Below are 228,009 nucleotides of genomic sequence, written 5' to 3'. Positions count from 1 at the left end.
GCAGGGCCGCCTCCTGCTGCCACCCCTGCGCCGTCAGCCCCGTCCCCCGCGCCGCCCTGACCTCACGCGGCCCGCTCGCCTGCTGCACCATGTCCTGGCCTCCCTGCGGATGGATTCATTCAGATTCAGCTCGGCTGAATATATCCAAACAACCACCTCCCGGCCAGACCCCGAACCCATCCGATCAGCCCCGCCGCCGACCGACTCGGCGCGCTAGCCTGAACCCGGCGAACACCAGCCACTCGGCCCAGCGACGAGAACGGAGAACACGATGACGGCGATCACCGTGCGGCCCGGCAAACTGCGGGATGTGGCGGAGGAGATCGAGCGGAGCACCGGCCTCCGCGTCCAGATCATCGGAGGAACCCTGGTGATGTCCCCCACTCCTCGCGGCAAGCACGCGGGGACGGTCAAGCGCCTGTCCCGCCAACTCGACGGCAACCTCCCGGCCGGTCTCGGCGCCTACGAGGTCTCCTCGATCAACATGCCCGGCGACGCCGAGGACTACGCGACACCCGACCTGGTCGTCCTGCCGTCCGACTGGGAGGACGACGACGACTGGCTGGCCGACCCGCACGACGTCGAGCTCGCCGTGGAGGTCATCTCCACCTCCGAGCGGGTCAGCCACATCGCGACGAAAACCAGCTGGTACGCGGTCGCGGGCGTGCCGGTCCTCCTCGCGGTCGACCCCCGCAAGGGTGTCTGGACGCTTCGCACCCACCCCCGCGACGGCGAGTACCAGGGCGTGCTGCACGGCAAGTACGGCGAGCCCGTCCCGCTGCCCGCACCGCTGGCCGCCGAGCTGGACACCTCCGCACTGCCGCTGTACGCGCCCCGCGCCTGAGTCAGGCCGCGGCGTCGCCGTCCCAGTCGATGCCGATCTCGGCGAGCCAGCGGCGGTCGGCGGCGTCGGGGGCGGGTGGGGTCGGCGGGCGGGGGATGTTCTGGACCGGGCCGAGGCCGTACTTCTCGGCGGCAGCTGCGGCGGCGCGGGCGTCGGGTTCGATGACGCCGACGTGCACGGCGGACTCGTCTCCCGGGTCGAGGACGGTCAGTTCGGGATCGGGCAGGCGCCGCAGGGTGACGCGGCGTCCGCAGGTGGGGCAGGACCATTCGTCGACACCCGAGGCCAGGCGGGCGACGAACTTCATCTCGTGGATCACGCGCATGGGCGGCACCCCCTGCTGTAGGGGATGCCCGGGTTCGTGACGGCTACTCCCCGCCGTGTCTACTCCAAAAACAGGCCACGTGCCGCGGCGGACTGCTCGATGGCCTCCAACCGGGCCTCCGCGCCCGGGAGTTCGTCGCACATGCGCTGCAACAGCACCCGGCCGAGCATCATCGGCGCGCACGCGGTGTCGAAGACCAGCCCGGTGCCGACGGCGGCCGGCAGCATCAGGTCGGAGAGCTTGGCGACCGGCGCGAAGGCGCTGTCGGCGACGGTCAGCACCGTCAGCCCGCACTCGCGGGCCACCACCAGCGCGTCCATCAGCTCCCGCGGGTAGCGCGGCAGCGCGAAGCAGAGCAGCGCGGTGGCCCCGGCCGCGGCGGCCTGTTCCAGCCGGTCGGCGAGCATGCTGCCGCCCTCGTCGAGGAGGCGGATGTCCGGGTGCACCTTGGCGGCGAAGTAGGCGAAGCCGCGCGCCTGCGCGGAGGCGGCCCGCAGGCCGAGCACCGGCAGCGGGCGGGAGGCGGCGAGCAGCCGGGCGGCGCGGGTGATCGGCTCGGGGTCGGCGAGGAGTTCGGCGAGGTGGCGCAGGTGGGCGATCTCGGCGAGCACGGCCTGCTGGTGCTCGTTGCGCACCGCGTCGTCGGGGGTCTCCGGCGCGGCGGTCTCGCCCGCGCCGAGTTCGCGCAGCTGTTTGCGCAGCGCCGGGTAGCCGTCGTAGCCGAGGGCGACCGCGAAGCGGGTGACGGACGGTTGGCTGACGCCGGCGAGTTCGGCGACCTCGACGCTGGAGAGGAACGGCGCCTCGGTGGCGTGCCGGACCAGCGAGTGCGCGATCCGCCGCTGGGTCGGCGTCAGTCGGTGGCCTTCGAACAGCTGGAGCAGCCGGGCGGAGGGGCCGACCGTGCCGGCCTCGTCGGTGGCGGTCATCAGCGGTACCTCCGGATGCGAGAGATTCGGACGACGACTGTGCAGCAGTGCGTCGCGCCTGGCAAAGACGTCTCGTACGGCGGGATGCCGGGCGAGACGGCCCGAGCGGGTCGGGAGCTCGGGGTAACCCTGAATTCTCCCTGAACCCGCCCGGATTCCCCCACCGACGGATGGACCGCGCCCCGGCGCGGGCCCAGGCTGTTCCCATGGACACTCGCCAGGACGACCTGCGGCGCGACCTCGACGCCGCCCTGCACGCTCGCAAGGAACTCGGCAAGGAGTACGAGCCGGAGCTGGTCGACTCGTTCCTGAGCCGCCTGGACGCCCGTCTGGACGCCCGGGTCGAGCGCCGGGTGGCCGAGCGGATGGACGACTACGAGCCCGCGCAGCGGCGTCGGCCGCACCACCCGGGGCCGGGGCCCGGCCGGCCCGGCAACCGGCTGGCGGTGATCTCGCTGGCCCTCGGCATCCCGCTCACCGCGATCGCGGCCAGCCCGCAGGGCGGCGGCTTCTTCGGCCTGCTGGTCAGTTGGGCGGGCATCGTCGGGGTCAACTTCGCCGCCGCATTCGGCAACCGCCGGGACCGGGACGAGCCGCGGTCCCGGTCCCGGTCCCGCGACGACTGGGACTGAGTCCCGCCGCCCGCACCAGCCGTCCCGCCGCCCGCACCGGACCCGACGGCCCGTCACGCCGATCGCACCGATCGCACCGATCGCACCGTGTCAGCCCAGCTCACGCCGCGTCAGCCCAGCTCACGCCGGCTCAGGCCAGCGGCCCGGTGACCCGCTCCACGGCCCGCACCAGCTCCCCGGAGGCGACCAGCGCGGCCGCCGCCTCCAGGTCCGGCGAGAGGAAGCGGTCGCGGCCGGCGCCGCCGACCCCGGCCTCCCGGGCGGCGGCCATGGCGGCCGTGGTGGCCGGGGCCGTCCGGCCCGCGCCGTCGGCCTGCTGGCGGATCTCCAGGGCGCGGGCGGCGGCGGTAAGTTCGACGGCAAGGATCCGGCCGAGGTTGTCGACGGCCTGGCGCAGCTTGCGGGCGGCGGACCAGCCCATCGACACGTGGTCCTCCTGCATCGCGGAGGACGGGATCGAGTCGACCGAGGCCGGGACGGCGAGCCGCTTGTTCTCGCTGACCAGCGCCGCCTGGGTGTACTGGGCGATCATCAGGCCGGAGTCCACGCCGGGGTCGTCGGCCAGGAAGGCCGGCAGGCCGTGCGAGCGGGCCTTGTCGAGCAGCCGGTCGGTGCGGCGCTCGGAGATCGAGCCCAGGTCGGCGGCGGCGATGGCGAGGAAGTCCAGCACGTACGCGACCGGGGCGCCGTGGAAGTTGCCGTTGGACTCCACCCGGCCGTCCGGCAGCACGACCGGGTTGTCGACCGAGGCGGCGAGCTCGCGGGAGGCGACCAGCTGGGCGTGGGCGAGGGTGTCCCGGCCGGCGCCGGCCACCTGCGGGGCGCAGCGGATCGAGTAGGCGTCCTGGACCCGCGGCGCGTCGTCCTGGTGGTGGCCGGTGAGGCCGGAGTCCTTGAGGACGGCCAGCATGTTGGCGGCGCTCAGCGCCTGGCCCGGGTGGGGGCGGATCGGGGCGTGCAGTTCGGGGGCGAGCACCTTGTCGGTGCCGAGCAGCGCCTCCAGGGTCATCGCGGCGGTGATGTCGGCGGTGGTGTACAGCCGCTGCAGGTCGGCGATGGCCATCACCAGCATGCCGAGCATGCCGTCGGTGCCGTTGATGAGGGCCAGGCCCTCCTTCTCCAGCAGTTCGACGGGCTCGATGCCGGCGGCGGCGAGCAGTTCGGCGGCGGGCTTCTCCACGCCGTCCGGGCCGGTGGCCACGCCCTCGCCCATCAGGACCAGCGCGCAGTGCGACAGCGGCGCGAGGTCGCCGGAGCAGCCGAGCGAGCCGAACTCCCGGACGACCGGGGTGATGCCCGCGTTGAGCAGGGCGGCCATGGTCTGCGCGACCAGCGGGCGCACGCCGGTCCGGCCGGAGGCCAGCGTCTTCATCCGCAGGAAGACGAGTGCCCGGACGACCTCGCGCTCGACGGCCGGTCCCATCCCGGCCGCGTGCGAGCGCACCAGCGACCGCTGGAGCTGTGCCCGCAGTTCGGGGCTGATGTGCCGGACGGCGAGCGCGCCGAATCCGGTCGACACGCCGTAGACGGGGCGCGGTTCGGCCGCGAGGGCGTCGATCCGCGCCCGCGCCGTCGCCATCTCGGCGAGGGCGTCGGGGCCTATCTCGACCCGGGCGTTCCACCGGGCGACGGCCAGCACGTCCTCGGCGCTGACGTCGGCCTTGCCGACCTGGACCAGCGGAGCGTCGGGGGCCACAGCACTGTGCATATCCATATACACCATCACATCAGGTGAATGAAGATATGACAACAGGTGGTCGCCATCCGGAACGGCCACGATCGCACACCCCGTACCGGCCGACAGGATTTTCGCCCGGGCCGCCCCGTGCCGCACGCTGGTGGCCACGGACACGCACGGAGGTGGCAGGGCGATGACGCGGGCGACGGCACGGCGCCGGGTGGTGCGGCTGCGGGGGGACGAGCGCGGGGTGCGGCCGGACTCGCTGGCGGCGGAGGAGCCGCTGGAGATCCGGCTCGGCGGCGAGCCGCTGACCGTCACCATGCGCACCCCCGGGCAGGACTTCGACCTGGTGGCCGGGTTCCTGGTCGGCGAGGGGCTGGTGCACACCGCCGAGGAGCTCGCCGCCCTGCGGTACTGCGCCGGGACGGACGAGTCCGGCGCCAACACCTACAACGTCGTCGACGCCACCCTGCGCGGCGCCGCCCGCGCGCTGCCGCTGTCCGCGCACCGCAACCTGCTCACCACCAGCGCCTGCGGCCTGTGCGGCCGGGACACGGTGGACGCCGTCCGCACCCACGTCCGCCACCCGGTGGGCGAGGACCCGCTCACCGTCCCGCCGTCCCTGCTGTACGGCCTGCCGGACCGGCTGCGGGCCGCCCAGCGCACCTTCGAGTCCACCGGCGGCCTGCACGCGGCCGGCCTGTTCGACGCCGCCACCGGCGAACTGCTCTGCGCCCGCGAGGACGTCGGGCGGCACAACGCGGTGGACAAGGTGGTCGGCTGGGCGCTGCGCGAGGGCAGGCTGCCGCTGACCGGGCACGTCCTGCTGGTCAGCGGCCGGGCCTCGTTCGAGCTGACCCAGAAGGCCGCGCTGGCGGGCGTCCCGCTGCTGGCCGCCGTCTCGGCGCCGTCCTCGCTCGCGGTGGACCTCGCCGAGGAGCTGGGCCTGACCCTGGTGGGCTTCCTGCGCGGGGAGGGCGCGAACGTCTACACCCGGCCGGACCGGATCGCCTCGCCCTCCCCCGCCACGCCCTCGACAGCGGCGCCCTCCCCCACCGCGCCGGTCACCCCCTGAGCTCGGCCTCGATCAGGTCCGCCGCCCGGGCGGTGCCGCCCTCGGCCCGGCCGGCGGCGGCCAGCGCCTTCAGCCGCTCGGCCACCGCCGGGTCGCCGACCAGCTCCAGCAGCGCGCCGCGCAGCGCCTCCGGGGTGGCCTGCGCGGTGTCCAGGCGGCGGGCGACGCCGAGCCCCACCAGTGCGTCCGCGTTGGCGAACTGGTCGACGGCCTGCGGCACGGCGATCATCGGCACGCCGTGGTACAGCCCCTCGCTGGAGCCGCCCATGCCCGCGTGGGTGACGAAGGCGTCCGCCTGCGCGAGCACCGACAGCTGCGGCACCCACCGGTGCACCTCGACGGTGTCCGGCACCTCGCCCAGGTCGGCCAGGTCGGTGTGCGCGCCGACCTGGAGCACCGTGTGCCAGCCGGGCAGGCCGCCGAAAGCCTGGACGCAGGCCCGGTAGAACGCGGGCTGGTGGGTGAAGGCCGAGCCGAGCGAGACCAGCAGCACCTTCTCCGCGTGCGCCGGCCGGTGCCACTCGCCCTGGTGGGCGCGGTCGCCGAAGCACGGCCCGACGAAGGTGACGCGCCGCTCGTCGACCCGGTCCGCGTTGAGCTGCAGGGCGCGCGGGATCAGGGCGACGGACCGCGCCGGGCGGCCCTTGAAGGCGTCCACGTCGCGCTCCACCGTCCCGGCCTCGGCCAGCCAGTCGGCGAACCGCCGGTAGTGCTCGGCGCCGCCGGGCCCGCTGCGGATCGCCTCGTACACCTCCGCCATGTCCTGCTCGAAGCCCTCCCAGCCGACGTAGGTGGGCGACAGCTGCACCACCGGCACGCCCAGCCGCTCGCCGAACGCCCGCCCGGCGAAGCCCGCGATGTCGCAGAGCACCAGGTCGGGGCGGTCGTCCGCGAAGGCCTCCAGCAGGACGGGGTACATCGCGAGGGCGTCGTCCAGGAACAGCTCCTGGAGCGCCACCGGGTCCTCCTCCCAGGTGTCCGGGCCGCCGGCGCGCGGCAGCCTCGTCGGGTACGGGACGAAGCGGGCGCCGGTCGACTCGACGGCCCCGGCGAAGGAGGCGTCGTTGACGTAGCTGACCCGGTGGCCCCGGGCGACCAGTTCGGCGATCACGGCGAGGCTGGGGTTGACGTGCCCGTGGGCCGGGATCGAGACCATCAGGATGTGGGCGGGGTGCGCGGAGCGGGTCATGGGGACCTCCAGGGCTAGGAATGAGACGAGACGGTCCGTCTCGCTGGCGCCGCTCCAGCATGATCCGGGTCCGGCGCCACGTCAAGACGATACGGTCCGTCTCGTTGCTTCGCTTAGAATTTCCGCCATGGCCCACAGAACCGCCCCCGACCCGGCCCGCCGCAGCGAACGCTCCCGCGCCGCCGTCCTCACCGCCGCCGCCGAACTCGTCGCCGACGTCGGCTTCGGCAAGCTCACCATCGAGGCGATCGCCGCCCGGGCCGGCGTCGGCAAGCAGACCATCTACCGCTGGTGGCCCTCCAAGGGCGCCGTCGTCTTCGACGCCTTCCTCGCCGCCAACGAGCACGAGGGCAGCCTCGCCCTCCCCGACACCGGCGACCTCGCCGCCGACCTGCGGGCCGTCCTGCGCCCCGCCGCCGACGAGCTCGCCGACCCCGCCCTCGACCGCACCTACCGCGCCCTCACCGCCGAACTGCTCAACGACCCGGCCCTGTACGCCGACTACCGCACCCGCCTGCTGGACCCGCTCCTCGACGTCACCCGCGAGCGCCTGCGCAGCGCCCGCGAGGCCGGCCAACTCGCCCCCGACGCGGACCTCGACCTCGCCCTCGAACTCCTCTACGGCCCGCTCCACTACCGCTGGCTCTACCGCCTCGGCCCGCTCGACCACGCCCACGCCGACCGCCTGGTCGAGGCGATCCTGCGCGCCCTCGGGCAGGCCTGACCACTCCGACCAGCCGCCCCGGCCTCACACCACCGGGGGCGAGGCCGCGCCCGCCAGGGCGACGGCCACCAGGGCGCGCATGGCGAAGACCGCCTGGCCGAGCGGCAGGGTGGCGTCGTCGGCGAAGAGTTCGACGAGCCAGCCGCCGGCCGGGTTCTGGCCGCCGGCGGCGACCATCCCGCGGTAGCCGGAGACGACCAGCATGGCCTCCTCGGCCGGGTCGTTGCCGGCCGCGCCCGCGCGCAGGGCGAAGGCGCCGCCGCGGACGGCGCGGCGGGTCATCGGGTAGTGGCGCAGGTCGAAGACGGCGTCCGGGGCCTCGATCTGGGCCCGCTGGGTCTCGGCGCGGGTGCTGCTGGGGCCTCTGGTCATCCGGTAGACGGCGTGCTGGGCGGTGCGCATGAGGTGGGAGCCGGGCGGGACGTAGGAGACCCACCAGCCGACGGCGTCGAGCAGCCGGGCGGAGGCCTCGGCGACGACGACGAGCTTGCCGAGGGTGTCGGCGGGGTGGACGGCCCGGGCGGCGGCGGCCTGGTCGAGGGCCGCGAGGACGGCGGTGAGCAGCTGGCCCGGGTCGGCGCTGTGCGCGGCGCCCCGGAAGCGCCGCCGGTCGCCCGCCCCGGCCCGGCCGGGGCGGGCGCGTCCGTCGGCCCGGTGGTGCGGGTCGGCGGCGTCGGCGAGCAGCACGGTGGGGTCGGGCGAGAAGCCGGGGCCGTGGCTGCGCCCGGCGACGACGGGGTGCGCGGCCCGGGCGGCCTTGGCCCGGTACTGGGCGGCGTCGGCGAGCCGGAAGAGCCGGTCGGGGGTGGTGACCGGGCCGATGGAGTCGCCGGTGGAGGCGACGCCGCAGGCGACGCCCTCGCCCTCGGACAGGGCCAGGGCCCGGGCGCAGAGCTCCTCGGCGACGGCGACGACCTCGTCGGCCTTCTGCCCCTCGGCGAGCAGGCAGAACTCGTCGCCGCCGAGGCGGGCGGCGAGGCTGCCGGGGAGTTTGGCCGCGGCGACCGAGAGCTGGTGGGCGAACCGTTCGAGCAGCCGGTCGCCCATTTCGTGGCCGAGCTGGTCGTTGACCCGCTTGAGGCCGTTGACGTCGCAGACGACGAGCGAGACCACGGTGTTGTCCCGGTTGTGCGCCGTGAGGGCGCTCTCCAGCCGGGCGTCGACGGCGCGCCGGTTGGCGAGGCCGGTGAGCGGGTCGGAGAAGGCGAGTTTGCGCAGGTCGGCGAGGCGTTCGGTCTGGGCGAGGCCGGCCGAGATCTGGGCCGCGAGCAGGGTCGCGTAGTCGGCGTCGGCGGCGACGAACCCGGGCTTCCCGACGCTGCGGGCCAGGTACAGCTCGCCCCAGGCCTGCCCGTGCAGGACGATCGGGGCGACCACGCAGCAGGCGCGGCCGCGCCGGCGCAGCGCCGCGGCGCGTTCCTGGCAGTACGCGCCGGCGGTCGGGTGGGCGTGCCCGGCGTGCGGTTCGGCGTTCTCGGCGGTCTGCAGCCAGGCCCGGGGGAGGCGCCCGGTGGTCCAGCGCTCCTCCAGATAGGTGACGATCTCGGGGAAGTCGGCGACGGGGTAGGACTCGTCCTCGGGCAGTTCCTCCTCGCCGGGCGCGAGCTCCCCGTGGTTGACCAGGACCCGGAGCCGGCCGGATTCGCGGTCCCAGACGGAGACGGCCGCCATGGTGGCCCCGAGCGCCTCGGTGGCGCGGGCTGCGGCGGCCCGGACGGCCTCCAGCGGGGTGAGCGCGCGGGCCATGTCCTGGGCCAGCTCGACCACGGACTGCAGCCGCAGGTCGGGCAGTTGGCCGGCCGGCTGCGGGCCGCCGCAGTCGCAGTCGCAGCCGCGGTCCGTCATGATCGCCTCACTGCTCACCGGCTCGCCTCGCTCCCTGTGCTCGGTCCTGCCGGACCCCCGACGGCGGCCGCACCCACCCGGCCGCTTTCACCAAGACTATGGCGGTTTCGGTCGGTTATGCCCCGTTTGCCAGGACGGACCCGCAACCGGCCGTACGGGTTTCAACCGTTCGGCACCCCAAGCATCGGGACCGGCCCGGGGCCACGTCCTGGAAAAGGCCGGGGAAGGCCGGAAAGGCCCGGGAAAAGCCGGGAAGGGCACAGGAGAGGACCGGGAGGGGTCCGGAAGAGGCCGGGAAGGGCCCGGGAGAGGCGCGAGAAGGGCCCGGGAGGGGCGGCGGCGGAGACCTACTCCGGCTTCAGCCGCCGCGACAGCAGCCACGGCTCGACCAGCCCGAGCCCGCGCACCGGCCGGCGCCACATCGGCTGCAGGTGGAACCGGTGCCCGGCGTCCAGGCCCGGCACCGGCAGGCCCGAGGCGGGCATCCCGGCGGCGGCCGACAGCGCCTCGGCGAGGCCGGGGCCGTCCGCGTCCGGCGGGGCCACGCTGCCGTACTGCTCCAGCGCGGCGGCGAACTCGCCGTCGATCAGCACCGCGTCCTTGGGCGCGATCGAGGTGAGCCGGCTGGCCAGGTTCACGGTGGTGCCGAAGACGTCGCCCATCCGCGAGGTGACCGTGCCGAAGGCCATGCCGACCCGCAGCGCGGGGATGGTCTCGTCCTCGGCGAGGGCCTCGATCAGGCTGAGCGCGATCTCGGCGGCGGTGACCGGATCCTCGGAGACGTAGAGGATCTCGTCGCCGAGGGTCTTGATGACCCGGCCGCCCTGCCCGGCGATCAGGTCCGAACAGGTGTTCTCGAAGGTCTCGACGAGTTCGCCGAGCTCCTCCTCCTCCAGCCGCCGCGACAGCCGGGTGAAGCCGACCAGGTCGGCGAAGCCCACGGCGAGGCGGCCGCTGGTGATCTCGTTGTCCTCGGCGGCCTGGACCACCCGGCCGGTGACGGCGGCGAGCTGGCGGCGCCAGACGTACACCAGGAACTGCTCCAGCTCCGGCAGCAGCAGCTCGACCAGCGGGTAGGCGACGTCGGCGCGGGTCAGGCCGGGCTCGACGGCCTGGGTGAGGTTCTCCAGGAAGGTGTCCATCTGCCAGCCGGCCAGCCGGGCGGTGGTCTGGCCGGTGGAGCGGGCCACCTGGATCGCCATCGACTCGCTGAGCAGGCCGGACTCGACCAGGCCGGCGAGCCGGCGCAGGGCGATCACGTCGCCGTCGGTGAGGGCCCGGGACTGGCCGATGTCGGGGAAGCCCATGGCCCGCCAGAAGCGGGTCGCCAGCTCCATCGGGACGTCGGCGGCCCGCGCGGCCTGGTACGGGGTGTAGCGGCGTGGCGCGTCCAGGATCAGGCGTTCCAGTTCGAGCGCGACCGTGGGGTCGTGGGTCCCCGATGTCGCGCCGCTGCTGCCGTCCTCTGCCACCGGTCCGTCCCCGTGCGGTCGCCGCACTCGCCTCGTGTCCTGCCTGTCCGGGCGCGCCCGCCACCCGGCGGGCAGTGGCGCGCCTCACACCGCTGCCAGGTGGAATGTTCGCACGGAATCGCGTGATCCGGGGCATCAGCCCGGGTCAAGGAGAGGTGAAGAGTGCCGTTCAGCGGGGCTCGGGGCGCACGTGGACGACGTCCCCCGCGCCGACCGCCCGGCGTGCGCCGTCGGGGGTGCGGACCACCAGGCGGCCGTCGCCGTCGATCGCCACCGCCTCGCCGACCAGCTCCCGGTCGCCCGGCAGGTGCACCTTCACCTGGCGGCCGAGCGTGGTGCAGCGGTCCGCGTAGGCGCGGAGCAGCTCGCTGGTGTGCGGGTCGCCGGCGGCGGCCGTCCAGGTGCGGTACAGCCCGGCGAACTCGCGCAGCAGCGCGCGCAGCAGGGTGGACCGGTCGGTGACCTCGGCGCCGGCCAGCGCGAGCGAGGCGGCGGTGGGGACGGGCAGTTCGGACTCGCGCAGCGAGACGTTGATGCCGAGGCCGGCGACCACGGCGCCGCCGCTCAGCTCGGTGAGGATGCCGCCGAGCTTGCGCTCGGCGCCGTCGATCTCCACCTGGAGGTCGTTGGGCCACTTCAGCCCGACCTCGACCCCGGCGACCCGGCTCAGCGTGCTGGCGGTGGCCACCCCGACCAGGATCGGCAGCCAGCCGTAGCGTTCGACCGGCACCTCCTCGGGGCGCAGCAGGACGGACAGGAACAGCCCGGAGCGGGCCGGGGCGCTCCACTGGCGCTCCAGCCGGCCGCGCCCGGAGTTCTGCAGCTCGGCGACCAGCACCGCGCCCTGCGGGGCGCCGGCCAGGGCGCGGGCGGCGAGGTCGTTGTTGGTGGATCCGGTCGCGGCGACGACGTCCACCGAGGTCCAGAGCCCGTCCGGGACCAGCAGGTCGCGGCGCAGCGCCGCCTCGTCCAGCGGCGGGCGGTCCAGGTCGGTCCACGGCGACGGCCCGGCGTGGCCGAAACCGCGCAGTCCACTGCGGCGGGGGGAGTCGGGTGCGGTCATGGTCCAGAACACTAGGGCGTCCACGGGCGCGTGGGGCGTAGGCCGCCCCATCGTCCCTCAGAACGAGCGTTGACACACTGTGTTGATGGCCATAACGCCAGGACATGACGTCCGGGCCCGTGCGCTGGCTACGCTACCCAACGGTAGTTCGCAGCGCCGCCCTGCCCTCATGCGCGGGCCCCCACTCCGGCCCGCGCGCACTCGAACAGGTCGCGGCCCATGGATCAGGGAGAGCCACCGGATGACCGAGGCGCCGTACGACCCCCACACCACCGCCGGAAAGCTCGCCGACCTGCGGCGCAGGCTCGACGAGGCGGTGCACTCCGGCTCCGCCGCGGCCGTGGAGAAGCAGCACGCCAAGGGCAAGCTGACGGCCCGCGAGCGGGTCGCGGAGCTGCTGGACGAGGACTCGTTCGTCGAGTTCGACGAGTTCGCCCGGCACCGCTCGACGAACTTCGGGCAGGAGCGGAACCGCCCGTACGGCGACGGCGTGGTGACCGGCTACGGCACCGTGGACGGCCGCCAGGTCGCCGTCTTCGCCCAGGACTTCACCGTGTTCGGCGGCTCCCTGGGCGAGGTGTTCGGCGAGAAGATCGTCAAGGTGATGGACTTCGCGCTGAAGACCGGCTGCCCGGTCATCGGCATCAACGACTCCGGCGGCGCCCGGATCCAGGAGGGCGTGGTCTCGCTCGGCCTGTACGGCGAGATCTTCCGCCGCAACGTGCACGCCTCGGGCGTGATCCCGCAGATCTCGCTGATCATGGGCCCCTGCGCGGGCGGCGCGGTGTACTCCCCCGCGATCACCGACTTCGTGGTGATGGCCGACCGGACCTCGCACATGTTCATCACCGGCCCGGACGTGATCAAGACCGTGACCGGCGAGGACGTCGGCATGGAGGAGCTGGGCGGCGCCCGCACCCACAACAGCAAGTCCGGCAACGCGCACTACCTGGCCACCGACGAGAAGGAGGCCGTCGAGTACGTCAAGAGCCTGCTCTCGTACCTGCCCTCCAACAACCTGTCGGACCCGCCGTCCTACCCCGAGCAGGCGGACCTCACCGTCACCGACGAGGACCTCGAACTCGACGCCATCGTGCCGGACTCGGCGAACCAGCCGTACGACATGCGCAAGGTGATCGAGCACATCGTCGACGACGGCGAGTTCCTGGAGACCCAGCCGCTGTACGCGGGCAACATCATCACCGGCTTCGGCCGGGTCGAGGGCCAGTCCGTCGGCATCGTCGGCAACCAGCCGATGGACCTGGCCGGCTGCCTGGACATCAACGCCAGCGAGAAGGCCGCCCGCTTCATCCGGACCTGCGACTCCTTCAACATCCCGGTGCTGACCTTCGTCGACGTGCCCGGCTTCCTGCCCGGCACCGAGCAGGAGTGGGACGGCATCATCCGCCGCGGCGCCAAGCTGATCTACGCCTACGCCGAGGCGACCGTCCCGCTGATCACCGTGATCACCCGCAAGGCCTTCGGCGGCGCGTACGACGTCATGGGCTCCAAGCACCTGGGCGCCGACCTCAACCTGGCCTGGCCGACCGCGCAGATCGCGGTGATGGGCGCGCAGGGCGCGGTCAACATCCTGCACCGGCGGGAGATCGCCGAGGCCGCGGCGGAGGGCGGCGCCGAGCAGAAGCGGGCCGAGCTGATCGCCTCGTACGAGGACACCCTGCTGAACCCGTACCTGGCGGCCGAGCGCGGCTACGTGGACGCGGTGATCCCGCCGAGCGAGACCCGCCGGCACATCGTCCGGGGTCTGCGGGCGCTGCGCGGCAAGCGCGAGGTGCTGCCGCCGAAGAAGCACGGCAACATCCCCCTGTAGGCCCCCGTCGGGAGAGAATTGAGCCATGGCCCCGATCCACGTGCTGCACGGGCAGCCGACCCCCGAGGAGCTCGCCGCCGTCCTGGCGGTGGTCCAGGCCCGGGCCGCCGCCGCGCAGGCCGCCGCCGAGGCGGCACGCCTGGCCGGTGCCGGCCCGGCCGCCCCCTGGAACGACCGCTCCCGCCTGTTCCGCCAGGCCGTCCACCCGGGCGTCAACGCCTGGCGGACGTCCGGCTGGGCGAGCTGAACCGCCGGGTGCGGAGCGGGAAGTCGGCCCGTCCGGCTTCCCGCTCCGCACCCGTTCGGGCCCGTCCGCCCGGATTGCCCGAAAGCTGAGTACGGATACTCAGGCGCCCGGGGCCGGGCGCGGCGCACCCTGGACGTGTGCTCTGGTCAGACCCCCGTGACGAGCCCTCCCCGGAGGCCCGCCGGATGATGGAGCGGCTGCACCGGGCGGGCCGGGTGCTCGCCGCCCTCGCGATGGTGGCCGCCGTCCTCCTCCTGCTGTGACCGCCGTTCACCCGACCGCGGCGACCGCCGTTCATCCGAACGGCGGACACCGGCACCCCCTACCCTGAGGGGCATGACCGACCAGCGCATCCTCGTCCTCGCTTCCGCCTCCCCCGCCCGCCTCGGGCTGCTGCGCCAGGCGGGCCTCGACCCGCGCGTGGTGGTCAGCGGCGTCGACGAGGACGCGATCAGCGCCGCCACCCCGGCCGAACTCGCCCTGGTGCTGGCCGAGGCCAAGGCGAAGGCGGTCGCCGCCGCACTGACCGGCGGCGAGCTGGTGATCGGCTGCGACTCCGTCCTGGAGCTGGACGGCCAGGCCCTCGGCAAGCCCGCCGACGCCACCGAGGTGCTCGCCCGCTGGCAGTCGATGCGCGGCCGCGCCGGGGTGCTGCGCACCGGCCACTGCGTGATCGACACCACGACCGGCCGGCAGTCCTCGGCGACCGCGTCCACCACCGTCCGCTTCGGCACTCCGGACGACGCCGAGATCGCCGCCTACGTGGCCTCCGGCGAGCCCCTGCACGTCGCCGGGGCGTTCACCCTGGACGGGCGCTCGGCGCCGTTCATCGAGGGCATCGACGGCGACCCGGGCAACGTCATCGGCCTCTCGCTGCCGCTGCTGCGCGCCCTGCTCGCCGACCTGGACGTCCGGCTGGTCGACCTCTGGGCCTGACGGCCGGGCCCGCGGGAGCGCGGCGGCCCGCCGCCCGTTCCACCGCCCTTCGAGCCCGCCGCGCGAGAGTGTGTCCGATGCCACCGGGGCACCGAACGGCGCCCGGTCACCCGCTGTGGATCCGGCCGGTTCGACCGCACCGGCCGCGACCTGCGGCGTCACCGAACAGGCGGTCGACGGGCCCTCGAAATTCATCACCGTCCGTGTGGGATAGTTCACAACCTGGGGCTACTCGCCGGTACCGCCCAGGAATCCATAAACTCGACCAGGTTCAAGAAGGGAGCCACAGTGCGCAAGGTGCTCATCGCCAACCGCGGGGAAATCGCCGTCCGCGTCGCCCGGGCCTGCTCGGACGCCGGTATCGCCAGCGTCGCCGTCTACGCCGAGCCGGACCGGGATGCGCTGCACGTCCGCGCGGCCGACGAGGCTTACGCGCTGGGTGGAGACACCCCCGGCACCAGTTACCTGGACATCGCCAAGGTCCTGAAGGCCGCAGCGGACTCCGGGGCCGACGCCATCCACCCCGGCTACGGGTTCCTGTCGGAGAACGCCGACTTCGCCCAGGCCGTCCTCGACGCGGGCCTGACCTGGATCGGCCCGCCCCCGCAGGCCATCCGCGACCTCGGTGACAAGGTCACCGCCCGGCACGTGGCGCAGCGCGCCGGCGCGCCGCTGGTCGCCGGCACCCCGGACCCGGTCTCGGGTGCCGACGAGGTCGTCGTGTTCGCCCGGGAGCACGGCCTTCCGGTCGCCATCAAGGCGGCCTTCGGCGGCGGCGGCCGCGGCCTCAAGGTCGCCCGCACGCTGGAGGAGATCCCGGAGCTGTACGACTCCGCGGTGCGCGAGGCCGTCGCCGCCTTCGGCCGCGGCGAGTGCTTCGTCGAGCGCTACCTGGACAACCCGCGGCACGTGGAGACCCAGTGCCTCGCGGACAAGCACGGCAACGTGGTGGTCGTCTCCACCCGTGACTGCTCGCTCCAGCGCCGGCACCAGAAGCTGGTCGAGGAGGCGCCCGCGCCGTTCCTGACCGCCGAGCAGAACGCCGAGCTGTACCGGGCGTCCAAGGCCATCCTGAAGGAGGCCGGCTACGAGGGCGCCGGAACCTGCGAGTTCCTGGTGGCGCTGGACGGCACGATCTCCTTCCTGGAGGTCAACACCCGGCTGCAGGTCGAGCACCCGGTCACCGAGGAGGTCACCGGACTCGACCTGGTCCGCGAGATGTTCCGGATCGCCGACGGCGAGGAACTGGGCTACGGCGACCCCGAGGTGCGCGGCCACTCGTTCGAGTTCCGCATCAACGGCGAGGACCCGGGCCGGGGCTTCCTGCCCGCGCCCGGCACCGTGACGCTGTTCGCGCCGCCGTCCGGCCCGGGCGTCCGGCTGGACTCCGGCGTGGAGACCGGCTCGGTCATCGGCCCGGCCTGGGACTCCCTGCTGGCCAAGCTGATCGTCTCCGGCCGGGACCGCAAGCAGGCCCTGGAGCGGGCCCGCCGCGCGCTGAACGAGTTCAAGGTGGAGGGCATGGCCACCGCCATCCCGTTCCACCAGGCGGTCGTCACCGACCCGGCGTTCGCGCCCGAGGTGCACGGCGGCGAGGGCCCGTTCACGATCTACACCCGGTGGATCGAGACCGAGTTCGACAACACCATCCCGCCGTTCGCGGGCGCGGCCGGCGACGGCGAGGAGGCCGAGGGCCGCGAGACCGTCGTGGTCGAGGTCGGCGGCAAGCGGATCGAGGTCTCGCTGCCGTCCTCGCTGGGCGTCTCGGCGGCCCCGGCGGCCGGTGCCGCGGGTGCCGCGAAGGCCAAGCGCCGGGTGGGCGCCAAGAAGGCCGGTTCGGCCGTCAGCGGTGACACCCTGGCCTCGCCGATGCAGGGCACCATCGTCAAGGTCGCCGTCGAGGAGGGCCAGGTCGTCGCCGAGGGCGAGCTGATCGTGGTCCTGGAGGCGATGAAGATGGAGCAGCCGCTGAACGCGCACAAGGCGGGCACCGTCGTCGGCCTCAAGGCCGAGGTGGGCGCGAGCGTCAGCAGCGGCGCCGCGCTGTGCGAGATCAAGGACTGACACGCTCCCTGGAGCGCCGGCCGGCCCGTACCCCCTCGGGGGTGCGGGCCGGCCGCGTTCGCGCGGCCGTACGGGCCCTCAGCGCCCGCGCTGGAGGCCCAGCTCGGCCAGCCGGGCCGGCATGCCGCCCGGCCCGACCGGACCGCCGTGCGCGCCCGGCCGGCGCTGGCCGGGCAGCGGGGCGCCGCCGGGGGGCGGGGCGGGGCGGCGCGCCAGCGGGCCGGGCTGGGTCTGGTGGACGGGCCCGCTGCCGGTGCCGTGCACCGGGGCGTCCCCGGTGGGGGCGGCGCCGAGCGGCGCCAGGTCGATCTGCACCCCGCAGTCGGCGATCGCGTCGAGTTCCCGGGCGGTGCCGTCGTCGGCGGTCGCCTGCTCGTCCGTGACCAGCCGGGTGATGTTCTCGGTGGGCACCGTCTGGAACATGGAGTCCGCGCCGAGCTTGGTGTGGTCGGCGAGGACGATGACCTCGTTGGCCGACTGCACCAGCGCCCGGTCCACGCTCGCGGACAGCATGTTGGCGGTGGACAGGCCCCGCTCCGCGGTCAGCCCGCTGCCGGAGATGAAGGCCTTGGAGACCCTCAGCCCGTGCAGGGACTGCTCGGCACCGCTGCCGACCAGCGCGTAGTTGGAACCCCGCAGGGTGCCGCCGGTCATCACCACCTCCACCCGGTTGGCGTGCGCCAGCGCCTGGGCGACCAGCAGCGAGTTGGTGACCACGGTGAGGCCGGGCACCCTGGCCAGCCTGCGGGCCAGCTCCTGGGTGGTGGTGCCGGCACCGACCACCACCGCGTCCCCCTCCTCCACCAGGCCGGCGGCGAGGTCCGCGATGGCGCTCTTCTCCGCCGCGGAGAGGTGGGTCTTCTGCGGGTAGCCGGGTTCGCGGCTGAAGCCGCCGGGGAGCACCGCGCCGCCGTGCCGGCGGTCGAGGAGCCCTTCTGCCTCCAGGGCCCGTACGTCGCGGCGCACGGTCACTTCGGAGGTCTGGACGACGCGGGCCAACTCCCGGAGCGAGACCGCTCCGTTGGCGCGCACCATTTCGAGGATCAACTGGCGACGTTCTGCTGCAAACACAGAACCGACGGTAACGTGCGTGACCGTCTGCTTTCAGGCGTTTGCAGCTAGTAGCTGGAATTGCTCACGCAAGAGCGGCGCGTGACCGTACAATACGCGCCGTCAGCAGCCCGGGACCGCGCCCGCCGTCCGGGTGACGATCACTCCTGCGCGAAGGGCGGCCACCGATCGGCAGCCGCCCTCAACTGTGCGCCGGAGGTTCAGGATTCGCCCTCGACCCGCTTGCGGATGTGCAGCTGCCGGGCGGCCTCGGCGGTCGAGCCGGAGACCGACGGGTAGACGGTGAAGGCGCTGGCCACCTGTTCGACGGTCAGATTGGCGTCCACCGCGAGCGCGATCGGGTGGATGAGCTCGCTGGCCCGCGGGGCGACGACCACGCCGCCCACCACGATGCCGGTGCCCGGGCGGCAGAACAGCTTCACGAAGCCGTCCCGGATGCCCTGCATCTTCGCCCGCGGGTTGCCGCGCAGCGGCAGCTTGACCACGACCGCGTCCATCTTGCCGCACTCCACGTCGGCCGCGGTGTAGCCGACGGTGGCGATCTCCGGGTCGGTGAAGACGTTGGAGGCGACGGTCTTCAGGTTCAGCGGCTGCACCGCGTCGCCGAGCGCGTGGTACATCGCGATCCGGCCCTGCATGGCCGCCACCGAGGCGAGCATGAAGACGCCGGTGCAGTCGCCGGCCGCGTAGACGCCCGGGGCGCTGGTGCGGGAGACCCGGTCGACCTGGATCTGGCCCCAGTCGTTGAGCTTGACCCCGGCCTCCTCCAGGCCCATCTCCGCGGTGTTGGGGATCGAGCCGACCGCCATCAGGCAGTGCGAGCCCTCGATCACCTTGCCGTCGGCGAGGGCCACCTCGACCCGGTCGCCGATCCGCTTGACGCTCTCGGCGCGCGAGCGGCCCATCACGTTCATGCCGCGGCGGCGGAAGACGTCCTCCAGCACCTCGGCGGCGTCCGGGTCCTCGCCCGGCAGCACCCGGTCACGGCTGGAGACCAGGGTGACCTTGGAGCCGAGCGCCTGGTAGGCACCCGCGAACTCGGCGCCGGTCACGCCGGAGCCGACCACGATCAGCTCGCGGGGCAGCTCCTCCAGGTCGTACACCTGGGTCCAGGTGAGGATCCGCTCGCCGTCCGGCTGGGCGTCCGGCAGCTCGCGGGGGTGGGCGCCGGTGGCGATCAGCACCGCGTCGGCGCGCAGCGACTGGACGGTGCCGTCCGGCGCGTCCACCAGCACCTCGCGGGAGCCGTCCACCGCCTGCCCGCCGCCGCCGAGCCGGCCGCGGCCGCGCAGCACGGTGACCCCGGCCCGGGTGACCGACTGGGTGATGTCGTGGGACTGCGCGATCGCCAGTCGCTTCACACGGCGGTTGACCTTGCCCAGGTCCACGCCGATGACCTTGGCCGCGTCCGCGGCCTCGTCCTGCGCGACGGTGATGCCCAGCTCCTCGTACGAGCTGTCGAAGGTGGTCATCACCTCCGCGGTCGCGATCAGGGTCTTCGACGGCACGCAGTCGGTGAGCACCGCCGATCCGCCCAGACCGTCGCGGTCGACGACGGTCACCTCCGCGCCGAGCTGCGCGGCCACCAGCGCAGCCTCGTAGCCGCCGGGTCCGCCACCGATGATCACGATCCGAGTCACGTGCACCATTGTCCCGCACGCCGGGAGCGCCGCCACGCCGGGGTCCGGGCTTCTGTGCGATCGCCCAGTCGCCACGGACCGTCCATCGGCCGGGCTAGTCTTCCCCCCATGCCCCTTTACGCCGCGTATGCCACCAACCTCGATGCACGGCAGATGACCCGCCGCGCCCCGCACTCACCCCTGCGCGGCACCGGGTGGCTGGACGGCTGGCGGCTCACCTTCGGCGGTGAACAGCTCGGCTGGGAGGGCTCGTTGGCCACCGTCGTCGAGGACGGCAAGGACCAGGTCTTCGTCTCGCTGTACGACGTCGCGCCGATGGACGAGGAGGGCCTGGACCGCTGGGAGGGCGTCCAGCTCGGCATCTACCGCAAGATCAAACTGCGTGCGCAGACCCTGGACGGCGACACCCCGGTCTGGACGTACGTGCTCAACGACTACGAGGGCGGCCTGCCCGCGGCCCGCTACCTCGGCCTGGTCGCCGACGCCGCGGAGAGCGCCGGCGCCCCGCACGACTACGTGATGGACCTGCGCCGCCGCCCCTGCTAGCCCCTTGGCCCCGCGGGCCCGCTAGCCCTGGCCCGCAGCCCAGCCGCGGGCCGTCTGCGCCAGCACCCCGGCCACCACCGCGCGGCGGGCCGGCTCGGTGCGCAGCCCGTTGCCCAGCTCGACGTGCAGCCACGGCACGCCGAGCCCGGCCGCGAACCGGCCCTCGACGTTGGTGGTGCCCCCGAGCTGCCCGCACTTCTCCCGCCAGGCCCGGCAGGCCGCGTACCCGGCCCGGCCCAGCCCGGCGGCGGTCAGCTCGGCGGCCGGGCCCGGCTGGCCGGCGCCGCTGGAGACCACCGCGTCCTGCCCGGGCAGGCTGCCCTCGTCGAAGCCGTGCACCTGGATGCCGGGCAGGCCGCGCCCGGTGAGCGCCTCGACCACCGCCGCGAAGACCGTGTCGGCGCGGTGCGCGACGTCCGAGGCGCCGTCCGCCCCGGCCCGGCGGTGCGCCCCGGCGAGCACCAGCACCCCGCCCGGCTCGGCCCGGAAGAGGTCCACCCCGAGCGCCTCGGTGCGGGCGTCCGAGACCGGGTGGGGCACCTGCACGGACCAGCCCGCCCGGGCCGAGAGGTCCAGGTAGACCCGGCCCCAGCCGCGGCCCCCGGCGTCCGCGCCGTCGGCGATCTCCGCCACCCGGCGGCCGGTCGCCGCCTCGGTGAACTCGGTGAGCCGGTAGCCGACCCGCGCCAGCGAGCGCCCGGCCTGCTCGGCCTGCCCGTCCAGCGCGCCGAGCACGCCGTCGGCGATCGCCCGGCGCTGCCCGGCGTCCGGCACGGTGTACGGGCCGCCCGGGGTGAACCCGGCGGTGTACCCGTCGACCAGGGCCGCCAGGTCCACCGGGGCGGGCCCGGTCGGTCCGCTCCGGCCCGCCGCAGTGCCCGCCGCCGACGGCCGCCCGTCGGATCCGCGCACGGCCAGCGTCAGCACCGCCGCGAGCGCCGCCAGCACCAGCAGCACCGCTGCCGCCAGCGGCAACGGGCGTCGCGAACCCCGAGTCTCCATGGCCGTCGAACCTACCGTGCCGCCCGCCGGGGGCCGCCGGGGGCCGCCGGGAGCCGTGCACCACGCCCGGTTCGCGGAAAGAGATCCCGAAGCGGCACCCGATCGACACCGGAACGTGACAACTTTTCGAAATCTCCTTCGTACGCTGTTCCGGCTTGACCAATTCTTGATCAGCGCTTGACCGACGAGAAGGCCGGCGGACCTCCCGGGGACAGGTGCGCCGAGCCCCGAGAAGAACGAGGCCCCGTGAGCACGGCACCCAACCCGCCGCGGCAGCACCGCTATCGCCGCCGGGCCGACATGCCGCTGCTGGGAGGCATCCGCCCGCCCATCGCGCTGCTGCTGGTGCTGCTGCTCGCCGTCGCCGCCATCACCGCGCTCGCCGTCGGCGGGCTGCGCGTCGACGACACCCCGCAGGCCGTCCGGGAGTCCCACCAGTACGCCGCCCAGGACACCGCGGCCTCGCTGCGCGCCGGGCTGCACGAGAGCGCCACCGACCTGCGCCGGGCCGCCGCCCGCTACGACGCCGCGCCCGCCGAGCCGGCCGCGGTGCTGTCCGCGCTCGGCCAGGCGTACCACAAGTGGCGCGGCACGGCGGTGGTCCGCCCCGACACCGGCCGGCTGCTCGCCGCCCGCGGCGAGACGGTGCCGCTGGCCGGCCTCGACCTCAGCCGGGTCACCGACACCGCGCCCGCGCCCGTCCTGGTGCCCTCCACCACCGGCACCCGGCTGCTCACCTTCGCCCTGGTCGCCACCAAGGCCGACGGCCGCGCCCTGCTGGTCGCCTCCGACAACCTGCGGCTGCCCGGCATCGCGACCCGCAAGGAGCAGACCATCCAGGTCCTCGACGCCGCCGGCGCCGTCCTGGACAGCACCGGCGCCGAACTCGGCGCCGAGGCCGACCGCGCCGTGGTCGCCGGTGCCCGGGAGCGCGCCGCCCGCGAACGCCCGGCCCCCGGCGGGACGGCCGCCGGCAGCCTGTCCGGCAGCCCGGACGCCAAGGGCGTGCGCCGGGTCGCCGGCTACGCCGCCGTCGGCACCGCGGGCGGGCACGACCTGGCCGCCCCGCTCGGCCTGACCGTGGTCTCCACCAGCACCGTCGACGGCAAGCCCGGCAGCCTGCGCCACCCCGCGCTCGGCCTGGCCGCCGCCGGCGCGCTGCTCGCCCTGGCCCTGCTGCTCGCGTGGTACCTGAGCCGCAGCCTCCAGCGGCCGCTGCTGCGGCTGTTCCTGGAGTCCCGCCGGCTCACCCGCGGCGAACGGCTCGACGTACCGGTCCGCGGCCCGAAACGGAGGGAGGCCGGCCGGATCGCCCGCGCCCTGGAGGAGCTGCGGCTGCAACTCCTCGACCCGGCCCGCCCGCCGGCCCCCGCCGCGCCGAAGCGCCGCCCCGGCACCGCGCTGCCGCTGGCGCTGTGCGCCGTCCTGGTGCTCGGCTGGTCCGGCCCGCTGCTGTTCCTGGGCGGCAACGACCCGACCGTACGGGTCCCCACCCAGGTGGTGGCGGGCCAGCGCGACCGCACCGACACCGCCGCCGACCGGATCCGCCAGGCACTCAACGAGGGCTACGCGGACCTGCGTTCGCTCGCCCCCGAACTCGCCGGCGCCTCCGTCGGCAAGGCCGACGCCCTGCTGCGCGCCACCCTCGCCGAGCACGACCGCTACCGCGCGCTGTACGTCCTCGGCGCGAACGGCGAGGTCCTCGCGCGCGCCGGCGACACCCCGCACCGCACCGGCCCGCAGGCCCTCGGCGCGAGCGGCGTGCTGCTGCTCAACAGTTCCGGCCGGGAGCCCCGGATCGCCGCCCGCGCGGCCCTCACCGCCGCCCCCGCCGACGCGGAGGCGGAGGGTGCCGCCGAGCCGCCGGGGCCCGTGCTGATCGGCGAGTTCAAGACGGACTTCCTCAGCGGGCTGCTGGTCCGCCCCGGCCTCGGCCGGGTCTGGCTGGTCGACGACCGGCAGCGGGTGCTCGCCGCCAACGAGGGCTACAGCTCCTTCGGCGAGCTGCCCGAGGGCCGCGCCAGGGCCCTGCTGGCCCAGGCGAAGAAGTCGGCCGCCGCCGAGGTGCTGCGCGGCGGCGGCGACCCGGCGCTGTTCGCCGCCGCCCCGCTCGGCGGCAACGGCAGCGTGGCCAAGCTGGGCTGGTCGGTGGTCACCGCCCACCCGGTGGCGTGGCTGCACCTGGACGAGAACCGGGCCGACCGGCGGACCGTGCTGGCCGGCATGCTCGGCCTGGCCGCGGCCGCGCTCTGCCTCGGCTGGCTGTTCATCGCGGTCGGCCTGCCGCTGCGCCGGCTCGCGGCGAGCGCCGAGGCGCTGGCCGCCGGGGACCGCCGGACGGTGCTCTACCCCGTCCACCACGACGAGGTCGGCGCCGTCGCCCGGAGCCTGGAGCTGATCCGCCAGGAACTGGTCCGCCAGGAGCCGGCCCGCCCCCGCCGCACCGCCGCCCCCGAGTCCGCCCCCGTGCCCGCGCACGCCCGCTGAGCCCCGCCCGAAGGACCTCCCGTGCTCTTCCTCTACGTCGTGCTGCTGGTGTGCTGCGCCGTGCTGCTGGTGGCCGGCATCGTCGAGCAGCGCCGGCACTTCGCCGCGCTGGAACAGATCCCGACCCGGGTGCTGGTCAACGGCATCCGCGGCAAGAGCTCGATCACCCGGCTCTGCGCGGGCGCGCTGCGCGGCGGCGGCCTGGTGACGGTCGCCAAGACCACCGGCACGGCGGCCCGGTTCATCCACCCGGACGCCACCGAGGAGCCGGTCTACCGCAAGTTCGGCATCGCCAACGTGGTCGAGCAGATCGGCATCGTCCGCCGCGCCGCCACCTACCGGCCGGACGCCCTGGTGATCGAGTGCATGGCCGTCATGCCGGCGCTCCAGGAGGTCAACCAGACCAAGCTGATCCGCTCCACCATCGGCGTGCTGTGCAACGTCCGCGAGGACCACCTCGCCGAGATGGGCCCGACCCTGGACGACGTCGCCCGCTCGCTGTCCCGCTCGATGCCGGTCGGCGGGGTGTGCGTCACCGCCGAGCAGGAGCGCGCGCACATCCTGCGCGCGGAGGCGGCCCGGCGCGACTGCGAACTGATCGTGGTGGACCCGGAGTCGGTCACCGACGAGGAGCTGCGCGGGTTCAGCTGGTTCACCTTCAAGGAGAACGTGGCGATCGCCCTGGCCGTCGCCGAACTCCTCGGCGTGGAGCGGCGGACCGCGCTGCGCGGCATGTGGGCGGCCCCGCCGGACCCGGGCGTGCTGTCGGTCGAGCGCTACCGCACCGAGGACGGCAAGCGGCTGCGCTTCGCCAACGTCTTCGCCGCCAACGACCCCGAGTCCACGCTGATGAACGTCCGCCAGCTGGAGGGCCTGGGCGCGATCCACCGCCCGCTCAACGTGGTGATCAACTGCCGCCCGGACCGGGTGGAGCGCAACGGCCAGATGGGCCAGATCGTGCCCGACCTCGACCCGGACGCCGTGTTCCTGATCGGCCACCCCACCAGGAGCGCCCGGGACGGCATCCCGGCCGGGTGGTCCGGCCGGGTGGTCGACCTCGGCGGCGACAAGCGCGACCCGGCCCGGCTCACCGCCGACCTGCTGGCCGAACTCGGGCCGGACTCCTCGCTGGTGGCCGTCGGCAACATCCACGGCCAGGGCGAACTGTTCCTGGAGGAGCTGGCCCGGCTCGCCCCCGACGAGGCCCCGGACGCGCCCGACGCCCCCGAACTCCCGTACCACGAGCCCGAACCGCTCTACCCCGAGCCGGTCTACGACTCCGCGTACCGGCCCGTCCACCACCCCGAACCGCTCCCCGACTCCTGGTTCGAGCCCCACCACCACACCCCCCACCACGGAGACCAGCAGTGATCCCCACCGAGCTCACCCCCGAGATCGCCGCCATCGGCATCGCGCTCGGCCTGGTCTTCTCGCTCGTCTGCTACCTGACCACCAACCTCTCCCCCGGCGGCATGATCACCCCCGGCTGGCTGGCCCTCACCCTGGTCGAGGACCTCCAGCGGGTGGCCATCGTGATCGGCGTGACGGTGCTGACCTACCTCGCCACCCGGGTCGTCCAGAAGCTGGTGATCCTGTACGGCAAGCGGCTGTTCGCCGCCGTGGTGCTGATCGGCGTGCTGCTGCAGGCCACCGTGATGCTGGTCCTCCAGCGCGAACTGCCCACCCTGTACGCCAACCAGACGCTCGGGTTCATCGTCCCCGGCCTGATCGCCTACCAGCTGGTCCGCCAGCCCCGGGCGGCCACCCTGATGGCCACCAGCACGGTGACGCTCGCCAACTACGTGGTGCTCACCGCCGGCGTCCTGCTCGGCGCCCTGCCCGGCACCTGATCCCCCCGTTCAGGAACCCCCGCCCGGAATCCCCGCAGGAACCCCCAGGAAGACCCCGATGCCCGTCACCCGAAAGTCCCTGCTCAGCGGCGGCCTCGCCGTGGCCCTGCTGGCCGCCAGCGGCTACCTCACCGTCCAGCTGCGCGACCGCGGCCACGACCGGCCGTCGGACCAGGGCGGCGGCGCACCGCTGATCACCACCACCGCCGTGCCCGGCCCCGCCCAGGGCACCGCCGCCGAGTACCGCTACGAGCGGCTGGGCGGACCCGACCGCACGGTGGTCCGGGACGCCCGCGGCGGCGTGGTCGCCACCCTGACCGACAGCGCCCGCACCGCCGTCCTGGCCGGCTCGAGCCGCACCTTCGCCGAGCCGGGCACCACCACGGCCACCGTGGTGACCGACACCTGGGTCCGGCTGATGCCGCAGCCGTGGCGGCCGGGCGCCGAGCAGGAGGGCTGGTTCCGCACCTGGTTCCAGCAGTCGCTCGGCTCCACCGCGGACGACGTGCTGGCGGTGGCCACCCAGTACCTGGCCGGCGCGGCGCCGGAGAAGGACGCCAAGGGCGTGCGGTTCAAGGGCGACGCCTCCTTCGGCCCGCTCAACCCGAACGGTTCGGTGGGCAACGACCTGCGGCTGGAGCAGACCGACTTCCTCGACTACCTCGGCGTTCCGTACACGTTCGCCGACAAGGTGGCCAAGCAGCCGGACAGGACGCGGTACGGCGCCTTCGACTGCTCCGGGTACGTCCGGATGGTCTACGGCTACCGCTCCGGCTACCCGCTGCTCTCCAAGGACGTGGCCGGCCCCGGCCTGCCGCGCAGCGCCAACGGCCTGGCCCGGGTCGGCCCGGGCGTCCCGGTGCTGCCGCTGACCACCGCGCCGGGCTCCGACACCACCCTGCGACCGGCCTCGATCGACCCGCTCCAGCCCGGCGACCTGGTGTTCTTCGAGATCGACGCCCGCACCGGCGCCCGGCTCGACCACACCGGCATCTACCTGGGCCTGGACACCGACGGCCACCCCCGGTACATCTCCAGCCGGGAGGAGGCGGACGGCCCGACCTTCGGCGACAAGGGCGGCACCGCGCGACTGGACGACAACGGCCTGTACGCGAAGGGGCTGCGCAGCGCGAAACGGCTCTGAACCGGGGCCCGGCGCCCGGCCCGCACCGCCTGCGGGCCGGGCGCGCGCCGACCTCGCACCGATTTGTACGTACCGACGAGCGGCGTCACCCGAAAAGCGCCACCGAGCTGTGCTTTCGGGTCAACCGGGTAACGATCCGGCATGCCGCGCCGGATTTTCTACGCGCGTAGCCGAAACCCGTCTATCCTCGGAGCCGTGAACGCATCTCCTCAGTCGGTCGTCTCCGCCGACCCCTACGCCGCCGCCCAGGCCGCCGCCGAGCGCCTGCGCGAGCTGACCGGTGCCGAGCGGCACGACGTCGCCCTGGTGATGGGCTCCGGCTGGGTGCCGGCCGCCGACGCCCTGGGCGAGACCGTGGCCGAGTTCCCGGTCACCGAGCTCCCGGGCTTCCCCGCCCCCGCCGTCGCCGGCCACGCCGGCACGATCCGCTCGGTGAAGATCGGCGACAAGCGCGCCCTGATCTTCCTCGGCCGCAACCACTACTACGAGGGCCACGGCGTGGCCACCGTCGTCCACGGCGTGCGCACCGCCGCCGCGGCCGGCTGCGGCATCATCGTGCTGACCAACGGCTGCGGCGGTCTGCGCGAGGGCTGGGTCCCCGGCCAGCCGGTCCTGATCAGCGACCACATCAACCTGACCGCGGACTCCCCGATCGTCGGCGCCAACTTCGTCGACCTCACCGACCTGTACTCCAAGCGCCTGCGCGCGCTCTGCCGCGAGGTCGACCCGAGCCTGGACGAGGCCGTCTACGTCCAGTTCCGCGGCCCGCACTACGAGACCCCGGCCGAGGTCAACATGGCCCGGGTGATCGGTGGCGAGCTGGTCGGCATGTCCACCACCCTGGAGGCCATCGCCGCCCGCGAGGCCGGCTCCGAGGTGCTCGGCATCTCGCTGGTCACCAACCTGGCCGCCGGCATCACCGGCGAGCCGCTCAACCACGCCGAGGTGCTGGAGGCCGGCAAGGCCTCCGCCGAGCGCATGGGCGAGCTGCTCGCGAAGGTCCTTGAGCGGATCTGACGCCCGGCTGGCGCACAATCATGAGCGACGGGGCCCTCGGGCGGCCGTGATCCGTTGATCACGCCCCGCGGGCCCCGTCCGCATGTGCACCCCCCTTCTTTGCGGAACCCTCCGGCCTACCAACCGACGCACTTCCCGATGGAGCAGGCAGCCATGACGCAGGCAACCACCACCGACCTCCTCGCCCGGGCCCGAACCTGGCTGGCCGAGGACCCCGACCCGCAGACCCGCGAGGAGCTGACGGCCCTGCTCGCCCGGGCCGAGGACCCGGCGGCCGAGACGGACGGCAAGCTCGCCTGGGCGGACCTCGCCGAGCGCTTCGCCGACCGGCTCCAGTTCGGCACCGCCGGCCTGCGCGGCGAACTGGGCGCGGGCCCGATGCGGATGAACCGCGCCGTGGTGATCCGGGCCGCCGCCGGCCTGGTCGCCTACGTCAAGCAGCAGAACCTGGGCGACCTGGTCGTGATCGGCTACGACGCCCGCCACAAGTCCTACGACTTCGCCCGGGACACCGCCGCCGTGGTGGTCGGCGCCGGCCTGCGCGCCGCGCTGCTGCCGCGCCCGCTGCCGACCCCGGTGCTCGCCTTCGCCGTCCGCCACCTGGGCGCGGCCGCCGGCGTCACCGTGACCGCCAGCCACAACCCGCCGCAGGACAACGGCTACAAGGTCTACCTGGGCGACGGCTCGCAGATCGTCCCACCGGCCGACGCCGGGATCGCCGCCGAGATCGACGCGATCGACTCGCTCCACGACGTCCCGCGCGCCGAGGACGGCTGGGAGGTGCTCGGCGAGGACGTCATCGAGGCCTACCTGGCCCGGGCCGTCTCGATCGTCGACGAGCACAGCCCGCGCAACCTCGACGTCGTCTACACCCCGATGCACGGCGTCGGCCGCGACACCCTGGTCGCCGCCTTCCGCCGGGCCGGCTTCCCGGCGCCCACCGTCGTCGCCGAGCAGGCCGAGCCCGACCCGGACTTCCCGACCGTGGCCTTCCCCAACCCGGAGGAGCCGGGGGCGATGGACCTCGCCTTCCGCACCGCCGCCTCCGTCGGCCCCGACATCGTGATCGCCAACGACCCGGACGCCGACCGCTGCGCGGTGGCCGTCCCGGCCCTCGCCAACGCGGCCGGCAGCGGCAACGGCACCTCCGGCTGGCGGATGCTGCGCGGCGACGAGGTCGGCGCGCTGCTCGGCGCGGCCCTGGTCGCCAAGAAGGCCGAGGGCGTCTTCGCCACCACCATCGTCTCCGCCACCCTGCTGGGCCGGATCGCCGAGGCCGCCGGCCTGGGCTACGCCGAGACGCTGACCGGCTTCAAGTGGCTCTCCCGCGCCGAGGGCCTGCGCTACGGCTACGAGGAGGCGCTCGGCTACTGCGTCGACCCGCAGGGCGTCCGGGACAAGGACGGCATCACCGCCGCCCTGCTGGTCGCCGAACTGGCCGCCACCCTCAAGACGTCCGGCCGCACCCTGACCGACCTGCTGGACGACCTGGCGCTGGAGCACGGCCTGCACGCCACCGACCAGCTGTCCGTCCGCGTCCAGGACCTCTCGCTGATCGCCGACGCCATGCGCCGGCTGCGCGAGCAGCCGCCGACCGTCCTGGCCGGCCTACGGATCACCCGCGCGGACGACCTGTCGGCCGGCTCCGCCGAGCTGCCGCCCACCGACGGCCTGCGCTACTACCTGGCCGGCGAGGCCGTCCGCTCGGCCCGCATCGTGGTCCGCCCGTCCGGCACCGAGCCCAAGCTCAAGTGCTACCTGGAGGTCGTCCTCCCGGTCGCCACCGCCGCCGACCTCGGCGCCACCCGCGAGCGGGCCGCCGAGCTGCTCGAAGCGATCAAGCGCGACCTGGCCGAGGCCGCGGGCATCGCCGTCTGACGCCGGCCCGTACGAGAAGGGGCCCGCCGGTCGCGTACCGGCGGGCCCCTCGCGTGCTTCGGCTCAGACCGCGATCACCGTGATCAGCGCGGCCAGGCCGGCCAGCGTCGGCGCGATCACCCACCAGCACCACGCCACCTCGACCGGGCCGGCCGCGTCGGGGCGGCGGGCGTTGCGCTCGGCCATCTCCTGGAGCACGTTGGTCACCTGGTCGGACCAGGCGCGGGTCGGGTCGGGCGAGCCCTGCACCACCGGGTTGGTCTGGCGGCCGAACACCATCCCCATCCGGGAGGCGTGCTCGGCGCCGCCGCGCTGCTGGGCCCGGGTCGCCCGCTTGCGCTGCCGCAGCGACACCGGCACCGCCCACACCTGGTACTTCTTGCCCCCGGCCAGCAGCTCGACCGAGTACCCCGCGCGCAGCGCGTCCACCGAGGCCCACGGCGCGGTGATGGTCCGCCACGGGTTGCGCACCAGCAGCCGGCTGCGGTCCGCCAGCACCGCCGGGCGCAGCGTGTAGGCGATCACCGGGAAGGCGAACACCGGCACCGCCGCGAGCGAGACGTACGGCGTCTTCCCCGTCCCGTTCAGCACCGCGTCGCCGATCAACCAGCCGGCGACGGCCAGCAGCAGCACTCCGGAGATCACACCGGGGACAGAGCGGTACACGCGGTCCGCGTACGCGGGATCCCCGTCGGGGGCGGCGGAACCCTGGCGGGGCTTGCCGTCGGAATCGGTCATGCCGTCGATTCTGCCCCATGCCCCTCACCGAGAGGTCTCGGTCCGGCATCGAATGCCACCCCCGGACCACCCGGTCGCCGGTCACCGCGCGGCCCGGCCGTACACGCCCCCTGCCACCCCTCCGCCGTCTCCGAGGTCTCGGTCCGGCCACGAAAGGCAGGGCCCCTAGCGGTCGACTACGCGCGTAGATATGCTGCTCTGGTGACTATGTCCACTGTTGCAGCCAATGCCCTCGGCGTTGCGGGCAGCGGCCTTCAGGACGTTGCGGCGTCCGAGGCCTCGCTCCGCCGCTTCCTGCACGGCCTGCCCGGCGTCGACCAGGTCGGCCTTGAGGCGCGTGCCGCCACCCTCGGTACCCGCTCGATCAAGACCACGGCGAAGGCCTACGCCATCGACCTGGCGATCTCGATGATCGACCTGACCACGCTGGAAGGCGCGGACACGGTCGGCAAGGTGCGCGCCCTGTGCGCCAAGGGCAGGACCCCCGACCCGACCGACCCGACCACCCCCCGCGTCGCCGCCATCTGCGTCTACCCGGACATGGTCGCCACCGCGAAGGACGCCCTGCGGGGCACCGACATCCAGGTCGCCTCGGTGGCCACCGCCTTCCCGGCCGGCCGCGCCGCCCTCCCGGTGAAGCTCGCCGACACCGCCGACGCGGTCGCCGCGGGCGCCGACGAGATCGACATGGTGATCGACCGGGGAGCCTTCCTCTCCGGCCGCTACTACGACGTCTTCAACGAGATCGTCGCCGTCAAGGAGGCGTGCAAGCGCCCGGACGGCACCAGCGCCCACCTCAAGGTGATCTTCGAGACCGGCGAGCTGCAGACGTACGACAACGTGCGCCGCGTCTCCTGGCTGGCGATGCTGGCCGGCGCCGACTTCATCAAGACCTCCACCGGCAAGGTCGCCGTCAACGCGACCCCGCCGGTCACCCTGCTGATGCTGGAGGCGGTCCGCGACTTCAAGGCGCAGACCGGCGTCCAGGTCGGTGTGAAGCCCGCCGGTGGGATCAAGACCACCAAGGACGCGATGAAGTACCTGGTGATGGTCAACGAGACCCTCGGCGACGACTGGCTGAGCCCGCACTGGTTCCGCTTCGGTGCCTCCAGCCTGCTCAACGACCTGCTGATGCAGCGCCAGAAGCTCACCACCGGACGCTACTCCGGCCCCGACTACGTGACGGTGGACTGATCACCATGGCCAAGAAGAAGAACATCGAGGAGCCCGCGAAGGCCTCCGGCCTCTTCGCCTACGCCCCGGCCCCCGAGTCCCCCGCCGCCGCGGGCGACATCGCCACCTCCTACGGCCACTTCATCGGCGGCGAGTTCGTCGACTCCTCCGGCAGCGAGGCCCTGAAGACGGTCAACCCGGCCACCGAGCAGGTGCTCGCCGAGTTCGCCCAGGGCACCGACGAGGACGTGGACCGCGCGGTCGCCGCCGCCCGCAAGGCCTTCGCCGACTGGTCGGCGCTGCCGGGCAGCGAGCGCGGCAAGTACCTGTTCCGGATCGCCCGGATCATCCAGGAGCGCAGCCGCGAGCTGGCCGTGCTGGAGTCGATCGACAACGGCAAGCCGATCCGCGAGACCCGCGACTTCGACATCCCGACCGTCGCCGCGTGGTTCTTCTACTACGCCGGCTGGGCGGACAAGCTGGACTACGCGGGCTTCGGCCCGAACCCGCGCCCGCTGGGCGTGGCCGGCCAGGTCATCCCGTGGAACTTCCCGCTGATGATGCTGGCGTGGAAGATCGCGCCCGCCCTGGCGACCGGCAACACCGTCGTCCTCAAGCCGGCCGAGACCACCCCGCTGACGGCCCTGCGCTTCGCCGAGATCTGCCGCCAGGCCGGTCTGCCGAAGGGCGTCGTCAACATCGTCACCGGCGACGGCCGCACCGGCGCCGCGCTCACCGCGCACCCGGACGTCAACAAGGTCGCCTTCACCGGCTCCACCCCGGTCGGCAAGGCGATCGCCCGGCAGCTGGCCGGCAGCCGCAAGAAGCTGTCGCTGGAGCTGGGCGGCAAGGCCGCGAACATCGTCTTCGACGACGCGCCGATCGACCAGGCGGTCGAGGGCATCGTCAACGGCATCTTCTTCAACCAGGGCCACGTCTGCTGCGCGGGCTCGCGCCTGCTGGTCCAGGAGTCGATCCAGGACGAGCTGCTGGACGCCCTGAAGCGCCGGATGTCCACCCTGCGGGTCGGCGACCCGCTGGACAAGAACACCGACATCGGCGCCATCAACTCGGCCGCCCAGCTGGCCCGGATCACCGAGCTGACCGACGCCGGCGAGGCCGAGGGCGCGGACCGCTGGTCGCCCGAGTGCGAACTCCCGGGCACCGGCTTCTGGTTCAAGCCGACCCTGTTCACCGGCGTCAGCCAGGCCCACCGGATCGCCCAGGAGGAGATCTTCGGCCCGGTCCTGTCGGTGCTGACCTTCCGCACCCCCGACGAGGCGGTCGCGAAGGCCAACAACACCCCGTACGGCCTCTCCGCCGGCATCTGGACGGAGAAGGGCTCGCGCATCCTGTGGACGGCGAGCCGGCTCAAGGCCGGCGTGGTCTGGGCCAACACCTTCAACAAGTTCGACCCGACCTCGCCGTTCGGCGGCTACAAGGAGTCGGGTTACGGCCGCGAGGGTGGCCGCCACGGTCTGGAGGCCTACCTCGATGTCTGATGTCGCCACGCGTCTTGACGTCTTCAAGACCTACAAGCTGTACGTCGGCGGGAAGTTCCCGCGCTCCGAGAGCGGGCGGGTGTACGAGGTGACGGACGCCAAGGGCCAGTGGCTCGCCAACGCCCCGCTGGGCACCCGCAAGGACGCCCGCGACGCCGTCCTGGCCGCCCGCGCGGCGGTCAAGGGCTGGGCCGGCACCACCGCGTACAACCGCGGCCAGGTGCTGTACCGGGTGGCCGAGATGCTGCAGGGCCGCCGCGAGCAGTTCGCCGCCGAGGTCTCCGCCGCCGAGGGCATCGGCCCGAAGAAGGCCGCCGCGCTGGTGGACGCCGCGATCGACCGCTGGATCTGGTACGCGGGCTGGACGGACAAGGTCGCCCAGATCGCGGGCGGCGCCAACCCGGTCGCCGGCCCCTTCTTCAACCTCTCCACCCCGGAGCCGACCGGCGTGGTCGGGATCGTCGCCCCGCAGGCCGGGTACGGGCACTCGCTGCTCGGCCTGGTCTCGGTGATCGCCCCGGCGATCGCCACCGGCAACACGGTCGTGGTCGCGGCCGCCGCGGACGCCCCGCTGCCGGCCCTGTCGCTGGGCGAGGTGCTCGCCACCTCGGACGTCCCCGGCGGCGTGGTCAACATCATCTCGGGCAGGACCGCCGACATCGCGCCCACCCTGGCCTCGCACCAGGACGTCAACGCCGTGGACCTCACCGGCGCGATCGCCGCCGACGGCCCCGGCGCGGCGCAGGCGCTGGAAGCGGCCGCCGCGGATACCCTGAAGAGGGTGGTCCGTCCGGAGCTGGACCCGTTCGCCCAGGACTGGACCAATGCGCCCGGTACCGACCGGCTACTCTCGTTCCTGGAGACGAAGACGGTCTGGCACCCGATGGGGATCTGACCGCCCCGTCGACCACCGAGTAACAACTCCACAGACTGGCCGTCCCCAGTGCCCTCTCCCCCCCAGGGCCCGGACGGTCATTGGACGGACCCGCGCCTCTCCCCCCCTGGCGCGGGTCCGTCGCCTTTCCGTGCCGTTTCGACCTTCCGTGCCGTTTCGACGCCGTCCTCCGGCTCGCCGGTCCCCGGAGCTCGCAGAAGGTGTGATCCAGCGGGTTTCGGCATCGGGCCCGGATGCGTCAGACTGGTGTCCCGTGAGTGACGACCCGCTGAATCCTGTGCCGACGACCCACGCCCGGGTCGTCCTGCTGTCCGGCCCCTCCGGCTCCGGGAAGTCCTCGCTCGCCGAGCGCAGCGGGCTGCCGGTCCTGCAACTGGACGACTTCTACAAGGACGGGGACGACCCCACCCTGCCGCTGCTGCCCGACGGCGCGGTCGACTGGGACTCCCCGCTCGCCTGGCACCGCGACCAGGCCGTCGCCGCGATCCGCAGCCTGTACGAGACCGGCCGCGCCGACGTCCCGGTGTACTCGATCCCGGACAACGGCCGGATCGCCACCCGCGCCCTGGACCTGGACGGCGCCCCCGCGTTCATCGCCGAGGGCATCTTCGCCGCCGAGATCACCGCCGAGTGCGCCGCCGAGGGCCTGCTCGGCGATGCCCTGTGCCTGCGCAACGGCGCGCTCACCACGGCCTGGCGCCGGCTGCGCCGGGACGTCCGGGAGGGCCGCAAGTCGCTGCCGGTACTGCTGCGCCGCGGCTGGCGGCTGATGCGCGCCGAGCGGTCCATCGTCGGGCGGCAGGTCACCCTGGGCTCCCACCCGTGCGCCGGGGCCGAGGCCGAGCGCCGGATCCGCGCCGCGGCCGGGCGGCGGGAGCTGTCCTCCGTCTGAGCCGTCATCCGGTTGGGCCGTCATCCGGCTGGGCCTGCTCCGTTCGGGTGGGCCGTCTCCGGACGAGTGCTCCACGCGGAACGAAGACACGAAGAACGACGGGCCCGGTGCGTCTCCCCCGCACCGGGCCCGTCGCCTTCCCCGAACGGCCGTCGGGCTCCCCGTGTTCGTCGCTCCCCCGAGCCGGCGTCCACGCACCGCGACCGTCCGCTACCCGTCCCCCGGCGGGAGTTCCACTCCTTCGCGTCACCCGCGTCCGCGTCAGGCGACCAGCTCGCCGAACGCCCGGACGGTGTCGCCCGACTTGTTCAGGTGCTCGTCCTCGCGCAGCCGGCGCAGCGCCCGCCAGATGCTGCTCTTGACCGTGCCGACGCTGATCCCCAGCACGTCGGCGATCTCCGGGTCGGTCTTGCCCTCGTAGTACCGCAGCACCAGCATGGTGCGCTGGTTCTCCGGAAGCTTCGCCAGCGCCTGCCAGAGCACGGTGCGCAGCTCGGTGCCGCCCATCGCGTCGGTGTCGCCGGCCGTCTCCGGCAGCTCCTCGGTCGGGTACTCGTTGACCTTGCGGCGCCGCCAGGCGGAGATGTGCAGGTTGGTCATGGTGCGGCGGAGGTACCCGCCGACCGCGGCCTTGTCGGTGATCCGGCCCCAGGCCCGGTACGTGCTGAAGAGCGCGCTCTGCAGCAGGTCCTCGGCCTCGTAGCGGTCACCGGTGAGGTGGTACGCCGTGGCGTAGAGGGAGGCGCGGCGCTCACGCACGTACGCGGTGAACTCCGTGATGTGGTCCTCCGCGACGGCCGGGTGCTCGCCCTGCGCGTCCGCCCGTCCCGCCTCGGTGGTGCGGGCCGCCGCAGGGTTCAGCTGCAGCAGCGTCGCACCGGCGGCCTCGCGGCCGGCCGACTCCCCCGAGCCGACCGTCCGCAGGCCGTTCCCGCCGACGCCCCGGTTCCCCGCCGGAGCGTCCTTGCCCTCGACGCGCACGGGGAGGATCCCCCGCAGCGTGAGGGTGTTGCCGGAGTCGGCCGCGTTCCCCACCCGGCCGATCCCGTACAGCTCCCCCGTCCTTGCGCCGCCGCTCACCCGGCGGGCGACAGGGTTTCCACCGGTGCTGTGCGCGCACCCCCGTACGGTCACGGCACCGGAGTTCTCGTCGGTCCTGACCTCGTACCGGGTCCGCGGGGCGGTGGCTGACGAACGCGCGGTGCGGACAGCCGGGTTGGTCCGGGTCTGAAGCATGGCGTTCATCGTGCGCCCCCTGGGTCGGTACGAGCGGTTCCTGTTGCCGCCTTCCAGCCGGCCGGGTTGGCCCGCTGTCCTGCGGCGACATGGAAAATCTTGCCCGCCGGTTGTGATGGCGCTGTCCGCCGACTGTCACAGGGGTGTCACAGGGGCGGGCCTTTCGTCCCGGTCCGCCTCCCTCCGTACCGGACGCCGGTAGTGCTCCTTCCGGTTCCCGTACGGGCGGTGACCGGTCCTGGGGGTGATTCGACGCTTCGAGTGGGCCAAAATGGGGCCGTGCCTTTCCTCCTTCTGATCGAGGACGACGACGCCATCCGGACCGGCCTCGAACTCGCCCTCACCCGCCAGGGCCACCGCGTGGCCACCGCCGCCTCCGGCGAGGACGGTCTGAGGCTCTTCAAGGAGCAGCGGCCCGACCTGATCGTGCTGGACGTCATGCTGCCCGGAATCGACGGCTTCGAGGTCTGCCGCCGCATCCGCCGCACCGACCAGCTGCCGATCATCCTGCTGACCGCCCGTTCGGATGACATCGACGTGGTGGTCGGCCTGGAGTCCGGCGCCGACGACTACGTGGTCAAGCCGGTGCAGCCACGGGTGCTGGACGCCCGGATCCGGGCCGTGCTGCGGCGCGGCGAGCGGGAGAGCTCCGACTCCTCCGCGTACGGCACCGTGGTGATCGACCGGGCGGCGATGACCGTCACCAAGGACGGGCAGGACCTCCAGCTCACCCCGACCGAGCTGCGGCTGCTCCTGGAGCTCAGCCGCCGCCCCGGCCAGGCGCTCTCCCGCCAGCAGCTGCTGCGGCTGGTCTGGGAGCACGACTACCTGGGTGACTCCCGCCTGGTGGACGCCTGCGTGCAGCGACTGCGGGCGAAGGTCGAGGACGTCCCGTCCGCGCCGACCCTGATCCGCACCGTCCGCGGTGTGGGCTACCGGCTGGACCCGCCGGCCTGAGTGCCTCCCCCGTTCCCCTGTTCGCCGTCCTCCTGCTTCCCGTCCTCCTGCTTCCCGTCCTCCCGGTTGCCGCCCTGCTGGTTGCCGCCCTGTTGACCCGCCTGGGTTGCCCGAAATTCCTGAACTCCCTGAACTTCCGTACGACGACAGGCTCTTGTGACTGATCATCAGACGACGGCCCGCCGCTTCGCCGCGGGCCCGTGGCGCAGGCTGCGTTCCCTGCGCGTACGGCTGATCGCGGTGTTCGCGGCGGTCGCGCTGCTTGCCGCCGTCTCGGCCTCCGGCATCGCCTACTGGCTCAACCGCGACGCGGTGCTCAAGCGAGCCCAGGACAACGCGCTCAACGACTTCCGGGTCTCGCTCAGCCGCAACGTCTCCGAGCTGCCGCTGAACGCGAGCTGCCCGGACCTGACCGCGCTCGCGTCCACCGTCGCCAGCTCCGGACTGAGTTACGACGTGGTGGTGGCCGACCCGGCGCACCCGGAGTGCACGGCCTCCTCCGACCCGGGGCAGTTCACGCTGGCCGACGTCCCGGCGGCGCTCCGGTCCACCGTCGCCAGGCAGCGCGAGGTCACCGAGAGCAACCCGTACCCGTACCACCTGTACTGGCAGCGGCAGAACCTGGCGGGCCAGCCGTTCCTGATCGGCGGCACCAAGGTGGTGCCGACCGGCCCGACGGCGTACATGTTCAAGTCGCTGGAGAACGAACGCAAGGACCTCAACACGCTGGGCTGGTCACTGGCCATCGCCACGCTGCTCGCGCTGATCGGCTCGGCGCTGCTCGCCCAGGCGGCCTCGTCGACCGTGCTGCGGCCGGTCAAGCGGCTCGGCGACGCCGCCCGACGGCTCGGCGAGGGACACCTGGACACCCGGCTGGAGGTCGAGGGCGGGGACGAACTCGCTGACCTGGCGCGGACGTTCAACCGGGCCGCGGAGTCGCTGCACGAGCAGGTCGAGGAGTTGAGCGCGCGCGAGGCGCAGAGCCGGCGGTTCGTCGCCGACATGTCGCACGAGCTGCGCACGCCGCTGACCGCGATGACCGCCGTCACCGACATCCTGGAGGACGAGGCCGAGTCGCTGGACCCGATGATCGCGCCGGCCGTACGGCTCGTGGTCAGCGAGACGCGGCGGCTGTCCGACCTGGTGGAGAACCTGATGGAGGTGACCCGCTTCGACGCCGGAACCGCCAAGCTGGTCGCCGACGAGGTGGACATGGCCGACCTGATCATGTCCTGCATCGACGGCCGGGCCTGGTACGACGCCGTCGAGCTGGACGCCCCGCGCGGCATCCTGGCCGTCGTCGACCCGCGCCGGCTCGACGTGGTCTTCGCCAACCTGATCGGCAACGCGCTCAAGCACGGCGGCTCCCCGGTGCGGGTCAAGGTCCGGCAGACGGCGGGCTCGGTCGTCATCGAGGTCTCCGACAGCGGCCCGGGCATCCCCGAGGACGTGCTGCCGCACGTCTTCGACCGGTTCTACAAGGCGGACCGGGGACGGGCCCGCTCGGAGGGCAGCGGCCTGGGGCTGTCGATCGCGATGGCCAACGCACAGATCCACGGGGGCACGATCACGGCGGCGAACGGGGAGGTCGGGGCGGTGTTCACGCTGACGCTGCCGCTGGCCCCGCCGCCTCCGCCGGACGAGGGCGACACCGGTGACGGCCCCGTCGGCGACGCCGCCCAGGACAAGGACGCCACGTGACCGCCCCCACCCGCACCGCCCTGCGCCGCACCGCCGGCGCCCTGCTGCTGCTCGCGCTCGCCTCCGGCTGCGGCATCCGGCCGACCGCCGTCCCGGTGGACGCGGGCGCCCCGGCCAGCCGGACGGCCTGCCCGACCGCCCCGCACATACCGACCGCCCTGGCCACGCCGCCGGCGCCCACGCCGACCCCGCCGGCCCGCGGCGCCGCCAAGGCCGGTGCGAGCCCGAGCCCGTCGCCGACGGTGGTGCCCGCCACCCCGCCGACCGACAACGTGTTCGGCGCGGTGCCGACCTCGGCGCCCTGCCGGTAGTCCCGTCTGCCCGTCTGCCTGTTTGCCCGTCGCCCCGCCGTTCCGCCGTTCGGCGCCGGGGCTGCGGGCAGCCGGGGGCGCGCCTCGGAATGTTCACGCCCGGGGTGGAACCACTGCGCCACCGGCCCACGTCCTTCCCCCCGTGCAGCGAGATGGCACCAGGACACGCGACGAGCGTTCCGGCGCACGGACCAGGAACCGGCCGGCGACGGCCGTCCACCGTCCCCTTCGAACAGCCGGACTGGCGGGCCTGACCTGTCACCTGGCCCTCGTCCTCTGGCTGGTGGTGCTGAGGCCGCTGCCGGTTCCCTGGGTGTACGACACCAACCTGACGCCGCTGGCCTCCCTCCGCTCCTCCACCGGCTGGCAGGTGCTCGGCGAGCTCCTCCTGCTGGCCCCGCTGGGCGTGCTGCTCCCGCTGGCCGGCGGCCGGCTGCGGGCCCCCTGGCTGCCGTCCTTCCTGCGCACCACCGGCGCCTCCGCCCTGCTGGCGACCGGCCTGGAGTTCCTCTCCTCCTGGACGCCCGGGCACGTCCTCAACGTCGACCACATACTGCTCGCCGTGATCGGCGTGGCCGTCACCCACCTGGCCCTCGTCCCCGGCCTGCGACGGCTGCTGCGCGACTGGCGCCCGCAGGTCCGGGTGCCGGTGCCCGGAGCTGCGCCCGCGCCCAAGGTGACCACCCTGGTCGGCCCGCCGGTCGCCCGCGCCCGCGCCTACGCCGAGCCCACGCCCCCCGCCCGCTGAGGCCCGCCCTCCCGCACTCGCCGGGGTGCCACCGGCCGGGCAGGCGCAGTAGCTGCTCGCCGATCCGCCATTGACGGGCGGGGGGCTCCGGTTCGTCCGGCGCCCCCGCCCGTCGGTGTCAGGGCGTCAGGGCGTCAGGCGGTGCAGGTCGCGGGGGAAGAGCGTGGTCCGGCGGATGTTGTCGGTGCCGGTGAGCCGTGCCGTCCAGCGCTCCAGCCCCAGCGCGAACCCGCCGTGCGGCGGCATCCCGTGTGCGAAGGAGCGCAGGTAGCCCTCGTACGGCTGGACCGGCTCGCCGCGGGCCGCCAGCGCGGCCAGGTAGTCCTCGTGCCGGTGCAGCCGCTGGCCTCCGGTGACCAGTTCGAGCCCGCGGAAGAGCAGGTCGAAGCTGTTGGAGTACTCCGGGCGGCCCGGTTCCGGGTGGGTGTAGAAGGGCCGCTTGCGCATCGGGTAGCCGACCACGAACAGGAACTCGCTGCCGTGCTCGCGCAGCGCCCACTCGCTGAGCCACCGCTCGTGCGCCGGGGCGAGGTCCGGCTCGTCGACGCCCAACAGCCGCATCGCCTCGGCGAAGTGGAGCTGCGGGATCTCCGCCGGGACCTCGGGCAGCTTCACCTCCAGCAGGTCGACGGCGGCGCCGGCCCGCTCGGCCACCGAGGCGACCATCCCGGCGACCACCTCGCGCAGCACGGCCATCACCTCGCGGTGGTCGGTGATGAAGCCGAGCTCCGCGTCGAGGCTGGTGTACTGCGCCAAGTGCCGTGCGGTGTCGTGCGGTTCGGCCCGGAACACCGGCCCGGTCTCGTAGACCCGCTCGAACACCCCGACCATCGCCTGCTTGAAGAACTGCGGCGACTGCGCGAGGTAGGCGGGGCGGCCGAACCAGTCCAGCGCGAAGACGTTCGCCCCGGACTCGGTGGCCGAGGAGACCACCTTCGGGGTCTGGATCTCGGTGAAGCCCAGGCCGTCGAGGGTGGCCCGGAACCCGCCCACCGAGGCCGCCGTGATCCGGTGCAGGGCGGCCAGGCGCGGGTGGCGGAGGGTGACGGGGGCGCCGTCGAGGATCACCGGGAGGGTGGCTTCGACGGTCGGCCGGAACAGGCTGAACGGGGGCGCCTCGGCAAGGCTGGACAGCACCTCGACGGTGGGCGAGGTCAGCTCGACGCCGGCCGGCGCCTGCGGGTTGGCGGTGACGGTGCCGCGGATCCGCAGGACGGTCTCCTCCGGCAGGTCGGGGCCGGCGCCGGTGGCGACCACCTGGGCCGGTCCGGAGCGGTCCCGGATCACCAGGAAGGTGACGGACTTGAGTGCGCGGCGGCGGTGCAGCCAGCCACTGATCTCTACGGATTCGCCGACGTGGCCGGGTAGTTCGGCGGCCAGGACACGGGTCGTCGGGTGGATCATCGCGGCCCTCCAGGGGCGTCGTGGTGATCCCTTCGGAGTGCGGGCGAGAAGGGCAACTCGCGGTGCCACCGCACTTTCGCCGCCGCCCGCGCGGGCGGCGGCCTCGTTGTGGCCCGTTGACGGGGGCCGGCCGGCGGGGCATTTCCTCCCCGCACTCGGGAGTGTCTTCGCTCCGGGGCGCGGGGCCGCCTTCACAGCTGCCGGCGGCTCTCTCGGCCCGCGGGGCCCGGAGGTACTCGTCTCCCTCGACGTGTTGCCGGAGAGGCTAGACCGGCCCGCCGCCGGACCGCAACGGGCTTTCCCGCCGCCGGGCGGGCGCCACCTGGGGCCATCCGCGTCCGGGCGACCCCGAGACGGACCCCGACACCCGGCTACGCCTCACCGGCGAGTCGGCGGGGTGTCGAATCGACTGCCAGGTGGACGTTTCCGGGAGCGCGGTGGCGGAGAGTGGAAATTAAGCCCGCCGGATCGGCCGGATCGGGTGCCACGACACGGAGTTGACCCATGAGCGCCCGTCTCGCCCGTCCCCGTCACAACCGCGTCATCGCCGGCGTCTGCGCCGGTCTTGCCGAGCGCTACGGCGTGACGCCGTGGACCGTGCGACTGATCTTCCTGATCTCGATCATCCTGCCCGGGCTCCAGTGCCTGGTCTACCTGGTCCTCTGGGCGGTGCTCCCCCAGGAGCCGTAAGCCCGGGAGCCGTACGCCCGGCGCCGTCGCGCCGGGTCCGGTACGACGGCGGGCCGCCCGCTCCCGGGATCACCGGGGCGGACGGCCCGTCGCCGTGCCTGCGGCCGGATCAGCCGGTCAGGCCCGGCAGCGGCAGGGTGTGGGTCAGCCCGCCGATGGGGGTCTTGTCGACGCCGGGGATGGTCGGGATGGCGCCACGCGTGGCGGCACCGGCCTCGGCGGCCGGGGCGGGCGCCGCCTGGCCGGCGGCCGGGGTGAGGGTGCCGAGCGTGCCGGTGACCTTGTCGCCGCCGGGCAGCTTGGCGGCGGTGTCGGTGACCGCGCCGGTCACCGCGGGGTTCGTGACCGCGCCGGTGGGCAGCCCGAGGCCGCCGGGGGCGGCGGCGGAGGCGGTACCGGCGCCCACCGCCGCGATGGCGATGCCGAGCGCCGCGGTGCCGGCGGCCTTGAGAGCCTGCTTCATGGTTCGTCCCTTGGGTCGTCGTCGGTGGCCGACATCGGGACGGGGCGGACGGGCTACCGCCGCCACGGCCTGTCAGCATGGACGGGCACACCGTAGTGAGTGCGCCGCGCGAGGACCAAAGGGCGTTCACTCACCCGAGTGAGTAGTCGGATGAACGCCAACTCCCCTTCGGGACATGGGCGTTCACCCGACCATTCGAACGGGCAAGGCCGCTCAGCTGTCGCCGGTGCCCGAGCTGAACAGCCACTCCGCCTTCAGTTCGGCGTACCCCGGCTTGATCACGTCGTTGATCATCGCCAGCCGCTCGTCGAACGGCAGGAACGCGGACTTCATCGCGTTCACCGTGAACCACTCCATGTCCCCCAGCGTGTAGCCGAAGGCCTCCACCAGGTGCCCGAACTCGCGGCTCATGCTGGTGCCGCTCATCAGCCGGTTGTCGGTGTTCACGGTGACCCGGAACTTCAGCCGGCTGAGCAGCCCGATCGGGTGCTCGGCGTACGAAGTGGCCGCCGCGGTCTGGAGGTTGGAGGTCGGGCACATCTCCAGCGGGATGCGCTTGTCGCGCACGTACGCGGCCAGCCGGCCGAGCTCGACGCTGCCGTCCTCGGCCACCGTGATGTCGTCGACGATCCGCACGCCGTGGCCGAGCCGGTCGGCGCCGCAGCACTGCAGGGCCTCCCAGATCGACGGCAGGCCGAAGGCCTCGCCCGCGTGGATGGTGAAGTGGTTGTTCTCGCCCTTGAGGTAGTCGAAGGCGGCCTGGTGGCGGGTGGGCGGGTGGCCCGCCTCGGCACCGGCGATGTCGAAGCCGACGACGCCCTGGTCCCGGTGGCGGTTGGCCAGTTCGGCGATCTCGGTGGAGCGGGCGGCGTGCCGCATCGCGGTCAGCAGGGTGCCGACCCGGATCCGGTGGCCGGCCGCGCGGGCGTTGGCCTCGCCGAGGCGGAAGCCCTCGTTCACGGCCTGGACGACCTCGTCCAGGGACAGGCCGGCCTCCAGGTGCTGCTCGGGGGCGTAGCGGACCTCGGCGTACACGACGCCGTCGGCGGCCAGGTCCTCGGCGCAGTCGGCGGCGACCTTGATCAGGGCCTCGCGGGTCTGCATCACGGCGCAGGTGTGCGCGAAGGTCTCCAGGTAGCGGACCAGCGAGCCGGAGTCGGCGGCCTCGCGGAACCACTCGCCGAGTTCCTTGGCGTCGGTGGTCGGAAGGCCCTCGTAGCCGACCGCGGCGGCCAGCTCGACGACCGTCTCCGGGCGCAGCCCGCCGTCGAGGTGGTCGTGCAGCAGCACCTTCGGCGCGCGGCGGATCTGGTCGGGGGTGGGGATGCGCGGGCCGGCGCCCGCGGCGGTGACAGGGATCTGCTTCTCCATTGCGGAAATATAGCCCCTACGCGCGTAGACCCACCACTGTTAACACGGCCGGTTCGACGAAAGTCCACCGGGAATTCCACCGCCCGGGTCATCCGCGGCACATTCGGCCCCCCTGCGGCCCCGCTGCGGCCCCATTGCGGGTCAGTCGTGGCCCAGCGGCGAGTCAGTCGTGGCCCAGCGGCGGGTCAGTCGCGGCCCAGCGGGGGCTCAGTCGTGCTGCAGCAACCGGCCCCGCCGGGACAGCACGAAGTCCCGGAACGCCGCCACCGGCGGGGTCAGCGGCCGCCCCGCCGCCCAGGCCAGCCCGATCGCCCGCCGGGTGCGCGGCGCCGTCACCTCCAGCTCCACCACCCCCGGCCGCGGCACCAGCGCCGGCGGCAGCAGCGCCACTCCCAGCCCGGCCGCGACCAGCCCGCGCAGCGTCTCCGCCTCCTCCCCCTCGAAGGCCAGCCGCGGCACGAACCCGGCCTGCGCGCAGAAGCCGTCCGTGATCGCGCGCAGCCCGTACCCCTGCTCCAGCCCGACGAACGGCTCCTCGGCCACCTCCGCCAGCCGGATCCGCCGCCGGCCCGCCAGCCGGTGGTCCGCCGGGACGACCAGGTGCAGCCGCTGCTCGTCCAGCGGGCGGGCCGTGAAGGCCGGATCGTCCGGCAGCGGCGCGACCAGGCAGAGGTCCAACTCCCCCGCCCGCAACCGCTCCAGCATCGCCCCGACGTAGTCCTGCACCAGCTGGAACCGGACCTGCGGATGCCCCACCCGGAACCCGCGCAGCAGCGCCGGCACCGCGTCCGTCCCCATCGTGTGCAGGAAGCCGAACGCCACCCGCCCGGCCGCCGGATCGGCCTCCGCCCGGGCCGCCTCCGCCCCCCGCTCGACCTCCGCCAGCGCCCGCTCCACCGAGGCCAGCAGCAGCCGGCCCGCCCTGGTCAGCCGGACCGTCCGGCCCTGACGGGCCAGCAGGTCCACGCCCAGCTCCTCCTCCAGCCGGGCCACCGCCCGCGACAGCGTCGGCTGCGGCACCCCGAGCAGCGCGGCCGCCCGCGTCACGTGCTCCAGCCGGGCCACCGCCGCGAACTGGGCCAGCCGGGGCGCCAGCAGCACCGCCGGCTCGTCCGGCCCCAACTCCGCCACCCGGTACCGCGGCTCCGTGCCGTCCGTCACGTCCGCCCTGTCCGCCCCGGCCATCCCGCCACCACCTCGACTCATACGACAACGCATCGATCATCCACCGTTCATGCATTGGACGCATCAACCGCAGCGCGCCTACCGTCGACGACATGCAGCCCGCCGATACCAGGGCATCCGTGACCACCCCGGATGCCCCCGCCCCCGCCGCCCCGCACGACGACCGCCACCGCCCCGGCCAGCGCGCCTTCCGCCGCGCCAACCTCGCCCTGTTCGCCGCCGGAGTCGCGACCTTCGTCCTGCTCTACTCCACCCAGGGCCTGCTGCCGATCCTCTCGGCCGACCTCGACCTCACCCCCGGCCAGGCCAGCTGGACGGCCTCCGCCGCCACCCTCGGACTCGCGCTCGCCCTGCTCCCCGCCAGCGCCCTGTCCGACCGGTACGGCCGCACCGCCGTCATGACGGCCTCCACCCTCGCCGCCGCCACCCTCGCCCTCGCCCTGCCGTTCGCGCCCGACCTCACCACCCTCGTCGTGCTGCGCGTCCTCCAGGGCGCCGCGCTGGCCGGGCTGCCCGCCACCGCCATGGCCTACCTCGCCGAGGAGGTCCACCCCAGCGCCCTGGCCTCCGCGATGGGCCTGTACGTGGCCGGCAACAGCATCGGCGGCATGGGCGGCCGACTGCTCTCCGGCTGGACCGCCGCGGCCTTCGGCTGGCGCTGGGGCCTCGCCGCCTCCGCCGCCCTCGCCCTGCTCGCCGCGCTCGCCTTCCGACTGCTGATCCCCGCCGCCCGGCACTTCACCCCGGCCCCGGTGGACGCCCGCGCCCTGGCCCGCACCGTCGGCCGGCACCTGCGCAACCCGCTGCTGGTGCGGCTGTACGCGCTCGGACTGCTGTTCATGGCCGTGTTCGGCGCGGTCTACAACACCGTCGGCTACCGGCTGATCTCGGCGCCGTTCCACCTGCCCGAGTCCGTCGCCGCCTCGATCTTCGTCGTCTACCTGGTCGGCACCGGCACCTCCGCCGCCGCCGGCCGCCTCGCCGCCCGGCTCGGCCGCCGCGGCGCGCTCTACGTCTCCATCGGCGTGACCGCCGCCGGGCTGCTGCTCTCCCTCACCGAGTCCCTGGTCTGCGCCCTGCTCGGCCTGGTCCTGATCACCGCCGGCTTCTTCGCCGGCCACGCCACCGCCTCCTCCGCGGTCGGCCGCACCGCCACCGAGGGCCGCGCCCAGGCCTCCGCCCTCTACCTGATCGCCTACTACCTCGGCAACAGCCTCGGCGGCACCCTCGGCGCCGACGCCTACCACGCCACCGGCTGGCCCGGCGCCGCCACCGTCGGCCTCACCGCCATGACCCTCGCCGCCGCCGTCACCCTCTACGCCACCCGCCAGGCCCACGCGGCCCGGCAACAGGACCGGCTGGGCAGACTTTCTGCCAGGTAGATTGGCCACCCGGACATCTGGGAGCTGACCTGGGCCCCGGACGGCCGGGCCATCTTCCACTACGGCCACCCCGTCCAGGACGGGGACCCGCACATCGTCTGGCGCCGGATCGGCACCCACGACGTCTTCAACCGCCCCTGACAGTCGCCGCGGATACACTCCGGGACATGAGCATCGATCCTGCTGTGTACGCCCGGTTGCGCGAGATCGCGGATCAGCTGCCGAAGGTGCCGGGGATAGGGAAGATCGAGATCGCCGACGGCGAGATCGTCATGATGATGTCACCCGTGAAACGTCACGAGCTCGCCGTCATCCGCCTGGCACAGCAGCTCAATGCCCAGCTACCGCAGACCCACCCCGGCTACATCGCCCACGGTGGCGCGGACCTGGAGGACGTCGGCCTCGGTCGGCTTCGGAATCCCGACCTGATGGTGTTCCCCGACGCGGCGCTGGACGACGACGACCCGGCCTTCCTCCCCCACGAGATCCTTCTCGTCGTGGAAATCGTCTCCAAGTCCAACCCCGAGAACGACTACCACAACAAGGTCCACGACTACGCGGCGATGGGCATCCCGTTGTATCTCCTGGTCGATCCCCGCAAGGGCACCGGCATCGTGCACGACGAGCCCGGCTACACCCGCCGCAAGGACTTCGTCTTCGGCGACAAGATCACCGTCGGCCCCTGGACGCTCGACACCAGCGTCCTGCGGACTTACGCCTGAGCCCCCGCGCGCAGGACACCGGCCGACCGGGCCTCAATACACGGAAAGAGCCCCTACCCGACAACCAGGTAGGGGCTCCGTCGGTCCCTCATGCAGCCGGCGCGTGAAAGCGAAGCTTCGTATCGGCGCCGGGCACCACGTGGAGGTCCAACTCGGCTTCCAGAGCCACCGCCAGCTTTTCCAGCAGCAACAGGGTGGGGACTGTGTCGGCTCCCTCGATGTTCTCGATCTCCGCCTCGGTCATGTTCGCGCGGCGGGCCACTTCGGCCTGCGACAAGCCGAGAACAGTGCGGCGGTCGTAGAGAGCCTGTCCGAAGGCCAGCGCATAGCGGATCTCCCGCCGGTGCTCGACCACCTCGGGCGGTTCTTCGACCTGCTCGCCCAGCAGCGCACGCGTGTGAGCGGTCTTCCACTGGAGGTGGTTCATCGCCGCCCCTCCTCCGGTTCGATCTCGACCGTGAAGCGGTCAACTCCCATGTGCGGCAGCGTAGGACACGCTGCCGCACATGGGGTAATCAAGCCGTCACGCGATGCGGTCGAGGACGATCGGGTTCGGGGTGAAGGCCGTGCCGGCCGGGGAGACCGCGATGCCGCCGGCCAGCGCCTCGATGGCGTAGTCGTAGCGCTCGGGGGTGTCGGTGTGCAGGGTCAGCAGGGGCTGGCCGGCCACGACGGTGTCGCCGGGCTTGGCGTGCATCTCGACGCCGGCGCCGGCCTGGACCGGGTCCTCCTTGCGGGCGCGGCCGGCACCGAGGCGCCAGGCGCAGACGCCGACGGCGTAGGCGTCGAGCTCGGTGAGGACGCCGGAGGCGGGCGCCGGGATGACGTGCTGCTCGCGGGCGACCGGGAGCGGGGCGTCGACGTCGCCGCCCTGGGCGGCGATCATGCGGCGCCAGTGGTCCATCGCGGAGCCGTCGCGCAGCGCGTCGGCCGGGTCCTTGCCGTGCACGCCGGCCGCGGCGAGCATCTCGCGGGCGAGGGCGAGGGTGAGCTCGACGACGTCGGCGGGGCCGCCGCCGGCCAGCACCTCGATCGACTCGCGGACCTCCAGCGCGTTGCCGGCGGTGAGGCCGAGCGGGGTGGACATGTCGGTGAGCAGGGCGACGGTGTTCACGCCGGCGTTGGTGCCCAGGCCGACCATGGTGCGGGCGAGTTCGCGGGCGTTGTCGATGTTCTTCATGAAGGCGCCGGAGCCGACCTTGACGTCCAGGACCAGGGCGCCGGTGCCTTCGGCGATCTTCTTGGACATGATCGAGGAGGCGATCAGCGGGATGGCCTCGACGGTGCCGGTGACGTCGCGCAGCGCGTAGAGCTTCTTGTCGGCGGGCGCGAGGCCGTCACCGGCGGCGCAGATGACCGCGCCGGTGGAGCGCAGGACGTCGAGCATCTCCTCGTTGGAGAGCAGGGCGCGCCAGCCGGGGATGGACTCCAGCTTGTCGAGGGTGCCGCCGGTGTGGCCGAGGCCGCGGCCGGAGAGCTGCGGGACGGCGGCGCCGCAGGCGGCGACGAGCGGGGCGAGCGGAAGGGTGATCTTGTCGCCGACGCCGCCGGTGGAGTGCTTGTCACTGGTGGGCAGCGGCAGCGAGGAGAAGTCCATCCGGACGCCGGAGCGGATCATGGCGTCGGTCCAGCGGCTGATCTCGTGCGGCTTCATGCCGTTCAGCAGGATCGCCATGGCCAGGGCGGACATCTGCTCGTCGGCGACCTCGCCGCGGGTGTAGGCGTCGATGACCCAGTCGATCTGAGCGTCGCTCAGCTCTCCGCTGTCGCGCTTGGTCCTGATGACGGAGATGGCGTCCATGCGTGCTCCAAGAGGGGTTTCAAAAGCGAAGAGTGTCGCGAGATGACCGGGTTCCGGCCCACTCGCGACACTCTACGCGCGTAACAATTGTCGAAGCTAGAGCCGTTCCGGCCCGAACGCGTCGGGCAGGACCTCACTCATCGGGCGGATCCCGGAGGGCAGCTCGATCAGCAGTTCCGGCCCGCCGTGCTCGTAGAGCAGCTGGCGGCAGCGCCCGCACGGCATCAGCAGTTCGCCCGCGCCGTCGACGCAGGTGAAGGCCGTCAGCCGGCCGCCGCCGGTGGCGTGCAGCGCGGACACCAGCCCGCACTCGGCGCACAGCCCGAGCCCGTACGAGGCGTTCTCGACGTTGCAGCCGGTGACCAGCCGCCCGTCGTCCACCAGCGCGGCCGCGCCGACCGGGAACTTGCTGTACGGGGCGTACGCGTGGGTCATCGCCTCGCGCGCGGCCGCGCGCAGCCGCTCCCAGTCGATCGCGGCCGACGCCGCAGGCGCCGTCACTTGCCCTGGCCCTTGCGGTAGATCTGGCCGTCGGCCTTCGGCATCCGCAGCCGCTGGGAGGCCAGCGAGAGCACCACCAGGGTGATCACGTACGGCGTGGCGACGATCAGCGGGCGCTGCACCTCGTCGGTGAGCGCGTACCAGGCGCCGAGACCGCCGGCGACCACGAAGGAGATCGCCGCACCGGTGAACTTGCGCCGGTACAGCTGCCAGAGCGCGAGCAGCGCCATCGCGATGGCGACGGTCAGGATCAGCACGTGCACCGACTCCGGGTCGCGCAGCTGGAGGCTGTCGGTGAAGCCGAACAGGCCGGCGCCCATGGCGAGGCCGCCCGGCATCCAGTTGCCGAAGATCATCGCGGCGAGGCCGATGAAGCCGCGGCCGAGGGTCTGGCCGTCCTTGTAGAAGTGCGCCGCGACCAGCGAGAGGTACGCACCGCCGAGGCCCGCGAAGGCGCCGGAGGCGATGACCGCGAGGTACTTGTACTTGTAGACGTTGACGCCCAGCGACTCGGCGGCGGTCGGGTTCTCACCGCAGGAGCGCAGCCGCAGGCCGAACACCGTGCGCCAGAGCACGAAGTAGCTGACCACGATCATCGCGCCGGCCACCAGCACGACCACCGAGATGTTGGTGACCAGGCCGCCGACCACGCCGGCCACGTCCGAGACCAGGAACCAGTGGTGCTTCTCGATGTCGGACAGCCACGAGGACAGCCCGGGGACGGTGATGTACGGCAGCGGATCCGCCGGCGGCGACTGGTTCGCACCCGCGCCGACCGCGATGTAGTCCTTGTAGTAGATCCGGTTGACGTACGCGCAGATGCCGGGGATCAGCAGGTTGATGCCGACGCCGGAGACGATGTGGTCGACGCCGAAGGTGACGGTCACGAGCGCGTGCAGCAGACCGCCGAGCGCGCCGCCGAGCATGCCGGCCAGCAGGCCGACCCACGGGTTGACCAGGTAGCCGGCCCAGGCACCGCAGAAGGTGCCGGCGACCATCATGCCTTCGAGGCCGATGTTGACCACGCCGGCCCGCTCGGACCACAGACCGCCCAGACCGGCCATGCCGATCGGCACGGCGGCGCTGAGCGCGGCGGTGATCTGACCGGAGGAGGTCAGCGCGTGGTTGCCGGTGGCCATGCCCACGGCGGAGAACAGGACCAGGGCGCCCGCGATCAGCAGCAGCACCACCGGCCAGGACATCTTGCGCTTCTTGGTGGGCGCGCCCGGCGCCTTCGGACGCGCGGCGGTAGCCGTGCTCATGCGGACACCTCCTTCTTCTCAGTGGCCGCGAGCTGAGCCGCGAGCTGGGCGGCGAGCTGGGCGCCGACCTTCTGCTGCTGGCGCTTCAGGCCGTAGCGGCGCACCAGTTCGTAGGCGACGACGACGCAGATGACGATGGTGCCCTTCATGACGTCGACGATCTCGAAGGGGAAGCCGCCCTGGAGCGGCAGCTGGGAGCCGGTGGTGTCCAGGAAGGCGAACAGCAGGGCCGCGAAGGCCATGCCGATCGGGCTGTTGCGGCCGAGCAGGGCGATCGAGATGCCGAGGAAGCCCAGACCGGGCTGGAAGCTCTGGCCGTAGTAGAACGAGTTCTGCACCAGCTCGGGCATGCCGATCAGACCGGCGATCGCGCCGGAGACCGCCATCGAGATGATCACCATGCGCTTGACGTTCACGCCGGACGCGGTCGCGGCCGACTCCGAGCGGCCGGTGGCGCGCAGGTCGAAGCCGAAGCGGGTGCGGGTCAGCGCGAACTGGAACACCACGCCGACCAGGGCGGCGATGAAGATGAAGCCCCAGAGCGGGCCACCCGCCGTCTCCATCGTGAAGAAGTGGCTGGACTGCGAGATCGGGTCGGTCTGGATCGAGTTGCTGGTGGCGCTCGTCTTCGGCGCGAAGATGCCGGGGACGAGCAGCAGGCCGACGACCGCGATCGAGATCGAGTTCAGCATGATGGTCGAGATGACCTCGCTGACCCCGCGGTAGACCTTCAGCAGACCGGCGATGCTCGCGTACAGGCCGCCGACCAGCATGGCGGTGACCAGCAGCAGCGGGATCTGGATGATCGCCGGCAGGTCGACCTTGGCACCGACGAAGGCCGCGAACAGCGCCGCGACCTTGTACTGGCCCTCGACGCCGATGTTGAACAGGTTCATCCGGAACCCGAAGGCGGCGGCAGCGGCGGCCAGGTAGTACGTGGTGGACCGGTTGAGGATCCCCACTTGGCCGTCCGACTTGCCGGCGTACGTGAGCATCACGTTCCACGCGTCGAACGGGTTCTTGCCCGAAGTCGCCAGCAGGACGGAGCAGATCACGATGGAGAGCACGACCGCGAGCACCGGCGCCGCCAGTGCGAGCACGATCCGCTCACCGCTGATCCGCTGCGCCAGGCTGCGCTTGGCGGCGGTGTTGGGACTGGTCATGTGGGTTACTCCCCCGCCTGCGGGTCGCCGGCGGTGTCGGTGGGGCCGGCGTCGGACTCGGCCTCGGTGCCCTCCACGAGGATCTCGTGGAAGTGCTCGACGGCCTCCGCATCGGACTCGAGGTGGCCGCTGGCGGCACCCGTCATGGCGGTGCCGAGGTCCTCGGCGGTGACGGTGGCCGGGTCGGCGTCGGCGACCAGGCGCCCGCGGTAGATGACCCGGATGGTGTCGGACAGGCCGATCAGCTCGTCCAGGTCCGCGGAGATCAGCAGGACGGCCAGGCCGGCCCGCTGGGCGACCCGGATGTGCTCCCAGATCTGCGCCTGCGCGCCGACGTCCACACCACGGGTGGGGTGCGCGGCGATCAGCAGCTTGGGCTGGTGGCTCATCTCGCGGCCGATGATCAGCTTCTGCTGGTTGCCGCCGGAGAGGGAGGCCGCGGTGACCTCGATGCCCGGGGTGCGGACGTCGTAGTCCTCGACGATCCGCCAGGTGTCCTTGCGGGCGGCGCCCGGGTCGAGCAGGACGCCCTTGGAGTTGGGCGCCTCGGTGACGTGACCGAGGATCCGGTTCTCCCAGAGCGGGGCCTCCAGCAGCAGGCCGTGCTTGTGGCGGTCCTCGGGGATGTAGCCGATGCCGGCCTCGCGCCGGGCCCGGGTGAGCGAGCCGGAGAGGTCCTTGCCGTCCAGGGTGACGGTGCCGCCGTCCAGCGGCAGCATGCCCATGATGGCCTCGACCAGTTCGGCCTGGCCGTTGCCCTCGACGCCGGCGATGCCGAGGATCTCGCCCTTGTGGATGCGCAGCGAGATGTCGTCGAGGACGACGCGCTCGATGCCCTCGGCGTCGGTCTTGGCGATCCGCAGGTCCTTGACGTCGAGCATCTCGGTCGTGGTGACGGTCGACTCGCGGCTCTCCGGGGAGGGCAGCTCGGCGCCGACCATCATCTCGGCCAGCTGACGGGCGGTGACGGCCTTCGGGTCGGCGTCGCCGACCGTGGTGCCGCGCCGGATCACGCTGATCGCGTCGGCCACCGCCAGCACCTCGTGCAGCTTGTGCGAGATGAAGATGACGGTGACGCCCTCGGACTTGAGCTCGCGCAGGTTGTCGAACAGCGCGTCGACCTCCTGCGGGACGAGCACGGCCGTCGGCTCGTCGAGGATCAGGATCTTGGCGCCGCGGTAGAGCACCTTGAGGATCTCGACGCGCTGGCGGTCGGCGACGCCGAGGTCCTCGACCAGGGCGTCCGGGCGCACGCCCAGGCCGTACTGGTCGGAGATCTCCTTGATCTTCGCCTTCGCCTTGGCGCCGATGCCGTGGAGCTTCTCGCCGCCGAGGACGACGTTCTCCCACACGGTGAGGTTGTCGGCCAGCATGAAGTGCTGGTGGACCATGCCGATGCCGCGGGAGATGGCGTCGCCCGGGGTGTTGAACTCGCACGTCTCGCCGTTGATCGCGATGGTGCCCTCGTCCGGCTTCTGCATGCCGTAGAGGATCTTCATCAGCGTCGACTTGCCGGCGCCGTTCTCACCCATGAGGGCGTGCACGGTACCGCTGCGGACGGTGAGGTTGATGTCGTGGTTGGCCACGACACCGGGGAAGCGCTTGGTGATGCCGCGCAGTTCGACGGCCGATGTCGCCGTCCCCGCGCTGGGGGTACCGTCCTCGCGCGGGGGGACGGGGTCGGATGCGGTGATGGCGATCTCCTGGTGGTCTGGAGGCGCGTCGTTGCGCTGGGAGGGCCAAGGGGAAGACGGGGGGACGGGACGGGGCCCGGGGGTACGCGTTGAGCGCACCCTGCCGGGCCCCTCCCGTGATGCTCTGTCGTTCGTCGCGCTGCCGGGCAGGCGGCAGTCGCTGGTGCGTCCGGGACGCGCGGGCCTTACTGGGCCGGCGCGGTCGGGACGGTGGTGGCGCCGGAGGTGATCGCCGTGGTGGCGGCCTTCAGCTTGTCCTGGATGTCGTCGAGCTTGCCGCCGGTGGTGGCGAGCGAGACGCCCTCGGCCTTCAGGTCGAAGAGCTTGATGCCGGTGAACGGCTGGCCCTTCTTGACCGACTCGATGTAGGAGAAGACCGCGTTGTCGACGTTCTTCACCATCGAGGTGAGGATGCTGTTCTTGTACTTCGCCAGGGCCGGCTGGGCGGCCTGGTCGGAGTCGACGCCGATGGCGTAGGCGCCCTGCTTGTTGGCGACGGCCTCGATGGCGCCGTTGCCGGAGGAGCCGGCGGCGGCGTAGATGACGTCCGCGCCCTTGTCGAGCTGGCCCTGCGCGGCCTCCTTGCCCTTGTCGGGCGAGTTGAAGCCGGTGAAGTCCGGAGGCGTGGTCAGGTAGGTGGTCTCGACCTGGATGTTCGCGTCGACGGACTTCACACCCGCCTTGTAACCGGCCTCGAACTTCTTGATCAGCTCGGTCTGCACACCGCCGATGAAGCCGACGTGCTTGGACTTCGACTTGTTCGCGGCGGCGACGCCGGCGAGGTACGAACCCTCCTGCTCGGCGAAGACCAGCGAAGTGACGTTGGACGGCTGGTCCTTGTCGTTCGAGTCGATGATCGCGAACTTGACGTTCGGGTTGTCCTTGGCGACCTTGTCGACCGCCTGCTGGTAGACGAAGCCGACCGCGATGATCGTCTTGTAACCGCCGTCGATCAGGTTCTTGAGGCGGGTCTCCTTGTCAGCCTCGGCCTCACCGGTCTTGGCGTCGGCCTCGGTGACCGCGACGCCGAGGTCGGCCTTGGCCTTGTCGAGACCGCGGGCGGCGGAGTCGTTGAACGACTGGTCGCCACGGCCGCCGATGTCGTAGGCCATACCGACCTTGATCGAGCCGTCGCCCGAACCGGAGGAGGTGTTGCTGTCAGTGCTCTTTGCGCCGCAAGCGGCGAGCGAGGCCATGCCCAGGGAACCCGAGAGCACAACCGCAGCGAGCTTCATTGAACGGCGCAAGGGAGTATCTCCTTCTCACACGCACCTGATTAGCGTGGTCGGACGCCACCGTAACGCGCGTAGAACACGGTTGGGTTACGGGGTGCCGGACCATTCGGGTTGTTATCAAACCGTGGTCTCACGGTCTTCCCAAGGCCCTATTCCCGTGCGCGGACGGTGATCCAAAGCTGGTTTTGCGGCTCAGTCTACGGAACCGTTCGATAACCCCGGATGGCGGTAAACCGGCCGGTCACCGCGATGGGGTGCCGGCCGGTCGCCCGGGGGGTCGCCCTCGGGGGCGTTCACGCGGTGCCCGGGGAGATGGCCGGGGACGGCGTGCGCCGCTCAATCCCGCGGCCCAGTCCTGCTGTTCGGTTTTCGCAGCTCAGTTCGAGACCCGGTCCTGTGGCTCGGTCCTGCCGTTCGGTCTCCGCAGCTCAGTTCGCGACTCAGTCCGCAGCTCGGTCCCGTGACTCAGTCCCGCGGCTCGTCCAGGGCGAGCGCCGCGAACAGCTCCACGCCGATCCCGATCGCGCGCTCGTCGGCGTCGAAGCGGCCCTGGTGCAGGTCGCGGACGGTGGTGTCACCGGGGGTGCGGACGCCGAGCCGGGCCAGCGCGCCCGGGGCGTGCTCCAGGTACCAGGAGAAGTCCTCGCCGCCCAGGCTCTGCTCGGTGCTCTCCACCACCTGCGCGCCCTCCCGGCCGAACCGGTCGGTCATCGCCGCGTCCAGCAGGGCGACCGAGACCGCCTCGTTGACCACCGGCGGCACCCCCCGGTGGTAGTCCAGCGTCCACTTCGCCCGGTAGGTCTCGGCGAGCTTGGCGATCAGCTCGTGCAGCAGGTCGGGCGCCTCGCGCCAGCCGTCCAGCTCCAGGCAGCGGACGGTGCCCTCCAGTTCGGCGTGCTGCGGGATGACGTTGGGCGCGGAGCCGGAGGCGATCCGGCCCCAGACCAGGCTGACGCCCCAGCGCGGGTCCATCCGGCGGGCGAGCGCGCCCGGCAGGTCGGCGGCCATCCGGGCGACCGCGGCCACCAGGTCGGTGGTCAGGTGCGGGCGGGCGGTGTGCCCGCCGGGGCCGTCCAGGTGCAGCACCAGGCGGTCGCAGGCCGAGGTGATCGCCCCGGTGCGCAGGGCGATCCGGCCCACCTCCACCTTGGGGTCGCAGTGCACCGCGAAGATCCGGCCGACGCCGTCCATCCCCCCGGCCTTGATCACGTCCAGCGCACCGCCCGGCAGGACCTCCTCGGCCGGCTGGAACACCAGCCGGACGGGACGGCGCAGTTCGCCGGTGCGGGCGGCCTCGGCCAGCACCAGGGCGGTGCCGAGCACCACCGCGGTGTGCACGTCGTGGCCGCAGGCGTGGGCCCGGCCGGGGACGGTCGAGCGGTACGGCACCCCGGTCTTGGCGTCGTCGATCGGCAGCGCGTCGATGTCGGCGCGGAAGGCCAGGAACTCGGTGCCGGGGGCGGTGCCGGCCGGGACGACGTCGACGATCAGGCCGGTGCCGCCGGGCAGCACCCGCGGGCTCAGGCCGGCCGCCACCAGCCGGTCGCGGAGCAGGCCGGTGGTGCGGAACTCCTGGCGGCCGAGCTCCGGGTGCCGGTGCAGGTCACGGCGGAAGGCGATCAGCTCGGACTCCAGCCCCCGGACCCGGGCGCGCAGTTCGGCGGCGGGGCGTGCGGTGGCCAGAGTGGCGCCCGGCTGAGCGGGCTCAGGACGGTTCATCTCAACAAGGGTAGGCCTGTTGGGGGGATTTGGCCCGACTTCCGGAAAACTAGTCCCCGGATGGGCGCATACCGGCCGAACAGGTGGGTATGACATCTCGTTTCAGCCGCCTTCCCCGGTTGCTTGCCCTGTGCAACGATCACCCGGAGCGGCGGTCACGGCCACCCCCTCATTGACCAGGCGTCAGAAGCGCTCCACCGGGGCGTACACGCCCCACACCTCCCGCAGGGCGTCGCAGACCTCGCCGACGGTGGCCCGCGCGGCCAGCGCCTCCTTCATCGGGTACAGCACGTTCCCCGTCCCCTCCGCGGTGCGGCGCAGCCCGTCCAGCGCCCGGGTGACGGCCCCGCGGTCCCGCCCGGCGCGCAGCCGGGACAGCCGCTCGGCCTGCTGCCGCTCGACCGCCGGATCCACCCGCAGCGGCCGGTACGGCTCCTCGGCGTCCAGCCGGAAGCGGTTGACACCGACCACCGTCCGCTCGCCGGAGTCGGTCTCCTGCTGGATCCGGTAGGCGGTGCGCTCGATCGCGGCCTTCTGGAAGCCCTGCTCGATCGCGGCCACCGCGCCGCCCAGCTCCTCGACCCGGGCCATCAGCGCCAGCGCGGCGGCCTCCACCTCGTCGGTCAGTGACTCGACCGCGTACGAGCCGGCGAACGGGTCGACGGTGGCGGTCACGTCGGTCTCGTGGGCGAGCACCTGCTGGGTCCGCAGGGCGAGCCGGGCGGCCTTCTCGGTGGGCAGCGCGATCGCCTCGTCGAAGCCGTTGGTGTGCAGCGACTGGGTGCCGCCGAACACCGCGGCGAGCGCCTGCACCGAGACCCGGACCAGGTTCAGCTCGGGCTGCTGGGCGGTGAGCTGCACCCCGGCGGTCTGGGTGTGGAAGCGCAGCATCCACGAGCGCGGGTCCTTCGCGCCGAACTCCTCCCGCATCACCCTGGCCCAGATCCGGCGGGCGGCACGGAACTTGGCCACCTCCTCCAGCAGCGTGACCCGGGCCACGAAGAAGAACGAGAGCCGGGGGGCGAAGTCGTCCACCGCCATCCCGGCGGCGATCGCGGTACGGACGTAGGCGATGCCGTTGGCCAGCGTGAAGGCGATCTCCTGCGCCGGATCCGCCCCGGCCTCGGCCATGTGGTAGCCGGAGATGGAGATGGTGTTCCAGCGCGGGATCTCCGCCCGGCAGTACCGGAAGACGTCCGCGACCAGCCGCAGCGAGGGCTGCGGCGGGAAGATGTACGTGCCCCGGGCGATGTACTCCTTCAGCACGTCGTTCTGGACCGTGCCGGTCAGCCGGGCCGGCGCCACCCCCTGGGCCTCGCCGACCAGTTGGTAGAGCAGCAGGAGCAGGGCGGCGGGCGCGTTGATGGTCATCGAGGTGGACACCCCGCCCAGCGGGATGCCGTCGAACAGCACGGCCAGGTCCTCGACGCTGTCGACGGCCACGCCCACCTTGCCCACCTCCCCGGCGGCGAGCGGCGCGTCCGAGTCGTAGCCCATCTGGGTGGGCAGGTCGAAGGCCACCGACAGGCCGGTGCCGCCGCCCGCGATCAGCTGCCGGTAGCGGGCGTTGGACTCGGCGGCGGTGCCGAAGCCCGCGTACTGGCGCATCGTCCACGGCCGCCCTGCGTACATCGTCGGGTAGACGCCCCGGGTGTACGGGTACTCCCCCGGCCGGCCGAGCCTGCTCGCCGGATCCCAGTCGGCCAGCGCCTCCGGGCCGTACAGCGGCTCGATCGGGAAACCTGACTCGGCGCGGCGCGGCTCGGCTGCCATGAGGTCCCTCCACGGGATCGGCGGGGGCATCGGTCGGTCCTCGCAATGTAGGACAGGACCCGGAGCGGGACCGGTCGGCGCGGGCGCGGAGGCGGTTGAGATGATCGGGTGAACGACCGGATGAGCCCCAGGGAGTGGCAATGACCGAGCAGAAGGTGGCCGTGGTCACCGGTGCCAGCAGCGGAATCGGCGCGGCGACCGCCCGCCGGCTGGCGGCCGAGGGCTTCGACGTGGTGCTGACCGCCCGGCGGACCGAGCGGATCGAGGCGCTGGCCAAGGAGATCGTCGACGGGGGCGGTTCGGCCAGGGCGGTCACGCTCGACGTCACCGACCGGGCCGCCGTGGACGCCTTCGCGGCCGAGGTCGGCTGGGTCGACGTACTGGTGAACAACGCCGGCGGGGCGATCGGCGCCGAGACGGTCGAGCACGGCGACCCGGCCGACTGGCGGGCCATGTACGAGGTGAACGTGCTCGGCGTGCTGCACGTGACGCAGGCGCTGCTGCCGGCCCTGCGGGCCACCGGCGACGGCACCGTGCTGGTGCTCTCCTCGACCGCCGCGCTGGCCGCGTACGAGGGCGGCGGCGGCTACGTCGCGGCCAAGCACGCCGCGCACACCATCGCGGCGACGCTGCGCCTGGAGCTGTGCGGGGAGCCGATCCGGGTGATCGAGATCGCCCCCGGCATGGTGAAGTCCGAGGGCTTCGCGGTCACCCGCTTCCGCGGCGACGAGGAGAAGGCCGCGGCCGTGTACGCCGGCGTGGCCGAGCCGCTGACCTCGGAGGACATCGCCGACACCGTGGCCTGGGCGGTCACCCGCCCCCCGCACGTCAACATCGACCTCCTGGTCGTCCGCCCCCGCGCCCAGGCCGCCAACCACAAGGTCCACCGCGGCTGACAGCGGTCGGATCCACCGGCGACCCGGCTACCCCGTACGCCTCTGGCGAGCCTCGCCAGAGGCGCCCTCCTGAGGCGGGGACGCCGGGTCGACAGGTGGCGGATTGACAGATGAATGTGGGGAGGGCGCTGACACGAAGATGTCAACGTCACAACTTGATAGCTCGTCCGGATGAATCCCGCGCGCGCCCTCCCCAACTGATGACGGCTCAACTACCTTTGAGGAGCTGCCCGACCGGCGCCGTGACGCCGCCCGCAGCCCCCATACTTCAGCTGCTTCACCCCACCCCACTTCACCGGCACCTTCCCGCCCTCACGAGGAGGACCCGCTGGCCAGCGACATCCCGCCACAGCGGCTCGATCCAAGCTCCGAGCCGACCCTCCTCGGGCTGCACCGCTTCAACGAAGCCGATGCCGGCGCCGCCGAGGAGGCCCTGCTGGCCTGCTGCGGCAGCCACCGCTGGGCCCTGCGGCTCACCGCGCACCGGCCCTACCCCGACATAGAGTCCCTGCTGGCCGCCGCCAGCGAGGCCTCCTACGACCTCCGCCCGGCCGACCTGGCCGAGGCGCTCGCCGACGAGAGCTGGATGCCGCAACCGCTGCTCGGCATGCGGGCACCGGGCAGCCAGGCCGCGCACACCGCGCTGCGGGCCGCCCACGCCGCGTACGAGGCCAGGTTCGGCCACGTCTTCGTGGTCTGCCTGGAGGGCGTGGCCCCGGAGGAGATGCTCGACACCGTGCTCTCCTCGATCCGCACCCGGCTCGCCAACGACCCGGACGAGGAGCGGCTGATCTCGGCGGACGAGCTCCGCCGGATCTCCCTCACCCGACTGGAGCACCTGGTCGCCACCCATTCGGAGGCCGGGGCTCGCTGAGCCGCCGCCTCCTCCCCCATCCCGCCCACTCCCTCTCCGCCCGCTACTTCTTCTTCGCCTGCGCGGCCCGCAGCTTGGCCACCTGCTGCCGGACGATCACCTCGTCCGGCGCGGCGGCCGGCTCGGCGGCGACCCCGAAGGTGGTGAACACCGCGAGCGCCGGCCCGATCCGGGCCAGCACCGCACGCTGCGAGAGCACCGCGCTCCCCGATTCATTCGTCAGGGTGAATCCGAGCGCGGCGTCCGCTCCCCCGGGGGTGGGCGTGTCCTCACGGTTCAGCCGGTGCCTGGTCCGGATCGGCGCCTTCTTCCCCGGCTTCTCGGCGGGCGGCGCCGGGGCCGTCGAGGTGAACGCGGCACACGGGACGAACAGCTTCTCCAGCTCCGCCTGGAGCGCGGCCGCCCGCCCCGCCCGGTAGCCGAGCAACCCGCCGTACACACCGCCCCTGGGGTCGGCGGCCCGGGCCACGCTCAGGTCCGTCTCCGCGTACGGGTAGCCCGGGGCCGGCGAGGCCGGGGCGGCCCCGGCGCCGGTGGCCGCCGGGGCGGCCGGGGTCACCGCGTCCAGCAGCGGCTGGCAGGCCGGGACGTCCGCGACCTCCCGCCCCGCGCCCGCCCCGGTGTCGCCGTGGCCGGGCGTCATCACCGTCACCGTGTAGCCCGCCCCGAGGTCGGCGTCGGCCACCGCGGCCGCCCGCAGCTCGGCCGCGGACAGCTCGCGGCCGGGCCCGGCGGCCCGGTCCGCGGAGGAGCCGCCGACCGTGGTGCAGCCCGTGGCGAGCAGCAGCAGGGCCGCGAGGGCGGCGGCGGGCGGTCGGGCGGGGCGAAGCGGCACGGGGGCCTCGGCAGGGTGTCGGCGGCGGAGCGGGCCGCCACCGTAACGCAGTCGAGCGGTCACCCAGAGCGACCGAAGTGCCGCTGGTTCCCGTCCGGCTAGGCCAGTCGTGCCTGATTGATCACACCTACGACCCCCGGAGGCGGTTCGCGACGCAGCGTCGATAGGATGCTGGCGGCCGGTGGACCGTACCTGGCCGGGCTGACCGACACCGAAGCCGGCCGAGCCCCCAATCGCTTCCGGAGGGTTTTTCCGTGCCGGCTGGAACGCTGTACCGCGGCCGGGAAGGCATGTGGAGCTGGGTGGCTCATCGAGTCACCGGCGTCCTCATCTTTTTCTTCCTGTTCGCCCATGTCCTGGACACCGCTCTGGTGCGAGTGTCGCCCGAGGCGTACGACACCGTCATTCAGACGTACAAGACTCCTCTCGTGAACCTGATGGAGTACGGCCTGGTGGCCGCCATCCTGTTCCACGCCCTCAACGGCCTGCGGGTCGTCGCCGTGGACTTCTGGTCCAAGGGCCCGAAGTACCAGAAGCAGATGCTCTGGACCGTCGTGGCGGTCTGGGTCGTGCTGATGGCCGGCTCCTTCTACGGGATCCTGCAGCACACGCTGATCTCCTGGTTCGGGAAGTGAGCTGACACATGTCCACGGAATACTCCGACGCACTGGTCGTCCCCTCCGCGCAGGCGCACACCGGCAAGGGCCTCGGCACCGGCAACCCGGCCGACGCGTTCGTCATCGAGCCGCCGCGCAAGCGGACCGAGAAGACCCCGCGCCGCACCCGCACCAACTTCGAGATGCTGGCCTGGCTCTTCATGCGCCTGTCCGGCATCGTCCTCGTGGTCCTGATCCTCGGCCACCTGCTGATCATGCTGGTGCTCGACGGCGGCGTCTCCAAGATCGGCTTCGCCTTCGTGGCCGGCCGCTGGGCCTCGCCGTTCTGGCAGGTCTGGGACCTCACGATGCTCTGGCTCGCCATGCTCCACGGCGCCAACGGCATGCGGCAGGTCATCAACGACTACGCCGAGAAGGACTCGACCCGGCTCTGGCTGAAGGGGCTCATGGGTACCGCCACGGTCTTCACCGTGCTGCTCGGCACCCTGGTGATCTTCACCTTCGACCCCAACATCTGACGACAAAGCATCTAATCGGCAATCGGCAGAGGCCAGAGGCGAGTTAGAACCCCCATGCAGATTCACCAGTACGACACCGTCATCGTCGGCGCCGGCGGCGCCGGCATGCGCGCGGCCATCGAGTCGACGCAGCGCACCCGCACCGCCGTCCTGACCAAGCTCTACCCCACCCGGTCCCACACCGGCGCGGCCCAGGGCGGCATGTGCGCCGCCCTCGCCAACGTCGAGGAGGACAACTGGGAGTGGCACACCTTCGACACGGTCAAGGGTGGTGACTACCTGGTCGACCAGGACGCCGCCGAGATCATGTGCAAGGAGGCCATCGACGCCGTCCTCGACCTGGAGAAGATGGGCCTGCCCTTCTCCCGCACCGAGCAGGGCCGCATCGACCAGCGCCGCTTCGGCGGGCACTCCCGCAACCACGGTGAGGCCCCCGTCCGCCGCTCCTGCTACGCGGCCGACCGCACCGGTCACATGATCCTCCAGACGCTGTTCCAGAACTGCGTCAAGCACGGCGTCGAGTTCTTCAACGAGTTCTACGTCCTCGACCTGCTGATCAACGAGGGCAAGACGGCCGGCGTCGTCGCCTACGAGCTGGCCACCGGCGAGATCCACGTCTTCCAGGCCAAGTCCGTCGTGTTCGCCTCCGGCGGCACCGGCAAGTTCTTCAAGGTCTCCTCCAACGCCCACACCCTCACCGGTGACGGCCAGGCCCTGGTGTACCGCCGCGGCCTGCCGCTGGAGGACATGGAGTTCTTCCAGTTCCACCCGACGGGCATCTGGCGGATGGGCATCCTGCTCACCGAGGGCGCCCGCGGCGAGGGCGGCATCCTGCGCAACAAGGACGGCGAGCGCTTCATGGAGCGCTACGCCCCCGTCATGAAGGACCTCGCGTCCCGTGACGTCTGCTCCCGCGCGATCTACACCGAGATCCGCGAAGGCCGCGGCTGCGGTCCGGACGGCGACCACGTCTACCTGGACCTGACCCACCTGCCGCCGGAGCAGCTGGACGCCAAGCTCCCGGACATCACCGAGTTCGCCCGCACCTACCTCGGCATCGAGCCCTACACGGACCCGATCCCGATCCAGCCCACCGCGCACTACGCCATGGGCGGCATCCCGACCAACGTCGAGGGTGAGGTGCTGCGCAACAACACCGACGTCGTCCCGGGCCTGTACGCGGCCGGCGAGGTCGCCTGCGTGTCCGTGCACGGCGCCAACCGCCTGGGCACCAACTCGCTGCTGGACATCAACGTGTTCGGCCGTCGCGCGGGCATCGCCGCCGCCGACTACGCCAACGTGCACGAGTTCGTCGAGCTGCCCGAGAACCCGGCCGAGAAGGTCCAGGCCCTGGTCGACGGCCTGCGCGAGGCCGCCGGCACCGAGTCCGTGGCGCAGATCCGCAAGGAGCTGCAGGAGACCATGGACGCCAACGCGATGGTGTACCGCACCGGCGCCACCCTGAAGCAGGCGGTCGAGGACATCGCCGCGCTGAAGGAGCGCTACAAGAACGTCTCGATCCAGGACAAGGGCTTCCGGTACAACACGGACCTCCTGGAGGCCGTCGAGCTGGGCAACCTGCTCGACCTGGCCGAGGTGCTGGCCGTCTCCGCGCTGGCCCGCGAGGAGTCGCGCGGCGGCCACTACCGCGAGGACTTCCCGACCCGTGACGACGTGAAGTTCATGCAGCACACCATGGCGTACCAGGAGGTCGCCGCCGACGGCAGCACCTCCATCCGCCTCGACTACAAGCCGGTCGTCACGACCCGCTACCAGCCGATGGAGCGTAAGTACTGATGAGCACTCCTACCGTGGAGAAGCACTCGGCCGCTCTGGACGCGGTCGAGGCGGGCGGCGTCGAGCTGATCACCGTCACCTTCCGGATCCGCCGGTTCAACCCGGAGGAGCACCCGGACCCGGTGTGGGTCGACTACCAGCTGACGCTGGACCCGAAGGAGCGCGTCCTGGACGCGCTCAACAAGATCAAGTGGGAGCAGGACGGCACCCTCACCTACCGCCGTTCCTGCGCGCACGGCATCTGCGGCTCCGACGCCATGCGGATCAACGGCCGCAACCGGCTGGCGTGCAAGACCCTGATCAAGGACGTCAACCCGGAGAAGCCGATCACGATCGAGGCCATCAAGGGCCTCACGGTCCTCAAGGACCTGGTCGTGGACATGGACCCGTTCTTCCAGGCGTACAAGGACGTCATGCCGTTCCTCATCACCAAGGGGAACGACCCGACCCGCGAGCGCCTGCAGTCCGCCGAGGACCGCGAGCGCTTCGACGACACCACCAAGTGCATCCTGTGCGCCGCGTGCACGTCGTCCTGCCCGGTGTTCTGGAACGACGGCCAGTACTTCGGCCCGGCCGCGATCGTGAACGCGCACCGCTTCATCTTCGACTCGCGCGACGAGGGTGCCGAGCAGCGCCTGGAGATCCTCAACGACCGTGAGGGCGTGTGGCGCTGCCGCACCACCTTCAACTGCTCCGAGGCCTGCCCGCGTGGCATCGAGGTCACCAAGGCGATCCAGGAAGTGAAGCGGGCGCTGGTCACCCGCCGCTTCTGATCTCCGCCTGACACGGCGAAGGCCCCCGTCCGATCATCCGATCGGACGGGGGCCTTCGCCGTGGGCTCAGCGCAGCGCGCCGAGGTCCTTCGGGGCGGACCAGCCGCTGAAGGTCACCAGGTGCCGGTCGGCGGTCACGGCCCACAGGTCCGGCGCGCCGTCCCCGTCACCGTCGCCCGAGCTGCCGAGGGTCGGGTAGGCGGCGGTGGTGAAGCCGGTGGCGACCACGTTCGCCTTCGGGTCCGCGAGCGCGGAGAAGTCGAAGGTGCCGTCGGCCTTCTTCGGGACCGGGTAGGCGTGCAGGTCACCGGTGGCCCGGTCGCGCGCCCACAGGGCGAGGTTGCCGGCGGCGTCCGGGCCGGGGGCGATCAGGTCGTAGCCGGCCCAGTCGCCGGTGGTGGTGAGCTTGCGCACCTTCTGGGTGCCGAAGCTGAAGTTGCCACCGGCGTGCAGCCAGAGGTCGCCTCCCTCAAGGGTCACCAGCGACGGGGCGAAGCCGCCGGCCGCCGGACCGAACGCGACGAGCTGGTCCGCCTTCGACCAGTCGGAGGCGTAGTCGGCGGGGCACGCCGCGGCCGCCCCGGTGGCGTCCACGCAGCGGGTCGAACGCTCGGCACCCGTCCAGCTCTGGCCGAAGGAGCCGTAGTCGAAGTTCCGGTACTGGTAGAGGTAGCCGTCGCCCGGCTTGTGGACGAAGAGGTCGTCCGAGGACGGCGCGTGCTGGTTCGACCAGCCCAGGTGGGCCACCTGGAACGGCGCCCAGTTGCCGTCGTACGGCGCGCGGGCGCCCTTGATCACCGTATTCGGCGTCGTGCCGGACGCGTTCACGCTGAGGTACTGCAGGTTGCCCTGCGCGTCGGGCAGCAGGATGTCCGCGGTGCCGTCCCCGTCGACGTCGCCGAGGGTCTTCGGCGGGTTCGGGTTCGACGGGGCGTAGAAGGTGTAGGACGCCCCGCCGACGTTGCCCGCCTTGTCCGTCACCTGGACGTTGAGGATGTTGGTCCCCCAGTCCCGGACCTTGAGGTCGACCGTCACCGTGCCGTCGGCACCCGGCTTGACGGCATCGGACGAGTCGCAGCCGCCGACACCGAGGTTGCTGAAGCCGTACCGGACGCAGTCGACACCGGAGGCCTGCCCGCCGGCCGGGGCCGGGTCGGCGGTCGTGAGGACGAAGGTCCCCCTCTGGCCCGCGTACTTGGTGGCGGTGCCGCCCGCCGGGAAGTCGGGCGAGGAGACCGTGGCGGTCGGGCTCGTGGTGTCCACCCGGAAGTGGCAGTCCGCCGACGGGGCGGAGGTCTGCTGGTCCTGCACGGCCCAGGCGTGCCACGCGTAGCCGTGCCCGTCCACCAGGCCGGGGACGGCGACCTTGGCCTGCAGGCCGTACGCCTGGGCCGTTCCGGTGAAGACCGGGTCCTGGGCGCCCGTGGTCTCGTCCCAGACGCCGAACCGGGCGCCGGTGCCGGTGACCTTGGCGTTGAGCGTCGGGCCGTTCATGGTCCGTCCGACCCAGCTCGGGGCGGTGGTCGAGTCGCAGGCGTCGGTGCGGTACTCGCTGCCCTGGCTGGTGCCGAGGACGGCCGGCGCGGTGTCGGCGGCGAAGGCGCCGGGCGCGGTGAGCAGGCCGGCCGCGATCGCGGCCGCCGTCACGCCGCCGAGTCTGCGGGCATGTCGAAGTGTCATGGAAGTACCCCACCCCTTTGATCGAGAGATCTCGTCACGTGTACGAGCGGTGAGGATCTTTCCAGTGGGGACCGACAGCGGCAACGGAGATTCAGTCGGTGGCCGGGGTGCGGCGGGTGGCGCGGAGGCCGCGCAGGCCGATGGCGCCGACGGCGATGCCGAGGAGGAAGGAGGTGACGGCGAGGAGGAGGTGGATCCAGAAGAAGGCGGTGGGCTGGGAGTGGTCGCCGTTGGTGAAGGCCTGGCCGCCGGAGTCCTTCCAGAGGTTCTTGACGAAGGTGGTCCAGATGATGATCGACCAGACGCCGAAGGCGGTCAGGAACCAGGAGGTGCGGCGGCTGAGCTTCATGGGGGTCCTCGTCGGGGGTGTGGAGGCGGGGTGCGTCCCCCAGTATGCGCGGACCGCCGATCGGCGTAGGGCGGGCCCCTCATACGGAGGACCGGCTCGGTGTGGCGCACAGCGGATGCCCCGGAGTGGGTACGGTCTGCGCGTGTCCACACGTCGTCAGAAATTCGCGCATCTGTTCGTCACGACCGCCGCGGTCCTCCCGGCCCTGTTAGCCGCCCCGGGGGCGGTCGCCGCCCCGCAGGAGCCGCCCCCGGCCGCTTCCGTGGTCGGCGGCGAGCGGCTCGGGCGCTCCGGCGTCCAGGTCTCGCCGTTGGCCGGAGCCCCGGCCCTGCCGAGGGACCTCACCGGCGAGTCCTGGATAGTCTCCGACGCCACGTCGGGCGACGTGCTGGCGGCCAGCAACCCGCATCTGCGGCTCGCCCCGGCCAGCACCCTGAAGATCCTCTTCGCCGACACCGTGCTGCCCAAGTTCGACCGCAGCACGGTGCACAAGGTCGCCGACGAGGAGATCCTCGGGCTCGGTGAGGGCAGCAGCCTGGTCGGCATCAAGGAGAACCTGGAATACCGGGTCGAGGACCTGTGGCGCGGGGTGTTCCTGAGCTCGGGCAACGACGCCGTGCACGTCCTGGCGCACATGAACGGCGGCGTCGAGCAGACCGTCGTCGAGATGCAGTCCCGCGCCGACGCCCTCCAGGCCCGGGACACCCGGGTGATCTCCCCGGACGGCTACGACATGGACGGGCAGCTCTCCTCGGCCTACGACCTGTCGCTGTTCGCCCGGGCCGGCCTGCGCAACCCCGACTTCCGGATGTACTGCGCCACCCGGCAGGCGATGTTCCCGGGCGCGGTGGACAAGAACACCGGCCAGCGCGGCAGTTTCGGGATCGCCAACACGGACCGCCTGCTGGGCAAGTACCCCGGCCTGATCGGCGTGAAGAACGGTTACACCACCAACGCCGGCTCGACCTTCGTCGGCGCCGCCGAACGCAACGGCCGCACCCTGCTGGTGACCGTGATGCACCCGGACGGCTACCAGAAGGTCTACGACGAGACCGCGGCCCTGCTGGACTGGGGCTTCGCGGCGGCCGGCAAGGTGCAGCCGGTCGGCAAGCTGGTCGACGAGCTCCCGCCGGACGGCGAGCCCTCCGGCCAGGCCGGCGGCACCGCCGGCGCGCCCCCGCCGCACTCCACCCCCGCCACCCGGCCCGGCACCGCCCCCACCGCCGCCCCGGCGGCCGCCGAGGACGACGGGCTCGGCCTCGGCGGCTGGCTGGCCGTCGTGCTGGTGACGGCCGCGGCCGGCTACGGGGTGCTGGTCCTGCGGCGCGGCCGCCGCGGGCCCTCCGGCTGGTGACGGCCGGGCCGACGGACGGCCTGACGGCCCGGCCTCAGGGTTTCTCCTGGGGCCGGGCCGCCGCCGTGTCCGCGGCCGCCGCCTCGTCGGCCGCCGCCAGCAGCGCCCGGGCGTGCTCCCGGGTGCGCTCCCGGGCGGCCACCGGATCGGCCATCGCCGTCCAGGCCACGCAGTACATCAGCAGCCGGGAGACGAAGTTGATCCACAGCAGCAGCGCCACCGGCACGCCGAAGGCCCCGTACAGGCTCTTCCCGGCGACGGAGCCGAGGTAGGAGGCGAGCAGGACCTTCAGCAGCTCGAAGCCGACCGCGCCGATCAGCGCGCCCTGCAGCACGTCGCGCCGGCGCTGGCCGCCGATCCCGGGGAACGGCGCCAGCAGGTAGGCGAAGAGCAGCGTGTCGCACGCTATGGCGATGAGCACGCCGACCCCGGTCAGCAGGTAGCCGCTGCGCAGCCCGGTCCAGTCGGCGATCCGCCCGGCCAGCGTCGTCCCGGCGGTGGAGGCGCCCACCGAGATCAGCGACACCACACCGAGGCCGGCCAGCACCGCGCAGTCCCAGCCCTTGCGCAGCACCACGTTGGTGTCATCGTCGGGCAGCTGCCAGACGTCCCGGATCGAGGTGCGCATGGTGTCCACCCAGCCGAGGCCGGAGACCAGCAGCAGCGCCCCGCTGACCAGTCCGACGGCGCCCGCGTTGGCCACCAGGGAGGGCAGGTTGAGCGCCTCCGAGATGCCCGGCAGCTGGTCGGAGATGTGCTTCTGCAGGTCCGCGACCTGGCTGCCGCTGAGCGTCGAGACGGCGATCGCCAGGCCCACCGTGAGCAGCGGGAACAGGGCGAGGAAGCCGAAGAAGGTGACCGCACCGGCCAGCCGGTTGCCCCGGGCCGCGGAGAAGTGCTCGTACACCCGGTACGGGCGGCTGCGCAGCACCCACGTGACGAGCGGGCCGATGACCGGGAGGCGGGTCAGGAAGTCCACCCGACCGGTTATACCGGCCCGTCCTCCGAATGGCCGTCAGGCTCGGCGCAGATTCTAGCGTTTCACCAGCCGGCGGGCCCGGGCGAGGGCGCGGACGGCCTGGTAGGCGCCGTAGCGGCCGTGGCTTAGCAGTTCGGTGCGCACGCCGTCCACGCCGGGCGGCGGGCGGTAGCCGGCCGGCCGGAGCCGGGCGCAGTGGGCGGCGGCGCGGCGGAAGTACTCGCGGCGGTCGCCGGGCGGGATCCGGCCGGGCTTGGAGACGACGGTGTTGAGGTGGTGCAGCATCCGGCCGTAGACGACCGGGCGCCAGTGGTCGAGGTCGGGACGGCGGTCCAGGAAGGCGAAGACCAGGTCGTACTGGGCGAAGACGTCGAAGTGCTTGCGGCTGGCGGTGGCCAGGATGTTGCCGCCCTCCTGGCGCTGGCGGTAGTGCACGCCGACCTCGTCGAGCAGGGTGATCCGGGCCGCGGCGAGCAGCGCCGGGTACGTCCAGGGGGTGTCCTCGTAGTAGCCGGCCGGGAAGACCAGCTGCTGGGCGGTGACGAAGTCGCGGCGGTAGGCCTTGTTCCAGACCACCTGGAGCAGGTCGAGCAGGTCGGGGCGGGCGGCGAGGTCGAAGACGTCCGGGGAGGCGGCGCCGAACACGTGGGCGGAGGCGGCCCGGGTGGTCCGGCCGTCGGCGTAGGTGCGGGCGTAGTCGTAGACCAGGACGTCCGGGTCGCCGGTGGCGGCGAGCCGGTCGTCGACGCTCTTGAGCAGCTGGGGGGTGAGCGTGTCGTCGCTGTCGAGGAAGACCACGTACTCCCCGGTGGCGACCTCCAGGCCGGCGTTGCGGGCCCGGCCGAGGCCGACGTTCTCGGGCAGGTGCAGCACCCGGATCCGCGGGTCGGCGGCGGCGGCCTCGTCGAGCATCCGACCGCAGCCGTCCGGGGAGCGGTCGTCCACCGCGATCAGTTCGAGGTCGGGGCCGCCCTGGCCGAGCACCGAGTCGAGGCACTCGACGAGGTAGTCCTCGACCTGGTACACGGGAACGATCACGCTGAAGCGGGGCACGGGCCCAGCGTAGTGGCCCCGAAGGGCCCCATGGCCCGGAGGTAGGATCGGTGCGCACGTACGCACCGATCCAAAGTGCGGTCAGGCCCTCACCGGGCTGCCACGCTCCTTCCCGAGAAAGGCCTGCGTAGCCGATGGCTCCCCGCCTCTCCATCGTCGTTCCGATCTACAACGTCGAGCGTTACCTGGTCGAATGCCTCGACTCGATCGCCGCCCAGACCTTCACGGACTTCGAGTGCGTCATGGTCGACGACGGTTCGAAGGACGACAGCGCGGCCCTCGCCGAGGCGTACGCGGCCAAGGACTCGCGGTTCCGGCTGGTCCGCCAGGTGAACAAGGGCCTCGGCGCGGCCCGCAACACCGGCATCCGGCACATCGACCCGGACGCCGAGTTCCTGTGCTTCGTCGACAGTGACGACTCGATGCCGCCGAGCGCGTACGAGTTGATGATCAACACCCTGGACGAGACCGGCTCGGACTTCGCCACCGGCAACGTGCTGCGGTTCCGCGCGGTGGGCTACTACCAGTCCGGCGGACACTCGAAGCCGTTCAGGGAGACCAAGCTCAAGACGCACATCACCGAGATCCCGGCGCTGGTCACCGACCGCACCGCGTGGAACAAGGTGTACCGCCGCTCCTTCTTCGACGCGGCCGGCATCCTCTACCCCGAGGGCATCCTGTACGAGGACGCGCCGGTCAGCGTGCCGCACCACTACCTCGCCAAGAGCGTGGACGTGCTCTGCGAGCCGATCTACCACTGGCGCGAGCGGGAGGTCGGCGAGATGTCGATCACCCAGATGCGCACCAACCCCAAGGGCCTGATCGACCGCGTCACCTCGGTCGAGCTGGTCCGCGGCTGGCTGCGCAAGCAGACCGACCCGCGCTTCGCCGAGTACCTGCGCTCCTACGACGAGAACACCCTCGTCGAGGAGATCCCGATGTTCTTCTGGTCCGTCGTGGACGGCGACAAGGAGTACCGGGACGCCTACATCAAGAACGTCAGCCGGCTGCTGCGGGCGATCGGTCCCGAGCAGGTCCGCAAGCTGCGGGCGCCGCTGCGGCTCAAGTACCACCTGACCCTCCAGGGCCGGATCGACGAGTTCGTCGAGCAGATCAAGTACGAGGGCGAGAGCAACGGCGGTGTCCAGGCCCGCGGTCTGCTGCGCCCGTACGCCGACTACCCGTTCCTGCGCGGCGGGCGCAAGAGCGTGCCGTCCGGCGTGCTCAAGCTGGACAACTCGCTGGTCATGCGCAGCCGGCTGTACGAGACGGCCTGGGTCGGCGGGCGGCTGCAGCTGACCGGGCACGCGTACCCGGAGCAGATGGGCGCGGCCGGCAAGCACGACATGGTCCGCACCCTGGTGCTGCGCGAGGCCAAGGGCCGCCGGGTGATCGCGGTGCCGATGAAGACCCAGTACAGCCCCGAGGCCACCGCCAGCTGCCACCACGACCTGTACAGCTGCGACTGGGCCGGCTTCACCGTCGGCATCGACCCGAAGAAGCTCAAGCACCGCGGCCAGTGGAAGGACGGCAACTGGCGCGTCCTGGTGGCCGGCGCGGGCAAGGGCGGCGTCTACAAGGGCCGGGTCTGGGCCGGCTGGAGCGACACCGCGCAGTACATCCCGGCGCACTGGGTCGAGCCGGACGTGCGGATCGTGCCGTGGGTCCGGGACGGCTCCGTCTACCTGCGGGTGGAGACGGTCAAGGCCCGGGTGACCGGCCTGGCTTCGCACGGCGGCCGGGTCGAGGTGTCGGGCGCGGCCCGCTCCGGCTCCAGCTTCGCCGGGGCGCGGCTGCGGCTCACCCACGTCGAGTCCGACCGCGAGCTGGCCTTCCCGCTGGAGCTGGGCGCGCCGGTCGGCAGCCTGCAGCCGTTCAGCGTGTCCTTCCCGGTGGCCGAGCTGACCGCCGTCCGCGAGGCCTGGGCCGAGCTGGACCCGGTGGCCGCCGAGCGCGGCCGTGACCGCTGGGACACCGCGCTGCTGCTGGCCGACGGCAGCACCGTCCCGGTGACCTGGGACGACCGCAACGCCCCGGCGCAGCTGCACCTGCCGCTCAACCCGGACGCCCCGGTCGACCAGCGCCGGGCGCTCTACTCCAAGCCCTCCCCCAGCGGGTACCTGCAGTTCTCCGACCAGCTGCTCCAGCCGGTGGTGGACGAGGTCTCCTCCCGCGGCGCGGACGGCTTCCTGCTCAGCGGTTCGTTCCCGCTGTCCGGCGCGCACCGCTGGGAGCTGGTGGTCCGCCACGACTGGCGCGAGGAGGAGCACGTCTACCCGGTGGAGATCGCGGACGGACGGTTCCGGACCGCGCTGCCCGCCGTGCCGACGGCCTCCTTCGCCGGCCGGGTGCCGCTCGCCCAGGGCACCTGGAACGTCTTCTTCCGCCCGGTCGGCGTCGCGGCCGAGGAGCTTCCGAGCTCGTACGCGCTGATCTCGCCGGACTGCTTCGGCGCGATGCCGCTGGAGGTGGAGTCCCGGGGCAAGCGCATCGTGCTGGAGCGCCGCCACCACGACGGCCTCTCCCTGGAGTCGCACTCGGCGCTGCTGCCGGAGGAGCGCAGCGGCTACCGGCTGCGCCAGCTGCGGTACGTCGACTACCCGAACGCCCGCCGGCACCCGGTGCGCGACACCGTGCTGTACAACGTCGGCCTCGGCGGCCTGTACGCCGACTCGCCGCGGGCGGTCCACGAGGAGCTGGTCCGCCGCGGCCTGCCGCTGGAGCACCTGTGGGGCAGTGACGACCTCCAGGCCGACCTGCCGCAGTCGGCGAGCGCGATCCGGCTGTGGAGCCCGGAGTGGTTCGAGGCGCTGGCGACCGCCAAGTACATCGTCACCAGCACCCACCTGCCCGACTTCTTCGTCCGCCGCCCCGGACAGGTGGTCCTGCAGACCTGGCACGGCAGCCCGCTGAAGCAGATCGGCCTCGATTTCGAGAAGGTCTGGTTCACGGATGCGAACTACCTGAAGGGCCTCGCCCGGGAGGTGCCGAGCTGGAGCCTGCTGGCGGCCGGCAACAGCTGGTCGGCCCCGATCCTGCGACGCGCGTTCGACTACAAGGGCGAGATCCTCGAAAGCGGTTCGCCCAAGAATGACCTGCTCTTCGCGGCCGACCGGGAGAAGACCGCCGAACAGGTGCGCGAAAGGCTCGGCCTGCCCGAGGGCAAGAAGGTCGTGCTCTACGCACCGACCTGGCGCGAGGACCGGCGCCGGCCGAACGGCGGGTACCAGCTGGACCTGCGGCTCGACCTGGCGGCGGCCAAGGCCGCGCTCGGCGACGACCAGGTGCTGCTGGTGCGCCGGCACAGCATGATGTGCGGTCAGATCCCGGGCGCCGGCAACGGCTACATCTGGGACGTCGGCAGCTACCCCGACATGGCGGAGCTGCTGCTGATCGCCGACGTGCTGATCACCGACTACTCCGCCAGCGTGTTCGACTTCGCCGCGACCGGCAAGCCGATCCTGTTCTTCACCTACGACCTGGAGCACTACCGCGACAACCTGCGCGGCTTCAGCCTGAACTTCGAGGCGGAGGCGCCCGGCCCGCTGCTGGCCACCTCCGAGGAGCTGGTCGACGCGCTCGGCCGGGTCGGCGAGGTCGCTGCCGAGTACGCCGACAAGGCCGCCGCGTTCCGCACGGCGTACTGCGACCTGGACGACGGCAAGGCCTCCGCCCGGGTGGTCGACGCGATGCTCCGCGCGCAGTAGCACCGAGCAGTACCGAGCAGCACGGGGCGCCCGGAGCACCCCCGAGAGCCCCGCAGAGGCGCCCGACGCGAACCGCGTCGGGCGCCTCCGTGCTTTCCTGGGAATTCCCTGACAATATCCCCAGTCTTTGCCTGCGCATTGCACTCGAACTAGTGTTTCGCCGGTGAATTTCACGGGAAATTCTCTGGTCCATACTGTTGACCCCGGACGGCGTTCCGGTATGGGATATGAATGCGGCCCCGGTTTCCTCTCGGCATCGGTCCGGCGGCCCCGGTCCACCGCCCATGGCCCGGCCCCCGTCCCGAAGGACCCCTGCCATGCCTGCGCTCACACGGTTCGTCCTTCCGCACGCCGACCCCCGCGTGAGCACCGACCAGCCCGCCGCCGACGAGGACGTCACCTTCGGCCTGCTGCGCGCCCGCTGGACCGGCCGCGGCCTGGAGCTCACCGGTTTCGCCCGCCCGGACGACCTCGACACCGGCCGCCCCGGCTCCGCCTGGACCTGGCTGACCCTGCGCCACGCCGACGGGGCCCGGCCGCCCGTCCACCTGCGCTCCCGGCCCCGCCGGCTGCCCGAGGTCACCGACGACAGCGCCCAGCCCGAGTTCAACCACGACTGGTCCGGCTTCACCGCCCTGATCGAGCCCGGCCGGCTGCGCCACGGCACCGACTGGCTGCTCGGCGACTGGCAGATCGAGACCACCCTGTTCACCCGCCCGCGCCCCACCCGGCTGCGCCGCCGGTACGGCGCCCTCGCCCCGCACTGGTGCGGCTCCGGCGAGTACCCGCCGGCCCACTGGGTGGACCACGACGTCCGTCTCCAGCCGCACTTCGCCGACGGGCGGCTGCGGCTGCTGCTCGAACGCCCCGGCATCCGGCTCACCCACGCCACCCCCACCGCCGACGGCCTCGACCTGCGCGGCAGCGCGGACGCCTGCCCGTCCGGCACCGTGCTGCGGCTGCGCCACCGGCAGAGCGACGCCGTGATCGAACGGCCGGTCGCCCGCACCGGCAACACCTTCGCCGTCCACCTGCCGTACCGGCCGTTCACCGCCGACGGTCGCGGCAGCGGCGAACTGGAGCACTGGGACACCGAGTTCCTGCACCCCGACGGCAGCACCGAACAGCTCTGCCTGGACGAGCGCGGCGGCCCGGTGGCCGGCCAGCACCGACTGCCCGACGCCCCGGACCGCGCCCTCTACCTCAAGCACCTCGCCGACGGCCGGCTCCAGGTGTGCGTCCAGCCCGCGGCCGGCCTGGTCGAGCGGATCGCCGTCCGGGCCGGCGGCTTCGAGCTCACCGGCCGCTGCCCGGACCGCGCCGCGGACCGGCTGGAACTCGTCCTGCGGCACACCGGCACCGCGAGCGAGGTCCGCTCCCCCGTCGAGGCCGACCGGGACGGCCGCTTCAAGGTCCTGCTGCCCGCCACCCGCACCGGCGCCGACGGCACCGCGCTGCCCCTGCGCAAGGGCATCTGGGAGGCCGCGCTGGCGCCCGCCGGGCGGCCCGGCCCGAGCCGCCCGCTGCTCGCCGCACCCGCCGCCCTGCCCGCGCTGCCCGCCGCCACCACGGCCGGCGGCAAGCGGATCCTGCTCCAGCGCCGCTGGCACGACACCCTGCTGGTGGACTCCACCCCGGTGCTCACCCCCACCGAGCGCAGCGCCTGGACGCAGAGCCGCCAGCGCGCCGTCCACTACCCCGCCGCCCGCCGCGAACCGCTGCGCGAGGCCGTGCTCTACGACGTGTTCGGCGGCCGCGGCTACGCCGACTCCCCGCGCGCGGTGCACGCCGAACTGGCCCGCCGCGGCGCGCCGTTGGAGCACCTCTGGGTGGTCGACGACGCCCAGGCCGAACTGCCGCCCGGAGTCCGGGCCGTCCGGATCTGGAGCCCGGAGTGGTACCGCGCGCTGGCCACCTGCCGGTACCTGGTCGGCAACACGCACTTCCCGGACTTCCTGGAGCGCCGCCCCGGCCAGGTGGTGCTCCAGACCTGGCACGGCTCGCTGCTGAAGCGGATCGCCCACGACGTCGACAACCCCTGGCTGGCCGACCACGGCTACCTGGAGGCGCTCGACCGGGAGACCCCGCAGTGGAGCCTGCTGCTCTCCCCCAGCCCGTTCGCCACCCCGATCCTGCGCCGCGCGTTCCGCTACGACGGCGAGATCCTGGAGGCCGGCTACCCGCGCAACGACGTGCTCGCCCGCCCCGACGAGGCCGCCGCCGCGGCCGTCCGCCGCCGGCTCGGCATCCCGGACGGCAAGCGGATCGTGCTGTACGCGCCGACCTGGCGCGAGGACCAGCAGCGCGGTGACGGCGACGGCTTCCGGCTCGGCCTGCGGCTGGACCTCGACCACGCCCGGCGCCTGCTCGGCCGGGACCACGTGCTGCTGATCCGCCCGCACGCGCACGTCCGCGAGCCGCTGCCGGGCGCCGGGGACGGCTTCCTGTACGACTGCGGGGACTACCCCGACCCGCAGGAACTGCTGCTGGTCGCGGACGTCCTGGTGACCGACTACTCGTCGATCATGTTCGACTTCGCCGTCACCGGCCGCCCGGTGCTCTTCTTCACCTACGACCTGGAGCACTACCGCGACACCCTGCGCGGCTTCTACTTCGACTTCGAGCCGCAGGCCCCCGGCCCGCTCGTCCCCACCTCGGCCGGACTGCTCGGCGCGCTGCGCGAACTCGCCGACTCCGGCGCGGACCTGCCGCCCGGGTACGCGGAGCGCCACCGGCGCTTCCGGGCCGAGCACTGCGTCCTGGAAGACGGCGGCGCGTCCCGCCGGGTGGTCGACCGGATGCTCGAACTCGGAAGGTCAGCAAGGTAGTTGAAGGTCAGCCCGGTGGTTCAGGAGAAGAGGTAGCTCCGCCAGGGCCGCCAGACCTCGTCCGCGTCGAAGCGGGAGAGGCCGAAGCCCGGCACCATGAACGCCGCCCGGAAGCCGCGCGCCTGCGCGTACGCCTGGTCCAGCGCGTCGTCCGGCAGGCCGTGCGCGACCGTCACGTGCGGGTGGTACGGGAACGCCAGCTCGCGGGCCAGCGGGCCGGAGCGGACGTCCGCCTCCAGCAGCCGGCACTCCTGCGCGCCCTCCTCGACCCGGACGAACACCACCGGGGAGACCGGGCGGAAGGTGCCGGCGCCGCTCAGCAGCATCCGGAACGGCCGGTGCGCGGCCGCCACCGCCGCCAGGTGCTCCTCGATCTTCGGCAGCGCCTCGGCCGGCACCTCGGTCGGCGGCAGCAGGGTGACGTGCGTCGGTATCGACCGGGCCAGCGGATCGCCGTGCCCGGCCCGGGCGTCCTGGATCTGCGCACCGTACGGATCCGGAACGCTCACGGACACGCCGATGGTGACGGTCTCGGGGAGACCGTCACCATCGGGCAGGCGTGTGAGGGGAGTCACCGCTTGGCGGCCGGGAGGAAGCCGACCCGGTCGTACACCGTCTCCAGCGTCTGCGCGGCCACCTCGCGGGCCTTCTCGGCGCCGATCGCCAGCACCCGGTCCAGCTCGGCCGGGTCGTCCAGGAAGGAGCGGGTGCGCTCCTGGAAGGGGGTGACCCACTCGGTGAACAGCTCGGCCAGCTCGGTCTTCAGGGCGCCGTACATCTTGCCCTCGAAGTGCGCGACCAGCTGGTCGATCGACTGGCCGCTGAGCGCGGAGTGGATGCGCAGCAGGTTGGAGACGCCGGGCTTGCCGTCCTCGTCGTAGGAGACGACGGTGCCGGTGTCCGTGACGGCGCTCTTGAACTTCTTGGCGCTGACCTTCGCCTCGTCCAGCAGGTTGACCAGGCCCTTGTCCGAGGACGCGGACTTGCTCATCTTGGCGCCCGGGTCCTGGAGGTCCTGGATCTTCGCCGTCTCCTTGAGGATGTACGGCTTCGGCACCGTGAAGGTCGGGCTGTAGCGGGTGTTGAAGCGGTCGGCGAGGTCGCGGGTGAGCTCCAGGTGCTGGCGCTGGTCCTCGCCGACCGGGACGGCGTCCGCCTGGTAGAGCAGGACGTCCGCGACCATCAGCACCGGGTAGGTGAACAGGCCGACCGTGGTGCTGTCCGCGCCGTGCCGGACGGACTTGTCCTTGAACTGGGTCATCCGGGAGGCCTCGCCGAAGCCGGTGAGGCAGTTCATCACCCAGGCGAGCTGCGCGTGCTCGGGCACGTGCGACTGGACGAACAGGGTGCAGTGCTCCGGGTCCAGGCCGGCGCCGAGCAGCTGGGCGGCGGAGACCCGGGTGTTCTCGCGCAGCTCCTTCGGGTCCTGCGAGACGGTGATCGCGTGCAGGTCGACGACCATGTAGAAGGCGTCGTTCTCCTTCTGCAGGTCCACCCACTGGCGCACCGCGCCCAGGTAGTTGCCGAGGTGGAACGAGCCGGAGGTGGGCTGGATGCCGGAGAGAACCCGGGGACGGTCCTTGACCGGACCAGTGACCGCTGCGTTGACCATGCGGGCCATTGTTCCAGTTCCACCGGGCGCTCAGGAAACGTCCGCCCCAGGAGGTTCCGCCAGTGTGACCGCACTCACCCTCACCCGGGCGATCCGCCGGCCCTCCAGCTTGGCCACCGTCAGCAGCACCCCGCCGCCGCCCTCGACCGGGACGCGCACCTGGTCGCCGTCCCGGGGCAGCCGGCCGAGCGAGGCGACCAGACAGCCCGCCACCGTCTCGTACGGGCCCTCGGGCAGGGTGGCGCCGGTCTCCTCGGTGAAGTCGCCGAGGTTGAGCAGGCCGTCCAGCTCCATGCCGCCGCCGACCAGCCGGCGGGTGGCGGCGGTCTCCGGCCGGTCGTACTCGTCCCGGATCTCGCCGATCACCTCCTCGACCAGGTCCTCCAGGGTGACGATCCCGGCGGTGCCGCCGTACTCGTCCACCACGATGGCCAGGTGGTGGCCCTCGCGGCGCATCTCGCCCATCGCCTCCAGCACCCGCTTGGTGCCGGGCAGCAGCTTCACCGGGCGGGCCAGGTCGCGGGCCTTGGCGGCCTGCTCGCCGCGCGCGCCGTACAGGTCGCGGACGTGCACGAAGCCGACCACGGCGTCGGCGCTGCCCTCGACCACCGGGTAGCGCGAGTGCGGCGAGGTGTCCGCCTGGTGCCGGACGGCGGCCAGCGGGCGCTCGGCGTCCAGGAAGGTCACCTCGGTGCGCGGGACCATCACCTCGCGCAGCTGCCGCTCCCCGGCGGAGAACACGTCCGCGATCAACGCCCGTTCGTCGCTGCCGAGTTCGGTGTTGGCGGCGACCAGGCCGCGCAGTTCCTCGGAGCTCATCGAGCCACGGCCGGCGGCCGGGTCGCCGCCCAGCAGCCGGACCATCAGGTTGGTGGAGTGGCCGAGCAGCCAGATCACCGGGCGCAGCGCCACCGACATCACGTCCACCACCGGGGCCGCGATCACCGCGATCGACTCGGCCCGCTGCAGGCCGATCCGCTTGGGGGTGAGTTCGCCGAGCACCAGCGAGACGTAGCTGATCACCAGGGTGAGGCCGACCAGGGCGACCGCGTCGGCGACGCCCTCGGTGAGCCCGGCCCGGACGAACAGCGGGGCGACCTTGCCGGCCAGGGTGTCCGCGCCGAAGGCGGCGGACAGGAAGCCCATGCAGGTCACGCCGACCTGGACGGCGGCCAGGAAGCGGTTGGGGTCGGCGGCCAGGTGCGCGGCCCGGGCGGACCGCCGGGTGCCGAGCGCCTCCAGCGTCCGGATCTGGCCCTCGCGCAGCGAGATCAGCGAGATCTCGGCGACGTTGAACAGCCCGCCCAGCAGGATGAAGACGAGGACGAGCAGGGCGTCCCCGAGGGTTTCGTTCACAGCGGGTCAGTGTAGGACCGGCCGGCGCCCGGGGAGTGGAAGAACGGGCGACGGCCGGTCACACGGCGGCCCGCCGCCTCCGGGAAGGAGACGGCGGGCCGTCGGGAAAGCCGTGCCGCGGGGCTCAGATGAGGCCCAGCTCCTGGACCGCGTCGCGCTCCTCGGTCAGCTCCTTGACCGAGGCGTCGATGCGGGCGCGCGAGAAGTCGGAGATCTCCAGGCCCTGGACGATCTCGAACTTGCCGGCCTTGGTGGTGACCGGGAAGGAGGAGATCAGGCCCTGCGGGACGCCGTAGGAGCCGTCCGAGACGACGCCCATGGAGGTCCAGTCGCCCTCGGCGGTGCCGTTGACCCAGGTGTACACGTGGTCGATGGCGGCGTTGGCGGCCGAGGCGGCCGAGGAGGCGCCGCGGGCCTCGATGATGGCCGCGCCGCGCTTGGCGACGGTCGGGATGAAGGTCTCGTCCAGCCAGGCCTGGTCGCTGCCGATGGCCTCGAAGGCCGGCTTGCCGGCGATCTCGGCCTGGAAGACGTCCGGGTACTGGGTGGCGGAGTGGTTGCCCCAGATGGTGACGCGCTTGATCTCGGAGACGGGCGCACCGGTCTTGATGGAGAGCTGGCCGACCGCGCGGTTGTGGTCCAGGCGGGTCATCGCGGTGAAGCGCTCGGCCGGGACGTCCGGGGCGTTGCGCTGGGCGATCAGGGCGTTGGTGTTGGCCGGGTTGCCGACGACCAGGACCTTGATGTCGTCCGCGGCGTGGTCGTTGATGGCCTTGCCCTGCGGGCCGAAGATGCCGCCGTTGGCCTGCAGCAGGTCGCCGCGCTCCATGCCGGCGGTGCGCGGACGGGCGCCGACCAGCAGCGCGACGTTGGCGCCGTCGAAGGCCTCGTTCGGGTTGTCGGTGATCGTGATGTCACGCAGCAGCGGGAACGCGCAGTCGACGAGCTCCATCGCGGTGCCCTCGGCGGCCTTGAGGCCCTGCGGGATCTCCAGGAGGCGCAGGTTCACCGGGACGTCGGCACCGAGCAGGTGGCCCGAGGCGATGCGGAAGAGCAGCGCGTAGCCGATCTGGCCGGCCGCTCCGGTGATGGTGACGTTGACGGGGGTGCGGGTCATTTCTACCTTCTCCAGCAGATCGCCAGGTGCCCCAGGCACACCGGCGCGCTGGAGCCGAGGATGATCTCTCGACATCGAGAGACCGGCGTCAGGTTATCGCAAAGGGAAGCGTACGCCGCGGGTGCGGGCCTGGCTGATGCGTCACAACGGACGGCGGCCCCCGCCCTGGCTCGCAGGGCGGGGGCCGTCACGGTCACCCCGGCGTCAGTGCTTGGGCCGGCCGATCAACTTGCCGATGTTGTCGAGCAGCGGGATCTCCAGCCACGGGTTCGGCTGTGCCACCAGGGTCAGCAGCACGATCGACGCTCCCAGGAAGGTCAGCACGATCACGTCGGTGAAGCGGCTGCGCACCGCCAGCATCCCGACCTCGGGCAGCACCAGCCGCAGGACGGCCCCGAGCAGCACCCCGCAGCCGAGGATCAGCAGCCCGTACTTGAAGCCGTCCTTGAAGTCGGCGAACCAGGTGACCGCGAGGCCGGCCCCGACCACCAGCAGGACCAGGGTTATCGGCCACTGCCGGACCGGCAGGGTGTGGTCGCGCCCGAGCGCCGCGGCCGCGCCCTCGGGCGGCAGGGTGCCGGTGGTCTTGACCGGCCTGCGCGGGGTCCGCGCCGGTCGCGGTTCCGTCATGCTCGCCGTCCCTCGTGGTGGTGTCGGTCGCGGGGTCAGACGCCGGCGCGGCGCTCGGCCGCCACGACGATGTTGTTGAGCAGCATCGCGCGGGTCATCGGGCCCACGCCGCCGGGGTTCGGGGAGATCCAGGCGGCCACCTCGGCCACGCCCGGGTGCACGTCGCCGACGATCTTGCCCTCGCTGCGGCTGACGCCCACGTCCAGCACCGCCGCACCCGGCTTGACGTCCTCCGGCTTGACCAGGTGCGGCACGCCCGCGGCGGCCACGATGATGTCGGCCTTGCGCAGGTGGTAGCCGAGGTCCCGGGTGCCGGTGTGGCACAGGGTCACGGTGGCGTTCTCGCTGCGGCGGGTCAGCAGCAGGCCGATCGAGCGGCCGACGGTGACGCCGCGGCCGATCACGACCACCTCGGCGCCGTTGATCTCGACGTCGTGCCGGCGCAGCAGCTCGACGATGCCCAGCGGGGTGCACGGCAGCGGCCCCTCGATGCCCAGGGCGAGCCGGCCGAGCGAGGTCGGGTGCAGGCCGTCGGCGTCCTTGTCCGGGTCCATCAGCTCCAGGACCGGGTTCTGGTCCAGGCCCTTGGGCAGCGGCAGCTGGACGATGTAGCCGGTGCAGGAGGGGTCGGCGTTGAGCTCGCGGACGACGTTCTCGACGTCCTCCTGGGTGGCGGTGGCGGGCAGCTCGCGCTGGATCGAGGCGATGCCGACCTCGGCGCAGTCCTTGTGCTTCCCGTTGACGTACCAGCGGCTGCCCGGGTCGTCGCCGACCAGGACGGTGCCGAGGCCGGGCGTGACGCCCTTCGCCTTGAGGACCGCCACGCGGGCGGCGAGTTCGGACTTGATCGCGGCGGCGGTGGCCTTGCCATCGAGAATCTGGGCAGTCATGACCCCATTCTCCCGGATCGGGGCAAGCCGCCGTACCAGGGCCCGCCTTCTGGTCGGACGGGTACGGAAGGCCTGGACCACGTTGCGGTTGCGCCACAGTCTCGGTCCGGCGCGCGGAACCGGCTGGACACGGCCCCGCCGTCCGGTTGACGATATGCGGGCATTCCCTGCCGCGACCCGGCCCGGTGACGGGCCGACGGACACCCGGCGGGGGCGTACCCGGGGGAAAGAGCACGTGAGCCGACCACTTCAGACCGAGCCGCCCGACCACTGCGGCGCCGTCCTGCCCGCAGCGGGCCCGTCGACGACTCCGTTCTCACCGTTCTCGGCGCTCTCACCGTCCTCACCGTTCTCACCGCGCGTCTGAGCCGGCCGCGCCCGGCTCCGCTCCGGGCTGTCACTCCCCTCCGTTAGCGTCCCGTTCCACCGGCGACCCGACTCGCCGAACCGGAACCGGGCCCTCCGTCCCGTCCCCACGTCCCCGCAACTGCCCGGAGGCATCGATGAGTTACCCGCCCGACCCGAACAACCCGAACAACCCGTACGGCCAGCCGCCGCAGGCTCCCGGCTACGGCTACCCCCAGCAGGCCCCGCCGGCCGGGTACGGCTACCCGCCGCCCGCGCCGGGCTACGGCGGGCCGGGCTACGGCTACCCGCCGGCCGTCCCGCAGAACATGCCGGGCCTGGTGGTCACCACCCGGGTGCTGCTGTTCATCATCGGCGCCGTGCAGATCATCGGTGGGGGCATCTACCTGATAGCCGCCGCGGCGGCCAAGGAGGTCACCAACCGGGCCCAGGAGATCGACGGGAGCGACCCGTTCAACGGCTTCGGCAACGCGGCGGCCGGCGTGCTGGTGGTCGTCGGCATCGTGTGCGCGCTGTTCGCGGCCTTCTCCATCACGCTGGGCGTGAAGTTCGGCAAGGGCGGGCCCGCGGTCCGCATCACCACCATGGTGTACGGCTCGTTCGGCGCGCTGCTCGGCCTGCTGGGGCTGGCCGGCTCGTTCGCCAGCAACGCCAACCCGATCGGCATCGTCTTCACGCTGATGTGGCTCGCGGTCTCGATCACGATGATCGTCGGGATGAGCGTCAAGGACGGCGTGGCCTGGTTCTCCCGGCCGCGCTACTGACCGGCGGCGCCGACCGGCCGGGTCACTGACCGGCCGCGCTGCTGACCGGCCCCGTCCGGGCCGATCGGACGACGAGCGGCCCGGCTCCCCTTCCGGAGGAGCCGGGCCGCTCTGTCATGCCGTCACCCGGGCGGTGCGCCGGGCGAGCGGTGGAACGCGATCAGTGGAAGAAGTGCCGGGCACCGGTGAAGTACATCGTCACCCCGGCCTCGGCGGCCGCCGCGACGACCTCCTCGTCCCGGATCGAACCGCCCGGCTGGACGATCGCCTTGACGCCGGCCGCGATCAGGATCGCAGGGCCGTCCGCGAACGGGAAGAACGCGTCCGAGGCCGCGTACGCGCCCTTGGCCCGCTCCCCGGCCCGCTCGACCGCGAGCTTGCAGGAGTCGACCCGGTTGACCTGGCCCATGCCGACGCCCACCGAGGCACCGCCCTTGGCCAGCAGGATCGCGTTGGACTTGACGGCCCGACAGGCCCGCCAGGCGAAGGCCAGCTCGGCCAGCTCGGCCTCGGAGAGCGCCTCACCGGTGGCCAGCCGCCAGTTCGCCGGGTCGTCGCCCTCGGCCTGCACCCGGTCGGCGTCCTGGAGCAGCACGCCGCCGGAGACCGGGCGCAGCTCCTGGCGGTTGGCCGGCGCCTCGGGGGCCAGCAGCACCCGCAGGTTCTTCTTCCGGGCCAGCACCTCGACGGCGCCGTCCTCGTAGCCGGGGGCCACCACGACCTCGGTGAAGATCGGGGCGATCTGCTCGGCCAGCTCGACGGTGACCGAGCGGTTGACCGCGATCACGCCGCCGTACGCCGAGACCGGGTCGCACTCGTGCGCCTTGCGGTGCGCCTCGGCGACGTCCGCGCCGGTCGCGATGCCGCACGGGTTGGCGTGCTTGATGATCGCGACGGCCGGCTCGGCGTGGTCGTACGCGGCGCGGCGGGCGGCGTCGGTGTCGACGTAGTTGTTGTACGACATCTCCTTGCCGTGCAGCTGCTCCGCGCCGGCCAGGCCGCCGCTGCCGTCGCTGTACAGCGCGGCGCCCTGGTGCGGGTTCTCGCCGTAGCGCAGCACGTTCTGCCGCTCCCAGGTGGCGCCCAGGAACTCCGGGAACCGCTCGTCGCTCGGCGCGTAGCCGGCCTCGAACCAGGAGGCGACCGCGACGTCGTACGCGGCGGTGTGCGCGAACGCCGCACCGGCCAGGCGCTTGCGGGTGGCCAGGTCGAAGCCGCCCTCCTGGACGGCGCGCAGCACGTCGCCGTAGCGGGCCGGGTCGACCACCACGGCCACCGACGGGTGGTTCTTGGCGGCGGCGCGGACCATGCTCGGGCCGCCGATGTCGATCTGCTCGACGCACTCGTCCGGGGTGGCGCCGGAGGCGACGGTGGCCTTGAACGGGTAGAGGTTCACCACGACCAGGTCGAAGGGCTCGACGCCCAGCTCGGCCAGCTGCGCGCGGTGCGACTCCAGCCGCAGGTCGGCGAGCACGCCGGCGTGCACGCGGGGGTGCAGCGTCTTCACGCGCCCGTCCAGGCACTCCGGGAAGCCGGTCAGCTCGGAGACCTCGGTCACCGGGACGCTGGCGGCGGCGATCCGGCCGGCGGTGGAGCCGGTGGAGACGATCGCGACCCCGGCGGCGTGCAGGCCCTGGGCCAGCTCCTCCAGACCGGTCTTGTCGTACACGCTGATCAGCGCACGACGGATCGGACGGATGTTCTCGGAGACAGGGGGGGTGGTGGAGCTGGCACTCATGCCGGAATCCATACCTTTCGGTCCTCGATGCGGTGACCCTCGCGGGCCAGCCGGCCCACGACGTCGACGAGCAGCTTGCGCTCGACAGTCTTGATGCGCTCGTGCAGCGCTTCGCCGCCATCGGCGTGGTCGGCGTCGACGACCTCGACGACGCCCTGCGCGATGATCGGCCCGGTGTCCACCCCGGCGTCGACCAGGTGGACGGTGCAGCCGGTGACCCTCACCCCGTACGCGAGCGCGTCGGTGACGCCGTGGGCGCCGGGGAAGGAGGGCAGCAGTGCGGGGTGGGTGTTGACGATCCGCCCGGCGAAGGCCGCGATGAACTCGGGCCCGAGGATCTTCATGAAACCGGCCGTGACCACCAGGTCCGGCTCGTGGGCGGCGACGGCGGCGGTCAGCGCGCGGTCCCAGTCGGCCCGGTCGGCGAAGTCCTTCACCCGGTGGACGAAGACCGGCAGGCCCGCCTTCTCGGCCCGCTCCAGGCCCGCGATGCCGTCGCGGTCCGCACCCACGGCGAGGATCTCGGCGCCGTACGCCGGATCGGCGGCGGCGTCGAGCAGCGCCTGCAGATTGGTGCCGGAACCGGAGACGAGCACCACCAGGCGGGCCGGTCCGGGCGTACGGGGCGGGAAGAGCTGGGCGGGGGCGGCGGCCACTGCGCGATTCTCCGTAGGTCGGGCGCCGCCCGCTGGTACGTCCACCGGTGGTGGGGCCACTACGAACGGCAGGTCGAGCGAGGGGGAACACCAGGAGAACCCACCGCGACGCGGGCACCCGGGAACCTCTGCGAGCTGCTGACCGTCACCACGATAACGGCTGGTCGGACGGCCTCCGCACCCTCCCGGCGGCGCTACGCGCGTAGTTGAGACGGGGATCTCCTCCGTCCCGCGCGGCGGAGTCGCCCCGGGCACGGGCCCGCCCGGCACCCGCGCAGCGGGCAGGCCGCCGGAGGACCGGCGAACGGCTGCGGGATCATAGGGGAGGCGGGAGACCGCCCCTCCGACCGAGAAGGAATGGCTGAACCATGAGCAGCGGTGACGACACCGGCGAGCGCAACCCCTTCGCGCCGCCGCCGGCGGATGCCCCGGACCAGCCGTGGCAGCCGCGCAACCCCTGGCCCGGCGAGGGCCGGGACGGCACCGGCGACCAGGGCGCCGGCGAACGCCCGCAGCTCCCGCCGCCGCACCCCTGGGGCCCCGGCCGGCCCGAGGACGGCCGCCCCAACCCCCCGGCCCCGCAGCCGCCCAAGCTCGACCCCGCCGACCCCGCCCAGCGCCGGGCCCGCAACGCCGCGCTGGCCGGGCCGCTCGCGCTGGTCTGCCTGTTCGTCGGCTTCCACTGGGCCGCCCTGTTCGTCGGCGCGCTCGGCATCGTGTGGGGCATCAGCGCACTGCGGACCCCCAAGCCCGCCCCGGCCTCCGCCGTCACCGGCGCCGCCCACCAGCCCGCCACCCCGAACCCGCTCACCCCGGCCGCGCTCGCCGGAATCCTCACCGGCGCGATGACCGTCGTGGTCGCGACCTCGGTGATCGGCCTCGGGATGTACTACAACGACTACGTCACCTGCGTCCGGGACTCGCTGACCTCCGTGGGCGCCGACAACTGCGACCGGTTCGCGCCCAAGTGGTACGTCGACTTCACCGGGAACGCGGGCTAGGCCTGTCCGGCCGGTCCTGCCGGACAGGGCCTGGCCAGGACGGGCAGGGCCTAGTCGTTCCCGGGGGCCCGCCCGCCCAGGCGCAGCACCGCCGCGTACCCGCGGGCCCGCAGCAGCAGCACCCCCCGGCGCAGCCGCTCGGCCGACCGGGCGCGGGCGGCGGGCGGGGCCTCCTCGTCGGCGTCCGCGTCGAGTTCCTCGGCGGCCTGCCCGTCGGCCTCTCCGTCAACCTCTCCGTCGACCTCTTCGTCTGCCTCCGGGACGGTCGCGGGGCCCAGCGCCCGATGGCGGACCAGCAGCGCGCCCGGCACGGCCACCAGCGCGAACCAGCCCGCCGCCGCCGACCCCGTCCACCAGGGCGACGGCCCCAGCCGGGCCATCCGGCCGCCCGCCAGCGCGCCACCCGACAGCCAGCCCGCCGCCGCCACCGCGACGCCCGTCAGCAGCGCCGCCGCCAGCACCGCCACCACCGTCGCCGCGAGCGGCCACGGTCCGCCACCGTCACCGTCGTCGAACCCGTCGCTGTCGTCGGCCCCGGCCGCCGTGCGCGGGCCGGCCGCCGCCCGGCCCAGCAGCACCGCCGGCACCACCCCCGCCAGCACCGGCAGCAGCAGGGCCGCCAGCCGCCAGCCGCCCGGGCCCTCCGCCGGCAGCAGGGCGAACATCGGGAACTCCGGGACGGCGCCCAGCACGGTGCCGCCCGGCGCCACCACCGTCCCGGAGCCCACCGCGAACCCCGGGCCCAGGGCGTACGCCGTCCCCCAGAGCACCGCGTTCGGCAGCAGCACCACCCCGAGCAGCAGCAGCCCGACCAGGGCCGCCGGCCCGCGCCCGAGCACCGCCATCCCGTGCCCGCCCCCGGCCGCCGCGTCCAGCGCCGCCGCCACTGCCACCAGCACCCCGCCCGCCGCCACCAGGCCCGCCCCGGCCGCCAGCACCGAGCCGCGCACCGCCGCCGCGCCGCCGGCCGGCCGGAACGGCGCGGGCAGCCGGTCCAGCAGCCGCCACGCCGGGCGGCGGGGCGGGGCGGCGGGGCCGGCGGCCCGGGCCGACCGCGCGCCCGCCGCCGTCGCCAGCCCGGCCAGCAACCCCACCACCAGCACGTCCGGCAGCACCCTGGCCCGGAACAGCCCGGCGCCCGTGCAGTGCAGCACCACCGCCGCCGCGACCGCGCAGTAGCCCGCCCAGACCGCCGCCGGACCGCCCCAGCGCGGCCGGGGTCCGCGCCGCGACGCCACCCTGGCGGCGGCCCGGTACAGCTGGGCCACCGTCAGCACGCCCAGCAGCAGCGGGGTGACGGTCAGCGGGGCACCCGCGTCCCCCCGCAGCACCGGCGCGCCGTGCCCGAGCAGCCACAGCGCCCCCGCCAACCGGGTGGCGCCGGTCGCCCCGTTGTCCGCGTACGGCGTCGCCACCCAGAGTCCGAGCACCGGCACCCCGACGACCGCCAGGCCGACCAGCGCCGTCCGCACCCCCGCCAACAGGTCGGCCGGCAACGGGCGTCCGCCCAATTCGCCCGGCAGTTCCAGGATCGGACGGCCCATCAGCTGCGTCATGCGCCTCATGGTGCCAAGGCGACTCGCCATGCCCCGTGAAGCGGCAAACCGCCGCCGTGTCCCAGATTATTGGCTTATGCGCATTTTCAGACCCGATCCCCAAGCCGCCGGCGGACCGGCCCGGAGCGTCTGATGACCACGCCACCCACCGCCGAACACCCCGCCGGCGCCGACTCCCCCACCCCCCGGAACCGTGCCCGCAAGCCCCGGGCCACCCAATCCGACCAGGACGCGGCCCGCCTCCTACGGAAACTGACGCCCCGTGAGGCCCAGGTGCTCGCCCACCTCGCCGCCGGCCGCGACCTCCCGCAGGCGGCCGCCGCCCTCGGCATCACCCCGGCCACCGCCCGCAGCTACGTCCAGCGGGCCATGCGCAAACTCGGCGCGGCCACCGAGGCCGAGGCCGTCGCCCTCACCACCGCCCGCCCGAAGAACCCCGACCCGGCACCGCCCGACCCCGCACCGCCCGGCCCCGACGCGCCGGGCGACGTCCAGGCGGCCCCTGCCGCCGACCCCCGTACCCCCGACCCCGCGCCGCAGCGCCCGCCCGTCCTCGGCACCGAAACCGAAACCGAAACCGAAACCGGCACCGGCACCGGCACCGGCACCGGCGGAGAGCACGCCGGGCCCGCCCTCGCGCACCCCGGCCCGGCCGACCACGCCACCGCCGCCGCCCTCGCCCAGACCGACCCGAACACCCAGACCGCCCCGCACGCCCCGGGAGGGAGCATCAGCACATCCGTCGTCACCACGACACCGCCCGGCACCCGCGACACCCCACCCGCGGCGCAGGACCGACCCGACGGCCTGGCCGCCGACCCCGGGCCGCCCACCCACGCGGCCACGCCGGCCGACGGTGAGCGCGCCGGGCCGGCCGGGAGCTTCGAGGAGTTGTACGAGCAGGCACACACCCGGCTGGTGCAGCAGATGTTCCTGCTGACCGCCTGCCGGCACCGGGCCGCGCACTGCGTCCGGCTGGCGTTCGGGGCGGCGCGCCGGGGCTGGGCGGAGGTGGCCGAGACGGGGGATCCGGAGGGGTGGGTGCGGGTACGGGCCTGCGAGCTGGCGCTGTCCCCGTGGCACCGCGGCGGGCCCCGCCGGATGCACGCCTGGAAGCTGCCGCACCGGCGGATCCGGGTGCGGCCGGCGGACGAGTCGCAGGCGGTGCTGCCCGATCATGACCGGCTGACCGACCGGGACCGGGCGCTGCTGAAGGCGCTGCGGCGGCTGTCCCGGCCGCAGCGCCGGGCGCTGGTGCTGCACGACGGGCTGGGCCTGCCCGCGGCGGCGGTCGCGGTGGAGGTGGAGTCGACGCTGGCGGCGGCCGAGGGGCGGGTGTGGGCGGCTCGGGTGGAGCTGGCCCGGTGGGTGCCGGAGCTGCTGGGGCCGGATCCGGCGGCGCCGGGGTTCGCGGACGGCCTGAGCGAGCTGCTGCACCGGGCGGCGGTCCGGGGCTGCCCGGAGCCGCACCGGCCGCCGGTGCCGGTGCTGCGGGCCCGGCACCGGCTGTGGACCGCGAGCCGGACGGGGGCGGCGGCGCTGCTGACGGCCGCGGTGGGCGGGGCGGCGCTGGCGACGCTGGTGGGGATCCGGCCGGTGACGCTGTTCCGGTCCCCGGAGCCGCCGGAGCCGGCGATGTGCCTGTCGGCGGCGGGCGCGGGCGAACCGGGTGTGCCGGCGCTGCCGGGCGGGCCGCCGAACGTCGTCCGCAGTCTGTGGTGCAGCCCGACGCCGGGGGTGGAGGCGGTCGTGATGGAGTCGGCGCCGCAGGCCGCCGCGCGGTGGGAGCTGCCGGCGGTCGCCCGGGGGGCGGGCGCCCCGCCGCCGCAGGGCCCGGAGGTCTGCCCGCTGTGGTCACCGCTGCCGTGCACGACCGGGCCCACGCCGTACTGACGGGGTCCGCAAACGCGCGAGCGCCCCTGCCCGTGAAGGGCAGGGGCGCTCGCTGCGCGGTCGACCGACGTCAGCCGGCGATGATCTCGCGCGCCAGGCGGGCGGTCTCGGACGGCGTCTTGCCGACCTTGACACCGGCGGCCTCGAGGGCCTCCTTCTTCGCCTGGGCGGTGCCCGAGGAGCCGGAGACGATGGCGCCGGCGTGGCCCATGGTCTTGCCCTCGGGGGCGGTGAAGCCCGCGACGTAGCCGACGACCGGCTTGGTGACGTGCTCGGCGATGTAGGCCGCGGCACGCTCCTCGGCGTCGCCACCGATCTCACCGATCATGACGATGAGCTCGGTCTCCGGGTCCTCCTGGAACGCCTTGAGGGCGTCGATGTGGGTGGTGCCGATGACCGGGTCACCGCCGATGCCCACGGCCGAGGAGAAGCCGATGTCCCGCAGCTCGTACATGAGCTGGTAGGTCAGGGTGCCCGACTTCGAGACCAGGCCGATCTTGCCGGAGGTGGTGATGTCGGCCGGGATGATGCCGGCGTTCGACTGTCCGGGGCTGATCAGGCCGGGGCAGTTCGGGCCGATGATCCGGGTCTTGTTGCCCTTCGAACCGGCGTACGCCCAGAAGGCGGCGGTGTCGTGCACCGGGACGCCCTCGGTGATGACGACGGCCAGGCCGATCTCGGCGTCGATGGCCTCGACGACGGCGTCCTTGGTGAACTTCGGCGGCACGAAGATGACGGTGACATCGGCACCGGTCTTCTCCATGGCCTCGGCGACGCCGCCGAAGACGGGCACCTCGGTGCCGTCGACGTCGACCGTGGTGCCGGCCTTGCGCGGGTTGACACCGCCGACGATCTGGGTGCCGGAGGCGAGCATGCGGCGGGTGTGCTTCATGCCCTCGGAGCCGGTCATGCCCTGGACGATGACCTTGCTGTCCTTGGTAAGGAAGATAGCCATGGTGTGAAAGTCCCCTTCCTTACTTGTTGGCCAGCTCGGCGGCGCGGTCAGCGGCGCCGTCCATGGTGTCCACGCGCTGGACCAGCGGGTGGTTGGCGTCGTCGAGGATCTTGCGACCCAGCTCCGCGTTGTTGCCGTCCAGACGGACGACCAGCGGCTTGGTGACGTTCTCGCCCTTGCTCTCCAGGAGCGCGAGGGCCTGCACGATGCCGTTGGCGACCGCGTCACAGGCGGTGATGCCGCCGAAGACGTTGACGAACACCGACTTGACGTCGGGGTCGCCCAGGATGATCTCCAGGCCGTTCGCCATGACCTCGGCGGACGCGCCGCCGCCGATGTCGAGGAAGTTGGCGGGCTTGACGCCGCCGTGGTTCTCACCGGCGTAGGCGACCACGTCGAGGGTGCTCATCACGAGGCCCGCGCCGTTGCCGATGATGCCGACCTGGCCGTCGAGCTTGACGTAGTTCAGGCCCTTGGCCTTGGCGGCGGCCTCCAGCGGGTTGGCCGCGGCCTTGTCCTCCAGGGCCTCGTGCTCGGGCTGGCGGAACTCGGCGTTCTCGTCCAGCGAGACCTTGCCGTCAAGCGCGATGATCTTGCCCTCGCCGGACTTGATCAGCGGGTTGACCTCGACGAGGAGCGCGTCCTCGGCGATGAAGACCTTCCACAGCTTCTGCAGGACGTCGGCGACCTGGTCGGCGATCTCGGCCGGGAACTTCGCCGCGGCGACGATCTCGGCGGCCTTCTCCGGGGTGCAGCCCTCGTTGGCGTCGACCGGGATCTTGGCCAGCGCGTCGGGGTTCTCCTCGGCGACGACCTCGATCTCCACGCCGCCCTCGACGCTGGCCATCGCCAGGAAGGTGCGGTTGGTGCGGTCCAGCAGGAACGAGACGTAGTACTCGTCCTTGATGTCCGCGGTCTGGGCCAGCATCACCTTGTGGACGGTGTGGCCCTTGATGTCCATGCCGAGGATCGCCTCGGCCTTGGCGACGGCGTCAGCCGGGTCGGAGGCGAGCTTCACGCCACCGGCCTTGCCTCGGCCACCCACCTTCACCTGAGCCTTGACGACGGCGCGGCCGCCGAAGCGCTCCGCGATGGCGGCAGCGTCTGCGGCGGTCTCGATCACATCACCGTCAAGCACGGGCACACCGTGCTTGGCGAAGAGGTCCCTCGCCTGGTACTCGAACAGGTCCACGTGTTTGTCCTTGTTCGTGGTCGCGGATTGTGTCTCTACGAGCGTGCCACGGCAGGATCTTCGCTGCGGGTCGTCGGGGCGGTGCGGGTACGCAGAGGTACGGCCTTGCGGCCCACACAGCCACGGGCGCACACGTCAATCAACACGCGCGTCACGTCCGTCTGGCAGGTTATCCCCGTACGACGGGACTGTTTCGCCCGGGGCCTGCCCGTCCGTGGTGAGAACCGTCACAGACAGCCTACGGGGGCGGTCGGCGCACCCCCGTCCGCCGGTCGGCCGGTTCGCACGTCCGGGTGAATCCTCACACCCCCTGGTCAGGCACCGGCAGCGGGCGCTTCTCGATCGCCGCGGCCATGATCTCCGGAAAGGCGTCCGGGGTGCAGGCGAAGGCCGGGGCCCCCAGGGCGGCCAGGGCGGCGGCGTGGGCGTGGTCGTAGGCGGGCGCACCTTCGTCGGAGAGCGCCAGCAGGGCGATGAACTGGACGCCGGCCGCCTTCATCGCGGCGACGCGCTTGAGCATGCCGTCCCGGATGCCGCCCTCGTAGAGGTCGCTGATCAGCACCACGACGGTCTCGGACGGCCGGGTGATCCTCGACTGGCAGTAGGCGAGCGCGCGGTTGATGTCGGTGCCGCCGCCGAGCTGGGTGGCGAACAGGACGTCGACCGGGTCGGTGAGCTGTTCGGTGAGGTCGACCACCGAGGTGTCGAAGACGACCAGCCGGGTGTCCAGCGTGCGCATCGAGGCGAGCACCGCGCCGAACACCGCCGAGTGCACCACCGACGGGGCCATCGAGCCGGACTGGTCGATGCAGAGGATGACGTCCTTCTTCACCGCGCGCTGGGCGCGGGCGTAGCCGACCAGCCGCTCGGGCACGACGGTGCCGTGCTCGGGCAGGTAGTTCTTCAGGTTGGCCCGGATGGTGCGGTCCCAGTCGATGTCGCGGTGGCGGGGCCGGTTGACCTTGGCGCTGCGGTCGAGGGCGCCGCCCAGAGTGGCCCTGGTGCGGTCGGCGAGCCGGCGCTCCAGATCGGCGACCACCTTGCCGACCACGGCCCGGGCGGTCTCCCGGGTGGTCTCGGGCAGCGCGTGCTTGAGCGACAGCAGGGTGCCGACCAGGTGCACGTCCGGTTCGACGGCCTCCAGCATCTCGGGCTCCAGCAGCAGCCGCTCCAGGCCGAGCCGGGCGATCGCGTCCTGCTGCATCAGCTGGACGACGGTGGACGGGAAGTACTCGCGGATGTCGCCCAGCCAGCGCGCCACCTGCGGGGCCGAGCCGCCCAGCCCGGCGCTGCGCCGGCCGCCGCGGGCCGCCCGGCCGCCCTCCTCGGGCGCGCCGCGGTAGAGCGCGGCCAGGGCGCCGTCCATCGCGGCGTCCCGGCCGCGCAGGGCGCAGCCGGTGCCGTCGGCCTCGCCGCCGAGCACCAGCCGCCAGCGGCGCAGCCGTTCGTCGGTCGTGGTCGCCATCAGGTCCTCCTTCACGGGTGTCAGGTGTTGCGGCCGGCGGCCTGCCGGGGGATCCGGGGGCGGGCTCCGAGCAGCAGGGCCACCACCGGGACGGCGGCGTCGGCCCGGGCCCGGTCGAGGGTGCCGCCCGGGGTCCGGGCCGCCGGGGCCTCGCCGAGCGGGCCGGCCGCGACCCGGCCGCCGATGGTGCTGCGGACGCCCGCCTCCAGCCCGGCGAAGGTGCGGCGCAGCAGCGGTAGGACGTCGGTGAAGACCTCGCCGGGCACGCCGGTCAGCCACTCGTCGAGCAGGGCGAGCAGGCGCGGGTCGTGCAGCAGCAGGGCGCCGCCGCCGGTGAGGAAGCCCTCGATCCAGCCGGCCGCGTCCGCCGGGGCATTGGCGGTGGACAGGACCAGCCGCAGCCGGCCGGCGGCCTCCTCGGAGTCGAGCCAGCCGTCGTCCAGCAGCAGCCGGACGGCGCGCCCGCGCAGCAGGCCGGGGGCTCCGGTGGCCGGGCCGCCGGCTGGCTCGCGGCGGGCCAGCGAGCGCAGGGCGGCGGCCCAGCGGTCGGCCAGGCCTTCGGAACCGGCCCGGCCCTCGGAACCGGCCGGGCCCGGGGAGGCTGCCGGGGTGCCCGGGCCCGCTGATTCGTCCGGAGCGTCCGGGCCTTCCGGGGCGTCCGAGGCGCCCGGCTCCGGGCGAGCGGCCGGGCCGAGCAGGCCGATCGCGCCGTGCACCTCGTCGAGCCGGCCGCGCATCGCCGCCGCGCCCTCGGCGTCCAACCCGACGCAGGCGGGCGGCAGCCCGACGCAGATCCGGTCGGCCAGGCCGGTGGCGACCTCGCCGAGCGCGCCGTGGTCGGTGCCGCGCACGTCGCCGTAGCGCAGCGCCCGGACCAGCGCGGGCAGCGCCCCGGCCAGGTGGGCGACGTCGGTGTCCAGGGCGGCGCAGTCGGCGAGCACCCGCATCACGGCGGGCAGCGCGCCGGCCAGCCCGGCCAGCAGGCAGGTCTCCACCAGCCCGGTCAGCTCGGCGAGTTCGCCGGCGGCGCGGGCGGTGCCGACGGCCTTGCCGGTCGCCGCCTCCTCCACCGTGGTGCCCCACTGGGCGGCCTCGGCGATCCGGACCGCGAACTCGGGCTGCCAGCACAGCCGCCAGCTCTCCCGGAACGTCCCGGTCGAGTTGACCGCCGAGCGGGCCGGCACGCCCCAGTCGACGCCCAGCAGCCGCAGCCGGTGCAGCAGCCGCGAGCGGGCCGCGTCGGTGTCCTTGCGCAGGTCGAGGTCGAGGTCCTTCGGCGCGGCCTCGGGCTTGAGCCGCAGCGTGCGCTGCCAGCGGGTGAGGTCCCGCTGGAGCGGCACCGCCGGTGCCGCGTCCGGCACTTCGCCGAGCGCGTCGCCGACCACCAGGCGGTCCCGGACGAGCTCCAGGGCGACGTCCGACCCCTCGCAGAGCACCGCGCGGACGGCGTCCAGGGTCTCGGTCAGCCCGGCCAGCGGGCGGCCGCGCAGCACCGCCAGCGTGCGGGCGAGCCGGACCGCCTCGATGACGTGGGCGGAGGAGACCGGGTGGTCCTCGGCGCGCAGCAGTTCGGCGGCCCGGGTGAGCCAGCGCGGCACCGGATCGCCCTCGGTGCCGAACAGGTGGTGGTACCAGCCCGGTGACTGCACGCCCGCGCCGTAGCCGGTGGACTGGGAGAGCCGGCGGTGCGTCCACGGCACCCAGGTGATGTCCGTCCGCACCTTCCGCGGCAGTCCGGCGAGCAGCGCCCGGTCGTGCGCGACCGTCGGCAGCACCGCCAGCGCGGGCACGTGGAAGGCCCCGCACACCACGGCGATCCGGCGGTGCCCGGCGCGGCGGGCGGCCCGGATCTGCTGGCGCATGTACGCCTCGCGCAGGTCGTCCCGCCGGGACTCGCCGAGGCCCTCCGCGCGCAGCGCCGCCATCGCCTCCGCGACGGCGGCGAACGGCGCCAGTCCGTCCGGGTCGTCCCCGCCGTCCGCACCGGGCGCGCGGTGTTCGACCACGTCCTCCCACCAGCGCTCCGGGTCGTCGTAGCCGGCCGCCTCGGCGAGCAGCGCCAGCGGGTCGGCGACCGGCCCGGCGGGCTCCCCCGGCTCCCCGGGCTCCCCCGGCTCCCCGGGCTCCCCGGCCTCCCCGGCCTCCGGGGCGGGGCCGAGGCCGTACCCGGCGGGCAGGTCGATGAAGCGGACCGGCAGCTCCCGCTCGACGCCGTAGCGGATCGCCACCCACTCCGGGGAGAACTCGGCGTACGGCCAGAACGCGGCCCGCGCCGGGTCGTCCACCGCGTGGGCCAGCAGCGCGACCGGCGGCACCAGGCCGTTCCCGGCCGCGAGGTGGACGATGCCGTCGGCCTCCGGCGGGCCCTCGATCAGCACCGCGTCCGGCCGCCACCGCTCCAGCGCGGCGGCCACCGCCCGGGCCGAGCCCGGGCCGTGGTGCCGGATGCCGAGCAGCGCGACGTCCGCGGTCATCGCACCTCCTCGCGGGCGGCCCGGTAGAAGTCCTTCCAACCGTCGCGCTCGCGCACCACCCCTTCGACGTACTCGCGCCACACCGCGTGGTCCGCCACCGGGTCCCGGACGACGGCGCCGAGGATGCCGGCCGTCACGTCCCCTGCGCGCAGCACGCCGTCCCCGAAGTGGGTGGCCAGGGCGAGGCCGTTGGCCACCACCGAGATCGCCTCCGCCGTGGAGAGGGTGCCGCTCGGGCTCTTGACCTTCGTCCGCCCGTCCGTCGTGATCCCGGCCCGCAGCTCGCGGAACACGGTGACCACCCGCCTGATCTCCTCGGCCCCGCCGGGCAGTTCGGGCAGTTCCAGGGAGCGGCCGAGCTGGTTCACCCGGCGGGTGACGATGTCGACCTCCTCCTCCAGCGAGCCCGGCAGCGGCAGCACGACGGTGTTGAACCGCCGGCGCAGCGCGCTGGACAGCTCGTTGACGCCGCGGTCGCGGTCGTTCGCGGTGGCGATCACGTTGAAGCCGCGCACCGCCTGCGTCTCACCGCCCAACTCCGGCACCGGCAGCGTCTTCTCGGACAGGATGGTGATCAGACTGTCCTGCACGTCGGCCGGGATCCGGGTCAGCTCCTCGATCCGGGCGAGCTTGCCGTCCGCCATCGCCCGCATCAGCGGCGAGGGCACCAGGGCGTCCCGGCTCGGGCCGTCGGTGAGCAGCCGGGCGTAGTTCCAGCCGTACCGGACGGCCTCCTCCGGGGTGCCGGCGGTGCCCTGCACCAGCAGGGTGGAGTCGCCGCTGATCGCCGCGGCCAGGTGCTCGGACACCCAGGTCTTCGCGGTGCCGGGCACGCCGAGCAGCAGCAGCGCGCGGTCCGTCGCCAGGGTCGTGACGGCGACCTCCACCACCCGGCGCGGGCCGATGTACTTGGGGGTGATCGGGGTGCCGTCGGGCAGTTCGCCGCCGAGCAGGTACGTCGCCACGGCCCACGGCGAGAGCTTCCAGCGCTCCGGGCGCGGACGGTCGTCCTGCGCGGCCAGCGCGGCCAGTTCACCGGCGAAGGCGTCCTCGGCATGCTGCCGCAGAACGTCGGTCACGGGGGGCTCCTTCGGGTCGGCCGCCGGGCACACGGGTGCCCCGGCGGCAGGGTGATCGGGGGGAGCTGGGGCCGGCGTCCCGGCCTGTGGGAACCACCCTGCACCCCGGCACTGACAAACCCCGGGGCGATCCCGACGGGCAGTCAGTCGATGTCAGTGGCACCGCCTACCGTCGGTCGCATGGAGGAACGCTGGAGCACCGAACATGTCCTGTCCCTGGCACCTGACGCCGCGTCGCAGAAGGCGGCCGGCAAGCTCTCCTCGCCCGCGCCCTGGTCCGGGGCGGGCACCGACGGCGCCGCGCTCTGGGGCGAGTGCAAGGGCAGCGGCAGCACGCCGTACCGCACCGTGATCGAACTCGCCACGCCCGCCTACCAGTGCAGCTGCCCCAGCCGGAAGTTCCCGTGCAAGCACGCGCTCGGGCTCCTCCTGCTGTGGAGCGGCGCCCCGGAGGCCGTCCCCGCCGCCGACCCCGCCGCGTGGGCGGCCGACTGGCTCACGTCCCGCGAGGAGCGCGCCGAGAAGCGCGCCGCGCCCCCCGCAGACCCGGCCGCCGCCCGCCGCCGGGCCGAGCGGCGCGGCGCCCGGGTCGCGGCCGGCGCGGCCGAGCTGCGGCTGCGCCTGGCCGACCGGATCCGGCACGGCCTGGCCGACCAGTCCACCGCCGGGCCCTGGGAGGAGGTCGCCGCCCGGATGGTCGACGCCCAGGCCCCCGGCCTGGCCACCCGGGTCCGCGAACTCGACACCGCCCCGCAGGACCGGCTCCTGGAGGAGTACGCGATGCTGCACCTGCTCGCCACCGCCGCCACCCGCGTCGACGAGCTGCCGGCCGAGCTGGCCGCCACCGTCCGCACCCGGGTCGGCTACCCCACCGACACCGCCGAGATCCTGGCCGGCCCCACCGTGCGCGACCGCTGGCAGGTGCTCGGCAGCCGCGACTCCGCCGACGAGCGGCTCACCACCCGCCGGGTCTGGCTGCGCGGCGCCAAGACCGGCCGCCCCGCCCTGCTGCTCGCCTTCGGCCGCCCCGGCCAGGCCCCCGACCTCGCCCTGCCCACCGGCCACCTGCTGGAGGCCGACCTGGCCTTCCACCCCGGCGCCCGCCCGCTGCGCGCCGCCCTCGGTACCCGCTACGGCGCCCCGGGGCCCGGCCCGGCCGGCCCGCCCGACGGCCTCACCGTCGCCGAGGCGGTCGCCGGTTACGGCACCGCAGTCGCCGACGACCCGTGGCTGGACAGCTGGCCGACCGTCCTCGCCGGCGCCGTGCCCGTCCGCACCCCGGACGGCTGGTACCTGACGGACGGCCACCACACCCTGCCCGTCCGCACCTCGGCCCTCCCGGAGGCGGCCCTGTGGCGGCTGGCCGCGGTCTCCACCGGCCGCCCGCTGACGGTCTTCGGCGAGTACGGCCACCAGGGCTTCGCCCCGGTCACGGCCTGGGCCGGCCACGACCGCCCGATCGGCCTCACCACCGTCCAGGGCCCGGCCTGATCCACAAGACACGCCCGAGCACAGTCAGGAGCATCGAAGATGACGATCACCCAGGACCCGTGGGAGACCCTGCACACCACCGCCCTGCTCGGCACCGACCGCCGCCCGCTCCCGGCCACCGCCCTGCCGCTCGCCGACACCGTCGACCAGGCCGACCCGGCCACCGCCCTGCCGCTCGCCGACACCGTCGACCAGGCCGACCCGGCCACCGCGCTGCTGGAGCTGGCCGCCCTCGCCACCGTCCGCCGCCGGGCCGGCGCCCTACCCGTCCCCGCCGCCGGACCGCCCGGCCCGCCCTCGCCCGAGGACGGGCGCCCCGAGCTGCCCGCGGCGGCCGCCCGCCGGCTCGCCGTCCTGCTGGCCGGCCGGTCCGGCGGCAGCGGCGGCGCCACCCTGGCCAACCTCGCCGAACTGCTCCCGCAGTGGCTCGCCACCGCCCGTGCCCGGGGCCTGCGCCCGCCCGGCGCGCTGATACCCGGCCTGCTCGACGCCGCCCGCGCCCGCAGCGAACTGCGCTCCGACGCCGTCGCCCTGGCCGGACCGCTGGGCCGCTGGCTGGCCGAGCAGAACCCCGACTGGCGCTTCGTGCTGCGCACCGCCGCCCCCGATCCGGCCGAGCAGCCCGGCGGGCCCGTCGACCACCAGCTGTGGCACGAGGGCCTGTTCGCCGAGCGGGTCACCCACCTCACCCTGCTGCGCCGCCGCGATCCGGCCGCCGGCCTGGAACTGCTGAGCGGCACCTGGTCCACCGAGCGCGCCGAGGACCGGCTGCTCTTCCTGGACGCCCTCCAGGACGGCCTCTCCGCCGCCGACGAACCCTTCCTGGAGGCCGCCCTCGGCGACCGCAGCAAGAACGTCCGCGCCACCGCCGCCGAACTGCTCTCCACCCTGCCCGGCTCGGCCCTCGCCCGGCGGATGGCCGAGCGGGCGGGGGCCGCCGTCCGCCTCGCCGCGACCGGGACGCACCTGCTGGTCACCCCGCCCGCCGAGTGCGACGCGGCCATGCAGCGCGACGGCATACCGCTCAAGTCCCCCACCGGGCGCGGAGAACGGGCCTGGTGGTTCGGCGAGGTGATCGCCGCCGCACCGCTACGGCTCTGGCCCGAGAGCACCGGCCTGACACCCGAGCAGCTGCTCGCCCTGCGGGTCGGCGACAGCATCGACGAGACCAGCAGCAGCTGGGCCGACGACCTGCGCGAGGCCTGGGCGCGCGCCGCCGTCCGCCAGCACGACGCCGACTGGGCCCGGGCACTGCTCGGCCCGGCCCCCGCACTGCCCGCCCGCGGCGCCGGACGGGCCCGCGCGCCCCGCGTCACCGGCGCCCCCGCCAAGCTGCTGGCCGTCCTCCCGCCCGAGGAGCGGGCCGCCTGGACGGCCGCGTTCATCGAGGTGCACGGCCTGGGCGAGGCCTTCCAACTGCTCGGCGCCTGCGGCACACCGTGGACGCCGCCGCTGTCCACCGCCGTGGTGACGGCGCTGGCCCGCGCCGCCGGCTCCGGCGCGTACCCGTGGAGCCACAGCGGGGTGCTCGGGATGACGGAACGCGCGCTCGCCCCGGAGACGGCGGCCGCCGTGGAGGAGCTGGCCGCCGGGGCCGCGCCCGACTCCGCCTGGTCGGAGACCTTCGCCCGGCTGGCCGGGACGCTGCGCTTCCGGGCCGCGATGCTCGCCGAACTCGACGCCTGACGCCCGCTCTCGAAGCGGCGGGGCGACAGAACAATGGGACGGGCCGGCCCCGCCGAAGCGTGGGCCGGCCCGTCCCGCACCGTCAACCTCAGCCTGCCGCCCGCAGGTTGGCCGCGACCCAGGCCACGACGTCCCGGGTGGACGTGCCCGGGGTGAAGATGTCCGCGACGCCCATCGCCTTGAGCTCGGCGATGTCGTCGTCCGGGATGATCCCGCCGCAGAAGACCTTGATGTCCGCCGCGTCGCGCTCCTTCAACAGCTCCAGCACCCGTGCGCACAGCGTCATGTGGGCACCGGAGAGGATCGACAGCCCGATGCCGTCCGCGTCCTCCTGGATCGCGGTGTCGACGACCTGCTCGGGCGTCTGGTGCAGCCCGGTGTAGATGACCTCCATACCGGCGTCGCGCAGGGCACGCGCAATGACCTTGGCGCCACGGTCGTGACCGTCGAGCCCCGGCTTGGCGACCACCACACGGATCGGCCCCGACACACTCATGACTGCCTCCTGGACCTCGTCGTCCACCATCCGACCGGACCTCGCGGGCCACGGGTGCGGTTAACGGTCAATAACCAACCTGAGGGGAGGTTAGCGCCACCCGGCCCGGTTGGCCGCGCCACCTCCCAAGAGGAGGGCAAAGTCACAGCCCCCGGCCTTGCTACCAGTGGGTATACCCGTACACCCGTCCACCGCACAGACCCCCGGCCGACCTCTTGACAACCGGAGGTTTTTCCGGGGCATCGACCTTGCGGATACAGTCTCGGCTGTTTTCTCCCCGCTTCCCCGGTACCGCTTCTCCCCGCCGATTTCCCTGCCGCTCCCCCTGCCCGACGACGCGCCCCAGGCCCACCGAGGAGGCAGCCCCCGATGGCTCCCGACGCAGCCGCCCGCCCGACCCGTGCGGAGCTGCGCCTCGCCGCCCGCGAGCAGTCCCGCGCCCAGCGCCGCGGCGCCGCCAAGGCCGCCACCAGAACCGCACTGCTGCGGGTCGCGCTGCCGTCGGTGGCCGCGCTCGGGGTCGCCGCCGCGGCGGCCGTCACCGTGCAGGACGAGGCCGATCAGCACGCCCAGGCGGCCGGCCGGACGGCACGGACGGCGGTCGACGCCCCGGGCACCCAGGACAGCCCGAGCGGTCCGGACAACCCGGCCGACGGCGGCGCCGAAGCCGCCAAGACGGCCGCCCGGCAGGCGGTCGCGGCCGGCGACCCGGCCCAGGCCTCCCGCGGTGACGCCCGCCAGCCGCTGGCCGGCGCCCAACCCGCCGACGCCCAGGGCACCCCGGACGCGCAGCCGAGCGCCGAGCCCGTCAAGCCCAAGGTGGTGATGCCGGTGGCCCGGCACGGCCTCGGCGAGCTGTTCGGCGAGGCCGGCACCCACTGGGCCAACCGCCACACCGGCATCGACTTCCCGGTGGACGGCGGTTCCGAGGTGATGGCCGTCACCGACGGCACGATCCGCACGCAGTGGAACCCGTCGTACGGCTACATGACGGTGCTGAAGATGTCCGACGGCACCGAGGCCTGGTACTGCCACCTGCGGGCGTACAAGGTCCGCAAGGGGCCGGTGAAGCAGGGCGACGTCATCGCCTTCGTCGGCAGCAGCGGCAACAGCACCGGGCCGCACCTGCACTTCGAGATCCGCCCGGCCGGCAGCGGGCCGGTCGACCCGCTGCCGTGGTTCCTCGCGAACGGGCTCGACCCCCGCTAGGCCCGGTCCTGGGAAACGCTCTAGAGCTTCTCCACCGGCGCGTAGCGCAGCAGCAGTTGCTTGCGGCCCTCCGAGCCGAAGTCGACCGTGGCCTGCGCCCGGTCGCCGACGCCGGTGACGCCCACCACCGTGCCCAGCCCGAAGGTGTCGTGGGTGACCCGGTCCCCGACCGCGAGCGAGACGGCGTCCCGCTCGACGACCTGGCCGCCGCGCCGCGCCGACTGCCCCCAGCCCGCCTTCGGCTTCGACGAGGCCGACGAGCCCGAGAAACCCGAGGAACCCGAGGAACCCGACGAGGAGCGCGAACCGCCGCCCCCCGACGAGGACTTGCCCCAGGACGACCCCGAGGAGAAGCCGCGCGCGGCCGGCGCCTGCGCCGCCCCCGTCCGCTTCCACTCCACCAGGTCCTCCGGGATCTCCTCCAGGAACCGCGAGGCCGGGTTGTACGCGGGCTGCCCCCAGGCGCTGCGCAGCACCGAGCGGGTCAGGTAGAGCCGCTGCCGCGCCCGGGTGAGCCCCACGTAGGCGAGCCGCCGCTCCTCCTCCAGTTCCTTGACCTGGTTGAGCGCCCGCATGTGCGGGAAGATCCCGTCCTCCATGCCGGTCAGGAAGACCACCGGGAACTCCAGGCCCTTCGCGGTGTGCAGGGTCATCATCGTGATGACGCCCCGGCCCTCCTCGTCGTCCGGGATCTGGTCGGAGTCGGCGACGAGCGCGACCCGCTCCAGGAAGTCGGGAAGCGAGCCGACCGGCGGGGTGCCCTCCTCGTCGGCGTCGGGCCGCTCGCCCGGGTCCTGCTCGTACTCCAGGGCGACGGAGGCGAGTTCCTGGAGGTTCTCCACCCGGGTCTCGTCCTGCGGGTCGGTGGAGGCCTGGAGTTCGGCCAGGTAGCCGGTCTCCTCCAGGACGGCCTCCAGCACCGCGGCCGGGCCCGCGCCCGACTCGACGACCTGCCGCAGCCCGGCCATCAGGACGTTGAACTTCTTCACCGCGTTGGCCGAGCGCGCGGCCATCCCGTACGCCTCGTCGACGCGCAGCAGCGCCTGGGCGAAGGAGATCCGCTCCCGCGCGGCCAGCGCGTCGACCATCGCCTCGGCCCGCTCGCCGATGCCGCGCTTGGGCACGTTGAGGATCCGGCGCAGCGGCACGGTGTCCTCCGGGTTGGAGAGCACCCGCAGGTACGCCAGGACGTCCCGGACCTCCTTGCGCTCGTAGAAGCGCACCCCGCCGACCACCTTGTACGGCAGGCCGACCCGGATGAACACCTCCTCGAACACGCGGGACTGGGCGTTCGTCCGGTAGAAGATCGCGACGTCGCCGGGCTTGGCGTCGCCCGCGTCGGTGAGCCGGTCGATCTCGTCGGCGATGAACTGGGCCTCGCCGTGCTCGTCGTCCGCGACGTAGCCGACGACCTTCTCGCCGTGCTCGCCGGCCGTCCAGAGCTTCTTCTCGCGCCGGTTGGCGTTGCGCTCGATGACGGCGTTGGCGGCGCTCAGGATGGTCTGCGTGGAGCGGTAGTTCTGCTCCAGCAGGATCGTGGTCGCGTTCGGGTAGTCCTCCTCGAACTGGAGGATGTTGCGGATCGTCGCGCCGCGGAAGGCGTAGATCGACTGGTCCGCGTCACCGACGACGCACAGCTCGGCCGGCGGCACCTCGGACAGGCGCCCGGCGGCCGGGTTCACGAACTCCCCGTCCACGGTGCGCTTCGGCGCGGCCGCGACGGATCCGCCGCTCAGCTCGCGGACGAGCATGTACTGGGCGTGGTTGGTGTCCTGGTACTCGTCGACCAGGATGTGCCGGAACCGGCGCCGGTAGTGCTCCGCGACGTCGGGGAAGGCCTGGAGCAGGTTCACCGTCGTCATGATGATGTCGTCGAAGTCCAGCGCGTTGGCCTCGCGCAGGCGTCGCTGGTAGAGCGTGTACGCCTCGGCGAGCTTCTTCTCCATCGGGTTGGCGGCCTGGTCGGCGAAGGTCTCCTCGTCGATCAGCTCGTTCTTCAGGTTGCTGATCTTCGCGGTGAAGGACTTCGGCGGGAACTGCTTCGGGTCCAGGTCGAGGTCGCGGCAGACCAGCGACATCAGCCGCTGCGAGTCGGCCGAGTCGTAGATCGAGAAGCTGGAGGTGAAGCCCAGCACCTTGGACTCGCGGCGCAGGATCCGCACGCACGCGCTGTGGAAGGTGGACACCCACATCGCCCGGGCCCGCGGGCCGACCAGCGCCTCGACGCGCTCGCGCATCTCGCCGGCGGCCTTGTTGGTGAAGGTGATCGCCAGGATCTCGCCCGGCTGCACGCCGCGGGCGCCCAGCAGGTGGGCGATCCGGTGGGTCAGCACCCGGGTCTTGCCGGAGCCGGCGCCGGCCACGATGAGCAGCGGCGAGCCCGCGTGCAGCACCGCCTCGCGCTGCGGGTCGTTCATGCCCTCCAGCAGCTGCGCCGGATCCACCACCGTGCGGGCAGCGCCGTTGCGGTACCAGGCGTCCCGCGCGGTCTCGGCGGCGTGGTCGGTCTGGAACAGCCCCTCCGGGATCGCCTCCTCGTAGGCCTCGTACGGGGCGTCGTCCTCGTACGGCGGGGGCTCCTCGTCGAGGGGCACGGCGGGCTGCTTCGACCCGGCGGCGGGTGCCTCGAAACCGGGGAGCGGGAGGTCGTCAAAGAGGCTACTCATGGCACTCCGAGTCTATGGCCACCCACCGACAAGCCCGCCCGGCCCGGAGGAACCGGACCGGGCGGGCTCGCGACCGGGGCGCACGACCAGGGCGCGCGACCGGGCCTCAGACCAGGCGGCGGGCGGTGGCCCAGCGGGTCAGTTCGTGCCGGTTGCTCAGCTGGAGCTTGCGCAGCACGGCGGAGACGTGGCTCTCGACCGTCTTCACCGAGATGAAGAGCTGCTTGGCGATCTCCTTGTACGCGTAGCCTCGCGCGATCAGGCGGAGCACCTCGCGCTCGCGCTGGGTGAGGCGGTCCAGGTCCTCGTCGACCGGCGGGGTGTCGGTGGCGGCGAAGGCGTCCAGGACGAAGCCGGCCAGCCGGGGCGAGAACACCGCGTCGCCGTCGGCGATCCGGAAGATCGCGTTGACCAGGTCGGTGCCGGTGATGGTCTTGGTGACGTAGCCGCGCGCGCCGCCGCGGATGACGCCGATCACGTCGTCGGCGGCGTCCGACACCGACAGGGCGAGGAACTTGACCCCGCCCTGCTCGCCCATCACCCCGGCCGAGCGCCGCAGCACCTCGACACCGCCGCCGCCGGGCAGGTGGACGTCCAGCAGCACCACGTCCGGCCTGGTCTCGGCGACGACCCGGACCGCCGACTCGACGTCGTCGGCCTCGCCGACCACGTCGATGCCGGTCGCCTCGGTGCGGCCGATCTCGGCCCGGACCCCGGTGCGGAACATCCGGTGGTCGTCCACCAGGACGACTCTCGCGGTGCGCTCCGGCGCTGCCTCAGTCATTCGTTCTCTCCATCTCCAGCTCGACCTCGGTCCCGCCGTCCGGCGCGGGCCGCACCCGTGCGGTGCCGCCGTTGCGCTTCATGCGGCCGATGATCGACTCCCGTACGCCCATCCGGTCCTCGGGCACCGTGTCGGGGTCGAAGCCGGGACCGTGGTCGCGGACGAACACCGACACCGTCTTCCCCTCCACCTCGGCGTAGACCTGGACCGGTCCCCCGCCACCGTACTTGGCCGCGTTGACGGTCGCCTCCCTCGCGGCCTGCATCTGGGCCGCGATCCGCTCGTCCATCGGGCAGTCGCCGACGATCACGACCTCGACCGGGACGCCGTGCCGGTCCTCGACCTCGGCGACGACGGCGCGCAGGCTCTCCGCCATGGTGTCGGGCGCGGCCTCGGCGGCGGCCTCCGGGCGGTACAGCCACAGCCGCAGCTCGCGCTCCTGGGCACGGGCCAGCCGCAGCACCTCCTTGGGGTCCTCGGCCCGGCGCTGGATCAGGGTCAGGGTGTGCAGCACCGAGTCGTGGACGTGCGCGGCGATCTCGGCCCGCTCCTGGGCGCGGATGCGCGCGGTGCGCTCGGCACCGAGGTCCTGCCACAGGCGCAGCCCGTACGGGCCGAGCAGGACCAGCACCCCGGCGAGCACCGCGAGCGAGGCCTCGACCACCGAGCCGAGCGTCGAGCCGCTGCCCTGCATGACGAGGAAGGCGATGGTGCCGGCCACCACGAGCAGCACGCCGGCGCCGACCCGCGTGTAGGCGCCGCGCCGCTTGTCGCCCTCCTCCAGGCCGAACCAGCGCTGCCAGCGCGAGTCGTCGGCCTGCCGCCAGACCAGCGCGACGCCGACGCCGATCGCCAGCAGCGGCCAGGTGTACGGCTTGGCGGTCTGCAGGCCGAGCGCGTTGAGCAGGGCGGTGATGCCGATCACCATCATCACCAGGGCGGCGAGCTGGCCGAGGCCGCCCTGCCCGGTCTTGCCGCCCGCGCCGTCCTCCCCCTCCGCGGGGGCCGCGGCCGGCTCGCCCTGGAGGGCGTGCTGGAGCAGTTCGCGCAGCCGGCCGAGCCAGCCGCCGCGGCCCTTGCTCAGCGCGCCGCCCGGCTGCTGCCCCGACCCGGTCGGGACGAAGGTGCCGTTGACGTACGTCCAGTGGGCGGCGCCGCGCTGCGCGGGCTCGCCGATGCCGATCGGCACCACGAACCAGAACGCCGCGTACAGCAGGGTGCCGATCCCCTGCGCGAAGAACAGCAGCACGAACGCGAGCCGCACCCACCGCACCGGGAGCCCGAGGTGCACCGCGAGCCCCTGCGCGACGCCGCCGAGCATCCGCCCCTGCGGGCTGCGGTAGAGCCGGCGGTACGGCGGCCGTCCGCCGTCGGGCGCGGTCGGGTCGGTGCCGCCCGCCGGCACGGCGTCGGGGGCGAGGGATCGGGGGTCGGAACCGGGTGCTGCCACGCCACCGATGGTTCCACGCCCGCGCACGCGGACGCATCAGGGTGCGCCCCTGACCCCTTCTCAGGGACAAGTCAGGGTCCGGGCAGGGCTCGCACCGGTTGGGCCGGACCGGGGCAGCCGGGAGGATGGTGCCCATGACCGACGACCACCGCATCCAGGAGACCGGGCCCGCCGCCCCGCCGGAACCGGACCGCCCCCCGCTGACCAGGACCGAGCACCACCGCGTGGTGGCCGGCGTCTGCGGCGGCCTCGGGCGGCACCTGGACATCGACCCGGTGGTCTTCCGGGTGGTCACCGTGGTGCTCTGCCTCTCCGGCGGCCTCGGGCTGTTCCTGTACGGCCTGGCCTGGCTGATCGTCCCCACCGAGTCGGTGCCGGACGGCCGGGGCGGCACCCGGCACGGGCGCACCGAACTCCAGCGGGTGCTCACCGGCCGGGTGGACGGCCAGTCGGTCGGCGCGGTGCTGCTGGCCGTGATCGGCACCGGGGTGTTCTTCTCCTCGATGGGCCAGGACGACCAGCTGTTCCCGCTGCTGCTGCTCGCCGGCCTGGTCTTCCTCGCGGTGCGCTACGACCCGGACCGCCGCCGCGGCCGGCGGCGCCGGCGCCGTGGCGGCCCGTACGACCGCCACTACCCCGACGGGGACCAGTACGGCCCGTACCCGTGGTCCGGGCCGGAGGACGACGAGGCCGCCCGCGCCCGACACGCGGCCGAGCGCGCCGCCGGAACGGTGCCCGCCGACTCCCCGGCCCCCGGCCCGACCGGCTACCTGTGGGACCCGCGCCACCCCGAGCGCAACCCGTACGGCGCCGGCCCCACCCCGCCGTTCGGCACCCCGGTGCCGCCGGCCGGCGGCCCGGCCCAGCCCTGGTGGCAGCGCGCCGACCTGCCCGCGGGCGACCCGCTGCGCAAGGACGGCCCGCCCGGCCGGCCCCGGCCCGCCGCCGTCCGGCACCCCCGGGAGCGGTCCGCGCTCGGCTTCTTCGGCCTGCTGCTGGCGATCGGCGCGGGTGCCGCGGTCTGGTCCGTCTCGGCCGGCCGCACCGACGTCACCGTGCTGAGCGCGACCGTGCTGGCCACCGCGCTGCTGGTGATCGGCCTGACGCTGCTGCTCGGCGCGAAGTTCGGCCGGGCCCGCAAGCTCGCGGTGACGGGCCTGCTGCTCACCCTGGCGCTGGTCTTCGTCGGCCACTCCCCGAACTCCATGCGCAACGCCGTCGGCCAGCGCGACTTCACCGTCGCCACCTCGGCCGAGCTCCACCCCCGGTACGCCCTGGGGGCCGGCGAGCTCCGGCTGGACCTGAGCAGGCTCGACCCGGCCGGGAGCACCCTCACCAGCAAGGTCGAACTCGGCGTCGGCGAGCTGACCGTCATCCTGCCGCCGGACGTGACGGTGAACCTGGTGGCCAAGGTGGGCCTCGGCGACGTCTCCACCCCCGGTGAGCGCAACAACGGCACCGGCCGCCACACCTACCTGCTGTCACCCGGCAGCGGTCATCAGTCCAAGGGCACGTTCGACCTCGAACTCGCGGTCGGGATCGGCAACATCAAGGTGGTCCAGTAGTGAGGAAGCACCGGCTCGACCTGTTCTCGCTGATCGCGGGGGCCCTGTTCAGCACGATCGCGGTGGTCTACCTGGTCGCGGCGCTCAACGACCAGGCGGTGAACGGCCGGGTCGTCATCCCGGTCACCTTCATCGTGCTCGGCCTCGGCGGCCTGGCCGGCGCGGTCGCGGCGGTCGCCCGGCGCGGCCGCACCGACCGCCCGGACTGACCCCACCCGGTCGGGCTCAGCTCTGCAGCGGCCCGAGGTTCAGCTTGTCGCCGGCCTGGGTGACGGTGTACTTCGGCAGCGGCTTGACCGCCGGCCCGTTGACCACCGCGCCGGTCGCGGCGTCGAACCGGGAACCGTGGCAGGGGCAGTACAGCTGGCCGTTCTTCGGGGCGTCGACCGCGCAGCCGGAGTGGGTGCACACCGCGGACAGGCCGCAGTACTGGCCCGCCTTGGGCTGCACGATGTAGACGGCGTCCCCGGTGGCCGGGTCCTTGACCTGGGCCGAGCCGCCGACCGGCACGCTCGCGGCGGCCACCGAGGGGGCCGGTCCGGACTGCGCCGGGGTGGTGGCCGGGGCCGCGGACTGCTTGGGCGCGGAGTTCTTGGCCCGGCCGAAGGTCCGGGTGAGCGAGCCGGTGAGCAGCCCGGCGCCGCCGATCGCGACGGCGGCGATCCCGCCGTCCACCAGCGCCCGGCGCCTGACGCGGTCCTCGCCCAGCCCGCGCCCCCGGTCCCGGCCGGCCCGCCGGGCGAGGTAGCCGTCCACCGACAGGTCCGGGGTGCCGGCCAGCAGCAGCGGAGTCCAGGCCATCAGGTAGCCGAGGTCGTTGCCCAGGTAGTAGGGCGAGACGCTCCAGCTGATGGACAGCCAGAGGCTGAGGTTGATCAGCACGCCGCCGAGCGCCGCGACCCGGCCCCAGAGGCCGAGCAGGGTGCCGAGGCCGACCGCCAGCTCGCCGAAGGCGACGGCGAGCGCGAACAGGGTGGGCGCGTCCAGGGCGGCGCCGAGCAGGAAGGAGATCGGGCTGCCGCCCCTGGCCGCCTGGGTCTGCGAGACGAACGACGCCGGGTCGGCCGCCCCGGCCAGGTAGTGCGCGTCGGACAGTTTGTCGAGGGCGGCGTACACGAAGGTGACGCCGAGGAAGAGCCGCAACGGAAGCAGCGCGTACCGGGACGCGGACGCCCGCCACTGCGCCGCCCGGTCGGCCAGGCCGGCCGCTCCCCCGACGCCCGTTTCCCCGTCACCCGCCACGGAGTTGCCGGCCTCCGACATCGCTCACACCTTCCCTCGCGGCCCGCCACTCCCTGACAGGTCCGGTCCGCATTCTGCCCGCTCCCGATCGCTTTCGGTGGGAGGTCCCCACCCGGGCGGCGACCGCCCCACCGCGAACGGCCGCGCCGCCGCTCCCTGGTACGGGAACGACGGCACGGCCGTTCAACAGCGGCTCAGCGGCCGGCGGGAGTGCTCACTCCCACTCGATGGTGCCCGGCGGCTTGCTGGTGACGTCGACGACGACGCGGTTCACGTCGCGGACCTCGTTGGTGATCCGGGTGGAGATCTTGGCCAGCACGTCGTACGGCAGGCGCGACCAGTCGGCGGTCATGGCGTCCTCGGACGAGACCGGGCGCAGCACGATCGGGTGACCGTAGGTGCGGCCGTCGCCCTGCACGCCCACGCTGCGCACGTCGGCGAGCAGCACGACCGGGCACTGCCAGATCTCGCGGTCCAGGCCGGCCGCGGTCAGCTCCTCGCGGGCGATCGCGTCGGCGTCGCGGAGCAGGTCCAGCCGCTCCTGGGTGACCTCGCCGACGATCCGGATGCCCAGGCCCGGACCCGGGAACGGCTGGCGCTGGACGATCTCCTCCGGCAGGCCCAGCTCCTGGCCGACCATCCGGACCTCGTCCTTGAACAGCTTGCGCAGCGGCTCGACCAGCTGGAACTGGAGGTCCTCGGGCAGGCCGCCGACGTTGTGGTGGGACTTGATGTTGGCGGTGCCGGTGCCGCCGCCGGACTCCACCACGTCCGGGTACAGGGTGCCCTGGACCAGGAAGTCGACCGACTCGCCGTGCTCGCCGGCCTCGGCGACGATCTCCGCCTGGGCCTGCTCGAAGACCCGGATGAACTCCCGGCCGATGATCTTGCGCTTCTCCTCGGGGTCGGTGACCCCCTTCAGCGCGCTCAGGAAGCGCTCCGCGGCGTCGACCACCTTCAGCTGCACGCCGGTGGCCGCCACGAAGTCCTTCTCGACCTGCTCGGTCTCGCCCTTGCGCATCAGGCCGTGGTCGACGTACACGCAGGTCAGCTTGGAGCCGATGGCCTTGTTGACCAGGGCCGCCGCGACCGCGGAGTCCACGCCGCCGGAGAGGCCGCAGATCGCGCGCTTCTCGCCGACCTGGGCGCGGATCAGCGCGACCTGCTCCTCGACCACGCTGCCGGTGGTCCAGGTCGGGGCGATGCCGGCGCCGCGGTAGAGGAAGTGCTCCAGGATCTGCTGGCCGTGGTCGGAGTGCAGCACCTCGGGGTGGTACTGGACGCCGTAGAGGCGGGCCTCGTCGTTCTCGAAGGCCGCGACCGGGACCACCGCGGTGGACGCGGTGACGGTGAAGCCCTCCGGGGCGGCGGAGCAGGCGTCGCCGTGCGACATCCACACCGAGTGCTCCGCCGGAACGCCCTCGAACAGGGTGGAGCCGGTGCGGCTGACGGTCAGCGGGGTGCGGCCGTACTCGCGGGCGCCGGTGTTGTCGACCGTGCCGCCGAGGGTCTTGGCCATCAGCTGGAAGCCGTAGCACATGCCGAAGACCGGGACCCCGGCCTCGAAGATCGCGCGGTCGAGCTGCGGCGCGCCCTCTTCGTAGACCGACGACGGACCGCCGGAGAGGATGATCGCCTTCGGGTTCTTGGCGAGCATCTCGGCGACCGGCATGCTGCTCGGCACGATCTCGCTGTAGACCCGCGCCTCACGCACCCGACGGGCGATGAGCTGGGCGTACTGGGCGCCGAAGTCGACCACCAGGACGGTGTCGTTGTCCGGCGCGGACTGGACGGGAATTGCAGAGGACACAGACGGCCTTCCGGCAGCGGTACGAGAGGTGTCACACCGAACCGCTTCCCCGGCGGGGGCCGCGGCGGCGACGGGTGGGGGTGTCTGGACACCGATTCTACCGGGCTGTCCGGTTTCACTCGTCTGCCCGTCCAAACGACCGTGACCGGGCGGGGCCGCCTTTCGTTGCTTCAGACGACCGTACGACCGCGCCGCGCCCGCCAGACGCGCCGCCTTCGCCCCGGCCAGGGGCGCCGCCGTACGGACTGCAGGACCACGCGTGGAGCTTCATCCCAGTCCACCGGCGCATGTGGCACCGCCGCCCCGGCCCCGCCGGGAGCGCGGTGCCGTGGGACCGTGCGCGGGTGCCGCGGCCGGACAGCAGGGGACAGCGACCCCGGCCGCGACTGGACCGAGAGGTGGGACGGCCGGTCCCCGGGGACGCCCGGGCCGGTCGTCGCACCCCTGCCGCGAGCCGGGCACACCCGGGCGCACACCCTTTTCCCGTCCCGCGCCGCTACGCGCGTCCCCGTGCGCCGCAGCCACCCACACCACTACGCACCGTGATCATCGACGCCTCGCGTCGGCACCTGCCCGCAACCGCCCGACGGGGCGGAACGAGGCCCGCACCCGCACCGGGGCCACACCGGGGAGTCGGCACCCGCACCAAAATGCGCTGGGCCGAACTGTGCCGAATCGGTTGCAGAGCAAGCCCTTCGTCCAGCACGATGCTGCGTGGAAGCGGTTCTCCCGGCGGCCGGCAGGCTCATCGCGGAGACCCCGACCGCTGCCGCCGCACCGGGCGACAGCCCCGTACGTCACCTCACGCTCCGTGAGCGAAGGCCCGGCGCAGACCTGCGCGCCGACCCGCCGCACCGCGAGCGTGCGCGCTCCGCGCCACCGGCCACCCACGCCGGCCCGCGACGGCGCGACCCCTGAGCCGACCGACCCGACGGCGCCCCTCCCCCGGCGCCGTCACCCCCAGCACCGGCGCAGCCCTGACGCCGCGTGCTGAGCGACAAAGGGCCCCGTTCCCCCGCGGGGCCCTTTGCCCTGTCCGGGCCGCTCCACTCAGGCCGCTCCACTCAGGCCGCTCCGCCCACGGCTGCCCGGCTCAGGGCTGCTTGCGCCAGACGCTCGGATCGACCGGCTCCTCGGCCGGCGGCCCCGGCGGCGGCACCAGCGGCACGTCGTCCGAGCCGACCACGTCGCCCACCCCCGCCCCGGAGGCGTACGGCTGCGGCTCAGGACCGGCCTCGTACGGCGCCCCCGGCGACGGCACCGCACCGTGCGGAACCGCACCGTACGGGGGCGCGCCGTAGGCGTCCTCGCGGGCCACCGCGCCCCGGCCGCGGACGGCCGCCAGCAGCGGCGGCACCAGCAGCGCGCCGATCGCCGCCCAGACCAGGTTGGCCACCAGCACGCTGGCGAAGCCCAGGTTGATCGAGGTGTCCCGGGACAGCACCGTCTGGTTCGCGAAGGTGTCCCACCCCGGAGCCGCCGAGGACGTCGAGGTCGTCATCAGCGCACCACCCACCGCCATCAGCGCGGTGAGCGCCACGGCGTGGACGGCCGCCAGCCGGAGCCGGTCGGCCGCGTCCAGCCGCCGCCGGTACGCCGACCAGCCGAGGACGCCCGCCGTGGCGAGGGCCAGCAGGCCGGTCCAGCGCCAGTCGGCGGTCTGGTCGTGCAGGTCGAAGAAGGAGATCTCCATGCTGTCGGGGGCGTCCTGCCAGTCGCCGCCGATCGCGGCCGCCGCGTCGCTCGCCCCGCCCCGCGCCCCGCTGAACGCCTGCAAGGTCGCCCCCGAGCCCAGGCCGAGCAGGCCCAGGCCGAGGTTGGGCAGGAAGGCCGCCGAGACCGGCGTCTGCCAGCCCTCGTCGCTGTTGACGGCGACCAGCACCAGGCCCGTCACCGAGGCCAGGCCCAGTGACAGTGCCAGCGCCCGGCCGGCCGTGAGCGCGGCGACCGCCCAGCCGCGCACCGCCCGGCTGCGCCAGGCGGCCCAGCGCAGCGCGTCGGTGCCGTGGACGGCGAAGGCCGTCAGCGCGGCGAGCAGGGCGGTCCAGCCGGTCGCTTCCAGCCAGCCGGAGTCCACGGTGTACGTCACCCCGAGGGCGCGGCCGATCAGTCCAGTGCGCTGCGGCTCCCAGGACGTCCCGCCGGCCAGCCCGAGCAGCGCGGTCACCGCCGCCAGGACCACCGCGGTACGCAGCGCCTCGCCCGCGGCCTGGGCCCGGGTGAGCTGGAGGCCGGCGGCCCGGCGGCGGCGCGCCGCGGTCCGCAGACCGAGCCAGAGCGCCAGCGCCCACAGCACGGTGACCGTCAGCGGCACCGCCCGGAGCAGCGCGTCCATGCCCTCCGCGTCGCCGCGTCGCAGCGCGCTGGTGTACCCGAGCTTGAACGGCGCGCCGAGCGCGCTCAGCGCCATCGACAGGGCGGCGCCGAAGCGCTCGCCGAACCCGGGCGCCCGGACCAGGTAGGCGTACTGGTAGTCGCTCGGGATCGCCACGATCAGCGCCGCCAGCAGCAGCACGGCGGTCGGGGCGGCGGCGACCAGCAGAGCCGGGCGCCAGTCCGCGCCGAGCAGCTGACGCAGCGCGGACGGCCGGCCGGCCCGCGGGTCGTACGGCTGCCCGGCGCCCCAACTGCCCAGCGTGGGCGGCCCGGCGGGCTGCGGGTGGCCCGGGCCGTACCCGGGCGGCGGGCCGTAGCCGGGCGGCGGAGGCGGCGGCGGGTACCCGGGCGCGGCGGACGGCGGACCGTACGCCGGCGGGGCCGGTACGGCGGGCGGAACGGCAGGCGGAACGACGGGAGGTACCGCGGGCACGGCGGCCGTCGGCGGGGGCGGCGTCAGCGGCCGCCCGCACGAGGCGCACGCGGACGCCCCTTCCACCGATGCCGCGCCGCACGATGCGCAGATGGCCATGGACCGGTTTCCCCCCGCTCGACGAGTTCCTGGTCCCCCAGAAAGCCCGTTTATCCCATCGGATCCGAACGAATGTCAACCGGGTACCGAGCCGGGCGGGTTGGCCCGTCGAGGCCTGCTCAGCCGCGCTTCTTCGGGACCTCCGGGACGGGCAGCAGCGGCAGTCGGAGCGCGCCGAACGCGTCCTCCGGGACGGCCGGCCGGGCCGGCGCCACCGGGGCGACCCGCCGGTAGGCCTCGCCCTGGGCCGGGCGGCGGTCCGCCTCGCCCTTGTTGGGCCACATCGACATGGCGCGCTCGGCCTGCGCGGTGATGGTCAACGAGGGGTTCACCCCGAGGTTGGCGGAGACGGCCGCGCCGTCGACCACGCTGATCCCGGGGTGGCCGTACAGCCGGTGGTAGGCGTCGACCACGCCGGTCTCGGGGGCGTCGCCGATCGGGCAGCCGCCGAGGAAGTGGGCGGTCATCGGGATGTCGAAGATCTCGCCGGCGCTGCTGCCCGCGAAGCCGTTGATCTGCTCGGCCAGTGCCTGGGCGCCCTGTTCGGCGGCCGGGATCCAGGTCGGGTTGGGGGCGCCGTGGCCCTGGGCGGAGGTGAGCCGGCTCTTGCCGAGCAGGTCCTTCTTCAGCGAGACGGTGATCGAGTTGTCCAGCGACTGCATCACCAGGCCGATGATCGTCTTCTCGGACCAGCGGTGCTGGTTCATCGAGCGGGCGAAGGTCACCGGGTGACGCACCGACCCGCCCAGGTAGCGCAGCCAGCGCGGGGCCCGTCCGCCGCCCTTGACCTGGGCTATCGACAGCGCGCCCATCGCGTTGGAGCCCTTGCCGTAGCGGACCGGCTCGATGTGGGTGCTGGCGTCCGGGTGGATCGAGGAGGTGATCGCCACACCCTTGGTGAAGTCCACCCGGCTGCCGTAGCGCCGGTCGGTGGTCTGCGCGCCCACCAGCGCCTCGGAGTTGGTGCGGGTCAGCTCGCCGAGCCGGGCGGAGATCCGGGGCAGGTGCCCCCCGTCACGCATCCGGTGCAGCAGCGACTGGGTGCCGTACGTCCCGGCCGCGACCACCACCCGGGCGGCGGTGATGGTCCGCGCGCCCGCCTTCACCCGGTCGGTGCGGGAGCGGGAGTCGGTCCGCCGCACGTCCACCGCGTAGCCGTGGCTCCCGTCGGCTCCGGCCAGCTCCCGGATCCGGGCCACCGTGGTGAGCGGGTGGATCTCGGCGCCGCCCCGCTCGGCCAGGTGCAGGTAGTTCTCGGTAAGCATGTTCTTGGCCCCGTGCCGGCAGCCGGTCATGCACTCGCCGCACTCCACGCAGGCCTTGCGGGCCGGCCCGGCGCCGCCGAAGTACGGGTCGGCGACCTCGTCCCCCGGCGCCGCCTTGGCCCTGCCGCCGGCGTCCTGGCCGTCCCCGAAGAAGACCCCGACCGGCGCCATGTGGAAGGTGTCGCCCACCCCCATCTGCTCGGCGGCGGCCTTGAGGTGCACGTCGGAGGGGGTGACGGTCGGGTTGAGCCGGACCCCGAGCATCCGCTGCGCCTGGTCGTAGAACGGCGCCAACTCCTCCTGCCAGTCGGTGATGTGGCGCCACTGGCGGTCCTCGAAGAAGGCCTTCGGCGGCACGTACAGGGTGTTGGCGTAGTTCAGCGAGCCGCCGCCGACCCCGGCGCCGGCCAGGATCAGCACGTTGGCCAGCAGGTGGATCCGTTGGATGCCGTAGAGGCCGAGCTTCGGCGCCCACAGGTAGTTCGGCAGGTCCCAGGAGTTCCTGGGCAGTTCGTCCCGCTCGAAGCGCCGGCCCGCCTCCAGGACGGCGACCCGGTAGCCCTTCTCGGTCAGCCGCAGCGCGGCGACCGAACCACCGAAGCCGGAGCCGACCACGACCACGTCGTAGTCGAACTCCGCCGCACCGCCGGACTCCACCATCTGCCACTGCTCCTTCGGGACGCGAACCTGACTACGGGACGGGCGGACCTGACTGCGGGACGGAACCTGACCACGGGGACGAACCCACGCCCCGGTACGGCTACTTGAACCGCAGCGCCTTCAGCACCCGCAGCCCGCCGGTCATCACCGCGGCGAACTGCCGGTCGTCCAGCCCGAACGAGGGCGCGATCGGCATCAGCCGCTGGGTCGCGACGGTCTGCGCCTCGGTGAAGCGCAGGATGCCCTCGGCGCCGTGGCGGCGGCCGAGCCCGGAGTCGCCCATGCCGCCCATCGGCGAGCCGATCGAGCCGTACGCGGCCGCGTAGGCCTCGTTGACGTTGACCGTGCCGGTGCGCAGCCGGGCCCCGACCGCCCGGCCGCGCCGGGTGTCCCTGGTCCAGACGCTGGAGTTCAGGCCGTACGGCGTGGAGTTGGCGGCGGCCACCGCCTCGTCGTCGGTGTCGAAGCGGTAGACGGAGACGACCGGGCCGAAGGTCTCCTCGCCGCAGACCGCCATGTCCGGGGTCACCCCGTCGAGGATGGTCGGCTCGAAGAAGTACGGGCCGAGGTCGGGCCGGGCCCGGCCGCCGGCCAGCACGGTGGCGCCCGCCTTGACCGCCTCCTCCACGTGCCGGGTGGTGGTCTCCAGCTGGCGGACGGAGACCAGCGAGCCCATGTCGGCGCCGTAGGCGAGGCCGCCGCCGAGGCGCAGCGCCCGGGTGCGGGCGGCGAAGCGCTCCAGGAAGTCGTCGGCCACCGAGCGGTGCACCAGCAGCCGCTCGATCGAGATGCACAGCTGCCCGGCGGAGGAGAAGCAGGCCCGCACGGCACCCGCGGCGGCCCGGTCGAGGTCGGCGTCGGAGAGGACCAGCATGGCGTTCTTGCCGCCGAGTTCGAGCGAGGCGCCGACCAGCCGGGCGGCGGCGCGCTGGGCGACCTCGCGGCCGGTGCGGGTGGAGCCGGTGAACGAGACGTAGTCGGCGTGCTCCACCACGGCGGGGCCGATCACCGGGCCGTCGCCGATCACGACCTGCCACAGATCGGCCGGCAGCCCGGCCTCGATCAGCAGCTCGCGGGCCCACAGCGCGGTCAGCGCGGTCTGCGTGTCCGGCTTGTTGACCACGGCGTTGCCGGCCACGAAGGCGGGCAGGACGTCGCCGACGGACAGCTCCAGCGGGTAGTTCCAGGGCGAGATGTGGCCGACCACGCCCTTGGGCCGGCGGGCCTCGACCGCGTGGGTGAGCACCGGCAGCGCCCCGCCGCGCCGCTTGTCCCGGAGGTAGCCGTGCGCGGCCCGCCCGTAGTGCCGGGCGGCCATGGCGACGGCCAGCACCTCCTCGAAGGCGTGCAGCCGGGCCTTGCCGGTCTCGGCCTGGACGAGGTCCAGCACCTCGTCCTGCCGCTTGAGCAGCAGGTCGTGGAAGCGCAGCAGGACGGCCGCGCGGCGGCGCACCGGCAGCGCGGCCCAGGCCGTCTGGGCGCGGCGGGCCAGCTCGAAGGCGACCTCGACGTCGGCCGGGGTGGAGCGCGGCAGGCTCGCCAGCCGCTCGCCGGTCAGCGGGGCGACGGTCTCCACCAGGCTGGGCTCGCCGGTGGCGGTGACGCCGGCGGCCAGCCGGGCGACCAGGGACGGCGGGACGGCCGCCGCGACGGTCCGGCTCCCGCCGGGGGCGGGCGGGTTCCCGGTCGCGGGGTGTTCGGTGGCCGCTGCGCCTGCTGTGAGGTCCGACATACGGCGCAGCCTAGGCGTTCGGCGGCCGGTCCGGTACCCGTCGGTAACAAGAATCTGCCGCGGCCGGGTGGAGCGGGCTCCCCCCGGTCAGCGGGTCGGCGCGAAGTAGTGCAGCACCGCGTTGAAGCGCTGCTCCGCCTCGTTCCACTCGTTGCCCCGGTCCGGGCTGGACGAGTAGATCGCGTAGCTGGTGCCGTCGTCGTCGATGAACTCGGCCTCGACCGCCCGGCGCCGGCCGCCCTCCTTGGCGAGGTAGCTGAACTCCCAGACGGCCGCCTCGTGGCCGTTCACCGCGACGCCGGTCATCTTGTGCTGCTTGTACTCCTTCAGGTTCTTGGAGACGGTGGCCTCCATCTGCCGCAGGTGGTCCAGCGGCTTGACCGACTGGCCGACGGTGACCGCGAACTGCAGGTAGTGCACCTTGTTGTCGGGGCTGTAGTAGACCTGGTTGTCGGGCGTGGCACTGCGCTGCCAGGTCGGGCTGCCCGAGGGCAGCGGGAAGCGGAAGCCGGCCGGGTCGTCGACCCAGTGGTAGCCGTTGGGCGCGGCCGGCCCCCGGCTGGCGTCACTGGTCGGGTCCGGGCTGACGGAGGCGGTCGGGACGGGCTCGTCGCCCGTGGAGGCGGCGACGTGCCCGGTGGTGGTGTGCCGGGTGGCGAGGAAGGTCGCGCCGGCCGCCAGCAGGCCGACGGCCACCGCGATCACGACGATCTTCAGGGTGCTGCGGCGCTTGGCCGGCCCGCGCGCGGGCGCGACGGGGTGCGCCACCGGCGCGACCTCGGCGGTGAGCGCCGCCGCCTCGGCGGCCACGCCCCCGGTGGTGTCCGGAACAGCCGCCGAGCGCACCCCGGTCGGCTCCTCGGCCTCCTCCACCGTCGCCCCCGGCGCGGCCTCCTCCGCGTGGTCCTCCTCCGCCGCCGGGCGCTCGCTGCGGTCCACCACGGGCACCGACTGGGTGGGCGCGCGCAGCGGCGCGACCGACTTCAGGCCGATCGTGTGCCCGTCCTTCACCTCGGCCAGCATCCGGGCGGCCTCGTCCGCGTTCGGCCGCTCGGCCGGGTCCTTGGCCATCAGCGCGGCCAGCACCGGGCCCAGCGGCCCGGCCCGGAGCGGCTCCGGCAGCGGCTCGCCCACCACGGCGGCCAGCGTGGTGATCGGCGAGGTCCGGCGGAACGGCGACTGGCCCTCCACCGCGGCGTACAGCGTCGCCCCGAGGCCCCACAGGTCGGAGGCCGGCCCGGGCCGCTCGCCCTGGGCGAGCTCCGGCGCCAGGTAGTCCGGCGAGCCGACCAGGTCGCCCGGCCGGGTCAGCTCGGCCGAGCCCTCGTACGTCGCGATGCCGAAGTCCAGCAGCACCACCCGCCCGGTGCCGCGCTCCAGCAGCACGTTGGCCGGCTTCACGTCGCGGTGCAGGACGCCGAGCTGGTGGCCGCGGTGCAGTGCGGCGAGCACCTGGCTGCCGACCTCGGCGACGGCGCGCGGCTGCAGGGTGCCGTCCTGGCTGATCACGTCGGCCAGCGAGCGGCCGTCCACCAGCTCCATGACGATCCACGGCCGGCCGTCCTGCTCCAGCACGTCGTGCACCGTGATCACGCCGGGGTGCTTGATCCGGGCGGCCGCGCTGGCCTCCCGCTTCATCCGGGCGTGCAGGATCTGGAGCTCGTCCTCGGGCAGGTGGTTGACGGTCAGTTCCTTGACCGCGACCTCGCGGTTCAGCATCCGGTCCCAGGCCCGCCAGACGGTCCCCATCCCGCCGCGTCCGAGCCGGTCCCCCAGCTCGTACCGCCCGGCCAGCAGCCGCTCCGTCTCGGCCGTCTCCGGCCGGTCCTGCACGCCCATCGGCGACCACTCCCCCTCACATCCGTCTGCCGTCACAGCGACGGAGGGCCTGGTGCAGACCACTGTTCGAACAAATCCCACGCACACATTAGGCGCACCTTGCCAGCCCCGGTAATCACGCTCACCCGTCGGACCGAAGGCCCGGGACGCTGCGGGGCCGTCAGCCTGCGAACAGCACCACCGCGGTCACTCCCAGCACCAGCAGCAGGAACACACCCCCGACCAGCAGCGGGCCGAGCAGCGCCGGAGGTATCCGCGGCGGCCGCTCCTCGTCCGGCCGCCCGGCGCCCACCCCGGCGCCCACCCCGACGTTCGCGCCCACGACGGCCTCCGGCCGCCCCCGTCCACCACCCCGCCCGCGCCGACGCCGCACCAGCGGGGCCTCCGGTCTCAGCACCAGCGCCCGCGCCGCCCACTCCTCGTCGACCGGCTCCGGCGCGCCCGCGAGCAGCGCCGCCAGCTCCCGGCGGGCCTCCTCGGCGGTCGGCCGCAGCGAGGGGTCGGGCTGCAGCAGCCGCTCGACCAGCGGCGCCAGCGGCCCGCAGGCCGCCGCGGGCTCCCGCCGCCCGTCCCGGACCGCCGACACCAGCTCCGGCACGCCGCCGTCCGGGAACGGCGAGCGGCCGGTGACCAGCCGCTGCACCAGCACCCCGAGCGCCCAGCAGTCGCCCGCCGGGCCGCCGTCCAGCGGCCAGCGCTCCGCCACCGGGCCGACCAGGGTGGCCCGCACGTCGTACCGGCGGCGCCCGCCCGGGCCGCCGAGGTCCTCGGCCAGCGCCTCCTGCGCCACCCCGGACAGCAGCCCGCCGAGCATCGCCGCGCCGTCCTCGCAGACCAGCACGGACTCGGGGGTCAGGTTCCCGTGGACGAGTCCGTCCTCGTGCAGCGCCCGCAGCGCGCCGGCCAGGTCCGCCGCCAGCTCGGCCGCCCGGTAGGGCGGCACCGGTCCGGCCGCCACCAGGTCCGCCAGCGTCATGGCGCCCGACCGCTCCTCCACCGTCCACAGCAGATCGTCCTCGACGAAGGCACCGAGCCCGCGCAGCAGCCGGGGGTGCCCGGTCGGCGCGGACGAGCCGACCGCCGCCACCCGGCGGACCAGCCGGTCGGCGTGCGCGGGCACCTCGCCGTCCACCTCCTGACCGGTGGTCAGCAGCGCCGGCAGCTCCAGGGCGCGCAGCAGCACGGACTCCCCGGTGCGGTCGTCCACCGCCAGGGCCCGCAGGAGTTCGGGACGGTCCGTCAGCCGGTACCGTCCCGCCAGCAATTGCCCCGGGCCGCCTCGCATGCCAGTTCCTCTCGCTCACCGAGCAGCCTACTGAGCGGCTCCTTTACGCTCGGTCCCATGGACTGGACCGATCTGATCGACACCGCCTTCAAGGTGGCGGGAAACAACAACCAAGCCAATCAGGCCGAGGCCGTGCGCACCGTGGAGGCGGCCGTCATCGACGGCGAGAATCCGGTCGCCTCGACGGCCGGGCGCCATCCCGACCACTTCCGCAAGGGCGTGCTCGTCCTCACCACCCACCGACTGCTCTTCCTCAAGGACGGTAAACCGCCGGTACCGGTTCCGCTTACGGCGGTCACGGACGCGGCCGTGGCCAGGACCAAGCTCAACGGCGACGTGCTCACCGTCGTCGCACTGACCGGCTCGCACCGGTTCGAGGACGTGGCCAAGGCCGACGTCTTCGCCGAGCAGATCCGGGAGGCCGCCCGGCTCGCCCGCAAAGCCGCGTCGCCCGCCCGCCCGGCGGCCGACGCCGCCCCCGCCGACCTCGGCGCGGGCGACCAACTCCTCGGCCAGCTGGAGCGGTTGGCTGCCCTGCACGCCTCCGGCGCGCTCACCGACGAGGAGTTCACCCGGGCCAAGGCCCGCCTGATCGGCTAGGCCCTGTCCGGCCGGGGTCAGGACCTACGGCGCGGGCTGGAAGGTGGCGAAGGCCGTGTCCCGGGCCTGGGAGTTGGCCGGGGCGCCCCAGTCCGCGTCCGGGGTGATCCAGTAGATCGCGTAGCCGTACTTGGCCGGGTTCCCGGTGACGAAGCCCCGGTTGAGCGAGTGCGTGCGCGGCGTGCCGCTGATCCACTCCCAGTCGGCCGCGTTGCTCCACTGCCGGTAGTTGATCGCGGCCAGGTTGACCCGCTGGTAGTTGGTGACCTTCGACCGCAGGCCCGGCTCGGACTCCTGCCAGTCGGCGACGGCGCTGGGGCCCGGGCTGGTGGTCCACTCGATGGTCAGGGTACTGCCGTTGCCCTTGAAGATCCGGCGGACGCCCTCCGAACCGGCCGGCTGGAGCCAGTCCGGCAGGACGACCGAGAAGCCGGTCGGGTCCTTGTACTCGTGGTAACCGGCCGGTACGGCGGCCCCCGGCGGGGTCGGGCTCTGCGCGGGGGTGGTGGCGGGCGTGCCGGCGGCCGGCGGGTTCGCCGCAGAGGGGCCGGGCGTGTCGGCCGGCTTGTCGGGGGCCGGCGTGTCGGTGGCCGGCTTCTCCGGGGCGGGCTTGTCGGTGCCCGGCTCCGGCTCCGCGGGCGGAACGGACGCGGCCGGCGTCCCGCTCGGCCCGTTCTCGGGGCCGGTCGAGACCGACGAGGTGGCGCCCGCGCCGTTCGCCGACGAGTCGTCCCCGTTGCCGACGGCCTGGAGCACCGCGACCACCCCGGCGATCAGCAGCAGGACCAGCACCACGGTGACGACGGCCAGCCGCCGCCGTCCGTTGCGCGGGTCGGCACCGGCCGCCTGCGTGGCGCCCAGGGTCCACTCGCTGGTCACCGGCCGGATCGGATCGGCCGCCGGAGCCGAACCCGACGTCGGGCCCGGCGCCGAACCCGACGCCACCTCCGAGGACGGCGAAGCGGGCTCGGGCATCGGCTCCACGACGGGCTCCACCGCGGCGGGCTTCTCGTCCTTGGCCCGGCTGCCCACCCGGACCGTCCCCAGCAGCCCGCCGATGGACCGCTTGCGGCCCTCCTCGGCCTCGGCCGGGGCCTCCTCCGGCTCCGCCGCGGCGGCGACCGGCCGCTCGACCGGCAGCGCGTGCACGGTGGTCGACTCGGCCTTCGAGGTGGCCTCCGCGACGACCCGCTTCAGCATCGACCGGGTCTGCGAGGCGTCCAGCCGCTCGGCCGGGTCCTTGGCGAGCAGCCCCTCGATCACCGGCTGCAGCGCCCCGGCGTTCACCGGGGCGGTCAGCTCCTCCGTCATCACCGCCGTCAGGGTGGCCAGCGCCGAGCCCCGGTCGTACGGCGGCCGGCCCTCGACCATCGCGTACAGCGTGCCGCCCAGCGACCACAGGTCGGCCGGCGGCCCGGGCTTCTGCCCGCGGGCCCGCTCCGGGGATATGTACGAGGGCGCGCCGACCAGCATGCCGGTGGAGGTGACCGAGGCGTCGCCCTCCACGCTGGCGATGCCGAAGTCGGTGAGCACGACCCGGCCGTCGTCGCCGATCAGCACGTTGGACGGCTTGACGTCCCGGTGCAGGATGCCCAGCGCGTGCGCGGCGCTCAGCACGCCGAGCACGTCGAGCGCGATCTCGGCGGCCCGGGCGGGGGCCAGCGGCCCGTCCTCCCGGATGACGTCGGCCAGCGAGCGGGACTCGACCAGCTCCATGACGATCCACGGCCGGTCGTCCTCGTCGACCACGTCGAAGACGGTGACCGCCGAGTTGTGCCGGATCCGCGCGGTGGCCTTGGCCTCGCGCAGCGTCCGGACGATCAGCCGGTGCTTCTCCTCCTCCTCGACGCTGGCGTTCATCCGCAGTTCCTTGACCGCGACGGTCCGCCCCAGCATCTCGTCCTCGGCGCGCCAGACGGTGCCCATGCCGCCGCGCCCGAGCACGCCGTTCAGCCGGTAGCGGCCGGCCAGGAGGCGGCCGGTGGAACCCTGCGCCTGGGTCATTCGGAACGTTCCCCCATGTGCTGCTGGCGGTCGTGGTGACGGCGTGTCGGCCCGGCCTCAGGCCCGAACGCCCAAGTCTCCATCATCCCCTGTCCCCGGGGGCCGGGACCACCCGACCCCCGCACCCGATCCGGGGCGTGCCGGATCGGGCTCGGCGCTCCGTGCCCGATCTGTGATCGAAAACTCGCCAAGATCTAACCGGGGCGCTGCTACCGTTCGGCAGCTCATCGTCTTTCCGGGGGGATCCGACGCCCATGACCGCACCCGCACCGGGCGCTGACGGCCAGTCGGGCCGGCCGCGCACCGCTCAGCACTACTCGGTCACACCCACCCTGGATTCCCCCGAGGGCTACGTCGCACCCGGTATGCCCGGTGTCCCGGTGGCCGGATACGTCCCCGCCGTCCGCTCCCACCGGACGGGCCCGCGCCGCCGCACCGCCCTGGCGGTCACCCTCGCCGTCCTCGCCATGCTGCTCGGCGGCCTGGCCTACGGCTGCGCGCCGGCCCGGGCCGCGGACAGCCTCGGCTGGCTGGCCATCGCCCTCGCCGCCCTGGTCGCCTTACCGCTCGGCCGGCTCGGCGGCCGCAGCCGGGTGCTGCCGCTGCTCGGCGCGCTGCTCGCGGCCTGCGCGCTGCTGATCGGCCAGCTGACCGGCCAGCTCCGCCGGGTGCACGCGGCCGGCCCCGGCCCGCGCGGCCTGCCGCACGACGCCCTGGCGCACTGGCGCGCCGAGCTGCGCGCGCTCGACCTCGCCTTCTACGGCATCGCCCTGGTCGGCGGCTTCCTGCTCACCCGCCGCACCGCCAACCGCGGCTGACGCCGGTCCGGACAGCCCGAGGCCCCCGCCGGCCGAACCGACGGGGGCCTTCACCACGACGCGTCTCAGCGGTGGTTGAGCGCCGGGTTGACGGTCACCTCGACCCGCTGGAACTCCTTGAGCTCGGTGTAGCCGGTGGTGGCCATCGCACGGCGCAGCGCGCCGAACAGGTTCATGGTGCCGTCGGGGGTGTGCGAGGGACCGGTCAGGATCTCCTCGGTGGTGCCGACCGTGCCGAGGTCCACCCGCTTGCCGCGCGGCAGCTCCTCGTGGACGGCCTCCATGCCCCAGTGGAAGCCCTTGCCGGGCGCGTCGGTGGCACGGGCCAGCGCGGCACCGATCATCACCGCGTCGGCGCCGCAGGCGACGGCCTTCGGGATGTCGCCGCTGTAGCCGACGCCGCCGTCCGCGATCACGTGCACGTAGCGGCCGCCGGACTCGTCCATGTAGTCCCGGCGGGCGGCGGCCACGTCGGCGACGGCGGTGGCCATCGGCACCTGGATGCCGAGGACGCCCCGGGTGGTGTGGGCGGCGCCGCCGCCGAAGCCGACCAGCACGCCGGCCGCGCCGGTGCGCATCAGGTGCAGGGCCGCGGTGTACGTGGCGCAGCCGCCGACGATCACCGGGACGTCCAGCTCGTAGATGAACTGCTTGAGGTTGAGCGGCTCCGCGCCGCTGGACACGTGCTCGGCCGAGACGGTGGTGCCGCGGATGACGAAGACGTCGACGCCGGCGTCCACGACGGCCTTGGAGAACTCGGCGGTGCGCTGCGGCGAGAGCGCGGCGGCGGTGACCACACCGGAGTCGCGGACCTCCTGGATCCGCTGCTTGATCAGCTCGGCGCGGATCGGCGCGGCGTAGATCTCCTGGAGGCGGCGGGTCGCGGCGGCCTCGTCGGTGATCGTGGCGATCTCGTCGAGCAGCGGCTGCGGGTCCTCGTAGCGGGTCCAGAGGCCTTCCAGGTTCAGCACGCCGAGGCCGCCGAGGCGGCCGATGGCGATGGCCTGCTGCGGCGAGACCACGCTGTCCATCGGGGCGGCCAGGAACGGCAGCTCGAAGCGGTAGGCGTCGATCTGCCAGGCGATCGAGACCTCCTTCGGGTCCCGGGTACGGCGGCTGGGGACGACGGCGATGTCGTCGAAGGAGTACGCCCGTCGGCCGCGCTTGCCTCGCCCGATCTCGATCTCAGTCACTTCGAGCCCTTCTGGTTTGTTGCTCATGCCCGCCGGGTCACCCCGGCCGCCCCCAGTATCCCGCACCCCGGTTGCCTCGCGCGCTCGCCTCCGGGGCGCGGGGCCCGCCCCGGCGGCCCGGCCCCCGCTCCCGGGCGCGCCGAAGGGCCCGCCGCCGCGGTGCGGCGACGGGCCCCTGAGGTCCGCGGACTCAGCGGTTGGAGTAGTTCGGCGCCTCGACGGTCATCTGGATGTCGTGCGGGTGGCTCTCCTTGAGGCCCGCCGAGGTGATCCGGACGAAGCGGCCCTTGCTCTCCATCTCGGCGATGGTGGCGGCGCCGACGTAGCCCATGGTCTGGCGCAGGCCGCCGACCAGCTGGTGCAGCACGGCCGACAGCGGGCCGCGGTAGGGCACCTGGCCCTCGATGCCCTCGGGGACGAGCTTGTCGTCCGAGGCCACCTCGGCCTGGAAGTAGCGGTCCTTGGAGTACGAGCGGCCCTGGCCGCGGGACTGCATCGCGCCCAGCGAGCCCATGCCGCGGTAGGACTTGAACTGCTTGCCGTTGATGAACATCAGCTCACCCGGGGACTCCTCGCAGCCGGCCAGCAGCGAGCCCAGCATCACGGTGTCGGCGCCGGCGGCCAGCGCCTTGCCGATGTCGCCGGAGTACTGCAGGCCGCCGTCGCCGATGACCGGCACGCCGGCCGCCTGACAGGCCACCGCGGCCTCGTAGATGGCGGTGATCTGCGGGACGCCGATGCCGGCGACCACGCGGGTGGTGCAGATGGAGCCGGGGCCAACGCCGACCTTGACGCCGTCCACGCCGGCGTCGATCAGCGCCTGGGCGCCGTCACGGGTGGCCACGTTGCCGCCGACCACGTCGATCCCGACGGCCGACTTGATCTTGCCGATCCAGGCCAGCGCGTTGTGGCTGTGGCCGTGCGAGGTGTCCACGACCAGGAAGTCCGCACCGGCCTCGACCAGGGCCTGGGCCCGGTCGAACGCCTCGGCGCTGGCACCGACGGCGGCACCAACCAGCAGACGGCCCTCGGCGTCCTTGGCGGCGTTCGGGTACTGCTCGGCCTTGACGAAGTCCTTGACGGTGATCAGGCCCTTGATCCGGCCCTCGTCGTCGACCAGCGGCAGCTTCTCGATCTTGTGACGGCGCAGCAGCGCCATCGCGTCCACCCCGGAGATGCCGACCTTGCCGGTGATCAGCGGCATCGGGGTCATGATCTCGCGGACCTGGCGGCTGCGGTCCGACTCGAAGGCCATGTCACGGTTGGTGACGATGCCGAGCAGCTTGCCGGCCTCGTCCGCGATCGGCACGCCGGAGATGCGGAACTTGGCGCACAGCGCGTCGGCCTCGGCCAGCGTGGTGTTCGGGCCGACCGTGATCGGGTCGGTGACCATGCCGGACTCGGAGCGCTTCACCAGGTCGACCTGGTTGGCCTGGTCCTCGACCGACAGGTTGCGGTGCAGCACGCCGACGCCGCCCTGGCGGGCCATCGAGATCGCCATCCGCGCCTCGGTGACCTTGTCCATCGCGGCGGAGAGCAGCGGGATGTTGACGCGCACGTTCCGGGAGACCCGCGAGGAGGTGTCGACCTGGTTCGGCAGCACCGCGGAGGCCCCGGGCAGCAGCAGGACGTCATCGAACGTGAGCCCGAGCATGGCGAACTTCTCGGGTACGCCTGCGGCGTTGTAAGACATTTGGGGGGTACCTTCCGTGGCCGGCCTATTCCGCTCACGCCCTGAGGGTGGGGCGCGTTCATCGCTCACTCGCAGCAGACCGCCGAAGCCGGGTGGTTTTGGAGGAACCTCCAGGGGAACCCCGCGCGCACCCGCGAAACTTTGGCAACCCGCCCAGGCGCCGATACCCCATGGTACTGGCACCGCGAATGTGTCCTCGTGTGCCCTTGACAACACCGGCCCCCCGTGGCTCATTCCGGCCGGTCAAGGCTTCAGGAGGACTCCTCCGCGAGTGCCCGCAGCCGGCTGAGCGCCCGGTGCTGCGCCACCCGGACGGCGCCCGGGGACATCCCCAGCACCTCGCCGGTCTCCTCCGCCGAGAGCCCGGCGGCCACCCGCAGCAGCACCAGTTCGCGCTGACGGGCCGGCAGGTTGGAGAGCAGTTCCTTGGCCCAGGCCGCGTCGCTGCTCAGCAGCGCCTGCTCCTCCGGGCCGAGCGCCTCGTCCGGCACCTCCGGCAGGTCGTCCTGCGGGACGACCGTCGAGCCGGGCCCGCGCATCGCGGCCCGCTGCAGATCGGCGATCTTGTGCGCGGCGATGCCGTAGACGAAGGCCTCGAACGGCCGCCCCTGGTCCTTGTACCGGGGCAGCGCGCACAGCACCGCGACGCAGACCTCCTGGGCGACGTCGTCCACGTGGTGCCGGGCGCCGCCGGGCAGCCGGACCAGCCGGCCGCGGCAGTAGCGCAGCGCCAGCGGATGGACGTAGGCGAGCAGGGCGTCGATGGCCGGGCCCTCACCGCGGACGGCGGCCGCGACGAGCTCGCCCACCAGCGGGGAGCCGCCCGCGCCGAGCACCGGCGGTCGACCGGGGCCGGGCACCGCGCCGGGGCCGCCGGGATCGGCGTACGACGGATCGCCACCCGGGCCGGAGGGCTCGGCCTCCACCGGGTCCGCCTGGCCGGCCGCACCGGCGACGTCGTCACGCATCGGTCCATGGTGCCTGGTCGCGCGGGAAAACGCGGCACCGCGTCCGGAGTTGTGCACCGGAACGTTATGCGCTGCGGCGCCGTACGGCGTGCCGCCGCGCACCACCGGCCCCTCCTGCACCGTGCCGCCTCCCGCCCCGCCGCCGTCGGTGGTCCCGTCCTTCGCGCCGTCCGCCGAATGTCCCGCGGCCGTGTGGTTCGCCGCAGTGCCTGTCCGCTGGTCCCCGAGGTGCTCCACTCCTCCATGGTGCAACCTCGGGACCGTAACGTCACACGCCCGGACGGCGTCCGTCCCGGGAACCGCCGGCGGCGCGCCGCAGCCGGCGGCGCCACCGGCGGTCAGCGGACCAGGCCCCAGCGGAAACCCAGCGCCACCGCGTGCGCGCGGTCGGAGGCCCCGAGCTTCTTGAACAGCCGTCGGGCGTGGGTCTTGACGGTGTCCTCGGACAGGAACAGCTCGCGGCCGATCTCGGCGTTGCTGCGGCCGTGGCTCATGCCCTCCAGCACCTGGATCTCACGCGCCGTCAACGTGGGCGCCGCGCCCATGTCGGGGCTGCGCAGCCGGCGCGGGGCGAGCCGCCAGGTCGGGTCGGCGAGGGCCTGGGTGACGGTGGCCCGCAGCTCGGCGCGCGAGGCGTCCTTGTGCAGGTACCCCCGGGCGCCCGCGGCCACCGCGAGCGCGACCCCGTCGAGGTCCTCGGCGACGGTGAGCATGATGATCCGCGCGCCCGGATCGGCGGACAGCAGCCGCCGGACCGTCTCGACCCCGCCGAGGCCGGGCATCCGGACGTCCATCAGAACGAGATCGGAGCGGTCGGCCACCCAGCGGCGGAGGACCTCCTCCCCGTTCGTCGCGGTGGTGACCCGGTCCACACCGGGTACGGTCGCGACCGCGCGGCGAAGCGCCTCGCGGGCGAGCGGGGAATCGTCGCAAACGAGAACGGAAGTCATGACCGTCGTCCTCCGCAGCTGATCCGCGTCACGTTGAGCCTCCTGGCTGGTACGAACCTCTCCGACACGGCCGATCGGCGACAGAGTCCGTGCTGATCGCCTCGAATTCCCGCGATCGTTCCCGACGTCCGGCGCCCGCTAACCGCCTCCGCACTTCCAACGACCGTCACTCGAATGAGTTACGGCCTTCGGGGCCATCTCCACCACTGTACGTGGCCAACCCATTACCGATCAGCCGCATCGCGGTGCACACGCCGCACTTTTGCCCAGCTCGCGCGCGGTGGGCGCACGACCCGCACACCGGTGCGGAGCGTCGCGCGCCCGTCGGCCACCCGAATGCCACGCCCGCGCCCGCCGAGCCCCTTGCCCACTTTGCCCGTTTTTATAGCTTTCGTATGGTCATTGACTGTTGTGCCACTCTGTGGGTGACTTGTCCATGGAGTTGCCGTAAGTCATATTTCCAGGTGTCCACACCAGTGCATCGACGCCCGCCGTGCCGCCCAGCAGCAGCCCGCTGAGCGCCGGCCCACGGCCGACGAGCCTCTGAAGGGAATGAGCCATGGCAGATTTCTCCCGCCTCCCAGGCCCCAACGCGGACCTCTGGGACTGGCAGCTCTCAGCAGCCTGCCGTGGCGTGGACAGTTCGCTCTTCTTCCACCCCGAGGGCGAACGCGGGGCCGCGCGGAGTTCGCGCGAGGCCAGTGCCAAGGAGGTCTGCATGCGCTGCCCGGTGATCACCGAGTGCGCGGCGCACGCGTTGGCGGTCCGCGAACCGTACGGCGTCTGGGGTGGGATGACCGAGGACGAGCGCGAGGAGATGCTGGGGCGTTCGCGGCACCGGCTGGTGGAGGTCCCGCTGACCCCGCCGGCGATCGCCCGGCGCTAGCCCCGCCTCCACGGCGCGCCGCGAAGAAACGTTTCCTCTCTGCATCCCGGGCCGTTCAAGCCCGGTCCAGAACGCCCAGGCCCCGGAGGTCAGCGCCCGGCCGACCCCGCCAGCCGCTCCAGCATCAGCGCCACGGCCGGCACCTCGGCCAGGTCCGGCAGGGTCAGCGCGACCACCTGCCGCACCGCCGGCGCCCCCGCGGCCGTCCGCACCGGCACCGTCGACACCCCGTCCGGGCGCACCGACTCCAGTGCCAGCCGGGGCAGCACCGCCACCCCCAGCCCGGCCGCCACCAGGCCGACCACCGCCGGATAGTCGTCGGTCGCGAAGTCGATCCGGGGCTCGAAGCCCGCCCCCGCGCACAGCTCCACCAGGTGCCCCCGGCACTGCGGGCAGCCCGCGATCCACTGCTCCCCCGCCAGCTCGGCCAGCTCCACCGGCCTGCCGCGCCCCGCCAGCCGGTGCGCGGCGGGCAGCAGGCCCACCAGCGGGTCGTCCAGCAGCGGGGTGACCACCAGATCGGACCAGTCGGAGCCGGCGCTCAGCTGCTGCGCCTCCAGGTTGGCCTCGGCCCGCGCCTCGCGCGGTGTCCCGTGCGCGGGCGCCGGCAGCGCGGCGCCGTCGTCGGACTGCGGGTAGCGGAAGGCCAGCGCGATCTCGCACTCGCCGCCGCGCAGCATCGCCAGCGACTCCGGCGGCTCCGCCTCGACCAGCGACACGCGCACCCCCGGATGGCTGTCCCGCAGCCGGGCGACCGCGGGCGGCACCAGGGTGGAGCTCGCGGTCGGGAAGGAGACCAGCCGCACCCGCCCGGCCCGCAGCCCGGCGATCGCGGCGATCTCCTCCTCGGCGGCGGAGAGCCCGGCCAGGATCCCGGTGGCGTGCTTGAGCAGCACCCGCCCCGCCTCGCTGAGCTGCATGCCCCGGCCGGAGCGGACCACCAACGGGGTGTCCACCGACTTCTCCAGGGCCTTCATCTGCTGGCTGATGGCGGGCTGCGTACAGCCCAGCTCGCGGGCGGCGGCGGAGAAGGAGCCGGTGCGGGCGACGGCACGCAGAACGCGCAGGTGACGGGCCTCGATCATGCCTCAGTTATAAGGCAATCTTTGCCAATGGCAAAATTCTACTGATGATTGAAGCCTCAAACGCCGAACACGCCGAACACGCCGGAGGCCCGGCCGCACCCCGAGGGGCGCGGACCGGGCCTCCGGTCGACCGTCAGGCGTCAGTGCGAGTGGCCGTGACCGTGGCCGTGGCCCGCCTCGGCCTCCTCTTCCTTCTTCTCCACCACGAGGGTCTCGGTGGTGAGCAGCAGGGAGGCGATCGAGGCCGCGTTCTCCAGGGCGGAGCGGGTGACCTTGACCGGGTCGATGACGCCGGCCTTCACCAGGTCGCCGTACTCGCCGGTGGCCGCGTTGTAGCCCTGGCCGATCTCCAGCTCGGAGACCTTGGAGGTGATGACGTAGCCCTCCAGGCCGGCGTTCTGGGCGATCCAGCGCAGCGGCTCGTGCAGCGCCTTGCGGACGACCGCGACACCGGTCGCCTCGTCGCCCGTCAGGCCCAGGCCGCCGTCCAGCACCTTGGCGGCGTGCACCAGGGAGGCGCCGCCACCGGCGACGATGCCCTCCTCGACCGCGGCACGGGTCGCCGAGATGGCGTCCTCCAGGCGGTGCTTGCGCTCCTTCAGCTCCACCTCGGTGGCGGCGCCGACCTTGATGACGCAGACGCCGCCGGCCAGCTTGGCCAGGCGCTCCTGCAGCTTCTCGCGGTCCCAGTCGGAGTCGGTGGCGGCGATCTCACCCTTGATCTGGGCGACGCGGCCGGCCACGGCCTCGGTGTCACCGGCGCCGTCGACGACGGTGGTCTCGTCCTTGGTGATGGTCACGCGGCGGGCGGTGCCCAGCACGTCCACGCCGACCTGGTCGAGCTTGAGGCCGACCTCCTCGGAGATGACCGTGCCGCCGGTCAGGGTGGCCAGGTCGCCGAGGATCGCCTTGCGGCGGTCGCCGAAGCCCGGGGCCTTGACGGCGACCGCGTTGAAGGTGCCGCGGATCTTGTTCACCACGAGGGTGGACAGCGCCTCGCCGTCGACGTCCTCGGCGATGATCAGCAGCGGCCGGGAGGCACCGCCCTGGAGGATCTTCTCCAGCAGCGGCAGCAGCTCCTGGATGGAGGAGATCTTGCCCTGGTTGATCAGGATGTACGGGTCCTCCAGGACCGCCTCCTGCCGCTCCGCGTCGGTGACGAAGTACGGCGACAGGTAGCCCTTGTCGAACTGCATGCCCTCGGTGAAGTCCAGCTCCACGCCGAAGGTGTTCGACTCCTCGACGGTGATGACACCGTCCTTGCCGACCTTGTCGATCGCCTCGGCGATCAGCTCGCCGACCTGGGTGTCCTGGGCGGAGAGGGACGCGACGGCGGCGACGTCGTCCTTGCCCTCGATCTCGCGGGCCACCGAGAGCAGGTGCTCGGAGACGGCGGCGACGGCCTTGTCGATGCCCTTCTTCAGGGCGGCCGGGCCAGCGCCGGCGGCGACGTTGCGCAGACCCTCGTTGACCAGGGCCTGGGCCAGCACGGTGGCGGTGGTGGTGCCGTCACCCGCGACGTCGTTGGTCTTGGTGGCGACCTCCTTGACGAGCTGCGCGCCAAGGTTCTCGTACGGGTCGTCCAGCTCGACCTCACGGGCGATGGTGACACCGTCGTTGGTGATGGTCGGGGCGCCGAACTTCTTGTCGATGACGACGTTGCGGCCCTTGGGGCCGATGGTCACCTTGACGGTGTCGGCCAGCTTGTTGACACCGCGCTCCAGCGAGCGGCGGGCGTCCTCGTTGAACTGCAGGATCTTCGCCATGTTCCCTATTCCCTCGGGGCTTCGGCCGGCCCACCGGCCGCCGGACTACGTGAACCAACAACCACGCCCCGGGCCCCTGTCACTTGGGACACGGATCCGGGGCGGGTCGGAACGACTTACTTCTCGATGATGGCGAGAACGTCGCGAGCGGAGAGAACCAGGTACTCCTCGCCCTGGTACTTCACCTCGGTGCCGCCGTACTTCGAGTACAGGACGATGTCACCGACGGCGACGTCGAGCGGCAGACGCTGGCCGTCCTCGAAGCGGCCCGGGCCGACGGCCAGGACGACGCCCTCCTGGGGCTTCTCCTTGGCGGTGTCCGGGATAACCAGGCCGGAGGCCGTGGTGGTCTCGGCGTCGAGCGGCTGGACCACGATGCGGTCCTCAAGCGGCTTGATGGCAACCTTGCTGCTGGTGGTCACGTCCGAGCTCCCCTTCGGAGATTACGGGGTTTCTAACGGGTAGGAGCGAACCTGCGGGCCTGCCGTCGCGGGGGTCAGGCACACGTCTTCGCGTTAGCACTCCCCCAGTGGGGAGTGCCAAGGACGACCATAGGCCGGTGTTAGCACTCAGTCAACCAGAGTGCCAACGGCGCGCCCTGGCGTCCCGAACCGCGGGCGCGCAGCCGTACTCCTGTGCGACCACCCCGCCCCGGGCGGGCTCCCGCCGCGGGCCGCGACCCCGCCCACCGCGCCGGCCGTCGGAGCCGGTGGGGCCGCCAACCCGCCAGAATGGCCCCGTGGACACCGAGAACCTCCAGCCCCTGCTGACCCCCGAGGGCCAGGCCCTGCTCGCCGAACTGCGCGAGTTCACGCCCGAGGAGGAGCTGGCGCTGGCCACCAGGCTGCGGCGGGAGCACCCGGCCGAGCTGGTGTCGGCGGCCTTCGGGCAGGCCCGGCTGCGGCAGCGGGCGCGGGCGAAGTTCGGGGCGGACGCCGACCTGATGTACTTCACGCCCAACGGCGTCGAGCAGTCCACCCGGCGCAGCGTGGCCGAGTGGCGGGCGCGCCGCTTCGCCGAACTGGGCGTCCGCCGGCTGGCCGACCTGTGCTGCGGCATCGGCGGGGACGTGCTGGCGCTGGCCAGGGCCGGGATCGAGGTGCTGGCCGTCGACAAGGACCCGGCGGCCTGCGCCGCCACCGCCGCCAACGCGGCCGCGCTGGGCCTGTCCGACCTGGTCCGGGTGCGCTGCGCGGACGTCGCCGAGGTGGACGTCACCGGCTACGACGCGGTGTTCACCGACCCGGCGCGGCGGACGGCGCGCGGCCGGGTGTTCGACCCGGAGGCGTACGCCCCGCCGCTCTCCTGGGCGATCGAGGCCGGCCGCCGGACCCCGATCGGCGCGCTGAAGGTCGCCCCGGGCATCCCGCACGAGGCCGTCCCGGCCGACGCCGAGGCGGAGTGGGTCTCCGACCACGGCGACGTGAAGGAGGCGGTGCTCTGGTTCGGCACCGGGGCCGCCCGCCCGCACCGCGCCACCCTGCTGCCGCAGGCCGCCAGCCTCACCGGCGGCGACCTGCCCGACCCGCCGGCCGGCCCGGTCGGGCGCTACCTGTACGAGCCGGACGGCGCGGTGATCCGGGCCCACCTGGTGGCCGAGGTGGCCGAGCAGGTGGGCGGCCGGCTGATCGACCCGAAGATCGCCTACCTGACCTCGGACCGGCTGGTGGCCACCCCGTACGCGCACGCCTTCGAGCTCACCGACGTGCTGCCGTTCCACATCAAGCGGCTGAAGGCGCTGCTGCGCGAGCGCGGGGTCGGCACGGTGGTGATCAAGAAGCGCGGGATGGCGATCACCCCGGAGGAGCTGCGCCGCCAGCTCAAGCCCTCCGGGCCGAACGCCGTCACGGTGATCCTCAGCCGCACCGACAACGGGCCGCTGATGATGCTCGGCCGGCCCGCCTGAGGCGGCCGCGGGGCGGGCGCCCGGACTACGAGGCGGGCGCCTGGATGTAGTCCTCCAGCCGGGCCACCGAGAAGCCCTGCTCCTGGATCCGGGCCAGCAGGTCGCCGAACATCTGGGTCATCGTGGCGCCCTTGAGCTCCTTCGGGCCGCGGAAGTGCGCCAGGATGATGTCTCCGGACTTCAGCTTCTTGTCCGCCGCCTGGTACTGCATGTCGTGGATCTGCATCGACTCGCGCCAGAGCACCATCGCGCGCGGGCCGCACTGCTGGACCGAGTTGTTCAGCGTCGGGGTGTTGGCGCCGTCCCCGAACGGCGGGCGGAACAGCAGCGGGGCGGTGCCGTACTGCTGGGTGAGCGCGGACTGCGCGTCGCAGATCTCGGACTTCTGCTTCTCCGCCGGGATCTTGCTCATCACCGGGTGGTCCACGGTGTGGTTCTGGATGTGGTTGCCGAGCGCCTGGAGCGGCTTGAAGTAGCCGTAGTCGTTCTTGACGATGTCCCGGGTCAGGAACATCGAGATCGGCACCTTGAGCTCGGTCAGCATCTCGACGAACTTCGGGTCCTTCTCGGCGCCGTCGTCGATGGTGATGAAGACGACCTTGTCGCTCGTCTTCACCTCGCTGAACACCGGCACGGGGCCGGTCCGTTCGAGCTTGATGGGCTTGTCCGCGGGCGGCGCGGGGGCCGGTGCCAGCGGCTTGAGGTTCCACTTCGCCCAGGCCGCCGGGTCCCCGCCGGCCGGGGCCGCGGTGGTGGGCGTGCCGGCCGGGCTGGTCGGCACGGCGCCGCCCCCGGCGGGCTGGGGCGTGGTCGCCGAGCTTCCGCCGGCCGCCGCCGGGGCGGCGCCGCCCCCGTTGTCGCCGCATCCGGTGGCCAGGGCCAGCAGGGCCAGCGCCCCCACCGCGTACGTCCTGGTCCTGCTCCGACCGTCCCTGTTCACCGCAGCGCGCTCCCGGTTCCCGTCCAGCTTCTTCTCAGCTATGCACGGTAGCGGTCGGGGCGGCGGTTCCCGGACAGTGCCCATTCGACGCCTATTCGACGTGCTCGCTGGTGAAGGACCAGCGGTGCACCGGGCGGCCGAGCAGGTCGGCCGGCGGGTCGGCGACCGGCACCGGCTCGCCGGTCCACCAGGTGATCAGCAGCACCCGTTCGCCGGGCGCGCCGAGCAGCTCGGTGCGGACCAGCCCGGCCGAGCCGCGCACCGCCGGCAGCGCCACCTCCCGTACCCAGGAGGCGAGTTCGGCCCCGCGGCCGGTCGCGGCGCGGGCCTCCCACATCGCGGCGACGGTCACTCGGCGCCGCCGGTGAGGGCCTGGTACGCCTGGCCGTGGACGTCGCCGTGCCGGACGTCCGCGCCCGGCACGTGCGCCTCGGTCACCGGCAGCGAGGAGTCGGCGGACAGGTCGAGCGCGGACGGCGTGCGGTCGCGCCACACCATCTCGGAGCCCAGCGCGGCCACCATCGCGCCGTTGTCGGTGCACAGGCCCGGCCGGGGCACCCGCAGCCGGATGCCGGCCCGGTCGCAGCGCTGCTGGGCCATCTCGCGCAGCCGCGAGTTGGCGGCCACCCCGCCGCCGATCATCAGGTGGTCGACGCCGTTGTCCCGGCACGCCTTGACGGCCTTGCGGGTGAGCACGTCGGTGACGGCCTCCTGGAAGGACGCCGCCACGTCGGCGATCGGCACCTCCTCGCCGGCCCGGCGCTTGGCCTCCACCCAGCGGGCGACGGCGGTCTTCAGGCCGGAGAAGGAGAAGTCGTACGCGGGGTCGTTGCGGCCGCTCAGGCCGCGCGGGAAGGCGATCGCCTTGGGGTCGCCCTCGCGGGCGGTGCGGTCGACCACCGGGCCGCCGGGGAAGCCCAGGCCGAGCACCCGGGCGACCTTGTCGAAGGCCTCGCCGGCCGCGTCGTCGATGGTCGCGCCGAGCGGGCGGACGTCGCTGGTGATGTCCTCGCTGAGCAGCAGCGAGGAGTGCCCGCCGGAGACCAGCAGCGCCATCGTCGGCGACGGCAGCCGGCCGTGCTCCAGCTGGTCGACGCAGATGTGCGAGGCGAGGTGGTTGACCCCGTACAGCGGCTTGTCCAGCGCCCAGGCGTACGCCTTGGCGGCGCTGACACCGACCAGCAGCGCGCCGGCCAGGCCGGGGCCCGCGGTGACCGCGATGCCGTCCAGGTCGCTCGCCTTGACGCCGGCGGTGTCCAGGGCGCGCTGGATGGTCGGGACCATCGCCTCCAGGTGGGCGCGGCTGGCGATCTCCGGGACGACGCCGCCGAAGCGGGCGTGGTCGTTGACGCTGGAGGCGACCGCGTCGGCCAGCAGCGTGGTGCCGCGCACGATGCCGACGCCGGTCTCGTCGCAGGAGGTCTCGATGCCGAGGACGAGCGGTTCGTCAGCCATGGCGGGTGTCCTTAAGGTCCTTCGGGTCAGTGCTGGGGTGGTCGAGGCGCATCACCAGCGCGTCGACGTTGGCGGGCTGGTAGTAGCCGCGCCGGATGCCCACCGGTCGGAAGCCGAAGCGCTCGTACAGCTGCTGGGCGCGCGGGTTGTCCACCCGCACCTCCAGCAGCAGTTCGGCGCAGCCGCGGCGGGCGGCCTCCCGGATCAGGTCGGTGAGCAGCGCCGCGCCGAGGCCGGCGCCCTGGTGGCGCTGGTCGACGGCGATGGTCTGGACGTCGCCCTCGCCGGCGATCGCCATCAGTCCGGCGTAGCCGACGACGGCGCCGTCCGCGTTGGTGGCGACGGTGTAGTGGCGGGTGCCGCCGGGGTGGGTCTCGGCCAGCTCGGACCAGTACATCCCGGTGGACCAGGCGTCCTCGGGGAAGAGTCGCAGCTCCAGCTCCATCACCGGCGCGATGTCCCACCAGCGCATCGGGCGCAGGGTGGTGCCGTGTTTCACGCCGGGAGCACCGCCTTGTAGCCGGCCGGCACCTGGGCGTCCGGACGGCGCAGGTACAGCGGGACGTTCGGCAGCAGCTCCCGGCCGGCCTTCAGCTCGGCGGCGGCGAAGCCGGCCAGGGCGCCGGCCGACACGTGCTCGGGGCCGTGCGCGCCGGGGAAGGTCTCGGGGTAGAGCAGCGCGCCGGCGCCGACCGACCGCGGGCGCGGGGCCAGCTCGGCGGGGCGGTCCACGCCGGGGCCCTCGGTGCGGCGGCCGTCGGCGTCGTAGGAGGCCCAGTAGACCTCCTTGCGGCGCGCGTCCGTGGCCACCGTGAACGGCTGCCCGGCCAGGCCCTCGGCGCGGGCCTGGTGGGCGATCGCGTCCAGGGTGCAGACGCCGTGCACCGGCAGCCCGAGGGCGTGGCCGAGCGCGGCGGCGGTCACCAGGCCGACCCGCAGGCCGGTGTACGGGCCCGGACCGACGCCCACCGCGATGCCGGTGAGCCGGTGCTTGTCGACGCCGGCCGCCCGCAGGACCTGGTCGATCGCGGGCAGGAGCAGTTCGCCGTGGCGCCGGGCGTCGACCTGGTGGGTCTCGGCGAGGACGGCCGTGCCGTCGTGGACGGCGGCGGTGACGGCGGGGGTAGCGGTGTCGAACGCGAGCAGCAGCACGGGTCAAGGTTAGACCGACGTTGGTCCGACCGGCTGATCGACCGGGTGTGCCACCCGGGAACACACATCCGGGGCGCCGCGCCCCGGCTGGACGGACCTGGCACGATGGGGCGGTACGTAAAGGGACGGCGGCGGGAGCGGCACGTGGCGAAGATGGGTCCTGGTGTGGTGGTCACGGGGCTGACCCTGGGGGCCCTGGCGGTGGTGAGCCTGCTGGCCTTCCAGGCCAACGGCGCCCAGGACCGGGCGGCCGGCGCCAAGCCGACCGCCAGCACCGCGACGTCCAGCGGGCCGGCCGCCTCCGCGACGCCGAGCGCCTCGGCCACCCCGACGGCCCCGCCGCTGCCGACCGTCTCGGGCAGCGGCACCCGGGTGGTCTACTCGATCAGCAGCCACTACGTCTGGCTGGTCGACCCGAAGAAGAACCCGCAGGTCACACCCGGTTTCCCGGTCACCCCTGGCTCGGTCGAGCCGGCTCCGGGCAGCTACTCGGTCTACAGCCGCACCCCGACGACCACCGGGACGGACGGCAAGCAGATCGAGCACGTGGTGCGCTTCGCGCAGCAGAACGGCGTGGTGTTCGGCTTCAGCGCCGCCGTGGACGGCGCGACCCCGACCGCCGAGCCGAACGCCAAGACCGGCGGCATCCGCAGCGGCCGCCCGGACGGCCAGCTGCTCTGGGACTTCGCGCCGAACGGCACCAAGGTGGTCGTGGTCGCTTGAGCCCGGCCCGGGCGCGTGTCAGGCCGCGCGGGGTGTGCCCGTCTCCGGTTCCTCGGCCCGCCGGGGCTCCGGCTCGGGCGGGGTGGACACCGCCTCGGCGGCCGCACAGGCGGCCAGCAGCGCCCGCATCGGCGCCCCCTGGACGCGGCGGGCGGACTCTCCGGCCCCGGCGCCGTGCCCGGCGCGCTTCGGGGCGGGGGTGGTGCTCGACATGGCGCCTCCCTAGTTAGGCAGACCTAACCGCAGCACCCATCCCACCACGCCGGGCACCACGCCCGCAACACTTCCCGACAGCCTGTCGGCAAAACGGCGCACACCCGGGTTCGGGCCTCAGCCGAGCGCCTCCAGCGCGACGCCCGTCCAGCGCGGACCGAGGCCGGTCAGCACCACCCGGCGCGGGTCCAGGTCGCCCTCGTCGGCGGTGTCGCCGAGGGCGCGCTCGATCCGCACCTCCAGCCGGTCCTCGGACAGCCGCTCGACCTTGCCCTCGCCCCACTCGACCACGACCACCGACTCCGGCAGCGAGACGTCCAGGTCGAGGTCCTCCATCTCGTCCAGGTCCCCGCCGAGCCGGTACGCGTCCACGTGCACCAGCGCCGGGCCGCCGACCAGCGACGGATGCACCCGGGCGATCACGAAGGTCGGCGAGGTCACCGCCCCACGGACCCCCAGCCCCTCCCCCAGGCCCCTGGTCAGCGTGGTCTTCCCCGCTCCCAGTTCGCCGGAGAGCAGCACCAGGTCCCCGGGCCGCAGCAGCGCGGCCAGCTCCCGGCCGAGCCGGCCCATCCGCTCCGGGGTGGGGACGGTGAGAGTGGCGTGCGAGCCCATGCGCGTGTCTTGCCCTTCGGTCCGTACCGGCGTGCCGACCGCCGGCCGCCACCGCTACCGTGCCACATCGCCGGCCCGGCGTGCGCCGGAAGGGGTCAGGGGCCGTCCAGGACCGCCGGGGGCGGCCCGGCGGCGGCGAAGTCGGCGGCCCGGCGCAGCAGCGCCACCAGCTCGTGGTCGACCAGCTCCGGACGCTCCAGCATCACCAGGTGCCCGGCGCCCTCCACCAGCACCAGCTCCGCGCCGGGCAGCCGCTCGGCCATCGCCTCGCTGTGCGCCGACGGCGTCAGCAGGTCCTTCGTACCGGCCAGCACCAGCGCCGGCAGGCCCCTCAGCGCGGCGAGCGCCCCGTACTTCTCGTGCGTGCCGAACACCGGGTAGAACTCGGCGACCACGTCGATCGGGGTGGCGTCCAGCAGCTGCTCGGCGAACCGCACCACGCCCGGGTCGACGTCCCGCCCGCCGAAGGAGAACCTCCGGTAGAAGACGGCGGCGACGTCCGCGCCCAGCCGCCGGCTCGCCTCCACCAGCTCGACCTGTCGGCCCAGCAGCCGCATCATCCCGGGCGCGACCTTCTTGAACAGCTTCGCGCCGGCCGACGGCAGCCCGAGGCTGACCTCGTTCCAGTCCCCCGCCAGCGTGCCGATCAGCGCCACCCCGGCGACCCTCTCCCGGAACAGCTCCGGGTACTGGTCGGCCAGCGCCATCACCGTCATGCCGCCCATCGAGTGGCCCACCAGCACCAGCGGCCCGGTCGGCGCGACGGCGTCGATCACCGCCTTGAGGTCGCCGCCCAGCTGGTCGATGCTGGCCGGCTCGCCGGCCAGGTAGGAGCGGGAGCGCTCGGAGCGGCCGTGGCTGCGCTGGTCCCAGAAGACCAGCCGCAGTCCCTCGCGCAGCGCGGCCCGCTGGAAGTGCCAGCTGTCCTGGTTGAGGCAGTAGCCGTGGCAGAACACCACGGTCAGCGGCTCGGGGCCGGAGGTTTCGCCGTCCGGCTCGGGGCCGGTGCCGTCCAGCTCGACGTACAGCTCGGTGCCGTCCGGCGCGGCCACCGTCCGCGGGCGCCCGCGCAGCGAGCCGTACGGGGCCTCGGCGTCCAGCTCGGCCCGGGCCCTGCGGCGGGTCGCCCGACCGACGGTCAGCCGCTCTATCGCCACCCCGGCGGCCGCCCCGGCCGCCAGCACGCCGACCGAGATCCCGATCACACCGGCCCGGCTCACCCCGGAGGCCGCGCCGGCCGCCTTGGCCACCGCCGCGACCGGGCCGCTCTCGGCCGGTCCCTCCGTCATGCGCCCGCGCCCTCGGTGCGGCTGCCGCCAAGGTAGCGGCGCGGGACCCGGGCGCCGATCCGGGTCACGATCTCGTACGAGATGGTGCCGCAGGCCCGGCCCCAGTCCTCGGCGGTCGGCTCGCCCTGCTCGCCGTTGCCGAACAGCAGCACCTCGTCGCCGATCGCGGGGGTGTCCCCGCCCAGGTCCACGACGAACTGGTCCATCGCCACCCGGCCGGCGATCGTGCGCCACTTGCCGCCGATCTGCACCGGGCCGGTGCCGCTGGCGTGCCGCGGGATGCCGTCGCCGTAGCCGACCGGGACCAGGCCCAGCGTGGTCGGGCCCGGCGTCACGTAGTGGTGGCCGTAGCTGACCCCGTGCCCGCCCGGAACGTGCTTGACCAGTGCCAGCCGCGCGGTCAGCGCCATCACCGGGCGCAGCCCGAAGTCGGCCGGCGACCCGACCTCCGGCACCGGCGACAGCCCGTACGCGGCCAGGCCGGTGCGGACCAGGTCGAAGTGCGACTGCGGGAGCAGCAGGGTGGCCGGCGAGTTCGCCAGGTGCCGCACCTCCGGGCGCAGCCCGGCGGCCTCGGCCCGGGCCAGCGCCACGTGGAAGGAGTCCAGCTGGGCCTGGATCGACGGGTGGCCCGGCTCGTCGGCGGCGGCGAAGTGCGACCAGACGCCGACCACGGTCAGCAGCCCCTCCGCCTCGGCGCGGCGGGCGGCGGCCACCAGGTGCGGCCAGTCGTGCGGCTGGCAGCCGTTGCGGCCCAGACCGGTGTCCGCCTTCAGGTGCACCCGGGCCGGGATGCCGGTCTCCCGGACGGCCGGCAGCAGCTCGTCCAGCGCCCACTGGCCGCTCACCGAGATGTCGATGCCCGCGCGCAGCGCCTCCCGCCACGGCCCGCCCGGCGTCCACAGCCAGCACAGGACGCGGGCCTGCTCCGGGCGGATGCCCGCGGCCCGCAGTGCCAGCGCCTCCTCGGGCGTCGCGCAGCCGAGCCAGCCGATCCCGTTCGCGACCGCCTCGCGGGCGCACTCGACGGCGCCGTGGCCGTAGGCGTCCGCCTTGACCGCGAGCATCACCGCCGAGCTGCCGACGCGCTCGCGCAGCGCGGCGAGGTTGCCGCGCAGGGCGGCCAGATCGATGGTCGCCTCGGCCCTTACGCCGTCGGTCAGGGTGGCCGTGCCGGTCGTGTTCGCAGTTGTCATCAGGGTCAGTCTCCCAGACATCCCGGAGTCCTCGCCGAACGGCCCGTCCGTGCGGCGGCCGGTGCCGGGGCCCCCGGCACCGCGCCGACCTGCGGCGCACCGCTCGTCACCCTGTTCCGGACGCCCACGGAGGACCGATCGGTTCCGCATCGCCCGTCCCGCCCGCCCCGGGCCTACGTCTCCCGCACCGCCCGTCCGTCCTCGACCGACGCCCCCGGCTACGCCTCCCGCACCGCCTCCCTCACGGCCCGCCACACCGCGGGCAGCGCCTGCGCCACCGCCGGCGCCGTCACCGGCGCGCCCGGGTCGCCCGCCGCGTGGCGGCCGGCCAGGCCGTGCAGGTAGGCGCCCACCGACGCGGCGTCCAGCGGCGACAGGCCGGCCGCCAGCAGGGAGCCCGCCAGGCCCGCCAGGACGTCGCCGCTGCCGGCCGTGGCCAGCCAGGACGTACCGGTCGGGTTGACCCGGACGGCGCCGCCCGGGTCGGCGATCACCGTGGTGGAGCCCTTGAGCAGGACCGTCGCCCGGTAGGCGGCCGCCAGCCGGCGGGCGGTGGCCAGCCGGGCGGCGGCCAGCGAGTCGGCGGGCGGCGGCGCGGTGCCGTCGGCGCCCGCGAGCAGCCGGGCGGCCTCGCCGGTGTGCGGGGTGAGCAGGGTGGGGGCCGTCCGGCCGGCCAGCGCGTCCGGGCCGAGCCGGGCCAGCTCGGTCAGCCCGTCCGCGTCCACCAGGACCGGGACGTCGCTCGACAACGCCTCGGCCAGCGCCTGCCGCGCCCCCTCGCCGCCGCCCGGCCCGACCACCCAGGCCTGCACCCGCCCGGCCCCGGCCGGGCCGCCCTCGGTGACCAGCACCTCCGGGAAGCGCCGCACCACCTCCTCGGCCGCCGTGCCGACGTACCGGACGGCGCCCGCGCCGCCGTGCAGCGCCCCGGCGACCGCCAGCAGCGCCGCGCCCGGGTACGTCGCCGAACCGGCCGCCACGCCGACCACGCCCCGCCGGTACTTGTCGCTCTCGGCGCCCGGCAGCGGCAGCAGCGCCGCCACATCCGCGTGCTGCAGGGCCGTCACCTCCGGCGCGGGCGGCTCCAGTCCGATCCCGACCAGCTGGACGGCGCCCGCGTAGGAGGCGCCCGGGTCCACCAGCAGGCCCGGCTTGTACGTGCCGAAGCAGACCGTGACGTCCGCGCGCAGCGCCTCGCCCGGCACCTCGCCGGTGTCGGCGTCGACCCCGCTGGGCAGGTCCACGGCCACCACGACCCCGCGCCGCCCGGCCCGCGCGTACGGCCGGGCCCCGTCCCGCAGCCCGCCCCGGCCGCCGATGCCGACGATGCCGTCCAGCACCAGGTCGGCGCGCGAGAAGTCGGCCAGGCCGACTTCCTGATCCAGCACCACCCGCCCGCCGGAAGCCCGCAGCGCGGCCAGCCCGCCCGCGTGCGCGCGCTCCGGCGCGAGCAGCACCGCCGTCACCCGCGCGCCCCGCCGGGCCAGCGCCGCCCCGGCGTACAGGGCGTCACCCCCGTTGTCCCCGCTGCCGGCCAGCACCACCACCCGACTGCCGTACACCCGCCCCCGACGCCCCGCCAGCAGCCGGGCACAGGTCGCCGCCAGCCCGGCGGCCGCCCGCTGCATCAGCGTCCCCTCCGGCAGCCGCGCCATCAGCGCGGCCTCGGCGGCCCGGACGACTTCCACCCGATGGGCATGACGCATGCGAGGGCTCCTTCAGCAGTCGACGTACCGCCGACGCTAGCCCGCGTCACCGCCCCACGGCAGGCCGAGCTGCGGGACACTTTCGAGTGACAACCACTTCGATCCCCCACCGGTGGCGGTCCACGCGCATAGCGTGCCGCCCGTGGAGATTCTTCAGGTGTTCCTGGAACTGAAAACGCCGCAGGGTTTCAGGAGCGAACTCATTGAACTCGATGAAGAGATCGTGCTGACGCCGCCGCCGGACGACGGCCACGAAGCCGCGTTCTCGCTGCTCAGCCGGCACTTCACGGACAAGGCCGCGATCGATCTGGACCTGTCGGGGGACAAGGGACTGACGACACCCCACGGGCGCTTCATTCCCGACGGCACAGTGAGCCCAGTCGGCCATTTCAAGGACGCCGAGCCCTGGTCCTCAGCAGAAGGGGTCCTTCTCGTCTTCGAAATCACCGGGACCGACCCACGCAGGGACCGCGAGCCGAAGCGCCTGGGCTACGCCGCCGCAGATGTCCCGTGCTACCTGCTGGTCGACCGCAGCGAGAAGTGGGTCACTCTCTTCACCTCGCCCGAGAACGGCGATTACTCCGTTCTCACCAAGGTCGAGTTCGGCGGGAGCATCGACCTGCCCGCCCCCTTCTCCTTCACGCTCGACACGGCGCCCCTGCGGTAGGGCACAGCCACCGCAGGGGCACCACGCCGTACTACTCGACGGTGACCGACTTGGCCAGGTTGCGAGGCTGGTCGACCTCGTGGCCCTTGGCCGTCGCCAGCTCGCACGCGAAGACCTGGAGCGGCACGGTGGAGACCAGCGGCTGGAGCAGGGTCGGGGTGACCGGGATGCGGATCAGGTGGTCCGCGTACGGGACGACCGCCTCGTCGCCCTCCTCCGCGATCACGATGGTGCGGGCGCCACGGGCCCGGATCTCCTGGATGTTGGAGACGATCTTGTCGTGCAGGATCGACCGCCCGCGCGGCGAGGGGACGACCACGACGACCGGCAGCCCCTCCTCGATCAGCGCGATCGGGCCGTGCTTGAGCTCGCCCGCCGCGAAGCCCTCGGCGTGCATGTACGCCAGCTCCTTGAGCTTGAGCGCGCCCTCCAGGGCCACCGGGAAGCCGACGTGACGGCCGAGGAACAGCACCGAGCGCGCGTCGGCGAGCGAGCGGGCCAGCTCGCGCACCGGCTCCATGGTCTCCAGGACCTGCTCGACCTGCTTGGGCGCGTCGCCGAGCTCCTTGATGACGGCGAAGATCTCGTCGCCCCACTTGGTGCCGCGCACCTGGCCCAGGTAGAGGGCGACCAGGTAGCAGGCGACCAGCTGGGTCAGGAACGCCTTGGTGGAGGCGACGGCGACCTCGGGGCCGGCGTGGGTGTACAGCACCGCGTCCGACTCGCGCGGGATGGTGGAGCCGTTGGTGTTGCAGATCGCCAGCACCTTGGCGCCCTGCTCCCGGGCGTGTCGCAGGGCCATCAGGGTGTCCATGGTCTCGCCGGACTGGGAGATGGCGATGACCAGCGTGCCCGGGCCCATGATCGGGTCGCGGTAGCGGAACTCGGAGGCGACCTCGACCTCGCAGGGGATGCGGGTCCAGTGCTCGATCGCGTACTTGGCGATCATGCCGGCGTGGAAGGCGGTGCCGCAGGCGACGATGACGACCTTGTCGACCGAACGCAGGTCCGCGTCGGAGATCCGCAGCTCGTCGAGGATGAGCCGGCCGTCGGTGCCGATCCGGCCGAGGAGGGTGTCGGCGACGGCCTTCGGCTGCTCGGCGATCTCCTTGAGCATGAAGTAGTCGTAGCCGCCCTTCTCGGCGGCCGAGGCGTCCCAGTCGACGTGGTACTCGCGCACGTCGGCCGGGGTGCCGTCGAAGTTGGTCACCGTGACGGCGTCCCGGCGCAGCTCGACGACCTGGTCCTGACCCAGCTCGATGGCCTCGCGGGTGTGCGCGATGAACGCGGAGACGTCGGAGGCGAGGAAGTTCTCGCCCTCGCCGCGCCCGACCACCAGCGGCGAGTTGCGGCGGGCGCCGACGACGACGTCCGGCGCGTCGGCGTGCACGGCGACGAGGGTGAAGGCGCCGTCGAGGCGGCGGCAGACCACTCGCATGGCCTCCGCGAGGTCGCCGTCGTAGGCCTCGCCGAGGAGGTGCGCGACGACCTCGGTGTCGGTCTCGGAGCGGAGGGTGTGGCCGCGCTCGGCGATCTCGGCCCGCAGCTGGGCGAAGTTCTCGATGATGCCGTTGTGCACCACGGCCACCCGGAGGTGGTCGTCCAGGTGGGGGTGGGCGTTGGCGTCCGTCGGGCCGCCGTGGGTGGCCCAGCGGGTGTGGCCGATGCCGGTGGTGCCGCCGGGCAGAGGGGTCTCGGCGAGCGACTTCTCCAGGTTGGCGAGCTTGCCGGCCCGCTTGTCGGTGACCAGACTCCACTGCCCGTCGGAGTCCTGCGCCTGCACCGCGACACCGGCCGAGTCGTAGCCCCGGTACTCCAGTCGCTGCAGGCCTGCGATTACTACGTCGAGGGCGGACTGCGCGCCCACGTATCCAACAATTCCGCACATGCGTGCCAGCATAAGGGCGGTTCTGAGGCCCTTTTCCCGATTCCCGCGAACACTGCGTGACCGACACCACAACCACGGTGAACGCCGCCACGGCTCACAATGGAGCATGTGCTGACCGAACTCTGTACGCGGGGCGCCGCCACGCCCGGCCCGTCGCCGTCCCCCTACGTGGACCTCAGTCGGGCCGAGTGGAGCGCACTGCGCGAGCGTACGCCGCTGCCGCTGACCGCCGAGGAGGTGGAACGGCTACGCGGCCTCGGTACCGCCCTCGACCTGGACGAGGTCCGCGATGTCTACCTGCCGCTGTCCCGGCTGCTGAACCTGTACATCCACGCCACGCACGAGCTGCGCGGCACGCTGGGCACCTTCCTGGACACGCCGGACACCGAGCGCACCCGCACCCCGTTCATCATCGGGGTGGCCGGCTCGGTCGCGGTCGGCAAGTCGACGACGGCCCGCCTGCTCCAGGCCCTGCTCGCCCGCTGGCCCGAGCACCCGCGGGTCGAGCTGGTGACCACGGACGGCTTCCTGCTGCCCAACGCCGAGCTGCGCCGCCGCGGCCTGATGGCCCGCAAGGGCTTCCCGGAGTCGTACGACCGCCGGGCGCTGATGCGCTTCGTCGCGGACGTGAAGGCGGGCAAGGAGCGGGTCACCGCGCCGGTGTACTCGCACCTGGTGTACGACATCGTGCAGGGCGAGCGGCTCACCGTGGAGCGCCCGGACATCCTGATCGTCGAGGGCCTGAACGTGCTCCAGCCGGCCCTGCCCGGCAGCGACGGGCGCACCCGTCTGGCGGTGGCCGACTACTTCGACTTCTCGATCTACGTCGACGCCCGCACCGACGACATCGAGCACTGGTACCTGGACCGCTTCCGCAAGCTCCGGCAGACGGCCTTCCAGGACCCGAACTCCTACTTCCGCCGCTTCACCGAGGTGCCGGAGGAGGAGGCGATGGAGTACGGCCGGCAGGTCTGGCGCACCATCAACAAGCCGAACCTGCTGGAGAACGTGCTGCCGACCCGCGGCCGGGCCACCCTGATCCTCCAGAAGGGGGCGGACCACAAGGTCCGCCGGGCGCTGCTGCGCAAGCTCTGACGCCGGTATGACGGAAGGGGCCCCGCCGGCGGCGGGGCCCCTTCCGTCATACCGGGCCCGTTCAGCCCAGGTGCGTCCGCACGGCTTCGGCGAGCCGCTGCGCGACGGACTCGGCCTGCACCGGGTCGGCGGCCTCGACCATGACCCGGACCAGCGGCTCGGTGCCGGACGGGCGCAGCAGCACCCGGCCGGTGGAGCCCAGTTCGGCCTCGGCCTCGGAGACGGCGGCGGCCAGCTCGACGCTGGTGTTCACCCGGCTCTTGTCGACGCCCTTGACGTTGATCAGCTGCTGCGGCAGACGGGTCATCACGGCGGCCAGGTCGGCCAGCGGCTGCTTGGTGGCGGCCAGTCGGGCGCCCAGCATGAGGCCGGTCAGGGTGCCGTCGCCGGTGGTGGCGTGGTCGAGCAGGATGACGTGGCCGGACTGCTCGCCGCCCAGCGCGAAGCCGTGCTCCTTCATCGCCTCCAGCACGTAGCGGTCGCCGACGGCGGTCTCCACCAGGTCGACGCCTTCGCGCTCCATCGCCAGCTTGAAGCCGAGGTTGGACATCACGGTGGCCACCGCGGTGTTGCGGCGCAGGGTGCCGGCGTCCTTCATGGCGACGGCCAGGATGGCGATGATCTGGTCGCCGTCCACCTCGTTGCCGTCCGCGTCGGCGGCCAGGCAGCGGTCGGCGTCGCCGTCGAGGGCGATGCCGAGGTCGGCGCGGTACTCCGTCATGGCGGCCTGCAGCCGGTCCAGGTGGGTGGAGCCGACGCCGTCGTTGATGTTGAGGCCGGTGGGCTCCGCCCCCAGGGTGTGGACGACCTCGGCGCCGGCCCGGGCGAAGGCCTCGGGGGCGACGTAGGCGGCCGCGCCGTGGGCGCCGTCGATGACGACCTTGATGCCGTCGAGGCGGTTGGGCAGCACGCCGATCAGGTGGGCGACGTACTTGTCGAAGCCCTCGGTGTACTCGCGCACCCGGCCGACGGCGGCGCCGGTCGGGCGGTTCCAGTCCTCGCTGCCGAGCGAGTGCTTGCGGTAGTGGGTCTCGATCGCGTCCTCGATGCGGTCGTCCAGCTTGTGGCCGCCGCGGGCGAGGAACTTGATGCCGTTGTCGGGCATCGCGTTGTGGCTGGCGGAGAGCATCACGCCGAAGTCGGCGCCGAGCGCGCCGGTGAGATACGCCACAGCCGGGGTCGGCAGCACGCCGACCCGGAGCACGTCGACGCCGGCGCTCGCCAGGCCGGCGATGACGGCGGCCTCCAGGAACTCGCCCGAGGCGCGCGGGTCCCGGCCGACCACCGCGACCGGCCGGTGGCCCTCGAAGGCGCCGGCCTCGCCGAGCACATGGGCCGCCGCGACCGACAGCCCGAGCGCGAGCTCGGCCGTCAGGCCCTCGTTGGCCACCCCGCGCACGCCGTCCGTACCGAAGAGTCGTCCCACTGTCCCGTCCTCCATCACCACTGCTCGGAACCCAACCGATGGCACCCGGCCGCCGCACGATAGCCGGGGAACACGTCGCCCCGGAGTACACGTGGTACTCCGGGGCGACGGTTCGCGCAACCAGGGGGTGCGCCGCCAGGGCGGACCGCACCCCCCAGGGACGCGATTAGCGCTTGCTGTACTGCGGCGCCTTGCGGGCCTTCTTGAGACCGGCCTTCTTGCGCTCGACGGCGCGGGCGTCACGGGTCAGGAAGCCGGCCTTCTTCAGCGCGCCGCGGTTGTTGTCCACGTCGGCCTCGTTCAGGGCACGGGCCACGCCGAGGCGCAGCGCGTAGGCCTGGCCGGAGACGCCGCCACCGGAGATGCGGGCGACGACGTCGTAACGGCCGTCAAGCTCGAGGAGCTTGAAGGGCTCGTTCACGGTCTGCTGGTGCACCTTGTTGGGGAAGTAGTTCTCCAGGGTGCGACCGTTGATCTTCCACTGGCCGGTGCCGGGGACGATGCGCACGCGGGCGATCGCCTCCTTGCGACGGCCGAGGCCGGCGCCCGGGATGGCCTCGCCGAAGCGGCCGGCCAGCGACTCGGAGGTGTACTCGCCCTCGGAGGTGTACTCGCCCTCGACAGCCTCAACGGCCTCGTCGAAGTCGACCTCAAGGGTCTCGGTGGTTTCAGTGGTCTCGGCCACGGTGTTCCTCAGCTCTTTTCAGTGTTGGGGGGCTTGGTGGCCGAATTACTGCGCGACCTGGGTGATCTCGAACGGCACCGGCTGCTGGGCAGCGTGCGGGTGCTGGTCGCCCGAGTAGACCTTCAGCTTCGAGAGCATCTGGCGGCCCAGGCTGTTCTTGGGGATCATGCCCTTGATGGCCTTCTCGACGGCCTTCTCCGGGTTGTTCGCCAGCAGGTCGTCGTAGCGCACCGACCGCAGACCGCCCGGGAAGCCAGAGTGGCGGTAGGCCAGCTTCTGGGTCTTCTTGTTACCGGACAGGTGCACCTTGTCGGCGTTGATGATGATGACGAAGTCACCAGTGTCAACGTGCGGCGCGTAGATCGCCTTGTGCTTACCCCGGAGGAGGTTGGCGGCCTGGGAAGCCAGGCGGCCGAGCACGACGTCGGTCGCGTCGATGACGTGCCACTGACGCTGGACGTCGCCGGGCTTGGGGCTGTACGTACGCACGGTCGTAGCCTTCGCTTTTCAGTGAGTGAGTCCTGACAGGAGCACCTGGGACGGAAGAGCAGCCTGGTCAACCTTGGACGCAATTCAAGGGGGACCGCTGGTCGTCGAACCTGATGTCTCCGGCGTACCGACCTCTCACGTGAGATAGAGCGAGCCAATACGCACATCAAGCGTCCAGGTTACCGGGCGCACGGGTGGGGGTCAAAAATCGGCTTCCCCCACCCCCGCCGTCACTCAGCGTTCGCGCTCCACCCGGCTGACGTCCCAGACCGGCTCGGGCGACTCGTAGACCCGGCCGTCGGCGCCGAACACCAGGTAGCGGTCGAAGGTCCTGGCGAACCAGCGGTCGTGGGTGACGCACAGCACGGTGCCGTCGAAGGCCTCCAGCCCGGCCTGCAACGCCTCGGCGCTGTCCAGGTCCAGGTTGTCGGTCGGCTCGTCGAGCAACAGGGCCGTCACGCCGGAGAGTTCGAGCTTGAGGATCATCAGCCGGGCCTGCTGCCCGCCGGACAGCGACTCGAACTTCTGCTCCTCCTGGCGGTCCAGCTCGTAGCGGCGCAGCGCGCCCATCGCGGCGCTGCGGCTGAGCGCGTGCTCCTCCTCGACGATCGAGCGCACCGTCCGGCCGAACAGCTCCGGGTGGGCGTGGGTCTGCCGGAAGTGGCCGGGGACGACCCGGGCGCCGAGCTTCCAGGTGCCGGTGTGCGCGACGCTCTCGTCGCCCGCCAGCAGCCGCAGGAAGTGCGACTTGCCGGAGCCGTTGGAGCCGAGTACGGCGACCCGCTCGCCGTAGAAGACCTCCAGGTCGAAGGGCTTCATCAGACCGGTGAGCTCCAGCTGCTCCACGGTGAAGGAGCGCACGCCGGTGCGCCCGCCCTTGAGCCGCATGGTGATGCTCTGCTCGCGCGGGGGCTCCTCCGGGCGGCCGGCCTCCTCGAACTTCTTCAGCCGGGTCTGGGCGGCGGCGTAGCGGGTGGCGAGCGCGTGGCTGACGGAGGCCGCCTGACGCAGGGTGACGACCAGCTTCTTGAGCTTGGCGTGTTCCTCGTCCCAGCGCCGGCCCAGCTCCTCGAAGCGCGCGAAGCGGTCCTTGCGGGCCTCGTGGAAGCTGTCGAACCCGCCGCCGTGCACCCAGACGCTGCTCCCGGCCGCGCCGGGCTCGACGGCGATGATCTTGTCGGCGGCCTCGGAGAGCAGCTCGCGGTCGTGCGAGATGAACAGGACGGTCTTGGAGGTGGCCTTGAGGGCCTCCTCCAGCCAGCGCTTGCCCGGGACGTCCAGGTAGTTGTCGGGCTCGTCGAGCAGCAGCACCTCTTCGGGGCCGCGCAGCAGCGCCTCCAGGACGAGCCGCTTCTGCTCGCCGCCCGAGAGGGTGTTCAGGCCGCGCCACTGGGCCTTGTCGAAGGGCATCCCGAGGGCCGCCATGGTGCAGACGTCCCAGTCGGTCTCGTAGTCGTACCCGCCGACGTCGGCCCAGTCGGAGAGCGCCTGGGCGTAGGCCATCTGGGTCTTCTCGTCGTCCTGGGCGATCATCGCCAGCTCGGCGGCGTCCACCGCGCGGGCGGCGACGGCGATCCGCTCGGGGGCGACGGACACCAGCAGGTCGCGGACGGAGGCGTCCGGCGCCAGCGCGCCCGGGGTGGCCCGCTCGTCCTCGCGGCCGGTGGTGCCGACGAACTGGCGCATCACGCCGAGCCCGCCGCTGATCGTCACCGTGCCGCCGTGCGGCTGGAGGTCCCCCGCGATCATCCTCAGCAGGGTGGTCTTGCCGGCCCCGTTGGCGCCGACCAGGGCGACCGCGGCGCCCTCGCCGACCCGGAAGGACGCGTCGTCGAACAGCACCCGCCCGTCCGGCAGGTAGTACTCAAGGTGCGAAATCTCGACGTGTCCCATGCGGACGATTGTCCCAAGCCGACGCGCCCGGCCCAAACGGATTACCCGACGGGCGGCTGACCGGGCAGTGTGCGCAGCCGCCTGGCCTGGCGGTTGCGCTCGGCGAGCTGGTCGTCCGCCGGGTAGCCGACTTCCTCGAGAGTGAGCCCGTACGGCCGGATCACGTTGACGGCCGAGTTGCGGACCCCGCCGGCCAGCACCTCGCCGGGGAACTCCACCGGCCGGTGCCCGTCACCGACCAGCAGCATCGCCCCGACCAGCGCCCGGACCATGTTGTGGCAGAACGCGTCGGCGCGGACGGTGGCGACCGCCAGCGAGCCTTCCTGGGCGGCGTAGGAGTCCACCGGGACGCGGTCCCAGTGCAGTTCCAGCAGGGTGCGGATGGTGGTGGCGCCCTCGCGCTTCTTGCAGTACGCGGCGAAGTCGTGCTCGCCGAGCAGCAGCTTCGCGGCCTCGTTCATCCGGTCGACGTCCAGCGGGCGGTCGTGCCAGAGCACGTGCCCGCGCAGCAGCGGGTCGACCCCGCCGGGGTGGTCGGCGACCCGGTAGGCGTAGCGGCGCCAGATCGCCGAGAAGCGGGCGTCGAACCCGGCCGGCGCCTCGCCGACCCGGTAGATCCGGATGTCCCCGGGCAGCCGGCCGGCCAGCCGGCGCAGCAGCTTCTCGCGGTGCGCCTCCCACAGCTCGGCCGGCAGGTCGACGTGCGCGACCTGGCCGCGGGCGTGCACCCCGGCGTCGGTGCGCCCGGCCACGGTCAGCGGGAACAGCTCGGGGCTGCGGGTGACGATCTGCAGCGCGCTCTCGATCTCCTCCTGGACCGTCCGGCGGCCGCCGCGCTGGCGGGCCCAGCCGGAGAACTCGGCGCCCTGGTAGGCGAGATCGAGCCGGACCCGGACGCGCCCGTCGGCCGGGCCGTCCTTCACCGGCGGCTGCTCGGCGCAATCGTTGACCACAATCCACTCCAGACAGAAGGAACGGGCCCGCTCCCCCACGGATGGGAGAGCGGGCCCGCGACCACACCTAGCGGTGTCAGGCCTGCTCGGCCTCGTCGGCCTTGGCGTCGGCCGGAGCCTCGACCTTGGCCTCGGCCTCCTTGACGGCGCGCTTGGTGGCGCCCTCGGCCTCGCCGACGGCGGTCTGCGCGACGGTCAGCGCCTCGACCAGCTCGATCACGGCCATCGGGGCGTTGTCGCCACGACGGGGACCGATCTTGGTGATACGGGTGTAACCACCCGGGCGGTTCTCGTAGCGCGGCGCGATCTCGGTGAAGAGGGTGTGCAGCACGGCGATGTCGGTGATCGTCTTGCGCACCAGGCGACGGTTGTGGATGTCGCCCTTCTTCGCCTTGGTGATCAGCTTCTCCGCCAGCGGGCGCATCCGACGGGCCTTGGCCTCGGTCGTGGTGATGCGGCCGTACTGGAACAGCTCCCGGCACAGACCGGCGAGCAGCAGCGGCTCGTGGTGCGGGCCGCCGCCGAGGCGGGCACCCTTGGTGGGACGCGGCATGGTGACTCCTTGAATCTCCGACTACGGCCGTATCAGGTACCGCAGCGGGCGTCCGGGCACTGTTGCCCGGACGACTTTCACGACGACGGGGGCGGTTCGGTGGAACCGCCCCCGCGGCCAAATCTCTTAGTACTGCTCGGTCTCGGCGTAACCCGCGTCGTCCAGGTCGTCGGCGCCGAAGGCGTCGGCGGCGGCGGTCGGGTCGAACCCGGGCGGGCTGTCCTTGAGGGCCAGGCCCATGCCGGCCAGCTTCGCCTTGACCTCGTCGATCGACTTCGCACCGAAGTTGCGGATGTCGAGCAGGTCGGCCTCGGAGCGGGCGACGAGCTCACCCACGGTGTGGATGCCCTCGCGCTTGAGGCAGTTGTAGGAGCGGACCGTGAGCTCCAGCTCCTCGATCGGCAGCGCCAGGTCGGCGGCCAGGGCGGCGTCCGTCGGGGACGGGCCCATGTCGATGCCCTCGGCGTCGATGTTCAGCTCGCGGGCGAGACCGAACAGCTCCACCAGGGTCTTGCCGGCCGAGGCCATGGCGTCACGCGGACGCATGGCGGGCTTGGTCTCGACGTCGACGATCAGCTTGTCGAAGTCGGTCCGCTGCTCGACACGGGTGGCCTCGACCTTGTAGGTGACCTTCAGCACGGGGCTGTAGATCGAGTCGACCGGGATGCGGCCGATCTCCTGGCCGGAGGCCTTGTTCTGGACGGCGGAGACGTAGCCGCGACCGCGCTCGACGGTCAGCTCCATCTCCAGCTTGCCCTTGCCGTTCAGCGTGGCGAGGACCAGCTCCGGGTTGTGCACCTCGACACCCGCCGGCGGGGCGATGTCGGCGGCGGTGACGACACCCGGGCCCTGCTTGCGCAGGTACATCACGACCGGCTCGTCGTGCTCCGAGGAGACGACCAGCTGCTTGATGTTGAGGATGAGGTCGGTCACGTCCTCCTTGACGCCCGGCACGGTGGTGAACTCGTGCAGGACGCCGTCGACGCGGATGCTGGTGACAGCGGCACCCGGGATCGACGACAGGAGCGTGCGGCGCAGGGAGTTGCCGAGAGTGTAGCCGAAGCCCGGCTCCAGCGGCTCGATCACGAACCGCGAGCGGAACTCGTCGACGACCTCTTCGGTCAGCGAGGGGCGCTGAGCGATAAGCATGGGGGGTATTCCTCCAGTTGTCTTCGGCACCCACTATTTGATGCCGACAGGACCAAGCGTACGGGGTCCCGCAAGCAGCGACGAATCACCGCGTGGGACCCCGTACGAAGGTTCAAAGCAGGTACTGCGAGCCCGAAGGCGCTGCGTCAGACGCGGCGGCGCTTCGGCGGACGGCAGCCGTTGTGCGGGGTGGGGGTGACGTCCTGGATCGAGCCGACCTCCAGGCCGGTGGCCTGGAGCGAGCGGATCGCGGTCTCGCGGCCGGAGCCCGGACCCTTGACGAAGACGTCAACCTTGCGCATGCCGTGCTCCTGCGCGCGACGGGCAGCGGCCTCGGCGGCCATCTGCGCGGCGAACGGGGTGGACTTGCGCGAGCCCTTGAAGCCGACGTGACCGGCGGAGGCCCAGGAGATCACGTTGCCCGCGGGGTCGGTGATCGAAACGATGGTGTTGTTGAACGTGCTCTTGATGTGCGCGTGGCCGTGAGCGACGTTCTTCTTTTCCTTGCGGCGGATCTTCTTCGCGCCGGCAGCCTGACGACCCTTGGGGGGCATAAGTCTGTTCTCCTACTGAGGTGGTCGGTCCGCTGACCCGCGGGCCGGAGGGATGTCCGGTTACGGGACGGACTACTTCTTGCCCGGCTTCTTCTTGCCGGCGATCGCGCGACGCGGGCCCTTGCGGGTACGCGCGTTGGTGTGGGTGCGCTGACCGCGGACCGGCAGGCCGCGGCGGTGACGCAGACCCTCGTAGCAGCCGATCTCGACCTTGCGGCGGATGTCGGCGGCCACCTCACGGCGGAGGTCACCCTCGACCGTGTAGTTGGCGTCGATGTACTGGCCCAGCTTCACGAGGTCTTCCTCGGTGATGTCGCGAACGCGGACATCCGGGTTGACACCGGTCTCGGCCAGGGTCTGCTGGGCGCGGGTACGGCCGATGCCGTACACGTAGGTAAGGGCGATCTCGATCCGCTTCTCACGGGGGAGATCAACGCCGGCGAGGCGTGCCATTCAAGGCTCCTGTGCTTTTTCAGAGGTCTTGCGTGCTACCTACTCCTTCGCCTCTCGACGATGGAGCCCCGGCCTCTGACCGGGGGTGGCAGTCCGTCCCTTCGTGGAGACGGATCGGGTAGCCCGCTTATGACGTTTTCGCGTCGCGCGAAGTACTACGAGAAATGCTGGGGAGAGATCAGCCCTGGCGCTGCTTGTGGCGCAGGTTGTCGCAGATCACCATGACCCGGCCGTGGCGGCGGATCACCTTGCACTTGTCGCAGATCTTCTTGACGCTCGGCTTGACCTTCATGTTCAGGTTCTCCGGGTCTAGATCTGACGTTCTTACTTGTAGCGGTAGACGATCCGCCCGCGCGTGAGGTCGTAGGGGCTGAGCTCCACGACGACCCGGTCGTCCGGCAGGATGCGGATGTAGTGCATGCGCATCTTGCCACTGATGTGCGCGAGGACCTTGTGACCGTTCTGCAGCTCGACCCTGAACATCGCGTTCGGAAGAGACTCGATCACGGTGCCCTCGATCTCAATGGCGCCTTGCTTCTTAGCCATGAACTGCGAGATCCACCTTCCGGGACCGGCTACCGTATGCGGCACGCTCGTGCGAACCTGGGTTCACCCCGCCCCCGAAGGGAAGAGGGCGTGCTGAAGCACGCTACGAGTGAGCCGACGGTCCATCCTACGCCAGCGCGTCCGGTGGGCCAAAACGAGGTCCCCCGAAGGCAGCCACCGTGGCGTCCCCGCTGGTCCCGACGGGTCAGAACCCGGCGGTGACGGTCAGCGGCTCGACGTGGGCGGTGCAGGCCGCGCAGCGGCGGGCGGCCTCGGGGATCTCGGTCAGGCACTCGGGGCAGGGCCGCTTGGGGGTCTTCGTCTTCTTCGGCAGGTACCGCGCGGTCGCCTTGGTGACCGGCAGCACGACGCAGAAGTACAGCACCGCCGCGGTCATCACGAAGGCGATCAGCACGTTGAGGAACTGGCCGTACGGGAAGGTGACCCCGGCCACCGTCGCCTTGTACGAGCTGAAGTCGCCGGCCGCGCCGACCACCACGCCGACCAGCGGGGTGAGGAAGGCCGACACGAAGCCGGTCACCACCCCGGTGAACGCGGCGCCGATGACGACACCGACCGCCATGTCGACGACGTTGCCGCGCATCATGAAGTCGCGGAATCCCTTGAGCACTGCACTCTCCCGATCGATCGAAGCTGCTGAAGCCGCTACTGAAGCCCCTGCCAGCCGATAAAAATAGGACAAAAGCCCTGGAGGTCCAAACCCCCAGGGCCCTGATCCCTTGTCAGCAGCGGCAGTTGGCCGCTCGGCCGACCGTCGCGCGACTAGCCGAGCGGGTCCGGGGCAGCGGTGATGCCCAGCTTCGCGAGCTCCGCCTTGCCGCCGTCGAAGGCCGTCAGGACCAGCGGGCCCTGCTCGGTGACGGCCACCGAGTGCTCCCAGTGCGAGGCCCAGGTGCCGTCGTTGGTGACGACCGTCCAGTCGTCCTCCAGCACGGCGGTGTGCGGGGTGCCCAGCGAGACCATCGGCTCGATCGCCAGCACGGTGCCGGGGATCAGCTTCGGGCCCTTGCCGCGGCCGCGCTCGACGTAGTTCAGCACGTGCGGCTCCATGTGCATCGCGGTGCCGATGCCGTGGCCGCCGTAGCCCTCGGTGATGCCCCACTTGCCCTTGGGGGGCAGCGGCTGGCGGCGGATGAAGCCCTCGATCGCCTTGGAGACGTCGACCAGGCGGTTGTTCTTCTTCATCTGGGCGATGCCGGCCCACATCGAGCCCTCGGTCACCCGGCTCAGCATCTCGACCTCGGGGCGGACCTCGCCGACCGCCACGGTGATCGCCGAGTCGCCGTGCCAACCGTCCAGGATGGCGCCGCAGTCGATCGAGATGACGTCGCCCTCCTGGAGCACCCGGTCACCGGGGATGCCGTGCACGACCTCGTTGTTCACCGAGGCGCAGATCACGCCGGGGAACCACAGGCCGCCGTGGTCGGCACGGAAGTTGGAGGTCGCACCGTGGTCGGTGATGACCTTGTCCGCGATGTCGTTGAGCTCCTGGGTGGTCACCCCCGGGGCGACCGCCTCCCGGCAGGCCTTCAGCGCCTCGGCGACGACCAGCCCGGCCGCTCGCATCTTCGCGATCTGCTCGGGGGTCTTGATCTCCACCATCTGGTCACGCCTTCCACGTTCTGTTTGCCACTGCCTACCACCGTACGACGCCGTACGGCCGCGCCGCCCGGGATCGGGGAGCGCGGCCGTACGGCGTCGCCGGGAAACTCAGTTGTCCTGCTTCAGCGCCTCGATCGCGCGGCGGGTGACCTCGTCCACCTTGCCGAGGGCCGAGATGGTCGCCACCAGGCCCTGCTGGGCGTAGTAGTCGATGATCGGCTCGGTCTCCGTGTGGTAGACCTCCAGCCGGGTGCGCACCTTGTCCTCGGTGTCGTCCGAGCGCTGGTACAGCTCGCCGCCGCACTCGTCGCAGACGCCCTCGGCCTTCGGCGGGTTGTAGTCCACGTGGAAGACGTGGCCCCCGTCGTTGCGGCACAGGCGGCGGCCGGCGATCCGGCGGACCACCTCGTCCTCGGGGACCTCCAGGTCCAGCACGCCGTCCAGCTTGATCCCCTGCTCGGCGAGGAACTCGTCGAGCGCCTTGGCCTGGCCGAGGTTGCGGGGGAAGCCGTCGAGCAGGAAGCCGCCCGCGGCGTCCTCCTGGAGCATGCGGTCCTTGGCCATCCCGATGGTGACCTCATCCGGCACCAGGCGACCCGCGTCCATGTAGCTCTTGGCCTCGAGCCCCAGCGGGGTGCCCTGACCGATGTTGGCGCGGAACAGGTCGCCGGTGGAGATGTGGGGAATGGACAGGGTCTTGGCGAGCAGGTGCGCCTGAGTACCCTTCCCGGCCCCGGGAGGACCAACGAGGACGATACGCATCAGCGGAGGAACCCTTCGTAATTGCGCTGCTGGAGCTGGCTCTCGATCTGCTTCACAGTTTCGAGTCCGACGCCGACGACGATGAGCACGCTGGTGCCGCCGAACGGGAAGTTGGTCTGCTGTCCGAAGGCGACCAGGGCGATCATCGGGATCAACGCGATCAGGCCCAGGTAGAGCGAACCCGGCCACGTGATTCGGGTCAGCACGTAGTTCAGGTACTCGGCCGTCGGTCGGCCGGCCCGGATGCCCGGGATGAAGCCACCATACTTCTTCATATTGTCGGCAACTTCTTCGGGGTTGAAGGAGATGGCGACGTAGAAGAAGGCGAAGAAGACGATCAGCAGGAAATAGGTCGCCATGTAGATCGGGTGGTCGCCCTTGACGAAGTGCTGGGTGATCCACACCGCCCAGCCCGACTGACTACCGGTCAGCTGGACCACCAGGGCCGGGATGTACAGCAGCGACGAGGCGAAGATGACCGGGATGACACCGGCCTGGTTCACCTTGAGCGGGATGTAGGTCGACGTGCCGCCGAACGCCCGCCGGCCGATCATCCGCTTCGCGTACTGCACCGGGATCCGGCGCTGGGCCTGCTCGACGAAGATGACCAGCATCACAACGATGATGCCGACCGCGACCACGGACAGGAACTCGACCCAGCCGCCACCGATCGTGCCGGAGCCCTTGATCGCCCACATCGAGGACGGGAACTGCGCGGCGATCGAGGTGAAGATCAGCAGCGACATGCCGTTGCCGATGCCGCGGTCCGTGATCAGCTCGCCCAGCCACATGATCACCGTGGTGCCGGCGGTCATCGTGATCACCATGACGGCGATCCGGAACACGCTCGTGTCCGGGACGATCTGGTTGCCCACCGGGCAGCCGGAGAACAGCGCGCCGCTGGAGGCCGTCGCCACGATGCCGGTGCCCTGGAGCACGGCGAGCGCGATGGTCAGGTAGCGGGTGTACTGGGTGATCTTCGTCTGGCCGGCCTGGCCCTCCTTCTTCAGCGCTTCCAGTCGCGGGATCACGACCGTGAGGAGCTGGAGGATGATGCTCGCGGTGATGTACGGCATGATGCCGAGCGCGAAGATCGTCAGCTGGAGGAGCGCGCCACCACTGAACAGGTTGACCAGCCCGAAGAGGCCGTTGTTCTTGGTGTCCTTCACACACTCGTTCACGGCCGTGAAGCTCACGCCGGGGATCGGAATGTGCGAGCCCAGGCGGAACAGCACCATGATGCCCAGCGTGAACAGCAGCTTCTTGCGCAGGTCGGGCGTCTGGAACGCCCGCGCGAACGCACTGAGCACGGTGCCTCCTGCGCCTCCCGCGCGTCGTCGGCGGGAGGGTCGGTCCTGAATGGGAGTTTTGGCGGTACGGGCTCCCGTACAGACGGCACAGGCGAGCCTACGCGCAGCCTACAAGGGAACTCCACGGACTCTAACAGTGCGCAGCCACTCGGAAGAAGCGCGTACCGCCCCTCCCCCACTCACGGGGTACGGGATGCCCGGGTTTGCCACACAAAAGAACGAGGGCACGTCAACGGAATGCCCGGAAAACGCGGTGCCCGGAAAACGCGCGAGCCCCGCACCTCCCGAAGGAGGTGCGGGGCTCGCACGGAAGTCAGCGGGCTCAGACGAGCTCGGTGACGGTACCGCCGGCGGCGGTGATCTTCTCGGCGGCGGAGCCGGAGACGGCGTCGACCGTCACCTGCAGCGCAACCGAGATCTCGCCGGTGCCGAGCACCTTGACGAGGGAGTTCTTACGAACCGCGCCCTTGGCGACCAGGTCCTCGACGGTGACCTCTCCACCCTGCGGGTAGAGCTCGGCCAGCTTGTCAAGGTTGACGACCTGGAACGTGATCTTGAACGGGTTCTTGAAGCCCTTCAGCTTCGGCAGGCGCATGTGGAGCGGCATCTGGCCACCCTCGAAGCGCTGCGGAACCTGGTAGCGGGCCTTGGTGCCCTTGGTACCACGACCGGCGGTCTTACCCTTGGAGCCCTCACCACGACCCACGCGGATCTTGTCGGTCTTGGCACCCGGGGCGGGACGCAGGTTGTGGATCTTGATCGGGTTGTCGCCCATGATCAGTCCACCTCCTCAACCGTCACCAGGTGACGGACCGTGTGGGCCATCCCGCGGATCTCGGGACGGTCCTCCTTCACCACGACGTCGTGCATGCGCTTGAGACCAAGCGAACGCAGGGTGTCACGGTGATTCTGCTTGCTGCCGATGTACGACTTGGTCTGCGTGATCTTCAGGCGAGCCATCAGGCGCTCACCCCTGCAGCACGCGCCCGCAGCAGAGCGGCGGGGGCCACGTCCTCCAGCGGCAGGCCACGACGAGCGGCGATCTCCTCGGGGCGCACGAGGCCCTTCAGAGCAGCCACGGTGGCGTGCACGATGTTGATCGCGTTGTCCGAGCCGAGCGACTTCGACAGGATGTCGTGAATGCCGGCGCACTCCAGGACGGCGCGCACCGGACCACCGGCGATAACACCGGTACCGGGGGCGGCGGGCTTCAGGAGCACGACGCCGGCGGCCTTCTCACCCTGGATCGGGTGCGGGATGGTGCCCTGGATACGGGGGACCTTGAAGAAGTTCTTCTTGGCCTCCTCAACACCCTTGGCGATGGCGGCCGGAACCTCCTTCGCCTTCCCGTAACCGACACCCACGGTGCCGTCACCGTCGCCCACCACGACCAGCGCGGTGAAGCTGAAACGACGACCACCCTTGACAACCTTGGCGACACGGTTGATCGCGACAACGCGCTCGACGTAAGCGGTCTTCTCGACGGCGGGGGCGTTGCCCCGGTCGTCACGCTTACGGTCGCGCCGCTCGCCACCGCCGGTGCCACCGCCGGCGCCGCTACCGCGGCGCTGGGGTCCAGCCATTGGAATTACCTCTCTCGATTACGTCCGTCGACTGAGTCGACGAGCGGCTTAGAAGTCGAGCCCGGCCTCGCGAGCCGCGTCCGCCAGGGCGGCGATGCGGCCGGCGTACCGGTTGCCCGCGCGGTCGAAGACGACCGACTCGATGCCAGCAGCCTTGGCGCGCTCGGCGACCAGGCTCCCGACCTTCTTGGCCAGCTCGGTCTTGTCGCCCTCGGCGCCCTTGATGGACACGTCGAGGGTGGACGCCGACGCCAGGGTGTGACCCTTGGCGTCGTCGATGACCTGGGCGACCATGTGACGGTTCGAGCGCGTCACGACGAGGCGCGGACGCACCTCGGTGCCGACGACGCGCTTGCGAACGCGGATCGCGCGGCGCTTGCGAGCGGCGCTCTTGTAGGCGTTGCCCTTGCCGATCTTGACAGAGACGCTCATCGCTTACTTACCACTCTTTCCGACCTTGCGGCGGATGACCTCGCCCGCGTACTTGACGCCCTTGGCCTTGTACGGGTCGGGCTTGCGCAGCTTGCGGATCTTCGCGGCGACCTCGCCGACCTTCTGCTTGTCGATGCCGTCCACGTGGAACTTGGTGGCCGACTCGACGACGAAGGAAATGCCCTCGGGGGCCTCGACCAGAATCGGGTGGCTGTAGCCCAGCTGGAACTCCATGTCGGAGCCCTTCGCCAGAACTCGGTAGCCGACACCGCTGATCTCCAGCGACTTGCGGTAGCCCGCGGTCACGCCGGTGATCATGTTCGCCACCAGCGTGCGGGAAAGGCCGTGCAGGGCCTTCGACAGACGCTCGTCGTTGGGGCGGGTGACGAGCAGCGTGCCGTCCTCGCCCTTACCGATCTCGATCGGCGCGGCGACAACGTGGGTGAGGGAGCCCTTGGGGCCCTTCACCGAGACCGCCTGGCCATCGATGGTGACGTCCACGCCAGCGGGGACCTGGATGGGCAGCCGTCCAATGCGCGACATTGCTGTACCTCCGTTTCCCGAATTACCAGACGTAGGCGAGAACTTCTCCGCCTACGCCCTTCTTGGCGGCCTGCTTGTCGGTGAGGAGACCCGAGGACGTGGAGATGATCGCCACGCCCAGGCCGCCGAGCACCTTCGGCAGGTTGGTGGACTTTGCGTAGACCCGCAGGCCCGGCTTGCTGATCCGCTTGATGCCAGCGATCGAGCGCTCACGGTTGGGACCGAACTTGAGCTCGATGGTCAGCTTCTTGCCGACCTCGCCCTCAACGGGCTCCTCAACCTTGTAGGAGGAGATGTACCCCTCCTGCTGCAGGATCTCGGCGACGTGCGCCTTGATCTTGCTGGCCGGCATCGCCACGGAGTCGTGGTACGCCGAGTTAGCGTTACGCAGACGCGTGAGCATGTCTGCGATGGGGTCGGTCATGGTCATGATGGCCTCAGGCCTCTCTCGCCGTGGTTTCTCCGCGCCAGGTCCCCCCGCCGCACTCCGAGGAGTGCGGCAGGGGCACAGACGCAGGGGACCTGCGGCGTCGTAAGACTGGGTGCGAGCCCTCCGAAGAGGGTCGACGGCAGCTATGGAGCCACCGCGACAGGGGGCCCGACCTCACTACCCTACGGGATTCCGTACGCAGCCCCAAAAAAGGGGCTCTGTGGGGTCGGGCACACCTGCTTCGCTATGGCGTTACCGCGAGGTCCTGGTTACCAGGAGCTCTTGGTCACGCCCGGCAGCTCGCCGCGGTGCGCCATCTCACGAAGGCAGACACGGCAGAGGCCGAACTTGCGGTACACCGAGTGCGGACGGCCGCAGCGCTGGCACCGGGTGTAGGCCCGGACGCCGAACTTCGGCTTGCGCTCGGACTTCGCGATGAGGGACTTCTTCGCCATGTGGTTACGCCTCCTTGAACGGGAAGCCCAGAGCGCGCAGGAGCGCCCGGCCCTCGTCGTCGGTCTGGGCGGTGGTCACGACGGTGATGTCCATACCGCGCTGACGGTCGACCTTGTCCTGGTCGATCTCGTGGAACATGACCTGCTCGGTCAGACCGAAGGTGTAGTTGCCACGGCCGTCGAACTGCTTCGGGGAGAGGCCACGGAAGTCACGGATACGCGGCAGGGCCAGCGACACCAGACGGTCCAGGAACTCCCACATGCGGTCACCACGGAGGGTGACGTGGGTGCCGATCGGCTGGCCCTCACGCAGCTTGAACTGCGCGATGGACTTGCGAGCCTTCGTCACCGCCGGCTTCTGACCGGTGATGGCGGTGAGGTCGCGGATCGCGCCCTCGATCAGCTTGCTGTCACGGGCGGCCTCGCCGACACCCATGTTGACGACGACCTTGACCAGGCCGGGCGTCAGCATGACGTTCTCGTACGAGAACTGCTCCTGCAGCTGACCCTTGATCTCGGAGTTGTAACGCTCCTTGAGACGGGGGGTCACCTTCTCAACAGTCGTCTCAGACATCAGATGTCCTCACCGGTTCGCTTGGCAACGCGGATCTTGTTGCCCTCGTCATCGAAGCGGTAGCCAACGCGGGTGACGACCTTCTTGCCGTCCTTCTCCACGACCAGCTGGACGTTGGAGACGTGCACCGGGGCCTCGACGGTGACGATGCCACCCTGAGTGCCCGGGCCCGGCTTGGTGTGCTTCTTGACCCGGTTCACACCCTCGACCAGGACCTTGTTCTCGGCGGGCATGGCCTGGATGACCTTGCCCTGCTTGCCGCGGTCCTTGCCGGTGATGACCTGAACCAGGTCACCCTTCTTGATCTTCATGCTGTTCGCCATGAGTTAGAGCACCTCCGGCGCAAGCGAGATGATCTTCATGAACTTCTTGTCACGCAGCTCGCGGCCCACCGGGCCGAAGATGCGGGTACCACGGGGGTCACCATCGGTGTTCTTCAGAACGACCGCGGCGTTCTCGTCGAAGCGGATGTACGAACCATCCGGGCGACGACGCGACTTCACGGTACGGACGACGACGCACTTGACGACGTCACCCTTCTTCACCGAACCGCCGGGGATCGCGTCCTTGACGGTCGCGACGATGACGTCCCCGATGCCGGCGTAGCGACGACCGGAGCCACCGAGAACGCGGATGCAAAGGATTTCCTTCGCGCCCGTGTTGTCGGCGACACGCAGTCGCGACTCCTGCTGGATCACAGCTTTCTCCTGATCGTCAACGAGAGCTGACGGGCCGGCCGCTGCTCACACCAGCGCCCACGAGGGACCTGGTGCACATACGGCCGTACCGCATCAACTTCGTTACTTGGCCTTCTCGAGGATCTCGACGACGCGCCAGCGCTTCGTCGCGGACAGCGGGCGGGTCTCCGCCAGGAGGACCCGGTCGCCGATGCCGCAGGCGTTCGCCTCGTCGTGCGCCTTCAGCTTGTTCGTACGGCGGATGACCTTGCCGTACAGAGCGTGCTTGACGCGGTCCTCGACGGCGACGACGACGGTCTTGTCCATCTTGTCGCTGACGACGAGACCCTCACGGGTCTTGCGGAAACCGCGCGTCTCGTTGGTGTTCTCAGTCATCAGGCGTTCTCCACCGTCTCGATGCCCAGCTCGCGCTCGCGCATCAGGGTGTAGATCCGCGCGATGTCCTTACGGACGAGCTTGAGCCGTCCGTGGTTGTCGAGCTGCCCGGTCGCCGCCTGGAAGCGGAGGTTGAACAGCTCCTCCTTGGCCTCACGGAGCTTGGCAACGAGACCCTCGTTGTCCAGCTCGCGGAGGTCAGCAGCCTTGGTGCCGGCCGACATCAGCTCTCACCTGCCTCGCGCCGGATGATCCGGCACTTCATCGGGAGCTTGTGAGCAGCGCGGGTCAGCGCCTCACGAGCCACCTTCTCGTTGGGGTACGACAGCTCGAACATGACCCGACCCGGGTGCACGTTCGCGATCCACCACTCGGGCGAACCCTTACCGGAACCCATGCGGGTCTCGGCCGGCTTCTTGGTGAGCGGACGGTCCGGGTAGATGTTGATCCAGACCTTGCCGCCACGCTTGATGTGACGGGTGACGGCGATACGAGCGGACTCGATCTGCCGGTTCGTCACGTAGGCCGGGGTGACGGCCTGGATGCCGTACTCGCCGAAGGCGAGCTCGGTGCCACCCTTGGCAGCGCCACGGCGCTTGGGGTGGTGCTGCTTGCGGTGCTTGACCCGACGGGGGATCAGCATTGGAGTCAGGCCTCCGTTCCGGTGTTCTCGGCAGCCGGAGCCTCGGCGGCCGCGGCCGCGGGGGCCTCGGACGCAGCGGGGCGACGGCCGCGGCCACCGCGCTCGCCACCACGGCGCTCGCCACCGCGGGCGGGACGACCACCCTCGGGACGGGCCGGGCGGTTACCCGAGCGGGCAGCGGCGTTCTCAGCGCGGACCTCGGCGATGTTCTTGACGTCGCCCTTGTAGATCCAGACCTTCACGCCGATACGGCCGAAGGTCGTCTTGGCCTCGAAGAAGCCGTAGTCGACGTTCGCGCGCAGGGTGTGCAGCGGCACACGGCCCTCGCGGTAGAACTCCGAACGGCTCATCTCGGCGCCACCGAGACGACCGGAGCACTGGACCTTGATGCCCTTGGCGCCGGACTTCATGGTGCCCTGCATCGACTTGCGCATGGCACGGCGGAAGGAGACGCGGGAGGACAGCTGCTCCGCGACGCCCTGAGCCACGAGCTGGGCGTCCAGCTCGGGGTTCTTGACCTCGAGGATGTTCAGCTGGACCTGCTTGCCGGTCAGCTTCTCGAGGTCGCCGCGGATGCGGTCGGCCTCGGTGCCACGGCGGCCGATGACGATGCCGGGGCGAGCGGTGTGGATGTCGACGCGGACGCGGTCGCGGGTGCGCTCGATCTCGACCTTGGAGATGCCGGCGCGCTCCATGCCCTTCGTCATCATGCGACGAATGGCAACGTCTTCCTTGACGTAGTCCTTGTACAGCTTGTCGGCGTACCAGCGGGACTTGAAGTCCGTGCTGATGCCGAGGCGGAACCCGTGCGGGTTAACCTTCTGGCCCATTACCGGGTCCCTTCCTTGCTGCTGACGACCACGGTGATGTGGCTGGTCCGCTTGCGGATCCGGTAGGCACGACCCTGCGCACGCGGACGGAACCGCTTCAGGGTCGGGCCCTCGTCAACGTACGCCTCGCTGATGACGAGGTCGTCCACGTTGGAGTGGTTGTAGTTGTGCGCGGCGTTGGCAATGGCGCTGTCGAGCACCTTGCCGACGGGCACGGTGGCGGCCTGCGGAGCGAAACGCAGGACGGCCTGGGCCTCCGTGGCCGGCAGGCCACGGATGAGGTCCACCACGCGGCGGGCCTTCATGGGCGTGACGCGGATGTACCGCGCCTGGGCCCTGGCTTCCATGGTTGTCCCCTTGCTGGTGTAAGTCATTGAGTCGGTAATCTCGCTGGCGACTAGCGACGCTTCGACTTGCGGTCGTCCTTGACGTGACCGCGGAAGGTACGCGTCGGCGCGAACTCGCCGAGCTTGTGGCCGACCATCGACTCGGTGACGAACACCGGGACGTGCTTACGGCCATCGTGCACCGCGATCGTGTGGCCGAGCATGGCCGGGAAGATCACGGAGCGACGGGACCAGGTCTTGATGACGTTCTGGGTACCCGCCTCGTTCTGCGCGTCCACCTTCTTGAGAAGGTGGCCGTCGATGAAGGGGCCCTTCTTGAGACTGCGCGGCATCTGACCTGCTCCTAGCGCTTCTTGTTGGTCTTGCGGCGGCGCACGATGAGGGCGTTCGAAGCCTTCTTCGGGCTACGAGTGCGACCCTCCTTCTGGCCCCACGGCGAGACCGGGTGGCGGCCACCAGAGGTCTTACCCTCACCACCACCGTGCGGGTGGTCGATCGGGTTCATGGCGACACCACGCACGGTCGGGCGGACGCCCTTCCAGCGCATACGGCCGGCCTTGCCCCAGTTGATGTTCGACTGCTCGGCGTTGCCGACCTCACCGACGGTGGCGCGGCAGCGCGCGTCCACCAGGCGGATCTCACCGGAGGGCATGCGCAGGTGCGCCATCTTGCCCTCACGCGCCAGCAGCTGGATGCCGGCACCGGCGGAGCGGGCCATCTTGGCACCGCCACCGGGACGCAGCTCCACCGCGTGGATGGTGGTACCGACCGGGATGTTGCGAAGCGGCAGGTTGTTGCCCGGCTTGATGTCGGCGCCAGCGCCGTTCTCGATCCGGTCACCCTGCGCGATACCGCGCGGCGCGATGATGTAGCGCTTCTCGCCGTCCGCGTAGTGCAGGAGCGCGATGCGCGCGGTGCGGTTCGGGTCGTACTCGATGTGCGCGACCTTGGCCGGCACGCCGTCCTTGTCGTGACGACGGAAGTCGATCACGCGGTAGGCGCGCTTGTGACCGCCACCCTGGTGGCGAACGGTGATCCGACCGGCGTTGTTACGGCCGCCCTTGCTGTGCAGGGGGCGAACCAGCGACTTCTCCGGCGTGGACCGCGTGATCTCTACGAAGTCGGCCACGCTGGAGCCACGACGGCCCGGCGTAGTCGGCTTGTACTTGCGGATGCCCATTTGGCTCTCTCGTCCTCGTCCTTATCGACGATCACGATCTCCGTTAGGAGACCGGACCACCGAAGATGTCGATGCGGTTGCCCTCAGCCAGCGTCACGATGGCGCGCTTGGTGTCCTTGCGCTTGCCAAAGCCCGTCTTGGAGCGCTTGCGCTTGCCCTGACGGTTGAGCGTGTTGACGGACTCGACCTTGACCGAGAAGACCGCCTCGACGGCCTGCTTGATCTGGGTCTTGTTGGCACCGGGCGACACGACGAACGTGTACTTGTTCTCGTCGAGGAGCGAGTAGCTCTTCTCCGAGATGACCGGCTTCACCAGGACGTCACGGGGGTCCGTGAACGTCTTGCTCGTGATCTCTGCAGCCATCAGGCGGCGCTCCCTTCGAGCTCGCCCTCAGCAGCCACGGCCTTGGCGGACGCGGCGGGACCCGCCACGAAACGCTCGAAGGCGGCCTGGGTGAAGACCACATCGTCGGAGACGAGCACGTCGTAGGTGTTCAGCTGACCGGCGTCCAGGATGTGCACGTGCGGCAGGTTGCGGGCGCTCTTCAGACCCAGCTCGTCGGCACGCTCGACGACGAGGAGGATGTTCTTGCGCTCGGTGATCTTGCCGAACAGACCCTTGGCGGCCTTGGTCGACGGCGCCTCGGCCGCGATCACGTCGGTGACGACGTGGATGCGGTTGTGGCGGGCCCGGTCGGTGAGCGCACCGCGCAGGGCGGCGGCGATCATCTTCTTCGGGGTCCGCTGCGAGTAGTCGCGCGGCACGGGACCGTGCACGACGCCACCGCCGGCGAACTGCGGGGCGCGGGTCGAGCCCTGACGGGCGCGGCCGGTGCCCTTCTGGCGGTACGGCTTCTTGCCGCCACCGCGGACCTCGGCGCGAGTCTTGGTCTTGTGGGTGCCCTGACGGGCCGCAGCGAGCTGCGCCACGACGACCTGGTGCATCAGCGGAACGCTGACCTTCGCGTCGAAGATCTCGGCCGGCAGCTCGAGGCTGCCGGTCTTGTCGCCCGAGGGCGACAGGATGTCAATGGTGCTCATATCCTCACAGCCCCTTCGCCGCAGTGCGGACGAGGACGAGGCCGCCGTTCGGGCCCGGGATTGCGCCCTTGATCAGGAGCAGCCCCTTCTCCGCGTCAACGGCATGGATGGTCAGGTTCTGGGTGGTCACACGCTCGTGGCCCATCCGGCCGGCCATCCTCACGCCCTTGAACACGCGACCCGGGGTGGCGCAGCCACCGATCGAGCCGGGCGAGCGGTGCTTGCGCTGCACACCGTGACCGGCGCCGAGGCCCCGGAAGTTGTGGCGCTTCATGACACCGGCGAAGCCCTTGCCCTTGGAGGTGCCGGTCACGTCGACCTTGACACCCGCCTCGAACAGCTCCGCGGTGATCTCCTGGCCGAGGGTGTACTCGGACGCGTCCGTGGTACGGAGCTCGACCAGGTGGCGGCGCGGGGTGACACCGGCCTTGGCGAAGTGGCCCGCGAGGGGCTTGTTCACCTTGCGGGGGTCGATCTCGCCGAAGCCGATCTGGACGGCGTCGTAGCCGGCCGGACTGTCAGCGGTGTGGACCTGGGTCACGACATTGGGCCCAGCCTTGACGACGGTCACCGGAACGATCCGGTTGTTCTCGTCCCAGACCTGGGTCATGCCGAGCTTCTCGCCCAGGATGCCCTTAATCTGCTTAGCCATCTTCGGTGCGCCTCTCAGAGCTTGATCTCGATGTCGACGCCAGCCGGCAGGTCGAGACGCATGAGCGAGTCAACCGTCTTCGGCGTGGGGTCGAGGATGTCGATCAGACGCTTGTGAGTACGCATCTCGAAGTGCTCGCGCGAGTCCTTGTACTTGTGCGGCGAGCGGATGACGCAGTACACGTTCTTCTCAGTGGGCAGCGGCACCGGGCCTGCGACCTGCGCACCAGTACGGATCACCGTCTCGACGATCTTCTTCGCCGAGGAATCGATGACCTCGTGGTCGTAGGCCTTGAGCCGGATGCGGATCTTCTGTCCCGCCATGGCTACTCAGTAGTCCTTTGTCCTTAGTCACTGCACGACCACCCTCCGACCCCCGCGCTCGGGCGTGTCGCTCTCGCGCTTGCAAAAAACCGGCGAACAACTCGTCGGTTTCAAGATTTCGGGGTGGGGGGCCGGGTCGAGGCCCCGCATACGCTTCCCGGAAGATTCCCGTACTTTCGCCCCGCAGCTGCCGTGGCGTCGACTTCACGCTTAACGGCCATCACGGGAACGACGAGTACCTGGGACTCGCTTCCAGTCCTCCCGGCGGGAGGCGCGCAGCATCGGCAACTCAACCGAGCAACTTGGACATACTGCCACATGGAGCAGCCCGGATGCCAATCGGGGCCGGTGAGGTCGCCCTCACCGGCCCCGATCGGGTGACCGTCCTCAGCCGCGGCGCCCACCGCCGCGGACCCGCGTCACCAGGGTCGCTTGCTCCCGCAGGTCAGCGCCCACTCGTCACCGGTCACGTTGGCGCACCACAGCTGACCCTTGTCGGGCTCGTTGTTGTACTCCTTGAGCTCCTTGTTCACCGGCGCGCAGTCGGTCGGCCCGGCCGGGTCGTACTTCGGGCACTTGCCGTCGCGGTTCACCAGGATGTGCGCGCGCCAGGCGTCCGCGCCCATGTCGATGCCCTTGGCCCCGGCGACCGGCACGAACTCGGGCTTGGTGGTCGGCATGTAGCGGTCCGCCGACCAGGAGGCCGCCATGGTGGCGAACAGCGCCACCGCGCAGACCGCGCCGGCGACCAGCCGGCCGGTGACCGCGGGCCGCAGGGTCAGCGGCGCCGGCCGCCCGTCGGTGCCGACCCGCTGCACCGTGCGCAGCCAGCCCGCGCCCCGCTGGACGAGGAACATCAGGCCGAGCACCGCGAGGATCATCAACGCGTAGAGGATGATCCAGGTCGTCCGCGGGTACAGCTGGATGGACTTCGTCTGGGCCATCTGGGAGGCGAACCAGAAGCGCAGCAGCCAGGCGCTGACCAGGGTGGCCGTCACGGTCCGGACGGTGATGCTGCGCAGCCCGAGGCCCAGCGCCAGCGCGACCCCGGCGAGCAGCAGCAGGGTGTAGGCGCTCTGCCCGGCGAGCTCACCGCGCAACGGGAAGTCGTGGTAGTTCAGGTCGCCGTTGCGGTCCGAGGCCCAGCCCATGATGTACGCCGGGTCGATGTACACCGAGAGGTACGCGTACCGGTCCTTGGCCTGGGCGCCCAGCCGCACCAGCTCGTACAGCAGCGGCGAGCCGACCACGCCGGCGCTCACCAGCGTCACGCCGAGGAACAGCAGCACCCGCTTGACCCGGGCGGCGCCCTGGCGCCACGGGACGACGAACAGCGCCAGGACGAGGACGCCGGGCGCGGCCCAGACGAACCAGCCCGAGTACCAGAGGAACATCAGGCCGAACGAGACGCCGAAGCCGAGGCCGCGCAGCACCGTGGACCGGGCCGACAGCTCGTGCGACCGGCGGAGCTCCCGCAGGGCGGCGGCCAGCATCGGCACCATGACCAGCATCGTGACGTGGCTGTACGGCCGGATCGGGTCGAGGAAGAGGATCGCCGACGGGACGGCGATCAGCAGCGCCCAGACCGGCCGCAGCATCAGTCGCCAGGAGAGGTACGCCATCGGGCCGACCAGCGCGCTGCAGATCAGCTGGACGTCCTTCATGGCGTAGCCGACGCCGCCGACGCCGCCGTAGAACAGCTTCGACCAGACCGCCAGCAGCGCCGGGAAGCCGGGCGGGTAGACGCCGGGCAGGCCCTTGCCGCGCAGCATGTCGTTGGCCATGCCCATGAGGTTGCCCGGGTCGCCCTCCTGACCGCCGAGGCCCCACTGGGTGCCGTTCAGCGCCACCGCGATCCCGCCCGCGACCGCGCCGGTGGCCAGACCGGCGACGGCCGCGCAGACCAGGCGCTGGGCCAGCTGGTACCGGGCCAGGCTGCCCCGGTAGGCGGCGTACAGCAGCACCGCCAGGATGGGCAGGCCCACGATGGCGGCGTACTTCTGGAGCATGGCCAGACCACTGACCTGGCCCACCCGGTTCAGCGGGTTGACGTCGATGCGGGTGCAGAGCAGCGCGAAGCCGAGCGCCGCCACGATCGAGACCAGGGCCTCGGCCGAGCGGACCGCCCAGGGACGCTCCAGCAGGCCGTCGAGCCGTCCGGGGCGGGGCGCGATCGCGCCCTCCGGTTCGAGCGACTCCTTGCTGGAGCCGCCGACCGGGCTGGTGGCCAGATCAGTCATGTCAGTCACTTCCGTGCAGTGGCCACGTCCGATGAGTGGCGAAGAATGGCTCAGTGGACCGGCGATCAGCGGCCATCATAGGGCGCTTACCAGAAGCCGAAGCCTCGGGCAAGGACCCCGTTCCGGCCGTGTCGGGGCTTGGGCGCGGTGGTTCGGCAGGATCCGCCCGGTCGGTCGTCGGTGCTCCCCATGAGCACCCCCTCACCCACCTAGAGCCCAGCGGCCGGCCGAAGCGCTTACTCCCGCCCCGTCGAATTCGGCCGGGCGCCTCGGGCGCCGTGCCCCGGGGGCGTCCGGCCGGCGGCCGGCACCGCCCTCGGACACGCTCCGGTCAGCTGCTGCGGACCGCGCGGCCGACCATGGCGCCGGCGTGGGAGAAGTCACCCGCGCCGAGCCGGCCGGCGGCGACCATCAGGGCGTGCAGGCGGGACGAGAGGTGCAGGTCGGCCGAGCGCGCGGCGTTGTTCCAGCCCTTGGCGCGCAGCTCCTTGGAGATCAGCGAGTAGTACCGCAGCTCCTCGTCGAAGCGCTTGCCGTCCTTGACCCGGTTCGAGGAGTCGCTGGCCTGGTGGCGCCGGTAGCGGAACACCTCCCGCTCGTCGACCAGCAGGTTGCCGCCCTCCATCAGCATGTCGACCATGAACGCCAGGTCGTGGATGGCGTCGATGTCGGGGCGGTACGGGATCTTCGACAGCGCGGACTGGCGGTAGGTGAGCGACGGCGTGTACAGCCAGTTGCCGGACAGCAGGCTCTTCACCGCGGCCTCGCCGCTGATCACCCCGGCCTTGCGGGCCGGCGCGCTGATCCGGCGCTTGACCTTGTCGCCGATGCCGAGCGAGGGCACCAGGGTCCCGTCGCTGTCCATCACCCGCACGCCCGGCTGGACCGCGATCGCGTTCGGGTCGGCCCGCAGGCGCTCCAGGACGACGTCCAGGTAGTCGGGCTCCAGCAGGTCGTCGGCGCCCATCATCGAGACGAACTCGCGCTCGGCCAGGGTGGAGGCCTTGTAGGTGTTGCCGTTGGGGCCCAGCCGCTCCGCGTTGCGGATGTACCGGATCCGCTCGTCGTTCAGGCTCTCGATGTACTGGGGCGCCCGGAAGCCCGGGTACTGGTCGTCCACGACGGTCAGCCGCCAGTCCTGCTGGTGCTGGGCCCGGATGCTGTCGATGGTGGCGAACAGGTACTCCGGATCGCCGTAGTACGGGATGACGAAATCGACGCTCATGACGGCGCCGCACCTCCTGGTCCTGGATCACGCTTCGGTGCCGCCCGGCCGCGGCCAGCGGGGCGCCCCAAGTCAACCAGCTTTGCCGGGCCCGTGCGTCAGCCGGTCGGCCCACACCGGCGCCGGGGGGCGGAAACCTGGTGCTCAGAGGCCGCCAATCGGAAAATCCGGCACAAAGAAATGCGTCCACCGGGCGGCCGGGGGATGAATGAACTCGGTAATGCCCGGATTTTCCGGAGCCCAAAAAGGCGGCACACATCGGTGCCCCTTCTGTGACAACGGATGAACGGGCGTCACCGTTCGACGCGGTGGCCGACGGTCGGAGGGACCGTTCGCCGGCCTCTCCGGCGGCGCTCCGACCCGCACGCACGGCTGAGGGCCGGCACCCCGTCGGGGGTGCCGGCCCTCAGGCCTCGTGCCCTGTCGCGTGGAGCGCGATCAGTGGTCGGAGCCGACCGGGGCGTCGAGGCGGTCGTTGTTGTGACGGACGCCCTCGGTGATGGCGACCGTACGGGCCAGGTCGGTGAGCTTCTTCTCCAGCGACCGGAAGCGCAGGTAGGTGTTGAGCGTCAGGAAGCCCATGGCGATGACCATCAGGTAGAGCACCAGGTCCGTGCCACGACCGACGCCCAGCGCGGTGGCCAGCTTGGTCACGCCGGCCGGCCACAGGATCGCGATGACGTTGGCGACGACGAAGAGCGAGAAGGCGATGCGCTTCCACGCCCGGGTGTTCGCGGCGTCCCAGCGCCGGACGAACAGGAGGGCCATGCCCACGGCGGCCAGGACGAGGATCAGCTGGATCCAGAGGTGATTCATCGGCGGTTACGCTCCCGCAGCGAGATGTCGAAGAGGATGTTCACGCCGTTGATCAGGGACTGGCCCTTGGCGCGCGAGTAGTCGGTGTAGAGGATGTCCACCGGCACCTCTGCAACCCGGAGGTCCGAGCCGGCGAGGAAGGAGACGATCTCCGAAGCGTGGGCCATGCCGTTCATGGTGATCCGGATGCGGCTGGCCGCCTCCCGGTTCATCACGCGCAGACCGTTGTGCGCGTCGGTGAGCTTGAGCTTGCGGGCGGTCGGGCTGACCGCGGCGGCGGTGCGGAGCACGACCCGCTTGATCCACGGCACCTGGCCGGTCTGCTCGATGAAGCGGGAGCCGAGGACGATGTCGGCCTCGTCCTGGCGCAGCAGCGCCACCATCTTCTCCACGTCGGCGGTCTGGTGCTGGCCGTCCGCGTCGAAGGTGGCGAAGTACTCGGCGCCCTCCTGCTCCAGCGCGTACTTCAGGCCGGTCTGCAGCGCTGCGCCCTGGCCCAGGTTGACCGGGTGCCGCACCAGGTGGGCGCCGGTCGTCATGACGTGCTTCGCCGTGTCGTCGGTGCAGCCGTCGTCGATCACCACGATGTTGGGGAAGGTCTTGCGTGCCCCCTCCACGACCTCGGCGATCACCTGGCCTTCGTTGTAGGCCGGGATCACCAGCCAGACGTTGTCATAGTCGGACACAGGGGCTCCATGCTTGGCGAACGGCACGGCGTCGCGTGCCTCGGTCTGTCTGTCGGTGGTGATCACGGGCGTCGTCGGCCAATCACAGTCCGGTCCCCCACCGTCACGAGGTCCGCAGCGGCTCGGCCGCGCTCCTGCTGTCCAGCCCGGAGTGCCCGGAGGCGGCGGGGCGGGAGGGGAACGCGCGGTACAGCGCCCACAGCATCAGGACGGCGCTGACCAGCGCGCCGGCCAGGTACGCGAGCTCGGCACGGAGACCGACGTCACCCGGGGAGAGGGCGACCGCAACCAATGCTACGGAACCGGCCGTCCAGCCCACCAGCTGTCGGCGGTGCTGGGCGCTCGACATCAGCGCCTGGCCGAATACCGTCGCGAGGACGTAGCAGAGCGTGCCGAGGACGAGCCAGGTGAAGTCCAGCGGGTTGAGCAGGTCCTTGGCGTTGAAGAGCAGCGGGTTGAGCCAGGCGCCGAGCGCGATGACCGGCAGCCCGCCGCCGATGCACATGGCCGCGACGATCGCCGTGGTGCGGGTCAGCACCTTGCGGAACTCGGCGTGGTCGCCGGCCGCGGTGGCACCCGAGAGCGCGGAGACCATGGAGGCCTGGAGGGCGCTGTAGGCGAAGAGCGGCACGCGGGCCATCACCACGGCCTGGCCGAGCGCGAAGACCAGGGCGTCGGACGCCTCGGAGTGCTTCGGCGCGAGCAGGCGCACGCAGACGACGGTCGCGTTCACCACCAGCTGGCTGAGCATCACGGAGCCGATCAGCAGGCCGAGCCCGCTGGTGAGCTGGCGCCAGGACACCTCCGGGCCGGGGGCGCGGTCGGCGAGGATGCCGCGCAGGCCGATCAGCGAGGCGGTGACCGGGGCGACCACCAGGATCAGGCCGAAGGCCAGCGCCGAGTGCAGCCCGAGGACGGCGGTCAGCGCGGCCAGCCCGATGCGCAGGGCACCGTCGACGGCCAGCTGGGTGCCGTAGGGGCCGAACAGCCCGAGGCCGGCCAGCGCGCCGCGGGAGACCGAGCTCACCGCGAGGCCCGCCATGCCGCCGGCGAGGGCCACCACGAGGGTCCGGTCGCCGCCGAACAGCTGGTCGGCGATCGGGCCGGCGGCGGCCGCCAGCACCGCGCAGGCCGCGGCCAGGATCGCCAGGGCGAGCAGCAGCATCCGCCGTACCGCGGGCAGTGCCCCCGCCCCGGACACCTTGCGGGCGGCGACCAGCCGCGTCAGCTCCAGTTCGACGGGCTGGAACAGACCCCACCCGACGGACATCACGATCGTCCAGAGCATCGTCACCCTGGCCGCACCGGCCGTGCCCAGGCTGTAGCCCACGAGCGCCATGTAGACGTACGCCGAGGCGCCGAGCACGACCGTCCCACCGACCACGAGCCGGGCCCCCGGGGGTAGCACCCCGAGCAGCTTGGCGATCGGGTTCTTCATCACATGATCACCGAATTAACCGGCCGACCTTGCCACACATCTCCGCACGAGGCCGGCCCGGCCGTGCGATTGCTGTGAATAGTAGCGGGTAGCCGTGAACGTCCGATGACGGTGGCCCCCACGCTCAGACCCCCGGGAAGGTACGGGACCACGGCTCCGTCCAAAGGTTCTGAGGATCGCTCAGCACCGTCACCGTCACACCCTGCGCCGCCAGGTCCCGCTTGATCCGGTCGCCCACGGAGGGGTCGGCGGTCAGGACGGTCGGCGGGACGGGCGCGGCCGGGAGCTTGTCGATGGCTCCCTTGAGGCGGCCCAGGGACTTCTGGTAGTCCTCCTCCTTCACCTGGGGGCCGCCGATGGACACCCAGTGGATGTCGTACAGCGCCGTCATGTCGCCCCCGCGCCGGTTCAGCAGCGAGGCGAGCCAGGTGGCCTTGAGGTTCTTGTAGTCGTCGTTGGCGAAGAGCGCGATGACCGGGCCCTTGCTCGATATGTCGAGTGCCTGCGCACCCTTGGGGCCCATGTCCCCCTTGAACTCGCCGCGTCCCCAGGCCACCAGCGGGTTGGCGGACCAGGCGGACGGGTTGTCCTTGGTGGTCAGGAAGCCCCACTGCACGTTGGCGAAGAGGCTGAGCGCGGCGGCGACGGCGAGGCCGGATATCGCCAGCTCGCCGAGGCGGCTCTGCAGCGTGCGGCCGGTCCCCCGGTACGGGCTCTGCAGCATGACCCCGACGGCGCCGAGGGATATCAGGCTGACCACGACGCCCACGGCCGTCATCTTGTGGAAGTAGTACGAGTACTTGCCGATGGTGTGCAGCTGGTAGGCGGCGAAGGCGCTGAGCAGCCCGCCGGTGCCGAGCAGGACCGCGAGGTGCGCCTGGCCGACGGCGGTCCGGCGGTTGCGCGGCATGACCGCGGCCAGCAGGCCGAGCAGCCCGCCGCCGATGAGTATGGAGCGGTCGGCCCCGACGCTCGGGCCGTTCATGTTCGAGGCACTGGCCACGTCGAGGTTGCCCAGCACGGACAGGACGCTCGGCAGCGCGGCCACGCCCAGCGCGCACGCCAGCGCGCCGGCGGTCCACCACCAGCGCCCGGCGAACTTGCGCCGGTGCGCCACCAGCGCGCCCAGCAGTGCCACGCCGACGAAGGCGCCGTAGATGTTGTACGCGTAGGTGACGGTGATCAGCCCGGCCGACGCGGCCAGCACGAACTCGGTGGTGCCCATCGCCGGCCGGATCAGCACGGCCAGCGCGAGCGCTATCAGCAGCAGCCCGATGAAGGTCGAGTCGAAGCCGTGGACCATCAGGTCCATGTAGTTGCTCGCGAACATGATCGCGCCGACGGTCGCGCACACCGCCGCGCAGCGCCAGCCGCGCAGCCGCGGCCCGCCGATCCACCGGGCCGCCCAGACCAGCGCGGCGCAGAACAGCGCGTAGCCCACCAGCAGGTACAGGAAGTACCTGTTCATGGTGTAGAGCATGTCGCCGGAGTCGGCGGCGGAGTGGACGAGGGTGTCCGTCCAGGCCAGCAGGAAGTGGGAGCCCTGCGGGTACGTCACCTCGGACGGCGGTATCAGGAAGGACCGGGCCGCGTCCTGGTGGAGGAAGTTGAAGCCGCCGACGTTCTGGATGCCGGAGAAGAAGGAGAAGTGCGCGAGCCGGTCCTCCGACGTGGCGAAGTACGCGACCCGCTCGGCCGCCGACGTTCCCGCGATCGGGTGGAAGAGGTAGTGCCAGACGCCGTAACCGGTGCCCAGGACCAGCAGGTCGGACCAGCGGAAGCGCAACGGCAGGCGCGGGCCGCGGCGGGCGGCCCAGGCGGCGACCGTCACCACGCTGAACATCAGGCCGCTGGTGGCGACCGGCGAGAGGCCCCACGGCCAGAGCGAGAAGAGCAGGCCGAACGTCAGCACCGAACCGGCGAGCACCAGCCCGGCGACGAACAGCCGGTCGAGCAGCACGCCGCCGACCCGGAGCACGGCGGCTATGGAGAACAGCAGCAGCGGCAGCAGCAGGACGCCCAGGTCCAGCGCGACCAGCCCGGTCGGCACCAGCCAGGACAGGGCCAGCCCCCCGGCCAGCACGAGCGGGTTGCGCCTGGACCGTCCACCGGCGGTCGGCACGGGCGGCGGCCCCGGCGGTGCGGTCGGACGTTGGAGCTCGCGCTCAGGCGAGGAATGTACGGTCGACACGGTGCCGTGCCCCTTCGGTCAAGTCCCTGCCGCCCGTCTCCCCGGCCGGGTGCGGACTTCCACTACCGTCAGCGGGCAGGCTACGAGCCACAGCATACCGAGGGGCCCGTCGGCACGACGGGCTGAGGGGGCCGGGTGAGCGGCCCGCGAACCGGTGGGAACGGCCGCCGCTCAGCCCCGGTTCAGCCCCGGAAGACCCAGATCTTCAGCAGCACGAACCGGGCCACCGTGGCCAGGCCGTTGGCGGCGACCAGTCCGGCGACCTCCACCGGCCGGGAGGCGTTCGGCGCCATCTGGTCCAGCAGGGCGAGCGCGCCCGCGCTCAGGCCGAGCCCGATCAGGAAGGCCACCGCGCCCTGGAGCTGGTGCCGGACCATGCCCTGCGAGCCGGTGACCCCGAAGGTGAAGCGGCGGTTGGCCGCGGTGTTGGCCACCGCACTGACGGCCAGCGCGATCAGGTTGGCCGCCTGCGGGTCGGTGAACCACCGCGCGGCGACGAAGAGCGCCAGGTAGAAGACGGTGCTGAGCACGCCGATGACCAGGAAGGACGGCAGCTGGCGGCGGGTCGACGGGCCCGGCTCGACGGGCTCCACCGGTTCCTCGATGACGGTCACCGGCCCGTGCCCCGCTCGTCGTCCCGCGCCGCGGCGTCCTGCGCCAGTTCGTCGTCCGCCGAGTCGTAGCCGACGAAGTAGGTCGGGCGGGCCTGCACCGCCGAGTAGATCCGGCCGACGTACTCCCCCAGCAGTCCGACGCAGATCAGCTGCACGGCGCCGATGAAGAGCATGCCGATGAACAGCGAGGACCAGCCGGGCACGGTCGCGCCGAGCGCGTACGACAGGGTGGTGTAGACCGCGAGGACCAGGCAGACCACGAAGCTCACCAGGCCCAGCCAGGTGGCCAGCCGCAGCGGGGCGGCGGAGAAGTTGGTCACGCTGTCCAGTGCGAGCCGGACCATCTTGGACAGCGGGTAGTGGGTGTCGCCGGCCACCCGCTCCTCCCGGACGTACACCACCTCGCCGCTGGGGAAGCCGAGCCACGGCACCAGCAGCCGGTAGACGGGCTGGTGCTCGGGCAGCTGCTTGAGGGCCTCCACGGCCGCGCGGCTGAGCAGGCGGAAGTCGCCGGCCTGGTTGGGCATCCGCTTGCCGACCAGCTTGCGCATCAGCCAGTAGTAGGCGCCGGCCGTCCGGCGCTTGAAGGCGGTGTCGGTGGCGCGGTCCCCGCGCACGCCGTAGACGACGTCGAAGCCCTGCTCGCGGGCCAGGTCGAGCATCTCCGGGATCTTCTCCGGCGGGTCCTGGAGGTCGGCGTCGATGCTCACCACGTAGTCGCCGCGCGCCCGGTGGATGCCGGCGGTGAGCGCGGCCTGGTGCCCCGAGTTGCGGGCGAAGCGGACGATGCGGAACTCCGGCCAGTCCTGCCGGACCTTCTGCAGGACGACGGGGGTGGCGTCCGTGCTGCCGTCGTCGACGCCCACGACCTCGTAGTCGACCCCGAGCCCGTCCAGGATCGGCCGCAGCCGCTCGACGGTCAGCGGGAGCGCCTCCTGCTCGTTGTAGATCGGCATCACGACCGACAACAGTGGTGCCGTTGGCATGCGTTGGATCCCACTTTCCGCGACGGCGGGCTGGACGGTCGCCCGACAATAACAGCCGGCCATGAGCAGCCCGTGAGAGCCGGTGAAGGCCCGATGAAGGCCGAAGGGCTCCGCACACCTGGGTGTGCGGAGCCCTTCGGTTCGCCTGTGCGGGACAGACAGGTCAGAACATCAAATTACTTGATGATCTTGGTGACCTGGCCGGCGCCCACGGTGCGGCCACCCTCACGGATGGCGAACTTCAGGCCCTCCTCCATGGCGATCGGCTGGATCAGCGCGACCGTCATGGCGGTGTTGTCGCCCGGCATGACCATCTCGGTGCCCTCGGGGAGGGTCACGACGCCGGTCACGTCCGTGGTACGGAAGTAGAACTGCGGGCGGTAGTTGTTGAAGAACGGGGTGTGGCGGCCACCCTCGTCCTTCGACAGGATGTAGGACTGGGCCTCGAAGTCGGTGTGCGGCGTGACCGAACCCGGCTTGATGATGACCTGGCCGCGCTCGACGTCCTCGCGCTTGATGCCACGGAGCAGCAGACCGACGTTCTCACCGGCCTGGCCCTCGTCGAGCAGCTTGCGGAACATCTCGATGCCGGTGACCGTGGTGGTGGTCTTGGTCTCCTTGATGCCGATGATGTCGACAGTCTCGTTGACCTTGAGGATGCCACGCTCGATACGACCGGTGACGACGGTGCCACGACCGGTGATCGTGAAGACGTCCTCGATCGGCATCAGGAACGGCTGGTCCACGGCGCGGGCCGGGGTCGGGATGCTCTCGTCGACGGCGTGCATCAGGCCGAGGAGCTTCTCGCCCCACTCCTTGTCGCCCTCCAGCGCCTTCAGCGCGGAGACGCGGACGACCGGCAGGTCGTCGCCCGGGAACTCGTACTCCGAGAGGAGCTCGCGGACCTCGAGCTCGACGAGCTCCAGGATCTCCTCGTCGTCCACCATGTCGGCCTTGTTCAGGGCGACGACGATGTAGGGGACGCCGACCTGGCGGGCCAGGAGGACGTGCTCCTTGGTCTGCGGCATCGGGCCGTCGGTGGCGGCGACGACGAGGATCGCACCGTCCATCTGGGCCGCACCGGTGATCATGTTCTTGATGTAGTCCGCGTGACCCGGGCAGTCGACGTGGGCGTAGTGACGCGCCTCGGTCTGGTACTCGACGTGCGCGATCGAGATGGTGATACCGCGCTGCCGCTCCTCCGGCGCCTTGTCGATCTGGTCGAACGGCGTGAAGGGGTTGATCTCCGGGTACGCGTCGTGCAGCACCTTGGTGATGGCCGCGGTAAGGGTCGTCTTACCGTGGTCAATGTGACCAATGGTGCCGATGTTGACGTGGGGCTTCGTCCGCTCGAACTTCGCCTTCGCCACTGCAGTCCTCCTGAGGACAGTTCTGTACGCCGTGCTGACGTCAGTTGGTCTTTGATCGGGTTTGGCCCGAGGTGCCGGAAGCACCTCGCACCGTCCCGCGGGGTGGGGGCCGGAGGCCCCCCGGGAGGATCCGACCGGATCCTCCCGGGACGCCCCCTAATAGCCTAAGGGTTCGCAATCGTCCCGAATATCGGGACAGCCGCGGCCTTGTAGGGAGCCGGCTGGCGCCGGTCCTTACTCGCCCTTGGCCTTGGCGATGATCTCCTCCGCCACGGCCTTCGGAACCTCGGCGTACGAGTCGAACTGCATCGAGTAGCTCGCGCGACCAGAGGTCTTGCTGCGCAGATCACCGACGTAGCCGAACATCTCGGAGAGCGGCACCAGCGCCGTGACGACGCGGGCACCGTGACGCTCGTCCATGGACCGGATCTGGCCACGGCGAGAGTTGATGTCGCCGATCACGTCGCCCATGTAGTCCTCGGGCGTGGTGACCTCGACGGCCATCATCGGCTCGAGGAGGACCGGCTTGGCCTTCCGCGCGCCTTCCTTGAACGCCATCGAACCGGCGATCTTGAACGCGAGCTCGGACGAGTCGACGTCGTGCGCCTGGCCGTCGAGCAGCTTCACGCGGACACCCTGCAGCGGGTAGCCGGCGAGGATGCCGAACTCCATGGCCTCCTGGCAACCGGCGTCGACCGACGGGATGTACTCCCGCGGCACGCGGCCACCGGTGACCTGGTTGACGAACTCGTAGCCCTCGGCCTGCTCGAGCGGCTCGATCGCGATCTGCACCTTGGCGAACTGACCGGAACCACCGGTCTGCTTCTTGTGGGTGTAGTCGATGCGCTCGACGGCCTGACGGATCGTCTCGCGGTACGCGACCTGCGGCTTGCCGACGTTGGCCTCGACCTTGAACTCACGCTTCATACGGTCGACCAGCACCTCGAGGTGCAGCTCGCCCATACCCGCGATGATGGTCTGGCCGGTCTCCTCGTCCGTGTTGACCTGGAAGGACGGGTCCTCCTCGGCGAGACGCTGGATGGCAACACCCAGCTTCTCCTGGTCACCCTTGGACTTGGGCTCGATCGCGACGCGGATGACCGGGGCCGGGAAGTCCATGGACTCCAGGATGACCGGGGCCTTCTCGTCGGACAGCGTCTCACCGGTGGTGGTCTGCTTCAGGCCCATGACGGCGACGATGTCGCCGGCGCCCACCGACTCGATCTCCTCACGCTTGTTCGCGTGCATGCGGTAGATCTTGCCGATGCGCTCCTTCTTGCCCTTCACGGCGTTCAGCACCGAGGTGCCGGACTCCAGGCGGCCGGAGTAGATCCGGACGAAGGTGAGCTTGCCCAGGTGCGGGTCGGACATGATCTTGAACGCCAGCGCGGCCAGGGGCTCGTCGTCCGAGGCCTTGCGGGTGATCTTGGTCTCCGGGTCGTTGGGCTTGGTGCCCTCAACCGACTCGATGTCCAGCGGCGACGGGAGGTACTTGACGACCGCGTCGAGCAGGGGCTGAACGCCCTTGTTCTTGAACGCGGTACCGCAGAAGATCGGCGTGAAGGCCGACTCCAGGGTGCCCTTGCGGATCGCCTCGTACAGCAGCTCCTCGGGGATGTCCTCACCCTCCATGGCGAGCATCATCACGTCATCGCTGACGTTCGACACCTCGTCCAGGAGCTTCTCGCGGTACTCGTTCGCCTGCTCCTGCAGCTCGGCCGGGATGTCGACGATGTCGTACATCTCGCCCTTGGCGGCCTCGGCGGACCAGACCAGCGCCTTCATGCGGACAAGGTCGACAACGCCCTTGAAGTCCGCCTCGGCACCGATCGGGAGCTGCATGACCAGCGGGGTCGCGCCGAGGCGGTCCACGATGGTCTTGACGCAGAAGAAGAAGTTCGCGCCCGTGCGGTCCAGCTTGTTGATGAAGCAGATGCGCGGGACGCCGTAGCGGTCAGCCTGCCGCCACACGGTCTCGGACTGGGGCTCGACACCGGCAACACCGTCGAACACCGTCACGGCACCGTCGAGGACGCGCAGCGAACGCTCCACCTCGACGGTGAAGTCGACGTGACCCGGGGTGTCGATGATGTTGATGGTGTTGTCGACGTCGTCGACCGTCCAGTGACAGGTCGTCGCGGCCGACGTGATCGTGATGCCGCGCTCCTGCTCCTGCTCCATCCAGTCCATGGTGGCAGCGCCATCGTGGACCTCACCGATCTTGTACGAGACGCCGGTGTAGAACAGGATCCGCTCGGTGGTGGTGGTCTTGCCCGCGTCGATGTGCGCCATGATCCCGATGTTGCGGACCCTGGCGAGGTCAAGGGAGGTTGCAGCCATGGTGGCTCGTTCTCTCTCTGTCTAGTGACGGGGTAGGGACTACCAGCGGTAGTGCGCGAAGGCCTTGTTGGACTCGGCCATCTTGTGGGTGTCCTCGCGACGCTTCACGGAAGCGCCCAGGCCGTTGCTGGCGTCGAGGATCTCGTTCATCAGGCGCTCGGTCATGGTCTTCTCGCGACGGGCGCGGGAGTAACCGACCATCCAGCGCAGCGCCAGGGTGCTGGCGCGGCCCGGACGGACCTCGACCGGAACCTGGTAGGTCGCGCCACCGACACGGCGGGACTTGACCTCGAGGGCCGGCTTGACGTTCTCCAGCGCGCGCTTCAGCGTCACGACCGGGTCCGAGCCGGTCTTCTCACGAACGCCCTCGAGGGCGCCGTAGACGATCCGCTCGGCGGTGGAGCGCTTGCCGTGCAGCAGGATCTTGTTGACCAGCTGGGTGACGACCGGGGAGCCGTAAACCGGGTCGATGATGACCGGGCGCTTCGGGGCGGGGCCCTTACGAGGCATTCTTACTTCTCCTTCTTGGCGCCGTAGCGGCTGCGAGCCTGCTTGCGGTTCTTGACACCCTGGGTGTCAAGCGAACCGCGGATGATCTTGTAGCGGACACCAGGAAGGTCCTTCACACGACCACCGCGCACCAGCACGATGGAGTGCTCCTGCAGATTGTGGCCCTCGCCCGGGATGTAAGCGGTGACCTCGATCCCGCTGGTGAGGCGCACACGGGCGACCTTGCGGAGAGCCGAGTTCGGCTTCTTCGGGGTGGTCGTGTACACACGCGTGCAGACCCCACGACGCTGCGGGGAACCCTTCAGCGCGGGAGTCTTGTTCTTCTCGACCTTGTCCTGCCGGCCCTTTCGGACCAGCTGCTGGATCGTAGGCACCGTTTCTCCGTTTTCTGTGTGCCAAGGCTTGGTAAAACTAACCTGCGGTGATCCCCCGCACACGGCCCCGTGGTCGACCCACGCGGTCGGGTGTGTTGGGCTTATTCCGACACGGAATCCCATGAGCTGATGTACAGCGACGGCGCTCAACGCGCGGGGCGCTGGAAGGCGCTCCGGCTCGGCGCGGCGACCGGTGTGCATGCACGCACAAGGACCCGGGGACACCCCAGGCACAAGGTCAGAGCGTACCTAGCGCATCGGGCGCGGTCAAAACAAATGCAACGCCGCAGGTCGCGACCTTCGGCCGGATGTCCCGGGAGTGTCCCGGACGCGACCACCCGGTGTCGGGCCGCCCTCCACCCGCTCTACCACAGCCCGCCGACCGCCGCCACCGGGGCGGGACGCACCCGGGCCGGCCCGCTCAGACCGGCACCTGCAGCATCACCAGGAGCAGCAGCGTCCAGAGCGCGCAGCCCGCGTAGCCGAAGAGCAGGCCGAGGGTGGAGATCCAGTCGCCGGCCCGGTCGTGGCTGCTCTGCTGGGCCTTCGCGAGGTGCCCGACGACCACCGCGGGCAGCGAGAGGCCGGTCAGGCCGAAGACCAGTGAGGTGACCGCCAGCCCGTTGACGGAGCGGACCGGCGGCGGAGGCGGCGGGAGGAAGGTCGCCGGGACGGGCGGGGCGGCGAAGGCCATCGGCGCCGGCATCGGGCCGGAGGGCAGGTCGGACACCAGCCCGGCCAGCTGGCCGTAGGTCTGCGCGACGGAGGCCTGCTCGTGGCGCTGCTCGTACTCCTCGGCGGAGAGCCGGCCCTCGGCGAACGCGGCCTTCAGCACGTCGATCGTCCGGTCCCGGTCCGCGTGCCCGGCGCGCATCCCCGTGTGGAACCCGGGCTGCGGGACGGACTTCGGGACGGGCTGGGGCTGCCAGTCCCCGCGGCGATCCGGCTCGTCGGGGCCCGAGGCTCCCCACGGTTGAACGGCCATCCGCACCTCCCGGCACCCGGCGCGGCCCCGCGCCCCTCGCTGTCCCTCACTGTCCCTCATAGTGCAGGACGAACGGCGGGGCTGAGTAGTTGCCAATTCCAGCCCGGTACCCGCCGTAACGCGCCGTCCGGGCGGCGCGCCTCACCCGTTCGGCCCACTCTCTCAGGGGATCCTCAACTCGGGAGACAGCCCGATTCCGCAGTGACAGGCTGAGTCCGAGACACCCATCCGCCAGCGAACAGAGAAGGCCGCCATGCAGGCGTCAGCGCCGCCGCCGTCCGACCACCCCGTACCCGTTACCCCCTCCGCCGTCAGCATCCAGGGGCTGTGGAAGCACTTCGGCGGCCAGGCCGCCGTCGCCGGACTCAGCCTGGAGCTGCCGGCCGGCTCCTTCATCGGCCTGGTCGGCCCGAACGGCGCCGGCAAGACCACCACGCTGTCCATGGCCACCGGCCTGCTCCGGCCCGACCAGGGCACCGTCCTCATCCACGGCGGCGACGTCTGGGCCGACCCGGTCGCGGTCAAGGCCCGGATCGGCATCCTGCCCGAGGGGCTGCGGATGTTCGAGCGGCTCAGCGGCCGCGAACTGCTGCAGTACAACGGACGGCTGCGCGGCCTGCCCGGCGCCGAGGTGGACCGCCGCGCGGAGGAACTGCTGGCCGTCCTGGACCTCGCCCGCGACGCCGACAAGCTGGTCGCCGACTACTCCACCGGCATGCGCAAGAAGATCGGTCTGGCCGCCGCGCTGCTGCACAACCCCGACGTGCTGTTCCTCGACGAGCCCTTCGAGGGCGTCGACCCGGTCTCCGCGCAGACCATCCGCGGCGTGCTCAAGCGGTACGCGGCGGCCGGATCCACCGTGGTCTTCTCCAGCCACGTGATGGAACTGGTCGAACAGCTCTGCGACTGGGTCGCCGTGGTCAACGCCGGCCGGGTGATCGCCCAGGGCCCGCTGGACACCGTGCGCGGCGGGCGCAGCCTCCACGAGGCCTTCCTCGGCCTGATCGGCGTCCGCGAGGACGACGGCCAGGCGCTCGGCTGGCTCGGCGGACAGGCCGGTGGGCAGGCCGGCGGGAACGCGCCGGCCGGCAACGGGCAGCTCGGCGGGCAGGCCGGCGCGCAGCTCGGGGGCGGGCAGTGAGCACCGTCCCCGCGGCCGCCCGTACCCCGGTGCCCGACGGGCGGACGGTGGTCCGCGCCCTGGTCGCGCTCAAGCTGCGGCTGCTGCGCAACGGCCTGCGGCGCAGCCCCGGCCGGACCGCCGTGTACGTCATCGGCGGTGTCCTCGGCCTGGCCTTCGCGGCCGGCATCGCCTTCGCCCTCGCCATGATGAACGGGCGCTTCGACGGCTCCGGGGACGCCGGGGTGATGCTGCTCGGCGTGCTCACCCTCGGCTGGGCGGCGCTGCCGCTGTTCCTCTTCTCCAGCGACGAGAGTGCCGACCCGACCCGGCTCACCATGCTCCCGCTGCGGCCCGGCCCGCTGCTGCGCGGCTCGCTGCTGGCCGCGCTGATCGGACCCGGCCCGCTGGTCAGCCTGGTGCTGGTGACCGGCGCGGCGCTGTCCGGCGCCAACGGCGGTGCCTCGGCCGCGGCCGCGCTGGTCGGCGTCCCGCTGGCCGTGCTCTGCCTGGTCACGCTCTCCCGGGCGGTCGCCGCCGGCAACGCCCGGATGCTCTCCAGCCGGCGCGGCAAGGACTTCGCGATCTTCGGCGGACTGCTGTTCGCCCTGCTCGTGCAGGCCGCCAACGTCGGCTCGCAGAGCGTCTTCGGCCGGCCCGGGGACCACCTCGACCTCAGCCCGCTGGCGCCGATCGCCTCCGTGCTGCGCTGGCTGCCGCCGGTCGGCGCGGCGGACGCGGCCCGCACCGCCGGCGAGGGCCGGTACGGGCTGGCGCTGTTCCAGCTCGCCGCGGCCGCGGCGCTGCTCGCCCTGTTGCTGCGCTGGTGGCGCGGCAGCCTCCAGGAGCTGATGGTCACCGCCGACTCCTCCACCCTGGAGGTGGCCCGCGGCGTGCAGAGCTCGCGCGGCTGGAGCTTCCTGCCCGAGGGCCGGGTAGGCGCGGTGATGCAGCGCCACCTCCGGTACGCCTGGCGGGAGCCGCGGGCCAAGGCCGCGGTGTTCACCAGCATCGGCATGACGCTGGTGATCTGCGTGCTGTCGATGGTCCAGGGCTGGTCGAGCGTCTACCTGCTGGCGATGACCGGGATGTTCCTCGGGCTGCAGATGCTCAACCTGTTCGGCATGGACGGCTCGGCGTTCTGGATGGTCGCCGCCACCCTGCTCACCCCGGCCGACGCCCGGGACGAGCTGCGCGGCCGGGCCTACGCGGTGCTGTCGTACGCCGTTCCGGTGACGCTGGTGCTCGGGCCCGTACTGGCCGCCGCCACCGGCGACTGGGCCGGCCTGCCGTCCGCACTCGGCCTCGCGCTCGCCCTGCTCGGCTGCGGCGTCGCGCTCGGCGCGACGCTCAGCGTGCTGGCGCCGTACACCATGCCGGCTGACAGCAACCCGATGCGCAACGCCGCCCCCGGGCAGGGCGGCCTGGTGCTGGTGAACCAGTTCGGCTCGCTGTTCGGTGTGGCGTTGCTCTCCCTGCCGGTGAGCGGCTACCTCGGCTGGGCGCTGCTCTCGGCCGGCCCGACCTGGCCGGTCCTGCTGGTCGGCCCGCTCTACGGCGCCCTGGTCGCCGCCCTCGGCATCCGCTTCGCGGCCGGGCGGCTGCTGGAGCGCGCCCCGGAGATCCTGGCCAAGGCCGTCGAGCGCTGAGTCGCCTGCGTCACCCGGAGCGCCCGGTCCCGTCGAAGGGGCCGGGCGCTCCGGCATCATGGGCGGGAGGCCGGACCGTCGAGGAGAGCAGGGACACACCGTGGGCAAGCGCGCGCAGCAGGACGGGGACGGGGGCGCCGGCCCACTGCTGGAGCAGGCGGTGCGATCGGTGCTGACGGCCCCGGACGAGACGCTGGACCTCGCCCTGGACACCGGGGCGTCGCTGCTCGCCGCCTCGGCCGGGCAGTGGCCGGCGGTCAGCCGGGCCCTGCTGGCGTACGCGGACACCGCCGTCGGCCGCTGCTGGTCCGCCGGGTGGCGCCCGGCCGACCTGGCCCGGGTGGTCCGGCGCGGGCTCAAGCCCGTCCACCTGGCCCTCGCGGTGGACCTGATCGCCGCCGAGGGCCGTCGGCACGCCGCGGCCGCCCTCGACCGGCGCTGGCACGAGCAGCTGCGCGAGCTGGAGGCCGAGGTGTGGTGGCCGGGAGACGAGCAGTACCTCGGCGCCTTCGCCGACCGGCACCGGCTGGACCGCTTCGCGCTCGCCACCGCCGCCCTGGAGCTGCTGCGGACCTGGGGCCGGCTGCCGCCGATCTCCCCGGTCGGCCCCGCGCCCGGCGGGCGGCCGCAGGCCGAACGCGCCGCCGGCCCGCAGACCGGCGAGCCGCGGATGCTGGCCCGGATCCGGGCGCTGCTGGCCAAGGCCGAGTCCACCGAGTACCCGGAGGAGGCCGAGGCGCTCACCACCAAGGCCCAGCAGCTGATGGCCCAGCACAGCATCGACGACGCGCTGCTGGCCGCCACCCGCGACGACCGGAACACCCCGGCGGCGCTGCGGATCGGCGTGGACAACCCGTACGAGAGCCCCAAGACGATGCTGCTGGACGCCGTCGCGGCGGCCAACCGGTGCCGGGTGGTGTGGGCCAAGGAGTTCGGCTTCTGCACCGTCGTCGGCTTCGACGGCGACCTGGACGGCGTCGAACTGCTCTACACCTCGCTGCTGGTGCAGGCCACCCACGCGCTCAACAAGGCCGGCTCCCGCCGGGACTCGCGCAGCAAGGCGTTCCGGCACTCCTTCCTGGTCGCGTACGCGGCGCGGATCCGCGAGCGGCTGACCGCCGCCACCGAGCGCGCGACCAGCGCCGCCGCGGCCGGCCGGCACCTGCGCGAGGACGGCACCGAGGAGCAGCTGCTGCCCGACGAGCGGCTGCTGCCCGCGCTCGCGGCCCGCTCCGAGGCGGTGGACGACGAGGTCGGCCGGCTGTTCCCCAAGCTGGTCTCGCAGCGGGTCCGGGTGAGCGACGGCGTGGGCTGGGCGGCCGGGCGCGCCGCCGCCGACCGCGCCGCGCTGCACGGGCGCGCCGGGCAGATCCGCCGGTAGACCTGATAGAACGTATCCCGCCATGAACCAAGGGGGATCGACGTGACGGAGTCGGCGGCCGAATCGGGATACCGCGACCGGGTGCGCGGGGCGCTGCTCGGCGGGGCCGTCGGCGATGCGCTGGGCTGGCCGGTGGAGTTCCAGCAGCTCCACCAGATCCAGCAGCGGTACGGGCCGGACGGCGTGACCGGGCTGCCGCCCGGCGCCGGGCCGGTCGAAGTCACCGACGACACCCAGATGACCCTGTTCACCGCCGAGGGCCTGATCCGCGCGTTCGTCCGCGGCTGGACGGGCGGCGGCGGCTCGGTGCCGGAGGCCGTCCACGCCGCGTACCGGCGCTGGCTGCTGACCCAGCGCCAGGACTCGCCGGCCACCGCGCCGCAGCCCCGCCCGTACGACGGCTGGCTGCTGACCAGGCCCTTCCTGTACGCGTCGCGGGCGCCCGGCAACGCCTGCATGAGCGGGGTGTCCGAGCACCCGGAGTTCGAGTCGCCGTCCGTGATCGGGCAGCCGGGGCCGATCAATCCGGACTCCAAGGGCTGCGGCACGGTGATGCGCTCGGCGCCGTTCGGGCTGGCCCGGCTGGGCGTCGAGCTGTCCTTCGGGCTGGCCGTGCAGTGCGCCCAGCTCACCCACGGGCACCCGACCGGCTACCTCTCGGCGGGCGCCTTCGCGGCGCTGGTCGAGCGGCTCGCCAACGGGACCGAGCCGTGGGCGGCGGTCGGCGAGACCGTGGAGCAGATCCGCGAGCTGCCGAGCTCCAAGGAGACGGTGCAGGCGCTGGCCCGGGCCGTCCGGGTGGCCCAGGAGTCGCAGCCGACGGCGGAGTCCGTGGAGCGGGTCGGGCTCGGCTGGACCGCCGAGGAGTGCCTGGCCATCGCGGTGTACTCGCTGCTGGCGACCACCCTCGAACCCGACCCGGTGCGCAGCGCGCTGCTGCTGTCGGTGAACCACTCCGGGGACAGCGACTCCACCGGCGCGGTCTGCGGCAACCTGGTCGGCGCCGCGTACGGCGCCTCGGCGCTGCCCGCCGAGTGGGCGGGGGCGGTCGAGGGCCGGGCCGAACTGCTGCGGGTCGCGGACGACCTGCTGGTGCTGTTCGGCAGCCGCGACCCGGCCCACCCGGCGCTCGGCGGGCGCTACCCGGCCTGGTGACGCCCGGTCCTCCCCCGGCTGCTTCGGCTGTTTCGGCTGCTTGGCCTGCGGGTCGGCTCAGGGCGCCTGCGGGTCGGTGACCTGGCCGAGGAACAGCGGCCGCCCGTCGGCGGTGTCGCGGATCAGGAACAGGAACGGCCGGTCGATGTGCAGCTGGACGGACTCCGGCGCGGCCGGCGCCGCCATCACCACCACCCCGGCGCCGCTGCCGGCCGCCGCGACCGTACCGTCCTCGTCCACCTCGACGGTGGCCTTCTGCACCACCGCGCCCAGGCCGAGCGGCTCCTTGCCGGTGATGCCGGTGAAGTCGGGTGCGTCGAAGGCCGCCTTGACGCCGAGTGAGCGCAGGGCGGGGACGAGGTCGTTGGCCGTGTCGAAGTGGAACCGCGGCAGGGTCAGGTCGACGGACCGCTCGTCGAGCCCGCCGAGGATCCGGTCGAGCTGGGCCTGGTCCAGGCCCTTGCTGAAGGCCGCGTACCCGCCCTGCGCGGGGACGATCAGGTCCATCGCCAACCCGCCTCCCGCGTACGGGAGTTCGACGGCCTGCCAGGGTTCGCCGACGATGCCGCCGGAGCCCTCGGCGTACCGGAGGGTGCCGGTGCGGCTCATCGTGCTCACCGACGGGGTGGAGCCGTCCAGCCGGTGGAAGGGGCGCTCGGAGGTGTTCGCGGGCTTGAACCCGGAGGCCCACGCCGCCTTCAGGTAGAGCGCGTCGGTGAGTGCCAGCCGGGTGTCGGCGGTGATCTGCCGCGGGCCGAAGAGCTCCTTGATCCGCCCCTCGGTGGCCTTCTCCACCGCCGCGTTGATGCTCCCGCGGGCACCGGCCTGGTCCCTGGCGAAGTCGACGGGGTGCACGCCGGTGTCGAAGGCGGCGGCGAGCGTGTCCAGGTACTCCGGGGCGACGGCCAGGCCCTGCTGCGTCCACAGGGCGTCGGACCGGCGCAGGACGACCTGGTCGCCGCCGGCCCGGCTCCCGCTGTCCGGCGCGCCGACGGCGAGGGCGTACTGGCGCGGGTCGAGCCCGGTGTGCAGGGCCTTGGCCAGCTCCTCGGCGGTGGCGCCGCGCGCCCCCGGCAGCAGCATCCCGAGCACGCCCGCCAGCCCGGCCGGCGAGACCACGACGTTGCGCCCCGCCCCGTCCGGCGTCGCGGTCAGCGCGTGCAGCAGGTCCAGCCCGAACGCGCTGGTCCCGGCCGCGACCGCCGCCACCTGCCCCGGATCCACCGCCGCCCGGCTCCCCGACGTCGAGGCCCGCACCACCGCGGGCCCCCCGCCCGCCGTACTCCCGCACCCCGCCAGCGCCGGGCCGACGGCCAACCCGGCGGCGAGTAGCAGCCCCACCCGACGGCGGGAACGGCCATGCCCTGCGACGCTGCGCTTCGTCATGGCCCTTCGACGCACCGCCCCCGAACCCGGTTCCCCGGCGTCAGGGGGGATTTCAGACCTCGACCACCAGTTCCCGGAGGCCCCGGATCACGTAGCCCGGGTTCCACTCGGGTTCGCGGGCCAGGCGCAGGCCGGGGGCGCGGCGCAGGAGGGCGCCGTAGGACTCGGCGAGTTCCAGCCTGGCGAGCGGGGCGCCGAGGCAGAAGTGGATGCCGGCGCCGAAGGTGATGTGGGGGTTGTCGGTGCGGCCGAGGTCGAGGCGGTCGGGGTCGGTGAAGCGCTCGGGGTCGCGGTTGGCGGAGCCGAAGAGGAGGGCGACCTCGGAGCCGCGCGGGATGGTGACGCCGCGCAGCTCGATGTCCTCCAGGACCCACCGTTCGAACAGCTGCAGCGGGGTGTCCCAGCGCATCAGCTCCTCGATGGCGGTGGGCAGGAGCGCGTCGGTCGCGCCGCGCAGCCGGGCGAGTTCGCCGGGGTTGCGGAACAGCGCCCACCAGCCGTTGCCGGTGGTGTTGACGGTCGCCTCGTGGCCGGCGTTGAGCAGCAGCACGCAGGTGGAGATCATCTCCTGCTCGCTGAGCGCGTCGGAGCCCTCCTGGGCCTGGATCAGCGCGCTGATCAGGTCGGTGCCGGGGGCGGTGCGGCGTTCGCGGATGAGGGCGCGCAGGTAGTCGGAGAACTCGGTGCTCGCGGTGACGGCCTTGCGGGCGGCCTCCTCGCTCGGGTTGAGCTCGTACATGCCGGTGATGTCGGCGGACCAGGGCCGCAGCAGGTGCCGGTCGCCCTCCGGCACGCCGAGCATCTCGGCGATCACGGCGACCGGCAGCGGCTCGGCGACGGCGGCGATCAGGTCGCCGCCGCCGGCCGCGAGCAGGCCGTCGACGAGTTCCCCGGCGAGCCGCTGGACGGTCGGCCGCAGGCCCTCGACCATGCGCGGGGTGAAGGCCTTGGAGACCAGCCGGCGGATCCGGGTGTGGTCGGGGGCCTCCAGGTCGAGCAGCCCGAAGTCGTTGAGGGTGTGGAAGGGCTCGTGCGCCGGGTCGGGTTCGGGCCGCCCGAACTCCTGGTGGCTGAAGCGGTGGGTGTAGGTGCGCCCGAGCCGCCGGTCGCGCAGGAGCGCGCTGACGTCCTCGTGCCGCGAGACGAGCCACTGCCCGGTCGGCTCGAAGTACGTCACCGGCGCGTGCTCGCGCAACTCGGCGTACGCGTCGTACGGGTGGGCCACGAACGCCGCCGACCAGGGGTCGAACTTCGCCGTCGTCGTCATCGCTCGATCACTCCAGGCCATGAGGGGGGAGCCGGAAGGATCATCGTACGCATGCGGTTCACCCCTTTTTAAGCCCCTTCCTCAGAGCCCCTCCCCCACCAGCCTGCGCACCAGGGCCGGCAGCGCCTGGGAGATCGGCTCGCGGATCACCTCGTCAGCGGCCTCGTCGTACGGCGTCGGCTCGGCGTTCAGGATGATCAGCTTCGACCCCGTCCGCACCGCGTCGTACGGCAGCGCGGCCACCGGGAACACCTGGAGGCTGGTACCGACCGCGATGAACACGTCGCAGGCCCGGGCGATCGAGTCGGCCTGCCCGAGCACCTCCTGGTCCAGGTTCTCGCCGAACATCACCGTGCGCGGCTTCAGGATCCCCCCGCACGCCCGGCAGGCGGGGTCCGGCTCGCCCGCCTCGACCCGCCGCAGCGCCTCCGCCATCGGCCCCGTCGCCCCGCAGCCCAGACACTGCACCTCCAGTGCGGTGCCGTGCAGTTCGAGCACCTTGCGCGGGGGCAGCCCGGCCCGCTGGTGCAGCCCGTCCACGTTCTGGGTGAGCACCCGCAGCGGCAGCCCCGAGCGCTCCAGATCGACCAGCGCCCGGTGCCCGGCGTTCGGCTCAGCCCCCAGCACGCCCGTCTCCAGCCTCAGCCGCCAGGCCCGCCGCCGCACCTCGGGATCGGCACGGTACGGGCCGATGGTGACCAGGTCCTGGGCCGACGGGTCCCGCTGCCAGAGCCCCTGCGGGCCGCGGTAGTCGGGGATGCCCGAGTCGGTCGAGATGCCCGCGCCGGTGAGGACGGCGATCAGGGGGCGTTTCGCGTTCATGCCCCGGACGGTACGGGCGGCCCGGTTCGGGGCGCCAGCGAAAATCCGGGTGCGCCGCGTCAACTGCCGCCGCACACTGGGCCGGTCACCCCACCACTCGCCAAGGAGCCCCGTGCAGGGAGCAGTCAGCGTCTCGCCCGTCCAGATTCCCGAGTTGCTGCTCGGGCTGGCCACCGTCCGACCGGTGTTCCTCTGGGGCGCGCCCGGGATCGGGAAGTCCTCACTGGTAAGGGAGTTCGCCGAGTCGCTCGGCCTGGAGTGCGTGAGCCTGGTCGGCACCCAGCTCGCCCCGGAGGACCTGATCGGCGTCCCGCAGCTGACCCCGGAGGGCCGCTCCCGGTTCTGCCCGCCCGAGCAGATCGCCCGCGACGAGCCGTACTGCCTGTTCCTGGACGAGCTCAACGCGGCGACCCCGGACGTCCAGAAGGCGTTCTACTCGCTGATCCTGGACCGCCGGATCGGCTCGTACGAGCTGCCGCCCGGCTCGATCGTGATCGGCGCCGGGAACCGCGCCACCGACGGCGCGCTCGCCCGGCCGATGGCGTCCGCGCTGGTCAACCGCATGGTCCACGTGCACCTGCGGGCCAGCGCCGCGGACTGGCTGCGCTGGGCGGCCGGCGCCGGCATCCACCCCTGGGTCATCGACTACGTCACCGACCGGCCCGACCACCTGTGGTCCGCCCCGCCGAAGACCGAGGAGCCGTTCTCCACCCCGCGCGCCTGGCACATGCTCTCCGACGCGCTGCACTCCTTCGGCCCCACCCTGGACGAGGAGACCCTCAAGGTGCTCGCGTACGGGCTGCTCACCCCGCAGCACGCGATCGCCTTCTGCGGCTACGCCAAGATCGTCCGCAACGCGTACGGCCTGGAGGCGATCCTCAAGGGCGACGCCCGCTGGCCGCACCGGCTGGAGGACCGCGACCTGCTCTACTACCTGGCCGACGCCTTCCGCGGCCGCCTGGTCAAGGAGCTGCCGGCCAGCAAGGAGCACGCCTCGGGGGCGCAGCGGCAGACCGCCTTCCGGGCCAAGTCGCTGCTGGTGCAGCTGGCCGAGATCTCGGTGGAGGTCGCCCAGACGGTGATCGCCGACGGTGCGGACGGCAATCCGGTGCTGCCCTCCTGGTTCCTGATCGAGGCGGCCCGGGACATGCCCCGGCTGGTCGAGGCCCGCCGGTGAGCCCTTCCGTCCACAAGGGTGCGAAGAAGCCGGACCCGGGCGCGGAGGTCTTCGCCGAGGGGGTCCGGCTGCTGCGCCAGAACCCGGCCTTCGACGCCGTGCCCGCCGATTTCTGCCGCCGGGACGACTGCGGGCTGGCCCCGCCCGGCGGCTGGGCGGTGGTCGACTCCGACGGCACCGTGCACGTCAACCCGCGCCGCCGGGCCGAGCCGGAGGAGTGGGCCTGGGTGCTGGCGCACTGCCTGCTGCACCTGGGCTTCGGCCACGTCCCGGCCGCCCGGGGTGTCCGGGTCCAGCCCGACGCCTACGAGGAGGCGGCCCGCTGCGCGGTGGTGAACCGTTTCCTCGCGACCTTCCCGGTCGGCCGCCCCCCGGTCGCCCTCCCGCAGGAGTACCCGGGCGGCGACGAGGAGGAGCTGGCCGCCCGCTGGCGCCGCGACGGCCTGCCGCCCGCCGTCACCGCCGGGACGGCCGGCACCGCCGACCACGACCAGCTGCTGGTCGAGTGGCAGGACCACGGCCACACCCCGGAGGACTGGTCGATGGCCTTCGCCGCCGCCCTCACCCGCACCATGTCGGCCGCGATGGACCGGGCCGGCGGCCGTTTCGACCAGGAGACCGGCGAGCGCCTGCCCGAACGGCCGTGGACCAGGGCGCTCGGCTGGTTCGTCTCCTCCTACCCGCTGCTCGGCGGCATCGCGGCCGGCCTCACCGTCGTCGCCGACGCCGAGCTGGCCCGCGCCCACGGCATCACCATCGCCGCCGTCAACGCCGAGGCCGGCGAGGTCTACATCAACCCGCTGCGCCAGCAGACCGACGAGGAGTGGCGGTTCATCCTCGGCCACGAGATGCTGCACGCCGCCCTGCGGCACGGCGAGCGCCGCGGCGGCCGGGACCCGTTCCTCTTCAACGTCGCCGCCGACTACGTCATCAACGGCTGGCTGCTGGAGATGGGCGTCGGCGACATGCCGGAAGGCCTGCTGCACGACCCGCAGCTGAAGGGGCTGTCGGCCGAGGAGGTGTACGACCGGATCGTCCGCGACGAGCGCCGGATCCGCCGGCTCGCCACCCTGGCCGGCAAGAACCGCCCGGACATCCTCGGCGCACCGCTGGACCGCGGCCCGCGCGACTACGTGGACCTCGACGACTTCTACCGCCGCGGCCTCCAGCAGGGCTTCGAGCTGCACCAGCGCGAACGCGGGCTGCTGCCCGCCGGGCTGGTCGAGGAGATCCGCGCCCTCGCCCACCCGCCGCTGCCCTGGGACGCCCGGCTGGCCCGCTGGTTCGACGAGTTCGTGCCCCGCCCGGAGCCGGTCCGCAGCTACTCCCGCCCGGCCCGACGGCAGTCCGCCACCCCGGACATCCCCCGGGCCGGCCGCTACCACCCGCCCGAGGAGGTGCCGCGCTGCACCTTCGGCGTCGTCCTGGACACCTCCGGCTCGATGAACCGGGTGCTGCTCGGCAAGGCGCTCGGCGCGATCGCCTCGTACGCGGCCGCCCGGGACGTGCCCGCGGCCCGGGTGGTGCACTGCGACGCCGCACCGCACGACGCCGGGTACGTCCCGGTCGGCGAGATCGCCGGCCGGGTCCGGGTGCGCGGGCGCGGCGGCACCGAGCTGCAGCCGGGCGTCGACCTGCTGGAGCGGGCCGAGGACTTCCCGCGCGGGGCGCCCGTGCTGGTGATCACCGACGGCGCGTGCGACGTGCTGCGGGTGCGCCGTGAGCACGCCTTCCTCGTCCCCCGGGGCGCCGGGCTGCCGTTCACCCCGCGCGGACCGGTGTTCCGGATGAGTTGACGGGCGTCCGCCCCTCCCCCGTGGGGGCGGGCGCCCATCCGTACTGCCCGTCCGGGGCACCCGGTCAGGCCAGTGCCGGGCGGGGCGCGGCGGAGCGGCGGGCCAGCGGGGCCAGCGCCGCCAGGTAGCAGACCGAGGCCACCGGGATCAGCGCCAGGTCGACCCCCGAGGCGGCGGTGCCGACCAGCATCAGCACCGGGCTCCACCAGGGCAGCGTCCGGGCCGCGCCCACCGCGGCGGCGACCAGCAGGGCCAGCAGGCCGACGTAGAACAGCAGCGGGCCGATCCGGTAGACGGCGGGCAGCACCCCGGGGACGCTCTGAACGCGGTCGAACATCCGCGACTGCCCGGCCTTGTCCGCCGCCGCCAGGCCGACGTACAGGTCGATCCCGATCTGCACCAGCGAGGCCGCCAGGCCCGCGAACGCCGTCCCGAGCGCGGCACCGGCCGCGAGCCGCCCGGCCGTGGTGCCGCGCGGGGCGAGCAGCCCGCGCAGGGCGAGCAGGACCGGGGCGAACAGCAGCAGCCCGGCGAACATCGCGGTGTGGCCGACCGTCCAGCCGAGGCCGGGCGCCCGGGAGCCCGGGATCAGCCGGATCCCCCCGTAGAGGGCCATCAGGGCGGGGGCGCCGACGACGGCGTAGGCGGTGCGGCGGTTCTGCTGCAAGGTGTCCATCCGACGATCTCCTGTGGTGATCAGTGGCCCGTGGCCCCTGGCCCGTGGTCCGTTCCGACACCACAGATGCTGTCCGCCGCACCCCTCGTCGCGGATCGCCCGCACCGGCGAACCCGCCGCCTCCCCCGCACGGGGGAGCCCCGGCCCCGCGCGCCCGCCAGGGCCCCGCAGGAGGGCCCCTACCCCTCCCCCGCCACCACCGCGCCGGCCTCGTACGCGAACACCACCGCGTGCACCCGGTCCCGCAGCCCCAGCTTGCTCAGCACATTGCTGACGTGCGTCTTCACCGTGTGCTCGCTGACCACCAGCTCGGCCGCGATCTCCGCGTTGGAGAGCCCGCGCGCCAGCAGCCGCAGGGTCTCCTGCTCGCGCAGGGTGAGCTGCTCCAGCAGCCTGGACGGCGGCCGCACCGCCCGCTCGGGCGAGCCCGGGCGGCGGGCGGCGAACTCGCCGATCAGCCGCCTGGTCACCGAGGGCGCGAGCAGCGCCTCCCCGGAGGCCACCATCCGCACCCCGTGCGCCAGGTCGTCCCGCCGGACGTCCTTGAGCAGGAAGCCGCTGGCGCCCGCGTACAGCGCGTCGAAGACGTAGTCGTCGGCGTCGAAGGTGGTCAGCATGATCACCTTGGTGGACGGGAACTCGGCGCAGACCCGGCGGGCCGCCTCCAGCCCGTCCATGACCGGCATCCGGACGTCCAGCAGCAGGACGTCCGGCCCGTGGACGCGGACCGCCTCGACCGCCTCGGCGCCGTCGCAGGCCTCGGCCACCACCTCGATGTCGGGCTGCGCGTCCAGGATCATCCCGAACCCTGCCCGCACCAGCTCCTGGTCGTCCGCGACGACCACCCGAATCGGCTTCATCCGCCCACCTTCTCCACCACGCCCGGCGCCCCCAACGGCAGCCGGGCACTCACCAGGAAGCCCTTGCCCTCCGGTCCGGGTCCGGCCTCGGCCCGCCCGCCGCAGGCCGCTGCCCGCTCCCGGATGCCGACCAGCCCGCGGCCGCCGGACCAGCCGTTCACCGCGCCGTCGGCGGTCACCGGCAGCCCGCGCCCGTTGTCGGACACCACGACCTCCAGGGTGTCCCCGGACCGCCGCACCCGGACCGCCACCCGGTCGGCGCCGGAGTGCTTGACCGTGTTGGTCAGCGCCTCCTGCACGATCCGGTACGCCGCCGCCTGGAGGTCGGCGGGCACCGCGACCAGCCCGTCGGCCAGTTCGAGCTCCACCGCAGGCCCGGCCCGGCGCACCCGCTCGGCCACGTCGGCGAGTTCGGCCAGCCGGGGCTGCGGGGCCAGCTCGGGGCCGGCCCCCTCCTCCTTCAGCACTCCGAGGACGCGCCGCAGTTGGACCATCGCGTCGCGGCCCGTGTCGGCGATGGTGTCGAAGGCGCGGATCGCCCGGTCCGGGTCGGCGTGCACCACCAGCGGCCCGGCCTCGGCCTGGATGATCATCAGTGAGACGGCGTGCGCCAGGATGTCGTGCATCTCCCGGGCGATCCGGGCCCGCTCCTCCACCACCGCGCGGCCCGCCTCACTCGCCGCCCGCTCCCCCGCCTCACGGGCCCGCTCGGCCTCCAGCCGGGCCAGCCGCCGCTGGGCGCGCACCAGCGAGCCGAAGACGAACGAGCCGACCGAGGTGAGCAGGCTGAACAGCATGCCGTTGAGCGAGTGGGTGCCGATCACGTTGGCGACCACCACCACCGCCAGCACCGTCCAGCGCTGCCGGTCCGGGGAGCGCTCCGCCACCGTGTAGATGCCGATCACCCCGGCCAGCGGCACCTGCGGACTCGCCGAGTGCGCCACCACGGACAGCGTCATGAAGGCCACGCTGCCCGCCGCCAGCGCGGACAGCGGCGCCCGGCGCCGCCAGGGCAGCGACAGCGAGGCGGACACCGCCACCAGGTAGACCCACCACGGCCAGGCCGTGTCGTCGTTGCCGACCGCCCAGACCGAGATCCCGGCCGATGCCACGGCCAGCAGCGAGTCCAGCACGTACGGACTCAGCCCGGCCGACCAGCTCCGCCAGCGCGCCGTTCGCACCACCGTCGCCCCTCCCCCGGGTCCGGGGGCGCCGCCCCCGCGGAGAAGATCATGCCCTACCGGCAGGACCTCCGGAACGGCCCGATCAGACACCGTCGACCGACACCCCGCCGGCGCCCGTACGCGCCGTGATGCTGCGCGCCGCCCCCGGCTGCGAGGGGATCCCGAGCTCCACTCCGCCGGCCCCGGCGTGCGCGTCCACCGCGTACGCCTCCCCGGTCGGCACCCTGACCCGCACCCCGCCGGTCTCCGCCTTCGCCTCCACCTTCACGGGCGCCGCCGCGAACTCGGCCCGCACCCCGCCGGTCCGGGTGCTCAACCGGACGGTCTGCGAGGTCAGCCGGGTGGCCTCGACCCCGCCGGTGTCCACCGAGACCTCCACCTCGGCGGCCAGCCCGACCAGCCGCACCCCGCCGGTCTCCTGGGTCACCCGCACCTTCGTCCCGGCCGGCACCTGCACGGTGTACCCGACACCGCAGCCCCGGCAGTCGTACGTCAGCCGCAGCACGCCGTCCTTCACCCCGTGCGTGGTCCGCGGCGCCTCGCCCCGGTAGTTCTGCGCCTCGGTCACGTGCACCGCGTCGCCGCCGCCGGTCACCACGATCCCGCCGGTGTGCGCCTCGACCACCAGTCCCCTGACCGGCTCCGACACCCCGTAGTCCACGGTCCGGTGCTCCTGGTCGTCCCCGAAGGGCAGGCAGGCCGACATCCCGACCAGCACCGCCCCCGTGATCGCCATCGCGCCCAGTACCCGCCTCATGCCCGGCCCCCTTCGAAAGCCCCGCCGTCCCGACACCCGAAGCCTCCCCCGGCCGCCCCCTCCCCCGCCTCCCTCACCAGAGCGGTTCCGGCCCCTCCCCCGCACGAGGGAGGGGCGGCTCCCGGGAACGACGAAGGGCCCGGAGGCTTGATGCCTCCGGGCCCTTCGTTTGCTACTGAGTAGCGGGGACAGGATTTGAACCTGCGACCTCTGGGTTATGAGCCCAGCGAGCTACCGAGCTGCTCCACCCCGCGTCGGTAAACACGACTCTACGCGACTTGTGCCGGGGAACCTAATCCGTGCCCCGCAGGGCTCCCGGCGCCCCCTACGCCCCGGCCCCCGCAGCGGAAACGCCGCAGGGCGGCCACCCCGCGAGGGGTGACCGCCCTGACAGCCGAACGTCGGACTCAGCCGGTGTACGGGCCGTAGTCGTAGTCGTCCAGCGGGACCGCCTGGCCGGAGCCGGCGCCGAAGGGCGACAGGTCGTAGTCGTCGTAGCCGACGGCCGAGTACATCGCGGCCTTGGCCTCCTCGGTCGGCTCGACCCGGATGTTGCGGTAACGGGGCAGACCCGTACCGGCCGGGATGAGCTTACCGAGGATGACGTTCTCCTTGAGGCCCAGCAGCGGGTCCGACTTGGCGTGGATCGCCGCGTCGGTGAGGACCCGGGTCGTCTCCTGGAAGGAGGCGGCCGACAGCCAGGACTCGGTGGCCAGCGAGGCCTTGGTGATACCCATCAGCTGCGGACGACCGGAGGCGGGGTGACCGCCCTCGGCGACCACGCGACGGTTCTCGGTCTCGAAGCGGCCGCGCTCGACGAGCTCGCCCGGGAGCAGCTCGGCGTCGCCCGACTCGATGATCGTCACGCGGCGGAGCATCTGCCGGATGATGATCTCGATGTGCTTGTCGTGGATCGACACACCCTGCGAGTTGTAGACCTTCTGGACCTCGGCGACCAGGTGGATCTGGACGGCACGCTGGCCCATGATGCGCAGGACGTCGTGCGGGTTGGTGGCACCCATGGTCAGCTTCTGGCCGACCTCGACCGCCTCGCCCTCGCTGACCAGCAGCTTCACACGCTTGGAGACGGGGTAGGCGATCTCGTCGCTGCCGTCGTCCGGGGTGATGACGAGCTTGCGGGTCTTCTCGGTGTCCTCGATCCGCGCCCGGCCGGTGGCCTCCGAGATCGGGGCCACACCCTTGGGGGTACGGGCCTCGAAGAGCTCGACGACACGCGGCAGACCCTGGGTGATGTCGTCACCGGCCACACCACCGGTGTGGAAGGTACGCATCGTCAGCTGGGTACCGGGCTCACCGATGGACTGGGCGGCGATGATGCCGACCGCCTCACCGATGTCGACCAGCTTGCCGGTGGCCAGCGAACGCCCGTAGCAGAAGGCGCAGGTGCCGACGGCCGACTCGCAGGTCAGGATCGAGCGGGTCTTGACCTCGCCGATGCCGTGGCGGATCAGCTCGTCGATCAGCACGTCACCGAGGTCGGTGTTGGCGGTGGCAAGGAGCTTGCCGTCCACCGTGATGTCCTCGGCGAGCATGCGGGCGTACACGCTGGTCTCGACGTCGTCGGCCTTGCGCAGCACGCCGTCCGCACCGACGGTGCCGATCGCCAGCTTCAGGCCGCGCTCGGTGCCGCAGTCCTCCTCGCGAATGATGACGTCCTGGGAGACGTCGACCAGACGACGGGTGAGGTAGCCGGAGTCGGCGGTACGGAGGGCGGTGTCCGCCAGACCCTTACGGGCACCGTGGGTGGAGATGAAGTACTCCAGCACGGTGAGACCCTCACGGAACGACGCCTTGATGGGTCGCGGGATGGTCTCGTTCTTGGCGTTCGACACCAGACCACGCATACCGGCGATCTGGCGCATCTGCATCATGTTTCCACGAGCACCCGAGTCGACCATCATGAAGATGGGGTTCGTCTTCGGGAAGTTCTCGTTCATGGCCTCGGCGACCTCGTTGGTCGCCTGGGTCCAGATGCCGATGAGCTCCTGCTTGCGCTCGTCGTTGGTGATCAGGCCACGCTCGTACTGACGCTGGACCTTCTCCGCCTTCGCCTCGTAGCCCTCGAGGATCTGGGGCTTGTTCGGCGGGACGACGACGTCGGAGATGGAGACGGTGACACCCGAGCGGGTCGACCAGTGGAAACCGGCCGCCTTCAGGTTGTCCAGGGTCGCCGCGACGACGACCTTGGGGTAGCGCTCCGCCAGGTCGTTGACGATCGCGGAGAGCTGCTTCTTGCCCACCTCGTAGTCGACGAACGGGTAGTCCTCGGGCAGCAGCTCGTTGAAGAGCGCGCGGCCCAGGGTGGTGGTCAGGCGGAACGGCTCGCCGTCGAACCAGGCCGTCTGGCCCTCCTCGTCCACCGGCGGGGTCCAGCCGCGCGGCGGGACGGTGCCGGCCGGCAGGCGCAGCTCGATCGGGGCCTGGACGTCCAGCTCGCGGGCGTCGAAGGCCATGACGGCCTCGGCGGTCGAGGAGAAGGAACGGCCACCGCCCTTCACCGTCTCCCGGTCCGAGGTCAGGAAGAACAGACCGAGCACCATGTCCTGGGTCGGCATGGTGACGGGGCGACCGTCGGCCGGCTTCAGGATGTTGTTCGAGGACAGCATCAGGATGCGGGCCTCGGCCTGCGCCTCCGCGGAGAGCGGCAGGTGGACGGCCATCTGGTCACCGTCGAAGTCCGCGTTGAACGCGGTGCAGACGAGCGGGTGGATCTGGATGGCCTTGCCCTCGACCAGCTGGGGCTCGAAGGCCTGGATGCCGAGGCGGTGCAGGGTGGGCGCACGGTTCAGCAGGACGGGGTGCTCGGCGATGACCTCTTCGAGCACGTCCCACACGACCGGGCGGGCACGCTCGACCATGCGCTTGGCCGACTTGATGTTCTGCGCGTGGTTCAGGTCGACCAGGCGCTTCATCACGAACGGCTTGAAGAGCTCCAGCGCCATGGCCTTGGGCAGACCGCACTGGTGCAGCTTGAGCTGCGGGCCGACGACGATGACCGAACGGGCCGAGTAGTCGACGCGCTTGCCGAGCAGGTTCTGGCGGAAACGACCCTGCTTGCCCTTCAGCATGTCGCTGAGGGACTTCAGCGGGCGGTTGCCCGGGCCGGTGACCGGACGGCCGCGACGGCCGTTGTCGAACAGGGCGTCGACGGCCTCCTGGAGCATGCGCTTCTCGTTGTTCACGATGATCTCGGGCGCGCCGAGGTCGAGAAGCCGCTTCAGGCGGTTGTTGCGGTTGATCACGCGGCGGTACAGGTCGTTCAGGTCGGAGGTCGCGAAGCGGCCACCGTCCAGCTGCACCATCGGACGCAGGTCCGGCGGGATGACCGGGACGCAGTCCAGCACCATGCCGTTGGGCTTGTTGGTGGTCTGCAGGAACGCGGAGACGACCTTGAGGCGCTTCAGCGCACGGGTCTTCTTCTGGCCCTTGCCGGTGCGGATGATCTCGCGCAGGCGCTCGGACTCCTCCGCCAGGTCGAAGGTCTCGAGGCGGTCCTTGAGGGCCGCCGCGCCCATCGAGCCGGAGAAGTAGGTGCCGAAGCGGTCGCGCAGCTCGCGGTAGAGCAGCTCGTCGCCCTCGAGGTCCTGGACCTTGAGGTTCTTGAAGCGGGCCCACACCTCGTCGAGGCGGTCGAGCTCGCGCTGCGCGCGGTCGCGCAGCTGCTTCATCTCGCGCTCGGCACCCTCGCGCACCTTGCGGCGCACGTCGGCCTTGGCGCCCTCGGCCTCCAGCTCGGCCAGGTCGGTCTCGGCCTTCTTGGCGCGGGCCTCGAGGTCGGAGTCGCGGCGGTTCTCGATCTGCTGGCGCTCGACCGAGACGTGCGCCTCCAGGGACGGCAGGTCGCGCTGGCGGCGCTCGTCGTCGACCCAGGTGATCATGTAGGCGGCGAAGTAGATGACCTTCTCGAGGTCCTTCGGCGCCAGGTCGAGCAGGTAGCCCAGGCGGGACGGCACGCCCTTGAAGTACCAGATGTGGGTGACCGGGGCGGCCAGCTCGATGTGGCCCATCCGCTCACGGCGCACCTTGGCGCGGGTCACCTCGACGCCGCAGCGCTCACAGATGATGCCCTTGAAGCGGACGCGCTTGTACTTACCGCAGTAGCACTCCCAGTCCCGGGTGGGGCCGAAGATCTTCTCGCAGAAGAGTCCGTCCTTTTCGGGCTTCAGGGTGCGGTAGTTGATGGTCTCCGGCTTCTTGACCTCGCCGTGCGACCACTGGCGGATGTCGTCGGCGGTGGCCAGGCCGATGCGGAGCTCGTCGAAGAAGTTGACGTCAAGCACTGGTCGTCAAGCCCTCTTTCGTAAGTCGAGAGTCGTTCATGTGGTCTGAGGGGGGCCTGGGGGCGGGCCGGCTGCTCGGGCAGCCGGCCCAACCTCCGTCAGACCTCTTCGACGCTGCTGGGCTCGCGCCGGGACAGGTCGATGCCGAGCTCCTCGGCGGCGCGGAACACGTCCTCGTCGGAGTCCCGCATCTCGATGGACTGGCCGTCCGAGGACAGCACCTCCACGTTGAGGCAGAGCGACTGCATTTCCTTGATGAGGACCTTGAAGGACTCGGGAATGCCGGGCTCGGGGATGTTCTCGCCCTTGACGATGGCCTCGTAGACCTTCACGCGGCCGAGGACGTCGTCGGACTTGATGGTGAGCAGCTCCTGCAGCGCGTAAGCAGCGCCGTACGCCTCAAGGGCCCACACCTCCATCTCACCGAAGCGCTGACCACCGAACTGCGCCTTACCACCGAGCGGCTGCTGGGTGATCATCGAGTACGGACCGGTCGAACGGGCGTGCAGCTTGTCGTCGACCAGGTGGTGCAGCTTGAGGATGTACATGTAGCCGACCGAGACCGGCATCGGGAACGGCTCGCCGGAGCGGCCGTCGAACAGCCGGGCCTTGCCGGTGGAGTTCACCAGGCGCTCACCGTCACGGGTGAGGGTGGTGTTGTCCAGCAGGCCGGTGATCTCGTCCTCGCGGGCGCCGTCGAAGACCGGGGTGGCGAGGTTGGTGCCGCCCTGGACGGTGTCGGCGCCGATCGCCTGGAGGCGCTGGGCCCACTCGTCGGCGAGGCCGGAGACGTCCCAGCCCTGCTTGGCGAGCCACCCGAGGTGGATCTCCAGGACCTGTCCCGGGTTCATTCGGGACGGGACACCCAGCGGGTTGAGGATGATGTCGACCGGGGTGCCGTCCTCCAGGAACGGCATGTCCTCGACCGGCAGGATCTTCGAGATGACGCCCTTGTTGCCGTGACGGCCGGCGAGCTTGTCACCGTTGGTGATCTTGCGCTTCTGGGCCACGTAGACGCGGACCAGCTGGTTCACGCCCGGGGGCAGCTCGTCGCCCTCTTCGCGGTCGAAGACGCGGACGCCGATGACCTTGCCGGACTCACCGTGCGGCACCTTCAGCGAGGTGTCGCGGACCTCACGGGCCTTCTCACCGAAGATCGCGCGGAGCAGGCGCTCCTCCGGAGTCAGCTCGGTCTCGCCCTTGGGCGTGACCTTGCCGACCAGGATGTCGCCGGTGACGACGTCGGCGCCGATGCGGATGATGCCGCGCTCGTCGAGGTCGGCGAGGACCTCCTCGGAGACGTTCGGGATGTCCCGGGTGATCTCCTCGGGGCCGAGCTTGGTGTCACGGGCGTCGACCTCGTGCTCCTCGATGTGGATCGAGGAGAGGACGTCGTCCTGCACGAGGCGCTGCGACAGGATGATCGCGTCCTCGTAGTTGTGACCCTCCCACGACATGAACGCCACGAGCAGGTTCTTGCCGAGGGCCATCTCGCCCTCGTCGGTGCACGGGCCGTCGGCCAGCACCTGGCCGGACTCGACCCGGGCGCCCTCGTCCACGAGCACCTTCTGGTTGAAGGCGGTGCCCTGGTTCGAGCGGGTGAACTTGGCGGCGCGGTACGTGGTGTACGTGCCGTCGTCGTTGGCGACGGTGACGTAGTCGGCCGAGACCTCCTGGACGACACCGGCCTTCTCGGCGGTGATGACGTCCGCGGCGTCGACGGCGCAGCGGTACTCCATGCCGGTACCGACCAACGGAGCCTCGCTCTTCAGCAGCGGCACCGCCTGGCGCATCATGTTCGAGCCCATGAGCGCGCGGTTGGCGTCGTCGTGCTCGAGGAACGGGATCATGGCGGTCGCGACCGACACCATCTGGCGCGGCGAGACGTCCATGTAGTCGATCTCGGTGCCCGGGATGTAGTCGATCTCGCCGCCACGGCGGCGGACCAGGACACGCGGCTCGGCGAAGGTCAGCTCCGTCGTCAGCGGGGCGTTGGCCTGCGCGATGACGTAGCGGTCCTCCTCGTCGGCCGTGAGGTAGTCGACCTGCTCCGTGACGACACCCTCGATGACCTTGCGGTACGGGGTCTCGATGAAGCCGAAGGCGTTGACCCGGCCGTACGAGGCCAGCGACCCGATCAGACCGATGTTCGGGCCTTCGGGGGTCTCGATCGGACACATGCGCCCGTAGTGCGAGGGGTGCACGTCACGGACCTCGAAGCCGGCGCGCTCACGGGAGAGACCACCGGGGCCGAGGGCGGACAGACGGCGCTTGTGGGTCAGGCCCGACAGCGGGTTCGTCTGGTCCATGAACTGCGACAGCTGGCTGGTGCCGAAGAACTCCTTGATGGAGGCGACGACCGGCCGGATGTTGATCAGGGTCTGCGGCGTGATCGCCTCGACGTCCTGGGTGGTCATGCGCTCGCGCACGACGCGCTCCATACGGGCGAGACCCGTACGGACCTGGTTCTGGATGAGCTCGCCGACGTTGCGCAGGCGACGGTTGCCGAAGTGGTCGATGTCGTCGACCTCGACCACGATGTCGCGACCGGTCTGGTCGTTCCACTCGGTCTCACCGGCGTGCAGCTTCACCAGGTACTTGATCGCACCGATGATGTCGGGCTCGGTGAGCACGCCGGAGTCCAGCGACTCGGCGTTGCCCAGCTTCCGGTTGACCTTGTAGCGGCCCACCTTGGCGAGGTCGTAGCGCTTCGGGTTGAAGTACAGGTTCTCCAGAAGCGTCTGCGCGGCCTCGCGCGTCGGCGGCTCGCCAGGACGCAGCTTGCGGTAGATGTCCAGAAGCGCGTCGTCCTGGCCCTGGGTGTGGTCCTTCTCCAGGGTGTTGCGCATGGACTCGTACTCGCCGAACTCCTCGAGAATCATCTCGTTGGTCCAGCCGAGCGCCTTGAGCAGCACGGTGACGGACTGCTTGCGCTTGCGGTCGATGCGGACGCCGACCATGTCGCGCTTGTCGATCTCCATCTCCAGCCAGGCACCACGCGAGGGGATGACCTTGCAGGAGTAGATGTCCTTGTCGGACACCTTGTCCAGGGTGGAGTCGAAGTACACGCCCGGGGAGCGGACCAGCTGCGACACGACGACACGCTCGGTGCCGTTGATCACGAACGTGCCCTTGTGGGTCATGAGCGGGAAGTCGCCCATGAAGACCGTCTGAGACTTGATCTCACCGGTCTCGTTGTTGGTGAACTCGGCCGTGACGAAGAGCGGAGCCGCGAACGTGAAGTCGCGGTCCTTGCACTCGTCAATCGAGTTCTTCGGCGGCTCGAAACGGTGGTCGCGGAAGGTCAGCGACATCGACCCACTGAAGTCCTCGATCGGGGAGATCTCCTCGAAGATCTCCTCCAGACCGGACTTGGTGGGGACGTCCTGACCGTTCTCCAGCGCCGCCTCGACCCGGGACTTCCAGGCCGCGTTGCCGAGCAGCCAGTCAAAGCTCTCGGTCTGCAGGGCCAGGAGGTTGGGGACCTCGAGGGGCTCCTTGATCTTCGCGAAGGAGACGCGGAGCGGGGCGGTGGATGCGGCGGAATTGTTCGAGGCGTTGCGCGGCGCGGCCAAGAGGGGGGTCCTTCCGAGGGCTCGGAGCTCACTACGCGCGTACCAGCCGGGCCTTCACGGGCTTGGTCCCGCCTCCCTCGCCACTGGCCTCCGCCGGGATCGAAATCCCAGGTCAGAGCCGCTTTGCGGAGGCGATGCCAGACCCCTTCAGGGCAACGCAAACTCCGGGCGACGAGTCACGGAGCAGCTAACAGGCAGCGCAAAGGGACAGTGTAGCCAAAGGGCACACTGCTGTCCAGCTCTGATTCGGAAACCGAATCGGAGACTCCTCCCGGTAGCCGGCGGACGCGAACGCCCACCGGGTACTGCACCGGCCCGGGCACTGCCCGGGCCCCATAACTCACGTGGAGTCATTTCCCGCCTGAGCCGCTGGTTATGCATCCAGAGGCAAACCAACCGGGCGGACTCGCGCCTTGAGAATCGCGCGCCTCGCCGGGTTCGTCAAGGGCCCGCAGGCGGTGCGGACCTCGACCCGTCCATCGGCCGGGAGCCCCCCGGCGTTACAGAAGCCGTGGTGGGGGCCACAGTCGATGACGGTGATCACCATACCCGTCCGCACCGACGCTGCCGAGTGGGCTCTCGGCCACACCGGCGCGTCCCGGCCGCGGACCGGCCCCGGGGCCGCCCAGGGCCGCTCAGGGTCGGAAACGCGAAAAAGCCGGGCCGACCACCCACAAGGGTGATCGGCCCGGCTTCAGGCCCCCTCAGAGGGGGCGAGAAGTCACTTGACGGTGACCTTGGCGCCGGCACCCTCGAGGGCGGCCTTGGCCTTCTCGGCAACGTCCTTGGCAACCTTCTCCAGGACCTTGGCACCAGCGGTGTCAACGAGGTCCTTGGCCTCCTTCAGGCCGAGGGAGGTCAGGGTGCGCACCTCCTTGATGACCTGGATCTTCTTGTCGCCGGCACCATCGAGGATGACGTCGAACTCGTCCTGCTCCTCGACGGCCTCAACGGCGGCCGGGCCACCGGCGGCGGCAACGGCGACCGGGGCGGCGGCGGTGACGTCGAACTTCTCCTCGAAGGCCTTCACGAAGCCAGCGAGCTCGATGAGGGTGAGGTCCTCGAACTGCGCGAGCAGCTCGTCCTGGGACAGCTTCGCCATGATGGCGTCCTTCCACTAAATCGGCAGGTGATGCCGTATGTACGGGTGGGGCGGGCACGGGCCCGCAGCGAGGCGTGAGCCTGCCGATTACTCGGCGGCGGCGTCCTCGGCGGCGGGAGCCGGCGTACCGGCACCGCCCTGCTCGACCTTGTCGCGCAGCGCGTCCACAGTGCGGACGAGCTTCGACGGCAGGGCCTGGAAGAGCGCGGCAGCCTGGGACTGCTTGGCCTTCAGGGCACCCGCCAGCTTGGCGAGCAGCACCTCGCGGGACTCGAGGTCCGCGAGCTTCTTGATCTCATCGGCGGACAGCGCCTTACCGTCAAGGACACCGCCCTTGATGATGAGAGCGGGGTTCTCCTTGGCGAAGTCACGCAGAGCCTTCGCCGACTCCACCGGGTCACCGGTGACGAAGGCGACAGCCGTCGGACCGTTGAACAGGTCGTCGAGCTCCGAAATCCCGGCCTCGTTGGCCGCGATCTTGGTCAGCGTGTTCTTCACCACGGCGTACTCGGCGTTCTCGCCGAGCGAGCGACGCAGGGTCTTGACCTGCTTCACCGAGAGACCGCGGTACTCGGTCAGCAGCGCCGCGGAAGAGCCACGGAACTTGTCCGTGATCTCGGCGACGGCAGCAGCCTTGTCGGGCCTTGCCATAGGCTTACGCCTCCTTCCGTGATGTCGAAATCCGGCCGACCGCGAAAGTCGACCATTCACGCCTCGAACCGGCCGGACGGAAGGAAAGCCTGCGGAAAAGCAGATGAGCCCCGATGCGCAGGGCGCACGGGGCTCGAAACGACCTCAACGGATGTTCGCGTGAACGCGGACCCGGAAGTCGAAGCTCCAGACACACCTGCGCGGGCTGCCTGCGACGAAGCGCAGATCCTTCGGCCACCGAATCCCTCGCGAGCACGGTGACAACCAGCGGTCTTTGGCTTCGGTAACAGTAACCGGACTCGGCCGTCCGGGGCAAATCGCCCCTGAACGGCCGATCACCGCCGGGCCGGCCGCGCCGGACGGGGCTCAGCGGGCCAGTGGGGAGACCGTCCGGGGCCCGGTGTCCACGGTGTCCGCCTCGGCCGGGGCCTGCACCGAGAGCAGGGCGCCGGCGAAGTCGGAGTAGAGGATCGAGTCGTCCGCCCGGCCGCTGTCACCGCTGCCGGTGCGCTGGAGCCGGACCAGCTGGTCCTTGTCGTTGAGCCAGAGGTCCACGGTGAGCGAGATCGAGCCGCCGGGGGCCAGCGCGGCCCGCAGGCCGTCCCGGCGGGCCTGGGTCAGCTGGGTCTGGGCGGCGGCGTAGCGCTCGGCGGTGGTGGTGATCCGGTAGTGCTCGACCGTCGAGTCGTCGAACTTCTCCTCGCCGACGAACCGGGGGTCCACCCCGTCGGCGGTGGCGGCGGCCAGCGCCTCGACCGGGTTCAGCAGGTCGATCAGCCCCGCGTACGGGACCTCCCGGTGGCCGTCCTGGTCCGGCGGGACGGAGAAGCGCTCCCAGTGCCGGCCGCCCTGGCGGGCCGCGGTGGCGGCGTCGCCGCCCTGGTAGGCGACGGTGTCCACGACGATCAGCTGCTCGGCGTCGGCCGGGGTGGAGCGCTTGATCTGGAGCGCCGTCTTGGGCTGCCAGAACAGCGGCCCGGCCCCGGCGTCCGCTCCCAGCCGGTAGTTGACCTTGGCCCGGCGGGCGGTCTGCATGGCCAGCTGGGCGGAGACCAGGACGCCGTGCGGCGAGCGGTCGCTGGGCTTGGCCGCCTCGGTCGACGAGGAACTGGTCGGGGTCGGGCTGCCGGAGGGCGTGGCCGGCGTGCCGCCACCCCCGCTGCATCCCGCCAGCCCGGTCGCCAGCAGGACGACCGCGGCCAGCGCCGCCAACCGCCGTCGTCCCGCCATCGTCTGGTCCCCTCTCGCCCGGGCGCCGCGTCGGCGGCTTTCGTTCCGGCCACCTTGCCACCCTGCCCCGGATCAGCCGGTGGCGCCCCCCTTGCCCAGCTTCGCCAGCTCGGCCAGTTCCACCGTGTCGGCTCCGGTGCGCGGGCTCGGCGGATCAGCCGAGCAGTTTGAGGAGGTCGGTCTCGCTGCCGAGGTCGGTGGCGGCGGGGGCGTCGATCTTCGCGGCCTTGCCGAGGTCCGCGTACTTGACGGTGACGGCGTCGTGCTCGCCGTTCTTGTCGCCGTACTCCTGGTACTGGACGAGTTCCTGCCGGCCGTTGAGCCAGAGGTCGATGGTGAGGGTCCTGCCGTCCTGTTCCAGGGACTTCTGGACGGCCGTGCGCTGGTCGGCCGTGAGCGCCGGCATGCCGGCCACCATGGCGGAGGCCTCCTCGACCACCCGCAGGTGGGTGACCTGGACGCCGTCGAGGCTCTCCTGGCCGACCTTGGCGGGCTTGCCGCTCTGCGCGGCGAGCCCGAGCTGGGCGACGGGGTTGAGCAGCTGGCTCATCAGCAGGACGCCGTCGCCGAGTTCGTTCGAGGCGGGCAGCTTGATCCAGTGCTTGCCGCCCATGGCGGCGGCCTCGGTGTCGCCGCCGCCGAGGTAGCCGTCGGTCCCGATCACCCGGAACCGGATCTTCTTGGTCTCCACCTCGCCCGTCAGGTCGACGGCCGTCCGGTTCGGGTCCTTCCAGTCGGCGTCGCCGCTGCCCGCGGTGTGGGTCGAGCCGTCCGGGGAGACCATGGTGACCTTGCCGTTGCCGGCCTTCTGCATCACCAGGGCGGAGGCGGCCAGCGCGGCCTTGGGGTCTCCGGCCGACGCCGCGTCGCCGCTCTTGGCGTCGCCGCCCTTGCTGCCGCAGGCGGTGGCGGCACCGAGCAGCACGGCCGCGGTGACGACGGTCGAGGCGAGGCGCGCAGCGCGCATGAAGTCCCCCGTGAGATCCGAACGATCCGATGAAGAACCGATTTTCGGCTTCTTCCACGCGGACTCTAACGGATCGCCAGATGCCCCACGCGCCGGACGGCCCCCTCCCGTCACCCGGTTTCGGCCGGGGGCGTGTCCCCTTCTCCGGGGGTCGAGACATCCGTCGTGGTCACCGTGGTGCCGTCGCTCCCCCGGGCCGTCTCCCGCAGTCTCAGCAGCCGCTCGCCGGGCCCGACCCAGACGTCGTAACCGATCGCCGACACCCCTCGCCGGCGGTACCAGTCGACCACCGCGGCGAGTCGCGCGGGGGTCAACTCCTGGTCCGCGCCGAAGTATTCGGCCACCGGCGTGGTGCCCTGGTAGTGCGCCACGGTCATCCCGGCCAGCTGTTCGCCGCCGAGCGAGCCGAGCTTCCCGGTCTGCGCGATCTGGTACGCGCGGCTGCCCGGGTTGGTGACCAGGGCGGTCATCCAGCCGCCCGCGTAGCCGCCGGGGCCGGTGGTCGCCCGCGGATCGAGCGACTCGGCGCCGTCCCGGTCCGCGTGCTTGGGCGGGGCGCCCTGGTAGCTGAGGTCGAGTGCGCCGTCCCTCAGGGTCAGTTGTCCGGTGCCCTGCTCGTCGGTGACGGTCAGGGCGCCCTCGTCCCGGGTGCCCCAGGTCAGGGTGCCGCTCGCGGTGCGGCGGCCGGCCGGGCCCTCCTCGACCACGTCGATCCGGGCGCCGCCGGCGTCGTCCAGCGCCTGGGCGGCGGCGAGCACCACCTGGCGGGGCGGTACGGGCGCGGGGTCACCGTCGGGGGTGCGGGTTCCCGGGGCGGCCAGCAGGCTGCACCCGGTGGTGGCACCGATCAACAGCAGGGTGGCCACCGCGACGGCGGGGCGAAGGGTGGGCGGCACGGCACGCTCCGACGGTCACACGTTCTGCACATGATCTGACCGGCAGAGCGTACGACGCTTCGGGCAACCGTTCCCATCCACCCCTGTCCCGATCCGGAAACGACTGCGGGCCCGCACCCCCGGTGAAGGGGGTGCGGGCCCGCTGTGCAGACTGCTTCAGAGCCGATCGGCTCAGACCGCGGCCGGGTCCTCTTCGACGAAGAGGTTGCGGGTGCGGTTCGGGTCCACGGGGATGCCGGGGCCGATCGTGGTGCTGATGGCGGTCTTCTTGATGTAGCGGCCCTTGGCGGCGGACGGCTTGGCGCGGAGCACCTCGTCCAGCGCGGCGGCGTAGTTCTCGACCAGCTGCTCGTCGGTGAAGGAGGCCTTACCGATGATGAAGTGCAGGTTCGAGTGCTTGTCGACGCGGAACTCGATCTTGCCGCCCTTGATGTCGTTGACAGCCTTGGCGACGTCCGGGGTCACGGTGCCGGTCTTCGGGTTCGGCATCAGACCACGGGGACCGAGCACGCGGCCGAGGCGGCCGACCTTGCCCATGAGGTCCGGGGTGGCGACGACGGCGTCGAAGTCCAGACGGCCCTTGGCGACCTCGTCGATCAGCTCGTCGGAGCCGACGATGTCGGCGCCCGCAGCACGCGCGGCCTCGGCACGGTCACCGGTCGCGAAGACCAGGACCCGAGCGGTCTTACCGGTGCCGTGCGGGAGGATCACGGTGCTGCGGACCATCTGGTCGGCCTTGCGCGGGTCGACGCCCAGACGCATGGCGACCTCGACGGTGCCGTCGAACTTGGTGGTGCTGGTGGCCTTGGCGAGGCGGATGGCCTCGAGGGGGGCGTAGAGGCGGTCGCGGTCGACCTGAGCGTCCGCGGCCTTCAGAGCCTTGCTGCGCTTCACTGCTGCTCCTGAATGGTGATGGGAGTCGTGGTATCACGGGCCTGCGCAGGCCCTACCACAAGGACGAAAAGAGCTGGTCAGCCCTCGACGGTGATGCCCATCGACCGGGCGGTGCCGGCGATGATCTTCTCCGCCGCGTCCAGGTCGTTGGCGTTCAGGTCGGGCATCTTGGTGGTCGCGATGTCGCGGACCTGGGCGCTGGTGAGCTTGGCGACCTTGGTCTTGTGCGGCTCGCTGGAGCCCTTGTCCACACCGGCGGCCTTCAGGATGAGGCGCGCGGCCGGCGGCGTCTTCGTGATGAAGGTGAAGGAACGGTCGTCGTAGACCGTGATCTCCACCGGCACGATCATGCCGCGCTGCGACTCGGTCGCAGCGTTGTAGGCCTTGCAGAACTCCATGATGTTGACGCCGTGCTGGCCCAGCGCGGGGCCGACCGGCGGCGCCGGGTTGGCCGCACCGGCGTTGATCTGGAGCTTGATAAGCCCCGTGACCTTCTTCTTCTTGGGAGGCATGTCTCTCCGGGTCCTTCCGAGAGGTGAGTGCTGGTGTGTGCGGAACCGGGGCGACACCCGGCCGCCAACACACACATCGAACCAGGCTAACGCCTTAGCGCCGCTGGACCAAAACGGATCCGGGGCAGGGCCCTCGGCCCCGCCCCGGATCCGAAGACCGTGGGACTAGTTCTTCTGGATCTGGTCGAAGGAGAGCTCGACCGGGGTCTCCCGGCCGAAGATCTCGACCAGGCCCTTGACCTTCTTCGAGTCGGGGTTGATCTCGTTGATGGTCGCCTGCAGCGTCGCGAACGGACCGTCGGTGACGGTGACCGAGTCGCCGACCTCGAAGTCCAGCACCTGGATCTCGCTGGGCTTGATCGGCGAGGGCTTGCCGGCCTCCTTGGCCGCCTGGCGCTCGACGTCCGGGGCGAGCATCTTGACGACCTCGTCCAGGGTCAGCGGGTACGGGTCGTAGGCGTTGCCGACGAAGCCGGTGACACCGGGGGTGTTGCGCACGACGCCCCAGGACTCGGGGGTGAGGTCCATGCGCACCAGGACGTAGCCGGGGAGCTTGTTCTGGCGGATGGTCTTGCGGTCGCCGTTCTTGATCTGGACGACCTCCTCCTGCGGCACCTCGGCCTGGAAGATGTACTCCTCGACGTTCAGCGAGACGGCGCGCTGCTCCAGGTTCTGCTTCACCCGGTTCTCGTAGCCGGCGTAGGTGTGGATCACGTACCACTCGCCCGGCATGAAGCGCAGGTCCTCGCGGAACTTGGCGACCGGGTCGACCTCGACGGCCTCCTCAGCCTCGGCCTCCTCGGCGTCGGCCTCCTCGGCGTCGGCGTCGGCCTCGGTCTCCTCGGCGGCGGGCTCCACGTCGTCCTCCACGTGCAGCGCCGCCTCCTCGGCGGGCTCGCCGGCCTCGGCCTCGTCCTGCGCCTCGACCTCGTCCTCGTCGCCGTCCACGGCGTCAACGATCTGCTCGGCGGACTCGGCTTCGTCAGCCAGCTCGGCCGCGTCCAGCTCGGCGGCGACATCCGCCTCGCGGACGGTCTCGTCGGCGTCGTACAGGGGGGACTCAGACACGGTGGCTGCTTCTTTCCTGGAGATGGTGAAGGTGGCGCGCTCCGGGGCCGGCTCCGGCGGGCTGCCGCTCGCGCGGGCGCCAGGAGAGGACTCGGAGACTTCAACAGTACCGAGTCCACGGTAGCGGCCGCGTACGTCCGGCGCAGACAGCGCGACCCGGGCCGATGATTCGGCCCGGGTCGGGAGACTGCTACGGAGGTGGGACGGCCAGGTCAGCCGAAGACCAGGAGGCTCAGCTTGGAGAGGCCGTAGTCGAGGCCGGCCACGAAGCCCATCACGACCACCACGAACACGACGACGACGGTCGTGTACTGGGTGAGCTCGCTGCGGGTGGGCCAGACGACCTTGCGCAGTTCGGCGATGATCTGGCGGTAGAACAGGCCGATCCGGGCGAACGGGCCCATCTTGCCGCGCTTGCCGGACTTCTTGTCGCCGGCGCGGGCGGCGCGCTTGCGCTCGCGGCGCGAGAGCGACTTGTCCTCGCCCTCGGCGGGCGTGGTCTCGGCAGCGCCGTCGGCCCCCTCAGGGTTGCCGCTCTCAGGCGTTGCGGTGGAGCCCGTGGTCTCCGTCACTCGTCCTCACCTGAATCCGGGTCCGGCCGAGCGGCTCGCGCCCGATGGGGCACGAACGGCCGGCTACAAGCGGTGCTGATTCGGCCCTCTCCGCATCAAGCCCGCTCGCTCTGTGGAGCGAACGGGCTGAAAACGGATCAAGCAGCAGGGCAAGAGGGACTTGAACCCCCAACCGCCGGTTTTGGAGACCGGTGCTCTACCAATTGAGCTATTGCCCTACGGGGTCTCGCGACTCCGTAGCGACCAACCTACCGCATCTCCCCCGGCTGTCTGCACAGCTGGTGGAGCTCCGGTTCTTTTTCGGCGGGCCGTCGAGCAGTGAGCATACGTGGTCGAGGGGTGTTTGGTCGAACCTCTTCTTCCGGGAGCACCGGTTGTCCGGCATATGTCCGGCATGCCCGCATGATCACCGACGGATCGACGGGCGCCGCCATGTGGACGGTCCGGTACGGATGGTGAAACCGCGATGCCCGGTCCGTCCCGGTTCTGCGACGATGCAGGCATGAGCGCTTCCACCCCGCAGCCCGACCGTTCCATCCGCCCCGCCGACCGCCGGGTCTCCGCCCGGATCGGTGCGATCGCCGAGTCCGCGACCCTCGCCGTGGACGCCAAGGCCAAGGCCCTCAAGGCGGCCGGCCGTCCGGTGATCGGCTTCGGAGCCGGCGAGCCCGACTTCCCCACCCCGGACTACATCGTCGAGGCGGCCGTCGAGGCCTGCCGCGACCCGAAGAACCACCGCTACACCCCGGCGGGTGGCCTGCCCGAGCTGAAGTCCGCGATCGCCGCCAAGACGCTGCGCGACTCCGGCTACGAGGTGGACGCCTCCCAGGTGCTGGTCACCAACGGCGGCAAGCAGGCGATCTACGAGGCGTTCGCCGCGATCCTGGACCCGGGCGACGAGGTCATCGTCCCGGCCCCGTACTGGACCACCTACCCGGAGTCGGTCCAGCTCGCCGGCGGCGTCCCGGTGGAGGTCGTGACCGACGAGACCACCGGTTACAAGGTCTCGGTCGAGCAGCTGGAGGCCGCCCGCACCGAGAACACCAAGGTGGTGCTCTTCGTCTCGCCGTCCAACCCGACCGGCGCGGTGTACACCGAGGCCGAGGCCGAGGCGATCGGCCGCTGGGCGCTGGAGCACGGCCTCTGGGTGCTCACCGACGAGATCTACGAGCACCTGGTGTACGGCGACGCCTCCTTCACCTCGCTGCCGGCGCTGCTGCCCGAGCTGGCCGACAAGTGCATCGTGGTCAACGGCGTCGCCAAGACCTACGCGATGACCGGCTGGCGGGTGGGCTGGGTGATCGGCCCCAAGGACGTCATCAAGGCCGCGACCAACCTGCAGTCGCACGCCACCTCGAACGTCTCCAACGTCGCCCAGCGCGCCGCGATCGCCGCCGTCAGCGGCGACCTGTCCGCCGTGCACGAGATGCGCACCGCCTTCGACCGCCGCCGCAAGACCATCGTGCGGATGCTCAACGAGATCGAGGGCGTGTACTGCCCCGAGCCGGAGGGCGCGTTCTACGTGTACCCGTCCGTCAAGGGCCTGCTGGGCAAGGAGATCCGCGGCCGGCGCCCGGAGAGCTCCGGCGAGCTGGCCTCGCTGATCCTGGACGAGGCCGAGGTCGCGGCCGTCCCGGGCGAGGCCTTCGGCACCCCCGGCTACCTGCGGTTCTCCTACGCGCTCGGCGACGCCGACCTGGCCGAGGGCATCGGCCGGCTGCAGAAGCTGCTCGGCGAGGCCCGCGACTGACACCCGTCGGCGTCCGCTGACGCCCGCTGACACCCGCGCTCCACGTCGGGTACCGCCCTCTTTCACCCCTTCGGGGGACGGAAGGAGGGCGGTTCCCGTTTGGGGGTCCGATGCGGCAGTATCGGCGAATGGAACGCCTGTTGAATCCGCGAGACGTCAGGGACCTCCCGAAGGCCCACCTGCACCTGCACTTCACCGGCTCGATGCGGCCCGCCACCCTGCTGGAGCTGGCCGACAAGCACGGCGTCCGACTGCCGGAGGCGCTCAGCTCCGGCGAGCCGCCGCAACTGCGGGCCACCGACGAACGCGGCTGGTTCCGCTTCCAGCGCCTGTACGACACCGCCCGCTCGGTGCTGCGGGACGAGGAGGACATCCGCCGGCTGGTCCTGGAGACCGCCCAGGACGAGCGGCGGGACGGCTCCCGCTGGCTGGAGATCCAGGTCGACCCGACCTCGTACGCGCCCCGGCTGGGCGGACTGATCCCCGCGCTGGAGCTGATCCTGGACGCCGTGGAGAACGCCGCCACGGCCACCGGGGTGGGCATCCGGGTGCTGGTCGCGGCGAACCGGATGAAGTCCCCGATGGACGCCCGGACGCTGGCCCGGCTCGCCGTCCGGTACGCCGACCAGGGCGTGGTCGGCTTCGGCCTCTCCAACGACGAGCGGCGCGGCCTCGCCCGGGACTTCGACCGGGCCTTCGAGATCGCCCGCAAGGGCGGGCTGCTGGCCGCCCCGCACGGCGGCGAGCTGGCCGGGCCCGAGTCCGTCCGGGACTGCCTGGACGACCTGGGCGCCGGCCGGATCGGCCACGGCGTCCGCGCCGCCGAGGACCCCCGGCTGATGGAACGGCTGGCGGACCGCCAGATCACCTGCGAGGTCTGCCCGGCCTCGAACGTCTCGCTCGGCGTCTACGAGCGCCCCGAGGACGTCCCGCTGCGGCGGCTGTTCGACGCCGGCGTGCCGCTGGCCCTGGGCGCGGACGACCCGCTGCTGTTCGGCAGCCGGCTGGCCGCCCAGTACGACCTGGCCCGCGACGTCCTCGGCTTCGACGACGCCGAACTCGCCGAGCTGGCACGGCAGTCCGTCCGCGGCTCGCGCGCGCCGGAGGCCGTCCGCAAGGAGCTGCTGGCGGACATCGACACCTGGCTGGTCAGCGGCACCTGAGGCGTGCCTCGTGGACCGGCCTAGAGCTTGACGCCGATCATCACCGGCTCGTTCACCAGCTCGACCCCGAAGGCCTCGCGGACGCCGTCCCGGATCTCCCGGGCCAGCGCCAGCAGGTCCTCGGCGGTGGCCGCGCCGCGGTTGGTGAGCGCCAGGGTGTGCTTGGTGGAGAGCGTCGCCGGGCCGCTGCCGTAGCCCTTGCCGAAGCCGGCCCGGTCGATCAGCCAGGCGGCCGAGGTCTTGGTGCAGCCCTCCGGCGCCGGGTAAGCGGGGGCGTTCTCGGTGCCCGGGCGGGTCCGGAAGGACTCGTACTGGGCGGCGGTGAGCACCGGGTTGGTGAAGAAGGAGCCGGCCGACCAGGTGTCGTGGTCCGCCGGGTCCAGCACCATGCCCTTGCCGGAGCGCAGCCCCAGCACCGCGTCGTGCGCCCGCTCCAGCGGCACCCGCTCGCCCTGCTCGACGCCGAAGTGCCTGGCCACCTCGGCGTACTTGACCGGGGTGGAGAGCCCCTGGTGGTCGGCCAGGGCGAACCGGACCCGCAGCACCACGTAGCGGTCCGGCTCGGCCTTGAAGCGGCTGTGCCGGTAGGAGAACGCGCACTCGGCGTTGGGGAGCGTGACCACCTCGCCGGCCGTGCGGTCGTAGGCGACCACCTCGGTGATCGACTGGGCGACCTCCTGGCCGTACGCGCCGACGTTCTGCACCGGGGTGGCACCGGCCGAGCCGGGGATGCCGGCCAGGAACTCGACGCCCGCCAGGCCGTGCTCGCGCACCGCGCGGGCGACCGCCTCCGACCAGACCTCGCCGGCCGCCAGCTCCAGCACGGTGCCGTCCAGGGCGAAGCCGGTGGTCGCGATCCGCAGCACGGTGCCGGGGAAGCCGGCGTCGCCGATCACCAGGTTGGAGCCGCCGCCGAGGACCAGCAGCGGCTCGCCGGCCTCGTCGGCCTCGCGGACGGCGGCGATCACCTCGTCGTCGGTGTGGGCGGTCACCAGGCGGCGGGCCGGGCCGCCGAGCCGGAGCGTGGTCAGCGGGGCGAGGAGGGCGTCGTTTTCTACCAGCACGCCCACCAGCGTACGGGTGCGGGGGCGGCCGCCCGGCCGCACCCGCACCCGCACCCGCACCCGGATCGGCCGGTCAGGCCTTCGAGGCCTCGGCGGGGACGGGCGCCGCGTCCTCGGCCCGCTCGGCACCGGTCTGCTCCGCACCGGCCCGCTCGGCACCGGCCTGCTCCGACGCCACGGCCGCCGGCTCGTCGGCGACGGCCGCGGGCTTCACCCGGCGCGGCAGGAAGAACGCGCAGACCGCCGCGACCGCCACCACCCCGGCGCCGACGTACAGCGCGGGCACCAGCCCGTCGATGAAGGACTGCTCCGACGTGTACCCGCCCTGCGCCGAGAACACCGCCGAGAGGACGGCCACGCCGAGCGCGCCGCCGACCTCGCGCAGCGCGTTGTTGGCGCCGGAGGCGATGCCCTGCTCCTCCGGCCGGACGCTGTCCATCACCAGGGCGGCGGTCGGGGCGAAGTACAGCGACATGCCGATGCCGCAGATCACCACGGCGGGGATCTCGGCGGCGTAGTCGTAGCCGGTGCTGCTGCCCGTGATCGCCGCGTACATCGCCAGGCCGGCGCCCTGCAGCAGCAGCCCGGTGACCACGATGGGGCGGCCGCCGAAGCGGTCGGCCAGGATGCCCGCGATCGGGGCGACGATCAGCGGCATGCCGGTCCACGGGAGCATCCGGATGCCGGCCTCCTGCGGGCTGTAGCCGCCCACGCTCTGCAGGTGCTGGCTGATCAGGAAGATCGAGCCGAACATCCCGAGGAACATCAGCAGGCCGGAGGCGTTGACGGCGGAGAAGGCCCGGCTGCGGAACAGCCGCATCGGGAGCATCGGGTGCTCGGCCCAGCGCTGCTCGTACAGCACGAAGGCGGTGAGCAGCGCGACGCCGCCGATCAGGGAGCCGAGCACCAGCGGGCTGGTCCAGCCGTCCGGGTTGCCGCGGATCAGGCCGAGGACGACGCCGAACAGGCCCAGGCTGACCAGGATCGTGCCGACCGCGTCCAGCGCCGGGTTGGCGCCCCGGCTCTCGCGGAGCTTGAGGGCGGCGAGCGGGATCAGGACGAGGCCGACCGGGACGTTCACCCAGAAGATCCACTGCCAGGAGAAGTGCTCGGTGAGCGTCCCGCCGACCAGCGGTCCGGTGGCGACGGCCAGGCCGTTGACGCCCGCCCAGATGCCGAAGGCCAGACCCCGCCTGGCCGCCGGCACTGCGGCGGTGAGCAGGGTGAGGGTGAGCGGCATGGAGACCGCGGCGCCGGCGCCCTGGACGGCGCGGGCGGCGATCAGCGCGCCGATGCCCGGCGAGAGGGCGGCGGCGGCGGAGCCGGCGGTGAAGAGCGTGAGCCCGACCAGGAAGATCCGGCGGCGGCCGAACCGGTCGCCGAGCGCGGCGCCGAACATCAGCAGGACGGCGAAGGACAGGGTGTAGGCGCTGACCGTCCACTCCAGGTCGGACAGCCCGCCGCCGAGGTCCTCGCGGATGGACGGCAGCGCGGTGGTGACGACCAGGTTGTCCAAGCTGGCCATGAAGCCCGCGACGCTGGTGATCACCAGCGTCCAGACACCGAGCCGTCCGAGGCCCTGTTCTTCCGTTCTCTCCGACATGACTTCCCCCCAGGGGTCTTAGATAGTTATTGATCACTAACTTTCGAGGCCCGAAAAAAGGCCGCACGGACTCCACCGTGCGGCCCGCTACTCCCCGCCCTCGCCGTGCTCTTCGTGCTCGCCGTGTTCTTCGCGCTCTCCGAAGCCCAGGCCGCTCCAGATCCGGTGGTCGCGGGGGTACCCCAGCGCCACCAGCGTGTTGATCAGCATCCCGTACGCGAAGAACTCCGCGGCGCCCTGCACGTCACCGCCGATCCGGTTCCTGACCCGCTCGAACAGCTCCTCCCAGAGCCTCCGGGCGGTCTCCCCGATCTCGTCCTCGCCGGTCGTCCGGGCCGCGAACACCGAGACGTAGAGCTGCATCTGCATCATGAGCTGCTCGCTGTCCGCGACCAGGCCCAGGTACGCCTCGGACATCGCCTGGGCGGCCGCCGGCCCGGTCAGCCCGACCGAGGCCTCGTCGAAGACCTTCCAGGTCTCCTCGATGCAGCGCTCGGCGGCGGCCGTGAAGATCGCCTGCTTGCCGGGGAACAGCCGGAACAGGTACGGCTGCGAGACACCCACCCGGCGGGCGATCGCCTCGGTGGACGTCCCCCGGTAACCGCTCCTGGCGAATTCGATCACCGCGGCGCGAACGACACTCTCGCGCCGCTCCTCCGCGCTCATCCGCATGCTCGTCCTCGCCATGAGAGCCAAGTTAGTGGCCAATCACTATCTTCGCAAGACCGACGGGCGCGGCGGGAATCCCGTCGAACGGGCCCCGCCGCAGCCGAAAGAGGGGCCTCAGGCGAGCCGGACGACCGCCCTGGACATCCCGAGCACCTTCTGCCCGCCGGTGGTGGCCAGCAGGTCGACCTGCACCTTGCGGTCGTCCAGCAGCTTGGCGACCTTGGCCGACACCTCGACCACCGCGCCGACGCCGTCGTTCGGCACCGGGACGGGGCGGGTGAAGCGGACGCCGTACTCGACCACCGCGGCCGGGTCGCCGACCCAGTCGGTGACCACCCGAATGGCCGCAGCCATGGTGAACATTCCGTGCGCGATGACGTCCGGCAGGCCGACCTCCACGGCGAACTTCTCGTTCCAGTGGATCGGGTTGAAGTCGCCGGAGGCGCCCGCGTACCGCACCAGGGTGTCGCGGGTCACGGGGAAGGACTGCGCCGGCAGCTGGGTGCCGACCTCGACCTCGTCGTAGCTGATCGCCATCGTGTTCACTTCCCCGTCTCGTCGGCGGCCCGGGCCACCAGCGTCATGACCGACGTCACCACGTGCTCGCCGATCGCGTCCGACACCTCGCCACGCACGGTGAGCACGTCGTTGCCCGCCAGCGACTTGATGTTGTCGATGGTGACCGCGACCGTCAGCCGGTCACCGGCCAGCACCGGGCGGGAGTAGGAGAACTTCTGGTCCCCGTGCACCACTCGGCTGTAGTCCAGGCCCAGCTCCGGGTCCTCGACCACCTGGGAGGCCGCCTGGTAGGTGATCACGAACGGGAAGGTCGTCGGGGCGATCACGTCGGGGTGGCCCAGCGCCTTCGCCACTGCCGGATCGGTGAACGCCGGATTGGTGTCCCCGATCGCGATCGCGAACTCGCGGATCTTCTCCCGGCCGACCTCGTACGGCTCGGTGGGCGGGTAGGTCCGCCCGATGAAGGAGGGGTCGAGTGCCATGGGGCAACTCCTCGGAAGCACGGTGGATCCGGCGGCCGTTGCCGCCGGCGGGGCGCGCATGGGTGCATACGCGAAAAACTCCGGGCCGCACCCCCTGAGGGATGCGGCCCGGAGCTCAAGACCTGTCACACAGGCCCGATGCCCTGCGAGAGGGTCAGCGGGTCTCGCGGTGCGCGGTGTGCGAGTTGCAGCGGGGGCAGTGCTTCTTCATCTCAAGACGGTCCGGGTCGTTACGCCGGTTCTTCTTGGTGATGTAGTTCCGCTCCTTGCACTCCACGCAGGCCAGCGTGATCTTCGGGCGGACGTCGGTGGCAGCCACGGGAGTGCCTTCCTGGGACAACGAATAAGAACACAACAAGAGTAGCCGACCGGGAGTGCGATCTCCCGACCGACTACGCGGGGTAGCGGTGACCGGACTTGAACCGGTGACACAGCGATTATGAGCCGCTTGCTCTACCAACTGAGCTACACCGCCACAGTGATCCGCAGCACAACCGAAGCCGACTGCTTTTCACCAGAGCCCCCATGCGGAATCGAACCGCAGACCTTCTCCTTACCATGGAGACGCTCTACCGACTGAGCTATAGGGGCGAACGAGGAAGAGATTACACGTTCCGCGCCCAGAGGTGAAATCCGTATCCCGACGCGAAGACCGCAGGTCGGCGAGGTGAACGGACGGACGATCCAAGGCCCCGCGTTCGATCGGCCCACCAGCCGCACGGCCCGACCCGATACGACTATTGCCCGCCTCCGAGCGCCCCGCCCCCATGCGCCATAGGCTCGATCCTCATTGACGGGGACGGCCCGGGGCGTCAGAACGACCCGGGATCAGGACGACCCGGGATCAGGACGGTCCGACCGACCGGACGGGCCAGCGCGGGAAGGAGCCTGCGATGGACAGCGCAGCCGCCGACGGACCGCACTCCGGCTCCGGCCCGACAGCCAACCCGCTCGGGCACGGGCCGGTCCTCCTGCTCACCGGCGCCCGGTTGGCCGACGGGCGGGTGGTGGACGTCCGGATCAGCGGTGACCGGATCCAGGCCGTCGGCACCGTCGGCAGCCTCGGCCCGCTACCCGCCCTGCCCGGCGCGCCCACCATCACCACGGGCGCCAGGATCGACCTCAAGGGCTACCTGCTGCTGCCGGCCCCCGCCGAGGCGCACGCCCACTACGACACCGCCTTCTCCGCCGCCCTCGCCGCCCCGCCGCCGGAGAGCCCCTCCGACCTCACCCGGCGGGTCACCGAGGCCGCGCTCGCCTCGCTCGGCTACGGCGCCACCGCCCAGCGCACCCACGTCCGGATCGGCGACGTGCACGGGCTGCGCCGGCTGGAGGCGGTGCTCACCTCCCGGCAGGCGCTGCGCGGCCTGGCCGAGCTCCAGGCGGTGGCGATGCCCCGGCTGCTCACCGGCCGGGCCGGCGCCGACGGCCGGGCGCAACTGCGCGAGGCGCTCAAGCTGGGCGCCACCGCGGCCGGCGGCTGCCCGGAGCTGGACCCGGATCCGGCCGGGTACGTCCAGGTCCTGCTGGAGGCCGCCCGGGAGGCGGACTGCTCGGTGGACCTGCACACCACGGCCGGCGATCCGGCCCAACTCGCCCGACTCGTCGGTGCGTTGGCCCCGCTGCGGCCTCGGGTGACGCTCGGGCCGTGCGGGGCGCTGGCCCGGGGCGCGTCCACGGTGCTGGCGACCGGCGGGGTGCGGGTGGTCTGCCTGCCGCAGAACGGCGGCTGCACCGGGCTGGAGGGCCGGTCGCCGGGTCTGCGGCCGGGCCTGCTCCGGGAGTTGACGGCGGCCCGGGTGCCGCTGGCGGCCGGCAGCGGCGCGCTGCGGGACCAGTCCAACCCGGTCGGCCGGGCGGATCCGCTGGAGTCGGCGTACCTGCTGGCGGCGGGCGGGGAGTTGGACCTGGAGGCGGCGTACGACGCGGTGGCGAACCAGGCCCGGGCGGCGCTCGGGCTGCCGCCGGTCCGGGTGGACGCCGGGTTCCCGGCGGAGCTGCTGGCGGTGCGCGGGGACAGCCTGGCCGGGGCGCTCGCGGGCGGCCACAGCCGGCTGGTGGTGCACAGCGGCCGGGTGGTCAGCCGGACGAGCGCGGTGCGGGAGTTCGCGGACACCGTGGCGCTGGCGCTGCCCCGGCAATCCGGGAGCACCGGCGGGGGCTGAACGGCCCCCCTGGAAAGTTCAAGGGGCGCGCGACGGATGTCGCGCGCCCCTCCCCCACCTGCTGGCCGCCGTTCAACGGCGGCTGGAGCGGTCCGGGCCTCCCCCACATTGGAGCCGGGCCCGCTCGGTCAGCACTGACGCTACGCCCACGGAACACCGCTCCGGGCCTGCCTTGACGCTCCCCTGTCGGCCTCCGGCCCGCTCTTGACGGGTCGTTGACGCGGCGGCGGCCGGGGCGGCGCTCAGGGCTCGTACCGGTACCCGATCCCCGGTTCGGTGATCAGGTGCCGCGGGCGGGCCGGATCGCGCTCCAACTTGCGGCGCAGCCCGGCCAGGTAGACCCGCAGGTAGTTGCCGCGCGCCTCCTGGGCCGGCCCCCACACCTCGCGCAGGATCTGCCGCCCGGGCACCAGCCGGCCCGGGTTGGCCACCAGCAGGGCGAGGATCCGCCACTCGGTCGGGGTGAGCCGCACCGGGCCCCGCGGGCCGGTCACCGTGGTGGCCGTCAGGTCGACGGTGTGGTCGCCTATCACCGGCCGCCCCAACGGGGCACCGCCCAGCGGCCGGCGCAGCACGGCGCGCAGCCGGGCCAGCAGTTCCTCCATCAGGAACGGCTTGGTGAGGTAGTCGTCGGCGCCCGCGTCGAGGGCGCCGACCTTGTCGGCGGCACCGGACCGGCCGGAGAGCACGATGATCGGCATCGCGCTGTGGGTGCGCAGGCCGCGCAGCACGTCCATGCCGTCCAGGTCCGGCAGGCCGAGGTCGAGCAGCACGGCGTCCGGGGCGGAGTGCGCGGCGCGGTCCAGCGCCTCGCCGCCGCTGGCGGCCGTCCGCACGGCGTACTGCCGGGCGCTGAGGTTGATCCGCAGCGTGCGCAGCAGGGCCGGTTCGTCGTCGACGATCAGGATCTCGCTCATGCGGTCACCTCGCTCCGCCCGGCGGTCACTTCGCGGGACACGTACCTGTCGGCGGTTCGTTCAGTTCGTCCACTCATGAACGGGCTCCTCCCGAGTGGCGGCGGGCAGGGTGAGCAGCATGGTGGTGCCGCCCCCGGGGGTGTCCTCGACCTCCAGGCTGCCGCCCATGGCCTCGGCCAGACCGCGGGAGAGCGCGAGGCCGAGGCCGACACCGGTGGTGTTGTCGGTGTCGCCGAGGCGTTGGAAGGGCAGGAAGACCCGGTCGCGCTCCTCGGGGGCGATGCCGGGGCCGCGGTCGATCACCCGGATCTCGACCTGGTCGGCGTGGTGGCTGGCGGTGACCAGGACGGGCGCGCCGGGCGCGTTGTAGCGCAGCGCGTTGGTGATCACGTTGGCGAGCACCCGCTCCAGCAGCGGCGGGTCGGCGAGCACCGGCGGCGCGGTGTCCAGGTCGAGCGGCTGGATCGGAGCGTACGGGTCGGGGAGGCTGTC

General features: G+C 72.4%; 209 protein-coding genes, 4 tRNA genes and 1 pseudogene (2 of these 214 cut by a window edge). 60 read left to right on the top strand and 154 right to left on the bottom strand.

The features are described 5' to 3' along the window. Positions 1-91, bottom strand: partial view of a urocanate hydratase gene (hutU, locus tag OG556_RS21580; protein WP_371518545.1) — the 5' portion only. It extends 1,577 nt beyond the left edge of the window; only the first 91 of its 1,668 coding nucleotides appear in the window; it begins with the start codon at positions 89-91; its stop codon lies beyond the left edge, outside the window. A gap of 180 nt (positions 92-271) precedes the next feature. Between hutU and OG556_RS21575 the strand changes: the two genes are divergently transcribed. Then, on the top strand, positions 272-844 hold the full coding sequence (locus OG556_RS21575; RefSeq protein ID WP_371518544.1) for a Uma2 family endonuclease: 573 nt from the start codon (positions 272-274) through the stop codon (positions 842-844). A gap of 1 nt (position 845) precedes the next feature. On the opposite strand, the gene OG556_RS21570 is transcribed toward OG556_RS21575, so the two are convergent. Together OG556_RS21570 and OG556_RS21565 are read right to left on the bottom strand one after the other, a co-directional pair. Then, positions 846-1,169 carry a hypothetical protein gene (locus OG556_RS21570; protein ID WP_363624635.1) on the bottom strand — a complete coding sequence of 108 codons (324 nt, stop codon included), beginning with the start codon at positions 1,167-1,169 and terminating at the stop codon, positions 846-848. 59 nt (positions 1,170-1,228) lie between these two features. Beyond that, a complete protein-coding gene (locus OG556_RS21565) occupies positions 1,229-2,098 on the bottom strand; it encodes a MurR/RpiR family transcriptional regulator (protein WP_363588063.1) in 870 nt (289 codons plus the stop codon). A gap of 206 nt (positions 2,099-2,304) precedes the next feature. On the opposite strand from OG556_RS21565, the gene OG556_RS21560 reads away from it, so the two are divergent. Then, entirely contained in the window at positions 2,305-2,730 is a 426-nt protein-coding gene (locus OG556_RS21560) for a hypothetical protein (RefSeq protein ID WP_371518541.1), read from the top strand. Positions 2,731-2,860: 130 nt separating this feature from the next. On the opposite strand, the gene hutH is transcribed toward OG556_RS21560, so the two are convergent. Continuing rightward, positions 2,861-4,444, bottom strand: coding sequence for a histidine ammonia-lyase (hutH, locus tag OG556_RS21555; protein ID WP_371518539.1), 1,584 nt, complete (start codon positions 4,442-4,444; stop codon positions 2,861-2,863). Positions 4,445-4,601: 157 nt separating this feature from the next. On the opposite strand from hutH, the gene fdhD reads away from it, so the two are divergent. Continuing rightward, complete coding sequence (gene fdhD, locus OG556_RS21550) at positions 4,602-5,486, top strand: formate dehydrogenase accessory sulfurtransferase FdhD (protein WP_371518538.1); 885 nt, start codon at positions 4,602-4,604, stop codon at positions 5,484-5,486. Here the strand turns inward: fdhD and OG556_RS21545 are convergent. Further along, on the bottom strand, positions 5,476-6,675 hold the full coding sequence (locus tag OG556_RS21545; protein ID WP_371518537.1) for a macrolide family glycosyltransferase: 1,200 nt from the start codon (positions 6,673-6,675) through the stop codon (positions 5,476-5,478). The two genes, fdhD and OG556_RS21545, sit on opposite strands and share 11 nt — an antisense overlap. 127 nt (positions 6,676-6,802) lie before the next feature. Between OG556_RS21545 and OG556_RS21540 the strand changes: the two genes are divergently transcribed. After that, positions 6,803-7,399, top strand: a complete 597-nt coding sequence (locus tag OG556_RS21540; protein WP_371518535.1) for a TetR/AcrR family transcriptional regulator — start codon at positions 6,803-6,805, stop codon at positions 7,397-7,399. 606 nt (positions 7,400-8,005) lie between these two features. On the opposite strand, the pseudogene OG556_RS21535 reads toward OG556_RS21540, so the two are convergent. The 3 genes and pseudogenes from OG556_RS21535 to OG556_RS21525 form a co-directional block, all read right to left on the bottom strand. Beyond that, positions 8,006-9,145: pseudogene (locus tag OG556_RS21535) on the bottom strand (diguanylate cyclase domain-containing protein); the annotation flags it as partial. Positions 9,146-9,591: 446 nt separating this feature from the next. Further along, the gene (locus tag OG556_RS21530) at positions 9,592-10,716 is read right to left on the bottom strand and encodes an adenylate/guanylate cyclase domain-containing protein (RefSeq protein ID WP_363588075.1); all 1,125 of its coding nucleotides are present in this window, start codon (positions 10,714-10,716) and stop codon (positions 9,592-9,594) included. A gap of 169 nt (positions 10,717-10,885) precedes the next feature. Then, positions 10,886-11,779, bottom strand: coding sequence for a biotin--[acetyl-CoA-carboxylase] ligase (locus OG556_RS21525; protein ID WP_371518533.1), 894 nt, complete (start codon positions 11,777-11,779; stop codon positions 10,886-10,888). Positions 11,780-12,020: 241 nt separating this feature from the next. Between OG556_RS21525 and OG556_RS21520 the strand changes: the two genes are divergently transcribed. From OG556_RS21520 to OG556_RS21500, 5 genes are all read left to right on the top strand, one after another. Beyond that, the gene (locus tag OG556_RS21520; protein WP_371518531.1) at positions 12,021-13,610 is read left to right on the top strand and encodes an acyl-CoA carboxylase subunit beta; all 1,590 of its coding nucleotides are present in this window, start codon (positions 12,021-12,023) and stop codon (positions 13,608-13,610) included. 25 nt (positions 13,611-13,635) lie between these two features. Then, positions 13,636-13,857: an acyl-CoA carboxylase epsilon subunit gene (locus OG556_RS21515; protein WP_371518530.1), complete on the top strand. Its 222-nt coding sequence runs from the start codon at positions 13,636-13,638 to the stop codon at positions 13,855-13,857. Positions 13,858-13,994: 137 nt separating this feature from the next. Continuing rightward, on the top strand, positions 13,995-14,120 hold the full coding sequence (gene mmpB, locus OG556_RS21510; RefSeq protein ID WP_279634918.1) for a morphogenic membrane protein MmpB: 126 nt from the start codon (positions 13,995-13,997) through the stop codon (positions 14,118-14,120). A gap of 73 nt (positions 14,121-14,193) precedes the next feature. After that, positions 14,194-14,793: a nucleoside triphosphate pyrophosphatase gene (locus OG556_RS21505; protein ID WP_371518529.1), complete on the top strand. Its 600-nt coding sequence runs from the start codon at positions 14,194-14,196 to the stop codon at positions 14,791-14,793. Between the two features lie 288 nt (positions 14,794-15,081). Further along, positions 15,082-16,857, top strand: a complete 1,776-nt coding sequence (locus tag OG556_RS21500) for a biotin carboxylase N-terminal domain-containing protein (RefSeq protein ID WP_371518527.1) — start codon at positions 15,082-15,084, stop codon at positions 16,855-16,857. A 78-nt stretch (positions 16,858-16,935) separates the two neighbouring features. On the opposite strand, the gene OG556_RS21495 is transcribed toward OG556_RS21500, so the two are convergent. Both OG556_RS21495 and OG556_RS21490 read right to left on the bottom strand, forming a co-directional pair. Then, positions 16,936-17,892, bottom strand: a complete 957-nt coding sequence (locus OG556_RS21495) for a DeoR/GlpR family DNA-binding transcription regulator (RefSeq protein ID WP_371522795.1) — start codon at positions 17,890-17,892, stop codon at positions 16,936-16,938. Between the two features lie 236 nt (positions 17,893-18,128). Continuing rightward, the gene (locus OG556_RS21490; RefSeq protein ID WP_371518526.1) at positions 18,129-19,577 is read right to left on the bottom strand and encodes an NAD(P)H-quinone dehydrogenase; all 1,449 of its coding nucleotides are present in this window, start codon (positions 19,575-19,577) and stop codon (positions 18,129-18,131) included. A 99-nt stretch (positions 19,578-19,676) separates the two neighbouring features. Between OG556_RS21490 and OG556_RS21485 the strand changes: the two genes are divergently transcribed. Next, positions 19,677-20,114, top strand: coding sequence for a gamma-glutamylcyclotransferase (locus OG556_RS21485; RefSeq protein ID WP_063349076.1), 438 nt, complete (start codon positions 19,677-19,679; stop codon positions 20,112-20,114). Between the two features lie 21 nt (positions 20,115-20,135). On the opposite strand, the gene OG556_RS21480 is transcribed toward OG556_RS21485, so the two are convergent. Beyond that, the gene (locus tag OG556_RS21480) at positions 20,136-21,116 is read right to left on the bottom strand and encodes a hypothetical protein (RefSeq protein WP_371518524.1); all 981 of its coding nucleotides are present in this window, start codon (positions 21,114-21,116) and stop codon (positions 20,136-20,138) included. Positions 21,117-21,362: 246 nt separating this feature from the next. Here OG556_RS21480 and OG556_RS21475 point away from each other — a divergent pair, with 246 nt between their 5' ends. From OG556_RS21475 to OG556_RS21450, 6 genes are all read left to right on the top strand, one after another. Continuing rightward, a complete protein-coding gene (locus OG556_RS21475) occupies positions 21,363-23,603 on the top strand; it encodes a HAMP domain-containing protein (RefSeq protein ID WP_371518522.1) in 2,241 nt (746 codons plus the stop codon). 21 nt (positions 23,604-23,624) lie between these two features. After that, positions 23,625-24,974 carry a poly-gamma-glutamate synthase PgsB gene (pgsB, locus tag OG556_RS21470; RefSeq protein WP_371518521.1) on the top strand — a complete coding sequence of 450 codons (1,350 nt, stop codon included), beginning with the start codon at positions 23,625-23,627 and terminating at the stop codon, positions 24,972-24,974. Then, the gene (locus tag OG556_RS21465; protein ID WP_063349074.1) at positions 24,971-25,453 is read left to right on the top strand and encodes a poly-gamma-glutamate biosynthesis protein PgsC/CapC; all 483 of its coding nucleotides are present in this window, start codon (positions 24,971-24,973) and stop codon (positions 25,451-25,453) included. Before pgsB ends, OG556_RS21465 begins: the two co-directional genes overlap by 4 nt. 58 nt (positions 25,454-25,511) lie before the next feature. Beyond that, on the top strand, positions 25,512-26,597 hold the full coding sequence (locus tag OG556_RS21460) for an NlpC/P60 family protein (protein WP_371518520.1): 1,086 nt from the start codon (positions 25,512-25,514) through the stop codon (positions 26,595-26,597). A 195-nt stretch (positions 26,598-26,792) separates the two neighbouring features. After that, the gene (locus OG556_RS21455) at positions 26,793-27,614 is read left to right on the top strand and encodes a purine-nucleoside phosphorylase (protein ID WP_350877297.1); all 822 of its coding nucleotides are present in this window, start codon (positions 26,793-26,795) and stop codon (positions 27,612-27,614) included. A gap of 153 nt (positions 27,615-27,767) precedes the next feature. Beyond that, positions 27,768-29,492 (top strand): phospho-sugar mutase, encoded by a 1,725-nt coding sequence (locus tag OG556_RS21450; RefSeq protein ID WP_371518519.1) that lies wholly within the window; start codon positions 27,768-27,770, stop codon positions 29,490-29,492. Between the two features lie 63 nt (positions 29,493-29,555). On the opposite strand, the gene OG556_RS21445 is transcribed toward OG556_RS21450, so the two are convergent. Next, positions 29,556-30,230 (bottom strand): PH domain-containing protein, encoded by a 675-nt coding sequence (locus OG556_RS21445; RefSeq protein WP_371518518.1) that lies wholly within the window; start codon positions 30,228-30,230, stop codon positions 29,556-29,558. A gap of 207 nt (positions 30,231-30,437) precedes the next feature. Here OG556_RS21445 and deoC point away from each other — a divergent pair, with 207 nt between their 5' ends. From deoC to OG556_RS21425, 4 genes are all read left to right on the top strand, one after another. Next, the gene (gene deoC / locus OG556_RS21440) at positions 30,438-31,424 is read left to right on the top strand and encodes a deoxyribose-phosphate aldolase (RefSeq protein ID WP_350877291.1); all 987 of its coding nucleotides are present in this window, start codon (positions 30,438-30,440) and stop codon (positions 31,422-31,424) included. Positions 31,425-31,429: 5 nt separating this feature from the next. Then, positions 31,430-32,905, top strand: a complete 1,476-nt coding sequence (locus OG556_RS21435) for an aldehyde dehydrogenase family protein (protein ID WP_363369190.1) — start codon at positions 31,430-31,432, stop codon at positions 32,903-32,905. Further along, positions 32,898-33,800 (top strand): aldehyde dehydrogenase family protein, encoded by a 903-nt coding sequence (locus tag OG556_RS21430; protein ID WP_350877287.1) that lies wholly within the window; start codon positions 32,898-32,900, stop codon positions 33,798-33,800. The genes OG556_RS21435 and OG556_RS21430 overlap by 8 nt, the downstream gene beginning before the upstream one ends. A gap of 253 nt (positions 33,801-34,053) precedes the next feature. Next, the gene (locus OG556_RS21425; RefSeq protein ID WP_063349066.1) at positions 34,054-34,692 is read left to right on the top strand and encodes a hypothetical protein; all 639 of its coding nucleotides are present in this window, start codon (positions 34,054-34,056) and stop codon (positions 34,690-34,692) included. 261 nt (positions 34,693-34,953) lie between these two features. Here OG556_RS21425 and OG556_RS21420 read toward each other — a convergent pair whose 3' ends face one another. Further along, on the bottom strand, positions 34,954-35,616 hold the full coding sequence (locus OG556_RS21420; RefSeq protein ID WP_107453068.1) for a SigE family RNA polymerase sigma factor: 663 nt from the start codon (positions 35,614-35,616) through the stop codon (positions 34,954-34,956). Between the two features lie 591 nt (positions 35,617-36,207). On the opposite strand from OG556_RS21420, the gene OG556_RS21415 reads away from it, so the two are divergent. From OG556_RS21415 to OG556_RS21400, 4 genes are all read left to right on the top strand, one after another. Continuing rightward, on the top strand, positions 36,208-36,885 hold the full coding sequence (locus OG556_RS21415; protein ID WP_063349065.1) for a response regulator transcription factor: 678 nt from the start codon (positions 36,208-36,210) through the stop codon (positions 36,883-36,885). 156 nt (positions 36,886-37,041) lie between these two features. After that, positions 37,042-38,586, top strand: a complete 1,545-nt coding sequence (locus OG556_RS21410) for an ATP-binding protein (RefSeq protein WP_371518516.1) — start codon at positions 37,042-37,044, stop codon at positions 38,584-38,586. Further along, positions 38,583-38,897 carry a hypothetical protein gene (locus tag OG556_RS21405; protein ID WP_371518514.1) on the top strand — a complete coding sequence of 105 codons (315 nt, stop codon included), beginning with the start codon at positions 38,583-38,585 and terminating at the stop codon, positions 38,895-38,897. The genes OG556_RS21410 and OG556_RS21405 overlap by 4 nt, the downstream gene beginning before the upstream one ends. A gap of 241 nt (positions 38,898-39,138) precedes the next feature. Continuing rightward, a complete protein-coding gene (locus tag OG556_RS21400) occupies positions 39,139-39,645 on the top strand; it encodes a VanZ family protein (protein ID WP_371522793.1) in 507 nt (168 codons plus the stop codon). 126 nt (positions 39,646-39,771) lie between these two features. On the opposite strand, the gene aspS is transcribed toward OG556_RS21400, so the two are convergent. Next, positions 39,772-41,049, bottom strand: a complete 1,278-nt coding sequence (gene aspS / locus OG556_RS21395; RefSeq protein ID WP_371518513.1) for an aspartate--tRNA(Asn) ligase — start codon at positions 41,047-41,049, stop codon at positions 39,772-39,774. A 504-nt stretch (positions 41,050-41,553) separates the two neighbouring features. Between aspS and OG556_RS21390 the strand changes: the two genes are divergently transcribed. Further along, positions 41,554-41,739, top strand: a complete 186-nt coding sequence (locus tag OG556_RS21390; RefSeq protein WP_371518512.1) for a PspC domain-containing protein — start codon at positions 41,554-41,556, stop codon at positions 41,737-41,739. A gap of 109 nt (positions 41,740-41,848) precedes the next feature. On the opposite strand, the gene OG556_RS21385 is transcribed toward OG556_RS21390, so the two are convergent. From OG556_RS21385 to OG556_RS21375, 3 genes are all read right to left on the bottom strand, one after another. Continuing rightward, the gene (locus OG556_RS21385; RefSeq protein ID WP_350877273.1) at positions 41,849-42,202 is read right to left on the bottom strand and encodes an ATP-binding protein; all 354 of its coding nucleotides are present in this window, start codon (positions 42,200-42,202) and stop codon (positions 41,849-41,851) included. A 213-nt stretch (positions 42,203-42,415) separates the two neighbouring features. Next, on the bottom strand, positions 42,416-43,573 hold the full coding sequence (locus OG556_RS21380) for an adenosine deaminase (protein WP_063349058.1): 1,158 nt from the start codon (positions 43,571-43,573) through the stop codon (positions 42,416-42,418). 207 nt (positions 43,574-43,780) lie between these two features. After that, positions 43,781-44,758: a LysR family transcriptional regulator gene (locus OG556_RS21375; RefSeq protein ID WP_371518510.1), complete on the bottom strand. Its 978-nt coding sequence runs from the start codon at positions 44,756-44,758 to the stop codon at positions 43,781-43,783. Positions 44,759-44,850: 92 nt separating this feature from the next. On the opposite strand from OG556_RS21375, the gene OG556_RS21370 reads away from it, so the two are divergent. Both OG556_RS21370 and OG556_RS21365 read left to right on the top strand, forming a co-directional pair. Next, positions 44,851-46,140, top strand: a complete 1,290-nt coding sequence (locus OG556_RS21370; protein ID WP_371518509.1) for an MFS transporter — start codon at positions 44,851-44,853, stop codon at positions 46,138-46,140. Between the two features lie 167 nt (positions 46,141-46,307). Further along, complete coding sequence (locus OG556_RS21365; RefSeq protein ID WP_371518508.1) at positions 46,308-46,862, top strand: Uma2 family endonuclease; 555 nt, start codon at positions 46,308-46,310, stop codon at positions 46,860-46,862. An 88-nt stretch (positions 46,863-46,950) separates the two neighbouring features. Here OG556_RS21365 and OG556_RS21360 read toward each other — a convergent pair whose 3' ends face one another. From OG556_RS21360 to OG556_RS21320, 9 genes are all read right to left on the bottom strand, one after another. Continuing rightward, positions 46,951-47,289 (bottom strand): helix-turn-helix domain-containing protein, encoded by a 339-nt coding sequence (locus tag OG556_RS21360; protein ID WP_371518507.1) that lies wholly within the window; start codon positions 47,287-47,289, stop codon positions 46,951-46,953. A gap of 96 nt (positions 47,290-47,385) precedes the next feature. After that, a complete protein-coding gene (locus OG556_RS21355) occupies positions 47,386-48,663 on the bottom strand; it encodes a thymidine phosphorylase (RefSeq protein ID WP_371518505.1) in 1,278 nt (425 codons plus the stop codon). 96 nt (positions 48,664-48,759) lie between these two features. Further along, positions 48,760-49,164: a cytidine deaminase gene (locus OG556_RS21350; RefSeq protein ID WP_063349052.1), complete on the bottom strand. Its 405-nt coding sequence runs from the start codon at positions 49,162-49,164 to the stop codon at positions 48,760-48,762. Next, the gene (locus OG556_RS21345) at positions 49,161-50,426 is read right to left on the bottom strand and encodes an ABC transporter permease (protein WP_350877261.1); all 1,266 of its coding nucleotides are present in this window, start codon (positions 50,424-50,426) and stop codon (positions 49,161-49,163) included. Before OG556_RS21345 ends, OG556_RS21350 begins: the two co-directional genes overlap by 4 nt. Beyond that, positions 50,423-51,589 carry an ABC transporter permease gene (locus OG556_RS21340; protein WP_363580228.1) on the bottom strand — a complete coding sequence of 389 codons (1,167 nt, stop codon included), beginning with the start codon at positions 51,587-51,589 and terminating at the stop codon, positions 50,423-50,425. Before OG556_RS21340 ends, OG556_RS21345 begins: the two co-directional genes overlap by 4 nt. 5 nt (positions 51,590-51,594) lie before the next feature. Further along, entirely contained in the window at positions 51,595-53,121 is a 1,527-nt protein-coding gene (locus tag OG556_RS21335) for an ABC transporter ATP-binding protein (RefSeq protein WP_371522791.1), read from the bottom strand. Positions 53,122-53,468: 347 nt separating this feature from the next. Next, a complete protein-coding gene (locus OG556_RS21330) occupies positions 53,469-54,530 on the bottom strand; it encodes a BMP family protein (protein ID WP_371518504.1) in 1,062 nt (353 codons plus the stop codon). 453 nt (positions 54,531-54,983) lie between these two features. Beyond that, the gene (locus OG556_RS21325) at positions 54,984-56,237 is read right to left on the bottom strand and encodes an amidohydrolase (protein ID WP_371518503.1); all 1,254 of its coding nucleotides are present in this window, start codon (positions 56,235-56,237) and stop codon (positions 54,984-54,986) included. Between the two features lie 183 nt (positions 56,238-56,420). Next, positions 56,421-58,010: a methylmalonyl-CoA mutase gene (locus OG556_RS21320; RefSeq protein WP_371518502.1), complete on the bottom strand. Its 1,590-nt coding sequence runs from the start codon at positions 58,008-58,010 to the stop codon at positions 56,421-56,423. Positions 58,011-58,150: 140 nt separating this feature from the next. Here OG556_RS21320 and OG556_RS21315 point away from each other — a divergent pair, with 140 nt between their 5' ends. Both OG556_RS21315 and OG556_RS21310 read left to right on the top strand, forming a co-directional pair. Next, positions 58,151-58,906, top strand: coding sequence for an SDR family oxidoreductase (locus tag OG556_RS21315; protein ID WP_371518501.1), 756 nt, complete (start codon positions 58,151-58,153; stop codon positions 58,904-58,906). Positions 58,907-59,081: 175 nt separating this feature from the next. Further along, entirely contained in the window at positions 59,082-59,780 is a 699-nt protein-coding gene (locus OG556_RS21310; protein WP_371522789.1) for a 2-oxo-4-hydroxy-4-carboxy-5-ureidoimidazoline decarboxylase, read from the top strand. Between the two features lie 43 nt (positions 59,781-59,823). On the opposite strand, the gene OG556_RS21305 is transcribed toward OG556_RS21310, so the two are convergent. Next, complete coding sequence (locus tag OG556_RS21305; protein ID WP_371518500.1) at positions 59,824-60,615, bottom strand: hypothetical protein; 792 nt, start codon at positions 60,613-60,615, stop codon at positions 59,824-59,826. A 254-nt stretch (positions 60,616-60,869) separates the two neighbouring features. Between OG556_RS21305 and sdhC the strand changes: the two genes are divergently transcribed. Genes sdhC through OG556_RS21285 form a run of 4 tightly spaced genes read left to right on the top strand, consistent with a single transcriptional unit; the run spans position 60,870 to position 64,320 of the window. Next, on the top strand, positions 60,870-61,250 hold the full coding sequence (sdhC, locus tag OG556_RS21300; RefSeq protein ID WP_063349043.1) for a succinate dehydrogenase, cytochrome b556 subunit: 381 nt from the start codon (positions 60,870-60,872) through the stop codon (positions 61,248-61,250). Between the two features lie 8 nt (positions 61,251-61,258). Then, positions 61,259-61,750: a succinate dehydrogenase hydrophobic membrane anchor subunit gene (locus OG556_RS21295; RefSeq protein WP_371518499.1), complete on the top strand. Its 492-nt coding sequence runs from the start codon at positions 61,259-61,261 to the stop codon at positions 61,748-61,750. 54 nt (positions 61,751-61,804) lie between these two features. After that, positions 61,805-63,547, top strand: coding sequence for a succinate dehydrogenase flavoprotein subunit (gene sdhA / locus OG556_RS21290; protein WP_063349041.1), 1,743 nt, complete (start codon positions 61,805-61,807; stop codon positions 63,545-63,547). Continuing rightward, entirely contained in the window at positions 63,547-64,320 is a 774-nt protein-coding gene (locus OG556_RS21285; RefSeq protein ID WP_371518497.1) for a succinate dehydrogenase iron-sulfur subunit, read from the top strand. Before sdhA ends, OG556_RS21285 begins: the two co-directional genes overlap by 1 nt. Positions 64,321-64,386: 66 nt before the next feature. On the opposite strand, the gene OG556_RS21280 is transcribed toward OG556_RS21285, so the two are convergent. Next, positions 64,387-66,000, bottom strand: coding sequence for a hypothetical protein (locus OG556_RS21280; RefSeq protein WP_371518496.1), 1,614 nt, complete (start codon positions 65,998-66,000; stop codon positions 64,387-64,389). Positions 66,001-66,091: 91 nt separating this feature from the next. After that, positions 66,092-66,349, bottom strand: coding sequence for an SCO4848 family membrane protein (locus tag OG556_RS21275; RefSeq protein ID WP_063349038.1), 258 nt, complete (start codon positions 66,347-66,349; stop codon positions 66,092-66,094). 142 nt (positions 66,350-66,491) lie between these two features. Between OG556_RS21275 and OG556_RS21270 the strand changes: the two genes are divergently transcribed. Continuing rightward, positions 66,492-67,703 carry a D-alanyl-D-alanine carboxypeptidase family protein gene (locus tag OG556_RS21270; protein WP_371518495.1) on the top strand — a complete coding sequence of 404 codons (1,212 nt, stop codon included), beginning with the start codon at positions 66,492-66,494 and terminating at the stop codon, positions 67,701-67,703. A 34-nt stretch (positions 67,704-67,737) separates the two neighbouring features. Here OG556_RS21270 and OG556_RS21265 read toward each other — a convergent pair whose 3' ends face one another. Next, the gene (locus tag OG556_RS21265) at positions 67,738-68,682 is read right to left on the bottom strand and encodes a YihY/virulence factor BrkB family protein (RefSeq protein WP_371518494.1); all 945 of its coding nucleotides are present in this window, start codon (positions 68,680-68,682) and stop codon (positions 67,738-67,740) included. A gap of 54 nt (positions 68,683-68,736) precedes the next feature. Then, positions 68,737-69,735, bottom strand: coding sequence for a glycosyltransferase family 2 protein (locus OG556_RS21260; protein WP_371518493.1), 999 nt, complete (start codon positions 69,733-69,735; stop codon positions 68,737-68,739). A 134-nt stretch (positions 69,736-69,869) separates the two neighbouring features. Between OG556_RS21260 and OG556_RS21255 the strand changes: the two genes are divergently transcribed. Then, entirely contained in the window at positions 69,870-73,442 is a 3,573-nt protein-coding gene (locus OG556_RS21255) for a CDP-glycerol glycerophosphotransferase family protein (protein WP_371518492.1), read from the top strand. A 317-nt stretch (positions 73,443-73,759) separates the two neighbouring features. After that, positions 73,760-76,270 carry a CDP-glycerol glycerophosphotransferase family protein gene (locus OG556_RS21250; protein ID WP_371518491.1) on the top strand — a complete coding sequence of 837 codons (2,511 nt, stop codon included), beginning with the start codon at positions 73,760-73,762 and terminating at the stop codon, positions 76,268-76,270. A gap of 20 nt (positions 76,271-76,290) precedes the next feature. On the opposite strand, the gene OG556_RS21245 is transcribed toward OG556_RS21250, so the two are convergent. The 6 genes from OG556_RS21245 to OG556_RS21220 form a co-directional block, all read right to left on the bottom strand. Next, positions 76,291-76,779 (bottom strand): 2'-5' RNA ligase family protein, encoded by a 489-nt coding sequence (locus tag OG556_RS21245; RefSeq protein WP_371518490.1) that lies wholly within the window; start codon positions 76,777-76,779, stop codon positions 76,291-76,293. Positions 76,780-76,841: 62 nt separating this feature from the next. Continuing rightward, entirely contained in the window at positions 76,842-77,882 is a 1,041-nt protein-coding gene (trpS, locus tag OG556_RS21240) for a tryptophan--tRNA ligase (RefSeq protein WP_371518488.1), read from the bottom strand. Between the two features lie 30 nt (positions 77,883-77,912). Continuing rightward, on the bottom strand, positions 77,913-79,238 hold the full coding sequence (locus OG556_RS21235) for a hemolysin family protein (protein ID WP_371518486.1): 1,326 nt from the start codon (positions 79,236-79,238) through the stop codon (positions 77,913-77,915). A 124-nt stretch (positions 79,239-79,362) separates the two neighbouring features. Continuing rightward, positions 79,363-80,355, bottom strand: coding sequence for a malate dehydrogenase (locus OG556_RS21230; protein ID WP_371518484.1), 993 nt, complete (start codon positions 80,353-80,355; stop codon positions 79,363-79,365). Positions 80,356-80,559: 204 nt separating this feature from the next. Next, positions 80,560-80,985 carry a DUF3017 domain-containing protein gene (locus OG556_RS21225; RefSeq protein ID WP_063349030.1) on the bottom strand — a complete coding sequence of 142 codons (426 nt, stop codon included), beginning with the start codon at positions 80,983-80,985 and terminating at the stop codon, positions 80,560-80,562. Between the two features lie 35 nt (positions 80,986-81,020). Continuing rightward, a complete protein-coding gene (locus OG556_RS21220) occupies positions 81,021-81,875 on the bottom strand; it encodes a bifunctional methylenetetrahydrofolate dehydrogenase/methenyltetrahydrofolate cyclohydrolase (RefSeq protein ID WP_371518483.1) in 855 nt (284 codons plus the stop codon). A gap of 503 nt (positions 81,876-82,378) precedes the next feature. Here OG556_RS21220 and OG556_RS21215 point away from each other — a divergent pair. After that, positions 82,379-83,005: a hypothetical protein gene (locus OG556_RS21215; RefSeq protein WP_371518481.1), complete on the top strand. Its 627-nt coding sequence runs from the start codon at positions 82,379-82,381 to the stop codon at positions 83,003-83,005. A 160-nt stretch (positions 83,006-83,165) separates the two neighbouring features. On the opposite strand, the gene purH is transcribed toward OG556_RS21215, so the two are convergent. Then, the gene (purH, locus tag OG556_RS21210; protein ID WP_371518480.1) at positions 83,166-84,743 is read right to left on the bottom strand and encodes a bifunctional phosphoribosylaminoimidazolecarboxamide formyltransferase/IMP cyclohydrolase; all 1,578 of its coding nucleotides are present in this window, start codon (positions 84,741-84,743) and stop codon (positions 83,166-83,168) included. Continuing rightward, a complete protein-coding gene (purN, locus tag OG556_RS21205) occupies positions 84,740-85,399 on the bottom strand; it encodes a phosphoribosylglycinamide formyltransferase (protein ID WP_371518479.1) in 660 nt (219 codons plus the stop codon). Before purN ends, purH begins: the two co-directional genes overlap by 4 nt. A 368-nt stretch (positions 85,400-85,767) precedes the next feature. Between purN and OG556_RS21200 the strand changes: the two genes are divergently transcribed. Next, the gene (locus OG556_RS21200) at positions 85,768-86,400 is read left to right on the top strand and encodes a hypothetical protein (RefSeq protein WP_371518478.1); all 633 of its coding nucleotides are present in this window, start codon (positions 85,768-85,770) and stop codon (positions 86,398-86,400) included. Between the two features lie 50 nt (positions 86,401-86,450). Here OG556_RS21200 and OG556_RS21195 read toward each other — a convergent pair whose 3' ends face one another. Further along, positions 86,451-87,956 (bottom strand): DUF6350 family protein, encoded by a 1,506-nt coding sequence (locus tag OG556_RS21195; protein ID WP_371518477.1) that lies wholly within the window; start codon positions 87,954-87,956, stop codon positions 86,451-86,453. A gap of 132 nt (positions 87,957-88,088) precedes the next feature. On the opposite strand from OG556_RS21195, the gene OG556_RS21190 reads away from it, so the two are divergent. Beyond that, complete coding sequence (locus OG556_RS21190; protein ID WP_371518475.1) at positions 88,089-89,849, top strand: sigma factor-like helix-turn-helix DNA-binding protein; 1,761 nt, start codon at positions 88,089-88,091, stop codon at positions 89,847-89,849. A 70-nt stretch (positions 89,850-89,919) separates the two neighbouring features. Here the strand turns inward: OG556_RS21190 and sucD are convergent, their stop codons facing one another. From sucD to OG556_RS21165, 5 genes are all read right to left on the bottom strand, one after another. After that, positions 89,920-90,804: a succinate--CoA ligase subunit alpha gene (sucD, locus tag OG556_RS21185; protein WP_063349021.1), complete on the bottom strand. Its 885-nt coding sequence runs from the start codon at positions 90,802-90,804 to the stop codon at positions 89,920-89,922. 19 nt (positions 90,805-90,823) lie between these two features. Then, positions 90,824-91,996: an ADP-forming succinate--CoA ligase subunit beta gene (sucC, locus tag OG556_RS21180; RefSeq protein WP_063349020.1), complete on the bottom strand. Its 1,173-nt coding sequence runs from the start codon at positions 91,994-91,996 to the stop codon at positions 90,824-90,826. A gap of 301 nt (positions 91,997-92,297) precedes the next feature. Next, entirely contained in the window at positions 92,298-93,461 is a 1,164-nt protein-coding gene (locus OG556_RS21175) for a VWA domain-containing protein (RefSeq protein ID WP_371518474.1), read from the bottom strand. A gap of 20 nt (positions 93,462-93,481) precedes the next feature. Beyond that, positions 93,482-95,935 (bottom strand): DUF5682 family protein, encoded by a 2,454-nt coding sequence (locus OG556_RS21170; protein WP_371518473.1) that lies wholly within the window; start codon positions 95,933-95,935, stop codon positions 93,482-93,484. Beyond that, positions 95,932-97,047 carry an AAA family ATPase gene (locus tag OG556_RS21165; RefSeq protein ID WP_371518471.1) on the bottom strand — a complete coding sequence of 372 codons (1,116 nt, stop codon included), beginning with the start codon at positions 97,045-97,047 and terminating at the stop codon, positions 95,932-95,934. The genes OG556_RS21170 and OG556_RS21165 overlap by 4 nt, the downstream gene beginning before the upstream one ends. Positions 97,048-97,194: 147 nt before the next feature. Here OG556_RS21165 and OG556_RS21160 point away from each other — a divergent pair, with 147 nt between their 5' ends. After that, positions 97,195-98,505, top strand: coding sequence for an SWIM zinc finger family protein (locus OG556_RS21160; protein ID WP_371518469.1), 1,311 nt, complete (start codon positions 97,195-97,197; stop codon positions 98,503-98,505). 39 nt (positions 98,506-98,544) lie between these two features. Beyond that, complete coding sequence (locus tag OG556_RS21155; protein ID WP_371518467.1) at positions 98,545-100,191, top strand: DUF5691 domain-containing protein; 1,647 nt, start codon at positions 98,545-98,547, stop codon at positions 100,189-100,191. 88 nt (positions 100,192-100,279) lie between these two features. Here the strand turns inward: OG556_RS21155 and OG556_RS21150 are convergent, their stop codons facing one another. Next, positions 100,280-100,687, bottom strand: a complete 408-nt coding sequence (locus OG556_RS21150; protein WP_063351339.1) for a cobalamin B12-binding domain-containing protein — start codon at positions 100,685-100,687, stop codon at positions 100,280-100,282. 369 nt (positions 100,688-101,056) lie between these two features. On the opposite strand from OG556_RS21150, the gene OG556_RS21145 reads away from it, so the two are divergent. Beyond that, a complete protein-coding gene (locus OG556_RS21145; protein WP_371518465.1) occupies positions 101,057-101,896 on the top strand; it encodes a M23 family metallopeptidase in 840 nt (279 codons plus the stop codon). A 20-nt stretch (positions 101,897-101,916) separates the two neighbouring features. Here the strand turns inward: OG556_RS21145 and pcrA are convergent, their stop codons facing one another. From pcrA to OG556_RS21130, 3 genes are all read right to left on the bottom strand, one after another. Continuing rightward, positions 101,917-104,562, bottom strand: coding sequence for a DNA helicase PcrA (gene pcrA, locus OG556_RS21140; protein ID WP_371518463.1), 2,646 nt, complete (start codon positions 104,560-104,562; stop codon positions 101,917-101,919). 106 nt (positions 104,563-104,668) lie between these two features. Beyond that, positions 104,669-105,346, bottom strand: a complete 678-nt coding sequence (locus tag OG556_RS21135) for a response regulator transcription factor (RefSeq protein WP_350877187.1) — start codon at positions 105,344-105,346, stop codon at positions 104,669-104,671. Next, a complete protein-coding gene (locus OG556_RS21130; protein ID WP_371522787.1) occupies positions 105,339-106,751 on the bottom strand; it encodes a PspC domain-containing protein in 1,413 nt (470 codons plus the stop codon). The genes OG556_RS21135 and OG556_RS21130 overlap by 8 nt, the downstream gene beginning before the upstream one ends. A gap of 179 nt (positions 106,752-106,930) precedes the next feature. Here OG556_RS21130 and OG556_RS21125 point away from each other — a divergent pair, with 179 nt between their 5' ends. Further along, positions 106,931-108,361: a PspC domain-containing protein gene (locus OG556_RS21125; protein ID WP_371518461.1), complete on the top strand. Its 1,431-nt coding sequence runs from the start codon at positions 106,931-106,933 to the stop codon at positions 108,359-108,361. Then, positions 108,361-108,570: a hypothetical protein gene (locus OG556_RS21120; protein WP_371518459.1), complete on the top strand. Its 210-nt coding sequence runs from the start codon at positions 108,361-108,363 to the stop codon at positions 108,568-108,570. Before OG556_RS21125 ends, OG556_RS21120 begins: the two co-directional genes overlap by 1 nt. Before the next feature lie 16 nt (positions 108,571-108,586). Here the strand turns inward: OG556_RS21120 and OG556_RS21115 are convergent, their stop codons facing one another. The 7 genes from OG556_RS21115 to OG556_RS21085 form a co-directional block, all read right to left on the bottom strand. Continuing rightward, the gene (locus OG556_RS21115; RefSeq protein ID WP_371518458.1) at positions 108,587-109,624 is read right to left on the bottom strand and encodes a Rieske (2Fe-2S) protein; all 1,038 of its coding nucleotides are present in this window, start codon (positions 109,622-109,624) and stop codon (positions 108,587-108,589) included. A 193-nt stretch (positions 109,625-109,817) separates the two neighbouring features. After that, complete coding sequence (gene guaA / locus OG556_RS21110) at positions 109,818-111,413, bottom strand: glutamine-hydrolyzing GMP synthase (protein ID WP_371518456.1); 1,596 nt, start codon at positions 111,411-111,413, stop codon at positions 109,818-109,820. Positions 111,414-112,506: 1,093 nt separating this feature from the next. Further along, on the bottom strand, positions 112,507-114,222 hold the full coding sequence (locus OG556_RS21105; protein WP_371518454.1) for a hypothetical protein: 1,716 nt from the start codon (positions 114,220-114,222) through the stop codon (positions 112,507-112,509). A 218-nt stretch (positions 114,223-114,440) separates the two neighbouring features. Continuing rightward, positions 114,441-116,246, bottom strand: a complete 1,806-nt coding sequence (locus OG556_RS21100; protein ID WP_371518453.1) for a GMC oxidoreductase — start codon at positions 116,244-116,246, stop codon at positions 114,441-114,443. Between the two features lie 100 nt (positions 116,247-116,346). Further along, positions 116,347-117,978, bottom strand: coding sequence for a succinic semialdehyde dehydrogenase (locus OG556_RS21095; protein WP_371518452.1), 1,632 nt, complete (start codon positions 117,976-117,978; stop codon positions 116,347-116,349). Positions 117,979-118,065: 87 nt separating this feature from the next. After that, entirely contained in the window at positions 118,066-119,817 is a 1,752-nt protein-coding gene (locus tag OG556_RS21090) for a serine/threonine-protein kinase (protein WP_371518451.1), read from the bottom strand. A 160-nt stretch (positions 119,818-119,977) separates the two neighbouring features. Then, positions 119,978-121,102: a protein kinase gene (locus OG556_RS21085; RefSeq protein ID WP_371518450.1), complete on the bottom strand. Its 1,125-nt coding sequence runs from the start codon at positions 121,100-121,102 to the stop codon at positions 119,978-119,980. Positions 121,103-121,159: 57 nt separating this feature from the next. On the opposite strand from OG556_RS21085, the gene OG556_RS21080 reads away from it, so the two are divergent. After that, the gene (locus OG556_RS21080) at positions 121,160-121,702 is read left to right on the top strand and encodes an SHOCT domain-containing protein (RefSeq protein WP_371518449.1); all 543 of its coding nucleotides are present in this window, start codon (positions 121,160-121,162) and stop codon (positions 121,700-121,702) included. A 24-nt stretch (positions 121,703-121,726) separates the two neighbouring features. Here the strand turns inward: OG556_RS21080 and OG556_RS21075 are convergent, their stop codons facing one another. Beyond that, complete coding sequence (locus OG556_RS21075; RefSeq protein WP_371518448.1) at positions 121,727-123,706, bottom strand: protein kinase; 1,980 nt, start codon at positions 123,704-123,706, stop codon at positions 121,727-121,729. Positions 123,707-123,960: 254 nt separating this feature from the next. On the opposite strand from OG556_RS21075, the gene OG556_RS21070 reads away from it, so the two are divergent. Further along, complete coding sequence (locus OG556_RS21070; protein ID WP_371518446.1) at positions 123,961-124,524, top strand: hypothetical protein; 564 nt, start codon at positions 123,961-123,963, stop codon at positions 124,522-124,524. Positions 124,525-124,589: 65 nt separating this feature from the next. On the opposite strand, the gene OG556_RS21065 is transcribed toward OG556_RS21070, so the two are convergent. The 4 genes from OG556_RS21065 to OG556_RS21050 form a co-directional block, all read right to left on the bottom strand. Beyond that, complete coding sequence (locus OG556_RS21065; protein ID WP_063348999.1) at positions 124,590-125,717, bottom strand: GuaB3 family IMP dehydrogenase-related protein; 1,128 nt, start codon at positions 125,715-125,717, stop codon at positions 124,590-124,592. Positions 125,718-125,907: 190 nt separating this feature from the next. Then, positions 125,908-127,410, bottom strand: coding sequence for an IMP dehydrogenase (guaB, locus tag OG556_RS21060; protein ID WP_063348998.1), 1,503 nt, complete (start codon positions 127,408-127,410; stop codon positions 125,908-125,910). Positions 127,411-127,661: 251 nt separating this feature from the next. After that, positions 127,662-128,378, bottom strand: a complete 717-nt coding sequence (gene shbA, locus OG556_RS21055; RefSeq protein ID WP_079135824.1) for an RNA polymerase sigma factor ShbA — start codon at positions 128,376-128,378, stop codon at positions 127,662-127,664. 338 nt (positions 128,379-128,716) lie between these two features. Next, positions 128,717-129,328, bottom strand: coding sequence for a response regulator transcription factor (locus tag OG556_RS21050; protein ID WP_014136228.1), 612 nt, complete (start codon positions 129,326-129,328; stop codon positions 128,717-128,719). Between the two features lie 559 nt (positions 129,329-129,887). Between OG556_RS21050 and OG556_RS21045 the strand changes: the two genes are divergently transcribed. Continuing rightward, positions 129,888-130,214, top strand: a complete 327-nt coding sequence (locus OG556_RS21045; RefSeq protein ID WP_063348997.1) for a WhiB family transcriptional regulator — start codon at positions 129,888-129,890, stop codon at positions 130,212-130,214. Between the two features lie 89 nt (positions 130,215-130,303). Here the strand turns inward: OG556_RS21045 and OG556_RS21040 are convergent, their stop codons facing one another. The 3 genes from OG556_RS21040 to groES form a co-directional block, all read right to left on the bottom strand. Beyond that, positions 130,304-131,299, bottom strand: coding sequence for a LysR family transcriptional regulator (locus OG556_RS21040; protein ID WP_371518445.1), 996 nt, complete (start codon positions 131,297-131,299; stop codon positions 130,304-130,306). A 140-nt stretch (positions 131,300-131,439) separates the two neighbouring features. Next, positions 131,440-133,065: a chaperonin GroEL gene (gene groL, locus OG556_RS21035; RefSeq protein ID WP_371518444.1), complete on the bottom strand. Its 1,626-nt coding sequence runs from the start codon at positions 133,063-133,065 to the stop codon at positions 131,440-131,442. Positions 133,066-133,181: 116 nt separating this feature from the next. Further along, positions 133,182-133,487 carry a co-chaperone GroES gene (gene groES, locus OG556_RS21030; RefSeq protein WP_014136232.1) on the bottom strand — a complete coding sequence of 102 codons (306 nt, stop codon included), beginning with the start codon at positions 133,485-133,487 and terminating at the stop codon, positions 133,182-133,184. A 317-nt stretch (positions 133,488-133,804) separates the two neighbouring features. Between groES and OG556_RS21025 the strand changes: the two genes are divergently transcribed. Continuing rightward, positions 133,805-134,971 carry an SAM-dependent methyltransferase gene (locus OG556_RS21025; RefSeq protein ID WP_371518443.1) on the top strand — a complete coding sequence of 389 codons (1,167 nt, stop codon included), beginning with the start codon at positions 133,805-133,807 and terminating at the stop codon, positions 134,969-134,971. A 25-nt stretch (positions 134,972-134,996) separates the two neighbouring features. Here OG556_RS21025 and OG556_RS21020 read toward each other — a convergent pair whose 3' ends face one another. From OG556_RS21020 to tsaB, 5 genes are all read right to left on the bottom strand, one after another. Beyond that, positions 134,997-135,911: a polysaccharide deacetylase family protein gene (locus OG556_RS21020; protein WP_371518442.1), complete on the bottom strand. Its 915-nt coding sequence runs from the start codon at positions 135,909-135,911 to the stop codon at positions 134,997-134,999. A 91-nt stretch (positions 135,912-136,002) separates the two neighbouring features. Continuing rightward, positions 136,003-136,248 (bottom strand): hypothetical protein, encoded by a 246-nt coding sequence (locus tag OG556_RS21015; protein ID WP_244293442.1) that lies wholly within the window; start codon positions 136,246-136,248, stop codon positions 136,003-136,005. Positions 136,249-136,259: 11 nt separating this feature from the next. Then, the gene (tsaD, locus tag OG556_RS21010) at positions 136,260-137,366 is read right to left on the bottom strand and encodes a tRNA (adenosine(37)-N6)-threonylcarbamoyltransferase complex transferase subunit TsaD (RefSeq protein WP_371518441.1); all 1,107 of its coding nucleotides are present in this window, start codon (positions 137,364-137,366) and stop codon (positions 136,260-136,262) included. Continuing rightward, on the bottom strand, positions 137,359-137,838 hold the full coding sequence (gene rimI, locus OG556_RS21005) for a ribosomal protein S18-alanine N-acetyltransferase (RefSeq protein WP_371522786.1): 480 nt from the start codon (positions 137,836-137,838) through the stop codon (positions 137,359-137,361). Before rimI ends, tsaD begins: the two co-directional genes overlap by 8 nt. A 23-nt stretch (positions 137,839-137,861) precedes the next feature. Next, entirely contained in the window at positions 137,862-138,518 is a 657-nt protein-coding gene (gene tsaB / locus OG556_RS21000; protein WP_371518440.1) for a tRNA (adenosine(37)-N6)-threonylcarbamoyltransferase complex dimerization subunit type 1 TsaB, read from the bottom strand. A gap of 153 nt (positions 138,519-138,671) precedes the next feature. Here tsaB and OG556_RS20995 point away from each other — a divergent pair, with 153 nt between their 5' ends. Then, a complete protein-coding gene (locus OG556_RS20995; RefSeq protein WP_371522784.1) occupies positions 138,672-139,241 on the top strand; it encodes a hypothetical protein in 570 nt (189 codons plus the stop codon). Between the two features lie 18 nt (positions 139,242-139,259). Here OG556_RS20995 and OG556_RS20990 read toward each other — a convergent pair whose 3' ends face one another. From OG556_RS20990 to OG556_RS20970, 5 genes are all read right to left on the bottom strand, one after another. After that, entirely contained in the window at positions 139,260-139,454 is a 195-nt protein-coding gene (locus OG556_RS20990; protein ID WP_063348989.1) for a hypothetical protein, read from the bottom strand. A gap of 117 nt (positions 139,455-139,571) precedes the next feature. After that, the gene (tsaE, locus tag OG556_RS20985) at positions 139,572-140,069 is read right to left on the bottom strand and encodes a tRNA (adenosine(37)-N6)-threonylcarbamoyltransferase complex ATPase subunit type 1 TsaE (protein ID WP_371518439.1); all 498 of its coding nucleotides are present in this window, start codon (positions 140,067-140,069) and stop codon (positions 139,572-139,574) included. 95 nt (positions 140,070-140,164) lie between these two features. Further along, positions 140,165-141,358, bottom strand: coding sequence for an alpha/beta fold hydrolase (locus OG556_RS20980; protein ID WP_371518438.1), 1,194 nt, complete (start codon positions 141,356-141,358; stop codon positions 140,165-140,167). Next, positions 141,355-142,554, bottom strand: coding sequence for an alanine racemase (gene alr, locus OG556_RS20975; RefSeq protein WP_371518436.1), 1,200 nt, complete (start codon positions 142,552-142,554; stop codon positions 141,355-141,357). Before alr ends, OG556_RS20980 begins: the two co-directional genes overlap by 4 nt. 218 nt (positions 142,555-142,772) lie before the next feature. After that, positions 142,773-144,260 carry an NAD(P)H-hydrate dehydratase gene (locus OG556_RS20970; protein WP_371518434.1) on the bottom strand — a complete coding sequence of 496 codons (1,488 nt, stop codon included), beginning with the start codon at positions 144,258-144,260 and terminating at the stop codon, positions 142,773-142,775. Between the two features lie 142 nt (positions 144,261-144,402). Here OG556_RS20970 and OG556_RS20965 point away from each other — a divergent pair, with 142 nt between their 5' ends. Continuing rightward, entirely contained in the window at positions 144,403-144,927 is a 525-nt protein-coding gene (locus OG556_RS20965) for a Uma2 family endonuclease (protein WP_371518433.1), read from the top strand. Positions 144,928-144,958: 31 nt separating this feature from the next. On the opposite strand, the gene glmS is transcribed toward OG556_RS20965, so the two are convergent. Next, positions 144,959-146,815, bottom strand: coding sequence for a glutamine--fructose-6-phosphate transaminase (isomerizing) (gene glmS / locus OG556_RS20960; protein WP_371518432.1), 1,857 nt, complete (start codon positions 146,813-146,815; stop codon positions 144,959-144,961). A gap of 99 nt (positions 146,816-146,914) precedes the next feature. Between glmS and coaA the strand changes: the two genes are divergently transcribed. Next, positions 146,915-147,910: a type I pantothenate kinase gene (gene coaA / locus OG556_RS20955; RefSeq protein WP_063348983.1), complete on the top strand. Its 996-nt coding sequence runs from the start codon at positions 146,915-146,917 to the stop codon at positions 147,908-147,910. 61 nt (positions 147,911-147,971) lie between these two features. On the opposite strand, the gene glmM is transcribed toward coaA, so the two are convergent. The 49 genes from glmM to OG556_RS20710 all read right to left on the bottom strand — a co-directional run bounded on the left by glmM (position 147,972) and on the right by OG556_RS20710 (position 186,187). Beyond that, complete coding sequence (gene glmM, locus OG556_RS20950; RefSeq protein WP_371518430.1) at positions 147,972-149,336, bottom strand: phosphoglucosamine mutase; 1,365 nt, start codon at positions 149,334-149,336, stop codon at positions 147,972-147,974. A gap of 166 nt (positions 149,337-149,502) precedes the next feature. After that, the gene (rpsI, locus tag OG556_RS20945) at positions 149,503-150,033 is read right to left on the bottom strand and encodes a 30S ribosomal protein S9 (RefSeq protein ID WP_107452914.1); all 531 of its coding nucleotides are present in this window, start codon (positions 150,031-150,033) and stop codon (positions 149,503-149,505) included. A gap of 33 nt (positions 150,034-150,066) precedes the next feature. Continuing rightward, positions 150,067-150,510: a 50S ribosomal protein L13 gene (rplM, locus tag OG556_RS20940; RefSeq protein ID WP_030055846.1), complete on the bottom strand. Its 444-nt coding sequence runs from the start codon at positions 150,508-150,510 to the stop codon at positions 150,067-150,069. A gap of 234 nt (positions 150,511-150,744) precedes the next feature. Further along, positions 150,745-152,403 (bottom strand): ABC-F family ATP-binding cassette domain-containing protein, encoded by a 1,659-nt coding sequence (locus OG556_RS20935; RefSeq protein ID WP_371518428.1) that lies wholly within the window; start codon positions 152,401-152,403, stop codon positions 150,745-150,747. A 41-nt stretch (positions 152,404-152,444) separates the two neighbouring features. Next, positions 152,445-153,356, bottom strand: a complete 912-nt coding sequence (truA, locus tag OG556_RS20930; RefSeq protein ID WP_371518426.1) for a tRNA pseudouridine(38-40) synthase TruA — start codon at positions 153,354-153,356, stop codon at positions 152,445-152,447. Positions 153,357-153,432: 76 nt separating this feature from the next. Next, positions 153,433-153,909 carry a 50S ribosomal protein L17 gene (gene rplQ / locus OG556_RS20925; protein ID WP_371518425.1) on the bottom strand — a complete coding sequence of 159 codons (477 nt, stop codon included), beginning with the start codon at positions 153,907-153,909 and terminating at the stop codon, positions 153,433-153,435. A gap of 126 nt (positions 153,910-154,035) precedes the next feature. Next, positions 154,036-155,058 carry a DNA-directed RNA polymerase subunit alpha gene (locus OG556_RS20920; RefSeq protein ID WP_030232516.1) on the bottom strand — a complete coding sequence of 341 codons (1,023 nt, stop codon included), beginning with the start codon at positions 155,056-155,058 and terminating at the stop codon, positions 154,036-154,038. A gap of 146 nt (positions 155,059-155,204) precedes the next feature. Next, complete coding sequence (rpsK, locus tag OG556_RS20915) at positions 155,205-155,612, bottom strand: 30S ribosomal protein S11 (RefSeq protein ID WP_030232513.1); 408 nt, start codon at positions 155,610-155,612, stop codon at positions 155,205-155,207. Positions 155,613-155,684: 72 nt separating this feature from the next. Then, positions 155,685-156,065, bottom strand: coding sequence for a 30S ribosomal protein S13 (rpsM, locus tag OG556_RS20910; RefSeq protein WP_148644398.1), 381 nt, complete (start codon positions 156,063-156,065; stop codon positions 155,685-155,687). Positions 156,066-156,243: 178 nt separating this feature from the next. Further along, a complete protein-coding gene (rpmJ, locus tag OG556_RS20905) occupies positions 156,244-156,357 on the bottom strand; it encodes a 50S ribosomal protein L36 (protein ID WP_003956441.1) in 114 nt (37 codons plus the stop codon). A gap of 32 nt (positions 156,358-156,389) precedes the next feature. Continuing rightward, positions 156,390-156,611 (bottom strand): translation initiation factor IF-1, encoded by a 222-nt coding sequence (infA, locus tag OG556_RS20900; protein WP_014047798.1) that lies wholly within the window; start codon positions 156,609-156,611, stop codon positions 156,390-156,392. A gap of 205 nt (positions 156,612-156,816) precedes the next feature. Beyond that, positions 156,817-157,242, bottom strand: a complete 426-nt coding sequence (mscL, locus tag OG556_RS20895; protein ID WP_371518423.1) for a large conductance mechanosensitive channel protein MscL — start codon at positions 157,240-157,242, stop codon at positions 156,817-156,819. Between the two features lie 152 nt (positions 157,243-157,394). Continuing rightward, positions 157,395-158,234, bottom strand: coding sequence for a type I methionyl aminopeptidase (gene map / locus OG556_RS20890; protein WP_363580117.1), 840 nt, complete (start codon positions 158,232-158,234; stop codon positions 157,395-157,397). Positions 158,235-158,342: 108 nt separating this feature from the next. Next, positions 158,343-158,996: an adenylate kinase gene (locus OG556_RS20885; protein ID WP_350877116.1), complete on the bottom strand. Its 654-nt coding sequence runs from the start codon at positions 158,994-158,996 to the stop codon at positions 158,343-158,345. Then, positions 158,996-160,306 carry a preprotein translocase subunit SecY gene (gene secY, locus OG556_RS20880; protein WP_350877114.1) on the bottom strand — a complete coding sequence of 437 codons (1,311 nt, stop codon included), beginning with the start codon at positions 160,304-160,306 and terminating at the stop codon, positions 158,996-158,998. Before secY ends, OG556_RS20885 begins: the two co-directional genes overlap by 1 nt. A 322-nt stretch (positions 160,307-160,628) precedes the next feature. Beyond that, the gene (gene rplO, locus OG556_RS20875) at positions 160,629-161,081 is read right to left on the bottom strand and encodes a 50S ribosomal protein L15 (protein ID WP_255752515.1); all 453 of its coding nucleotides are present in this window, start codon (positions 161,079-161,081) and stop codon (positions 160,629-160,631) included. Between the two features lie 2 nt (positions 161,082-161,083). Then, a complete protein-coding gene (gene rpmD / locus OG556_RS20870) occupies positions 161,084-161,266 on the bottom strand; it encodes a 50S ribosomal protein L30 (RefSeq protein WP_030055835.1) in 183 nt (60 codons plus the stop codon). Further along, positions 161,266-161,889: a 30S ribosomal protein S5 gene (gene rpsE / locus OG556_RS20865; protein WP_030055834.1), complete on the bottom strand. Its 624-nt coding sequence runs from the start codon at positions 161,887-161,889 to the stop codon at positions 161,266-161,268. The genes rpmD and rpsE overlap by 1 nt, the downstream gene beginning before the upstream one ends. A gap of 48 nt (positions 161,890-161,937) precedes the next feature. Beyond that, positions 161,938-162,321: a 50S ribosomal protein L18 gene (gene rplR, locus OG556_RS20860; RefSeq protein ID WP_030280785.1), complete on the bottom strand. Its 384-nt coding sequence runs from the start codon at positions 162,319-162,321 to the stop codon at positions 161,938-161,940. 3 nt (positions 162,322-162,324) lie between these two features. Then, positions 162,325-162,864: a 50S ribosomal protein L6 gene (rplF, locus tag OG556_RS20855; protein ID WP_030055832.1), complete on the bottom strand. Its 540-nt coding sequence runs from the start codon at positions 162,862-162,864 to the stop codon at positions 162,325-162,327. 22 nt (positions 162,865-162,886) lie between these two features. Continuing rightward, entirely contained in the window at positions 162,887-163,294 is a 408-nt protein-coding gene (gene rpsH / locus OG556_RS20850) for a 30S ribosomal protein S8 (protein ID WP_030055831.1), read from the bottom strand. Between the two features lie 269 nt (positions 163,295-163,563). After that, positions 163,564-163,749: a type Z 30S ribosomal protein S14 gene (locus OG556_RS20845; RefSeq protein ID WP_030055830.1), complete on the bottom strand. Its 186-nt coding sequence runs from the start codon at positions 163,747-163,749 to the stop codon at positions 163,564-163,566. A gap of 4 nt (positions 163,750-163,753) precedes the next feature. Next, positions 163,754-164,323 (bottom strand): 50S ribosomal protein L5, encoded by a 570-nt coding sequence (rplE, locus tag OG556_RS20840; RefSeq protein WP_030393302.1) that lies wholly within the window; start codon positions 164,321-164,323, stop codon positions 163,754-163,756. Continuing rightward, positions 164,323-164,634 (bottom strand): 50S ribosomal protein L24, encoded by a 312-nt coding sequence (gene rplX, locus OG556_RS20835; protein WP_030055828.1) that lies wholly within the window; start codon positions 164,632-164,634, stop codon positions 164,323-164,325. The genes rplE and rplX overlap by 1 nt, the downstream gene beginning before the upstream one ends. A 15-nt stretch (positions 164,635-164,649) precedes the next feature. Next, entirely contained in the window at positions 164,650-165,021 is a 372-nt protein-coding gene (rplN, locus tag OG556_RS20830; RefSeq protein ID WP_030393301.1) for a 50S ribosomal protein L14, read from the bottom strand. 102 nt (positions 165,022-165,123) lie between these two features. Continuing rightward, positions 165,124-165,396, bottom strand: a complete 273-nt coding sequence (rpsQ, locus tag OG556_RS20825; protein WP_030055826.1) for a 30S ribosomal protein S17 — start codon at positions 165,394-165,396, stop codon at positions 165,124-165,126. Further along, a complete protein-coding gene (gene rpmC, locus OG556_RS20820) occupies positions 165,396-165,620 on the bottom strand; it encodes a 50S ribosomal protein L29 (RefSeq protein ID WP_063348970.1) in 225 nt (74 codons plus the stop codon). Before rpmC ends, rpsQ begins: the two co-directional genes overlap by 1 nt. Continuing rightward, a complete protein-coding gene (rplP, locus tag OG556_RS20815; RefSeq protein ID WP_030055824.1) occupies positions 165,620-166,039 on the bottom strand; it encodes a 50S ribosomal protein L16 in 420 nt (139 codons plus the stop codon). Before rplP ends, rpmC begins: the two co-directional genes overlap by 1 nt. Positions 166,040-166,044: 5 nt before the next feature. Continuing rightward, positions 166,045-166,869, bottom strand: a complete 825-nt coding sequence (gene rpsC / locus OG556_RS20810; RefSeq protein ID WP_063348969.1) for a 30S ribosomal protein S3 — start codon at positions 166,867-166,869, stop codon at positions 166,045-166,047. Then, positions 166,869-167,216 (bottom strand): 50S ribosomal protein L22, encoded by a 348-nt coding sequence (gene rplV, locus OG556_RS20805; RefSeq protein ID WP_030055822.1) that lies wholly within the window; start codon positions 167,214-167,216, stop codon positions 166,869-166,871. Before rplV ends, rpsC begins: the two co-directional genes overlap by 1 nt. A gap of 50 nt (positions 167,217-167,266) precedes the next feature. After that, a complete protein-coding gene (gene rpsS, locus OG556_RS20800) occupies positions 167,267-167,548 on the bottom strand; it encodes a 30S ribosomal protein S19 (protein WP_030055821.1) in 282 nt (93 codons plus the stop codon). Positions 167,549-167,559: 11 nt separating this feature from the next. Continuing rightward, on the bottom strand, positions 167,560-168,396 hold the full coding sequence (rplB, locus tag OG556_RS20795) for a 50S ribosomal protein L2 (protein WP_063348968.1): 837 nt from the start codon (positions 168,394-168,396) through the stop codon (positions 167,560-167,562). A 43-nt stretch (positions 168,397-168,439) separates the two neighbouring features. Beyond that, entirely contained in the window at positions 168,440-168,760 is a 321-nt protein-coding gene (gene rplW, locus OG556_RS20790; protein WP_063348967.1) for a 50S ribosomal protein L23, read from the bottom strand. After that, on the bottom strand, positions 168,760-169,437 hold the full coding sequence (gene rplD, locus OG556_RS20785; RefSeq protein WP_350877106.1) for a 50S ribosomal protein L4: 678 nt from the start codon (positions 169,435-169,437) through the stop codon (positions 168,760-168,762). Before rplD ends, rplW begins: the two co-directional genes overlap by 1 nt. 4 nt (positions 169,438-169,441) lie before the next feature. Next, positions 169,442-170,089 (bottom strand): 50S ribosomal protein L3, encoded by a 648-nt coding sequence (gene rplC / locus OG556_RS20780; RefSeq protein WP_327677876.1) that lies wholly within the window; start codon positions 170,087-170,089, stop codon positions 169,442-169,444. 14 nt (positions 170,090-170,103) lie between these two features. Beyond that, complete coding sequence (rpsJ, locus tag OG556_RS20775) at positions 170,104-170,412, bottom strand: 30S ribosomal protein S10 (RefSeq protein WP_012785157.1); 309 nt, start codon at positions 170,410-170,412, stop codon at positions 170,104-170,106. A gap of 419 nt (positions 170,413-170,831) precedes the next feature. After that, complete coding sequence (locus OG556_RS20770; protein ID WP_371518422.1) at positions 170,832-172,652, bottom strand: hypothetical protein; 1,821 nt, start codon at positions 172,650-172,652, stop codon at positions 170,832-170,834. Positions 172,653-172,983: 331 nt separating this feature from the next. Continuing rightward, on the bottom strand, positions 172,984-173,877 hold the full coding sequence (locus OG556_RS20765; RefSeq protein ID WP_350877102.1) for a glycosyltransferase: 894 nt from the start codon (positions 173,875-173,877) through the stop codon (positions 172,984-172,986). Positions 173,878-174,315: 438 nt separating this feature from the next. Next, complete coding sequence (locus OG556_RS20760; protein WP_063348962.1) at positions 174,316-174,693, bottom strand: DUF2304 domain-containing protein; 378 nt, start codon at positions 174,691-174,693, stop codon at positions 174,316-174,318. Further along, entirely contained in the window at positions 174,690-175,379 is a 690-nt protein-coding gene (locus tag OG556_RS20755) for a glycosyltransferase family 2 protein (RefSeq protein WP_063348961.1), read from the bottom strand. The genes OG556_RS20760 and OG556_RS20755 overlap by 4 nt, the downstream gene beginning before the upstream one ends. Before the next feature lie 103 nt (positions 175,380-175,482). Next, positions 175,483-176,817: a hypothetical protein gene (locus OG556_RS20750; protein WP_350877099.1), complete on the bottom strand. Its 1,335-nt coding sequence runs from the start codon at positions 176,815-176,817 to the stop codon at positions 175,483-175,485. Between the two features lie 124 nt (positions 176,818-176,941). Then, a complete protein-coding gene (locus OG556_RS20745) occupies positions 176,942-179,008 on the bottom strand; it encodes a hypothetical protein (RefSeq protein ID WP_371518420.1) in 2,067 nt (688 codons plus the stop codon). 182 nt (positions 179,009-179,190) lie between these two features. After that, complete coding sequence (locus tag OG556_RS20740) at positions 179,191-179,622, bottom strand: GtrA family protein (RefSeq protein ID WP_371518419.1); 432 nt, start codon at positions 179,620-179,622, stop codon at positions 179,191-179,193. After that, positions 179,619-180,608 carry a glycosyltransferase family 2 protein gene (locus OG556_RS20735; protein ID WP_371518418.1) on the bottom strand — a complete coding sequence of 330 codons (990 nt, stop codon included), beginning with the start codon at positions 180,606-180,608 and terminating at the stop codon, positions 179,619-179,621. The genes OG556_RS20740 and OG556_RS20735 overlap by 4 nt, the downstream gene beginning before the upstream one ends. Positions 180,609-180,784: 176 nt before the next feature. Further along, a complete protein-coding gene (gene tuf, locus OG556_RS20730; RefSeq protein ID WP_031063092.1) occupies positions 180,785-181,978 on the bottom strand; it encodes an elongation factor Tu in 1,194 nt (397 codons plus the stop codon). 234 nt (positions 181,979-182,212) lie between these two features. Beyond that, entirely contained in the window at positions 182,213-184,318 is a 2,106-nt protein-coding gene (gene fusA / locus OG556_RS20725) for an elongation factor G (RefSeq protein WP_371518417.1), read from the bottom strand. A 39-nt stretch (positions 184,319-184,357) separates the two neighbouring features. After that, positions 184,358-184,828, bottom strand: a complete 471-nt coding sequence (gene rpsG / locus OG556_RS20720; RefSeq protein ID WP_030055803.1) for a 30S ribosomal protein S7 — start codon at positions 184,826-184,828, stop codon at positions 184,358-184,360. A gap of 2 nt (positions 184,829-184,830) precedes the next feature. After that, positions 184,831-185,202: a 30S ribosomal protein S12 gene (rpsL, locus tag OG556_RS20715; protein WP_014144289.1), complete on the bottom strand. Its 372-nt coding sequence runs from the start codon at positions 185,200-185,202 to the stop codon at positions 184,831-184,833. A 421-nt stretch (positions 185,203-185,623) separates the two neighbouring features. Then, complete coding sequence (locus OG556_RS20710) at positions 185,624-186,187, bottom strand: DUF1707 and DUF4190 domain-containing protein (protein ID WP_371518416.1); 564 nt, start codon at positions 186,185-186,187, stop codon at positions 185,624-185,626. 253 nt (positions 186,188-186,440) lie between these two features. Here OG556_RS20710 and OG556_RS20705 point away from each other — a divergent pair, with 253 nt between their 5' ends. From OG556_RS20705 to OG556_RS20690, 4 genes are all read left to right on the top strand, one after another. Further along, positions 186,441-187,328 carry an ABC transporter ATP-binding protein gene (locus OG556_RS20705; protein ID WP_371518415.1) on the top strand — a complete coding sequence of 296 codons (888 nt, stop codon included), beginning with the start codon at positions 186,441-186,443 and terminating at the stop codon, positions 187,326-187,328. Beyond that, positions 187,325-188,956 carry a transporter gene (locus OG556_RS20700; protein WP_371518414.1) on the top strand — a complete coding sequence of 544 codons (1,632 nt, stop codon included), beginning with the start codon at positions 187,325-187,327 and terminating at the stop codon, positions 188,954-188,956. The genes OG556_RS20705 and OG556_RS20700 overlap by 4 nt, the downstream gene beginning before the upstream one ends. A gap of 100 nt (positions 188,957-189,056) precedes the next feature. Continuing rightward, a complete protein-coding gene (locus OG556_RS20695; protein WP_371518413.1) occupies positions 189,057-190,337 on the top strand; it encodes a DUF2786 domain-containing protein in 1,281 nt (426 codons plus the stop codon). A 42-nt stretch (positions 190,338-190,379) separates the two neighbouring features. Then, a complete protein-coding gene (locus OG556_RS20690; RefSeq protein ID WP_371518412.1) occupies positions 190,380-191,492 on the top strand; it encodes an ADP-ribosylglycohydrolase family protein in 1,113 nt (370 codons plus the stop codon). 57 nt (positions 191,493-191,549) lie between these two features. Here the strand turns inward: OG556_RS20690 and OG556_RS20685 are convergent, their stop codons facing one another. From OG556_RS20685 to OG556_RS20675, 3 genes are all read right to left on the bottom strand, one after another. After that, on the bottom strand, positions 191,550-192,716 hold the full coding sequence (locus tag OG556_RS20685) for a serpin family protein (RefSeq protein WP_371518411.1): 1,167 nt from the start codon (positions 192,714-192,716) through the stop codon (positions 191,550-191,552). 214 nt (positions 192,717-192,930) lie between these two features. Then, positions 192,931-194,145 (bottom strand): cytochrome P450, encoded by a 1,215-nt coding sequence (locus tag OG556_RS20680; protein WP_371518410.1) that lies wholly within the window; start codon positions 194,143-194,145, stop codon positions 192,931-192,933. A gap of 81 nt (positions 194,146-194,226) precedes the next feature. Beyond that, a complete protein-coding gene (locus OG556_RS20675) occupies positions 194,227-194,967 on the bottom strand; it encodes an NAD-dependent deacetylase (protein WP_371518409.1) in 741 nt (246 codons plus the stop codon). A 112-nt stretch (positions 194,968-195,079) separates the two neighbouring features. On the opposite strand from OG556_RS20675, the gene OG556_RS20670 reads away from it, so the two are divergent. Beyond that, positions 195,080-196,144, top strand: coding sequence for a MoxR family ATPase (locus OG556_RS20670; RefSeq protein WP_363369345.1), 1,065 nt, complete (start codon positions 195,080-195,082; stop codon positions 196,142-196,144). After that, a complete protein-coding gene (locus tag OG556_RS20665; RefSeq protein ID WP_371518408.1) occupies positions 196,141-197,940 on the top strand; it encodes a hypothetical protein in 1,800 nt (599 codons plus the stop codon). Before OG556_RS20670 ends, OG556_RS20665 begins: the two co-directional genes overlap by 4 nt. 64 nt (positions 197,941-198,004) lie before the next feature. Here OG556_RS20665 and OG556_RS20660 read toward each other — a convergent pair whose 3' ends face one another. The 17 genes from OG556_RS20660 to OG556_RS20580 all read right to left on the bottom strand — a co-directional run bounded on the left by OG556_RS20660 (position 198,005) and on the right by OG556_RS20580 (position 217,403). Further along, on the bottom strand, positions 198,005-198,616 hold the full coding sequence (locus tag OG556_RS20660) for a hypothetical protein (RefSeq protein ID WP_371518407.1): 612 nt from the start codon (positions 198,614-198,616) through the stop codon (positions 198,005-198,007). Positions 198,617-198,795: 179 nt separating this feature from the next. Continuing rightward, positions 198,796-199,476 carry a response regulator gene (locus OG556_RS20655; protein ID WP_371518406.1) on the bottom strand — a complete coding sequence of 227 codons (681 nt, stop codon included), beginning with the start codon at positions 199,474-199,476 and terminating at the stop codon, positions 198,796-198,798. Further along, positions 199,473-200,660 carry a sensor histidine kinase gene (locus OG556_RS20650; protein WP_371518405.1) on the bottom strand — a complete coding sequence of 396 codons (1,188 nt, stop codon included), beginning with the start codon at positions 200,658-200,660 and terminating at the stop codon, positions 199,473-199,475. The genes OG556_RS20655 and OG556_RS20650 overlap by 4 nt, the downstream gene beginning before the upstream one ends. Before the next feature lie 82 nt (positions 200,661-200,742). Further along, entirely contained in the window at positions 200,743-201,417 is a 675-nt protein-coding gene (locus tag OG556_RS20645; RefSeq protein WP_371518404.1) for a DUF4097 family beta strand repeat-containing protein, read from the bottom strand. Positions 201,418-201,597: 180 nt separating this feature from the next. After that, positions 201,598-201,671 (bottom strand) — tRNA-Met (locus OG556_RS20640). A gap of 153 nt (positions 201,672-201,824) precedes the next feature. Further along, complete coding sequence (locus OG556_RS20635) at positions 201,825-205,718, bottom strand: DNA-directed RNA polymerase subunit beta' (RefSeq protein WP_350877062.1); 3,894 nt, start codon at positions 205,716-205,718, stop codon at positions 201,825-201,827. 98 nt (positions 205,719-205,816) lie between these two features. After that, positions 205,817-209,293, bottom strand: coding sequence for a DNA-directed RNA polymerase subunit beta (rpoB, locus tag OG556_RS20630; RefSeq protein WP_350877059.1), 3,477 nt, complete (start codon positions 209,291-209,293; stop codon positions 205,817-205,819). A gap of 721 nt (positions 209,294-210,014) precedes the next feature. Further along, positions 210,015-210,398: a 50S ribosomal protein L7/L12 gene (gene rplL, locus OG556_RS20625; RefSeq protein WP_208869184.1), complete on the bottom strand. Its 384-nt coding sequence runs from the start codon at positions 210,396-210,398 to the stop codon at positions 210,015-210,017. A gap of 84 nt (positions 210,399-210,482) precedes the next feature. Further along, on the bottom strand, positions 210,483-211,046 hold the full coding sequence (rplJ, locus tag OG556_RS20620; protein ID WP_063348937.1) for a 50S ribosomal protein L10: 564 nt from the start codon (positions 211,044-211,046) through the stop codon (positions 210,483-210,485). Positions 211,047-211,412: 366 nt separating this feature from the next. Next, positions 211,413-212,276, bottom strand: coding sequence for a hypothetical protein (locus OG556_RS20615; protein ID WP_371518403.1), 864 nt, complete (start codon positions 212,274-212,276; stop codon positions 211,413-211,415). Between the two features lie 154 nt (positions 212,277-212,430). Then, complete coding sequence (locus tag OG556_RS20610) at positions 212,431-213,243, bottom strand: hypothetical protein (protein ID WP_371518402.1); 813 nt, start codon at positions 213,241-213,243, stop codon at positions 212,431-212,433. Between the two features lie 110 nt (positions 213,244-213,353). Next, positions 213,354-214,139, bottom strand: coding sequence for a hypothetical protein (locus OG556_RS20605; protein WP_371518401.1), 786 nt, complete (start codon positions 214,137-214,139; stop codon positions 213,354-213,356). A 171-nt stretch (positions 214,140-214,310) separates the two neighbouring features. Further along, complete coding sequence (gene rplA, locus OG556_RS20600) at positions 214,311-215,033, bottom strand: 50S ribosomal protein L1 (protein WP_363580057.1); 723 nt, start codon at positions 215,031-215,033, stop codon at positions 214,311-214,313. 77 nt (positions 215,034-215,110) lie between these two features. Beyond that, positions 215,111-215,545 (bottom strand): 50S ribosomal protein L11, encoded by a 435-nt coding sequence (rplK, locus tag OG556_RS20595; protein WP_063348931.1) that lies wholly within the window; start codon positions 215,543-215,545, stop codon positions 215,111-215,113. Positions 215,546-215,710: 165 nt separating this feature from the next. After that, complete coding sequence (gene nusG / locus OG556_RS20590) at positions 215,711-216,613, bottom strand: transcription termination/antitermination protein NusG (protein ID WP_371518400.1); 903 nt, start codon at positions 216,611-216,613, stop codon at positions 215,711-215,713. 212 nt (positions 216,614-216,825) lie between these two features. Then, positions 216,826-217,185 (bottom strand): preprotein translocase subunit SecE, encoded by a 360-nt coding sequence (gene secE / locus OG556_RS20585; protein WP_371518399.1) that lies wholly within the window; start codon positions 217,183-217,185, stop codon positions 216,826-216,828. A gap of 145 nt (positions 217,186-217,330) precedes the next feature. Beyond that, a tRNA-Trp gene (locus OG556_RS20580) sits at positions 217,331-217,403 on the bottom strand. A gap of 284 nt (positions 217,404-217,687) precedes the next feature. Between OG556_RS20580 and OG556_RS20575 the strand changes: the two genes are divergently transcribed. Together OG556_RS20575 and OG556_RS20570 are read left to right on the top strand one after the other, a co-directional pair. Further along, positions 217,688-218,935, top strand: coding sequence for a pyridoxal phosphate-dependent aminotransferase (locus OG556_RS20575; RefSeq protein WP_371518398.1), 1,248 nt, complete (start codon positions 217,688-217,690; stop codon positions 218,933-218,935). A gap of 128 nt (positions 218,936-219,063) precedes the next feature. After that, positions 219,064-220,098 carry an adenosine deaminase gene (locus tag OG556_RS20570; RefSeq protein ID WP_371518397.1) on the top strand — a complete coding sequence of 345 codons (1,035 nt, stop codon included), beginning with the start codon at positions 219,064-219,066 and terminating at the stop codon, positions 220,096-220,098. A gap of 20 nt (positions 220,099-220,118) precedes the next feature. Here the strand turns inward: OG556_RS20570 and OG556_RS20565 are convergent, their stop codons facing one another. The 8 genes from OG556_RS20565 to OG556_RS20530 form a co-directional block, all read right to left on the bottom strand. Continuing rightward, on the bottom strand, positions 220,119-221,162 hold the full coding sequence (locus OG556_RS20565; protein WP_371518395.1) for a UDP-N-acetylmuramate dehydrogenase: 1,044 nt from the start codon (positions 221,160-221,162) through the stop codon (positions 220,119-220,121). 73 nt (positions 221,163-221,235) lie between these two features. Beyond that, a complete protein-coding gene (locus OG556_RS20560) occupies positions 221,236-222,765 on the bottom strand; it encodes an MFS transporter (RefSeq protein ID WP_371518393.1) in 1,530 nt (509 codons plus the stop codon). A gap of 87 nt (positions 222,766-222,852) precedes the next feature. Continuing rightward, positions 222,853-223,452, bottom strand: coding sequence for a TetR/AcrR family transcriptional regulator (locus OG556_RS20555; RefSeq protein ID WP_371518391.1), 600 nt, complete (start codon positions 223,450-223,452; stop codon positions 222,853-222,855). A 96-nt stretch (positions 223,453-223,548) separates the two neighbouring features. Continuing rightward, on the bottom strand, positions 223,549-223,971 hold the full coding sequence (locus OG556_RS20550) for a MaoC family dehydratase (protein WP_063351327.1): 423 nt from the start codon (positions 223,969-223,971) through the stop codon (positions 223,549-223,551). Between the two features lie 5 nt (positions 223,972-223,976). After that, positions 223,977-224,435: a MaoC family dehydratase N-terminal domain-containing protein gene (locus OG556_RS20545; RefSeq protein ID WP_363369376.1), complete on the bottom strand. Its 459-nt coding sequence runs from the start codon at positions 224,433-224,435 to the stop codon at positions 223,977-223,979. A 154-nt stretch (positions 224,436-224,589) separates the two neighbouring features. Then, entirely contained in the window at positions 224,590-224,754 is a 165-nt protein-coding gene (gene rpmG / locus OG556_RS20540) for a 50S ribosomal protein L33 (RefSeq protein ID WP_006604855.1), read from the bottom strand. Positions 224,755-224,837: 83 nt separating this feature from the next. Beyond that, positions 224,838-224,910: transfer RNA gene (locus tag OG556_RS20535), tRNA-Met, on the bottom strand. 43 nt (positions 224,911-224,953) lie between these two features. After that, positions 224,954-225,026: transfer RNA gene (locus tag OG556_RS20530), tRNA-Thr, on the bottom strand. Between the two features lie 302 nt (positions 225,027-225,328). On the opposite strand from OG556_RS20530, the gene OG556_RS20525 reads away from it, so the two are divergent. Beyond that, positions 225,329-226,600, top strand: coding sequence for a hydrolase (locus OG556_RS20525; protein ID WP_371518389.1), 1,272 nt, complete (start codon positions 225,329-225,331; stop codon positions 226,598-226,600). A gap of 242 nt (positions 226,601-226,842) precedes the next feature. On the opposite strand, the gene OG556_RS20520 is transcribed toward OG556_RS20525, so the two are convergent. Both OG556_RS20520 and OG556_RS20515 read right to left on the bottom strand, forming a co-directional pair. Next, positions 226,843-227,517: a response regulator gene (locus tag OG556_RS20520; protein WP_371518387.1), complete on the bottom strand. Its 675-nt coding sequence runs from the start codon at positions 227,515-227,517 to the stop codon at positions 226,843-226,845. Positions 227,518-227,577: 60 nt separating this feature from the next. Beyond that, positions 227,578-228,009 carry the end of an ATP-binding protein gene (locus OG556_RS20515; RefSeq protein ID WP_371518385.1) on the bottom strand. It continues 2,121 nt past the right edge of the window, so 432 of the gene's 2,553 nt are visible here — the last part of the coding sequence; its start codon lies beyond the right edge, outside the window; its stop codon occupies positions 227,578-227,580.

The organism is Kitasatospora sp. NBC_01300, assembly GCF_041435235.1.
Lineage (GTDB): Bacteria > Actinomycetota > Actinomycetes > Streptomycetales > Streptomycetaceae > Kitasatospora.
Note: the sequence above shows the minus strand (reverse complement) of the source record. Positions and strands in the feature narration are given on the sequence as shown.

Excerpts from the sequence above, each read along its gene's own strand:
- OG556_RS21050 (WP_014136228.1), bottom strand. The coding sequence starts at position 129,328 with ATGACTTCCGTTCTCGTTTGCGACGATTCCCCGCTCGCCCGCGAGGCG.
- OG556_RS21545 (WP_371518537.1), bottom strand. The coding sequence starts at position 6,675 with ATGACCCGCTCCGCGCACCCCGCCCACATCCTGATGGTCTCGATCCCG.
- OG556_RS20750 (WP_350877099.1), bottom strand. The coding sequence starts at position 176,817 with ATGAAGAACCCGATCGCCAAGCTGCTCGGGGTGCTACCCCCGGGGGCC.
- rpsQ (WP_030055826.1), bottom strand. The coding sequence starts at position 165,396 with ATGACTGAGAACACCAACGAGACGCGCGGTTTCCGCAAGACCCGTGAG.
- rplJ (WP_063348937.1), bottom strand. The coding sequence starts at position 211,046 with ATGGCAAGGCCCGACAAGGCTGCTGCCGTCGCCGAGATCACGGACAAG.
- rplC (WP_327677876.1), bottom strand. The coding sequence starts at position 170,089 with ATGGCTAAGCAGATTAAGGGCATCCTGGGCGAGAAGCTCGGCATGACC.
- OG556_RS21370 (WP_371518509.1), top strand. The coding sequence starts at position 44,851 with ATGCAGCCCGCCGATACCAGGGCATCCGTGACCACCCCGGATGCCCCC.
- rplX (WP_030055828.1), bottom strand. The coding sequence starts at position 164,634 with ATGAAGATCAAGAAGGGTGACCTGGTTCAGGTCATCACCGGCAAGGAC.
- rplV (WP_030055822.1), bottom strand. The coding sequence starts at position 167,216 with ATGGAAGCCAGGGCCCAGGCGCGGTACATCCGCGTCACGCCCATGAAG.
- OG556_RS21365 (WP_371518508.1), top strand. The coding sequence starts at position 46,308 with ATGAGCATCGATCCTGCTGTGTACGCCCGGTTGCGCGAGATCGCGGAT.
- OG556_RS21170 (WP_371518473.1), bottom strand. The coding sequence starts at position 95,935 with ATGACCGCGGACGTCGCGCTGCTCGGCATCCGGCACCACGGCCCGGGC.
- OG556_RS21325 (WP_371518503.1), bottom strand. The coding sequence starts at position 56,237 with ATGAACCGTCCTGAGCCCGCTCAGCCGGGCGCCACTCTGGCCACCGCA.
- rplR (WP_030280785.1), bottom strand. The coding sequence starts at position 162,321 with ATGAGCGTCTCTGTCAAGATCGGCAAGGGCAACGCCTACAAGAGCGCC.
- OG556_RS20570 (WP_371518397.1), top strand. The coding sequence starts at position 219,064 with ATGGAACGCCTGTTGAATCCGCGAGACGTCAGGGACCTCCCGAAGGCC.
- OG556_RS20560 (WP_371518393.1), bottom strand. The coding sequence starts at position 222,765 with ATGTCGGAGAGAACGGAAGAACAGGGCCTCGGACGGCTCGGTGTCTGG.
- OG556_RS20660 (WP_371518407.1), bottom strand. The coding sequence starts at position 198,616 with ATGGACACCTTGCAGCAGAACCGCCGCACCGCCTACGCCGTCGTCGGC.
- rplP (WP_030055824.1), bottom strand. The coding sequence starts at position 166,039 with ATGCTGATCCCCCGTCGGGTCAAGCACCGCAAGCAGCACCACCCCAAG.
- OG556_RS21090 (WP_371518451.1), bottom strand. The coding sequence starts at position 119,817 with ATGGGCGTGCAGGACCGGCCGGAGACGGCCGAGACGGAGCGGCTGCTG.
- OG556_RS21355 (WP_371518505.1), bottom strand. The coding sequence starts at position 48,663 with ATGGACGCCATCTCCGTCATCAGGACCAAGCGCGACAGCGGAGAGCTG.
- OG556_RS21315 (WP_371518501.1), top strand. The coding sequence starts at position 58,151 with ATGACCGAGCAGAAGGTGGCCGTGGTCACCGGTGCCAGCAGCGGAATC.
- rplF (WP_030055832.1), bottom strand. The coding sequence starts at position 162,864 with ATGTCGCGCATTGGACGGCTGCCCATCCAGGTCCCCGCTGGCGTGGAC.
- alr (WP_371518436.1), bottom strand. The coding sequence starts at position 142,554 with ATGACAACTGCGAACACGACCGGCACGGCCACCCTGACCGACGGCGTA.
- pcrA (WP_371518463.1), bottom strand. The coding sequence starts at position 104,562 with ATGAGTAGCCTCTTTGACGACCTCCCGCTCCCCGGTTTCGAGGCACCC.
- OG556_RS21195 (WP_371518477.1), bottom strand. The coding sequence starts at position 87,956 with ATGACGCAGCTGATGGGCCGTCCGATCCTGGAACTGCCGGGCGAATTG.
- OG556_RS21460 (WP_371518520.1), top strand. The coding sequence starts at position 25,512 with ATGCCCGTCACCCGAAAGTCCCTGCTCAGCGGCGGCCTCGCCGTGGCC.
- OG556_RS21100 (WP_371518453.1), bottom strand. The coding sequence starts at position 116,246 with ATGGTGGAGTCCGGCGGTGCGGCGGAGTTCGACTACGACGTGGTCGTG.
- OG556_RS21145 (WP_371518465.1), top strand. The coding sequence starts at position 101,057 with ATGGCTCCCGACGCAGCCGCCCGCCCGACCCGTGCGGAGCTGCGCCTC.
- tsaD (WP_371518441.1), bottom strand. The coding sequence starts at position 137,366 with ATGGCTGACGAACCGCTCGTCCTCGGCATCGAGACCTCCTGCGACGAG.
- infA (WP_014047798.1), bottom strand. The coding sequence starts at position 156,611 with ATGGCTAAGAAGCAAGGCGCCATTGAGATCGAGGGCACCGTGATCGAG.
- rplE (WP_030393302.1), bottom strand. The coding sequence starts at position 164,323 with ATGTCTGAGACGACTGTTGAGAAGGTGACCCCCCGTCTCAAGGAGCGT.
- OG556_RS21435 (WP_363369190.1), top strand. The coding sequence starts at position 31,430 with ATGGCCAAGAAGAAGAACATCGAGGAGCCCGCGAAGGCCTCCGGCCTC.
- OG556_RS21200 (WP_371518478.1), top strand. The coding sequence starts at position 85,768 with ATGAGCAGCGGTGACGACACCGGCGAGCGCAACCCCTTCGCGCCGCCG.
- OG556_RS21070 (WP_371518446.1), top strand. The coding sequence starts at position 123,961 with ATGACCGCACCCGCACCGGGCGCTGACGGCCAGTCGGGCCGGCCGCGC.
- OG556_RS21160 (WP_371518469.1), top strand. The coding sequence starts at position 97,195 with ATGGAGGAACGCTGGAGCACCGAACATGTCCTGTCCCTGGCACCTGAC.
- rpsJ (WP_012785157.1), bottom strand. The coding sequence starts at position 170,412 with ATGGCGGGACAGAAGATCCGCATCCGGCTCAAGGCCTACGACCACGAG.
- OG556_RS20705 (WP_371518415.1), top strand. The coding sequence starts at position 186,441 with ATGCAGGCGTCAGCGCCGCCGCCGTCCGACCACCCCGTACCCGTTACC.
- OG556_RS20545 (WP_363369376.1), bottom strand. The coding sequence starts at position 224,435 with ATGGCACTCGACCCCTCCTTCATCGGGCGGACCTACCCGCCCACCGAG.
- OG556_RS21385 (WP_350877273.1), bottom strand. The coding sequence starts at position 42,202 with ATGAAGCAGGCTCTCAAGGCCGCCGGCACCGCGGCGCTCGGCATCGCC.
- rplD (WP_350877106.1), bottom strand. The coding sequence starts at position 169,437 with ATGAGCACCATTGACATCCTGTCGCCCTCGGGCGACAAGACCGGCAGC.
- rpsS (WP_030055821.1), bottom strand. The coding sequence starts at position 167,548 with ATGCCGCGCAGTCTCAAGAAGGGCCCCTTCATCGACGGCCACCTTCTC.
- OG556_RS20710 (WP_371518416.1), bottom strand. The coding sequence starts at position 186,187 with ATGGCCGTTCAACCGTGGGGAGCCTCGGGCCCCGACGAGCCGGATCGC.
- rplB (WP_063348968.1), bottom strand. The coding sequence starts at position 168,396 with ATGGGCATCCGCAAGTACAAGCCGACTACGCCGGGCCGTCGTGGCTCC.
- OG556_RS20935 (WP_371518428.1), bottom strand. The coding sequence starts at position 152,403 with ATGGGACACGTCGAGATTTCGCACCTTGAGTACTACCTGCCGGACGGG.
- hutH (WP_371518539.1), bottom strand. The coding sequence starts at position 4,444 with ATGGATATGCACAGTGCTGTGGCCCCCGACGCTCCGCTGGTCCAGGTC.
- fusA (WP_371518417.1), bottom strand. The coding sequence starts at position 184,318 with ATGGCTGCAACCTCCCTTGACCTCGCCAGGGTCCGCAACATCGGGATC.
- rpsE (WP_030055834.1), bottom strand. The coding sequence starts at position 161,889 with ATGGCTGGACCCCAGCGCCGCGGTAGCGGCGCCGGCGGTGGCACCGGC.
- OG556_RS21280 (WP_371518496.1), bottom strand. The coding sequence starts at position 66,000 with ATGACACTTCGACATGCCCGCAGACTCGGCGGCGTGACGGCGGCCGCG.
- OG556_RS20995 (WP_371522784.1), top strand. The coding sequence starts at position 138,672 with ATGGGTCCTGGTGTGGTGGTCACGGGGCTGACCCTGGGGGCCCTGGCG.
- rpmD (WP_030055835.1), bottom strand. The coding sequence starts at position 161,266 with ATGGCTCGCCTGAAGATCACGCAGACCAAGTCGTACATCGGCAGCAAG.
- OG556_RS21295 (WP_371518499.1), top strand. The coding sequence starts at position 61,259 with ATGTCCACGGAATACTCCGACGCACTGGTCGTCCCCTCCGCGCAGGCG.
- rpsM (WP_148644398.1), bottom strand. The coding sequence starts at position 156,065 with ATGGCACGCCTCGCCGGCGTTGATCTCCCCCGTGAGAAGCGGATCGAG.
- aspS (WP_371518513.1), bottom strand. The coding sequence starts at position 41,049 with ATGATCCACCCGACGACCCGTGTCCTGGCCGCCGAACTACCCGGCCAC.
- OG556_RS21045 (WP_063348997.1), top strand. The coding sequence starts at position 129,888 with ATGGCAGATTTCTCCCGCCTCCCAGGCCCCAACGCGGACCTCTGGGAC.
- OG556_RS20760 (WP_063348962.1), bottom strand. The coding sequence starts at position 174,693 with ATGAATCACCTCTGGATCCAGCTGATCCTCGTCCTGGCCGCCGTGGGC.
- OG556_RS20970 (WP_371518434.1), bottom strand. The coding sequence starts at position 144,260 with ATGCGTCATGCCCATCGGGTGGAAGTCGTCCGGGCCGCCGAGGCCGCG.
- OG556_RS20680 (WP_371518410.1), bottom strand. The coding sequence starts at position 194,145 with ATGACGACGACGGCGAAGTTCGACCCCTGGTCGGCGGCGTTCGTGGCC.
- rpsH (WP_030055831.1), bottom strand. The coding sequence starts at position 163,294 with ATGACCATGACCGACCCCATCGCAGACATGCTCACGCGTCTGCGTAAC.
- rpsG (WP_030055803.1), bottom strand. The coding sequence starts at position 184,828 with ATGCCTCGTAAGGGCCCCGCCCCGAAGCGCCCGGTCATCATCGACCCG.
- sdhA (WP_063349041.1), top strand. The coding sequence starts at position 61,805 with ATGCAGATTCACCAGTACGACACCGTCATCGTCGGCGCCGGCGGCGCC.
- glmS (WP_371518432.1), bottom strand. The coding sequence starts at position 146,815 with ATGTGCGGAATTGTTGGATACGTGGGCGCGCAGTCCGCCCTCGACGTA.
- OG556_RS21275 (WP_063349038.1), bottom strand. The coding sequence starts at position 66,349 with ATGAAGCTCAGCCGCCGCACCTCCTGGTTCCTGACCGCCTTCGGCGTC.
- rpmC (WP_063348970.1), bottom strand. The coding sequence starts at position 165,620 with ATGTCGGCCGGCACCAAGGCTGCTGACCTCCGCGAGCTGGACAACGAG.
- OG556_RS21340 (WP_363580228.1), bottom strand. The coding sequence starts at position 51,589 with ATGACCAGTCCCAACACCGCCGCCAAGCGCAGCCTGGCGCAGCGGATC.
- OG556_RS21150 (WP_063351339.1), bottom strand. The coding sequence starts at position 100,687 with ATGAGTGTGTCGGGGCCGATCCGTGTGGTGGTCGCCAAGCCGGGGCTC.
- rplO (WP_255752515.1), bottom strand. The coding sequence starts at position 161,081 with ATGGGCGACAACCCGATCAAGATCCACAACCTGCGTCCCGCCCCGGGT.
- OG556_RS21490 (WP_371518526.1), bottom strand. The coding sequence starts at position 19,577 with ATGGTGCACGTGACTCGGATCGTGATCATCGGTGGCGGACCCGGCGGC.
- OG556_RS21345 (WP_350877261.1), bottom strand. The coding sequence starts at position 50,426 with ATGAGCACGGCTACCGCCGCGCGTCCGAAGGCGCCGGGCGCGCCCACC.
- rimI (WP_371522786.1), bottom strand. The coding sequence starts at position 137,838 with ATGCGCTGGTGGGACATCGCGCCGGTGATGGAGCTGGAGCTGCGACTC.
- OG556_RS21220 (WP_371518483.1), bottom strand. The coding sequence starts at position 81,875 with ATGACTGCCCAGATTCTCGATGGCAAGGCCACCGCCGCCGCGATCAAG.
- map (WP_363580117.1), bottom strand. The coding sequence starts at position 158,234 with ATGGTGGAGATCAAGACCCCCGAGCAGATCGCGAAGATGCGAGCGGCC.
- guaB (WP_063348998.1), bottom strand. The coding sequence starts at position 127,410 with ATGTCTTACAACGCCGCAGGCGTACCCGAGAAGTTCGCCATGCTCGGG.
- OG556_RS21255 (WP_371518492.1), top strand. The coding sequence starts at position 69,870 with ATGGCTCCCCGCCTCTCCATCGTCGTTCCGATCTACAACGTCGAGCGT.
- rpmJ (WP_003956441.1), bottom strand. The coding sequence starts at position 156,357 with ATGAAGGTCAAGCCGAGCGTCAAGAAGATCTGCGACAAGTGCAAGGTG.
- OG556_RS21125 (WP_371518461.1), top strand. The coding sequence starts at position 106,931 with ATGACCGACGACCACCGCATCCAGGAGACCGGGCCCGCCGCCCCGCCG.
- OG556_RS21375 (WP_371518510.1), bottom strand. The coding sequence starts at position 44,758 with ATGGCCGGGGCGGACAGGGCGGACGTGACGGACGGCACGGAGCCGCGG.
- OG556_RS21080 (WP_371518449.1), top strand. The coding sequence starts at position 121,160 with ATGGACTGGACCGATCTGATCGACACCGCCTTCAAGGTGGCGGGAAAC.
- groL (WP_371518444.1), bottom strand. The coding sequence starts at position 133,065 with ATGGCGAAGATCCTGCAGTTCAACGAGGACGCCCGCCGCTCGCTGGAG.
- OG556_RS21095 (WP_371518452.1), bottom strand. The coding sequence starts at position 117,978 with ATGTCGGACCTCACAGCAGGCGCAGCGGCCACCGAACACCCCGCGACC.
- OG556_RS20575 (WP_371518398.1), top strand. The coding sequence starts at position 217,688 with ATGAGCGCTTCCACCCCGCAGCCCGACCGTTCCATCCGCCCCGCCGAC.
- sucD (WP_063349021.1), bottom strand. The coding sequence starts at position 90,804 with ATGGCTATCTTCCTTACCAAGGACAGCAAGGTCATCGTCCAGGGCATG.
- OG556_RS21570 (WP_363624635.1), bottom strand. The coding sequence starts at position 1,169 with ATGCGCGTGATCCACGAGATGAAGTTCGTCGCCCGCCTGGCCTCGGGT.
- OG556_RS21480 (WP_371518524.1), bottom strand. The coding sequence starts at position 21,116 with ATGGAGACTCGGGGTTCGCGACGCCCGTTGCCGCTGGCGGCAGCGGTG.
- OG556_RS21525 (WP_371518533.1), bottom strand. The coding sequence starts at position 11,779 with ATGACCGCACCCGACTCCCCCCGCCGCAGTGGACTGCGCGGTTTCGGC.
- OG556_RS20520 (WP_371518387.1), bottom strand. The coding sequence starts at position 227,517 with ATGAGCGAGATCCTGATCGTCGACGACGAACCGGCCCTGCTGCGCACG.
- OG556_RS21520 (WP_371518531.1), top strand. The coding sequence starts at position 12,021 with ATGACCGAGGCGCCGTACGACCCCCACACCACCGCCGGAAAGCTCGCC.
- OG556_RS21135 (WP_350877187.1), bottom strand. The coding sequence starts at position 105,346 with ATGACTGAGGCAGCGCCGGAGCGCACCGCGAGAGTCGTCCTGGTGGAC.
- OG556_RS20675 (WP_371518409.1), bottom strand. The coding sequence starts at position 194,967 with ATGAACGCGAAACGCCCCCTGATCGCCGTCCTCACCGGCGCGGGCATC.
- OG556_RS20615 (WP_371518403.1), bottom strand. The coding sequence starts at position 212,276 with ATGGCGGGACGACGGCGGTTGGCGGCGCTGGCCGCGGTCGTCCTGCTG.
- OG556_RS20770 (WP_371518422.1), bottom strand. The coding sequence starts at position 172,652 with ATGACTGATCTGGCCACCAGCCCGGTCGGCGGCTCCAGCAAGGAGTCG.
- OG556_RS21155 (WP_371518467.1), top strand. The coding sequence starts at position 98,545 with ATGACGATCACCCAGGACCCGTGGGAGACCCTGCACACCACCGCCCTG.
- OG556_RS21190 (WP_371518475.1), top strand. The coding sequence starts at position 88,089 with ATGACCACGCCACCCACCGCCGAACACCCCGCCGGCGCCGACTCCCCC.
- OG556_RS20845 (WP_030055830.1), bottom strand. The coding sequence starts at position 163,749 with ATGGCGAAGAAGTCCCTCATCGCGAAGTCCGAGCGCAAGCCGAAGTTC.
- OG556_RS21540 (WP_371518535.1), top strand. The coding sequence starts at position 6,803 with ATGGCCCACAGAACCGCCCCCGACCCGGCCCGCCGCAGCGAACGCTCC.
- OG556_RS21230 (WP_371518484.1), bottom strand. The coding sequence starts at position 80,355 with ATGACCCGCACCCCCGTCAACGTCACCATCACCGGAGCGGCCGGCCAG.
- rplW (WP_063348967.1), bottom strand. The coding sequence starts at position 168,760 with ATGGCTGCAGAGATCACGAGCAAGACGTTCACGGACCCCCGTGACGTC.
- tsaE (WP_371518439.1), bottom strand. The coding sequence starts at position 140,069 with ATGGGCTCGCACGCCACTCTCACCGTCCCCACCCCGGAGCGGATGGGC.
- OG556_RS21560 (WP_371518541.1), top strand. The coding sequence starts at position 2,305 with ATGGACACTCGCCAGGACGACCTGCGGCGCGACCTCGACGCCGCCCTG.
- OG556_RS20990 (WP_063348989.1), bottom strand. The coding sequence starts at position 139,454 with ATGTCGAGCACCACCCCCGCCCCGAAGCGCGCCGGGCACGGCGCCGGG.
- shbA (WP_079135824.1), bottom strand. The coding sequence starts at position 128,378 with ATGCGTGACGACGTCGCCGGTGCGGCCGGCCAGGCGGACCCGGTGGAG.
- OG556_RS21320 (WP_371518502.1), bottom strand. The coding sequence starts at position 58,010 with ATGGCAGCCGAGCCGCGCCGCGCCGAGTCAGGTTTCCCGATCGAGCCG.
- OG556_RS20735 (WP_371518418.1), bottom strand. The coding sequence starts at position 180,608 with ATGCCAACGGCACCACTGTTGTCGGTCGTGATGCCGATCTACAACGAG.
- OG556_RS20550 (WP_063351327.1), bottom strand. The coding sequence starts at position 223,971 with ATGGCGATCAGCTACGACGAGGTCGAGGTCGGCACCCAGCTGCCGGCG.
- OG556_RS21505 (WP_371518529.1), top strand. The coding sequence starts at position 14,194 with ATGACCGACCAGCGCATCCTCGTCCTCGCTTCCGCCTCCCCCGCCCGC.
- OG556_RS21285 (WP_371518497.1), top strand. The coding sequence starts at position 63,547 with ATGAGCACTCCTACCGTGGAGAAGCACTCGGCCGCTCTGGACGCGGTC.
- OG556_RS21360 (WP_371518507.1), bottom strand. The coding sequence starts at position 47,289 with ATGAACCACCTCCAGTGGAAGACCGCTCACACGCGTGCGCTGCTGGGC.
- rplQ (WP_371518425.1), bottom strand. The coding sequence starts at position 153,909 with ATGCCGCGTCCCACCAAGGGTGCCCGCCTCGGCGGCGGCCCGCACCAC.
- OG556_RS21565 (WP_363588063.1), bottom strand. The coding sequence starts at position 2,098 with ATGACCGCCACCGACGAGGCCGGCACGGTCGGCCCCTCCGCCCGGCTG.
- OG556_RS21380 (WP_063349058.1), bottom strand. The coding sequence starts at position 43,573 with ATGGAGAAGCAGATCCCTGTCACCGCCGCGGGCGCCGGCCCGCGCATC.
- OG556_RS21390 (WP_371518512.1), top strand. The coding sequence starts at position 41,554 with ATGAGCGCCCGTCTCGCCCGTCCCCGTCACAACCGCGTCATCGCCGGC.
- OG556_RS20885 (WP_350877116.1), bottom strand. The coding sequence starts at position 158,996 with ATGCGTATCGTCCTCGTTGGTCCTCCCGGGGCCGGGAAGGGTACTCAG.
- OG556_RS20980 (WP_371518438.1), bottom strand. The coding sequence starts at position 141,358 with ATGACGGAGGGACCGGCCGAGAGCGGCCCGGTCGCGGCGGTGGCCAAG.
- OG556_RS20525 (WP_371518389.1), top strand. The coding sequence starts at position 225,329 with ATGGACAGCGCAGCCGCCGACGGACCGCACTCCGGCTCCGGCCCGACA.
- OG556_RS21175 (WP_371518474.1), bottom strand. The coding sequence starts at position 93,461 with ATGGCGACCACGACCGACGAACGGCTGCGCCGCTGGCGGCTGGTGCTC.
- rplK (WP_063348931.1), bottom strand. The coding sequence starts at position 215,545 with ATGCCTCCCAAGAAGAAGAAGGTCACGGGGCTTATCAAGCTCCAGATC.
- OG556_RS21450 (WP_371518519.1), top strand. The coding sequence starts at position 27,768 with ATGACGCAGGCAACCACCACCGACCTCCTCGCCCGGGCCCGAACCTGG.
- OG556_RS21225 (WP_063349030.1), bottom strand. The coding sequence starts at position 80,985 with ATGACGGAACCGCGACCGGCGCGGACCCCGCGCAGGCCGGTCAAGACC.
- OG556_RS21495 (WP_371522795.1), bottom strand. The coding sequence starts at position 17,892 with ATGGTGCGCGCCAACGGAGCGGTCTCGCTCCGGGAGTTGGCCCGCGTC.
- fdhD (WP_371518538.1), top strand. The coding sequence starts at position 4,602 with ATGACGCGGGCGACGGCACGGCGCCGGGTGGTGCGGCTGCGGGGGGAC.
- OG556_RS21515 (WP_371518530.1), top strand. The coding sequence starts at position 13,636 with ATGGCCCCGATCCACGTGCTGCACGGGCAGCCGACCCCCGAGGAGCTC.
- OG556_RS21115 (WP_371518458.1), bottom strand. The coding sequence starts at position 109,624 with ATGTCGGAGGCCGGCAACTCCGTGGCGGGTGACGGGGAAACGGGCGTC.
- OG556_RS20655 (WP_371518406.1), bottom strand. The coding sequence starts at position 199,476 with ATGAAGCCGATTCGGGTGGTCGTCGCGGACGACCAGGAGCTGGTGCGG.
- OG556_RS20610 (WP_371518402.1), bottom strand. The coding sequence starts at position 213,243 with ATGCGCGCTGCGCGCCTCGCCTCGACCGTCGTCACCGCGGCCGTGCTG.
- OG556_RS21040 (WP_371518445.1), bottom strand. The coding sequence starts at position 131,299 with ATGATCGAGGCCCGTCACCTGCGCGTTCTGCGTGCCGTCGCCCGCACC.
- OG556_RS21445 (WP_371518518.1), bottom strand. The coding sequence starts at position 30,230 with ATGACCGATTCCGACGGCAAGCCCCGCCAGGGTTCCGCCGCCCCCGAC.
- coaA (WP_063348983.1), top strand. The coding sequence starts at position 146,915 with ATGGAGCATGTGCTGACCGAACTCTGTACGCGGGGCGCCGCCACGCCC.
- OG556_RS21085 (WP_371518450.1), bottom strand. The coding sequence starts at position 121,102 with ATGCGAGGCGGCCCGGGGCAATTGCTGGCGGGACGGTACCGGCTGACG.
- OG556_RS21335 (WP_371522791.1), bottom strand. The coding sequence starts at position 53,121 with ATGGGTGAGAACGGCGCCGGCAAGTCGACGCTGATGAAGATCCTCTAC.
- OG556_RS21075 (WP_371518448.1), bottom strand. The coding sequence starts at position 123,706 with ATGACCCAGGCGCAGGGTTCCACCGGCCGCCTCCTGGCCGGCCGCTAC.
- OG556_RS21015 (WP_244293442.1), bottom strand. The coding sequence starts at position 136,248 with ATGTGGGAGGCCCGCGCCGCGACCGGCCGCGGGGCCGAACTCGCCTCC.
- OG556_RS20765 (WP_350877102.1), bottom strand. The coding sequence starts at position 173,877 with ATGAGCGTCGATTTCGTCATCCCGTACTACGGCGATCCGGAGTACCTG.
- OG556_RS21250 (WP_371518491.1), top strand. The coding sequence starts at position 73,760 with ATGCCTGCGCTCACACGGTTCGTCCTTCCGCACGCCGACCCCCGCGTG.
- OG556_RS20920 (WP_030232516.1), bottom strand. The coding sequence starts at position 155,058 with ATGCTTATCGCTCAGCGCCCCTCGCTGACCGAAGAGGTCGTCGACGAG.
- OG556_RS20555 (WP_371518391.1), bottom strand. The coding sequence starts at position 223,452 with ATGGCGAGGACGAGCATGCGGATGAGCGCGGAGGAGCGGCGCGAGAGT.
- OG556_RS20645 (WP_371518404.1), bottom strand. The coding sequence starts at position 201,417 with ATGAGGCGGGTACTGGGCGCGATGGCGATCACGGGGGCGGTGCTGGTC.
- purH (WP_371518480.1), bottom strand. The coding sequence starts at position 84,743 with ATGAGTGCCAGCTCCACCACCCCCCCTGTCTCCGAGAACATCCGTCCG.
- OG556_RS21485 (WP_063349076.1), top strand. The coding sequence starts at position 19,677 with ATGCCCCTTTACGCCGCGTATGCCACCAACCTCGATGCACGGCAGATG.
- trpS (WP_371518488.1), bottom strand. The coding sequence starts at position 77,882 with ATGGTCAACGCAGCGGTCACTGGTCCGGTCAAGGACCGTCCCCGGGTT.
- OG556_RS21430 (WP_350877287.1), top strand. The coding sequence starts at position 32,898 with ATGTCTGATGTCGCCACGCGTCTTGACGTCTTCAAGACCTACAAGCTG.
- OG556_RS21215 (WP_371518481.1), top strand. The coding sequence starts at position 82,379 with ATGAGTTACCCGCCCGACCCGAACAACCCGAACAACCCGTACGGCCAG.
- deoC (WP_350877291.1), top strand. The coding sequence starts at position 30,438 with ATGTCCACTGTTGCAGCCAATGCCCTCGGCGTTGCGGGCAGCGGCCTT.
- OG556_RS21575 (WP_371518544.1), top strand. The coding sequence starts at position 272 with ATGACGGCGATCACCGTGCGGCCCGGCAAACTGCGGGATGTGGCGGAG.
- rpsK (WP_030232513.1), bottom strand. The coding sequence starts at position 155,612 with ATGCCCCCCAAGGGTCGTCAGGCTGCCGGCGCGAAGAAGATCCGCCGC.
- rpsC (WP_063348969.1), bottom strand. The coding sequence starts at position 166,869 with ATGGGCCAGAAGGTTAACCCGCACGGGTTCCGCCTCGGCATCAGCACG.